General features: G+C 72.1%; 161 protein-coding genes, 1 tRNA gene, 2 pseudogenes and 1 riboswitch. Of the genes and pseudogenes, 86 read left to right on the plus strand and 78 right to left on the minus strand.

Going from position 1 to position 177,999, the window contains the following annotated elements; genetic code table 11:
• Window positions 1-74: 74 nt before the first annotated feature.
• On the plus strand, window positions 75-914 hold the full coding sequence (locus tag ACZ4V1_RS15765) for a helix-turn-helix domain-containing protein (RefSeq protein WP_468335253.1): 840 nt from the start codon (window positions 75-77) through the stop codon (window positions 912-914).
• A complete protein-coding gene (locus ACZ4V1_RS15770) occupies window positions 898-1,113 on the plus strand; it encodes a DUF397 domain-containing protein (RefSeq protein WP_468335256.1) in 216 nt (71 codons plus the stop codon). Before ACZ4V1_RS15765 ends, ACZ4V1_RS15770 begins: the two co-directional genes overlap by 17 nt.
• A 115-nt stretch (window positions 1,114-1,228) precedes the next feature.
• Here ACZ4V1_RS15770 and ACZ4V1_RS15775 read toward each other — a convergent pair whose 3' ends face one another.
• The 6 genes from ACZ4V1_RS15775 to thrC form a co-directional block, all read right to left on the minus strand.
• Window positions 1,229-2,746: a carboxylesterase/lipase family protein gene (locus ACZ4V1_RS15775; protein ID WP_468335259.1), complete on the minus strand. Its 1,518-nt coding sequence runs from the start codon at window positions 2,744-2,746 to the stop codon at window positions 1,229-1,231.
• A 77-nt stretch (window positions 2,747-2,823) separates the two neighbouring features.
• Entirely contained in the window at window positions 2,824-3,954 is a 1,131-nt protein-coding gene (locus ACZ4V1_RS15780) for an NADH:flavin oxidoreductase (protein WP_468335262.1), read from the minus strand.
• A 263-nt stretch (window positions 3,955-4,217) separates the two neighbouring features.
• Window positions 4,218-5,843: a chaperonin GroEL gene (gene groL / locus ACZ4V1_RS15785; RefSeq protein ID WP_468335265.1), complete on the minus strand. Its 1,626-nt coding sequence runs from the start codon at window positions 5,841-5,843 to the stop codon at window positions 4,218-4,220.
• Window positions 5,844-6,204: 361 nt separating this feature from the next.
• A complete protein-coding gene (locus ACZ4V1_RS15790; RefSeq protein WP_004929928.1) occupies window positions 6,205-6,408 on the minus strand; it encodes a cold-shock protein in 204 nt (67 codons plus the stop codon).
• Between the two features lie 438 nt (window positions 6,409-6,846).
• Window positions 6,847-7,122, minus strand: coding sequence for a MoaD/ThiS family protein (locus ACZ4V1_RS15795; protein WP_468335269.1), 276 nt, complete (start codon window positions 7,120-7,122; stop codon window positions 6,847-6,849).
• Window positions 7,119-8,429, minus strand: coding sequence for a threonine synthase (gene thrC, locus ACZ4V1_RS15800; RefSeq protein WP_468335272.1), 1,311 nt, complete (start codon window positions 8,427-8,429; stop codon window positions 7,119-7,121). Before thrC ends, ACZ4V1_RS15795 begins: the two co-directional genes overlap by 4 nt.
• A gap of 18 nt (window positions 8,430-8,447) precedes the next feature.
• A riboswitch (SAM riboswitch) is annotated at window positions 8,448-8,595 on the minus strand.
• Between the two features lie 140 nt (window positions 8,596-8,735).
• On the opposite strand from thrC, the gene ACZ4V1_RS15805 reads away from it, so the two are divergent.
• Both ACZ4V1_RS15805 and ACZ4V1_RS15810 read left to right on the plus strand, forming a co-directional pair.
• Window positions 8,736-9,680 carry a glucosyl-3-phosphoglycerate synthase gene (locus tag ACZ4V1_RS15805; protein WP_468335275.1) on the plus strand — a complete coding sequence of 315 codons (945 nt, stop codon included), beginning with the start codon at window positions 8,736-8,738 and terminating at the stop codon, window positions 9,678-9,680.
• 216 nt (window positions 9,681-9,896) lie between these two features.
• A complete protein-coding gene (locus tag ACZ4V1_RS15810) occupies window positions 9,897-11,300 on the plus strand; it encodes an alpha,alpha-trehalose-phosphate synthase (UDP-forming) (RefSeq protein WP_468335278.1) in 1,404 nt (467 codons plus the stop codon).
• An 8-nt stretch (window positions 11,301-11,308) separates the two neighbouring features.
• On the opposite strand, the gene otsB is transcribed toward ACZ4V1_RS15810, so the two are convergent.
• From otsB to ACZ4V1_RS15825, 3 genes are all read right to left on the minus strand, one after another.
• Window positions 11,309-12,178, minus strand: coding sequence for a trehalose-phosphatase (otsB, locus tag ACZ4V1_RS15815; protein WP_468335281.1), 870 nt, complete (start codon window positions 12,176-12,178; stop codon window positions 11,309-11,311).
• A 68-nt stretch (window positions 12,179-12,246) separates the two neighbouring features.
• Complete coding sequence (locus ACZ4V1_RS15820; RefSeq protein ID WP_375912966.1) at window positions 12,247-12,471, minus strand: DUF3263 domain-containing protein; 225 nt, start codon at window positions 12,469-12,471, stop codon at window positions 12,247-12,249.
• A 45-nt stretch (window positions 12,472-12,516) separates the two neighbouring features.
• Window positions 12,517-13,782 carry an ABC transporter substrate-binding protein gene (locus ACZ4V1_RS15825; RefSeq protein WP_468335284.1) on the minus strand — a complete coding sequence of 422 codons (1,266 nt, stop codon included), beginning with the start codon at window positions 13,780-13,782 and terminating at the stop codon, window positions 12,517-12,519.
• Between the two features lie 222 nt (window positions 13,783-14,004).
• Between ACZ4V1_RS15825 and ACZ4V1_RS15830 the strand changes: the two genes are divergently transcribed.
• From ACZ4V1_RS15830 to ACZ4V1_RS15840, 3 genes are all read left to right on the plus strand, one after another.
• The gene (locus ACZ4V1_RS15830; RefSeq protein ID WP_468335700.1) at window positions 14,005-14,937 is read left to right on the plus strand and encodes an ROK family protein; all 933 of its coding nucleotides are present in this window, start codon (window positions 14,005-14,007) and stop codon (window positions 14,935-14,937) included.
• Complete coding sequence (gene nagA / locus ACZ4V1_RS15835; protein WP_468335287.1) at window positions 14,937-16,082, plus strand: N-acetylglucosamine-6-phosphate deacetylase; 1,146 nt, start codon at window positions 14,937-14,939, stop codon at window positions 16,080-16,082. Before ACZ4V1_RS15830 ends, nagA begins: the two co-directional genes overlap by 1 nt.
• Window positions 16,083-16,282: 200 nt before the next feature.
• Window positions 16,283-17,215 (plus strand): 1-phosphofructokinase family hexose kinase, encoded by a 933-nt coding sequence (locus ACZ4V1_RS15840; protein ID WP_468335703.1) that lies wholly within the window; start codon window positions 16,283-16,285, stop codon window positions 17,213-17,215.
• A gap of 89 nt (window positions 17,216-17,304) precedes the next feature.
• Here the strand turns inward: ACZ4V1_RS15840 and ACZ4V1_RS15845 are convergent, their stop codons facing one another.
• On the minus strand, window positions 17,305-18,294 hold the full coding sequence (locus ACZ4V1_RS15845; RefSeq protein WP_468335290.1) for a carbohydrate-binding protein: 990 nt from the start codon (window positions 18,292-18,294) through the stop codon (window positions 17,305-17,307).
• Between the two features lie 120 nt (window positions 18,295-18,414).
• Window positions 18,415-20,079 carry a diguanylate cyclase CdgB gene (gene cdgB / locus ACZ4V1_RS15850; RefSeq protein ID WP_468335293.1) on the minus strand — a complete coding sequence of 555 codons (1,665 nt, stop codon included), beginning with the start codon at window positions 20,077-20,079 and terminating at the stop codon, window positions 18,415-18,417.
• 313 nt (window positions 20,080-20,392) lie between these two features.
• On the opposite strand from cdgB, the gene ACZ4V1_RS15855 reads away from it, so the two are divergent.
• Together ACZ4V1_RS15855 and ACZ4V1_RS15860 are read left to right on the plus strand one after the other, a co-directional pair.
• A complete protein-coding gene (locus ACZ4V1_RS15855) occupies window positions 20,393-20,998 on the plus strand; it encodes a flavin reductase family protein (protein ID WP_468335296.1) in 606 nt (201 codons plus the stop codon).
• A 53-nt stretch (window positions 20,999-21,051) separates the two neighbouring features.
• On the plus strand, window positions 21,052-21,597 hold the full coding sequence (locus ACZ4V1_RS15860; RefSeq protein WP_468335299.1) for a GNAT family N-acetyltransferase: 546 nt from the start codon (window positions 21,052-21,054) through the stop codon (window positions 21,595-21,597).
• A gap of 118 nt (window positions 21,598-21,715) precedes the next feature.
• Here ACZ4V1_RS15860 and arfB read toward each other — a convergent pair whose 3' ends face one another.
• Window positions 21,716-22,153: an alternative ribosome rescue aminoacyl-tRNA hydrolase ArfB gene (gene arfB / locus ACZ4V1_RS15865; protein ID WP_468335302.1), complete on the minus strand. Its 438-nt coding sequence runs from the start codon at window positions 22,151-22,153 to the stop codon at window positions 21,716-21,718.
• Between the two features lie 157 nt (window positions 22,154-22,310).
• Here arfB and ACZ4V1_RS15870 point away from each other — a divergent pair, with 157 nt between their 5' ends.
• The 4 genes from ACZ4V1_RS15870 to ACZ4V1_RS15885 all read left to right on the plus strand — a co-directional run bounded on the left by ACZ4V1_RS15870 (window position 22,311) and on the right by ACZ4V1_RS15885 (window position 25,416).
• Window positions 22,311-22,886, plus strand: coding sequence for a TerD family protein (locus ACZ4V1_RS15870; protein WP_468335305.1), 576 nt, complete (start codon window positions 22,311-22,313; stop codon window positions 22,884-22,886).
• Between the two features lie 276 nt (window positions 22,887-23,162).
• On the plus strand, window positions 23,163-24,566 hold the full coding sequence (locus ACZ4V1_RS15875; protein ID WP_468335308.1) for a M1 family metallopeptidase: 1,404 nt from the start codon (window positions 23,163-23,165) through the stop codon (window positions 24,564-24,566).
• A gap of 4 nt (window positions 24,567-24,570) precedes the next feature.
• Window positions 24,571-24,837 carry a hypothetical protein gene (locus tag ACZ4V1_RS15880; RefSeq protein WP_468335706.1) on the plus strand — a complete coding sequence of 89 codons (267 nt, stop codon included), beginning with the start codon at window positions 24,571-24,573 and terminating at the stop codon, window positions 24,835-24,837.
• Between the two features lie 78 nt (window positions 24,838-24,915).
• The gene (locus tag ACZ4V1_RS15885; protein WP_468335311.1) at window positions 24,916-25,416 is read left to right on the plus strand and encodes a hypothetical protein; all 501 of its coding nucleotides are present in this window, start codon (window positions 24,916-24,918) and stop codon (window positions 25,414-25,416) included.
• A gap of 36 nt (window positions 25,417-25,452) precedes the next feature.
• On the opposite strand, the gene ACZ4V1_RS15890 is transcribed toward ACZ4V1_RS15885, so the two are convergent.
• Complete coding sequence (locus tag ACZ4V1_RS15890) at window positions 25,453-26,163, minus strand: pentapeptide repeat-containing protein (protein WP_468335314.1); 711 nt, start codon at window positions 26,161-26,163, stop codon at window positions 25,453-25,455.
• A gap of 154 nt (window positions 26,164-26,317) precedes the next feature.
• On the opposite strand from ACZ4V1_RS15890, the gene ACZ4V1_RS15895 reads away from it, so the two are divergent.
• The 3 genes from ACZ4V1_RS15895 to ACZ4V1_RS15905 all read left to right on the plus strand — a co-directional run bounded on the left by ACZ4V1_RS15895 (window position 26,318) and on the right by ACZ4V1_RS15905 (window position 30,106).
• On the plus strand, window positions 26,318-27,478 hold the full coding sequence (locus ACZ4V1_RS15895) for an FAD-dependent oxidoreductase (protein WP_468335317.1): 1,161 nt from the start codon (window positions 26,318-26,320) through the stop codon (window positions 27,476-27,478).
• A 57-nt stretch (window positions 27,479-27,535) separates the two neighbouring features.
• Complete coding sequence (locus tag ACZ4V1_RS15900; RefSeq protein ID WP_468335319.1) at window positions 27,536-28,516, plus strand: zinc-binding dehydrogenase; 981 nt, start codon at window positions 27,536-27,538, stop codon at window positions 28,514-28,516.
• An 87-nt stretch (window positions 28,517-28,603) separates the two neighbouring features.
• Complete coding sequence (locus tag ACZ4V1_RS15905; protein WP_468335322.1) at window positions 28,604-30,106, plus strand: MFS transporter; 1,503 nt, start codon at window positions 28,604-28,606, stop codon at window positions 30,104-30,106.
• Between the two features lie 142 nt (window positions 30,107-30,248).
• Here ACZ4V1_RS15905 and ACZ4V1_RS15910 read toward each other — a convergent pair whose 3' ends face one another.
• Entirely contained in the window at window positions 30,249-31,658 is a 1,410-nt protein-coding gene (locus ACZ4V1_RS15910; RefSeq protein ID WP_468335325.1) for an NAD(P)/FAD-dependent oxidoreductase, read from the minus strand.
• A gap of 130 nt (window positions 31,659-31,788) precedes the next feature.
• Here ACZ4V1_RS15910 and ACZ4V1_RS15915 point away from each other — a divergent pair, with 130 nt between their 5' ends.
• Together ACZ4V1_RS15915 and ACZ4V1_RS15920 are read left to right on the plus strand one after the other, a co-directional pair.
• Window positions 31,789-32,679, plus strand: a complete 891-nt coding sequence (locus ACZ4V1_RS15915; RefSeq protein ID WP_468335328.1) for an aminoglycoside phosphotransferase family protein — start codon at window positions 31,789-31,791, stop codon at window positions 32,677-32,679.
• 118 nt (window positions 32,680-32,797) lie between these two features.
• The gene (locus ACZ4V1_RS15920; RefSeq protein WP_468335331.1) at window positions 32,798-37,969 is read left to right on the plus strand and encodes a hypothetical protein; all 5,172 of its coding nucleotides are present in this window, start codon (window positions 32,798-32,800) and stop codon (window positions 37,967-37,969) included.
• Here ACZ4V1_RS15920 and ACZ4V1_RS15925 read toward each other — a convergent pair.
• Window positions 37,960-41,154: a helix-turn-helix transcriptional regulator gene (locus ACZ4V1_RS15925; RefSeq protein WP_468335334.1), complete on the minus strand. Its 3,195-nt coding sequence runs from the start codon at window positions 41,152-41,154 to the stop codon at window positions 37,960-37,962. The genes ACZ4V1_RS15920 and ACZ4V1_RS15925 overlap by 10 nt on opposite strands.
• 357 nt (window positions 41,155-41,511) lie before the next feature.
• Here ACZ4V1_RS15925 and ACZ4V1_RS15930 point away from each other — a divergent pair, with 357 nt between their 5' ends.
• The 3 genes from ACZ4V1_RS15930 (at window position 41,512) to ACZ4V1_RS15940 (ending at window position 45,257) form a co-directional block, all read left to right on the plus strand.
• Window positions 41,512-42,195, plus strand: a complete 684-nt coding sequence (locus ACZ4V1_RS15930) for a helix-turn-helix transcriptional regulator (RefSeq protein ID WP_468335337.1) — start codon at window positions 41,512-41,514, stop codon at window positions 42,193-42,195.
• Window positions 42,196-42,345: 150 nt separating this feature from the next.
• Window positions 42,346-43,023: a Pvc16 family protein gene (locus ACZ4V1_RS15935; protein WP_468335340.1), complete on the plus strand. Its 678-nt coding sequence runs from the start codon at window positions 42,346-42,348 to the stop codon at window positions 43,021-43,023.
• 242 nt (window positions 43,024-43,265) lie between these two features.
• Window positions 43,266-45,257 carry an ATP-binding protein gene (locus ACZ4V1_RS15940; protein WP_468335343.1) on the plus strand — a complete coding sequence of 664 codons (1,992 nt, stop codon included), beginning with the start codon at window positions 43,266-43,268 and terminating at the stop codon, window positions 45,255-45,257.
• Window positions 45,258-45,276: 19 nt separating this feature from the next.
• Here ACZ4V1_RS15940 and ACZ4V1_RS15945 read toward each other — a convergent pair whose 3' ends face one another.
• The 4 genes from ACZ4V1_RS15945 to ACZ4V1_RS15960 form a co-directional block, all read right to left on the minus strand.
• A complete protein-coding gene (locus ACZ4V1_RS15945) occupies window positions 45,277-46,725 on the minus strand; it encodes an RICIN domain-containing protein (protein WP_468335346.1) in 1,449 nt (482 codons plus the stop codon).
• A 74-nt stretch (window positions 46,726-46,799) separates the two neighbouring features.
• Window positions 46,800-48,221 carry a hydrolase gene (locus ACZ4V1_RS15950; RefSeq protein WP_468335349.1) on the minus strand — a complete coding sequence of 474 codons (1,422 nt, stop codon included), beginning with the start codon at window positions 48,219-48,221 and terminating at the stop codon, window positions 46,800-46,802.
• A 96-nt stretch (window positions 48,222-48,317) separates the two neighbouring features.
• Window positions 48,318-49,901: an eCIS core domain-containing protein gene (locus ACZ4V1_RS15955; RefSeq protein ID WP_468335352.1), complete on the minus strand. Its 1,584-nt coding sequence runs from the start codon at window positions 49,899-49,901 to the stop codon at window positions 48,318-48,320.
• A 122-nt stretch (window positions 49,902-50,023) separates the two neighbouring features.
• Window positions 50,024-55,480, minus strand: coding sequence for a hypothetical protein (locus ACZ4V1_RS15960; RefSeq protein ID WP_468335356.1), 5,457 nt, complete (start codon window positions 55,478-55,480; stop codon window positions 50,024-50,026).
• 341 nt (window positions 55,481-55,821) lie between these two features.
• Here ACZ4V1_RS15960 and ACZ4V1_RS15965 point away from each other — a divergent pair, with 341 nt between their 5' ends.
• From ACZ4V1_RS15965 to ACZ4V1_RS16025, 13 genes are all read left to right on the plus strand, one after another.
• On the plus strand, window positions 55,822-57,423 hold the full coding sequence (locus ACZ4V1_RS15965; protein ID WP_468335359.1) for a phage tail sheath subtilisin-like domain-containing protein: 1,602 nt from the start codon (window positions 55,822-55,824) through the stop codon (window positions 57,421-57,423).
• A gap of 87 nt (window positions 57,424-57,510) precedes the next feature.
• Complete coding sequence (locus tag ACZ4V1_RS15970) at window positions 57,511-57,957, plus strand: phage tail protein (protein ID WP_053133134.1); 447 nt, start codon at window positions 57,511-57,513, stop codon at window positions 57,955-57,957.
• Window positions 57,957-58,463, plus strand: a complete 507-nt coding sequence (locus tag ACZ4V1_RS15975) for a hypothetical protein (RefSeq protein ID WP_468335362.1) — start codon at window positions 57,957-57,959, stop codon at window positions 58,461-58,463. The genes ACZ4V1_RS15970 and ACZ4V1_RS15975 overlap by 1 nt, the downstream gene beginning before the upstream one ends.
• Complete coding sequence (locus ACZ4V1_RS15980; protein WP_167392550.1) at window positions 58,460-58,618, plus strand: DUF6760 family protein; 159 nt, start codon at window positions 58,460-58,462, stop codon at window positions 58,616-58,618. The genes ACZ4V1_RS15975 and ACZ4V1_RS15980 overlap by 4 nt, the downstream gene beginning before the upstream one ends.
• A 1,326-nt stretch (window positions 58,619-59,944) precedes the next feature.
• Window positions 59,945-62,698 carry a hypothetical protein gene (locus tag ACZ4V1_RS15985; RefSeq protein WP_468335365.1) on the plus strand — a complete coding sequence of 918 codons (2,754 nt, stop codon included), beginning with the start codon at window positions 59,945-59,947 and terminating at the stop codon, window positions 62,696-62,698.
• Between the two features lie 93 nt (window positions 62,699-62,791).
• Window positions 62,792-63,214: a phage tail protein gene (locus ACZ4V1_RS15990; protein WP_468335369.1), complete on the plus strand. Its 423-nt coding sequence runs from the start codon at window positions 62,792-62,794 to the stop codon at window positions 63,212-63,214.
• A gap of 28 nt (window positions 63,215-63,242) precedes the next feature.
• Complete coding sequence (locus ACZ4V1_RS15995; RefSeq protein WP_468335372.1) at window positions 63,243-63,965, plus strand: CIS tube protein; 723 nt, start codon at window positions 63,243-63,245, stop codon at window positions 63,963-63,965.
• The gene (locus ACZ4V1_RS16000) at window positions 63,965-65,878 is read left to right on the plus strand and encodes a VgrG-related protein (RefSeq protein ID WP_468335376.1); all 1,914 of its coding nucleotides are present in this window, start codon (window positions 63,965-63,967) and stop codon (window positions 65,876-65,878) included. Before ACZ4V1_RS15995 ends, ACZ4V1_RS16000 begins: the two co-directional genes overlap by 1 nt.
• A gap of 76 nt (window positions 65,879-65,954) precedes the next feature.
• Entirely contained in the window at window positions 65,955-66,416 is a 462-nt protein-coding gene (locus ACZ4V1_RS16005) for a GPW/gp25 family protein (protein WP_468335380.1), read from the plus strand.
• Window positions 66,416-68,374, plus strand: coding sequence for a putative baseplate assembly protein (locus ACZ4V1_RS16010; protein WP_468335383.1), 1,959 nt, complete (start codon window positions 66,416-66,418; stop codon window positions 68,372-68,374). Before ACZ4V1_RS16005 ends, ACZ4V1_RS16010 begins: the two co-directional genes overlap by 1 nt.
• 59 nt (window positions 68,375-68,433) lie before the next feature.
• On the plus strand, window positions 68,434-68,943 hold the full coding sequence (locus ACZ4V1_RS16015) for a phage tail protein (protein ID WP_468335709.1): 510 nt from the start codon (window positions 68,434-68,436) through the stop codon (window positions 68,941-68,943).
• Complete coding sequence (locus ACZ4V1_RS16020; protein ID WP_468335386.1) at window positions 68,940-70,643, plus strand: NADase-type glycan-binding domain-containing protein; 1,704 nt, start codon at window positions 68,940-68,942, stop codon at window positions 70,641-70,643. The genes ACZ4V1_RS16015 and ACZ4V1_RS16020 overlap by 4 nt, the downstream gene beginning before the upstream one ends.
• A gap of 99 nt (window positions 70,644-70,742) precedes the next feature.
• A complete protein-coding gene (locus ACZ4V1_RS16025) occupies window positions 70,743-72,392 on the plus strand; it encodes an alpha/beta hydrolase (protein ID WP_468335389.1) in 1,650 nt (549 codons plus the stop codon).
• Window positions 72,393-72,469: 77 nt separating this feature from the next.
• On the opposite strand, the gene ACZ4V1_RS16030 is transcribed toward ACZ4V1_RS16025, so the two are convergent.
• A tRNA-Thr gene (locus tag ACZ4V1_RS16030) sits at window positions 72,470-72,543 on the minus strand.
• 222 nt (window positions 72,544-72,765) lie between these two features.
• Between ACZ4V1_RS16030 and msiK the strand changes: the two genes are divergently transcribed.
• The 3 genes from msiK to ACZ4V1_RS16045 all read left to right on the plus strand — a co-directional run bounded on the left by msiK (window position 72,766) and on the right by ACZ4V1_RS16045 (window position 75,406).
• Window positions 72,766-73,902: a diacetylchitobiose ABC transporter ATP-binding protein MsiK gene (gene msiK, locus ACZ4V1_RS16035; RefSeq protein WP_468335392.1), complete on the plus strand. Its 1,137-nt coding sequence runs from the start codon at window positions 72,766-72,768 to the stop codon at window positions 73,900-73,902.
• A gap of 252 nt (window positions 73,903-74,154) precedes the next feature.
• Window positions 74,155-74,625 carry a hypothetical protein gene (locus ACZ4V1_RS16040; protein WP_468335712.1) on the plus strand — a complete coding sequence of 157 codons (471 nt, stop codon included), beginning with the start codon at window positions 74,155-74,157 and terminating at the stop codon, window positions 74,623-74,625.
• A gap of 43 nt (window positions 74,626-74,668) precedes the next feature.
• The gene (locus tag ACZ4V1_RS16045; protein ID WP_468335395.1) at window positions 74,669-75,406 is read left to right on the plus strand and encodes a nucleotidyltransferase family protein; all 738 of its coding nucleotides are present in this window, start codon (window positions 74,669-74,671) and stop codon (window positions 75,404-75,406) included.
• A 98-nt stretch (window positions 75,407-75,504) separates the two neighbouring features.
• Here the strand turns inward: ACZ4V1_RS16045 and ACZ4V1_RS16050 are convergent, their stop codons facing one another.
• The 6 genes from ACZ4V1_RS16050 to ACZ4V1_RS16075 all read right to left on the minus strand — a co-directional run bounded on the left by ACZ4V1_RS16050 (window position 75,505) and on the right by ACZ4V1_RS16075 (window position 82,218).
• Window positions 75,505-77,238 carry a DoxX family protein gene (locus ACZ4V1_RS16050; protein WP_468335398.1) on the minus strand — a complete coding sequence of 578 codons (1,734 nt, stop codon included), beginning with the start codon at window positions 77,236-77,238 and terminating at the stop codon, window positions 75,505-75,507.
• A gap of 178 nt (window positions 77,239-77,416) precedes the next feature.
• Window positions 77,417-78,358, minus strand: coding sequence for a 23S rRNA (guanosine(2251)-2'-O)-methyltransferase RlmB (gene rlmB, locus ACZ4V1_RS16055; protein ID WP_468335401.1), 942 nt, complete (start codon window positions 78,356-78,358; stop codon window positions 77,417-77,419).
• A gap of 143 nt (window positions 78,359-78,501) precedes the next feature.
• Window positions 78,502-79,902, minus strand: coding sequence for a cysteine--tRNA ligase (cysS, locus tag ACZ4V1_RS16060; RefSeq protein WP_468335404.1), 1,401 nt, complete (start codon window positions 79,900-79,902; stop codon window positions 78,502-78,504).
• A gap of 250 nt (window positions 79,903-80,152) precedes the next feature.
• On the minus strand, window positions 80,153-80,656 hold the full coding sequence (gene ispF, locus ACZ4V1_RS16065; RefSeq protein WP_468335407.1) for a 2-C-methyl-D-erythritol 2,4-cyclodiphosphate synthase: 504 nt from the start codon (window positions 80,654-80,656) through the stop codon (window positions 80,153-80,155).
• Window positions 80,646-81,422, minus strand: coding sequence for a 2-C-methyl-D-erythritol 4-phosphate cytidylyltransferase (gene ispD / locus ACZ4V1_RS16070; protein ID WP_468335410.1), 777 nt, complete (start codon window positions 81,420-81,422; stop codon window positions 80,646-80,648). The genes ispF and ispD overlap by 11 nt, the downstream gene beginning before the upstream one ends.
• Window positions 81,423-81,735: 313 nt before the next feature.
• A complete protein-coding gene (locus ACZ4V1_RS16075; protein WP_003953493.1) occupies window positions 81,736-82,218 on the minus strand; it encodes a CarD family transcriptional regulator in 483 nt (160 codons plus the stop codon).
• Between the two features lie 656 nt (window positions 82,219-82,874).
• Between ACZ4V1_RS16075 and ACZ4V1_RS16080 the strand changes: the two genes are divergently transcribed.
• Window positions 82,875-83,606 carry a copper chaperone PCu(A)C domain-containing protein gene (locus ACZ4V1_RS16080; protein WP_468335413.1) on the plus strand — a complete coding sequence of 244 codons (732 nt, stop codon included), beginning with the start codon at window positions 82,875-82,877 and terminating at the stop codon, window positions 83,604-83,606.
• Window positions 83,607-83,712: 106 nt separating this feature from the next.
• Here ACZ4V1_RS16080 and phoP read toward each other — a convergent pair whose 3' ends face one another.
• On the minus strand, window positions 83,713-84,384 hold the full coding sequence (gene phoP, locus ACZ4V1_RS16085; RefSeq protein ID WP_468335714.1) for a two-component system response regulator PhoP: 672 nt from the start codon (window positions 84,382-84,384) through the stop codon (window positions 83,713-83,715).
• A 5-nt stretch (window positions 84,385-84,389) separates the two neighbouring features.
• Window positions 84,390-85,661 (minus strand): two-component system sensor histidine kinase PhoR, encoded by a 1,272-nt coding sequence (phoR, locus tag ACZ4V1_RS16090; protein ID WP_468335416.1) that lies wholly within the window; start codon window positions 85,659-85,661, stop codon window positions 84,390-84,392.
• A gap of 222 nt (window positions 85,662-85,883) precedes the next feature.
• On the opposite strand from phoR, the gene phoU reads away from it, so the two are divergent.
• The 6 genes and pseudogenes from phoU (at window position 85,884) to ACZ4V1_RS16120 (ending at window position 88,840) form a co-directional block, all read left to right on the plus strand.
• Window positions 85,884-86,573, plus strand: coding sequence for a phosphate signaling complex protein PhoU (gene phoU / locus ACZ4V1_RS16095; protein WP_468335420.1), 690 nt, complete (start codon window positions 85,884-85,886; stop codon window positions 86,571-86,573).
• Window positions 86,574-86,775: 202 nt separating this feature from the next.
• Window positions 86,776-86,928, plus strand: a complete 153-nt coding sequence (locus ACZ4V1_RS16100) for a hypothetical protein (RefSeq protein ID WP_468335422.1) — start codon at window positions 86,776-86,778, stop codon at window positions 86,926-86,928.
• Between the two features lie 88 nt (window positions 86,929-87,016).
• Window positions 87,017-87,265 carry an SCO4226 family nickel-binding protein gene (locus tag ACZ4V1_RS16105; protein ID WP_468335425.1) on the plus strand — a complete coding sequence of 83 codons (249 nt, stop codon included), beginning with the start codon at window positions 87,017-87,019 and terminating at the stop codon, window positions 87,263-87,265.
• A gap of 121 nt (window positions 87,266-87,386) precedes the next feature.
• The gene (locus tag ACZ4V1_RS16110) at window positions 87,387-87,764 is read left to right on the plus strand and encodes an SCO4225 family membrane protein (RefSeq protein WP_468335428.1); all 378 of its coding nucleotides are present in this window, start codon (window positions 87,387-87,389) and stop codon (window positions 87,762-87,764) included.
• 100 nt (window positions 87,765-87,864) lie between these two features.
• Window positions 87,865-88,050: pseudogene (locus ACZ4V1_RS16115) on the plus strand (RidA family protein); the annotation flags it as partial.
• 187 nt (window positions 88,051-88,237) lie between these two features.
• On the plus strand, window positions 88,238-88,840 hold the full coding sequence (locus ACZ4V1_RS16120) for an SMI1/KNR4 family protein (protein WP_468335431.1): 603 nt from the start codon (window positions 88,238-88,240) through the stop codon (window positions 88,838-88,840).
• 300 nt (window positions 88,841-89,140) lie between these two features.
• On the opposite strand, the gene ACZ4V1_RS16125 is transcribed toward ACZ4V1_RS16120, so the two are convergent.
• Window positions 89,141-89,899, minus strand: coding sequence for a GntR family transcriptional regulator (locus tag ACZ4V1_RS16125; RefSeq protein ID WP_468335434.1), 759 nt, complete (start codon window positions 89,897-89,899; stop codon window positions 89,141-89,143).
• Window positions 89,900-90,230: 331 nt separating this feature from the next.
• On the opposite strand from ACZ4V1_RS16125, the gene ACZ4V1_RS16130 reads away from it, so the two are divergent.
• On the plus strand, window positions 90,231-90,671 hold the full coding sequence (locus ACZ4V1_RS16130) for an ATP-binding protein (protein WP_468335437.1): 441 nt from the start codon (window positions 90,231-90,233) through the stop codon (window positions 90,669-90,671).
• A gap of 271 nt (window positions 90,672-90,942) precedes the next feature.
• On the opposite strand, the gene ACZ4V1_RS16135 is transcribed toward ACZ4V1_RS16130, so the two are convergent.
• Window positions 90,943-91,314, minus strand: coding sequence for a GIY-YIG nuclease family protein (locus tag ACZ4V1_RS16135; RefSeq protein ID WP_468335440.1), 372 nt, complete (start codon window positions 91,312-91,314; stop codon window positions 90,943-90,945).
• Between the two features lie 714 nt (window positions 91,315-92,028).
• Between ACZ4V1_RS16135 and ACZ4V1_RS16140 the strand changes: the two genes are divergently transcribed.
• Window positions 92,029-92,784, plus strand: coding sequence for a DUF5131 family protein (locus ACZ4V1_RS16140; RefSeq protein ID WP_468335443.1), 756 nt, complete (start codon window positions 92,029-92,031; stop codon window positions 92,782-92,784).
• Window positions 92,785-92,786: 2 nt separating this feature from the next.
• Here ACZ4V1_RS16140 and ACZ4V1_RS16145 read toward each other — a convergent pair whose 3' ends face one another.
• Window positions 92,787-93,866, minus strand: a complete 1,080-nt coding sequence (locus ACZ4V1_RS16145) for a three-Cys-motif partner protein TcmP (protein ID WP_468335446.1) — start codon at window positions 93,864-93,866, stop codon at window positions 92,787-92,789.
• Between the two features lie 624 nt (window positions 93,867-94,490).
• Between ACZ4V1_RS16145 and ACZ4V1_RS16150 the strand changes: the two genes are divergently transcribed.
• The gene (locus tag ACZ4V1_RS16150) at window positions 94,491-96,266 is read left to right on the plus strand and encodes an IS481 family transposase (protein WP_468335717.1); all 1,776 of its coding nucleotides are present in this window, start codon (window positions 94,491-94,493) and stop codon (window positions 96,264-96,266) included.
• Between the two features lie 8 nt (window positions 96,267-96,274).
• Here ACZ4V1_RS16150 and ACZ4V1_RS16155 read toward each other — a convergent pair whose 3' ends face one another.
• Together ACZ4V1_RS16155 and ACZ4V1_RS16160 are read right to left on the minus strand one after the other, a co-directional pair.
• Complete coding sequence (locus ACZ4V1_RS16155; protein WP_468335449.1) at window positions 96,275-96,718, minus strand: hypothetical protein; 444 nt, start codon at window positions 96,716-96,718, stop codon at window positions 96,275-96,277.
• Window positions 96,719-96,784: 66 nt separating this feature from the next.
• A complete protein-coding gene (locus ACZ4V1_RS16160; protein WP_468335451.1) occupies window positions 96,785-97,891 on the minus strand; it encodes a DUF1152 domain-containing protein in 1,107 nt (368 codons plus the stop codon).
• Between the two features lie 80 nt (window positions 97,892-97,971).
• Here ACZ4V1_RS16160 and ACZ4V1_RS16165 point away from each other — a divergent pair, with 80 nt between their 5' ends.
• From ACZ4V1_RS16165 to ACZ4V1_RS16180, 4 genes and pseudogenes are all read left to right on the plus strand, one after another.
• The gene (locus tag ACZ4V1_RS16165) at window positions 97,972-98,712 is read left to right on the plus strand and encodes a GntR family transcriptional regulator (protein ID WP_468335454.1); all 741 of its coding nucleotides are present in this window, start codon (window positions 97,972-97,974) and stop codon (window positions 98,710-98,712) included.
• A gap of 278 nt (window positions 98,713-98,990) precedes the next feature.
• Window positions 98,991-99,428 (plus strand): ATP-binding protein, encoded by a 438-nt coding sequence (locus ACZ4V1_RS16170; RefSeq protein ID WP_468335457.1) that lies wholly within the window; start codon window positions 98,991-98,993, stop codon window positions 99,426-99,428.
• A gap of 148 nt (window positions 99,429-99,576) precedes the next feature.
• The gene (locus tag ACZ4V1_RS16175) at window positions 99,577-99,702 is read left to right on the plus strand and encodes a hypothetical protein (protein WP_468335720.1); all 126 of its coding nucleotides are present in this window, start codon (window positions 99,577-99,579) and stop codon (window positions 99,700-99,702) included.
• Window positions 99,703-100,428: 726 nt separating this feature from the next.
• Window positions 100,429-101,072 (plus strand): annotated as a pseudogene (locus tag ACZ4V1_RS16180) (tyrosine-type recombinase/integrase); the annotation flags it as partial.
• 668 nt (window positions 101,073-101,740) lie between these two features.
• Here ACZ4V1_RS16180 and ACZ4V1_RS16185 read toward each other — a convergent pair.
• A complete protein-coding gene (locus ACZ4V1_RS16185; protein WP_468335459.1) occupies window positions 101,741-102,502 on the minus strand; it encodes a phosphoglyceromutase in 762 nt (253 codons plus the stop codon).
• 170 nt (window positions 102,503-102,672) lie between these two features.
• On the opposite strand from ACZ4V1_RS16185, the gene ACZ4V1_RS16190 reads away from it, so the two are divergent.
• Window positions 102,673-104,100: an MDR family MFS transporter gene (locus ACZ4V1_RS16190; protein ID WP_468335463.1), complete on the plus strand. Its 1,428-nt coding sequence runs from the start codon at window positions 102,673-102,675 to the stop codon at window positions 104,098-104,100.
• Window positions 104,101-104,125: 25 nt separating this feature from the next.
• Here the strand turns inward: ACZ4V1_RS16190 and ACZ4V1_RS16195 are convergent, their stop codons facing one another.
• Complete coding sequence (locus ACZ4V1_RS16195; RefSeq protein WP_468335466.1) at window positions 104,126-104,563, minus strand: DUF2000 family protein; 438 nt, start codon at window positions 104,561-104,563, stop codon at window positions 104,126-104,128.
• A gap of 49 nt (window positions 104,564-104,612) precedes the next feature.
• Between ACZ4V1_RS16195 and ACZ4V1_RS16200 the strand changes: the two genes are divergently transcribed.
• A complete protein-coding gene (locus tag ACZ4V1_RS16200) occupies window positions 104,613-105,428 on the plus strand; it encodes a helix-turn-helix transcriptional regulator (protein WP_468335469.1) in 816 nt (271 codons plus the stop codon).
• Window positions 105,429-105,435: 7 nt separating this feature from the next.
• Here the strand turns inward: ACZ4V1_RS16200 and ACZ4V1_RS16205 are convergent, their stop codons facing one another.
• Together ACZ4V1_RS16205 and mshA are read right to left on the minus strand one after the other, a co-directional pair.
• Complete coding sequence (locus ACZ4V1_RS16205; protein ID WP_468335473.1) at window positions 105,436-106,011, minus strand: type III secretion system chaperone family protein; 576 nt, start codon at window positions 106,009-106,011, stop codon at window positions 105,436-105,438.
• Window positions 106,004-107,377 carry a D-inositol-3-phosphate glycosyltransferase gene (mshA, locus tag ACZ4V1_RS16210; RefSeq protein WP_468335476.1) on the minus strand — a complete coding sequence of 458 codons (1,374 nt, stop codon included), beginning with the start codon at window positions 107,375-107,377 and terminating at the stop codon, window positions 106,004-106,006. Before mshA ends, ACZ4V1_RS16205 begins: the two co-directional genes overlap by 8 nt.
• A gap of 208 nt (window positions 107,378-107,585) precedes the next feature.
• Here mshA and ACZ4V1_RS16215 point away from each other — a divergent pair, with 208 nt between their 5' ends.
• The 3 genes from ACZ4V1_RS16215 to ACZ4V1_RS16225 all read left to right on the plus strand — a co-directional run bounded on the left by ACZ4V1_RS16215 (window position 107,586) and on the right by ACZ4V1_RS16225 (window position 111,673).
• Window positions 107,586-108,431: a class I SAM-dependent methyltransferase gene (locus ACZ4V1_RS16215; protein WP_468335479.1), complete on the plus strand. Its 846-nt coding sequence runs from the start codon at window positions 107,586-107,588 to the stop codon at window positions 108,429-108,431.
• Between the two features lie 314 nt (window positions 108,432-108,745).
• Window positions 108,746-109,852 carry a C40 family peptidase gene (locus tag ACZ4V1_RS16220; RefSeq protein ID WP_468335482.1) on the plus strand — a complete coding sequence of 369 codons (1,107 nt, stop codon included), beginning with the start codon at window positions 108,746-108,748 and terminating at the stop codon, window positions 109,850-109,852.
• Window positions 109,853-110,239: 387 nt separating this feature from the next.
• On the plus strand, window positions 110,240-111,673 hold the full coding sequence (locus ACZ4V1_RS16225; RefSeq protein WP_468335485.1) for a PP2C family protein-serine/threonine phosphatase: 1,434 nt from the start codon (window positions 110,240-110,242) through the stop codon (window positions 111,671-111,673).
• Between the two features lie 259 nt (window positions 111,674-111,932).
• Here the strand turns inward: ACZ4V1_RS16225 and ACZ4V1_RS16230 are convergent, their stop codons facing one another.
• From ACZ4V1_RS16230 to ACZ4V1_RS16245, 4 genes are all read right to left on the minus strand, one after another.
• Window positions 111,933-112,268: a DUF2516 family protein gene (locus tag ACZ4V1_RS16230; protein WP_468335487.1), complete on the minus strand. Its 336-nt coding sequence runs from the start codon at window positions 112,266-112,268 to the stop codon at window positions 111,933-111,935.
• 117 nt (window positions 112,269-112,385) lie between these two features.
• A complete protein-coding gene (locus tag ACZ4V1_RS16235) occupies window positions 112,386-112,997 on the minus strand; it encodes a hypothetical protein (protein WP_468335490.1) in 612 nt (203 codons plus the stop codon).
• A 105-nt stretch (window positions 112,998-113,102) separates the two neighbouring features.
• Window positions 113,103-113,615 carry a helix-turn-helix domain-containing protein gene (locus tag ACZ4V1_RS16240; RefSeq protein WP_468335493.1) on the minus strand — a complete coding sequence of 171 codons (513 nt, stop codon included), beginning with the start codon at window positions 113,613-113,615 and terminating at the stop codon, window positions 113,103-113,105.
• Window positions 113,616-113,939: 324 nt separating this feature from the next.
• A complete protein-coding gene (locus ACZ4V1_RS16245) occupies window positions 113,940-114,299 on the minus strand; it encodes a winged helix-turn-helix transcriptional regulator (protein WP_468335496.1) in 360 nt (119 codons plus the stop codon).
• A gap of 70 nt (window positions 114,300-114,369) precedes the next feature.
• On the opposite strand from ACZ4V1_RS16245, the gene ACZ4V1_RS16250 reads away from it, so the two are divergent.
• Window positions 114,370-115,263, plus strand: a complete 894-nt coding sequence (locus tag ACZ4V1_RS16250) for an NAD(P)-dependent oxidoreductase (protein ID WP_468335498.1) — start codon at window positions 114,370-114,372, stop codon at window positions 115,261-115,263.
• A gap of 15 nt (window positions 115,264-115,278) precedes the next feature.
• Here ACZ4V1_RS16250 and ACZ4V1_RS16255 read toward each other — a convergent pair whose 3' ends face one another.
• The 3 genes from ACZ4V1_RS16255 to ACZ4V1_RS16265 are packed head-to-tail and all read right to left on the minus strand — an operon-like array spanning window position 115,279 to window position 119,108.
• Entirely contained in the window at window positions 115,279-117,333 is a 2,055-nt protein-coding gene (locus tag ACZ4V1_RS16255) for a HelD family protein (RefSeq protein WP_468335501.1), read from the minus strand.
• Between the two features lie 41 nt (window positions 117,334-117,374).
• Window positions 117,375-118,004, minus strand: coding sequence for a TetR/AcrR family transcriptional regulator (locus ACZ4V1_RS16260; RefSeq protein ID WP_468335504.1), 630 nt, complete (start codon window positions 118,002-118,004; stop codon window positions 117,375-117,377).
• A 9-nt stretch (window positions 118,005-118,013) separates the two neighbouring features.
• Window positions 118,014-119,108: a phosphotransferase gene (locus tag ACZ4V1_RS16265; protein WP_468335507.1), complete on the minus strand. Its 1,095-nt coding sequence runs from the start codon at window positions 119,106-119,108 to the stop codon at window positions 118,014-118,016.
• A gap of 113 nt (window positions 119,109-119,221) precedes the next feature.
• Here ACZ4V1_RS16265 and ACZ4V1_RS16270 point away from each other — a divergent pair, with 113 nt between their 5' ends.
• Window positions 119,222-119,974 (plus strand): HAD family hydrolase, encoded by a 753-nt coding sequence (locus ACZ4V1_RS16270; RefSeq protein ID WP_468335510.1) that lies wholly within the window; start codon window positions 119,222-119,224, stop codon window positions 119,972-119,974.
• Window positions 119,975-119,991: 17 nt separating this feature from the next.
• On the opposite strand, the gene ACZ4V1_RS16275 is transcribed toward ACZ4V1_RS16270, so the two are convergent.
• The gene (locus ACZ4V1_RS16275) at window positions 119,992-120,711 is read right to left on the minus strand and encodes an HAD family hydrolase (RefSeq protein ID WP_468335513.1); all 720 of its coding nucleotides are present in this window, start codon (window positions 120,709-120,711) and stop codon (window positions 119,992-119,994) included.
• Between the two features lie 34 nt (window positions 120,712-120,745).
• Entirely contained in the window at window positions 120,746-121,624 is an 879-nt protein-coding gene (locus ACZ4V1_RS16280; RefSeq protein WP_468335517.1) for a FadR/GntR family transcriptional regulator, read from the minus strand.
• Window positions 121,625-121,771: 147 nt separating this feature from the next.
• Here ACZ4V1_RS16280 and ACZ4V1_RS16285 point away from each other — a divergent pair, with 147 nt between their 5' ends.
• A complete protein-coding gene (locus tag ACZ4V1_RS16285) occupies window positions 121,772-121,960 on the plus strand; it encodes a hypothetical protein (RefSeq protein WP_468335520.1) in 189 nt (62 codons plus the stop codon).
• A gap of 189 nt (window positions 121,961-122,149) precedes the next feature.
• Window positions 122,150-122,335 (plus strand): hypothetical protein, encoded by a 186-nt coding sequence (locus tag ACZ4V1_RS16290; protein ID WP_311577523.1) that lies wholly within the window; start codon window positions 122,150-122,152, stop codon window positions 122,333-122,335.
• A gap of 185 nt (window positions 122,336-122,520) precedes the next feature.
• Here ACZ4V1_RS16290 and ACZ4V1_RS16295 read toward each other — a convergent pair whose 3' ends face one another.
• From ACZ4V1_RS16295 to ACZ4V1_RS16305, 3 genes are all read right to left on the minus strand, one after another.
• Entirely contained in the window at window positions 122,521-123,780 is a 1,260-nt protein-coding gene (locus tag ACZ4V1_RS16295; RefSeq protein WP_468335524.1) for a GNAT family N-acetyltransferase, read from the minus strand.
• An 84-nt stretch (window positions 123,781-123,864) separates the two neighbouring features.
• The gene (locus ACZ4V1_RS16300) at window positions 123,865-124,887 is read right to left on the minus strand and encodes an asparaginase (protein WP_468335527.1); all 1,023 of its coding nucleotides are present in this window, start codon (window positions 124,885-124,887) and stop codon (window positions 123,865-123,867) included.
• 90 nt (window positions 124,888-124,977) lie between these two features.
• Entirely contained in the window at window positions 124,978-125,598 is a 621-nt protein-coding gene (locus ACZ4V1_RS16305; RefSeq protein WP_468335530.1) for an RsiG family protein, read from the minus strand.
• Between the two features lie 179 nt (window positions 125,599-125,777).
• On the opposite strand from ACZ4V1_RS16305, the gene dtd reads away from it, so the two are divergent.
• Window positions 125,778-126,203, plus strand: a complete 426-nt coding sequence (gene dtd, locus ACZ4V1_RS16310; RefSeq protein WP_468335533.1) for a D-aminoacyl-tRNA deacylase — start codon at window positions 125,778-125,780, stop codon at window positions 126,201-126,203.
• A 90-nt stretch (window positions 126,204-126,293) separates the two neighbouring features.
• Here dtd and ygfZ read toward each other — a convergent pair whose 3' ends face one another.
• From ygfZ to ACZ4V1_RS16335, 5 genes are all read right to left on the minus strand, one after another.
• Window positions 126,294-127,259, minus strand: coding sequence for a CAF17-like 4Fe-4S cluster assembly/insertion protein YgfZ (gene ygfZ / locus ACZ4V1_RS16315; RefSeq protein WP_468335536.1), 966 nt, complete (start codon window positions 127,257-127,259; stop codon window positions 126,294-126,296).
• Between the two features lie 10 nt (window positions 127,260-127,269).
• Complete coding sequence (locus ACZ4V1_RS16320; protein ID WP_121747840.1) at window positions 127,270-127,707, minus strand: Fur family transcriptional regulator; 438 nt, start codon at window positions 127,705-127,707, stop codon at window positions 127,270-127,272.
• Between the two features lie 32 nt (window positions 127,708-127,739).
• Window positions 127,740-128,315, minus strand: a complete 576-nt coding sequence (locus ACZ4V1_RS16325; RefSeq protein ID WP_468335539.1) for a heme-binding beta-barrel domain-containing protein — start codon at window positions 128,313-128,315, stop codon at window positions 127,740-127,742.
• 169 nt (window positions 128,316-128,484) lie between these two features.
• Window positions 128,485-128,778 (minus strand): DUF397 domain-containing protein, encoded by a 294-nt coding sequence (locus ACZ4V1_RS16330; RefSeq protein ID WP_468335542.1) that lies wholly within the window; start codon window positions 128,776-128,778, stop codon window positions 128,485-128,487.
• Window positions 128,760-129,602: a helix-turn-helix domain-containing protein gene (locus ACZ4V1_RS16335; RefSeq protein ID WP_468335545.1), complete on the minus strand. Its 843-nt coding sequence runs from the start codon at window positions 129,600-129,602 to the stop codon at window positions 128,760-128,762. Before ACZ4V1_RS16335 ends, ACZ4V1_RS16330 begins: the two co-directional genes overlap by 19 nt.
• Window positions 129,603-129,773: 171 nt before the next feature.
• Between ACZ4V1_RS16335 and ACZ4V1_RS16340 the strand changes: the two genes are divergently transcribed.
• From ACZ4V1_RS16340 to ACZ4V1_RS16350, 3 genes are read left to right on the plus strand one after another with little or no spacing between them, the layout of a single operon-like run.
• Window positions 129,774-130,166, plus strand: a complete 393-nt coding sequence (locus ACZ4V1_RS16340) for a hypothetical protein (RefSeq protein WP_468335548.1) — start codon at window positions 129,774-129,776, stop codon at window positions 130,164-130,166.
• Window positions 130,163-130,456, plus strand: coding sequence for a hypothetical protein (locus ACZ4V1_RS16345; protein ID WP_468335550.1), 294 nt, complete (start codon window positions 130,163-130,165; stop codon window positions 130,454-130,456). Before ACZ4V1_RS16340 ends, ACZ4V1_RS16345 begins: the two co-directional genes overlap by 4 nt.
• Window positions 130,457-130,484: 28 nt before the next feature.
• Window positions 130,485-130,847, plus strand: a complete 363-nt coding sequence (locus ACZ4V1_RS16350) for a DsrE family protein (protein ID WP_468335553.1) — start codon at window positions 130,485-130,487, stop codon at window positions 130,845-130,847.
• 118 nt (window positions 130,848-130,965) lie between these two features.
• Here the strand turns inward: ACZ4V1_RS16350 and ACZ4V1_RS16355 are convergent, their stop codons facing one another.
• The 11 genes from ACZ4V1_RS16355 to ACZ4V1_RS16405 form a co-directional block, all read right to left on the minus strand.
• Window positions 130,966-131,841, minus strand: coding sequence for a hypothetical protein (locus tag ACZ4V1_RS16355; RefSeq protein ID WP_468335556.1), 876 nt, complete (start codon window positions 131,839-131,841; stop codon window positions 130,966-130,968).
• Window positions 131,838-132,539 (minus strand): hypothetical protein, encoded by a 702-nt coding sequence (locus tag ACZ4V1_RS16360; protein WP_468335559.1) that lies wholly within the window; start codon window positions 132,537-132,539, stop codon window positions 131,838-131,840. Before ACZ4V1_RS16360 ends, ACZ4V1_RS16355 begins: the two co-directional genes overlap by 4 nt.
• A 116-nt stretch (window positions 132,540-132,655) precedes the next feature.
• Entirely contained in the window at window positions 132,656-133,546 is an 891-nt protein-coding gene (locus ACZ4V1_RS16365; protein WP_468335562.1) for a hypothetical protein, read from the minus strand.
• A gap of 139 nt (window positions 133,547-133,685) precedes the next feature.
• A complete protein-coding gene (locus ACZ4V1_RS16370; RefSeq protein ID WP_468335565.1) occupies window positions 133,686-133,946 on the minus strand; it encodes a DUF3099 domain-containing protein in 261 nt (86 codons plus the stop codon).
• Between the two features lie 101 nt (window positions 133,947-134,047).
• Window positions 134,048-134,335, minus strand: coding sequence for a DUF1416 domain-containing protein (locus ACZ4V1_RS16375; RefSeq protein WP_100569102.1), 288 nt, complete (start codon window positions 134,333-134,335; stop codon window positions 134,048-134,050).
• Window positions 134,336-134,368: 33 nt separating this feature from the next.
• On the minus strand, window positions 134,369-135,214 hold the full coding sequence (locus ACZ4V1_RS16380) for a sulfurtransferase (RefSeq protein ID WP_468335568.1): 846 nt from the start codon (window positions 135,212-135,214) through the stop codon (window positions 134,369-134,371).
• A gap of 127 nt (window positions 135,215-135,341) precedes the next feature.
• A complete protein-coding gene (locus ACZ4V1_RS16385; RefSeq protein WP_350310325.1) occupies window positions 135,342-135,422 on the minus strand; it encodes a putative leader peptide in 81 nt (26 codons plus the stop codon).
• 315 nt (window positions 135,423-135,737) lie between these two features.
• Window positions 135,738-136,475 carry an LmeA family phospholipid-binding protein gene (locus tag ACZ4V1_RS16390; protein WP_468335571.1) on the minus strand — a complete coding sequence of 246 codons (738 nt, stop codon included), beginning with the start codon at window positions 136,473-136,475 and terminating at the stop codon, window positions 135,738-135,740.
• A 164-nt stretch (window positions 136,476-136,639) separates the two neighbouring features.
• On the minus strand, window positions 136,640-137,989 hold the full coding sequence (locus ACZ4V1_RS16395) for a hypothetical protein (protein WP_468335573.1): 1,350 nt from the start codon (window positions 137,987-137,989) through the stop codon (window positions 136,640-136,642).
• Window positions 137,990-137,991: 2 nt separating this feature from the next.
• Window positions 137,992-138,246, minus strand: coding sequence for a MoaD/ThiS family protein (locus ACZ4V1_RS16400; protein ID WP_468335576.1), 255 nt, complete (start codon window positions 138,244-138,246; stop codon window positions 137,992-137,994).
• Between the two features lie 62 nt (window positions 138,247-138,308).
• Window positions 138,309-139,163, minus strand: a complete 855-nt coding sequence (locus ACZ4V1_RS16405; RefSeq protein ID WP_468335578.1) for an alpha/beta hydrolase — start codon at window positions 139,161-139,163, stop codon at window positions 138,309-138,311.
• A 257-nt stretch (window positions 139,164-139,420) separates the two neighbouring features.
• On the opposite strand from ACZ4V1_RS16405, the gene ACZ4V1_RS16410 reads away from it, so the two are divergent.
• From ACZ4V1_RS16410 to ACZ4V1_RS16430, 5 genes are all read left to right on the plus strand, one after another.
• On the plus strand, window positions 139,421-140,224 hold the full coding sequence (locus tag ACZ4V1_RS16410) for a winged helix-turn-helix transcriptional regulator (protein WP_468335581.1): 804 nt from the start codon (window positions 139,421-139,423) through the stop codon (window positions 140,222-140,224).
• Between the two features lie 42 nt (window positions 140,225-140,266).
• Window positions 140,267-141,289 carry a LacI family DNA-binding transcriptional regulator gene (locus ACZ4V1_RS16415; RefSeq protein WP_468335583.1) on the plus strand — a complete coding sequence of 341 codons (1,023 nt, stop codon included), beginning with the start codon at window positions 140,267-140,269 and terminating at the stop codon, window positions 141,287-141,289.
• 120 nt (window positions 141,290-141,409) lie between these two features.
• A complete protein-coding gene (locus tag ACZ4V1_RS16420; RefSeq protein ID WP_468335585.1) occupies window positions 141,410-142,450 on the plus strand; it encodes a S1C family serine protease in 1,041 nt (346 codons plus the stop codon).
• Between the two features lie 90 nt (window positions 142,451-142,540).
• On the plus strand, window positions 142,541-143,281 hold the full coding sequence (locus tag ACZ4V1_RS16425) for a response regulator transcription factor (protein ID WP_468335587.1): 741 nt from the start codon (window positions 142,541-142,543) through the stop codon (window positions 143,279-143,281).
• On the plus strand, window positions 143,278-144,699 hold the full coding sequence (locus ACZ4V1_RS16430) for a sensor histidine kinase (RefSeq protein WP_468335589.1): 1,422 nt from the start codon (window positions 143,278-143,280) through the stop codon (window positions 144,697-144,699). The genes ACZ4V1_RS16425 and ACZ4V1_RS16430 overlap by 4 nt, the downstream gene beginning before the upstream one ends.
• A gap of 239 nt (window positions 144,700-144,938) precedes the next feature.
• Here the strand turns inward: ACZ4V1_RS16430 and ACZ4V1_RS16435 are convergent, their stop codons facing one another.
• A complete protein-coding gene (locus ACZ4V1_RS16435; protein ID WP_468335592.1) occupies window positions 144,939-146,771 on the minus strand; it encodes a bifunctional metallophosphatase/5'-nucleotidase in 1,833 nt (610 codons plus the stop codon).
• Between the two features lie 183 nt (window positions 146,772-146,954).
• Here ACZ4V1_RS16435 and mshD point away from each other — a divergent pair, with 183 nt between their 5' ends.
• Entirely contained in the window at window positions 146,955-147,884 is a 930-nt protein-coding gene (mshD, locus tag ACZ4V1_RS16440; RefSeq protein ID WP_468335595.1) for a mycothiol synthase, read from the plus strand.
• A 12-nt stretch (window positions 147,885-147,896) separates the two neighbouring features.
• Here the strand turns inward: mshD and ACZ4V1_RS16445 are convergent, their stop codons facing one another.
• From ACZ4V1_RS16445 to ACZ4V1_RS16465, 5 genes are all read right to left on the minus strand, one after another.
• Complete coding sequence (locus ACZ4V1_RS16445) at window positions 147,897-148,559, minus strand: ABC transporter (RefSeq protein ID WP_468335598.1); 663 nt, start codon at window positions 148,557-148,559, stop codon at window positions 147,897-147,899.
• A complete protein-coding gene (locus tag ACZ4V1_RS16450) occupies window positions 148,547-150,064 on the minus strand; it encodes an ABC transporter permease (protein WP_468335601.1) in 1,518 nt (505 codons plus the stop codon). Before ACZ4V1_RS16450 ends, ACZ4V1_RS16445 begins: the two co-directional genes overlap by 13 nt.
• On the minus strand, window positions 150,061-150,924 hold the full coding sequence (locus ACZ4V1_RS16455) for an ABC transporter ATP-binding protein (protein WP_468335604.1): 864 nt from the start codon (window positions 150,922-150,924) through the stop codon (window positions 150,061-150,063). The genes ACZ4V1_RS16450 and ACZ4V1_RS16455 overlap by 4 nt, the downstream gene beginning before the upstream one ends.
• Window positions 150,925-151,006: 82 nt before the next feature.
• Complete coding sequence (locus tag ACZ4V1_RS16460) at window positions 151,007-151,906, minus strand: zf-HC2 domain-containing protein (RefSeq protein WP_468335607.1); 900 nt, start codon at window positions 151,904-151,906, stop codon at window positions 151,007-151,009.
• Window positions 151,903-152,445 (minus strand): RNA polymerase sigma factor, encoded by a 543-nt coding sequence (locus ACZ4V1_RS16465; protein ID WP_468335610.1) that lies wholly within the window; start codon window positions 152,443-152,445, stop codon window positions 151,903-151,905. The genes ACZ4V1_RS16460 and ACZ4V1_RS16465 overlap by 4 nt, the downstream gene beginning before the upstream one ends.
• Before the next feature lie 571 nt (window positions 152,446-153,016).
• Between ACZ4V1_RS16465 and ACZ4V1_RS16470 the strand changes: the two genes are divergently transcribed.
• From ACZ4V1_RS16470 to pstB, 7 genes are all read left to right on the plus strand, one after another.
• Entirely contained in the window at window positions 153,017-155,257 is a 2,241-nt protein-coding gene (locus ACZ4V1_RS16470) for an RNA degradosome polyphosphate kinase (protein ID WP_468335613.1), read from the plus strand.
• Complete coding sequence (locus tag ACZ4V1_RS16475) at window positions 155,238-156,479, plus strand: CHAD domain-containing protein (RefSeq protein ID WP_468335616.1); 1,242 nt, start codon at window positions 155,238-155,240, stop codon at window positions 156,477-156,479. Before ACZ4V1_RS16470 ends, ACZ4V1_RS16475 begins: the two co-directional genes overlap by 20 nt.
• Window positions 156,480-156,530: 51 nt before the next feature.
• Window positions 156,531-156,980 carry an NUDIX hydrolase gene (locus ACZ4V1_RS16480; protein WP_468335619.1) on the plus strand — a complete coding sequence of 150 codons (450 nt, stop codon included), beginning with the start codon at window positions 156,531-156,533 and terminating at the stop codon, window positions 156,978-156,980.
• 228 nt (window positions 156,981-157,208) lie between these two features.
• Window positions 157,209-158,333: a phosphate ABC transporter substrate-binding protein PstS gene (pstS, locus tag ACZ4V1_RS16485; protein ID WP_468335622.1), complete on the plus strand. Its 1,125-nt coding sequence runs from the start codon at window positions 157,209-157,211 to the stop codon at window positions 158,331-158,333.
• A gap of 129 nt (window positions 158,334-158,462) precedes the next feature.
• Complete coding sequence (pstC, locus tag ACZ4V1_RS16490) at window positions 158,463-159,476, plus strand: phosphate ABC transporter permease subunit PstC (RefSeq protein WP_468335624.1); 1,014 nt, start codon at window positions 158,463-158,465, stop codon at window positions 159,474-159,476.
• The gene (gene pstA / locus ACZ4V1_RS16495) at window positions 159,473-160,537 is read left to right on the plus strand and encodes a phosphate ABC transporter permease PstA (RefSeq protein WP_468335627.1); all 1,065 of its coding nucleotides are present in this window, start codon (window positions 159,473-159,475) and stop codon (window positions 160,535-160,537) included. The genes pstC and pstA overlap by 4 nt, the downstream gene beginning before the upstream one ends.
• A 57-nt stretch (window positions 160,538-160,594) precedes the next feature.
• A complete protein-coding gene (gene pstB, locus ACZ4V1_RS16500; RefSeq protein ID WP_383556690.1) occupies window positions 160,595-161,371 on the plus strand; it encodes a phosphate ABC transporter ATP-binding protein PstB in 777 nt (258 codons plus the stop codon).
• Between the two features lie 174 nt (window positions 161,372-161,545).
• Here pstB and pitH read toward each other — a convergent pair whose 3' ends face one another.
• Both pitH and ACZ4V1_RS16510 read right to left on the minus strand, forming a co-directional pair.
• A complete protein-coding gene (gene pitH / locus ACZ4V1_RS16505; RefSeq protein WP_468335631.1) occupies window positions 161,546-162,544 on the minus strand; it encodes a low-affinity phosphate transporter PitH in 999 nt (332 codons plus the stop codon).
• 7 nt (window positions 162,545-162,551) lie between these two features.
• On the minus strand, window positions 162,552-163,172 hold the full coding sequence (locus ACZ4V1_RS16510) for a DUF47 domain-containing protein (RefSeq protein WP_030403626.1): 621 nt from the start codon (window positions 163,170-163,172) through the stop codon (window positions 162,552-162,554).
• 273 nt (window positions 163,173-163,445) lie between these two features.
• On the opposite strand from ACZ4V1_RS16510, the gene ACZ4V1_RS16515 reads away from it, so the two are divergent.
• Entirely contained in the window at window positions 163,446-163,823 is a 378-nt protein-coding gene (locus tag ACZ4V1_RS16515) for a metal-sensitive transcriptional regulator (protein ID WP_468335635.1), read from the plus strand.
• A gap of 145 nt (window positions 163,824-163,968) precedes the next feature.
• On the opposite strand, the gene ACZ4V1_RS16520 is transcribed toward ACZ4V1_RS16515, so the two are convergent.
• The 4 genes from ACZ4V1_RS16520 to ACZ4V1_RS16535 form a co-directional block, all read right to left on the minus strand.
• Window positions 163,969-164,187 (minus strand): hypothetical protein, encoded by a 219-nt coding sequence (locus tag ACZ4V1_RS16520; RefSeq protein ID WP_468335638.1) that lies wholly within the window; start codon window positions 164,185-164,187, stop codon window positions 163,969-163,971.
• A 68-nt stretch (window positions 164,188-164,255) separates the two neighbouring features.
• The gene (locus ACZ4V1_RS16525) at window positions 164,256-165,200 is read right to left on the minus strand and encodes an SCO4651 family lipoprotein (RefSeq protein WP_468335641.1); all 945 of its coding nucleotides are present in this window, start codon (window positions 165,198-165,200) and stop codon (window positions 164,256-164,258) included.
• 289 nt (window positions 165,201-165,489) lie between these two features.
• Entirely contained in the window at window positions 165,490-166,200 is a 711-nt protein-coding gene (locus ACZ4V1_RS16530) for a phosphatase PAP2 family protein (protein ID WP_468335644.1), read from the minus strand.
• Between the two features lie 236 nt (window positions 166,201-166,436).
• The gene (locus ACZ4V1_RS16535; protein WP_468335723.1) at window positions 166,437-167,456 is read right to left on the minus strand and encodes a C40 family peptidase; all 1,020 of its coding nucleotides are present in this window, start codon (window positions 167,454-167,456) and stop codon (window positions 166,437-166,439) included.
• 588 nt (window positions 167,457-168,044) lie between these two features.
• Here ACZ4V1_RS16535 and ACZ4V1_RS16540 point away from each other — a divergent pair.
• From ACZ4V1_RS16540 to ACZ4V1_RS16565, 6 genes are all read left to right on the plus strand, one after another.
• Window positions 168,045-168,353 carry a hypothetical protein gene (locus ACZ4V1_RS16540; RefSeq protein WP_055417641.1) on the plus strand — a complete coding sequence of 103 codons (309 nt, stop codon included), beginning with the start codon at window positions 168,045-168,047 and terminating at the stop codon, window positions 168,351-168,353.
• A gap of 166 nt (window positions 168,354-168,519) precedes the next feature.
• The gene (locus tag ACZ4V1_RS16545; protein WP_468335647.1) at window positions 168,520-169,332 is read left to right on the plus strand and encodes a DUF8175 domain-containg protein; all 813 of its coding nucleotides are present in this window, start codon (window positions 168,520-168,522) and stop codon (window positions 169,330-169,332) included.
• Window positions 169,322-170,671 (plus strand): hypothetical protein, encoded by a 1,350-nt coding sequence (locus ACZ4V1_RS16550; protein WP_468335650.1) that lies wholly within the window; start codon window positions 169,322-169,324, stop codon window positions 170,669-170,671. The genes ACZ4V1_RS16545 and ACZ4V1_RS16550 overlap by 11 nt, the downstream gene beginning before the upstream one ends.
• On the plus strand, window positions 170,668-172,227 hold the full coding sequence (locus ACZ4V1_RS16555) for an SCO6880 family protein (RefSeq protein ID WP_468335653.1): 1,560 nt from the start codon (window positions 170,668-170,670) through the stop codon (window positions 172,225-172,227). The genes ACZ4V1_RS16550 and ACZ4V1_RS16555 overlap by 4 nt, the downstream gene beginning before the upstream one ends.
• Before the next feature lie 12 nt (window positions 172,228-172,239).
• Window positions 172,240-173,652 (plus strand): ATP-binding protein, encoded by a 1,413-nt coding sequence (locus tag ACZ4V1_RS16560; protein WP_468335656.1) that lies wholly within the window; start codon window positions 172,240-172,242, stop codon window positions 173,650-173,652.
• Between the two features lie 23 nt (window positions 173,653-173,675).
• A complete protein-coding gene (locus ACZ4V1_RS16565) occupies window positions 173,676-175,229 on the plus strand; it encodes a type IV secretory system conjugative DNA transfer family protein (protein ID WP_468335659.1) in 1,554 nt (517 codons plus the stop codon).
• Window positions 175,230-175,299: 70 nt separating this feature from the next.
• Here the strand turns inward: ACZ4V1_RS16565 and ACZ4V1_RS16570 are convergent, their stop codons facing one another.
• On the minus strand, window positions 175,300-175,860 hold the full coding sequence (locus ACZ4V1_RS16570) for a GNAT family N-acetyltransferase (RefSeq protein WP_468335662.1): 561 nt from the start codon (window positions 175,858-175,860) through the stop codon (window positions 175,300-175,302).
• Between the two features lie 94 nt (window positions 175,861-175,954).
• Here ACZ4V1_RS16570 and ACZ4V1_RS16575 point away from each other — a divergent pair, with 94 nt between their 5' ends.
• Together ACZ4V1_RS16575 and ACZ4V1_RS16580 are read left to right on the plus strand one after the other, a co-directional pair.
• Window positions 175,955-177,214, plus strand: a complete 1,260-nt coding sequence (locus ACZ4V1_RS16575) for a sensor histidine kinase (protein ID WP_468335665.1) — start codon at window positions 175,955-175,957, stop codon at window positions 177,212-177,214.
• The gene (locus ACZ4V1_RS16580) at window positions 177,211-177,882 is read left to right on the plus strand and encodes a response regulator (RefSeq protein WP_468335667.1); all 672 of its coding nucleotides are present in this window, start codon (window positions 177,211-177,213) and stop codon (window positions 177,880-177,882) included. The genes ACZ4V1_RS16575 and ACZ4V1_RS16580 overlap by 4 nt, the downstream gene beginning before the upstream one ends.
• Window positions 177,883-177,999 lie beyond the last annotated feature (117 nt).

The following is a 177,999-nucleotide window of genomic DNA, read 5'->3' on the forward strand; positions in this document are numbered from 1 at the left end:
GTCCACTCCGCCCCTAACCTGGCCATACAGGGCGTCCCAACAACCCCTGCTGTGCGACCGGGAGTTCCGTCACCATGCCAGGACCCAAAGACCTCGACCCGTCCTCGTCCCCCCGCGCCCTCCTGGGCGCCGAGCTGCGCCACGCCCGCGAGAAGGCCGGGCTGAGCCAGGAGGAGCTGGGCGGGCGGCTGTTCGTCAGCGGCTCGTTCATCGGCCAACTGGAGTCCGGTACGCGCAGGATGCAGCCGGAGTACGCGCGGCTACTCGACGACGTCCTGCGCACGGACGACTTCTTCCGGCGCAACTGCGCGGCGTCGGCGAAGTCGAAGTATCCGGAGCACTTCGCTGAGGCCGCGGAGGCGGAGGCTGTTGCTACAACGATCAGGCACTACCTGCCGCTTCTGATTCCCGGCCTCTTGCAGACCCCGGGCTACGCCGAGGCACTGTTCCGCACGTATCGGCCCATGGCGTCCGACTCCGAGGTCGAGCAGCTGGTGGCCAACCGAATGGAGCGGGCGCGGCTACTGAACAATCCAACAACCCCGCTGTTGTGGGTGGTGCTTGACGAAGCCGCGCTCCGTCGTCCGGTGGGCGGCACGGCGGCCATGGCGGAAACCCTGCGCCACGTCGCGGACTTGGTGGCCAGGCATCGGATCATCGCGCAAGTTCTGCCGTTCAGCGCCGGAACGCACGCCGCGATGGGCGGCTCCCTGAAGCTCATGGAGTTCACTGACGCCCCTACCCTCTGCTTCGTCGAGGGACTGGACATGGGCGCGCTGTTGGAGGATCCGAGCACTGTCGCCCGGCACAGCCTGACGTTCAGCCTCCTCCAGGCCACCGCCCTGTCCCCACCCGACTCACTGGTCCTGATTCAGTCGGTGGCGCAGACTTACGAGCATGAACAGCACTCCTGAGGCCGAACTCTCAGCTGCCACTTGGCGCAAGTCCAGCTACAGCGCAGGGGACGGCGGCGACTGCCTCGAAGTCGCCGCCGTCACCACCGCCATCCCGGTCCGGGACTCGAAGAACCCCGAAGGCCCGATGCTCCGCTTCCAGGCCGACGCCTGGTCGGTCTTCGTCGACGGCATCAAGGCGGCCCCTGCTTCCACGTGACCGTGGGGCCACGTGGAAGTCGGGGGTGCCCGAGACGGCCCAAGACCCGCGCCTCAGGCACGGCGGCGTTCGGGCCCGGAGCGCGCTCCGCCTCCCCGTACAGGAGACCGGACGTTCAGGCCCGCGGAGCCAGCAGCGGCAGGGGCGCGAACTCGTACCCCTCCCAAAGGCGTCGGGACGTCTCCTCGGGGTAGGGCGCGACCACCGGCTCGGCGTCCAGGACCTGGACCAGGCGCCGTTCCGTGTCGTACGCGGGCCAGCCGGGGTCGCCGGTGCGGGCGAAGGACGTCCACGAGGTCCGGAACCGGGCGGACAGGGCCAGCGCCTCCGGCGACGGCTCCGTTCCGCCGAAGAGGAGCAGCCCCACGTCGGCCTGGAAGGTACCGAACAGGAGCGGGATGTCCAGGGCGTGGCAGGCGCCGAGGACACCGCCGTCGCCCGGCGCCGGCCAGGTCAGCTCGTAGACGTGGGACCGGCCGCCGCCCGCGAGATGGGCCTCGGCCAGGTGCAGTGACGGCATGGCGAAGAGCCAGTCGGTCTGGACGCGTTCGTACAGGTCGCCCGCGGAGACGCCCGGGTAGGCGGCCCGGTAGGCCGCCTCGCCACCCGGCGCGTACAGGCTCAGCGCCGCACTCGCACGCTTCTCGCCGATCTGGCCGAGCTTGCCCGCCATGGCGGTGAAGAGGCGGTTCTCATCGCGGTTGTGGCCGACGACGAGGTCGACGTCCCGCGACGCACCGGACGCCAGCGCCTGCCACGGCATGACCGGCAGCACGTCGCCGTCCACGACCGGCGAGTACGGGGTGACGGTGGGCGCGGCCTGCCCCCAGCGGTCCACGCGCCCGGGCATCTTCGGGACGAGTGACTGCCCCGCGCCGACCAGTCGGCCCGGGTCCACGGCCGCCAGGTCGGCGACGGTGGGCCGCAGGCCGAGCTCGGCGGCGAGGGCGGTGCCGACGTCCCGGGCGAGTTCGGCGGAGAAGAAGGTGCCCGGGACGCTCTGGGCGATGGCCCGGTGGAAGAGTCCCGCCGCGCGGGGCATGGCCAGCAGGGAGGCGACGGAACCGGCGCCCGCCGACTCGCCGAAGACGGTGACCTGGTCCGGGTCGCCGCCGAATGCCGCGATGTTGTCCCGTACCCACTCCAGTGCGGCCACCTGGTCGAGCAGCCCCCGGTTGGCGGGGGCGCCCTCGATGTGGGCGAAGCCCTCCATGCCGACGCGGTAGTTGAAGGTGACGACGACGAGGTCGCCGTCGGCGGCGATGCGGCGGGCGTCGTAGCCGGGGCTGCCGGAGTGGCCGAGCTTGTAGGCGCCGCCGTAGATCCAGACCATCACCGGGCGGTGGGCGGCCGGGTCGGGGGCGGGGGTCCAGACGTTGACGGTGAGCCAGTCGTCGCCCTCGGGAAGGTCGACGGCCGGGCCCGCGACCCCCATGTCCTGCGGGGGCGGCGGGCCGAAGGCGTGGGCCTCGCGTATGCCGTCCCAGGCGCGGACGGGCCGCGGGGCGGCGAACCGGGCCGCGCCCACCGGCGGTTCGGCGAACGGGATGCCGCGGAAGACGGTGAGACCGTTCTCGGTCCGTCCGCGCACCGCACCGGCGGCGGTGCGCACCACGGGTTCGGCCGTGCTCATCGATCACTCCTCACTGGTTACCGCTGGACGACGCCAGTTGGTGATCTCCGGACCCTACGCCGTGGTGCGCGCCCGGCTCAGCTGAGGGTCTTCAGCGACGCCGCGTCGTACGGGGCGAGCGCGTCGAAGTTCCCGGCGAGGACCTTCTCGGCCCACCGCGGGTCCTGGAGCAGCGCGCGGCCGACGGCGACGAGGTCGAACTCGTCGCGCTCCAGGCGGTCGAGGAGGTTGTCGAGGCTGCCGATCGGGGCGCCCTCGCCCAGGAACGCCTTGGTGAAGTCACCGTCGAGGCCGACCGAGCCGACGGTGATGGCGGTCCTGCCGGTGAGCTTCCTGGTCCAGCCGGCGAGGTTGAGGTCGGAGCCGTCGAACTCGGGGCGCCAGTAGCGGCGGGTGGAGGCGTGGAAGGCGTCGACGCCGGCCGAGGCGAGCGGGGCGAGGATCGCCTCCAGCTCCTCGGGGGTCTCGGCGAGGCGGGCGCCGTAGGCCTCCTGCTTCCACTGGGAGTAGCGGAAGATCACGGGGAACTCGGCCGAGACCTTCTCCCGTACGGCGGCCACGATCTCGGCGGCGAAGCGGGTGCGGGAGACCGGGTCGCCGCCGTAGGCGTCGGTGCGGCGGTTGGTGCCCGCCCACAGGAACTGGTCGACGAGGTAGCCGTGGGCGCCGTGGATCTCCACGCCGTCGAAGCCGATGCGTTCGGCGGCGGCAGCGGCCTCGGCGAAGGCGCCGATGACGTCGTCCAGGTCGCGCCGGGTCATCGCCTTGCCGGTGACCTCGTCCTCGCCGATGCGCAGGCCGGAGGGGCCGACGGCGGGCGCGTCCGCGAAGGGCGGCTCGCCCTGCTTGCGGACCATGCCGATGTGCCAGAGCTGCGGCACGATCGTGCCGCCCGCCGCGTGCACCGCCTCGGCGACCTTCGCCCACCCGGCGAGCTGCTCCTCGCCGTGGAAGCGCGGCACTCGGTCGCTCTGTCCGGCGGAGTCGTGGCCGACGTAGGTGCCCTCGGTGACGATCAGACCGACACCGGCGGCGGCGCGCCGGGAGTAGTACGAGACCACGTCGTCGCCGGGGACGCCGCCCGGGGAGAACATCCGGGTCATCGGGGCCATGGCGATGCGGTTGGGCACGGTCAGGCCGTTGATGGTGGCCGGGCGGGCGAGGATCCGGGCGGCGCGCGTGGCGGCGTCGGGGGCGGTGGTGGTCACGTGGGGGGCTCCTTGAGGTGATACCGGTCGGTATGTGCGCATGCATTGACCGCACTCCAGCGACAACCGGCCCACCCGGCGCCGTCATTCCGTCCGATCCCTGCGGCCCGGTGTGATCCGGGGCACACCCGAGTGCCGCACGGGGCTTCCCGAGGGCTTCCCGGGGCCCCGGCGCCCGGGAAACGCCCGAGGGCGGCACCCCCTGCCGGAACAGGGGGTGCCGCCCTCGGTACGTGACGGACGGTCGATCAACCAGAGGTCGATCAGAAGTCCATGTCACCGCCCGGCATGCCGCCCGGAGCGCCGCCCGCGGCGGCCTTCTCCGGCTTGTCGGCGATGACGGCCTCGGTGGTGAGGAACAGCGCGGCGATGGAGGCGGCGTTCTGCAGGGCAGAGCGGGTCACCTTCGCCGGGTCGATGATGCCCTCGGCGATCATGTCGACGTACTCGCCGGACGCGGCGTTGAGGCCGTGGCCGACGGTCAGGTTGCGGACCTTCTCCACGACGACGCCGCCCTCGAGACCACCGTTGACGGCGATCTGCTTCAGCGGGGCCTCCAGGGCGAGCTTCACGGCGTTGGCGCCGGTCGCCTCGTCACCCGACAGCTCCAGCTTCTCGAAGACCTGGGAGGCCTGGAGCAGGGCCACGCCACCACCGGCGACGATGCCCTCCTCGACGGCCGCCTTCGCGTTGCGAACGGCGTCCTCGATGCGGTGCTTGCGCTCCTTGAGCTCGACCTCGGTGGCGGCACCGGCCTTGATGACGGCCACGCCGCCGGCCAGCTTCGCCAGACGCTCCTGGAGCTTCTCGCGGTCGTAGTCCGAGTCGCTGTTCTCGATCTCGGCGCGGATCTGGTTGACGCGGCCCTGGACCTGGTCGGCCGAGCCGGCGCCGTCCACGATCGTGGTCTCGTCCTTGGTGATGACGACCTTGCGCGCGCTGCCCAGGAGGTCGAGCGTGGCGTTCTCCAGCTTGAGGCCGACCTCCTCGGAGATGACCTCGCCACCCGTGAGGATGGCGATGTCGCCGAGCATGGCCTTGCGGCGGTCGCCGAAGCCCGGGGCCTTGACGGCGACGGACTTGAAGGTGCCGCGGATCTTGTTGACGACCAGGGTCGACAGGGCCTCGCCCTCGACGTCCTCGGCGATGATCAGCAGCGGCTTGCCCGACTGCATGACCTTCTCCAGGAGCGGCAGCAGGTCCTTGACGTTGCCGATCTTGGAGTTGGCGATGAGGATGTACGGGTCGTCGAGCGACGCCTCCATACGCTCCATGTCGGTGGCGAAGTACGCCGAGATGTAGCCCTTGTCGAAGCGCATACCCTCGGTGAGCTCCAGCTCCAGACCGAAGGTCTGGGACTCCTCGACGGTGATGACGCCTTCCTTGCCGACCTTGTCCATGGCCTCGGCGATGAGCTCGCCGATCTGGGTGTCGGCGGCGGAGATGGAGGCCGTGGAGGCGATCTGCTCCTTGGTCTCGACGTCCTTCGCCTGCTCCAGCAGGGCGGCGGAGACGGCCTCGACGGCCTTCTCGATACCGCGCTTCAGGGCCATCGGGTTGGCACCGGCCGCGACGTTGCGCAGGCCTTCCTTGACCAGGGCCTGGGCGAGAACGGTCGCCGTGGTCGTACCGTCACCGGCGACGTCGTCCGTCTTCTTGGCGACTTCCTTGACCAGCTCGGCGCCGATCTTCTCGTACGGGTCCTCGAGCTCGATCTCCTTGGCGATGGACACACCATCGTTGGTGATCGTGGGGGCGCCCCACTTCTTCTCGAGGACGACGTTGCGGCCCTTGGGGCCGAGCGTCACCTTGACGGCGTCCGCGAGCTGGTTCATGCCGCGCTCGAGGCCGCGCCGCGCCTCCTCGTCGAACGCGATGATCTTGGCCATGTGAAGTGGTCCCTCCAGGACTGGGGGTGATTCCTTCGGACCGCGCCCGCGCCCGCGACGGACGGCTCGCCTGCCGTGCGGTTCCTTCCCCACCCGGCCTGCGGGCCTCACCGACCCGGTCCTTCGTTGTCACTCTCACCTTCAGAGTGCTAACGCAATGATTAGCACTCGCCCCTGTCGAGTGCAAGCGCCTCTCGGGGATCGGCGCCGAGGAACGGCCTTCGGGACCGGCGTCCGGCCGGCGTCCGGGCGTGAGTCCGGCAGGCGTCCGGACAGGCGTCCGGGCAGACCGAAGGGCCCGCATCCCCCGGGGGGATGCGGGCCCTTCAGAGAAGACCTTCGCTTGCGGTGGCCGCGCGTCTCAGGCGCTGAGGCGAACCATGTCGGCCTGCGGGCCCTTCTGACCCTGCGAGATCTCGAACTCGACCCGCTGGCCTTCTTCGAGGGTGCGGTAGCCGTCCATTTGAATCGCGCTGTAGTGGACGAAAACATCCGCACCACCGTCGACCGCGATGAAGCCGTACCCCTTCTCCGCGTTGAACCACTTGACGGTGCCCTGAGCCATGCCTAACTCCCCTATTACTGGCCCTTGCACAGATCCGCACTTCGCGGATCCGGGTCAGACCTCACCCCCCACGACTGGGGGCGTGCGCCGGAACGCGTCGACCGCGGCTGAATGTATCTGTCCAACTGCCGTCTGCAACAGGTCAATCGGACGAGAAATCCGGACGCACCCGGTCCGGAATGTGGCGAGAATTCGCCTGAATTCGGGTCAAGTCGGGGCACACAAAAGGAGCAAAAGCCGCGAAACACGCCCACACTTTGGCTACATCTTGTCGGACGGGCGGCAGGAATTCAGGGTTCCCGACCTTGCGATCGGGAGCGCGTTCCCCAACTCTACCGTGCTCAACCACATGGAATTGCCCCCTCCGCTTCTCTTACGGAGGGGGCAATTCGATAAACCGAGCGTTACCTTGATTACCGAAGGTAACGGAGGTGCGGATCAGCCGCCGGCGACCGCGGGGATGATGGAGACGCCGGCGCCGTCCGGGGTCGCCGTCTCCAGGCCCTGCTCGAAGCGGACGTCGTCGTCGTTGACGTACACGTTGACGAAGCGGCGCAGCTTGCCCTGGTCGTCCAGGACGCGGGCGGCGATGCCGGTGTGGTTCTTCTCCAGGTCGGAGATGACCTCGCCCAGGTTGGCGCCCTCGGCGGGCACCTCGGCCTTGCCGCCGGTGTAGGTGCGCAGGATGGTCGGGATGCGAACGGTCACGCTCATGCGAGGCCAGCCTCTCGGAAGGAGTCCAGGTTGGGACGGATCGTCGCGCTGAGGCCGGTGCCGGCCACCGCGTCGAGGGTCTTCAGGCCGTCGCCCGTGTTGAGGACGACGGTGGTCTTCGCCGGGTCGAGCACGCCGTTCTCGATCAGCTTCCTGGTGACGCCGACCGTCACGCCGCCCGCCGTCTCCGCGAAGATGCCCTCGGTGCGGGCGAGCAGCCTGATGGCCTCGACGACCTGCTCGTCGGTCACGTCCTCCACGGCGCCACCGGTGCGGCGCGCGATGTCGAGGACGTAGGGGCCGTCGGCCGGGTTGCCGATCGCCAGGGACTTGGCGATGGTGTCCGGCTTCTGGGGGCGTACGACGTCGTGGCCCGCCTTGTACGCGGTGGACACCGGCGAGCAGCCGGCGGCCTGGGCACCGAAGATCTTGTACGGCTTGTCCTCGACCAGACCGAGCCTGATCAGCTCCTGCAGCCCCTTGTCGATCTTCGTGAGCTGGGAGCCGGACGCGATCGGGACGACGATCTGGTCGGGCAGCCGCCAGCCGAGCTGCTCGCAGACCTCGTACGCGAGGGTCTTGGAGCCTTCCGCGTAGTACGGCCGCAGGTTGACGTTGACGAAGCCCCAGCCCTCGCCGGCCGGGTCGCCGATCAGCTCGGAGCAGAAGCGGTTCACGTCGTCGTAGTTGCCCTCGATGCCGACCAGCTCACCGCCGTAGACGGCGGCCATGACGACCTTGCCCTGCTCCAGGTCGTGCGGGATGAACACGCAGGAGCGGAAGCCGGCGCGGGCGGCGGCGGCGCCGACGGCACCCGCGAGGTTGCCGGTGGAGGAGCAGGACAGGGTGGTGAAGCCGAAGGCGCGGGCGGCCTCGATGGCCTGCGCGACGACGCGGTCCTTGAAGGAGTGCGTCGGGTTGCCGGAGTCGTCCTTGACGTACAGACCGCCGGTGACACCGAGCTCGCGGGCCAGGTTGTCGGCCTTGACCAGCTTGGTCCAGCCCGGGTTGATGTTCGGCTTGTCGGCCACGTCGGCGGGGACGGGCAGCAGCGGGGCGTAACGCCAGATGTTCGCGGGGCCCGCCTCGATGCGCGCGCGCAGCTCCTCGGTGTCGTAGGCCGAGAAGTCGTAGGCGATCTCCAGCGGGCCGAAACACTCCTCGCAGGCGAAGACCGGACCGAGCGGTACGCGGTGGCCGCATTCGCGGCAGGAGAGCGCCGCGGCGGGACCGAGGTCGACCGGGGAGGCGGCGGAGGTGGGGGAAGCGGTGGTGTCGGTGTTGCTTGCGACAGTCTGCACAGCCATGTGAGGCGAGGCCCTTTCTCCTCATCTTCCTCACGACGCATCTCGCCGTGAGACGGATTTGGCACCTTCCCTAGTCGGGAGCCTCGCCACGTCCGCGTGACAAGAACCGACTGGAGGGTTGCCGGGGCTTCAACGGGCCGTATCCCTCTGCCCCTCTGGATGAGCGGTATGTGGTTGTTTTGCGGTGGTACGCGCCTGACCCCGGCATGCGGTGGTCCGCCGCGTTGTTCAAGACTGTAACCGAAGGCCACGGCGGTTGAGATAGTCGTCCGTACCGCGAGATGGATCACAAAGGAGCCTCCGAACGTGCTGGAAGAAGTCGAGCGCTGGCTGGGCGCACGCTCCTGGTCCGTGTCGGACCGGCCGATCCAGCGGATCCTGACCGCCAAACAGGCCACCGGGCAGTCGGTCAGCGTGGTGCTCCCCGCCCTCGACGAGGAGGCGACCGTCGGCGACATCGTCTCGGTGATCCGCCGGGACCTGATGGGCCGGGTGCCGCTCGTCGACGAGATCGTGGTCGTGGACTCGGGTTCGAGCGACCGTACGTCGGAGGTGGCCGCGGCGGCGGGCGCGCGGGTGGTGCACCGGGACGCGATCCTCCCCCGCCTCCCGGCCGTGCCCGGCAAGGGTGAGGTGCTGTGGCGCTCGCTGCTGGTCACCGGCGGCGACATCGTCTGCTTCGTCGACGCCGACCTGCGCGAGTTCTCGGCCGACTTCGTCTCCGGGATCGTGGGCCCGCTGCTCACCGACCCGGACGTGCACCTCGTCAAGGCGATGTACGACCGCCCGCTGGGCGCCGCTCCCGGCCAGGGCGGCCGGGTCACGGAGCTGATGGCCCGCCCGCTGCTCAACCTGCACTGGCCGCGGCTGGCCGGTTTCGTCCAGCCGCTCGGCGGCGAGTACGCGGCCCGGCGCTCCCTGCTCGAACGGCTCCCCTTCCCCGTCGGGTACGGCGTCGAGCTGGGCATGCTGGTGGACGCCCTGCACCTGGTGGGTCTGGACGCCCTCGCACAGGTCGACGTCGGCGTCCGCAGGCACCGGCACCAGGACGGCCAGGCCCTGGGCCGCATGGCCGCCGCGATCTACCGCACCGCCCAGCTCCGGCTGGCCCGCGGCCACCTGGTCCGGCCGTCCCTCACCCAGTTCGAACGCGGCGCCGACGGCTTCGAGCCGCGCACGTACTCCGTGGACACCGAGGAACGGCCCCCGATGACGGAGATCGCGGAGTACGCGGCCCGGCGGGTGGCCTGAGCGCCGGCCGGGGACGCCGTCCGGCCGGGGACGGACGCCGCCGGAGTCCCGCTCGCAGGTCAGGTACTCGCCGCCGCGGCCGCGGGTGCTCGGCCCGCGGTGCCTCTCGGCGCGGAACCGGCTGTCGGCGTGGCACACGAGGCGCGTGACGCAATCGATGCCGAGGGGCCGTCCGCCCACGTTTGAGGGTTTCGGGGCCGGGCTAGGTTGAGGCGTATGGCTTCAAGCTTCGGTGCTGCTCAGGTACTGGTCGCCTCCAACCGGGGGCCGGTCTCCTACGAGGTGCGGGAGGAGGGTTCGCTGCACGCCAGACGCGGCGGTGGCGGGCTGGTCTCCGGACTGTCGGCCATCGGGCCGGACGCGGGGGCGCTGTGGGTGTGCTCCGCGCTCGGCGACGGCGACCGCGAGGCGGTGCGGCGCGGGGTCGGCGAGGACGGCGTACGGATGCTGGACGTGCCGGCCGACGTGCACGCGGACGCGTACAACGGGATCGCCAACAGCGTGCTGTGGTTCGTGCACCACATGCTCTACCAGACGCCCCTGGAGCCGGTCTTCGACGCGGAGTTCCGGCGGCAGTGGGCCTCCTACGAGGCCTACAACCGGGCCTTCGCCGAGGCGCTGGCCGAGGAGGCCGCCGAGGGCGCGGTCGCGATCGTGCAGGACTACCACCTGACGCTGGTGCCGGGGATGCTGCGGGAGCTGCGGCCCGACCTGCGCATCGGCCACTTCTCGCACACGCCGTGGGCGCCGGTCGACTACTTCCGGCTGCTGCCGGACGACATCGCCGAGCGGGTGCTGCGCGGCATGCTCGGCGCCGACCGGCTCGGATTCCTCACCCGGCGCTGGGCGGACGCGTTCACGGCGTGCTGCGACGCCGTGGTGGGCGGCGTCGGCGGCACGGAGATCGGCGTGCACGGGCTCGGCGCGGACGCGGACTTCCTGCGGCAGCGGTCGCACGAGGCCGACGTGGACGAGCGGATGGCGGCGCTGCGGACGGAGATCGGCCAGGGTCCGGACGGGAGCGCGCGCCGGACCATCGTGCGGGTGGACCGGACCGAGCTGTCGAAGAACATCGTGCGGGGGCTGCTGGCGTACCGGGAGCTGCTGGCGGGGCGCCCCGAGTGGCGGGAGCGGGTCGTGCACGTCGCGTTCGCGTACCCGTCGCGGCAGGATCTCGCCGTGTACCGGGACTACACCGCCGAGGTGCGGCGGGTGGCGGACTCGATCAACGACGAGTTCGGGACGGCCGGCTGGACCCCGGTCGTGCTGCACGTGGAGGACGACTTCGCGCGGTCGCTGGCGGCTTACCGGCTGGCGGACGTGGCGCTGGTCAATCCCGTCCGGGACGGGATGAACCTCGTCGCGAAGGAGGTGCCGGTCGTCTCCGACGAGGGGTGTGTGCTGGTGCTTTCGCGGGAGGCGGGAGCGTACGAGGAGCTGGGGGAGGACGCGCTCGTCGTGAATCCGTACGACGTGGCCGGTACGGCCGACGCGCTGCACGAGGCGTTGGGGGTCGCTCCCGCGGAGCGGGCGGAGCGGTCGAAGCGGCTGGCCGCGGCGGGGACGGCGTTGCCTCCGGCGCGGTGGTTCCTGGAGCAGTTGAGGGCGTTGCGGGGCTGAGGGGGCGGCTACGCGAGCCGCGCGGCCAGGGAACGCAGCAGTCGCACCACTCCCGTCGGGCCGTCGACCACCACGTCGGCTCGCTCCCTGAGGTCCGGGACCTCGTCGCTGCCGCTGCAGACGAGGAGGCCGGGAGTGCCCTCCGCGCGGAGGGTGTCGACGGCTGTGAAGGCGGGGAGGTCGCCGAGGTCGTCGCCGGCGTAGAGGACGCAGCCCGCGTCGAGTTCGCGGGCGTGCCGCCGTAGCGCGGCGCCCTTGTCCATGCCGGGTGGGCGCAGCTCCAGGACCATGCGGCCGGGCTCGACGATGAGGCCGTGGCGGGTGGCGAGGCCGGTGAGGGGGGCGCGCAGGGCGTCGAAGGCGGCCTGGGGGTCGGGCGCGCGGCGGGTGTGCACGGCGACCGCGTGGCCCTTCTCCTCGACCCACGTGCCCCGGCCGGCCCCGGAGTGCTCCAGCAGGCCCGGCAGCTCGGCGCGGACCGCGGCGACGCCGGGGTGCGGTTCCGGGGCGGTGAGGGTGCCGGTGGCGGCGTCCCAGCGCTCGGCGCCGTAGTGGCCGAGGACGACGAGGTGGTCCAGGCCGGGGACGCCGGCGAAGCCGCCGTGGCGGACCGCGACCTCGGCCGGGCGGCCGGTGATCACCGCGACGGAGGCGGCCTTCGGGGCGAGGGCCGCGAGCGCCGGTACGGCGTCCGGGTGGGCGCGGGCCCGGTCGGGGTCGGCGACGATCGGGGCGAGTGTGCCGTCGAAGTCGAGGGCGATCACCGCGCGGCCGGGGTCGGCGAGGAGGGCGTCGAGCCCTTCGCGTCCGGCGGCCGTCGCGGGGGTCGGCAGGTGGTCCGGGGAGTCGTCACGAGTGGAGTCCTGGTGGCTGCCCATACCGCGAACCTATCCCGCCGGGGCGGAAGGCAATCTCCCCGCCGCCTCACCACTGCCTCACCGCCGCCTCACCGCTCGGAGCGGCGGGACTCCCGGACACGGCGCAGGCGGTTGACCGTCACCGGGTCGGCGGCCAGGGCGCGGGGGTCGTCCAGGAGGGCGTTGAGGAGCTGGTAGTAGCGGACGGGGGCCAGGCCCAGTTCCTCGCGGATCGCGCGCTCCTTCGCGCCGGGGCCGGGGAAGCCGCGGCGCTCCAGCGCGAGGATGTCGCGCTCCCTCTGTCCCAGGTCCATGTACGGCACCGTAACGCCCGCCACCGACGGCGGGCCGCTGCTCGGCTACTCCGCGCTGCCCGCCCGCATCGCCGTCGTCTGGATCCGGCCGAGTACCTCCTCGGGGCTGCCGCCGGGGGCGACCGCCTGGCCGATGCGCTTCTTGACGTCCGCGCTGACCGAGGCCCAGGAGGTCTTGCCGACCGGGTAGAGCTCGGAGAGCAGCAGCTCGTCCAGGAAGGGCTTGAGGTTCTTGTCCTCCTCGGCGGTGCTCATGACCTGGGACGCGGAGGTGGTCACCGGCAGCAGGTCGTACTGGCGGGAGAAGCCGAGGACGTTCTCGTCGCTGTAGACGAAGTCGAGGAAGTCGCCGATCTCCTCCTGGTGGCCGTTCTTCTTGAAGGCCGTCATCCAGTCGGTGACACCGAGCGTGTTCCTGCTCTCGCCGTCGATGCCGGGGGTGGTCACCATGCCGAACTTCACCCCCTTGTCGGAGGCCGCCTTCATCAGCGAGGGGTGTCCGTTGAGCATGCCGACGTCCCCGTTCGCGAAGGCGGCGAAGGCGTCGGCCCGGTCGAGTTCGCCGGGGGCGACCGGTCCGGTGAGGCCCTTGCCGACCAGTTCGTCCCGCAGCCAGGTGAAGGTGGTGACGTTCTGCGGCGAGTCGACGGAGTAGGTGCCGACGTCGTCGGTGTAACCGCCCCCGCCGCTGAGCATCCACTGCATCGTCTCGGCCTGCGCCTCCTCGGCGCCCAGCGGCAGCGCGTAGGGGTACTTCACGCCCTCGGCCTTGAGCGCTTCGGCGGCGTCGGCGAGGTCGTCCCAGCTCTTGGGCGGGGTGACGCCGGCCTCGGTGAAGAGGGTCTTGTTGTAGAAGAGCACGCGGGTGGAGGCCGCGAAGGGCAGGCCGTACTGCACGCCCTTGACCTGGCCGGCACCGGCGAGCTGGGAGACGAAGCCGGCCTGGACCGGGATGGAGAGCACGTCGTCGGCCCGGTAGAGCAGGTCCTTGTCCGCGTAGTCGGAGTAGGCGCCGATCTGCGCCATGTCGGGCGCCTCGCCGGCCTCGACCATCTCGCGGACCTTGCGGTCGACGTCGTTCCACGAGTAGACGGTGACGTCCACGTGTACGTCGGGGTGCTTGGCCTCGTACGCCTTGGCCAGGTCGTTCCAGTAGTTCTGGGAGCTGTTGGCCTTGCTGTCGCCGTAGTCGGCGGCGACCAGCCTGAGGGTGACTTCCTCCGAGTCGCCGGTGAGCCCACAGCCGCCGAGGACCGCCGTCATGCCCAGTGCGGACACCACCGCGATCGTTCCTGTCCTACGCCGCTGCACCCTGATTCCCCAACCCTGCCGACGACACGTCGTTCGCTGCTCTTGCTGCTCGCTGCGGCTCGCCGCCGCTCGTTGCCGCTCGTTGCCGCTTGTTCGCTTGTTCGCTTGTTCGCTTAACGGATTAAGGTCTACACCACGGCAGTGGACTAGACCTCTCCCGGGTCAACGGGCCACACTGTCCCCGTGAGACATGTCATCGCCCTCGATGTGGGCGGCACCGGGATGAAGGCCGCCCTGGCGGGGCCGGGGGGCGAGCTGCTGCACCAGGCACGCCGGGCCACCGGACGCGCCCGCGGGCCCGAGGCGGTCGTCACGGGCATCCTGGACTTCGCCGCCGAGCTGCGCGCCTACGGTGCCGCCCGGTTCGGCGAGCCCGCCCGTGCCGCCGGTGTGGCCGTCCCCGGCATCATCGACGAGGAGCACGGCACCGCCGTGTACGCGGCCAACCTCGGCTGGCGCGACGTACCGCTGCGGGCGCTGCTCGGCGAGCGGCTCGGCGGCATCCCGGTCGCCCTCGGCCACGACGTGCGCGCCGGCGGGCTCGCCGAGGGGCGGATCGGGGCCGGGCGGGGCGCCGACCGGTTCCTGTTCGTGCCGCTGGGCACCGGCATCGCGGGCGCAATCGGCATCGAAGGCCGGGTGGAGTCGGGCGCCCACGGTTTCGCGGGCGAGATCGGCCACGTCGTCGTGCGCCCCGGCGGCACCCCGTGCCCGTGCGGGCAGCGCGGCTGCCTGGAGCGGTTCGCGTCCGCTTCGGCGGTCGGCCAGGCGTGGGCCGAGGCGTGCGGAGACCCGCGGGCGGACGCCGCCGACTGCGCCAAGGCGGTCGAGTCGGGCGACGCCCGCGCCCTGGCCGTGTGGCAGGACGCCGTGGACGCGCTCGCCGACGGGCTGGTCACCGCGCTCACTCTGCTGGACCCGCGCGTCCTGATCATCGGTGGCGGCCTCGCCGAGGCGGGGGAAACCTTGTTCACACCGCTGCGGGACGCGGTCCGGCGGCGCGTCACCTTCCAGAAGCTGCCGGAACTCGTCCCCGCGGCGCTGGGGGACACCGCCGGCTGCCTGGGTGCCGGGCTCATGGCCTGGGACCTGCTCGGCACCGGTCCGATCGGCATCACTCCCCCAACCGCGACTCCCCCGGAGGTAACCACCTGATGGCCCCAAGCAAGGTTCTCGCCGGTGCCCGGGTGGTACTGCCCACCGGAACCGTGGACGACGGCCGCGTGATCGTCGACGGCACGCGGATCGCGGACACGGCTCCCCCTGAGGCCGAAGTCCTCGACGTGTCGGGCCACTGGGTGGTCCCCGGCTTCGTCGACATCCACAACCACGGCGGCGGCGGAGCCTCCTTCACCGGCGGCAGCCCCGAGGACATCCTCAAGGGCGTCGGCACCCACCGCCGGCACGGCACGACGACGGTGGTCGCCTCCGCCGTCACGGGCGACCTGGACTTCCTCGCCCGGCGCGCCGGAGTGCTCGCCGAGCTGGCCCAGCAGGGCGACATCGCCGGCATCCACTTCGAGGGGCCGTTCATCTCCCCGTGCCGCAAGGGCGCGCACGACGAGCAACTGCTGCGCGACCCGGACCCGGCCGAGGTCCGCAAGCTGATCGACGCCGCGCACGGGCACGCGAAGATGATGACGCTGGCCACCGAGCTGCCGGGCGGCCTGGACTCCGTACGGCTGCTCGCGGAGCACGGCGTGATCGCGGCGGTCGGGCACACGGACGCGACGTACGAGCAGACGCTCCAGGCCGTCGACGCGGGCGCGACCGTCGCCACGCACCTGTTCAACGCGATGCCACCGCTCGGCCACCGCTCCCCCGGTCCGATCGCGGCGCTGCTGGAGGACGAGCGGATCACCGTCGAGCTGATCAACGACGGGACGCACCTGCACCCGGCCGCGCTCCGGCTCGCCTTCCACCACGCGGGCGCGGCCCGGGTCGCCTTCATCACCGACGCGATGGACGCGGCCGGTTTCGGCGACGGCCGCTACCTGCTCGGCCCGATGGAGGTCGAGGTCGCGGACGGGGTGGCCCGCCTTGTGGAGGGCGGCTCGATCGCGGGCTCCACGCTCACCCTGGACCGCGCCTTCAAGCGGGCGGTGACGGTGGACGGGCTGCCCGTCGGGGACGTCGTCGCGGCGATCTCCGCCAACCCGGCGCGGCTGCTCGGCCTGGACGGCCGGGTCGGCTCCCTGGAGCCCGGCAAGGACGCCGACCTGGTGGTCCTGGACGCCGCCTTCGACCTGGTGGGCGTGATGCGCCGGGGCGAGTGGGTCGTCGATCCACAACTGGGCTGATCTGTCCGGGAGTCCGGCCACGAGTCCGGGCCCGAGCCCGAACCGAGTGCGGACCGAGTGCGGACCGAGCCCGAACCCGGGCGGCCCACGGTGGCCGACCCGGGGGGTGGGCCGGCCGCCGTCCTTTTGGCATGATCGTGTTCACGGAAGGCGGCCACAGGCGTCGGGGGAGGTCGGCACAGGTGACACGGGCGACACGGATGATCCTCACCGTCACGCTGAACACCGCTCTCGACATCACCTACCGCGTCCCACGCCTCAGGCCCCACGCCTCCCACCGCGTCACCGAGGTGACGGAGCGGCCCGGCGGCAAGGGTCTGAACGTGGCGCGGGTGCTGGCGGCGCTGGGGCACGACGTGACGGTCACCGGCTTCGCGGGCGGCACCACCGGAGACGTCGTGCGCGAGGGACTCACCGGCGTGCGCGGACTGACCGACGCGCTGCTGCCGGTCTCCGGCGCGACCCGGCGCACCGTCGCCGTCGTCGACGAGCGCACCGGCGACACCACCCAGCTCAACGAACCGGGCCCGGCCGTGGCCCCCGCCGAGTGGAACGCCTTCCAGGAGGCCTACGAGGGCCTGCTCGCCGGCGCCGCCGCGGTGGCCCTGTGCGGCAGCCTGCCGCCGGGCGTTCCGGTGGGCGCGTACGCCGGTCTGGTGCGCACCGCGCGCGCCGCGGGCGTGCCGGTGCTGCTGGACACCAGTGGGGAGCCGCTGCGCCGGGGGGTCGCCGCCCGCCCGGACCTGATCAAGCCGAACGCCGACGAGCTGGCCGAGCTGACCGGCTCGCACGAGCCGCTGCGGGCCACTCAGGCCGCCCGGCGCCGCGGCGCCCGCTCGGTGGTCGCCTCACTGGGCGCCGAGGGCCTGCTCGCGGTGACCCCGGAGGGCCGCTGGCGGGCCGCCCCGCCCGCCCGCGTCCGCGGCAACCCGACGGGCGCGGGCGACTCGGCGGTCGCGGGGCTGCTCTCCGGCCTGGTCGAGCACCTGCCCTGGCCGGACCGCCTGGCCCGCGCGGTCGCCCTGTCGGCGGCGACGGTGCCGGCACCGGTGGCGGGCGAGTTCGACCGGGCGGCCTACGAGGAACTGGTCGGGCGCGGGGTCGCGGTGACCGCGGAGGCGGGCGCGGCGTGAGGCCCGGGGCCCTCGGGAATCCAGGGGTCTGGGGGCTCGGGGGCCTGGGGGCCAGGGGGCCCGGGACCTGTCGTTACGACAGACCCCAGCTAGTCCTTGGCCTGGCCCTTCTTCAGGGAGAACTGGTCCAGCAGGACGTTGCACTTGTCGCCGTCGCCGCAGGAGAGGGTGATCGTGTTGGTGCCCTCGTTCAGGGTGGGCCAGGCGTAGGTCTTGGTCCAGCCCTTGGCGAAGTCGCCGTCCTTGGCGCCGGTGAAGTTGCCCAGGTTCAGCTTGCTGCCGAACTCCTTGCCGTTGACCGTCAGGGTCATCGACTGGTCCTCGCCGGCCGCGCTGTATCCGGCGAAGAGGGTGTAGAGGCCGTCCTCGGGGATGCCGTCCACGGTCCAGGTGACCGAGGCACCCGGCTGGTTGAGATTGGCCACATAGACGCCGCCGTCCGACCGGGCGCCCTCGACTTCCGAGGCAAGCGTCACACCGGGCGACAGCCGCAGCGCCTTGGCGTCGATCGCCGGAAGCTCCGCCTCCTCCTCGGCGCCGTCGCTCGCCGACGGGCTCGGGCCGGTGGTCTGGGACTGGGTGGGCCCGGTGCCGCCCCCGGCCTCGTTGCCGCCCTTGTCGTCCTCGGAGCCGCTGCTCGTCATGGCCACGGCGATGCCGACGACCACCGCGGCGACGACCGCGACCGCGCCGATCAGGAGACCCTTGGTGTTGGGCCCGCGGCGTCCGCCGCCCCCGCCGTGCCCCGACTGCTGGGGGGCGGTGGGAGCACCGCCGCCACCGCCGGGGAAGGTCTCCGGCGCGGCGTAGTGCGCGTTCGACTGTCCGGAGGCGCCCTGCGGCCGGCCGTAGGCGCCCTGCTGCTGCGGGGCGGCCTGGCCGTAGGCGGCGGCCGGCGCGGCCTGGCCCTGCGGTGCCCCGTACTGCCGTGTACCGACGGGACGCACCCGGTTGACGGAGTTCGGGTAGCCGTAGCCACCGGACGGCGGCTGGGCTCCGTTGGCCTGCCCGTCGGCGTACAGATAGCCGAACGGGTCGTCGTCCTCGGGCGTGCTCGCGCCGTTGTTGCCGGGCGTCATCCCTAGGTCTCCTAACCAGATGCGGTGCGTGTTGCGGTACGGGTGGTGAGATGGCGAGCCTACCCGCTCCGGCTGCCCCAAACGGGTGACTCAGACCGCATCAGCGCGCTGACCTGCTGATCATCCGGCTCGGCGGTGCTGTTTGGGACGAGATCGTTTCTCGACGTACATCCGTTCGTCAGCTGACTTCAGGACTTCGTCCGCCGTCATGCCGCAGTGGGCCCATCCGATGCCGAAGCTGGCGCCCACGCGGACGGCCCTTCCCTCGGCCCGGATCGGCTGGATGATCTCGTTGCGCAGCCGTACGGCGAGGTCTTGGGCGTCGGCCCGGCCGAGCCCGTTGGCGAGGATCACGAACTCGTCGCCGCCGAGCCGGGCCACCGTGTCGCCGTCGCGCACGCCGCCGCTGAGCCGGCGGGCGACCTCGATGAGCACGGCGTCGCCCGCGTTGTGCCCGAACCGGTCGTTGATCGACTTGAAGCCGTCCAGGTCGCAGAAGAGGACCGCGAGCCCCTTGGCGCCGTCGTCGCGGCCGTCCTCGGGGGCGATGGCGTGCACGTGGTGGTCGTAGGCGGCGTACGGCTCGGTGACCGCGCCGAAGTCGAAGGTGTGGCCGCCGGAGTCGAAGACGGCGGAGTTCCCGTAGGCGGCGTCCATGGCGTCGGCCACGGCCGCGTGCGCGGACTGCGGGCGCCGGCACAGCCGGGCGGCGAGGCGGGAGCGCAGCTCGGCGGAGTTCGGCAGGCCGGTGAGGGAGTCGTGGGAGGCGCGGTGGGCGAGCTGGAGCTCGCGGCGCTTGCGCTCCTCTATGTCCTCGACGTGGGTGAGCAGGAAACGGGGCCCGTCGGCGGCGTCGGCGACGACGCTGTTGCGCAGGGAGACCCAGACGTAGGTGCCGTCGCGGCGGCCCAGGCGCAGCTCCGCACGGCCGCCCTCGGCCGAGGTGCGCAGCAGGGTGCCGATGTCCTCGGGATGGACGAGGTCGGAGAAGGCGTAACGGCGCATCGCGGAGGCGGGGCGGCCGAGCAGGCGGCAGAGCGCGTCGTTGGTGCGCAGGATCCGGCCGTGCTGGTCGCCGCCCATCTCGGCGATGGCCATGCCGGAGGGGGCGTACTCGAAGGCCTGCCGGAAGCTCTCCTCGCTCGCCCTGAGCGCCTGCTGGTCGCGCTCCAGGCGGACCAGGGCGCGCTGCATGTTGGAGCGGAGCCGGGCGTTGCTGATCGCGATGGCGGCCTGGAACGCGTACATCTGCAAAGCCTCGCGGCCCCAGGCGCCGGGACGGCGGCCGTTGCGCGGCCGGTCCACGGACAGGACGCCGACCAGCTCGCCGCTGTTGCCGCCGCCCTGCGGGCCGGGCGCGTACATCGGGGCGAAGAGCCGGTCCGAGGGATGCCACTCGTCCTCGAAGCGGGGCGCGGGCCCGTCGGTGTACCACTGCGGGACGTCGTCGTCGTCGAGGATCCAGCCCTCGGTGTGGGGTATGAAGATCAGGTCGCCCCACTGCTCGCCCATGCCGAGCCGGCGCTCCCAGGAGTCACGCGAGCCGACCCGGCCGGTGATCAGCGCCTCGGCGGCCTGGTTGCCCGCGAAGGCGGCGACGACGAGGTCGCCGTCGGGGCGGACCAGGTTGACGCACGCCAGCTCGTACCCGAGGGCCTGGACGACTCCGTCGGCCACGGTCTGCAGGGTGTCGGCCAGGCTGCGGGCCGTGTTCATGTCGGCCATGGCCTGGTGCAGTTGACGCAGGGACGCAAGGCGGACGTAGGGCTCCGACTCGGTCTCCATGCTCGCCCTCCCCCCGAGACCTCGCAGCGAATCAAGGGTTCTCTTCGGCGCCTTTACTGATGGTGCCCTTGCAGGTTCTCCGCCACTGAATCACAGCGCGCTCCCCACTCGGTACACAGGGTCAACAATTACCGCTCCTTGTGACTCAAGTCACAGCGAAAGATGAACAATTGAGTGGTGTTTCTGCGTTTTCCCTGTGCGTTTACTGAACGCAAAGTTTGTAGGTATGCGCACGTCTCCTCCTGTGGTCCTAGGTCCCGGTTCGGACCCGGGCCCGATTCCCGGCCGGCGGCCCGCCGATTAGCGTTGCGGCGTGCCGAACACTCCTTCCCTCACGTCCTCCGCGTCCCCCGCGTTCCCGCCGCCGTCGCCCGCCGCCGGGCATGCTGAGGGGGTGAGCAACGAGGAGTTCCGTGCCGCCATGTCCCGGCTGGCCTCGGGCGTGGTCCTGGTGACCGCGCAGGAGCCGCCCCTGGACCCCGACGACCCGCAGGCGCCGCGCGGCGAGGACGTCGGGATGACGGCCACGGCGTTCATGTCGGTGTCCCTGGACCCGCCGCTGGTGCTGGTCAGCCTGCGCGAGGGCTCCCGCATGGACGACCTGCTCGACGAGCAGCCCCTGTGGGCGGTCTCCGTCCTGTCCGAGAGCCAGCGGCACATCGCGGGCCGCTTCGCGATGAAGGGCCGCGTCAGCGACCGGCTCCTCTTCGCGGACCTCCCCTGCCTGCGGGGGGAGGCGTCCGGGGCGCCGCTGATGGGCGGGGCCCTGGCGACCCTGGAGTGCCGTACCGAGCAACGGGTGCGGGCCGGGGACCACACCCTGGTGATCGGCCGGGTGCTGACCGCCTCGCTGCCGAGCGCGGACGGGGGGCCGCTGGCGTACTTCAAGGGGCGGTACCGGCAGCTGGGCCGGGCGTAATGGCCGGGCGTAATTCGCTCGTCCGGCGTCAGAGCGGCCCCTAGGGTGCGCGCATGACGACCGGCACCACGCTCCGCCCCTCACCCCGGCTGGAGAAGATCACCTCCGCGAACCTCGACGCCGCCATCGGCATACGGGTGCGCCCCGAGCAGGAATTCGCCGTCGACCCGGTGGTGAAGTCCCTCGCCGAGGCCTACGTCCATCACGAGGCCGCCTGGCCCCGCCTGATCGTCGACGGGGACCGGACCGTCGGCTTCCTCATGGCCTTCTTCGACATCGACTGGTACGAGGACGGCAGCGTGCGGCGCTCCGGGCTGTGGCGGCTGAACATCGCGGCCGGGGAGCAGGGCCGGGGCTACGGCCGCTTCGCCGTGGAGTCGGTGGCGGCGGAGGTCCGCCGACGCGGCGGCGGGGAGTGCTGGGTGACGTGGCATCCGGGCCCGAACGGCCCCGAGGGCTTCTACCTGGGTCTGGGGTTCCGGCCGAACGGCGAGACGAGCGAGGGCGAGACGGTGGGCGTGCTGGGGCTGGACTCCGCCGTGCCCGGCGGGGAACAGGAACAGCCGGACGGCCCCGCGACCGGCGGTATCGCGGAGTAACCCGCTGGCCGCGCCACCGCGACCGGGCCGCCATCGACGAGCTTTTGCAGGCCGGCGCGGGCGTCGACGGACCGCCCTGGCCGGTCGGCCCCGGCCCCGGCCCCGGCCCTCCGGGGTGTCAGTTCCAGTCCTTCGGGGAGCGGCCCCGCTTGGTCTCCGAGCGCTGCTTCTTCTCCCGCAGCCGGCGTTCGTTGATGCCGCGCGGGATGCGGGTCGGTCTGCGGGGCTTGGGCGGGGGCGCGGTGGCCTCCGCGAGGAGGGCGGTGAGGCGTACGGCGGCGGTCTCGCGGTTGCGCCACTGGGACCGGTGCTCGGAGGCGCGGACGGTGACGACCCCGTCGGTCAGCCGCCCGGCCAGCCGCTCCAGCGCCCGCTTCTTCCACACCTCGGGCAGGGCCTCGGTCCGGGCCAGGTCGAAGCGCAGCTCCACCGCCGTGTCCGTGGTGTTGACGTGCTGTCCGCCCGGTCCCGAGGAACGCGAGAAACGCCAGACGAGCTCGGCCTCGGGCAGGGAGACGGAGCCGCGGATGACATGGGGACCGGACATGCCGTCCATGTTCCCGTCCCCGGGCGGCCCGCGTCACCCCAATATCCTGATCCCGGCCTCGGTAAAGAAAGTAAAGAGACCTGGAACCTTGCGTACCCCTCTCGTCGTTCATGGGGGTAGCTGTAGCTTTCTTGCCGTACGTAAACGAGGGAAGGGACTCCCAACAATGGCTGTAAGCCTGTCCAAGGGTGGCAACGTCTCGCTCACCAAGGAGGCACCGGGCCTGACCGACGTCACCGTGGGCCTCGGCTGGGACGTCCGCACCACCACCGGCACCGACTTCGACCTCGACGCCTCCGCGATCGCGGTCAGCACGCAGGGCAAGGTCTACTCCGACGCCCACTTCGTGTTCTTCAACAACAAGCAGACGCCGGACAACACGATCGTCCACACCGGTGACAACCGCACCGGCGAGGGCGCCGGCGACGACGAGGCGATCAACGTCAACCTGGCGGGCCTCCCGGCCGACATCGAGAAGATCGTGTTCCCGGTGTCGATCTACGACGCCGAGAACCGTTCGCAGAACTTCGGCCAGGTGCGCAACGCCTACATCCGCATCGTCAACCAGGCCGGCGGCGCCGAGATCGCCCGCTACGACCTGTCCGAGGACGCGGCCACCGAGACCGCCATGGTCTTCGGCGAGCTGTACCGCAACGGCGCCGAGTGGAAGTTCCGCGCCGTCGGCCAGGGCTACGCCTCGGGCCTGGTGGGCATCGCCCAGGACTTCGGTGTGAACGTCTGACGTTCACCCGCTCGTGCGTTCCGTACGAAGGCCCTCCGGTCGTGCACCGGGGGGCCTTCGGCGTGACGGCGGGGGCGTCACGGCGTCACGGCGTCACGGCGTCACGGCGTCACGGCGTCACGGCGTCACGGCGTCACGGCAGCAGACGCTGCTCCTTCGCCACCGCGACCGCGCCCGCCCGGGTGTCGACGCGGTCTCCGCAACCGGTCCCAACAGCCGGCCCCAACAGCCGGTCCCAACGGGCGTTTCACGTGAAACGCCTCATATGATCACGACGTGCACGCCCCCCGTCTGCTCGTAGCCGCCGCCACCGTCACCGCCCTCGCGGCGTGCAGTGGTGGCGGCGGAGTCGACGGCACCCCCGGCGGCTCGGGTGTGCGCGACCCGTACTTCCCCAAGGCGGGCAACGGCGGCTATGACGTCGGCCACTACGACCTGACCCTGGCCTACGACCCCGACGCCGAGCACCTCACCGGCACCGTGACGATCACCGCCCGCGCCACCCGGGAACTGTCCGCGTTCAACCTCGATCTCAAGGGCCTGGACGTCGAGAAGGTCGCCGTCGAGGGCCGGGACGCCCGCTTCAACCGGGCCGGGCAGGAGCTGACCGTCCGGCCGGCCGACGAGCTGGACGAAGGGGAGACGTTCCGCGTGACCGTCCGCTACTCCGGCGATCCGGTGACGGTGACCGACCCCGACGGCTCCGAGGAGGGCTGGCTGCCCACCGAGGACGGCGCGGTCGGGCTCGGCCAGCCGACGGGCTCGATGGCCTGGTTCCCGGGCAGCCACCACCCCTCCGACAAGGCCACGTACGACCTCGCGGTGACCGTGCCGGAGGGGCTCGGTGCCGTCTCGAACGGCGAGCTGACGGGCGAGGACACCCGCGACGGCCGTACGACGTTCACCTGGCACACCGCCGAGCCGATGTCGAGCCACGTCGCCACGGTCGCCGTCGGCGAGTGGGAGACCGACCGCTCCACCACCGACGACGGCCTGCCGGTGTACACGGCCGTCGACCCGGAGCAGGCCGAAGCGAGCCGGCAGGTCCTGGGGCGGATTCCCGAGGTCGTGGAGTGGGCCGAGGAGAACTTCGGCCCGTACCCCTTCTCCTCCACCGGCGCGATCGTCGACCGGGTCGAGGACGCCGGTTACGCCCTGGAGACCCAGAACCGGCCCTATTTCCCCGGCGCCCCCGACACCGTCCTGCTCGTCCACGAACTCGCCCACCAGTGGTACGGGAACTCCGTCAGCCCGGCGACCTGGCAGGACATGTGGCTCAACGAGGGCTTCGCCACCTACGCCGAATGGCTGTGGGAGGAGGACGAGGGCGGCGACACCGCGCAGGAGACCTTCGACGCGCTCTACGACGGGACCTACTACCCCGACGAGGAGGCGAACAACTCGATCTGGGCGTTCCCGCCCGGGGACCCGCCCGACGCGGAGCACATCTCCGCGAGTCCCGTCTACCAGCGCGGCGCGATGGTCCTGCACAAGATCCGCCAGACGGTCGGCGACGAGGCCTTCCCGGACCTCCTCCGTGGCTGGGCCACCGCTCACCGCCACGGCAACGCGGACACCGAGGACTTCACGGCGTACGTGGAGGAGTCGGCGCCGGACGAGGACTTCACGGGGGTCTGGGAGGAGTGGCTGTACGGGGAGGGCCGGCCGGAGAGGCCGTGAGGCACTGCCCCGCCTCAGCCCCGTGCCTCGGGGGCCCGGGTCCGACCGCCTCGACGACGCCAAGCTGCGCGCCATCGCCGGGGCCCAGGCGGCGGGGCGGGTGCGGCAGGGGGACCCGTTCGACGTGATGGCCCTGGTCATCGCGATGTCCATGGCCTGGTCACCGGTCAGCAACGTCTACGCGGCGACCGCCGAGGAGCCCCCGGAGGTGCACGAGCGGCGCCGCGACCTGCTCCGGGAGAGCGTCCGCCGGGCCGTGGCTCCGGACTGATCCGCGACGCGGCGGCCGTGGCTCCCGGCCGGCCCGCGCCGACACGGCCGGCCCCGGGGCCATGACACCATCACCTGCGTGCTCGACATCGGCTACGCCCTCTCCAACCGCTTCCCCGACCCGCCGCAGACGGACTACCGCCGCGCGGACGTCCGCGCGCTGCGGCACGACCTGTTCTGCGGGGACGTGTATCTCGCCGACACCAAGGCGGACCGGGAGTTCTCCACAGCCTGGGGATGGGTGCCCGTGCTCGACTTCGCCTGGGCGCTGTGCGACATCGTGGAGCGCGTCGACCGGGACCCCGCGGGCTCCCGGGCCGCCCGGCCGCAGCGGGCGGAGCTGGACTTCACCGAGTCCTCCGACCGCCTGCTCTTCGAGCGCCGCTTCGGCTGGGTCGACATCGAGGCGGAGTGGCTGCCGGCGGCCGAGCCCCCGCTCTCCTTCTCCCACGCCGAACTGCGCCGGGAGGCCCGCGACTTCCTGCACGACCTGATCGCCGACCTCACCGACATGCACGACGACCTGGCGGACAACCCGGCGATCTGGACTCTCCAGGCCCGCTTCCCGCGGGTCTCCTGACCGCCTCGGGCTGCTTCGCGCCGGCGCACGGCCGCCCTACTCCCCCGCCAGCACCCGCACCCCCAGCTCCGCCGCCAGCACCGGCGCGAGGTCCAGCAGCTGGGCCGGGCTGATCACCGCACCCGACAGCCGGTCCACGCCCCGGGCCAGCTCCAGCGGGGCGGCGCCGCGCAGGTCGACGTCCGTGAGGGTCGCCGCGCTGAAGTCCGCTCCCTTCAGGGCGCAGTCCACGAACTCGACCCGCTCCAGGCGGGCGCCCCCGAAGTCCGGCTCGACCAGGACGCAGCTCTCGAAGACGACGTCCTTGAGCCGGGCCCGGCGCAGGTTCAGATAGTCGATCTTGCCGCCGCGGACCAGCACCCGCTCCAGCACGGCGCCGTGCAGCTGGGTGCCGCCCAGGCGGGCGTCGACCAGCTCGACGTCGCGCAGGGTCGCCTCGGCGAGCCGCGTACCGACGCCACGGACACCGGTGAGGACCGAGTCGAGCAGCCGGGCCCGGGTCAGGGACGCCTCGTCCAGCGCGCACCCCACGAGGGCACAGTCCATGAAGCGGGCGCCCGCGCCGTCCTGCCCGGCGAAGTCCGCCTCGCGGAACTCCAGCCCGTCGTAGTCCCCGTCCGGCTCCAGCCCGCCCCCGTCGTACGGCTCCAGCGGCGGCAGCCGCAGCTCCGGGCGCCGTGCCGCCCGCACCTTCGTCGCACCAGTACCAGTACCAGTACCCACGCCGCCCGCCGCTCTCCTCGCCATGCCCCCCATGCTGCACCCCACCACTGACAACCGGCGCCGAGCCGCGTGAACGCCCTCTGCGCCGACTCGATGTCACATTCCACGCCCCGCCGGCCGTCGTACCCGCAGACAGGCACCAAGCAAGGCGACCCCCGACCCGAGGGAGACCCCAGCCATGCATCGCATCACCGTCATCGGCGGCGGCTTCGCCGGCCTCACCGCGGCCATCACCGCCGCCGAGGCGGGCGCCAAGGTCACCGTCCACGAGGCCCACCACACGCTCGGCGGACGGGCCCGGACGGCCGAAGGCCAGTACAGGACCAACGACGGCCCGCACGCCCTCTACAACGGCGGCCCGCACTGGGCGTGGCTCAGGCAGCGGGACCTGATCGGTCCGCTCGCGCCCATTCCGCCGCTGGAGGGCACCCGGTTGCGGCTGCGGCACAAGGGCGCGCTGCGCCGCACCCCGCCCTTCGCCATGCTCAAGCTGCTGCGCCGGGGCGTCGGACCGGCCCCCGTGGACACCGACTTCCTGACCTGGGCGACCGGCATCGCGGGTGAGGAGGGCGCCCGGGCCGCCGCCCACTACTGCGCAGTCGCGCTCTTCCACCACGACCCCGGTTCGCTGTCCGCCGCCTTCGTCCAGGAACGCCTGCGCCGGGCCGCCAAGCTGCCGCCCGAGGCGCACTACCCGCGCGGCGGCTGGTCCGGGGTGATCGACCGGATGGCCGCCCTGGCGTGGAACCTCGGCGTCCGGGTGGAGACGCTCTCCCGCGTCGACGCGGTGCCGACCGGCACCCCGGTCGTCGTCGCGACCTCCCTGGACGCCGCCCGGCGGCTGCTGAACGACGCCACGCTGACCTGGCCCAGCGGGCGCACGACCCTGATCGACCTGGCGGTGCGGACCCGGCGCGGTGACGCCTTCGCCGTCTCCGACCTGGACGCGCCGGGCTGGATCGAGCGGTTCACGGCGCAGGACCGCACCCTGGCTCCGGCGGGCGAGCAACTGGTCCAGGGACAGATTCCCCTCGCACCCCACGAGTCCAAGGCCGACGGCACCGCCCGTGCCGAGGAGCTGCTCGACCTCGGCTTCCCCGGCTGGCGCGAGCGGCTCACCTGGCGGCGCGAGGCGATCGCGAACGGCCGTACCGGCGCCGTCGACCTGCCCGGGACCACCTGGCGCGACCGGCCCGCCGTCGACCGCGGTGACGGGGTCTGCCTCGCCGGCGACCAGGTCGCCGCGCCGGGGCTGCTGTCGGAGGTGTCCTTCAACAGCGCCCTGACGGCGGTGTCCCTGGCCCTCGGCCGGCGGGAGCTTGACCTCAAGCATGCTTGAGGTCGTTGAGTGGGGCCGGCACAGCCCGCCACAGCCCGCCCGACGTTGGGGGATCCCATGCGCGCCATCCGTCTGCACGCCTTCGGCCCGGCCGAGAACCTCACCCTCGAAGAGGTCGAGGACCCGAGGCCGGGACCGGGCCAGGTCAGGATCGCCGTCCGCGCGGCGGGCGTGCACCTTTTGGACACCGCGCTGCGCGAGGGCGTCCAGGGCCCGGCGCCCGAGCTCTCCGCCCTGCCCACGGTGCCCGGGCGCGAGGTCGCGGGCGTCGTCGAGTCCGTCGGGGAGGGCACGCCCGAGAGCCTGCTCGGCAAGCGCGTCGTCGTCCACATCGGTTTCGCGCCCGGAGGCTACGCCGAACTCGCCGTCGCCGGCCTCGCCCGCCTGCACGAGATCCCGGGGAACCTGGACTTCGCCGAGGCCGTCGCCATGATCGGCACGGGTCGTACGGCGATGGGGATCGTGCAGTTCGCCGAGCTCGGCCCCGGTGCCGTGGCCGTGGTCCCGGCCGCCGCGGGCGGCATCGGCACCCTGTTGGTGCAGTACGCCAAGAACGCCGGTGCCACGGTGATCGGCCTCGCCGGCGGTCCGGAGAAGGCCGCCCGGGCCGCCGCGAACGGCGCCGACCTCGCCGTCGACTACACGGACCCCCGGTGGCCGGCCAAGGTCCGCGCCCACCTGGGCGGCGGAGCGGCCACCGTCGTCTTCGACGGCGTCGGCGGGGACGTCGCCCGCGAGGCCGTCGCCCTGCTCGGGCCCGGCGGCCGGCACCTGGTCTTCGGCTGGTCCGGCAAGGGGCTGCACGACGGCGCTCCCCACCTCGTCGACGGGGTCTCCCAGCAGGTGCTCGGTCCGGTGATGCTGGAGAAGGCCGGCGGCCCCGACCCCCTGCGCACCCTCGAGCTGCGCGCCCTCACCGAGGCCGCCGAGGGCCGGCTCATCCCGGCCGTGCACCGCTTCCCGCTCGCCCGGGCCGCCGCCGCGCACCGTGCGCTGGAGACCCGGGGGACGACCGGGAAGGTGGTCCTCGAGCCATGAGCGAGGACGGGCGGCGGCGCGCGACGACGGGCGGTGACGGCCCGTGGACAGGATGCGATACGTCCGGGTTCATGGTCTTCTGGCCAGATGAGTGGCACCCGGACAGGCGAGACGGCCGCGCCCGCGGAGGCCGATCCCCGCCGCTGGTGGGGGCTGGTGGTGATCGCCTCGGCCCAGCTGATGGTCGTCCTCGACGCGACCATCGTGAACATCGCGCTGCCCTCCGCGCAGCGCGACCTGGACATGTCCGACGGCAACCGCCAGTGGGTGATCACCGCCTACACCCTCGCCTTCGGCGGGCTGCTGCTGCTCGGCGGCCGGGTCGCGGACCTGGTGGGGCGCAGACGCACCTTCGTCGTCGGGCTGATCGGTTTCGCCGCCGCCTCCGCGATCGGCGGTGCCGCCACCACCCCGGCGATGCTCTTCGGCGCCCGCGCCCTCCAGGGCGTCTTCGCCGCCGTGCTCGCGCCGTCCGCGCTGTCCCTGCTGGCGACGACCTTCACCGACCCGAGGGAGCGCGGGAAGGCCTTCGGCATCTACGGCACGCTGGCCGGCAGCGGCGCCGCCGTCGGCTTCCTCGTCGGCGGTGTGCTCACGGAGTACCTGAACTGGCGCTGGTGCCTGTACGTCAACATCCCCATCGCCGTCGCCGCCGTGATCGGCGCCCTCGTCCTGCTCTACGACCGTCCCGGCCAGAGCGGGTCCCGCCTCGACGTTCCCGGCGTGGTCCTCGGCTGCGGCGGCCTGGTCGCCCTCGTCTACGGCTTCAGCGAGGCGCAGCCCCGCGGCTGGACCGACCCGCTGGTACTGGCGCTGTTCGCCGCGGCCGTCGTACTCCTCTCGGTCTTCGTGTGGTGGCAGACCCGTGCCCCGACCCCCCTGCTGCCGCTGCACGTCATCCGCGACCGCAACCGCGCCGGCTGCTTCCTGACGATGATGCTGGCCGTCATCGGCATGTTCGGGATGTTCCTGTTCATGACGTACTACCTCCAGACCATCCTCGGTTACTCCCCGGTTCGGACCGGCCTGGCGTTCCTGCCGATGACCGTCGCGATCGTCCTCGGCTCCACCCAGATCTCGGCCCGGCTGCTGCGCCACGTGGGCCCGCGCATGCTGATGGTCCCCGGCATGCTCCTCGCCTCCGGCGGCATGGTGATCCTCACGCAGATGACCGTGGGCTCGGCGTACGCCACCGAGATCCTGCCCGCGCTGATCCTGATGGGGCTCGGTATGGGCCTGACCTTCATGCCGGTCTTCTCCACCGCCACCGCCGGGGTGGCCCCGCGGGACTCCGGCGTGACCTCGGCGACGGTCAACACCTCGCAGCAGGTGGGCGGCTCGATCGGCACGGCACTGCTCAACACCGTCGCCACCAGCACCAGCGCCTCCTACATCACCTCCCACCTCACCGACCCGTCGCAGCGCGAGTCGGTCGTCCGGGAGGGCATCGTCCACGGCTACACGGTCGCCATCTGGCTGGCCGCCGGCATCATGCTGCTGGCGGCCCTGGTCGCGGGCCTGATGGTGACGGCGAAGGCCCCGAAACACGGCTCCCCGGCCGACCGGCCGGTGCCGGAGCCGGTGGCCTAGGGGGCAGGGGCCCCACCAGCGTCCGGGCCCGCGTCCGGCGTACGTCCGCGGCCTGGGCCGGGCGGGTGTCCGCGGGCCTGGGCCGGGCGGGTGTCCGCGGGCCTGGGCCGGGCGGGTGTCCACGGCCCGCGTCGGCGTACGCTCAGGTCCGGCCGGCCACCCGGTCCGCGAACCGCGCCAGTCGGGACGACCCGGCGTGGTGGCTCGAGCGTTCCCGCCGGTCGGCCTCACGGTAGACGGCGTACATGCCCTGCACGCCGAGCCAGCGCAGCGGCTCCGGTTCCCAGCGCCGTACCCGGTGGTTCACCCAGGGCAGGTCGGTGAGGCCGGTGCGGCCGCCCTGTCCGGAGTCCCGCTGGACCAGGTCGCACAGGGTGCGGGCGGCGAGGTTGGCGGTGGCCACACCGGAGCCGACGTAGCCGCCCGCCCAGCCGAGGCCCGTCGAACGGTCCAGGGTGACGGTCGCGCACCAGTCGCGGGGCACGCCCAGGACGCCCGACCAGGCGTGCTCGATCCGCAGTCCGGCGAGGGAGGGGAAGAAGCGGACCAGGAGGGCACGCAGCGCCTCCACGGTCGCCGCCTGCGTCGTTCCGTCGTTGTCGGTGCGGGAGCCGAAGCGGTACGGCACTCCGCGCCCGCCCAGCGCGATCCGGCCGTCGGCGGTGCGCTGGGCGTACATGTAGGCGTGCGCCAGGTCGCCGAGGGTCTGACGGCCCGCCCAGCCGACCGACTCCCACTGCGCGTCGGTCAGCGGCTCGGTGGCGATCATCGAGGAGTTCATGGGCAGCCAGGTCCGCCGCTGGCCCTTGAGGGAGGCGGTGAAACCCTCGGTGCAGCGCAGCACGTAGGGCGCGCGGACGGTGCCGTACGGGGTCACCGCGTGCCGGGGGCGGATCTCCGTCACCGGCGTCGACTCGTGGACGGTGACACCGAGGCGTTCCACGGCCGCCGCGAGTCCCTTCACCAGTTTCACCGGGTGCAGCCGGGCCCCGTGCGGCGTCCAGGTCGAGCCGACCGCGTCCGCGACCCGGATCCGCTCGGCCGTCTCCCGGGCGCCGTACAGCTCCCGGTCCTTCTCTCCGTACGCCAGCTCGGCCTCGTGGAACGCCTTCAGCCGGGCCGCCTGCGCGGGCGTGCACGCCACCTCCAGCACCCCGCCCTTGTGGACGTCGGCGTCGATGCCCTCGGCCCCGGCGGCACGGATCACCTCGTCGACGGTGTCGTTCATGGCCCGCTGGAGGCGCACGGCGGCCTCGTGGCCGTGCAGATTCGCGTACCTGTCGCGGCCCGCGACGCCGTTGTAGAGCCAGCCGCCGTTGCGGCCGGAGGCGCCGTAGCCGCAGAACCTCTGCTCCAGGACGGTGATCCGCAGGAAGGGGGCGGCCTGCTTCAGGTAGTACGCCGTCCACAGTCCCGTGTATCCGCCGCCGACGATCACCACGTCCGCCGACGCGTCACCGGCGAGCGGCTCCCGCACCGCCGCCGGGAGACCGTCGTCCGCGTACCAGAAGGAGATGCCGCCGTTGACGACGCCGCTGGTCGAGCTGCTCATGGCCAGGACGTTAACCCCGGTGAACGGCGCCTGTCTCCTTCGGATTCCGTCGAGTTTCCGGGCTTCGGGGCCCGCCGGGAGCCGGATGTCCCCGTGACGGCCGTGCCGGCCGCCGGTAGCGTCGGCCGACGTGATCGACGTGATCGACGTTCCGGACGCGTTCGCCGCCGCCCAGGCGAAGTACAACGGTGCGGCGGGCCGCGCCTTCATCGACGGGCTGCCCGCCCTGGCGGCCGGCTTCCTGGACCGCTGGGAGCTGCGCCTGGACGGGCCCCCGAGGCACGGCTGGGCGGCCCTCGTGCTGCCCGTCGCACGCCGCGACGGCACCCCGGCCGTGCTGAAACTCCAGATCCTCGACGAGGAGACCGAGGGCGAGCCCGTCGCCCTGCGGCTGTGGGACGGTGCCGGGGCGGTGCGGCTGCTGGACCACGACGCGGCCACCGGCACCATGCTGCTTGAGCGGCTCGACGCGGCCCGCACGCTCGGCCACGTCGAGGACTCCCGCGAGGCCGTCCTCGTCATCGCCCGGCTGCTCGCCCGCCTCACCGCCACCCCCGCGCCGCCCGGCGTGCGCCGCCTCGGCGACATCGCCCGGGGCCTGCTGGAGCGGACGCCGCGGGCCATGGAGCACATCCCCGACCCGGCGGACCGCCGCCTGCTCGCCGACTGCGCCGCCGCCGTGCGGGAGGTCGCCGACGAGCCCGGCGACCGGCTGCTGCACTGGGACCTGCACTACGACAACGTCCTCGCCGCCCAGCGCGCCCCCTGGCTCGCGATCGACCCCAAACCGCTGGCCGGCGACCCCGGTTTCGACCTGCTGCCCGCCCTCGGCAACCGCTACGAACCCGGTGAGACCCGGTGGCGCTTCGACGCCATGACCGACGTCCTCGGGCTGGACCCGGAGCGGGCCCGCGCCTGGTCCCTCGCCCGCGTCCTGCAGAACTGCCTGTGGCACGTCGAGGACGGCGACCCGCTGCAGACCGAGCAGCTGGAGATCGGACGGCTGCTGCGGACGCCATGAGCTGTCAAGAACCGCCGGATGCAGCGTAGTTGAACAGCGGAAGAGCTCTCGTCGACGATCTTCCCGATCCCGGTCGCGGGCCCCGTACGGCCGCTTCCGCGTCCATACGCTGACGCGGGTGCGAGGACAGCGGCAGGGACGACGGCAGGCGGACGAACGCCAGGACGGCGCCCGTGGGCGGACGCCCTCGGTGCCCCGGGCGGAACGCGCGCCCGGCCGGTCCCCGGCCGACGGCCCCGGGCCGCGCTCCATGCTCGCCCTCCAGCAGAGCGCCGGAAATCTGCGGGCCACGCGGGCCATGCGGCCGGGCACGGCGAACGGCGCGCCGGCGCCGGGCGGGCCGGGCCTCGGCACGGTGCCGGAGACCGCCGAGCGCGGCCTGACCCTCCCCCCGTACCTGCTGGGCCTGCAAGCCCCGGGACTGTCCTCGGCCCACGGGCTCACCGGGCACGAGTTCGTCCGCACCGTCGTGGCCGGCGCCGTCGCGCGCGGCGACGGCACGGTCGCCGAGATCGCGGCGGAGCTGGCCGCGCGGCCCGAGACCTTCTACGGGCAGGGCCGCGCGTTCGCCGTCGAGGGCGGTGAGGGGCGGGGCTGGTTCGACGTGACCGTCACCATCACCGCCGCCCCCGACGAACGGCCCCCGGAGATCGAGCCGGCCGCCCTCGCGCAGGCCGGGGAGGAGGCCACCAAGGTCGACGTCCACCACAACTCGGCCGCAGCCGTCGGCTCCGGTTCGGGCGGCTCGACGAGCTACGGCGCGGGGGGCACCTTCTTCGGGCTCGCGCCCGTCGCGCCGGGCCTCTACCTGGGCGGCGTGGGCATGGCCCAGGCCCAGCCCTGGCAGTCCTCCCAGGAGAGCCGCGGCACCAAGGGGGTGGCCGAACCGCGCGTGCTGCGCAGCGAGTCGGGGTCGGTCGAGGTGCCGCGCAGGGTGCGTTACGGCGTACGGATCCGGCAGCAGGACGCGGCACCCGCGCCGCCCGTGTACGGCGCGGGCACGCTGACCATGCGGGTGCCGACCGAGAGCCTGGTGCCGTACGACACCGCGGCGCCGCCACCGGCGCGGCGCTTCGACGACCCGGCCCTGGCGAAGCGCCTGCGGCACGCCGGTTCCCTCGCCCCGGTCGCCGTCACCGACGACGCCGGACCACGCACCGATGACGCCGGGCCACGCGCCGAAGACGCCGGGCCGCACGCGGGCGGCGGCGGGCTGTTCGACGCGGTCGCCTCCGTGCTGCACCCCTCGCTCACCGCGCCCGGCTCCCCCGGGCGGGCCCGCCTGTACGCGGCGACCTCCACCACGAGCGTGCTGGAGGACATGCCCCGGCTGCTGGGCAACGGCGTCGTCAGCGACGACCTGACCGGCGCCGACCCCCGTACGGCCGGCGCCTACCGGATGAGCGCCCGCATCGCCGGCCTCGCCCCCGGCTGGGCCGCCGGCGAGACCCAGCTGCGCACCCACGCCCACGCCCAGCACACGGCCGCCGACGCCGCGGGCAAGGGGCGATCCGGGGCGGTCGGCGCGGGACCGGCCGTCGGTGTCGGCGTGGCCGTGAACGCCGCCGTCGCCCGGGCCGGGGCGATGCCCACCGCCGCCGCCCGCAAGGCCCGCTTCACCCAGTACGACCAGACGACGGCCCGCCGGGTGGGCGCGGAGGTCCGGGGCGACAAGGTGCTCTACCTGGCCACCGTGGACCTCACCGTGGAGGGCACGGGGACCCGTTCCGGGGAGATGCTGCTGGGCCGTGCTTCCCGGGTGGCCCACCACTCCCTCCGGATGTGGATGACCCTGCGGGCGGACGAGGCACAGGACATGGGCCTCGAGCTGCCGCCCGGGGTGACCGCCGGACCGCTCGTCACCAAGCCGAAGCGGCGCCGGGAGGGGGCCGGAGGAGAGCAGGGGACGGAGGAGGACGTCGAGCGTCACCTCCCGTTCGGGGCGATGGGCGCGAGCGTCGCGCTCGACAGGCTGGACACCACGGGGATGATCGCGTCCATCGAGAAGATGTTCGCCGCCGACCCCCGGCTCGAAGGCTTCCTGCCCCCCTTCGGCGACCAGCCGAAGCCGGGCGCTGCACCGGCGGAGGCCGAGGCCCAGCGGCACAACTACCAGGAGCTGGTCACCCGGCTCTCGGAGACCAACCTCAAGGCGAACAAGGACCAGTTGCTGTCCACGGGCGTCCCGGTGCGGCTGCGCCGCAAGAGCCGCATGCACGCCCACGACGTGCAGATCCGGGTCACCGGCACGCTCGGCGACTCCGAGTACGCCGGTGACATCGAGAAGTGGCTGGTGCGCAGCCACTCCGGTGTCGGCAGCAACCTCCAGAGCGGGCGGAGCAGTTCCAGGTCGGCGGGCTGGTCGGCGATCGGCCAGGTGCGGATCGTCCCCGGCGTCCTGACGGGCTCGGCCCGCCGCGACCGCAACCACGTCAGCGCCCGCCGCAACCAGGCCGGCCCCACCACCCGCAGCGACGTCCTCACCAACGGCTCCGGGAACGCGAGCGTCTTCTCGGCGCCGCTGCACCTCCAGGTGCAGGTCAGCATGGTGCACCGGCAGCGCAAGGCCCGGCGCTCGGTGCTGCCCGGCTCCCGGGGGCGCGACGTGCCCGAACCCGAGCGCATCGCCCGGATGGACGTGGAGCAGCAGGACGTACGGCTGCTCACTCCGACGGAGTTCACCCTGGACGGAGACGAGAAGCAGCGGCTCGACGCGGAGACCGCGGCGCGCGGCGCCAGGCCCCGGCGGCCGGAATGGCGGGTCGAGGCCGCCGGCATCGGGGACCTGGCCGCGCTGACGCCGCGTCCGGCGAGCGGCCGGGCCCTGCGGAACTGGACGCTGGTGGAGACCGTCGGCTCCGGCGCCCCGATCCGGGACCTGGCCTTCGACCTGCTGGCCGGGGCGGCGGCCCGGGACAAGGGGGTCCGCGAGGACCGGGCGCTGGCAACCGAGGGTCTCGGGCCCCGGCAGTCGATCGAGGAACGGCTCAGTCCGGGCGCGATCACGGGGGCGCTGCGGCAGGCGGTGTCGTCGGGGTGGGTGGTGAAGAACCTGAAGTACCCGCGCCGGCTGGCCGCGCTGGACGGGGCCGTGGGCATGCGGCTGGCGCTGGCCAATCCGCGGGTGATGCACGAGGGTTCGGGACCCGGCACGGAGACCTTCCTGCTCGGCGGGCACCAGGCCGGCGGCCAGGAGGGGCACGGCACCACCACGACGTACCAGGGCGGCCTGATGGGGCTGCAGAACGGTGCCGAGTGGCGCACCGGCCAGGGAGCGGCGGTGACCCGGAGCAAGGGGCGGAGCACCGCCGGGGGCGTCACGGTGTCCGGCACGGTGGAGCGCAACGCCCACACCCCGCGCAAGGCCCCGCTCTACCTGGTCCGGTGCGACCTCCTGGTCACCATGGTCGCCGAGGTCAAGGTCACCGGTGGCGGCCCCTACGTGACCAAGGAGGCGCGGACGCTGCCGGGCGAGGTGGGGGTGTGGCTGACGGCGGAGCAGCTGTCCTCGCAGGGGCTGAAACTGCCGAAGTCGGCGGCCGAGGCGCTGGGAATGGACAGCGTGCTCACACCCCGGCAAGGCCGGACGGGGGCGGAGACGGGAGCGGGCGCGGGCGCGGAAGGGTCCGGGTCCCGGCGGGCCGGCGAGCGGACGGCGGACCGGCGGGACCACGCGCCGATGGTCCCGCCCGCCGACCCCGCCCGCACTCCCGCGGAACCCGTGCCCGACCTCGGCGCCCAGCTGCCGCTCGGCATGGGCATGATCGAGAAGCTGCCGAACTTCGTGCCGTTGCTGACGGAGCTGCGTGCCGCCCTCGCCCGCCGCGACGAGCGCCTGGCGGCGGACCTGCTGCCGCGGCGGCAGCTCGACGACCCGAACGACAACGTGCAGCGGCTGCTGCGCGTCCTGGACCGGGACGGCTCCGAGGGGCTGCTGTCGAGCGCCATGGACGGCGGCGTCACCGTGGAGCTGTTCGACGGCCGGAAGACGCCGTACTGGGCGGTGTTCCGGGTCCGCAGGGCGGGTCCCGGCAGGTTCGCCGGGATGGCGGCCGACAAGCGGGACATGGAGTACATCACCTCGGCCACCGCGCAGCGGACGGACTCCCGGGAGCAGGGCGGCTCGCTCGGCGCCGAGAGCGTCCTCGCGGGCTCCGCCAAACCGGAGGGCGGCGCCGGGGTCCTGAAGAGCACCGGCGGTGTCGCGGGCCTGGGCGCCGCCGCGAGCGACTCGCGGCGCACCGGCTCGGCCTCCCGCGCCCAGGTGGGCATGAAGCTGGTCGCCGACTCCTCGACGGGCCCGGCGAAGATGCGCGTGCCGGTCGACGCCGCACTGGAACTGCACTCGGCCAAGGGCCGGGTGGCTCTCGCCCAGCTGGGCCGGAGGGAGCTGACGCACCGCGTGCCGAAGGACGACCTGACGGCCCTGGCCCGGCTCGAGCCCGCCGCTGATCGCCCGGCCGGCGAAAGGCCGCCCGGCGTCGCGGACGCCGACCCGGCACGGCTCGGCGCCTGGCGCGGCGGCGGGGTACGACTGCCGATGGAGGCGCAGGTCAACGGCTTCCAGGGGGCGCCGCAGGTACGGCGGTTGGTGGACGCGGCGGTGCGGGAGGCCGGGGGCGGCCACCGTTACCGCGACAAGGGGCAGTCCGCCGCCTACACCCTCCAGGAGGCCGTCTCCACCGAGTGGATGATCTCGGCGCTGCCGCTGCTGACCAGCGCGGGGGCGGAGCTGCCGCCGGTGCACGCCAGTGGGCTCCAGGGCCAGGACCTCCGGGCGTCGGTGCACGCGCGGCTGCGCGCCGGGAAGGTGCTCGGCACCGGCGCCAGGATGTCGTTCGAGGCGATCGCACCGAGCGGCCCGGACGGCCCCAGGCCCACCCAGGAGGACGGCCAGTACTCGGCGGACCACGGGCGGGCGGGGCGCGGACTGTTCGGTGCGGGCCTGCTCAACGCCACCGAGTTCCGGCTCAACCAGGCCCTGGCCAACGCCGACGGCGCGGGCGGCGCGGCCGGCATGACGGCGGACGGCTCCGGCTCGATGCCGGTGCACAAGCCCAAGCAGCGGTCGGTCCTCGTCCAGTTCACGGTGGACGTGAGGGTGGTGGCGCGGGTCGTGGCACGCGGCACGCACCGGACCGGGACGGCCGTACGGGAGGTCACCCTGCCCACGCCGGTGGTGGTCCGGATGCCCGAGCCGGTCGTCCGGCGGCTGCTCGCCGAGACGGCGGACGACAGCAGGCTGCGGGCCCCGCGGGGGCGTCTCGCGCCCGCCGGTCCTCAGTCCTGAGCGGTGTCGCGCGCGACGGGGTACGCGTCCCTGGGCCGGCCCAGGCCCAACGCGCCGGGCAGCTCGGTCCTGCGGCGTATCCGCAGCTTCCGGTACGTGCTGGTCAGGTGGGTCTCCACGGTGCGCCGGGCCAGGTGCAGCAGATCGGCGATCTCGGTGTTCGTGCGGCCGTCGGCGGCCAGTTCGGCGATACGGCGCTCGCTGCCGGTCAGCGCCCGGGACCCGGTCCGGGCGGTCACCGGGCCGCGGGCGCCGCTCCCCCGCAGGGCCTGCCCGACGAGGGTGAGCAGCCGGTCAGCCCCCTTGCGCTCGGCCAGCTCCGCCGCCTCGCGCAGGCAGTCGCGGGCGCGGCCGCGTTCTCCGGCGGCGGTGAGCTGACGGCCCTGGGCGAGCAGCGCCGGGACGAGTTCCATCTCGGCGTCGGCGGGCGCCTCCCGCAGGGTGCGTACGGCCTCGTCGGCCAGTTCCAGGCCGCGCCGCCCGCCGGTCGCGGTGCCCAGCACACGCAGGGCGCGGCCCACCGTGCGCGGGGTGTTCCACACCCGGGCCAGCCGTAGCTCCTCCGTCGCCAGGGCCAGGGCCTCCTGGCCGCCGCCCAGCGCCAGCCGGCACTCCGCGATCGCCGTCCGCCACGGGGTGACGACCGGGCTGACGACGTCCCGGGCGGCCTGGCGCCGGCCGCACTCCAGGAAGTCGTGCAGCGCGCCCGCGGGATCGCCGGTGGCGGCACGCAGCACGCCCCTGGCGTACAGGAAGCGGTTCAGCTCCCAGTTCTCCGGCACCTCGCGCAGGTCGAACCGGCCGGCGAAGCGCCGCGCCTCGTCGGTACGGCCGGTGTGGACGAGCGCCATCAGGGCGTGGGCGTCCCGGTTGGAGGGCCCGGTGCGGGACGGCACCGGGTCCCCCGCCGCGTCGCCGGTGCCGAGCAGACGGGCGTGTTCGCCGCGGGCCGCGGCGATGTCCGCGCGGGTGTTGAGGAGCGCGTGCTGCATCGGGTGCAGCAGGGCCGGGTGCTGTCCGGACAGGCCGCGTTCGACGAGCCGGTCCGCCTCGTCGAGTTCGTCGGCCCACTGGGCGACCGCGGCGGCCGTGCCCAGCAGGAAGGGCTCGGCGAGCGGGTCGGTGGGCTGCGCCAGCAGTTTCCGTACCCGGGTCATCGCCTCCTCGGCCGAGATCAGCGCGGCCGTCGCCGCGTACCGCACGAGCAGGGCCTGACCGGCGGTGCCCACCAGTTCCGGGGAGTGCTCGCCGGTCTCGCACAGCCACCGGTACACCTCCTGACGGGTCGCCAGGTCCTCGTCGGACAGCAGCGCGCCGGCGGTCTGCACGGTGCGGGTCAGCCCCGGGTGGCCGGACAGCCGGCCCTCCGTACGGCGCAGTACCTCCATGGCGGTACGGATCTCCCCGCGGCCCGCCAGGGCGGTGCCGAGGGCGACGGCCGTACGCACCCGGTTGCGGGGGTCGGCCGGCAGGTGCTGCGCCTCGGCGAGACGCGCGATGGCGGCCGGCGTGTCGGCCGACGCGTACTCCAGGGAGCCCAGTTCGGTCAGCAGCCGCTGGCGCAGGTCGTCCGGCAGTGATTCGTCGAGGGCCCGGCGCAGATAGCCGACGGCGTCGTCGGGCCGGGCGTCGTGCACGGCGACGGTGACCGCGTCGCGCAGGACGCGCAACGCCCAGGGCAGGCCCACGGCCGGCGTCCGCAGCAGATGCCGGGCGACCGCCTCGACCCGGTCGCCCCGGCGCAGCATGGCCTCCGCCGCCGCCCGGTGCGCCGCCTCCCGGCGGGGCCTCGGCCAGCCGGTGAGCACGGCGTCGCGCAGCAGCGGGTGCGCGTAGCGCGGGCGCCCGGCGGCGTCCGGCCGCAGCAGCCCCAGCCGGGTCATGGCGGCGAGCCACCCGGCGACCCGGGCGGGGTCGGCGCCGGCCGCCTCGGCGAGCAGGCCGACCGGGTCCCCCGCCCCCGCCTCGGCCGCACGCCCCCGGGAGGGAACCGAGCCCCTCCCCGGCACCGCCCGGTGCGGCACGCCGGGCGGCGCCCAGCAACGCCCACGCGGAGCGTGCGGCGCGGCCCCCGGCTCCGGTCCCGGCTCCGGGTACCGGCCCCGCTGCGTGGGCAGCACGGGCTGCACGTCATCCGCGTGCTCCCCGTACTGGGCCGGCCGGCCGGGCTGGACGGGTGGGGCGGGCTCGAAGGGCTGGGCAGGCGGACCGGGCTCGACGGGCACGACGGGCACCACGGGCTCGACGGGCTGTACGGGCTCGACGGGCCAGGCGGATGGAGCGGGCTCGGCGGGTACGGCGGCCGGGTCGGCCTGCGCGGGCTGGACGTCCGGGTCCGCGCCCGGCCACGCCTGTTCCAGTGCCGCGAGGCAGCGGGCCACGTCGGCAGTGGCGGGGCCGGCGCTGTTCAGCCACCAGGAGACGGCCGCAGGGTAGGTCCCGGGGTACAGCGCGGCGCAGGTGTCGGGCAGGGGCGGGGCGCCGCCGGGTGCGGAGCCGTCCTGCGGCGGGATGCCGCCGAGGTCGTCGAGCAGGGCATGCAGCAGCAGCGGACTGCCGGCGCCCGCCCGTACGCACTCCTCCGTCCAGCGCGGTCCGGCCGCGGGAAAGGCGGCGCGGACCAGCCCGGCCGCCGCCGCGTCGCTGAGCGGGGCGAGGGTGTGGGTGCGCACGAGGGAGGGGGACAGGGCCTGGGTGAGTCCGGCGGGCCGCGGTTCGATGTCGTACTGGCTACGCTCGGTGGCCACCAGCAGTACCGGTAATCGGTCGACGCGCCGGGCCGCCTCGACCAGCCAGCGCCGCGAGGCCTCGTCGGCCAGGTGGACGTCGTCCACGGCCACCAGCAGCGGGCCCTCGTCCGCGTACGAGCGCAGGAGCCGCCACAGCCGGGCCGCACTCCCGCGGTCGTCGCCGCCCGGCACCAGGTCCGTGAACTCCGGTACCGGCCCGAGGAGGTGGAGGACCGTGGCGAAGGACACGCCGGTGTCCTCGGACGAGCAGCGCGCACGCAGCACCCGCAGGCCGCGGTCCGCGGCGTGCCGGGCGGCGGCTTCCAGCACGGCGGTGCGACCGGTGCCGGTGGCCCCGCGCAGCAGGACGAGGCCGCCCGTGCCGGCCCGGGCCCGCTCGGTCTCGGCAGCGAGCAGCGCCAGGGCGTCGTCGCGTTCGCGGAGCGGTCCGGTCATCGGTGCCTCCTGTGGTGGATGGTGGCCCCCCGGTCTGTGAGACGTGGAAATGCGAACGCGGGTGGTGTGAGGTGGCCCACGAAGAGGGGCCGCGTTCCTTGGGCCGGAGGGTGGCTGTGGCGAGGCTCACGGTGGTGCGCGCCCGGCGCCCGGCGCCGCGCGCTCTCGCACGACATCCCTCTGACCTGCTGGGATGCCCGCTCCGGGGGCCCCTTCGTGGCGGTGCCCGCGCTGGTCTCGTGGTGTGCCTCGTGGTGCTCCACGATTGCGCGGTCCCAGCAGTCCCAGAAGTGTGGAACACGCTCATCCGCTACCGGCCTGCGCCGGACGGCGGGCTCGTGAACAGGGGGGAAACGGTTGCTCAACTCACCCCGGGCCACCACCGCATCCACGCTCGGCGCCGGCGGAGCCGTCGGCGTCACCGACCCGCGCGTCCCGGTGTCGGTGTCCGCTCCGGACCCGATCAGCCGCGAGGGCGCGGTCAGCCAGTTGCGCCGCCACCCGGAGATCGACCTGCGCGAGGAGTCCGGCCCCGGCACCGTGGCCCTGCTCATCGAGGACGCGCTCGACGAGGCGGCGCTCACCCGGCTGCGCCGGATCGTGCGCAGCGAGGGCGCCCGCGCCGTGCTCGTGGTCGGCGCGATCCGGGAGAGCGAGCTGCTGGACGTCGTCGAGTGCGGCGTCGGTGCCATCGTCTGGCGGCACGAGGCCACCGCCCACCGGCTGGTGCAGGCGGTACTGGCCGCCTCCCGCGGCGACGGCGACCTGCCCGCCGACCTGCTCGGCCGGCTCATCAGCCAGGTGGGCACGCTGCACCGGGGCGCGGCGGGCCGCCCCGGCGCCCCTTCGCTGGGTCTCGCACCCCGCGAGGTGGACGTCCTGCGCCTGGTCGCCGAGGGCCTCGACACCGGAGAGATCGCCGGCAAGCTGTCCTACTCCGAACGCACCGTCAAAAACGTCATGCACGGGCTCACCACGCGACTCCACCTGCGCAACCGTGCGCACGCCGTGGCCTACGCCCTGCGGGAAGGCTACATCTGACCGAACGGGCAATCGAGAGCGGCCCCTCGGGGCCGCACGGGCAGGGCGGCCTGCCCGGCCGCCGTCCCCGGCACGCCTGCGGGCCGGGCGGCACCCGGGGCACGATCGGTGACGCAGGGCGGTGGGCGAGACGGCAGGGCGGGAGCGCAAGTGATCCACGAGGTGGACGAGGTCCTCAAGAACCTCCTCGGCGGCGGAGCGCTGACGGGCTCGGGCATCGACGTGTCCTTCGAGGCACCCACCCGTGACTGGGCGGCCCGGCGCAACGCCCCCGTGGTCAACGCCTACCTGTACGACATCCGGGAGGACGTGGCCCGGCGTCAGAGCGGACGGATGTCGGTGCGCGACGAGCGGGACGTCGAGGTGCGGCGCCGCCGGCCGCCGCGCTGGTTCCGGCTGTCGTACCTGGTGACGGCCTGGACGAAGACCCCGCAGGACGAACACCGGCTGCTGTCCGCCGTGCTGGCGACCCTGCTGCCGCGCGAGGTCCTGACCCCCGACGAACTCCCCGCCCCGCTACGGGCGCTGGAGCTGTCGATGCCGCTGACGGTGGCCGGCACCCAGACGGAGTCCCGTTCCCTCGCCGAGATCTGGTCCGCCCTCGGCGGCGAGCTGAAACCGTCCCTGGACCTGGTGGTGACCGCGCCCTTCCCCGCCTACCCGGAGTACGACGCCGGGCCCCCGGTCACCGAGGGCGCGATGGTCCGGGTGCGCGAGCTGCCCGGCGAACCGGCGCAGTCCAGCGAGCGCTCCCACCGGCCCCACCAGGTGGCGGCCGCCCGTGCCGCCCGCCGGGACGCGGCCGGCCGCCGGACGGACCAGCGGTGAGCTTCCCCACCGAGGAGGCGTCGGCAGCCCCCTCCGGCTCCCCGGCGTACGGCCCCTACGACTCGCAGGGCTCATCCGACTCGTTCCATTCATCGGACTCGCCTGACTCCTCCGGGCCGCCTGACTCCTCCTCCGGGCCGCATGACCCGCACGGCCCGCATGACCCGTACGGCCCGGAAGACCCGCACGGCCCGTACGGCCCGCATGACCCGCACGGTCCGTACGGCGATCCCGTCCACGCCATGCTCGCCCGCCTCGCCGCTCTGCGGGAACGGGTGACCGCGCTGGTCGAGCACCGCGCCGCCACCGACCCCACGGCCGACGACCCGCTGCGCGGCCTGTACCTGTCCGACGACGCCGTACGCCACCTGCTCCGCACCTGGCCGGCCTTCGCCGGCTCCGGAGCCGGCGAAGGCGCCGAGCCTCCCGAAGACGCCCCGCCGCACGCGTCCGCGGACGACCCGGCCGGTCCCGGCGACCGGCTGGCGCTGCTGGCCGGGCGGACGGGGCTGACCGAGCTGGACACCGCCGTCCTGCTCATCGCCCTCGCCCCCGACATCGACCGCACCTTCGAGCCGCTCTACGGCTACCTCAACGACGACGTGAGCCGCCGTCGCGCCACCGTGAGCCTGGCCCTGGACCTGTGCGGGGTGCCCGCCCACCTGGCGGCGGTCCGCGCCCGTTTCCACGCCTCGGCACCACTGCGCGCCCTCGGGCTGCTGGAGGTCGAGGAGCCCGAGCGGCCCTTCCTCACCCGCTCGTTGCGGGTCCCGGACCGGCTGGCCGGCCATCTGCTCGGGGACGACACACCGGACGCCGCGCTCCTCGGCCGGCTGCACCCGATGCCGGAGCCGTTGCCGACTGGCCCCGACGCCGAGGGCTTCGTGCGCCGTCTGGCAACCCGTCTGCACGACGGACCGCTCACCGCCTACCTGCGCGAACAGCGCGAGGGCGACGGCCTGGCCGCCCTCGCCCACGTCCTGCGCGCCGCGGGCCTCGACGCGCTGTGCTGCTCGGCGCCCGAGGACGACATCCCCGAGCTGCTGCGCGAGGCACGCCTCACCGGCCGGGCCGTCGTGGTGTCCGGCCTGCCCGACCGGCCGGGCCCGCTGGTGCGGGCGCTGACCGCGGTGACGGACGTGACCGTGCTGCTGACGGACCCCCGCCCGTACGACCCGCACTGGTCCCCGGCCGACCCGCTGGTCCTGGACGCGCCGGGCCGCCGGGCCGGCGGAACGGCCGCCTGGCGGGCGGCGCTGGGCCCGGACGCCGACGGGTTCGACCTGGCCACCGCCGTCGCTCCCTACCGCCTGGGCGGCGACCGGATCCAGCGGGCCGCGCACGCCGCCCGCACCCTCGCCGCCTTCGACGGCGGCCCGGTCACCGCCGGCCACGTCCGGCTCGCGGCCCGCCGGCAGTCGGCCTCCGGCCTGGAGAGCCACGCGCGGCGGATCCGTCCCGCCGTGGACTGGCGGGACCTGGTCCTGCCCGACGCGCCTCTGACCCAGCTGCGCGAACTCGCCCTGCGCGCCCGCCACCGCGACCGCGTCCTCGGCGACTGGCGGCTCAGCGCGGGCGGCGGGCGCGGCCGGGGCGTCCTCGGCCTGTTCGCGGGCGAGTCCGGCACCGGCAAGACCCTGTCGGCGGAGGTGGTCGCGGCCGACCTGGGCCTCGACCTCTACGTCGTCCAGTTGTCGTCGATCGTGGACAAGTACGTCGGCGAGACCGAGAAGAACCTGGAGCGGATCTTCACGGAGGCCGACCGTACCGACGCCGTGCTCCTCTTCGACGAGGCCGACGCCGTCTTCGGCAAGCGCTCCGAGGTCAAGGACTCGCACGACCGGTACGCCAACATGGAGAGCGCCTATCTGCTCCAGCGCCTGGAGTCCTTCGACGGCATCGCCCTGCTCACCACCAACCTGCGGGCCAACATCGACGAGGCGTTCACCCGGCGCCTCGACCTGGTGGTCGACTTCCCGTTCCCGGACGCCGGTCAGCGTCTGGCGCTGTGGCGGCACGGCCTGTCGCACGTCCCGTCCGCCGACGGCATCGACCCGGCCGGGCTGGCCCGGGACTTCGAGCTGGCCGGCGGCTCGATCCGCAGCGCGGTGGTCACCGCCGCCTACCTCGCCGCCGGACGCGGCGACAGCGTGACGGCGGACGACCTCCTGGAGGGCGCCCGCCGCGAGTACCGCAAGGCCGGGCGGCTGGTGCCCGGCGAAGGCGGCTGGTGACCGTCAGTCCTTCCGCACGTCAGTCCTTCTTCACCGGGACGATCTTCCACTCCTGGTCGTCGGAGTTGGTGCAGTTGTAGATCGTCAGCCGGGCGAAGAGACCGCCGCCGTTGGTGTTGCTCACGTCCAGGCACTTGTTCTTGCTGACGAAGTTCCGGATCCAGTAGTCGCCGCTGGGCTGCTTGTCGATCCACCAGAGCTGGTTGTCGCCGGTCGTGCCGTCGCAGTGGAACTCGGAGACGGGCGTCGTGATGGGCCGGGCTCCGAACTCGCCCAGGTCCATGCAGAGTTTGTCCTGGACGTTGCGGATCTGGAAGAGAGCCGCCCCGCCGGGGCCGCCCTTCTCGACCTTCACCTCGAGGTCCCAGATCTGGTTGTCGCCGTCGGTGTCGTCGCAAACGGCCTGCTGGACGGGTCCGTTGATCTCCCCCTTCCCACGCCCGGGGAGTTCGGCGCACATACCGGTGGTGGCGTTGCGCAGCAGGACGTTCTCGGCGGGCACCACGGGCTTCTTCTTCGCGGGCTGCTTGGGCGCCCCGCCGCCACCCTCGCCCTCGCCGCCCTTGTCTCCGCCGCCGTCGCCCTTCGGCTCCTCGGAGGCCGGCTGCTCGGGGGCCTCCGGTGCCTCGGGAACCGACTCGGCAGCGCTGGGCAGGGCCTCCGCACTGGCGCTGGGACTGGGCGCGAGCGCACTGCCCGCCTGCTCGATCTGCTCCGTCGCACTCGTCCGGACCTGAGGCTTGTAAGCGATCCAGATCATCACGAACGCGATCGTCAACGCCAGCGCGATACCGAAGAACGCAGCGATCCAACCGGGCAGAAACCCACGCTGCACATACGTGCCCTCCACCTCGTCCGGATCGACCCCCGACCGACGCACCGACAGCGTGTACGGCCGCTCCTCCTTCGACCCGAACCAGATGATCTGCCGCGGCTTCAACGTCGTCTCCACGAACGCCGCACGCCCCGGCTCGATCTGCACATTCCCCGGACGGATCTCGTACGACAGATGATCCCCGGTATCACTCCCCGAGACCGACGCCGTCACCCTCGTATTACCGAGATTGTCCACCGCCAGCCGAGGCCGCCCCCGGAACCGCCCCTTCACCGTCGGCGGCACCAACTCCGCCCGCACCTCGGTGAACGCGGTGATCGTCAGGTTCCCCTCCGGAACCGTCACCGCGTCCGGATGCTCCGTCGGCGTGATCCGCACCGCATACGGATTCGGCCCCGCCACCGCATCCGACGTACGCGGCGGCGCGAACGTCAACTCCACCGTCCCCGTCGTCCCCGGATACAAACGCAGCGTCTGCGGCTCCACCGTCGTCCACGGCGCCACATCCCCCACGGGCTCGAAGCGGTACTCGTCGACGACATCACCGGTATTACGCACCCTCAGCCGCGCACGCGTACTGCTGCCAGGGTCGACGGTGGCGGACGCGGGCTCCAGAGAAGTCCAAAGGCTCACACACCGACGCTACGCGCCCACCGATGCCACGTCAGGAGCCGTGGGGGCAGACCGGGTTGCCCCCGCGGACCCGGTCACACGGTGAGACGGACGGCCTCGAGCTGGAGCCTCTTCCCCATCTCGCCGCCGAAGTACCGCCAGTCCGCGGGCTTGGTGCAGCCCTGGTTCAGCCAGCCTCTGTCCCGCACGTTGGTGTCGGCGCAGACGGTGCCTTCGGCGGTCTTGAGGGTGAACCCCTCGAGGGCCGAGAGCGCCTCCTTGGTGCTTCCGAGGTACATGTCCCTGCCGTCGGCGGCACTCGCCCACTCGTCGCCGGTCGCCCAGCCCTCGACGACGTGCGCTCCGTTACCGCTGGTGCCCCCGGTCCCGGACACGGCGATGTTGAGGGCCTTGACGGGCAGGTCCTTGCCGACCGTGCCGGCCTCGGCGCCGTCGCACACCGGGTCCTGCCAGCCTCGGTCCGCCACGTAGGCGCGGTAGCAGATGTGCCGGCCCTCACTGCGCGCGGCGATCTCCCGCACGGCGGTGGCAGCGGTCCGGGGCTTCGGGGGCTCCGCCTTCTTCGACTCGCCGCCGCCTCCGCCACCACCGCCCTTGCCGCCGCCGTCGTTCTTCGGTTTCTCGGAGGCCGGCTGTTCGGGGGCCTTGGGCACCGCGGGGGCCGACTCGGCCGCGCTGGGCAGGGTCTCCGGGCTGGCGGAAGGGCTGGGCGCCAGCGCGCTGCCCGCCTGCTCGATCTGCTCGGTGGCACTGGTGCGCACCTGGGGCTTGTAGGCGATCCAGATCATCACGAACGCGATCGTCAACGCCAGAGCGATACCGAAGAACGCCGCGATCCAGCCGGGCAGGAACCCACGCTGCACATACGTGCCCTCCACCTCGTCCGGCTCGACCCCCGACCGCCGCACCGCCAGCGTGTACGGCCGCTCCTCCTTCGACCCGAACCAGATGATCTGCCGCGGCTTCAGCGTCGTCTCCACGAACGCCGCACGACCCGGCTCGATCTGCACATTCCCCGGACGGATCTCGTACGACAGATGATCCCCGGTGTCACTGCCCGCGACCGACGCCGTCACCCTCGTATTACCGAGGTTGTCCACCGCCAGCCGAGGCCGCCCCCGGAACCGCCCCTTCACCGTCGGCGGCACCAACTCCGCCCGCACCTCGGTGAACGCGGTGATCGTCAGGTTCCCCTCCGGAACCGTCACCGCGTCCGGATGCTCCGTCGGCGTGATCCGCACCGCATACGGATTCGGCCCCGCCACCGCATCCGACGTACGCGGCGGCGCAAACGTCAGCTCAACAGTGCCCGTCGTCCCCGGATACAACCGCAAGGTCTGCGGCTCCACCGTCGTCCACGGCGCCACATCCCCCACAGGCTCGAACCGGTACTCGTCAACGACATCACCGGTATTACGCACCCTCAGCCGCACACGCGTACTGCTGCCAGGGTCGACGGTGGCGGACGCGGGCTCCAGAGAAGTCCAAAGGCTCACACACCGACGCTACGCGCCCACCGATGCCACGTCAGGAGCCGCCAGGGCAGCGTCCTCCGGCCCGGGGGGCAGGCCCTCCGGGTCCCAGACAGGGGATCAGTCCCGGAGTTCGTTGACCCGTGGCGCCTTGTTGGTCGTCCCGTAGCCCCGCAGGGTGAGCTTCGAGAGGCCGGACATGTGCTGGAACTGCGTGGACGTGACCTGGAACCGCGCGTTGCCCGCGTTGGGGTCCTTGTACGTGACGATGTCGGTCGCGGGGTCGTAACCGTCGAAGAGCACGGCGTGGGTGGTCGGCCTCATCCCGCTCAGCGGCTCGCCGGTCAGGTCCACGACGTCCCCGCCCCGCGTGTCGGCCGGGTACCGGCTGCGGACACCGGCGTAGCTCGGCACCTTGGCAAGCTTCAGGGTCGTGGTGACGTCGCTGTGTTCCTGCCCCCGGTCGATCTCCAATGGCGTGCCGCCCAGCAACTCGCTCACCTCGTCGCCCGGTTCCCCGATCATCGTCACCAGTTGCTGGGCGCGCTTGCGGGCCTGACTGTACGCCTCGCGCACCCCGGTGAACGCGGCACTTCCGTCGGCGAATTCCAGCTTGCCGACCGAGGCGTCACTCTTCAGCGCCCGGCGGGCGAGGCCGGAGACGACGTCCCGGGAGATCGTGGTGCCGCCGTTCGGCGCGTGAGCGCTCCAGTTGTCCAGCCGCTCGACCATGTCCTGCAGCGCCTCCGCCATCATCACCACGGCGAGCCGGCGGCCGTCCATCCGGTTGCCCTGGGCCCTCTCCTTCTTCAGGCGGTCGTCACGGTCCTCCGTGGACGGATACGCCCGCATGGCGATGGAGAGGTAGTTGACGGGCAGGCCGTGGTGCTGGGCGATCGCCTCCAGCACGTAGAGCCAGCAGGAAGGGCCCTGCTGCTTGGCGAGGTCGGTGACGCGCTGCACCGTGGCGCCCGCACCGCCCGTGCTTCGCTGGACGGCCGTGTCCGTGTCGTCCGCCTGCTCCGCGACCCGTCGCTGGGCGACGACGGACGGAGCGGTGCCGGCCCCGGACATGAAGGCGTCGCTGTCGGTGTCCGCCGCCCGCTCGGAGCCCTGTCCGGGGTCCGTGACGGTGAGGCCGGCACCGTGGCTGTTGCCCGTCTCCGGGATGCCTCTGATGTTCTTGTCGAGGTGGCTGGCCTCGTGGGCGAGGGTCTTCGTGTTACCGACGGCCTGCGGGCCGAGGAAGATGTGCTTGCCGACCGTCATGGCCTCGGCGCCCAGCGCCGCGGTGGCCCGCTGGGCTATCGGGTTGTCGTGCACGCGGCCCTCGGAGAGCCGTTCGTTCTGGAAGAACGGCTTCGCCTTGGCGAGGAAGGAACCGGGGAGCGAGGTGCTCGGCGTGTTCCGGGCGGCGTCCAGGAGGCTGCGCTGAGCGGTGGGGCCGGTGTCCTCCACACCCGAGTGCTCGCATCCCGGCCCGTGCTCGTGCGGAGCTTCCCGGCGCTGCACGGTCGGGCCGGCGTGCCCGCACCCCGGGCCGTGCTGATGCCGCTCCGCCTCGACGGACCGGGCCACGGCCGCGTTCCCCGCCAGACGCTGAAGGGTCAGCATCCGCTGGACGGGCGCGCTCGGCGCGGCCACCTGGCGGTTCGTCGCGTCCCGCTCGTCGGACGATCGGCTCCGCGTTCCGTGCGCGCGCACGACGCTCCCTTCGACACCGGACGGTTGACCACCCAGCCTTACCGGAGCAACCCCGCCGCCGGCAGGTCCACGAGGGCAGCTTCGGGGGCATCCCCGGCGGGCGGTCACCCCCGCGGGCACCCCTAGGAGGAGTCCGCGGCGAACCGGCGTGCCTCGGACGCCGGCATCCGGACCACCACCGGGGTCGGGAGGACGCCGTCCCGGACCCCGACGGCTCCCCCGGCTCCGCGCAGCCCTCGGGTGTGCCGGTGACGTATCCGGGCCACGGCCCGGAACTCCAGGGTGAACTGGACGAGCGCGGAGGTCTCCTTGGGCTTCTGGAGCGGCACGGTGCCGGCCGCGTTGCCCACCGTCCCGGCCGCGCCGCCCTCGCTGCCGACCCCGCCCGGCGCGTTGGTCATGCCGGACTGCTCGGCCCGTACCGGCCCCACACCGCCCGAGAAGCCCCCCGACCGGCCGTGCCGTGCCGCCTGCCGGTGCTCGGTACCCGCGGGACGGGAGCCGTCCGGGGTGCTCTGGGCCACCGTCTCGAACGTCATCTCGTCGCTCTCGCCCAGGAGCCGGGCGTCGAGCAACCGCGCGTGCAACGCGCAGTCGATGTCGTGGCCCTTGGCGCCGGAGACGTGCACGGGCGGCAGATCGGCGCCGCCGGCGACCAGCAGCGGCAGCGCGGCCAGCAGCCACTCCGTGGAGACCGCCTCGCCCTGCGCGTAGTGCGCGGCGCTCCCGGGCTCGCGGAAGCCGGTGTTCACGCCGGCCGCCGCCATCGCCCGGCCGATCACCTCCCGCACCTGCGGCGCGCCCCTGAATCCGTTGGCCTGCGCCTCCAGCGGCAGCCGTGCTCCCGCCGCGTGCCACGCGCGCAGGGCTGCCGGGGCCGCACCGCTCGGGGGCGGCGAGACCATCGGCTCCATTCCGGGCCGGCGCTCCCGCGCCACCGGCGACACCCCGGCCAGGGCCTCCATGTCCTTCTCCAGGGCCCGGTGGACCAGGGCGCCGCCGAGATCGACGGTGGCCACCTGCCCGTCGGCGGAGCGCAGCTCCAGCTCCGCGCGGACCGGGACGCGCACCTTCACCGACGCCGCGTCGCCCACGATGGCCCGCAGGCCGGTCTGGCCGCGCGCGGCCACGGTCCGGCTCGTGGCCGCGGAGCGGCCGGCCGCCGGTCCGAAGACCCCTCCGTTCCGGTTCGTGGCCGCCTCGCCGGACGACTCGGAGCCGGTCAGGAGACCGCCCACCGCGTCGGACTCGCTCTCCTGGTGGGTGTCGGCGCGCTGTGCGGCCGCCACGGTCGCGTACTCCATCTCCCGGTCGCCGCCGGACGGCCCGGCGATCGCACCGGGCCCGGTCCGCCTGACGTGGAAGACGGCCCAGTACGGCTTCGCCCGGCGGCCGGGCCTGCTGCTGTTGCGCAGCAGTTCCACGGGCACGCCGCCGTCCATGGCACCGGCCAGCAGGCCGGTGGCGCCGTCCCGGTCCAGGACGCGCAGCAGCCGCTGCACGTTGTCGAAGCGGTCGTCGAGCCGGTGCTCCGGCAGCAGGTCCGCGGCCAGGCTCCGGTCCTTCACGGCCGAGCGCAGCCGTGTCAGGAGGGGGACGAAGTCGGGCAGTTCGTCGATCAGGCCGAAGCCGATGGGCATGTCCTTGGCGTGCTCGGGGAGGGGGGCGGAGGCGGGGACCGTGGAGGTTTCCGCGCCCGTGCCCCTGCCCGTGCCCGCGCCCGCGCCCGCGCCCGCGCCCGCGCCAGTGTTCTGTTCCCGCTCCGTTTCCTGGCCCCGGCTCCGGTCCTCTCCCCGGCCCTCCGCCTGTCCCCTCCCCTTGCCCTTCCCCGTGTTCGCCGACGGCGCGGACGGACCGAACAGTCCGGTCGGGCCCATCTGGGCGATCGTGTCCCGCTGTTCGCGTTCCCGTTCCTCCGGGTCGCGCAGTCCGGCCGCCGCGAGTTGGGCCCCGGTCAGCCAGAGGCCGACGCTGCCGGGGATCGTCTGCTTCCTGGCCGCCGTGTAGGGGCCGGAGCCGTTGACCGCGACCTCGGCGACCATGCTGACGGCCAGGTCGCACTGGACGAGGTAGAGGGAGCGGCTGCGCGGATTGACGGCGTTGCGCTCCACGGTGCCGCTCAGCGTCGCGCTCTCGGCGTCCGTCGTGGCCTTGGTCCGGCGGTAGGCCGCGGTCTCCCACAGCGACCAGTCCTGGCCGGACTCCATCCCCCTGGCGTCCGCCGAGTACGTCCTGCTCTTGGTCCGCGCCCGTTGTCCGGAGCCCTGGTGCCCGCCCAGGGACATGTTCTCCATGCCCGCCCCGGTGGCTTTGTGCCGCACACGGGGATTGGTGAGCGCGAACCGGGTGCCGACCGCGCCGTCCAGCGCGGTGAGCCGCCGGGGATGGCGCAGTCCGGCCACCACCCAGCCCGAGGTGACGCCCTGCCGCAGTGCCGCCGTGACGGCCTGCGGACTGAAGCGGTCCTCGATCGCGAGGCGCGGAGCCAGGCCCTCCGTTTCGAACGCGGTGTCGCCGGGCTTGTCCGTGCTGCCCCGGCGCGCGGCCTGGGCGAGCAGCTGGAAGGCCAGGTCCCGGACCTGCTTGGCGTCGCCGACGGTCTCCACGAAGTCCCAGTCACGCAGACCGCCGCCCGCGGGCCGGGTGGTCAGGTCGGTGATGCCGGAGGCGTCGAGGCGACTGGATCTGCCCATGCGCCCCGCGGCCCGGCGCCGGTTGAGCTTCTCGTGGGCTTCGTCGTCCAGGGTCGTCGCGGTCGGTGCGCTGAGCCGGACGTCCTGCTGCCGTTCGCTCAGCTCGCGCAGCGGATCGTCCTCACCGGTACGGTCGTCCGAACTGGCGATCACCTCGGCCGCCGGCCGGTGGCGTCCGGGACGACCGGGGGTGACGGCCCGCTTCCCGGTGCGCTCCCGGCTGGTCATGGTGACGTGCACGGCGAGCGACAGGCTGGTGCCGAACGTACTGGTCGAGACGTCACCGCTGTTCAGCGAGTCGGTGCGGGTCACCGGTCCGCCCTGGGCGCTGCGGCTGCTCTCCAGCGCCGCCTCGGCCGCCACCTGCGCCGACAGGGCGCCGGGTACCAGGGTGGCCCGGACGCCGCCCTGCACGCTCGCCTTGCGGGCGGTGACCGCTCCCGTCTGCCCGCTCGACCCCACGCCCGAGCTGCTGCGCACCAGCCAGTCCGGGGTGTCGCCGAGATAGGTGAGCGCGCCGATCCGCCCCCGGACCCGGATCTGTACGTCGTCGGAGCGCAGCGCGGCCTTGCGGCGCAGCCGCACCGGGACCCCCGCGGACAGCAACTGGTCCTTGTTGGCGCGCAGGTTGGTCTCCGACAGGACGGTCACCAGTTCCCGGTAGTTGCGCCGCTGCGCCTCGGCGTCCTCGCGGTTGACGCGCCCGGTCGCCTCCTCGCCGAACGGCGGCAGATAGCCGGCCAGCTTCGGGTTGGTGGCGAACAGCCGCTCCAGCACGTCGATCAGGGGGCGGGTGTCCAGCCGGGTGAGGGCCGCACTGGAACCCATCGCGTCGAACGGCAGGTGGCGTTCGACCTTGCGGGGGGTGCCGTCGGCGTTCGTCTCGGGCGTGCCGTCGGGCCGCGTACGGTCCGCCTTGGTGTACAGCTCGCCGGGCTCCATGGCGGCCGGCAGCGGCAGCCCCAGGTGGTGGGCCTCCTCGGCCCGCATGCTGATCCAGGCGTCGAGGGTGTGCCGCACCGAGCGGCCACCGGGGTCGAGGGTGTGCCGCGGCGCGGCGGGCCCGGTGCCCTCGACGGTGAGCAGGATCCGGCCCAGATAGAGCGCCTTGTCACCCCGGACCTCGGCGCCCTGCCGGGTCGCCGCCGTCTGGTCGGCCGAGGCGAACCGCATCCGCCTGAAGCTCACGGCCGGCATCGTCTTGAAGCGCACGGCCGGACCCGCGCCGGGCGCGCCGAGTCCCACGGCGGGGCCGGCCCCCGCCACCCCGCTCATGCCCTTGCCCATGGAGGCGCCCGCGCCGTGCTGTGCCTGCTGGTGGGTGCGCAGCTGGGCCTGGCCGGCCTTCCAGGCGGGGGCCAGGGAGACGATGTCGGCCCGCATCCGGTAGGCGCTCTCGGCACCGGCGGCGCCGGCCGACAGGTCCTCGCTCGCGACCCAGCCGGTCAGCAGGCGCGGCAGGTCCTGGAGGATCGTCGCGGCGCTGGTGGCCTCGTGGAGCCGGGTGCGGTCGGCCGTTCCCGGGGCGGCCGCCTGGGGATGCAGTACGGAGTTCACCGCGTCGAAAAGGCCTCCGCCGCCGCCGTGCGGGGCGCCCCGGGTCTCGACGCCGACGACCGCCAGTGAGGTGGCCTGCCGTACGCCCTTCTGCCGCTCCTCCGAGAGCGCGGGGCCCGGGGCAGGGCGCACGGTGCCGCGCGGCACGAGGTGCTCGTGCGGCACGCGCATGGTGAGGGTGCCGTCGGCGGACGCCACCCGCTCGGTGCCGTAGGGGCCCTGGGGTTTGATCCGCACGGTGTAGCGCACGTGCCGCAGCGCCCGGACCGTGCCGCCCGAGCTGCGCAGGACGCGTGGTTCGGACACCGTCCTGGTGCTGTGCACGTCGTGGTCGCTGCGCAGCGCGAGGCCGGCCGCGAGCTGCGCGCCGGCCCACACGGCGGGCGCGGGCGTCGGGACCAGGACCGTACCGCCGCCGGTGAGGCCGGCCTGCCGGGAGCGGGTGGCGTCGGTCACCACGGTGGCGGAGGAGGCGTGCTGCTGGTCCACCTTGGTCGTGCCGTCCTGGGCGGCCGCCGCGGCCTGCGCCAGGTCGTCCGGCAGGACGGGCGAGGCCGCGTCGGGGTTCTCGTACATCGTGGGCTCCGGCTCGGGGCGGCCCGGGTCCGGGCGGACGGAGACCGTGACGTCGTACGCGCCGCCGGCCCCGCGCACCGAGAAGACCCGCCCGTGGCCGTAGAAGGTCTCCGGCCGTCCCGCCAACTCCCGTTTCACCAGGGCCACGTCGGCGTCCGCCGCGCCTTCGATCCCGGCCAAGGCGCGTCCCACCGCCTCGTGTCCGGTCAGCCCCGAGGCGGTGGAGAGCCCCGCGGACGTCATCTCCATCAGATACGGCGGCAGCACCAGCGGCGGGTGCTGCATGGCCTTGCCCGGCCGCGTCGCGTCGGGCCCCGCACGCCGCCCGGCCACGGGCGGCTCCGGCCGGGCGCTCCGGGCCGGGCCGCGCCGCTGCGGGGCCTTGGCGGTCACCTGGCCCCCCGCTCCCCGCTCGCTCCCGCCGCCCCTCCCGCTCTCGCTCTCCTCCTCGACGATCGGCGCCAGTGGTGTCCGCGCCACCACGAGCGGTCCGGCGCCGTCCGACGGGGGCGGGGCGGGGCGGTTGCCGAGGACGCGGGATGCGGCGCTGTTGCCCGCGATGCCCTGGAGGGCCAGCAGTTCCCGCGGGCCGAGCGTGGCCGCGGACCCGGCCGCGGTGGCGGGCGGGAGGCCGCCCGGGAACTCCCGCGCCCCGGCCGCGCCGACGTCGGCGGACCGGACCGGCGGGGGTACCGCCGCCGCGCGGCCCGTCCGGCCGCCGTCCGGGCCGGGCTTCTCCTGTCGTCCCCGCATCGCACGCCCCTGCCCGACGATGTGTCGGCCCCGCCTCCTCGTCGCCGGCCGCCGGAAACCGGAACCGGACCGGCGTGGTGCGGAGCCCGGCCAGGCCGGGAGGCTAACCCATGAACGGGGACCGGCCACAGGGTGAAGATCGAACGAAGGCTCCCCCGGCAGGCGGGTGCGGACCCGGTGCCGGGCCTCCCACCAGGGGCCGGACGCCCCCATCTGCCCCAACGGGCACAGCCGGGGGCAGGGTCGATGCCCCCGCTCCGGCACCCCGGGACGTTTCGGGGGGAGCAACGCGCGCGCGAGGGTGAGGGGCGTCCTGTCTCGTACCCCGAGGAGAGCAGAGCATGCCGTCCTACCTGTCGCCCGGCGTCTACGTCGAGGAGGTGGCCAGCGGCTCGCGCCCGATCGAGGGAGTGGGTACCTCGGTGGCGGCCTTCGTCGGTCTCGCGCCGACCGGCCCGCTGAACGAGCCCACGCTGGTGACCAACTGGACGCAGTACGTCGCGGCCTTCGGTGACTTCACCGACGGGTACTACCTCGCGCACTCCGTCTACGGGTTCTTCAACAACGGCGGCAGCGCCGCGTACGTCGTCCGGGTCGGCGGCTCCGCCGACGACGCCGCCGCCGGTCCGAACGGGGCGTCCGCCCCCGCCGCGGTGACGGGTGCCGCCGCCCCGGCCGCGCTGCCCGCCGCCGAGCCGAAGCAGCTGGGCACGTTCGCCGTGACGGCCAACGCCGCCGGGCAGCACGGCCCGCTGACCGTCGAGGTCGCCGACCCCGAGGGCGAGGGCCCCGCCGAGCGCTTCAAGCTGATCGTCAAGGACGGCGACAAGCCGGTCGAGACGTTCGACGTGAGCGCCAAGAAGGGCAACCGCTCCTACGTCGTCACGCAGGTGAAGGAGCGCTCCAAGCTCATCACCGTGACGGAGGCCGCGCCCTCCGCGCAGCTCGCCCGCCCGGAGAACCAGAGCCTGACGCTGCCGGCGCCGCCGGCCGCCGCCCCCGCCGCCCCGGTCGAGAAGGGCGAGAGCCCGGACCCCGGACCGGCCCAGTACCTCGGTGACTCCGCGGACCGCACCGGTTTCGGCGGCCTGGAGGCCATCGACGAGATCTCCATGGTCGCGGTGCCCGACCTGATGGCCGCCTACCAGCGCGGCGCGATCGACCTGGAGGCCGTCAAGGCCGTCCAGCTCGGACTCATCGCGCACTGCGAGCTGATGGGCGACCGCGTCGCCATCATCGACCCGCCGCCCGGGCAGAACGCCCGTCAGATACGGGTCTGGCGGCAGGAGACGGCCGGTTACGACTCCAAGTACGCGGCCCTGTACTACCCCTGGATCAAGTCCTTCGACCCGGCCTCCGGCCAGTCCCGCCTGATCCCGCCGAGCGGCCACGTCGCCGGCATCTGGGCCCGCAACGACACCGAGCGCGGCGTGCACAAGGCTCCCGCCAACGAGGTCGTCCGCGGCGCAGTCGACCTGGAGATCCAGATCACGCGCGGCGAGCAGGACCTGCTCAACCCGATCGGCGTCAACTGCATCCGCGCCTTCCCCGGCCGCGGCATCCGCGTGTGGGGTGCCCGCACCCTCTCCTCCGACCCGGCCTGGCGCTACCTGAACATCCGCCGGTACTTCAACTACCTGGAGGAGTCGATCCTGATCGGCACCCAGTGGGTGGTGTTCGAGCCGAACGACCACAACCTCTGGGCCCGCATCCGCCGCAACGTCTCGGCGTTCCTGGTCAACGAGTGGCGCAGCGGCGCCCTGTTCGGCCAGAGCCCGGCGGAGGCCTACTACGTCAAGTGCGACGAGGAGACCAACCCGCCGGAGTCGGTCGACCTGGGCCGGGTCATCTGCGAGATCGGCATCGCGCCGGTCAAGCCCGCCGAGTTCGTGATCTTCCGGCTGGCGCAGTTCTCCAGCGGCAGCGGGGAGCTGGAGGAGTAGGACACGCGTCCTCCCCCTCTCCGGGCCCCGCGGGCCCGCTCCTCTCCCCTCCCTCCTTTCTCAGATCCTTAGAAGGACAGCGAACACATGGCTCTGATGCCGGGTGACTCCCTCACAGCGAACAACTTCGGGCTCCAGATCGACGGGGTGATGGTCGAGTACCTCGCCGAGGTCAACGGCCTCACCCTCGAGCAGGACGTCATCAAGTACCCGCAGAACAACAGCACCACCGGCAAGCACGAGACCGCCGTGCTCCCGGGCAACAAAAAGGACGGGCAGTGCACCGTCGTGCGGGGCATGACCCAGTCCTCGTCCTTCACCCAGTGGATCAACGACTCCATGAACGGCCGGATGTCCACGGCGCGGAAGAACGCCTCCATCATCCTGATGGACTCCGAGGACACCCCGGTGAAGCGGTACAACCTGCGTAACGCCTGGTGCAGCAAGATCGACGCGAGCGCGGTGAAGGCGGGCGACACCTCCGCGCTGACCGAGACGGTCACCATCGTGTTCGAAGAACTGGTCATCGAATAATGCGGCGTGCGGCTGCCGGGGCGCCCGCCGCGGCCCCCGAGGACCCCCAGACTGCGGCGGCGGGAGCGGACTTCCCCCGTTCGGCTCCCGCCGTCGCGCCCACGGAGACACCTGCCGAGGCGGTACCGCGTCAGCAGCTGCGCACCGAGTTCCCCTTCGAGCTGCCGCGCGGTTACGTCGACGACTCGGGCACGGTGCACCGGGACGGCGTGATGCGGCTGTCGACGGCGCGGGACGAGCTGATCCCGCTGCGCGACGTGCGGGTGCAGGAGAACCCGGCGTACCTGTCGGTGGTGCTGCTCGGCCGGGTCATCACCCGGCTGGGCACCCTGTCGATGGTGCACGACGGGATCGTGGAGAACATGTTCGCCTCCGACCTGGCGTTCCTCCAGGACTTCTACCGCCAGATCAACGCGGAGGGCCACACCCGTGCGGCCGTGCAGTGCCCGCACTGCACGGAACCCTTCGAGGTGGAACTCGGCGGGAGCCGCCTGGGGGAATCGTGACGTACGCGACCGACCGGCTGCACGAGGAGATCGCGTACGTCGCCTACCACTTCCACTGGAGCCTGGAGGCGATCCTGGACCTGGAGCACCAGGACCGCCGCCGGTACACGGACCAGATCGCGTCCCTCGTGACGCGTGGCGCGGCGGAGGGCTGATCGGTGGGATTCCTGGACCGGCTGCGAGGCCGTCGTGACGGGCTTCGGGACGGCACCGGCGGCCCCGCGCCCGCGTCCGCGCGGACACCCGGGGGCCCGGCCTCCGGCATGAGCGCGGGCGACGGGGCGGTCGCTGCCTCCGGCGCGGGCGCGGGCGGGAGTACGTCACGTACGACGCCGCCCGCGACCGGTCCCACAACCGGTCCCACAACCGGCCCCGCGCCTGTGGCCGTCGCCGCCTGGACGGGTCTGCCGCCGATCCAGCGGGCGACGGGGGACACGCGTACGGGAGTCGCGGACGCCGGGTTCGGCGGTCGGCTGCCGACGTGGCAGAACCCGTCGTTCACGGGAGCGCCGTCCCCCGCGGTACTGAACCCTGCCGCGGGCAGCAGCATGCTGTCGGGCGCGTTCGGCGAGTCGGCACGACCGGCGGCGGGGCCGGAGCGTCCCGCGCAGTCGCCGCAGTCGGGCGGCGCGGCCCCGGTGCAGCGGATGCCGGTCGCGCCGTTGCGGGCGATACCGGCGGCGCCGTCGTCGTCCGCGCCCCCGGCTCCCGCGAGGGGCACGGGGGCCGGGCCGGCCGCTTCGGCGGTACCCGGCGCCGCGTCCGGTCCGGCGCCCGCGCCGGTCCAGCGGGCGCGCTCCGCCGGGCCGGCGTCGTCCGCGGCACCGGCGAGTGCTCCGGCCCAGGCCGCCCGCGGAGTCCGCGTGTCACCGGTGCCGTCCACCGCGCCCCGCCCGCGGCCACCCCTGACCAAGGCCCCGTCCGGCTCGGCGGCCGTACAGCGCCGGTCCCTGCCCGCGAGCCGCCGGGCCACGAACGGCCTGCCGGGCTCCTCGGAAACGGCACCGTCGTCGGCGGACGGCGACCGAGCGGAACCCGGCGCGGCCCCGGGCCCGGTGACCTCCCCGGCACGCCCGCCGTCCGGTGCCGGGACAGCCACACCCACGGCGCCGACCGGTGCCACGACCACCGGCGCTCCGGTGCAACGGGCGGCGCGCCCGCACCAGCCCGCGCCGTCCGGCACCGAGACACCGACGCCGAACACGTCCGGCGACGGCACCACGGCCCGCCGCCCGGTACAACGCGCGGTCCCGCGCCCGGGCACCACGCCGCCGGCCGCCGCCCGGCCCACGGCCCCGGCACCCACACCCACCGCCCCCGGTGACGCTACGACCCCCACCACCCGTGCCACCACCGGCGACGGCACCGGGACCGGCTCCCCGGTACAACGTGCCATCCCCGCACGCACACCCCCTGTTCCCGGCGCCGGCACGGCCCCCACCCCTGCCACCACCGGCGACGGCACGGCGACCGGGACCCCTGTGCAGCGTGCGGTCCCCCGCCCCGGCCCCACACCACCGGCCACCGCCCGGCCCACGACCCCGGCACCCACGCCCACACCCGGGCCCACACCCACCGCCTCCGACAGCGGTACGACCCGCACCCCCGACGCCACCACAACCGGCACCCCGGTACAGCGCGCGGTCCTCCGCCCCGGCCCGGAGCCGGCTCCCCGTACCGGCTCCGCCCACGGGGCCGGTCCCACCGACAGCCGCCGTTCCACCTCGCCGGAGGCCCCGAGCACCCCGGTACAGGGCGCCGTACCGCAGCCCGGCCCCGCCGCGACCCCCCGCGCCGGAGCCCGGCCCGACGCCGCCCCGCCCGACACCGCCCCGCCCGGCAACCCCACCCCGCCCGCACCCGGCGCCGCCCCGGCGACCGGCACGCCGGTGCAGCGGGCCGTACCGCAGCCCGGCCCCACACCGAGCGGCGCGTCCGGCGGGCCTCCGGTGCAGCGGACGGTGCCCGGGTCCGCCCCCGGCTCCCCCCGCAGCGCCCCCACGCCCGACACCGCCCCCGCCACGGGGCGCCCGGCCACCACAGCCGACGGCGCGGCCGCCGACCTCCCGGTGCAGCGAGCAGCCGCTCGGCCCACCACGGGCACGCCCACGTCCGGCCCCGGCACCGCGCGCACCGGCCGCGCACCGGCCGCGGCGTCACCCCCTCCGCCTCCGTCGCCGTCCGGAGCCACCCCACCCGCCGACCGGCCGACGCCCCCGGTCGGCGGCAGCGCGACGACCGGCGCCCCCGCCCAACGGGCCGTGTCCCCGCGCAACCGCCCCTCCACCACCGCCGGCCCGGTACCGGCCGCGCCCGACCGCACCGCACCCGACCGCACCGCGCCCGCCCCGGTCCAGCGAGCGGTCTCTCGGCCCGACCGCTCCACCGCGGGCCCCGGAGAACGCGAAGCGGGTCGCGGCGGCGCGGAGCCCCGCGGCAACGCCTCCCGGACCGGCGCGACGACCGGCTCCCCGGCCCGGCCCACGCCTCCGCCGGTGCAGCGGGCGGTGCCCCGGACCAGCCCCGCGCCGGCCCCGAGCGGTGGCACAGGTACACCCACCGCGTCTCGGCCGGCGAGTGCCGGCCTGCCGTCAGGAAGCCCCGCGGACAAGGGCAGCAACCCCGGCGTCCCCGGAACCACCACCCCCTCCGGGATCGGCGGCGCCGACCCGGCGCAGCGGCCCTCGTCCGCTCACGCCATCCCCGGCCGCCCCAACGGCCCGACCGGCGCGCAGCCCCCCGTCCAACGGCGGGCGGCCGACCCCGGCCCACCGAGGACACCGCAGCCGACGCAGACCTCGCAGCCCACGCAGACCTCGCCAGCCGGGCGGCCTTCGCAGGCCCCGCCGGGCGGCGGCACCCACGGCACCCACGGGACCGCCGGCGCCCCCTCACCGGCAGGCCCCGGCAGCGCATCGCACCCGCCCACCGGCCCCGTCGCCGCAACCCCGCGCACGGCGCCGCCCCCGGTGCAGCGCTCCACGGACCGGCCGGTCACGGCACCGGACCCGACCGCCGCCGAGCCGACCGCCGCCGCCCACCGCGAGGCTCCCGGCGGCTCCGCGACGCCCCCCGTCCAGCGGTCCCTGCCGGGGAACGCCGGACCGGCCGCCGTGCCCCTGTCCCGGCCGGGGACCGACAAACCGGCCGCCCCCGGCACCGCGCACCCGGTGCAGCGCAGCGCCACGGCACCCCGCCCGGGTCTCGGCGCCCCCATGCCGTCCAGGCCGGTGACCGCCGTACGCCCGTCCACGGAACCCGCCGCGGCCCGGCCCGTACCCCCGGCCCCCGGCCAGGCGCCATCCACGCCCGCGCCACCCCCGCCCGCACTCTCCACGCCCGCACCGTCCGCGCCGGCCCCTCGCCGTTCCCCACTCGGCGCTCCGCTTTCCACACCGCCGGCCGGCACCACGTCGCTCACCGCGCCGTCACCGGCACAGGCCTCGCACACCCCCCGCGGCGAAAGCCGTACGCTTCCGCCGGTCCAGCGGACCACCGCCCCGGCCACCACCTCCACGGTCGCGGCAGCGCCCGCCATCGACGCCGCGGCGGCGTCACCCCCGCCGTCCCTCCACCGCGTCACGACCACGACTACGGCCGCCCCCACGCCCACGCTCCGGCCCACTCCCCCCGTCCAGCGCGCCGCCCGGCCCACGCCCGCCAAGGCCGTGCCCCTGCGCCGGCCCACGCCCTCCGGCGCCACCGCCGCCAGGAACCCGCTCCCCGTGGCCGCGCTCACGCCGCCCCCGCCGGCACCGCCCCGCCCGCCGCACCCGGACGGCACACCGTCGCCGGCGGCACCGCCGGCGGCACCGGACGCCGACGGTTCCTCCGGGCCCACCGTCCAGCGCCTCTTCGGCCGTCACCGCACCACCGGTGCCCTCGCCGCCCATGCGGCGGCCACCGTGTCGGCCGGCCTGAACCGCCTGCTGCCCCCTGCGCCCCGGCCCGCCCCGGCCGATCCGCCGCCGCCCTACAGCCCGCCCGACTCCCAGAGCGCGTCCCCACCCGGCAACCCGCCCCCGTACCCGGCGAGTCCCGCATCCCCGGCGCAAGGGGACCCGCCTCCCGCGTACACGGCGGTCCCGGCCGGCGGGTTCGACCCGCGTGAACTCACCGACTTCCAGCTGGACGAGCTGGTGCACCGGATCATCGGCCGCGTCACCCGCCTCGTCCGCACCGAACTGCGTATGGACCGCGAACGGATCGGCAGACTCCGCGACCCCCGCCACTGACCGGCCCACCGGCCCACCGGCTCACCAGCCCACCGGCCCACCCACGCGCCCCACCGGCGCCTACGACCCGCCCGACAGAAAGGCCCACCCCCGATGCCCCGCCAGGACCCGGGCTCCACGATCTGGTTCACCCTCACCATCGACGGCGAGAGCCTCGGCTACTGGAACGGGTGCGAAGGCCTGTCGTCCCAGGTGGAGATCGAGCAGCGCCAGGAGGGCGGCAACAACGGGTTCGTGTGGCAACTGCCCACCCGTGTCTCCTTCTCCAACATCCGGCTGACCCGCCCCCTGACCCCGGACACGGCCAAGGTGGCCAAGTGGATCTCCTCCGTCCAGACGGGGATCAAGCGGCCGACCGCGCAGATCTCCGCCCTGCGCGCGGACGGCTCGCTGGTCGCCCGCTGGGGGCTGATCGACGTACTGCCCGTCAGCTGGCAGGGACCCAGCCTCGACCCCAACAGCCCGGCCGTGGCGAACGAGGTCCTGGAAATCACCCACCACGGCTTCACCGACTGACGGCGCCGCGGAGCAGAGAGGAAGACCCATGGCAAAGAGCGGCAAGGGCGCCGGCAAGAGCCTCGTGCGCGCCAACCTCGCCATCCACGAGCCGCCCACCGGCACGAGCACCACGCCCGGCGCGCTGATGCGGACGTTCGGCTTCGAGTTCAACCCGGCCCAGCTGTCCCTCACCCAGCGGACCCAGTGGAACGTGACCCCCACGGCGGCCGTGCGGAAGGCCGCGAAGCCGCAGTTCCTGGGTGCCGAGCCGCGGGAGATGACCCTGGAGATCTTCCTGGACTCCTCCACCAGGCCGGGCGGCAACACCGTGCTGAAGAAGGTCGAGTCGCTGCTGCGCTGCTGCGAGGTGACCGCCAAGAGCCTCGCCGCCGACCAGCCGTCGCCGCCCTGGGTGGTCTTCGAGTGGGGGTCGTTCTCCACGGCCCGGTTCACCGCTTACGTCTCGTCCATCGAGGCGTCGTACACCCTCTTCGGCACCACCGGTATCCCCATCCGCGCCACCTGCCAGGTGCACCTGGTCGAGATCCCCGGCCCGACCCGGGGGCAGAACCCGACGTCCGGCGCACTCACCGCGCAGAGCGTGCACCGGGTCGTCGCGGGCGACTCGCTGCAGTCGCTGGCCTGGCGCGAGTACGGCAGCGCGGCGGCCTGGCGGGCCATCGCCGAGGCCAACGGCATCGACGACCCGTCCCGGCTGCCGACCGGCACCGAACTCATGCTGCCCGCCGCCGCGGAGGTGTCCCACTGATGGTGCGTCCCGCGTTCTCCAGCATCGTCCAGGTACGGGTCGGCGCCGCGAAGCTGCCCGACGACATCGCCCTGATGCTCGTCGACGGCTGGGTCGACCAGGGCATCGGCGTGCCCGCGGCCTTCCGCCTCACCTTCCGCGACCCCGACCACCTGGTACTCGACAAGCTGAAGGTGAAGTTCGGCACCAGGGTGGTCATCACCCCGGTGGCCGACGGCCAGGGCGTCGGCAAGCCCCTGCTGACCGGCGAGGTCACCGCCATGGAGGCCGACTACGACGGCACCGGCAGCTACACCGTGATCCGCGGCTACGACTTCGGGCACCGCATGATGCGTCAGCGCCGCGTGGCCGCGTACCGCAACCAGAAGGCCTCCGACATCGCCCGCAAGCTCGCCGCCATGGACGGCGTGTCCATCGGCCGGATCCAGCCCACGAAGGGCGCCTACGGGTTCATCAGCCAGTCCAACGTCACCGACTGGGACTTCCTCGCCCGGCTCGCCGACGAGAACAACATGGTGATGTCCGTGGACGCCAAGGGGAAGTTCCGGTTCGTCAAGCCGAACCCGTCGGCCGGCGCGCCCTCCCCGCAGACGGACGGCGACAAGAGCGCCTTCGTCCTCCAGGCCCGCCACGACATCCTGCGGCTGCGGGCCGCGGTGACCGCCGCCGACCAGATCGGCCAGGTCGAGTCGCGCGGCTGGAACGTCACCACCAAGAAGAAGATCGTCGAGGTCGCGCCCGCCAAGACCGACCCGGGCGTCACCATCGGCTCCACGCCGGGCGAGGCCGCGGGCAAGTTCAAGGCCGCCAAGCTCGTCGAGACCGCCAGCCCCTACGACAGGCAGGACGAGGTCCAGCACGCCGCGAAGGCCCTCGCCGCCGACGTCACGTCCTCCTTCGCCGAACTGGAGGTCGCGGTGAAGGGCAGCCCCGACCTGCGGCCCGGCGTGCCCGTTGCCCTCGCCGACGTCGGCAAGCCCTTCGAGGGCAAGTACACCGTCACCTCGGTACGCCACCACTTCGGCGACAGCGAGGGCTACCAGTCCTGGATCACGGTCAGCGGACGCCAGTGGCGGTCCCTGTACGGGCTGGCCTCGGGCGGCGGCGGTGGCATCGACCCCGCGAGCGCGGCCCGGCTGCCCAGCGTCGCCAACGCCATCGTCACCGACGTACAGGACCCGCTCAAGCAGGGCAGGGTCAAGCTCCAGTTCCCGTGGCTGGACAACACCTACGTCAGCGACTGGGCGCGCAGCGTGCAGCTGGGCGGCGTGGCAGGCGGCGGCGTCTTCCCCATGGACGTCGGCGACGAGGTGCTGGTCGCCTTCGACCGGGGGGCGCTGGACCATCCGTTCGTGATCGGCGGGCTCTACAACGGCCGGGACGTGCCGACCAAGAACGACGTCCCCCTGCACGACGGCCTGAAGAAGAAGGCCGCCCGGCACACCCTGTCCGACCGCCAGGGCAACCGCGTCGACCTGCTCAGCCAGCGGACCGGCAGGCGCAGACAGGGCGTCCGGATCGCCAGCGGAAACGACAGGCTGACCATCAACCTCGACCGCACCAAGACCGAGATCACCGTCGACAGCGCGGGCTCGGTCAGCATCACCGGCAGCCGCTCGGTGTCGGTGGAGGCGGGCATGAACCTGACGCTGGAAGGGCGCCGGTCGGTGACGATCAGGAGTGGCGGACCGCTCACCCTGGAGGGCAAGGGCATCGTCAATCTCAAGTCGCTCGGCGGCGTGGTCGCGGTGAACGCGATGGGCGGCGCCCTGAACATGACGTCGACGGGCGCGGCGACACTCACCGCCACGGGCCTGGCGACGATCACCGCGGCCAACACGAAGATCACCGGCGGCAAGCTCGACCTGTACGGCGGCTTCTTCGTGAACGAGATCAAGTACCCCTTCGGATGACCGGACGACCGCACCGGCACCCCGGGTTCACAGGGCTCGCCGGCAGAAGGAAACGGAAAGGGCAGGTGGCCCCCTGATGGCCGAACAGTTCGTCGGCTCCGGCTGGTCGTTCCCCCTGCGCATCGGACCCACCGGCGGCATCGCCCTGGTCAGCGGCGAACGGGAGATCGAGGAGGCCATGCAGCTGGTCCTGGCCACCGCCCCCGGCGAGCGGCCGATGCGGCCCGAGTTCGGCTGCGCCATCCACGACCTCGTCTTCGCCCCGGTCAACGAGCAGACCGCCGGGCGCATCCAGCACGAGGTGTACACCAGCCTGGACCGCTGGGAGCCGCGCATCGAGGTCCACGAGGTCGAGGTCAGCGCCGGTGACGACCAGAGCGTCCTCTACATCGACGTGCGCTACTCGATCCGCGGCACCAACAACCCGCGCAGCCTGGTCTTCCCGTTCTACGTCATCCCCTCCCACGACGAGCCGGACCTCCCCGACGGTCCGGCCGGCCCCGCGGGCCCGACGGGCTCTCCCGAAAGCGATCGCTGATGTCCCTGCCCTCCCCCAACCTCGACGACCGCCGCTTCCAGCAGTTCGTCGACGACGCCAAGCGCTACATCCAGCAGCGCGCCCCGGAGTGGACCGACCACAACGTCTCCGACCCCGGCGTCACCCTCGTCGAGACGGTCGCCCACATGGCCGACCAGATCGTCTACCGCCTCAACCGGGTCCCGGAGAAGAACCACCTCGCCTTCCTCGACCTGGTCGGCATCACGCTCTTCCCGCCGTCCGCCGCCCGTACGGACGTCACCTTCTGGCTGTCCGCCCCGCAGGAGGACGCGATCCTGGTCCCGGTCGGCACCGAGGTCGCCACCCTGCGCACCGAGCGGGACGAGGCCGTCGTGTTCGCCACCGAACACGACCTGACCGTCGTACCGTGCGAACTCGGCCGCCTGGTGGTACAGCACAGCGGCGAAGCCGTCACCGACCGGACCACGGACCTGGCCGAGGGCAAGGACCTGCTGTGCTTCTCGGAGGCCCCGGCCCCCGGCGACTGCATGCTCATCGGCCTCACCAACGCCACCCCGCACTGCGCGCTCGCCCTGGAACTCGACAGCCGCGTCGACGGTGTCGGCGTCGACCCCCGGCAGCCGCCCCTGGCCTGGGAGGCCTGGACCGAGGACGGCTGGCAGCCCTGCGAGGTCGACCGGGACGGCACCGGTGGCCTCAACCGCCCCGGCGACATCGTGCTGCACGTCCCCGGCGGCCACGTCCTGTCCCGCAACGGCGGCCACGAGGCCGGCTGGATCCGCTGCCGGGTCACCGACCCCCTGCCCGGCCAGCCGTTCTACACGACCTCGCCGACCATCCACTCCGCCGAGGCGTACACCATCGGCGGCACCACCGGCACCGTCCACGCCGAGACCGTCCACGACGAGGCGCTCGGCGAGTCCACCGGCCTGCCCGGCCAGCGCCTGCGGCTCGAACACGCCCCCGTCGTCGCCGACGACCCGCCCGTCCTCCTGCAGACCGCCGCCGACGGCGGCTGGCAGGACTGGCACGTCGTCCCGCACTTCGCGGGCTCCGGTCCCGACGACCACCACATCACCCTCGACGCCGCCACCGGCCAGATCGCCTTCGGCCCCGCCGTCCGCGAACCCGACGGCAGCCTGCGCCAGTACGGCACCGTCGCCCCCAAGGGCGCCGTCATCCGCGCCCGCCGCTACCGCACCGGCGGGGGCAAGGCGGGCAACGTGGCCCGCGGTGCCGTACAGGTGCTGCGCACCTCCATCCCGTACGTCTCCGAGGTCGTCAACCGCGAGGCCGCCCGCGGCGGCGTCGACGGCGAGACGGTCGAGGAGGCCAAGCTCCGGGCGCCGATCACCCTGCGCGCCCAGGAACGCGCCGTCACCCTGCGCGACTACGAGGAACTCGCCCGCCGCGCCGCCCCGGAGACCGCCCGCATCACCTGCCTGGAGGGCGAGGAGAGCGAGCACGGTTCCTACGCGGTCCGCGTCCTGGTGGTCCCGCAGGCCGTCCCCGACCCCGGCGGCCGGCTCCGCTTCGAGCAACTCGTGCCCGGTGACGCGCTCCTGGGCCGCATCACCCGCCACCTCGACGAACGCCGCCTGATCGGCACCCGCCTCGCCGTCGGCCCGCCCTACTACCAGGGCGTCACCGTCGTCGCCACCGTCCACGCCTTCCGCGGCGTCGACACCGATCGCGTACGCCGCCAGGTCCACGACGCCCTGTACGGCCACCTCGACCCGCTCACCGGCGGCGCGGACGGCAAGGGCTGGCCCTTCGGCCGCCCCGTGCAGACCGGTGAGGTCTTCGCCGTGCTGCAACGCGTCCCGGGCGTGGAGCTCGTCGACGAGGTCGTCCTGCACCCCGCCGACCCCCTCACCGGCAAGCGCGGCGACCCGACCGACCGCATCGACCTCGAACCGCCGTCCCTGGTCTTCTCCTTCGACCACCGCGTCCGAGTGATCGGAGACGGCGCGTGACGACCACGGCGTACCGGGGCTCCGTCGACGGGCTCGGCTCCTCCCTCCCCATCAGCACGATGCTCCCGGCCGTCTTCGCCGACGACGACCTCGCCCAGCGCTTCGTCGGCGGCCTGGACGACGTCCTCGCCCCCATCCTGAACGTCCTGGACTGCCTGGACACCTACTTCGACCCGGCCCTCACCCCGGCCGACTTCGCCCAGTGGCTCGGCACCTGGGTCGGGGCCGAGACCGACGGCACCGAACCCGAGGACCGGCTGCGCGCCGCCGTCGCCGCCGCCACCCGCCTGCACCGCGTACGCGGCACCCGGCGGGGCCTGTCGGAGGCGGTGCGGCTGGCGTTCGGCGTCGAGCCCGAGATCACCGAGAGCGGCGGCGCCGAATGGAACGCCCGCCCGCTGGGCCCGTTCCCCGGCACCCTGCGCCCCCGTCTGCACGTCGCCCTCCGGCTGCCCGACCCGTCCCCGGCCGACACCCATCGCCTGGACACCCTCGTCGCCGCCGCCCGTCCCGCCCACATGCCCTACACGGTCGAAGTGACCGCCTCCGAAAGGACCCCGGAGAGATGACCACGCAGAACTGCGCCGAGTGCGGAACCCGCGCGGAACCGGGCCAGTCCTTCTGCGACGCGTGCGGCGCCGTACTCCGCTGGGACCAGGCCGGCACCCGCACCGCGCAGCCCACAGCCTCCTCGCCCGACCAGGGCCCCGGCTGGGACGCGTTCTCCCGCCAAGGCCCCGGCGGTACGGGGGTGCCCCCCGCCCGGCACGGCCGCGCGACGCCCGCCACCGGCGGACCGGACGACGACGACACCGAGGAGACCCCGGCCGTACCCCGCCCGCGCCACCCGGCGGGCGCTTCCGGGCCCGGCGCCCCGGGGATGAACGACGCCGCGCACCGCGATGCCCACGGGGCGCCGGACGCGGCCGGTGACACCGGTACCGCCGAGGCCGGGAGCGCGGCCGGCACCGAGGGCACCGCCCGTGCCGGCAGCGCGGCCGGAGCCGCAGGTGCGGCAGGTGCGGCCGGTGCGGCAGGAGCGGCAGGAGCGGCAGGAGCGGCAGGAGCCGCGCGGGCGGCAGGTACCGCGCGTACAGCGGATGGCGCCGCTTCCGCGAGGTCCGCCGCGGCCTCCGGCACCACCGCTCCTCCCAGCGGCACAGGAGAGACGGAGCCGACGGGCACCACCGCCGGCGCGGACACCGCCGGAGACTCCCGCACCCCCGCGAACGGAGGCACCGCCGGAGGCCCCCGCACCCCCGCGAACGGAGGCACCGCCGGAGGCTCCCGCGCTCCCGGCGTGGACGAGACCGCCCCCACCACGCCGATGGCGTCCGCCCCGGCCCCGAACGCCCTCACCGACACGATGTCCGACCGCGCCCGCTCCCTCCTCGTCCCCGTCGCCGAACCGGAGGCCCCCACTCCGGCTCCGCCTCCCGCCGTCGCACCGGTCCTGCCCGGCCGCCCCGACGCCGACCGGCCGCAGGTGCGCGCCCCCGGCCACCAGCCGGACATCGCCAACGGCCCGCCCTGCCCGTGGTGCTCGACCCCCAACCGCCCCGACCGGCACTACTGCGCGCGCTGTGCGATGCCCCTGGCCGGCACCGGTGACGGCCCCGCCCCGTCCGCCCCCTGGTGGCGCCGGCTCTTCGGCGGCCGGCGCCGCGAGACCCCCTGGGCCGGCGACCGCCCCCGCCTGCGCCGCGTCTTCGACCGCATCGGCACCTGGATCACCGTGCTCGTCGTCATCACCCTCGCGGTCCTCGGCTTCGTCTACATCCCCGACGGGATCCAGGCCACCCGCGACCACTTCGCCAAGCGCGCCCCGGTCTCCCCGGACCGGATCACGGCCTCGCGCTCCTTCACCGGTCACAAGCCGGAGTTCCTCATCGACAAGCGCAGCAACACCTGGTGGGGCCCGGGCATCTCGCAGTCCGGCCAGGGCCAGTGGATCGAGGTCAGCTTCACCGAGCCGACCCGGCTGCTGGACCTGATCATCACCCCGGGCACCTCCACCAAGGCGGACCAGCTCAACAAGTCGGCCCTGCCGCACCGTGTGAAGGCGACGATCACGACGAAGGACGGCAGGACCGAGACCCGCGACCTGACCCTGGACCAGGGCGCCGGCGGCCAGCGACGCCCCTTCCGCGTCGGCGAGGTCACCAAGGTCCGCTTCACCATCGAGTCGGCCCACGCGGCCGCCGCGGACAAGCAGGTGGCCATCGCGGAGATCGAGTTCTTCGGCCCGTCCAGCGCCAACCGCGCCTGAGTCATCGCGGGGCCCCCGCCCGGCACGCGGGCGGGGGCCGCCTCCGCCGAATGGACGCCGTGCCGTGCGGCCCGGCCCGGCCCGCCAGAGCCTGGGCCCATGCCCACAGCACGAGTGATATCCACCGCCGTCCTGCTGTCCACCGCCACCCTGCTCTCCTGCTCCCTGACGGCCTGCGCGCCGCCGGCGCGGGACGGCGCCCGGGGCGGTGACGGCGGCACCGCCCCCGACGCACAAAGCGACAGCCGCTTGCGGGCGCAGACCCTGGACTGGCGGGACTGTCCCGCTCCCGCCCCCATCCAGGGGGGCGGTGAGGCCCCCGCGCCGCTCCCGGACGGCACCCGCTGGCAGTGCACCACCATGAGGGCGCCCCTGGACTGGAAGCGGCCCACCGCAGAGACGGTGGGCATCCAACTGATCCGGGCCCGCTCCCGTGCCGACGCGGACGACCGGATCGGCTCCCTGCTCTTCAACTTCGGCGGCCCGGGCGCCTCCGGCGTCACCACCCTGCCCGGCCTCGCCCCCGACTACGAGAAGCTCCGCTCCCGCTACGACCTGGTGAGCTTCGACCCGCGCGGCGTCGGCAACAGCCGCGGCGTGCGCTGCCTGGACCCCGACGCGGCCGACGCGGCCGAGGACGAGACCGACGAGACCCCGGACGACGACGGCGACGAGACCGAGGCGCTGGTCGAGCTCACCCGGCAGCTGGCCGCGGCGTGCGAGAAGAACTCCGGCGACGTCCTCCCGTACGTCGGCACCACCGAGGCCGCCCGCGACCTGGACCTGATGCGGCACCTCCTCGGCGACGAGAAACTCCACTACTTCGGGATCTCGTACGGCACCCAACTCGGCGGCGTGTACGCGCACCTGTTCCCGGAGAACGTCGGCCGGGCCGTCCTGGACGGCGTCGTCGACCCCACCCAGGACATGATGGAGGAAGCCCTCGGCCAGGCCGCCGGGTTCCAGCTCGCCTTCGAGCACTTCGCCGAATGGTGCGTCGAGCAGCGCTGCACGCTGGGCGAGGACGTCGAGTCGATCGTGGCGGCCGCCGTGGACCTCGAGGCGGACCTCGACGAGGCACCGCTGCCCACCTCGGACGGGGCCGAACTCGACGGCGACGAACTCATCGAAGCCATCACCGGCTCGCTCTACAGCCAGACCTTCTGGCCCGCGCTCCTGGTGGGCCTGGAGGCGGTGACCGGCGGTGACGGCGACGTCCTGGCGGACCTGGCGGAGGCGCTCGGACAGCACGGCACCGGTGGCGACAGCGACGACGGCACCGAGGACGACACCACCGACGAGAGCAACGCGAACGACGCCTTCAGAGCCATCACCTGCGACGACTCCCGCGCCCGCTACACCGTGACCGACGTCGAGCGGAAGATGCCCGAGTTCCTCGAGGCATCGCCCCTGTTCGGGCCGGGCCTGGCGTGGAGCACCCTCGCCTGCACCGGCTGGCCGGTGCCGGGAGAGGCCGAGCACCCCGAGGTGAGCGCACCGGACGCGCCCCCGATCCTGCTGGTCGGCAACACCGGCGACCCCGCCACCCCCTACCAGGGTGCCGCCCGGATGGCCGAGCGGCTCGGCGAGGGCGTGGGCTTCGAACTCACCTACCGGGGCGAGGGCCACGGCGCCTTCGACACCGGCAACCCCTGTGTGCGCGGCGCCGTCCACGCGTATCTGCTCGACGGCAAGCTCCCGGAGACCGGAGCGGTGTGCGAGCCGGAACCGGTGCCGGAAGGCAAGTAGCACCTGCGGACACGCACCTCCGGACACGAGTGAGGCCCTGCCGTCCACCGGACGGCAGGGCCTCACTCTCGCTGCCGAGCCCCCTGTCGGATTCGAACCGACGACCTTCGCTTTACAAGAGCGGCGCTCTGACCAGCTGAGCTAAGGAGGCACTCGCGCGACGGCGCGCGCGAAGGCTGCTCCACTCTACACAGAGCCGGTGAACGACGGGATTCGAAAATTTCGGCGAAGTTCACAGGCTCACAGGTACTGACAGACCAGGTGAACGCCAGGTACCGTCCTGCCCAGCTTCACCTGTGTGGACTACACCACACCACCTTCCTACAACGGATCGTCCGGCACGTTCCTGCCGGTAGAAGGGGGCCCATTCACCATGGCCACTGTTACGTTCGACAAGGCGACCCGCGTCTACCCGGGTTCCACGAAGCCCGCCGTCGACGGTCTCGACATCGACATCGAGGACGGCGAGTTCCTCGTCCTCGTCGGCCCCTCCGGCTGTGGCAAGTCCACCTCGCTCCGCATGCTCGCGGGGCTCGAGGACGTGAACGGCGGTGCCATCCGCATCGGCGACCGCGACGTCACGCACCTGCCGCCGAAGGACCGGGACATCGCCATGGTGTTCCAGAACTACGCGCTGTACCCGCACATGACGGTCGCCGACAACATGGGCTTCGCACTCAAGATCGCCGGCGTCAACAAGGCGGAGATCCGGCAGAAGGTCGAGGAGGCCGCGAAGATCCTCGACCTCTCCGAGTACCTGGACCGCAAGCCGAAGGCCCTCTCCGGCGGTCAGCGCCAGCGTGTGGCGATGGGCCGCGCGATCGTGCGTGAGCCGCAGGTCTTCCTCATGGACGAGCCGCTGTCCAACCTCGACGCCAAGCTCCGCGTCTCCACCCGCACGCAGATCGCCTCGCTCCAGCGCCGCCTGGGCATCACCACCGTCTACGTCACCCACGACCAGGTCGAGGCCATGACGATGGGCGACCGCGTGGCGGTCCTGAAGGACGGTCTGCTCCAGCAGGTCGACAGCCCGCGCAACATGTACGACAAGCCCGCCAACCTCTTCGTCGCCGGCTTCATCGGCTCCCCGGCCATGAACCTGATCGAGGTCCCGATCACCGACGGCGGCGTGAAGTTCGGCAACAGCGTCGTCCCGGTCAGCCGCGAGGCCCTGGCGGCCGCCTCCGACAAGGGCGACCGCACGGTCACCGTCGGCGTCCGCCCGGAGCACTTCGACGTGGTGGAGCTGAACGGCGGCGTGTCCAAGGCCCTGACGAAGGACGCCGAGGACGCCCCGGCGGGCATGGCGGTCTCCGTGAACGTCGTGGAGGAGACCGGCGCCGACGGCTACATCTACGGCACGGTCGAGGTCGACGGCGAGAGCAAGGACCTCGTGGTCCGCGTCAGCAGCCGCGCGGTGCCGGAGAAGGGCTCGACCGTGCACGTCGTGCCGCGCCCGGGCGAGGCCCACGTCTTCTCGTCCTCCACGGGCGAGCGCCTCACCGACTGAGGACCCGCACGCCGGGAAACCGGGCGCTGGGAAACCACGCGGCCGGGTGAATTCTCCCGCGTTGACGAGAAAAGCCCCGCGGCCTGCTGCGGGGCTCTTTTCGTTGTCGACAAATACCCCGGCACAACGGACGTTTCGAGCAGTGCGCGTCAACGCTCTACCCATTTCCCTCCCTCTCTTCATCCCCCATACGGGTGACTAAATGTCGCCAAATCATTACCGGGCGCTACCCTCACTCGCGTGAAGCACTCCGTGAAGCACTCCACCACCCGACAGACGCGACGCGGCCGGGGCCCCGCCCGCCGGATCGGCCGCTCTCTCGCCTTCGTCCTGCCCGTCGTCCTGGTGCTCTCCGGGACCCTCGCCGTCACCCGGGTCAACTGGTCAGGGGATCCGGCCGATTCGGTGCTCGCCGCGTCGGAGGCCTCCTCCGTCAAGGCCTCCTCCGCCAAGGCCTCCTCCAAGGCCGCCGCCCGCGCGCCGCACGAGGTGCTGCGCGACCGGCTGCTGACCGAGTTGCAGGAGGAGGACCCGGGCGTGGCCCTGACCCACCTCCAGCAGGCCGTGAACGAGCGGCCGTCGCTGGCCGGGCACTGCGCTTCCATCGCCCGTGCCCTCGGCCGGGCCGCGGTCAGGGTGTACGGCCCGACGCGCGCCCAGTCGTACGCACGCCCCGTCTGCGACACCGCCTTCGCCTCGGGCGTGCTGGCCGCGCACGGCTGAGGACCCCGCGGAGCCCGGTGGGACCGCCGCGTACAGTTCGGGCATGACCGATCCGAACGCCGCGTCCCGCCGCCCCGTTCAAGCCGTCGTCCTGGCCGGCGGACAGGGTTCCCGGCTGCGTCCCTACACCGACGACCGGCCCAAGCCGATGGTCGAGATCCCCGGCACGGGGACTCCGATCATCGGCCACCAGCTCGCCTGGCTCGCCGAGGAGGGCGTGACGGACGTCGTGGTCTCCTGCGGCCATCTGGCCGAGGTGCTGCAGAAGTGGCTGGAGACCGCCGACCTGCCGCTCTCCGTCACCACCGTCGTCGAGACGGAGCCCCTCGGCCGCGGCGGCGGCCTCCGGTACGCCGCCGCGCACCTCCCGCACCCGGACCGGCCCTGGTACGCCACCAACGGCGACATCTGGACCCGCTTCTCGCTGCGCGACATGGCCGACTTCCACGCCGAGCGGGACGCCGTCGCGACCCTCGCCCTGGCCCGCCCGCGGCTGCCGTGGGGCGCCGTGCAGACGGACGGCTTCGGGCACATCACCGACTTCATCGAGGCACCGCCGTCGACCTTCGAGATCAACGCCGGTGTGTACGTCTTCTCGCCCGCCTTCGCCGCGATGCTCCCGGAGCGCGGTGACCACGAGCGGACGACGTTCCCGAGGCTGGCCCGGGAGCGCCGGCTGGCCGGTTTCCCGATCCCGCAGGGCTCCTACTGGCGCGCGATCGACACCGCGAAGGACCTGACGGAGGCGGCACGGGAGCTGGCGGCCCTGCGCGGCCGCTGAACCCCCGGGCACACCGATACGCCGCAGGGGCCCCGCACGTCGTCCGTGCGGGGCCCCTGCGGCGTACGTACGGCCGCGTGGGCCGCCTGGGTGGCGGTCTACCCCAGCAGCCCGCCCACGAGGCGGCTGCCCGGCTCTCCGGTCGAGGAGGAGCCGCCGTCGCCGCCGTCGCCGCCGCTTCCGGTGCCGCCGGTCGAGCCGCTGCCGCCGCCGGTCGCGGTGCCGCCTGCGGTGGGCCCGGCCGTGGTGCTCGGCGCCTGGCCGGCCGGGGAGGACTGCTGCGGCGGGGCCTGGCCCGTGGTGCCCCGGGTCTGGCTCGGGGCACCGCCGGTGGCGGTGCCGCTGTCGCGGGTCGCGCCCGGGGTGGTCGCGGCCTCCTCGGAGGGGGTGGCCGCGCCACTGGTGGCGCCCTGGGTGGGTGAGGCGGAGGCCTCCGGAGACGTCTCCGGCTTCCGGGTGCCGGGCTCCTGCGGGAGCGGGGAGCCGGGCAGTTCGTTGCGCGGGGCCTCGCCGGGCCCGGGGACGACCACGCGGTCGGCGTCCCGGACGGCACCGCCGAGCAGCGAGCCGATGAGCAGGGTGACGCCGGTGACGAGGAAGGTGACGAGGGCGCCGCGGCGCAGGACGTAGCGGCGCAGGTCCCAGATGTCGGCGCGGGGGCCGAGCCGCCGCCAGGCACTGCCGGCGAGCCGGCCGTCCACGGAGTAGACGGGGGCACCGGCGATGATCAACGGGGACCAGGCGGCGAGGTAGATGATGTCGGGCGCGTCGTAGACCGGGACGCTCTTCCAGCTGACGGTGACGAGGAGCGCGGCGGACAGGCCCGCCCCGATGACGGCGCCGACACGCTGCCAGCAGCCCAGGACGGTCAGCACGCCCACGATCACCTGGAGGAAGGCGATGACGAGCCCGGCGCCGACGGGATGGGCGAGGGCGAACTGACGCAGCGGCTCGGCGACGTCCCACGGGTGCAGGGTGTTGAGCCACTTGACCATGGAGCCGCGTTCGCCGCCGTCGAAGTAGACGGGGTCGCACAGCTTGCCCATGCCGGCGTAGACGGAGATGAAGCCGAGGAAGACGCGCAGCGGCAGCAGTACGACGCCGAGGTTCATGCGGCGGCCGGGGAAGTAGGCGTGCCGCGCCGGATCGTCGGCGTGCCGCCTGGTGCGCGGCTCGGCCGGCTCCATGCCGTCGTCGTAGCCGTCGGGACCGGGTCCGGAACCGAAGTCCTCGCCGGTGTAGGCGGGTTCGTCGTAGGTGCTGCCGACGCTGCGCATGGCGGGCAGCAGCCGGGTGCCGTCGGGGACCGGGCCGCGCTGCGCGCCGACGAGCGGGGTCTCGAGGGTCTGGGTGGCGGGCCCGTCGTCGTAGCCGTCGTAGCCGTCGTAGCCGTCGTGGCCCGGGGCGCCCGCGCCGATGTCGACGCGGGGGATGACCTGGGTGGCTCCGGCGTCGGCGAGGGCGTCCACGGCCGGGTCCTCGGTGTGGTGACCGGCTCCGGCCCGTACCGCCTGGAGCAACCGGTGTGCGCCGGTGTCGTCCGGGTCGGACCGCCCGCTCCACACGAGGGCGCGACGGCGGGCGGCGGCCGGGGCGGCGGGGCCCGCGACGGGCATACGGGCGGTGTCCTGGGTGGCGCTCAAGTGCCGCGCGATCCGCGGGGATTGGGTCCGCCGCGCGGAGGCACCGAGCTGCACGCGGAAACTCGCGTGATTGACGATGACCTGGGCCGGATCGCTCGGCACCTTCACCATGCTCAGCGCGGGAGCGTCGTCGATACCCGACGAGCGGTCCCCCGTGGGTGTGCGGGGTGTTCTGGTGTCCACACTCATCTAACCGAGTGATGTGTCGTTAGGACACTGCCTTGACCGCCCGGATCTGTCCGGACCGCGTCAAGCTTGTCCGGACCGCCCAGAACACCCCGTATGGGGGACCGAGTCGAACACTCGCTCCCCCTTCGGCCTCACGCCGCCGGCCTCCGGCCGGCGGCCGCCGCGTCCCGTATCCGCGTCAGCTCCGCCGACGCGCCGCCTCGTACAGCACGATCCCCGCCGCCACACCGGCGTTCAGGGACTCCGCGCCACCGGGCATCGGAATCCGTACCCGGAAGTCGCAGGTCTCGCCGACCAGCCGCGACAGTCCCTTGCCCTCGCTGCCGACCACGACGGCCACCGGGCCGTCGAGCGCCTCCAGCTCGCCGAGTTCGACCTCGCCGTCGGCGGCGAGACCCACGACCGTGATACCGGCCTTCTGGTAGGACTCCAGCGCCCGCGTCAGGTTGGTGGCGCGCGCCACCGGAGTACGGGCGGCCGTACCGGCGGACGTCTTCCACGCGCCCGCCGTCATGCCGGCCGCGCGCCGCTCGGGCACGACGACGCCGTGGCCGCCGAAGGCGGTGACGGAGCGGACGACGGCACCGAGGTTGCGCGGGTCGGTCACGCCGTCGAGGGCGACGATCAGCGGGTCCGCGCCCTCGTCGTGGGCGGCGGCGACCAGGTCCTCGGGGTGCGCGTACTCGTACGGCGGCACCTGGAGGACGAGCCCCTGGTGGTTGAGCCCGTTGGTCATCCGGTCCAGCTCGGGGCGCGGCGCCTCCATGAGGTTGATCCCGCCGCGCTCGGCGGCGAGCTGGAGGGCCTCGCGCACCCGCTCGTCGTTGTCGATGAACTGCTGGACGTAGAGCGTCGAGGCGGGCACGCCCTCGCGCAGGGCCTCGTAGACGGGGTTGCGGCCGACGACCAGCTCGGACGTCGACCGCCCGCCGCCGCGCCGCTGCTGGGTGCGTCCCGTGGCGCGGCGCGCCTTGGCGTTGGCGACACGCTGCTTGGCGTGCCCCTTGCGCATCTCGGCGGGAGGCGTCGGCCCCTTGCCTTCCAGGCCCCGGCGTCGCTTGCCGCCGCTGCCGACCTGCGCGCCCTTCTTGCCGGACATGCGGCGGTTGTTCGCGGCCATGAGTTACCTGTCTCCGCTCTCTACGGGAGTGTGCGTGATGCTTGCTTCTTATGCAGTGTGCCGCCCGGGAGGCCGGGCGGCACAATCGATCTACGGAAACCCGCGCAACCAACGGGCCCGGACTTCGGTGGCCCGGGCGCGGTTCAGCGGGAGCCGAGGCTCCAGCGGGGCCCCTGCGGGCTGTCCTCGATGACCAGTCCGGACCGTCCGAGCTGGTCGCGGATGGCGTCCGCGGTGGACCAGTCCTTACGCGCCCGAGCGGCCTCGCGCTGGTCGAGGACCAGGCGTACGAGGCTGTCGACGACGTGCCTGAGGTCCTCGCCCTGCTCCTGTTCCCCGGCCCAGTGCGGGGCCAGCGGGTCGAGGCCGAGCACACCGAGCATCGCACGGACCTCGGCGAGGCGGGCGACCGCGGCCTCCTTGTCGTCGGCGGCCAGCGCGCTGTTGCCCTGCCGGACGGTGGTGTGCACGATGGCCAGCGCCTGTGGCACGCCCAGATCGTCGTCCATCGCCTCGGCGAAGGCGGACGGCACCTCGGCGGCGGGCTCGACGGCCTGGCCGGCCAGCTCGGTGACGCGCTGCACGAAGCCCTCGATGCGCGCGTACGCCGACTCGGCCTCGCGCAGGGACTCCTCGCTGTACTCGATGGTGGAGCGGTAGTGCGGGGTGCCCAGGTAGTACCGCAGCACGACCGGCCGCCACTGCTTGACCATCTCGCTCACGAGCACGCTGTTGCCGAGCGACTTCGACATCTTCTCGCCGCTCATGGTGACCCAGGCGTTGTGCACCCAGTACCGGGCGAAGGCGTCGCCGAAGCCCTCGGCCTGGGCGATCTCGTTCTCGTGGTGCGGGAAGATCAGGTCGATCCCGCCCCCGTGGATGTCGAACTCGCTGCCCAGGTACTTGTGCGCCATGGCGGAGCACTCCAGGTGCCACCCGGGCCGCCCCCGCCCCCACGGCGTCTCCCAGCTCGGCTCGCCGGGCTTGGCCGCCTTCCACATGGCGAAGTCCCGCGGGTCCCGCTTGCCGCTCTCGCCCTCACCCGAGGGCTGGCGCAGCTCGTCGAGGTCCTGGTTGGACAGCGACAGGTACCCGGGAAGGGACCGTACGTCGAAGTAGACGTTGCCCTCGGCCTCGTAGGCGTGCCCGCGCTCGATGAGGCCGCGCATCATCTCGACCATCTCGGTGATGTGGCCGGTGGCACGGGGCTCGTACGTCGGCGGCAGGCAGCCGAGGGCGTCGTAGGCGTCGTTGAACGCCCGCTCGTTCTCGTACCCGATGGACCACCAGGGGCGGTTCTGCTGCTCCGCCTTCTTGATGATCTTGTCGTCGATGTCGGTGACGTTGCGGATGAACGTGACGTCGTAGCCGCGGTAGGCGAACCAGCGGCGCATGATGTCGAAGTTCAGCCCCGACCGGATGTGCCCGATGTGCGGGGCGGCCTGCACGGTGGCACCGCACAGGTAGATCGAGACGCAGCCCGGCGTGAGGGGGGCGAAGTCACGGATCTGCCGGGCGCTGGTGTCGTACAGGCGAATAGTCACGACTCCAGGGTAGTAGGCGTCGGGCAGTGCCACGGGCCCACGGGCCCGCCTGCTGCCGCGCCTTGCCCGGCCGAGTCGGGCGGGGTGCGTCCCGGGCCGTGACCCGGGGCCCGGGGCCCGGCACACGCTCCGCCCCGCTCACCTCGCGCCGCTCACCTCGCACCGCGCAACCCACCTCGCTCACCTCGCACCGCTCACCCGGCCCCGCTCACCTCGCACCGCGCAACCCACCCCGCTCAGCCCACCCCGCTCATCCCACCCGCACCACCAACGCCGTAGCCACCGCCATCAGGCCTTCCTCCCGCCCGGGGAACCCCAGCCCGTCCGTCGTCGCCCCGGACACCGACACCGGCGCGCCCACCGCCTCCGACAACACCTTCTGCGCCTCGTCCCGCCGCTTGCCGATCTTCGGCCTCGGCCCGACCACCTGCACCGCCACGTTCCCGATCCGGAACCCCGCTGCCCGCACGATCCGCGCCGCCTCCGTCAGCAGCGTCACCCCGGACGCCCCGGACCACTCCGGCCGCCCGGTGCCGAAGTGCTGCCCGAGATCCCCGAGCCCCGCCGCCGAGAACAACGCGTTGCACGCCGCGTGCGCGACGACATCCGCGTCGGAGTGCCCGGCCAGGCCGGCACCCTCGCCCTCCCACTTCAGCCCGGCGCACCACAGCTCGCGCCCGTCCTCGAAGGCGTGGATGTCCGTACCGACACCGACCTGCGGCAGCGGCGGCAGCGCGTCCGTCTCAGAAGCCATCGTTCAGCCTCCTGCGCGCCAGCACGGCCTCCGCCAGCACCAGGTCGAGTGGCCGCGTCACCTTGAACGCCTCCTCGTGCCCCGGCACGGCGACCACCGTCAGCCCCAGCTGCTCGACCATGCTCGCGTCGTCGGTGACGTTGTCGGTCACCGTCCCGTGGGCGCGCACCAGCGTCCCCCGGTCGAACCCCTGCGGCGTCTGCACCGCGCGCAGCCGCGCCCGCTCCGGCGTCGCCACCACCGGTTCCGGCTCGCCCGGCACGCCGGCGGGCTCGACCTGCTTGACCGTGTCGGCGAGCGGCAGCGCCGGCACCACGGCGGGCGCGCCGTCCCGTACGGTCTCGATCACGGCGTCCACCGTGTCGACCGGTACCAGCGGCCGGGCCGCGTCGTGCACGAGGACGATGTCGTACTCGTGCGGCAGGGCCTCCAGGCCGAGCCGTACGGACTCCTGCCGCGACTCACCACCCGGGACGACGAGGAAGTCGGTCCTCTCCGGCAACGCGTGCGCGTCGAGCAGGCTCCTGACCTCGGCAGCCCCGTCGGGCGGCGCGACGACCACGACGAGAGAGACCCCGCGGGAGGCGGCCATCGCGCGGACCGCGTGGATGAGCATGGGTGTGCCGCCCAGTGCGCGGAGGGCCTTCGGGGCGCCCGGTCCGAGCCGTACGCCCCGGCCGGCGGCGGGAATCACGGCCGCGGTCCGGATGTTCGAACGGGTGTCGGGGGGCGTCTCGGCGGGCGAGGGACGCGATTCGTCAGACATCGGTTCCTGTCAGGTTTGTGTGCTCGACCTAGTTGGGTATGGCCTCACCGTGCCGGGCGCGACGGCTTGACCGGACCCTTCCGTGACCCTGGTCGAGCCAGCAGCCCGGGCCCGGCACGCCAGGACCGGGGGGAAAACTCCCGGGTGATCGTACGAGGACCGGTGATCGTACGAGGACCGGTGACAGTACGAGGACCGGTTTCCGGGTACGAACATGCCGCAGCGCCCGGCGACAGCGAAGATGTCATCGGGCACCGCGGCATTTCAGCGCGCTGAACCGAGCGGGCAGCGGTCTGCGCCTCGCCTCAGAACCTCAGGAGGCGAGCACCTCGTCGAGCAGGGCCTCCGCCTTGTCCTCGTTGGTGTTCTCCGCGAGAGCGAGCTCGCTCACCAGGATCTGGCGGGCCTTGGCGAGCATGCGCTTCTCACCGGCGGAGAGTCCACGCTCGCGCTCACGACGCCACAGATCGCGTACGACTTCCGCGACCTTGATGACGTCGCCGGAGGCGAGCTTCTCCAGGTTTGCCTTGTAACGACGCGACCAGTTCGTGGGCTCCTCGGCGTACGGCGCGCGCAGCACCTCGAAGACCCGGTCCAGCCCGTCCTGACCGACCACATCACGCACGCCGACGAACTCCGCATTGTCCGCTGGCACACGTACCGTCAGGTCGCCCTGGGCGACCTTCAGCACCAAGTAGGTCTTGTCCACGCCTTTGATCTGGCGAGTTTCGATAGCCTCGATCAGCGCGGCCCCGTGATGGGGATAGACCACGGTGTCGCCAACCTTGAACGTCATGTGACAGGTACCCCTTCCGTGGCTATCCAGGGTAACACGGATACGGCGTCTTCTGAATGGCGTTTTCGCAGGTCAGGGCATATCTCGGGGCTTGACAACAGCAACAGGAACGTGCTGCGCCGGGCGAGCGGAAGAAAGTATTCGCAGGTCGGAGCAGTTCTTCAGGCCGGTCGAAACGCGCACGTCACACACGGCCGGAGACCCGTTCACCCACCCGAAGAGTCCCATATGTCCGGTTCCAGGCGTGCGACTTCCGCTACTCCGTTCGGTGACCGGGGCGGGCTTCCGGACGAATCCGGAATTGATCACGAGGTGCCCCGGCCGACCCCCCGATGATCAATTTCCTGGCCGTCCGCGCATTCCTTCACGGAAATCTCGCGCACCGATCGCCGACCGGTATGACAACCGGCTTCTTATGTGAATGACGGACGAGTACGAGCCACAAAGCGTCGCCCGGAAGCGGAGGCCGGAACGAGCGCCCCGCACACCCGGTGCGCGCGCCGGTCCTGCCGCCTGCCGGGCGAAGCCGTACGTTTGGGGGAGGGTCGGGTGCGGCGGCCCGCGAACGGCTCGGTAGCCTGAAGCCGCTGACAGACACTTAGGGCGGCTTTATCCGTTGCCGCCACCTCGCTCGAGTCCAAGGAGTTGCCGCCGCCGTGAGCAGCAGCCTTCGACGCGGTGCCCTCGCCGCCGCCGCCATCGCGTTCTCGATCGCCTCGCTCGCCGCATGCGGTGCCGGTCACAACGCCCAGACGCTGGAGATCAAGCCGGACAACGCCGCGACGACCGTCGGTGACATCCAGATCCAGAACGCGATCGTCATCACGCAGCCCGACCTGGAGTCGACCGGTCCGGCCGTGGTCTCCGCCACCCTGTTCAACAACGGCAGGACGGACCAGACCCTCGAGTCCATCACCGTGGCCGGCACCGGCAAGTCCGCCGAGCTGAAGCCCGCCGAGGGCGAGAAGGGCGGCAACGGCGGCCTGACCGTCCCGGCCGGCGGTTCCCTGATCCTCGGCGGTGAGGGCAACGCCTCCGCCGTCCTGCCCAGCAGCCGCGAGGCCATCCAGGACGGCAACGCGCAGGAGATCACCTTCGACCTCAGCAAGACCGGTGAGGTGAGCCTGCGCGCCTTCGTCGTCCCCGCCGAGAGCTACTTCTCCAAGTGGGGCCCGAGCGACGTCCCGGCGGCGCCCGGCGCGTCGGCGAAGCCCTCGCAGGAGAGCTCCGGCGAGCCGTCCGACGGCCAGACCTCCGGCACGCCGGCCGACGGCGAGTCGGCCTCCGGCACGGACGAGTCCCCCGCGGCCGGTACCGAGGGCGAGACCGGTACCGACACCGGGACGGTGACGGACGGCGCCTCGCACGAGACCGGCGCCGGTCACTGAGACGCGTACGTACGGCGAAGGGCGGGACCTCTCCCGGAGGTCCCGCCCTTCGCCGTACTCACCCGCGTCCCGGGCCCGGCGCGGGCGACGCGCCGGGCGGGCCGCTCTACGGCTCGAACTTGTACCCGAGCCCCCGCACCGTCACCAGGTACCGCGGCGCGCCCGGGTCGGGCTCGATCTTGGCGCGCAGCCGCTTGACGTGGACGTCGAGGGTCTTGGTGTCACCGACGTAGTCGGCGCCCCAGACCCGGTCGATCAGCTGCATGCGGGTCAGCACGCGGCCGGCGTTGCGCAGCAGCATCTCCAGCAGGTCGAACTCCTTCAGCGGCAGGTCGATCTTGGTGCCGCCCACGGTCACGACGTGCCGGTCGACGTCCATCCGGACGGGGCCGGCCTCCAGCGCGGCGGGCGCGACCTCCTCCGGCTCACCGCGCCGGCGCAGTACGGCCCGGATGCGGGCGACCAGCTCACGGGAGGAGAAGGGCTTGGTGACGTAGTCGTCGGCACCTATCTCCAGCCCGACGACCTTGTCGATCTCACTGTCCTTGGCCGTCACCATGATCACGGGGACGTTCGAGCGGCCGCGCAGCTGGCGGCAGACCTCGGTGCCCGGCAGGCCGGGCAGCATCAGGTCGAGGAGGACGAGGTCGGCGCCATTGCGCTCGAACTCGTCGAGACCGTCGGGGCCGGTGGTCGCCACGGCGACCTCGAAACCCTCCTTGCGGAGCATGTACGACAGGACGTCGGAGAAGGACTCCTCGTCCTCGACGACGAGCACACGGGTCACGGAAGGACCTCCGGGGCGGGAAGCGTTTCGTACGGGGAAGTATGGGGGGATGAGGGGGACCGCTCGGTCTCGGCACTGAGTCCGGCGCGGTCGGACCGCTGCTGTGCGCGGCCGCGGGACGGGCCCGACTCCGGCAGTCGCAGCGTGAAGGTGGAGCCCTGGCCTTCGGCACTCCACACCGTGACCTCCCCGCCGTGCGAGGCGACCACGTGCTTGACGATCGCGAGACCCAGACCGGTACCTCCGGTGGCCCGGGAACGGGCCGGGTCGACGCGGTAGAAACGCTCGAACACGCGCTCCTTGTCCTTCTCCGAGATACCTATGCCCTGGTCGGTCACGGCGATCTCGATCAGGTCGCCGCCGGGGGCGTTGACGCGGCGGGCGGCTATGCCGACGCGGGTGCGGGCGGGCGAGTAGTTGACCGCGTTCTCGACGAGGTTGCCGAGGGCGGCTGCGAGCTGGCCGCGGTTGCCGCGTACGCGCAGATCCGCCGTTCCTCCGGCGGCCATGGTGATCTGCTTGGTGCCGGCCGCCTGCCGGCAGCGGTCGATCGCCTCGGCGACGAGCTCGTCCACCCGGACGGGCTCGGCGTCGTCGAGGGGGTCGTCGTTCTGGACCCGGGACAGGTCGATGAGCTCCTGCACCAGGTTGGTCAGCCGGGTCGCCTCGATCTGCATCCGCCCGGCGAAGCGCTCCACGGCCTCCGGGTCGTCCGAGGCGTCCATCACCGCCTCGGACAGCAGCGAGAGCGCGCCCACCGGCGTCTTCAGCTCGTGACTCACGTTGGCGACGAAGTCGCGCCGTACGGCCTCGATGCGGCGGGCCTCGGTGAGGTCCTCGACCAGCAGCAGTACCAGCCGCGACCCGAGGGGCGCCACGCGTGCGGACACGGCGAGGGCCTCCCCCCGCCCGTTCCCCCGCCTCGGCAGATCCAGCTCGACCTGCCGTATCTCCCCGTCCCGCCGGGTGTCCCGGGCCATCCGCAGCATCGGCTCGACGGCGAGCTTGCCGCCCCGGACCAGGCCGAGGGCGTACGCCGCCGAGCTGGCCTTGACCACCGCGTCGGCCTCGTCGAGGACGACCGCGGAGGACCGGAGCACCGACAGGACGGTGTCCACACCGGGTGGAAGGACGGGGTCCATGTGGAGCGAGGTACGCGTGGGGCGCTTCTGCTCGCGCTCGCTCCAGCGGAACGCCAGCATGGCGATGACACCGGTGAGTACTCCGGCGATCGCTGCCGCTGCGGCGACCGCCGCGTTCACGTCCATGCGTCCAGGTTAGGCATGGCGAACCGCCCCGCCCCAGCCATCGGACTGCGACCTCGAACACTCGTCGCCCAGAGTTCACCTTGGAGCCAGGGATGGTTCATTTGTGGTGCCGGAAACGGACGCGTACAGGCCGGAACGTGTAAGCGTGGGGGCACGGCAAGGGGTGCGAGCCAGTGCAAGCAGGCGCGAGCCCCCTAAACGGACGTACGAGAGGGAACCCTGATGCGGGACGCGTACCACGAGGAACTGGATTCGATCGGCGACGGTCTGGTGGAGATGGCCCGGCTGGTCGGGTCGGCGATCGGGCGCGCCACGACCGCGATCCTCGATTCCGACCTGAAGCTGGCCGAGAACGTGATCGAGGGCGATCAGAAGGTCGACGAGCTGCACCACGCGCTGGAGGCCCGGGCGATAGCCCTGCTGGCCCGGCAGCAGCCGGTGGCGACGGACCTGCGCATCGTCGTCACCTCGCTGCGGATGTCGGCCGACCTGGAGCGCTCGGGCGACCTGGCCCAGCACGTGGCCAAGCTGGCCCGGCTGCGCTACCCGGAGCGCGCGGTGCCGCACGACCTGCACGCGACCATCCTCGAGATGGGCCAGCTCGCCCAGCGCCTGATGGCGAAGGCGGCCGAGGTGATCATCACCAAGGACGTCGACCTGGCCCTCCAGCTGGAGCAGGACGACGACGCGATGGACCTGCTCCACCGCACCCTCTTCCAGCACCTGATGGACGACCGCTGGAAGCACGGCATCGAGACGGCCGTCGACGTCACCCTCCTCGGCCGGTACTACGAGCGCTACGCCGACCACGCCGTCTCGGTCGCCAAGCGCGTGGTCTACCTGGTCACCGGCGAGCACGTGGGCGACCTCCAGGCGGACATCCAGCCGGCGACGCCGGTCGAAGGGGCCTGACACGGGCCTGGGCGTAAGGGGGTCACCGGGCCGGTGGGGAGCCGGCAGCGGGCCGGCGAGGGGCCGGTGACGGGGGCCGGTGACGGGGCCGGCGAGGGGCCGGTGACGGGCCGGGGGCGCGCGGAGTCACCCCAATGCGCCGTTGATGCAACGGCCACCGGGGGCGTGCAATGGGCCCAGGCACCAGCCTCTAGGAGGAACCATGGCCGATTCCCCCACCACCCCCGACCCCGCCCAGCAGCACCCCACCGAGCAGCCCGCCGAGATCCGCAGCCTGCCCCTGATCGCCGCGTGCGGTTGCGGATCGGGCTGCGGCTGCGGCTGCCAGTCGGGCAATCCCTGCCAGTGCGGCTGACGCGGTAGCGGTACCACGGCGGCCGGGATCGCCCCGGCCGCCGTACGGGCGCACCCTGGAAGAAAGACCCTGAAGGGGGTGCGACGCCATGGCTCACTTCATGGACGTGCACCACGGGATGCACGGCATCACCGCGGACCAGCTCCACGAGGCCCACCAGGCGGACCTCGCCATCGGGAAGGACGAGGACGTCCGCTTCGAACACGCGTGGGCGGACCCGGACTCCGGCACGGTCTACTGCCTCTCCGAGGCCCCGTCGGCCGACGCCGTCCAGCGCGTCCACGAGCGCGCGGGCCACAGGGCGGACGAGATCCACGAGGTCCCGCTGACGGTATAGCCCTCCCCACAGCCTCCCGTGGGTACCGCGCCGTCGACTTGAGTACGGGTACTCAGGCCCGGGGCCCCGGCCCCGGCCGACCCTGGAACACAGGACGACGACCAAGGGGAGACGACACCCGATGAAGACCCGCCGGACCAGCCGGACCAGCCGGATACGCGCCCTCACCCGCCTGACCTTCGCCAACCGCGCCTCGGCGGTCTACCTCGCCGTCGTCGGCGGCGCGATGACCGTCGCCGCGCTGGAACCCCTCTACGCGACCAACCCGGACGCGTCCCTCATCTGGGTCTGGCCGGCCCTGTTCACCTTCCCGGCCTTCGGCTTCGTCGCCTGGCTCGGCGAGGCGGGCTGGGGAGGCGACGCGCCCACCTGGTTCTTCATCGGCGGCATCGCCCTGTCGGCCCTGGTCCAGTCACTGGCCCTGGGCACCGCGTGGCAGGCGCTGCGGGGGCACCGGGAGCGCCGGGGACGCCGGGGGCGGCTGACGACGGCCGGCTGAGGCGGGCCCGCGACCGGAGCCGCTCGGCACGGCCGGGATTCGTCGACGACCAGGGAGGCCCCCAGGCGCCGACCGCGCGCCGTTGATGTGCCGTGCATGACGGGTCCGCTACCTGCTCCTGCTCCCCGACCGAGCCGACTTCGAACCCTGCTGGCCGGTACTGCGCCGCGCCTTCGGCGAGATCCGCCCGGCCGCCACCATGCTCGTGTGCGGCCTGGCCGGCCCCCGGATGAGGATCGAGATCGAGGTGTACGCACGGCGGTCCGAGTCCTCTCCGGCCCGCTAGCAGCTCACCGACCTGCCGACGCCGGGCGGCGGCGCGCGGCCTGACGGCTGGGACGCGTCGCCACGCCCCTGCTCTGGCACCTGTGTGGCAGTACCTCGCGCATACACGCAACGTCCGCCGACGGTGCCCGAACGTCGGGGCGCCTTCTCGAATGACGGAGCGCCTCGGACGGCGCTAGCGTGCAGCGGTGATCAACAGTGAGGGAATACCCCTGGGTGCGGAAGCCGCGCGTCGTCTGGCGGGGTCAGGCCTGTACGAGTTCGAACCGGGACTGACGGACGCCGAGTTCACGCGCATCGAGCGTGAGTACGGCTTCGAGTTCGCGGATGACCACCGAGCGTTTCTCGCGGCCGGCCTGCCGGTCAACATCCCTCCCGAGGATGGCCAGACCTGGTCCAGGCCGTGGCCGGAGTGGCGTGCCGGTGACCGTGACAGTCTGCGGCGACAACTCGACTGGCCGGTCGAGGGCGTTCTGCTCGCCGTCGAGCACAACGGGTTCTGGTACGAGGGCTGGGGCGAGCGTCCAACCGCCGGGACGACCGCACTGGACACAGCACGGCGTCACCTCGCGGAGGCACCGGTACTCGTCCCCCTGTACGCCCACCGATACCTGCCCGCCGGCCGGGGAAGCTTCGGGCACCCGGTGCTCTCGATGTGGCAGACCGACATCATCTACTACGGCCTGGACCTGGCCGACTACATACACCGGGAGTTCGACGAGGCACGAGGCCAGGTCGACGACCACTGGACCCCGCGAGCGACGGTCCCTTTCTGGCGAGACCTTCTCTGACCCCTCCGCCGCTCATCAGCAAGCCCCGGCCCGGCGATTCCTCCGCGGGGCCGGGGCTCAGTGATGTGGGCTTATTTCTCCTTGGCGTCTTGCCCGGGACGGCGGATCTCTCAGCGCCGGTTCCGGTGATCGTGACGACGTCGACCTTGCCGAAGCGCGACACCCGCTTTAGGGAGAGGCTGGGTGATCTGCGGGCTGAGCTGGGGCTTCATCGGCCCGGGAAACGGGTGGTCACTCGACCGCAGGGCACCGATGTTGACCGTAGGTTGTAGCTCACTCGCTGGTCGAGGCCGCCCGGGCTCAGGCGTCGAAGTCGTACTCCAGGATGTACGAGGCGGCGTCCAGCGTCATTTCGTTGATCTCGACGGGGCGGCCTTCGTCCGTGTATGCGGTGCGGCAGACGAGGATGACCGGCGTGCCCGCGGACATGCTCAGTTGTGTCGCCTCGTCCTTCGAAGGCATACGTGAGCGGATCTCTTCACGGAAGTGCACCGGCTTGTAACCGAGTTCGGCGAGCCTGGCGTACGTCCCGCCCTGCCCGGTGTCCTCCTGGGTGATCGCGGACCCGGCGACCAGGGACGCAGGCAGATAGCTCGTCGCGAGCAGGACGGGCTTGCCGTCCAGGACGAAGCGTCGACGCCTCACGCACACCGTCTCCTCGTCGGCCAAGTCCAGGACCGCGCTGACGCGATCGGGCGCGGCTTCGTCGGACACGGCGACCTGGTCCACCTCGAGTGAGCGATTCTCGATGTCGGCCGACCAGATGGAACGGCCGTCGCCCCATTGCTGTCGGGCCAGACGCTGGATGCCCCGGCGCCGAAGCGGGCGGAACTCCCGGACGAACACGCCGGCGCCCTTGCGGGCTTCGGCGACGCCTTCGTCCCGGAGGACGCTCAAAGCCTGGCGGGCCGTCATGCGAGCCACGCCATGCGTGGTCATGAGGTCGTTCTCTCCCGGGAGCCGGTCACCGGGACCGTACTCGCCCGACTGGATCGCCTCGCGCAGCGTGTCCGCGATCCGCTGGTACTTGGGACGCCGGTCGTCTCCGGTGTTGGCCATTCCGTAAGCCTCCTCTCCTTCTCTAGACACCCTAGGCCACAGGTCAGAGGTTCGCTCGCTCCGAGTAGTCGCGCTGCCCGCCAAAGGCCGTACTCATCAGGCGACTTGACGTCTCTAGAGATGTTGACCACAGTTCATGTCTAGAGACGTGGCCGAGCGTCTTCCAGAATGAGGGGTGTTGTATGGCGTCGTTCGGGATCGAGCCCTCGACTGCCGTCGTGCCGGTGGCGAGAGCGTCGGCTGCGAAGCTCGTCAGCACGGACAGACGGGAGCTCCACAGTCGGAAGCGGCATCACCTCCACTGCGACAGCAGCGGCGGGAGTGAGTACTGATGGCTTACTCGATCGACCGCTACCCGTGTGACGAGTCACCGCGCCTCGGCGCGATGGCGTTGCACCCCGTCGCGGAGTCCGTGCCTCGGGCCCGGCGCTGGTTCCGGAGGTTCGTCACTCCCCACAACCCGGCCTGTTCGGTCGACGACTGCGTCCTGATGCTCTCGGAACTGGTGACCAACGCCGTCGTCCACGGCAGGTCGGACGAACCGTGGCTCGTCCGGGTGGAGTGGTTCCGCGTGGGGACGTCGCTCCGCGTCGAGGTGCACAATCCGGGACTCCCGGAGAGCGTGCGGCTGAGATGCCCCGACGCGAGCGACGCGCACGGGCGCGGGCTACTGCTGGTCGACGCCGTCGCCGACTCCTGGCACTGCGGGCCCAGCCGCTTCGGCGGAACGGTGGTCTCCTTCAGGATGGCCGATGCCTGGCCACCGTCCTGATACAGCCGGACCTGCCGGCGACGGCCCGAAGGCGGCAACGAACACAGCAGTCAGCCCCCGCGAAGTAACCGCGGGGGCGGGGGCTGACCGGCAGGGCCTACTTCTTCTTGCCCTGGGTATTGCCGGGGATCTTGGTGAGCTGTGTTTTTTCTGGTCAGAGGCGGTGAGCTCGTGCGCCTGGTGGTCGTCGTTGGTCGTCATTGGCCACTGTCGAGCGGCATCGGACAGCCCAGGGACGGCCCAGACATCGGCCCGTTGCCCATCGGTGGGCCTACGAGCTGATAGGCAACTCCCGCGCTCGCTGACGTGCTTGGGCCCGTAGCTCCTTCAAGCGACTGTGAAACGCGTTGTGGCGGTTCTGGTCAAGGTTCAGCGAGAGGTCGAGTTGGGAGATGAGCTGCGACTCCAGGTCCCACGGTTCGCTCTGCTCGATCCAAGACACCCGCGCGTTGTCCGCCAGCCACTGGCTCAGGGTGGCTTCGCCGACCTTGCCAAAGGTCATCCGCTTGCCGCTGCCCACGCGGCGCAGCTCGAGTCCGAGCAGACAACCGAGGGTGAGCCGCAGAGTCGAGCCGGCCGCGTTGCCCCGGTAGTGGTAGCGCACCCGCGTGCGCAGGTTCTGTGTGCTGGTCCGATTCGCCATGTACCGCGGGGCTATCCCGACATAGAGCAGGCGCCCAGCATCCAGCTCTGGGTGGGGCGGCTGCTTGAAGTGCCACCCGTAGACCCCTGCCGCCGCTGGGACAGGGCTCGGACGCACCAGGATCTCTTGCGCCGACCACAACCGATCGGGACTGACGAGGGCGGTAGCTTCCACGAGGCCTCCAGACGTGCCACGACTGATCGTCGCAGGCTACTGGTCGACGCTGACTGAGCGTCCCTGGCCTGTGTGGCTCGTGACATCAGCTTGGGAATCACGGACCGTTGCGCCCTCAAGGGGCCGTTAGCCAGGCATATTGCGCTATCACGCCCTCCTCAGCCCAGGTCCGGTGTCCCAGTGTGACCGTTGTTGCCCGCGCGGTCTGGCATGCATCTGCCACACACGTCTCCTATGTGCGGGTAGCGCACGGTGGCGTTAAGCAGACCGGGCGGGCGGGATGGTCCCGACACTCTTGCAGCCTTCCAATGGCTCGACTCAGTGGCACGGGTCCTGACAAGGCGTCAAGCTCGTGCGACAAAGCGACTGGTCAATGGCTGATCCAGGGGCTGGGGGGACGTGTCAAGCCTAGACGCTCAAGGGCGACCGACATGAATCTGTGCCGTTCAGTACCGATGAAGTGGTTTCCCCAGCGCTCCCGAAGCGTTGAAGATGAGGGAGTATGGGCGGAGCCCAAGGCGCTAGGGGATGGAGCCCAAAATGGCAGACCGAAGCACCATTGAGTGGACTGAGGCCACATGGAACCCCACCACGGGGTGTGACCGCATTTCTAAGGGCTGCGATAACTGTTATGCCCTGGTGCTAGCGAAGCGACTGAAGGCGATGGGGTCTACGAAGTATCAGGTCGACGGAGATCCGCGGACGTCGGGGCCAGGGTTCGGGCTTGCTATACATCCAGACTCGTTGAGGCTTCCGCACACCTGGAAGTCACCGAGGGTGGTATTTGTCAATTCGATGTCTGACCTTTTCCATGCGCGAGTGCCAGTTTCCTACATTAAGGACATCTTTGATGTAATGCGTGAAACTCCACAGCATACGTATCAGATTCTGACCAAGCGATCCCGGCGAATGCGGAACGTTGCCGATCAAATTGACTGGCCTGAGAACGTCTGGATGGGAGTGACTGTTGAAGCTCCCGAATTTAAGGCGAGAATCGATGAATTGAGGGATACTCCGGCGCTTGTTCGCTTCCTATCGTGCGAGCCGCTGATCGGTAATCTCGGCACGGTTGATCTAAGCGATATCGACTGGGTCATCGCCGGAGGTGAATCAGGAAAAGGGCACCGTCCTATTGAGGAAGACTGGGTGACCTCCTTGCGGGATCAGTGCTCTGCGGCCGACGTTCCGTTCTTCTTTAAGCAGTGGGGAGGGCCAACCCCTAAAGCTGGAGGAAGGATGCTGCAGGGGCGCACCTGGGACGAGTACCCAAAAGCCAAGTCCCGCGCTGGCGTATGAGGTCAGGGGAACGTGATCCAGGTGCCATCGGGGAAGCCGCTCCGGCCTGGTCGCTGGACCTGGATAATTCCTTCTCTCTCCAACGGTGTCAGGACGGGCCTGCGCAGGTGCGTCTTCTTGTACGGTGTATGGATCAAAGTGAACTGTTCCAGGGCCGTGATCGAAACACGTCGTCCGCTGTACTGGGCGAGAAGTGCCCGTCGCAGTGGGTTAGTGTCCACGGACGAGTCAGTGAACAGCACGTCCTGGCCAGCCAACCGGTCCGAGAACTTGAAGCCGCCTCCAGGGTCGACCTTCCACATGGCCTCCTTCATCAACTCAACGCCTTTGATGTCGCGAGTCCCGTGAAAGAGGTAGTAGCCGATGTGCCCAGTTCTATTGATCATGGCGAAGGACTGCACGTACGGGAATTTACAGACGTCCGTGAGTTGACGCCCGTAAAGATCGTGCAGAAATTGCTGGCGGCTTACACTGGACGGGAGGGTTCCTACCTGCTTGTATTCACTTGTACCGAAGAGATCTTCTAGATGGTGATCTACGTTTCCTGCGGCGGCAAAACGGTTAACGTGATCGACCATATAGTTCACGAAGAGCTCGCAGCTTGCGAATGAGAGCAGCTCTGCGAGAATGCTCATGGGGAGCCCTGAGAAGCCGAACGGATCAACAAAGGCGAACGTCGGCGCAAGGCGGCTCTTCTGGTTGCGAAGGTGATCTATCAGGTTTGTCGCGGTCTCGGAAAACTCCGAGTTAACCAGCTGCACTTTAACGTTATTCGGCCAGGGCTGGTTCGCCTTTTTATATCCTTCGATTTGCCGAGTGAGGCTCTCGAAGCGATCTTTCTTTGACTCGCAAAAAAAGAACAGAAACTCACACTTCATCTTGTCGAAGTAACTATGAGAAAGCAGCGCGTCAAGTGCGATGAGCGGGGATCCCGGCTCGCCGGATTGGTAGCGCCCCGGTCCTGCGAAACCATCCAGGAAAACGATCCTGCCGTTGTAGGTGGACAGGACGGGAAACCAACCGCCTAGATAAGACTTCAAAAGGTCATGCTTGGCTTTGGTGTGCGGGTCAAGCTGCCACACGGTAGTCCTCGGTGCTGACACGTGTCCCCCTCGACGCAGTCGACATGCTCGGCAGCATTATGGTTCCGACCCGCACCCAAACGCACGCCATATGTCAAAAAAGGTCGACTCGGGGAGCGAATTCGTCCGAAGGTTCGAATTTGCGTCGGCGGAGCGGGTTTGGCCGATGTCCTGCCCGGTTTGGGGTCGAGCATGATCAGGGGGCCGTACGCTGGCCGGCAACTCGGGCAGGCTGTGATCCTGCCCGGAACTTGAACGAGTGGCCCCTTGGTCTTGCTCGACGCGGGGCCCGAACCGGGGAGGTGGCTAAAGTCGTGGAGCCGACCGCCCCAGCCACAACGGACTATTGCTCGCTCCAGCCGCGCGACCGGCGTAGCCGGGGCCAGAGCGGGCCGAAGGCAGGAGCGTCGGGCCCCGGCGGCGAGCCGGGGAGCGCGCGGTGAGCGGAGCGAGCCGCCTTGAACCCGTGAAGAAGGTTGTAACTCAGGCTTCGTCTGTGAGGTGTGTCCTGTCTCGGTTGATGCTTGACGCTGTGGCGTCACCTGATGCTTGACACCGCTTGCCTCGGCTTGGCTGTGCGCGTCGTATCCGCGTGCAGGGAGGGCCGGGGCCGTGCTGGTGGAGTTGAGCGTGGTCGAGCAGCGGTATCACGCGGTGGTGGAGGTCGCCGCGGGGGTCCCGGTCAGTCGAGTCGCCGCCCGGTATGGGGTGTCGAGGCAGTCGGTGCACTCCTGGGTACGCAAGTACAAGCAGTCGGGTTTGCCGGGTCTGACGGACCGGTCGCACCGACCGGACTCGTGTCCGCACCGGATAGCGCCGGAGGTGGAGGCTCTGGTGTGTGAATTGCGGCGCCGGCATCCGGGCTGGGGTCCGCGCCGGCTGGTGCACGAGCTGGAACGCAGGGGCACTACGACGGTGCCGTCCCGGGCGACGGTCTACCGGGTCCTGGTCCGCAACGGACTCATTGAGCCCGGCGTGCGTAAGCGTCGCCGGTCGGATTACCGCAGGTGGGAGCGGTCAGCGTCGATGGAACTGTGGCAGATGGACATCGTCGGCGGCATCCTGCTGGCGGACGGCAGCGAGTGCAAGATGGTCACCGGGATCGACGACCACTCCCGGTTCATGGTGATCGCGAAAGTGGTGCAGCGGGCCACGGCCCGGGCGGTGTGTCTGGCCTTCGGTGAGGCACTGGTGCGGTTCGGAGTGCCTGGCGAGGTGCTGACGGACAACGGCAAGCAGTTCACCGCCCGCTTCAGTCCAGGCAAGCCGGGAGAGACGATGTTCGACCGGATCTGCCGGGAGAACGGCATCGCTCACCGGCTGACGAAGCCGCAGTCCCCGACGACCACGGGGAAGATCGAACGCTTCCACCAGACTCTGCGGCGCGAACTCCTCGACCAGCGTGATCCGTTCGTTGGCCTGGCGGCTGCGCAGGCGGCGGTGGATGCCTGGCTGGAGGACTACAACCGGATGCGTCCGCATCAGGGGCTGGACATGGCCGTTCCGGCCAGCCGGTTCGTTCCCCGCCCGCGGTCCGAGCAGGATGTGCTGCCGGTGGTCCTGCCCGCGCGCCTCGACCCCGTCCCCCAACCTGACGTCCCAGAGCCTCCACCCGAGCCTGTCGCGGCGGCCTGGCCGATGACCGAGGGCGAAGTCGGAGCGATCGAGGTGGAGCGGGTGGTGCCCGCCTCGGGAAACCTGAGCCTGCGCGGGCAGCAGATCTGGTTCGGTCCGGCCCTGGCCGGCATCACGGTGACCCTGCGGATCGACGTGAACCGGCTGCACGTCCTGATCGGCGGCGGCCGGCACAAGACCCTGCCCTCGAAGCTGTCTGGCCGGGACCTCAAGGCCCTGCTGGCAGGCGGGGACGCCCGACCCGCCGGGCCCTGGGCGGACGATCCCGGACCGGCGAATGACGCGAATGGGGCGGTGGAGGTGGACCGGACCGTGAACGCGGTCGGCTACGTCGGTCTGGGCGGCGACAAGGTCCTGGTCGGCTGGCCGTTCGCCGGACAGCGGGTCACCCTCCGCCTCGACGGAAAAGTCCTGCAGGTCCTGGACGAGCAGCGTGTCCTGCAGGCCACCCTGCCCAGCCCTCTGCCGCCCTCGGCCTGCGGGCGCCTGCAAGGGGGCCGTCCGGCCGGGCCGCCACCGCTGCTGCCTCCGCCCGGCCAGCAGATCGCCGAGCGGACCGTCAGCAGCGTCGGCGGCTTCATGGTCGCCGGACAGCGCGTCCAGCTCGGCTGCGGCTATGCCCACCAGGTCGTCACCGCCCACCTGAGCGAAGACGTGATCCGCGTCTTCCACGGCCAAGATCTCATCACCACCGTCCCGCGTGTCACCAAGAAGGAGGTGGCGGTCCGCAAGTCCGGCGAACACAACCGCCGAAAGATCGTGTGATCGCTGTGTCAGGCGGGTTCAGACGACTGCTTGGGCGGCCAGCTGGCCAGCCGGGCGCGGGCTTCCTGAGCAATGACCGGCCACGGGTCATCAACCAAACCCGCAACCGCCGGCCGCGGCGAGTGCGGATGGTTTGCTACGAGCCTCCGCACTGCGTCATGCGGATCGTCGACCAGCCGTTCCAGCAGCTCAGGCGGGCAGTTGCGTTTACTGGCCACCCGGTCTCGGACCCGCCAATCCGGATCCTTGATCAACTCGGCCAGGATCTCCGACGGCACCGTCCTGTTATGCGCAGCCCAGACACGCATGTCGGGACGGTTGCGCACCAGGTCCCACCAGACTGACGGCGGCATGGCTGCCCACGCCGAGCGGTTGTGCTCCGCCGGGTCCTCGCTCTCCCGCAGCCGGATGAACTCCTCCACGGAGGTGATCTCAGGGAAACGGTCCGTCATGGCAGCCAGTAAGCCACGATGTCTAGGTCAAACGTCAAGCATCACCTGACGCCGAATCGTCAAGCATCATCTGAGACCCGACACTTCGTCTGTGAGGCGCCATAGGGGCGCCTCGTACTGCTTCGGGCGACCGGCAATGAGGAGCTGCCGCAACTCGTCGCGCTGTGCACCGCTGAGGCTCAGGGCTTCGGTGATGCGGCGAAACGTTGTGTGGGTGGCTCCGCGGGTGCGTGCTTCAGCCTCGAACTGGGCTAGTTGCGACAGGATCGCGGCCGGGTCCAGATTCGTCGGCTGCTGCTCGTTGAGCCAGAGAGCTTTGTTGCGCTCATAGTCGATCTCTGAGTAGCCGCACACTTCGCGGCTGTACGCCTCGGCCTCGTCCAGGTCGGCAGTGGACATGATCGCTCGGGCCAACCGGTTGCGGCTCAGAGCGTTGTCCAAGTCGACCTCGTGTACTGCCGGGCTCTCGTCCGTGAGCAGGACAGGGAGTCCCGCGTCTCGGATTTCGCATGTGCCGCGTACGCCTCGGGCTGTGGCTGCGAGGAGCCCCGTCGCTTCGGACGGGTGCCACTCAAGGACGGCGCTGATGGCGGCCGTGTCCTCCGCGGTGAGGGTGTGGACAACGGGGCCCAGCGCGCCGGTCATAGTCTGCGGCGGGAGTTCGCCGTCCAGGCCCGGTCCCGCTACGAGGAGCCGCACAGGTTCGTTCAACTGGCAGCATGCCGCCAGCGTCAGAGCGTCGGCCAGCGGGCTCTTCAGTGTCGGCTCGTCGCCCTGCGCGAGGATGTCTCCGCCCACGTCCAAGAGATCGATTGATGCGGGCTGTACGTGGTCAACGAGTGATTCGAGTTGCCGGGTAAGGCCGACGGCCCCCTGGTGTGGGTCGAGCAGCGCGAAGGTGGCTGGGAGTTCCGCTGCCAGTCTGGGGAGGGTGGAGCCTGCGGGTTCGATCGGGCGGGTCTGCGCCGGCACGGACCAGACGTCTGGCGTGAGGCGTTCCAGGCCGGTGAAGTCGGCGGGGCGCCGCGGGCCCGGTAGGGGGTCGATCAGGAGGCGGTCCCAGGCGTAGGTCAGGATCACCGCCTGGTCCTCGTCGCCGTAGAGGGCGGCGTGAAGCATGGCGGCGGCCACTGCGTCGCCCCCTCCTCCTGCTGCGACGATCAACCGCGTCATGCGATCAGCCTACGGGTTCCCGGATGGGCCACTCAGCCTATAGTGGCCAAAGGCTATAGCCACTTGAACAAGGAGGGGACATGCCTCAGATCGAGGAGGCTCAACCCAAGTACCTTCAAATCGCTCACTTCATCCGCGACCAGATCCTTCGGGGTGACCTGCGGCCGGGGGACGAGGTGCCCTCTGAGCGGCAGCTCGCTGCGGACTGGAAGGTCTCCCGGCCTACGGCTGCGCGGTCGCTTGAAGCGCTGAGCCATCAGGGGCTGGTCGAGAAGCGGCAGGGGTCCGGCACGTACGTGCGCAGTCTCGAAGTGAACCGTCGTGCGAGGGAGTTGTACGGGCGGGCTCGGCAGACCGGGAAGATCTATACGCCTGGCGAGTATGCCGTAATCACGTCGGCCGGCTGGCTGGATGCCCCGGACCACGTCGCTGAGGCCCTGGGCTTGGTGAAGGATCGGCGGGCTGTGCACCGTCGACGGGTCACGAACAACCAGGACGGCCCGATCACCCTGTCCACCTCATGGTTCGCTCCGGACGTCGGCCAGCGTGCGCCCAAGCTCACCGACCCTGGACGCATCCAGGAAGGGACGCTCATGTACGTCGAGCGCATGACAGGGCGTCAAGGAAGCTACGCCGAGGACCGCATGTGCGCCCGAGCGGCCACGGAGGAGGAGGCTGCCGACCTGGGGCTGGAGCCCGAGTCCGCCGTCCTCATCGTCCATCACGTCGTCTTCGACCTCCAGGACCGGCCTCTGGAGTTCGCCGAAGCCACGTACCCGCCGCACCGCTGGGCGTTCGAGCAGGGCTACCCACTCGCCTGACGGCGCGCCAGTTCCGTCGTATCGCTTGCGCCCCGCAAGTGGCCAATGCCACTATCCACAAAGTGGCTAAGGCCACTTGGAGATGAAGGGGCACGACGTGACGAGTCGGCGGCCGAAGCAGGACGCGCGATTAGCTTGCCGGGGGGTGTCGGGGGCGTGGATGGAAGCGCGTCGGTGCCCGAGCGGCGCTGACGCTCTCCGCGGCCGACGACCGCAACCGTGCCACGTCGAAGCGGCGCTGCCTCGACTGCGACGGCAGCGGCAAGGAGTGAGCACGCATGGCTTACACGATCGACCGACACCCCTGTGAGGACTCGCCGCGGCTTGGGGCGATGACCTTGCACCCGGAGCCTGAGTCCGTCTCCCGTGCACGGCGCTGGTTCCGTAAGTTCATCGCCCCGTACAACCCGGCCTGCTCGATCGACGACTGCGTACTGATGATCTCCGAGCTGGTCACGAACGCCATCTGCTACGGCACGTCGGAAGATCCGTGGGTCGTGCGGGTCGAGTGGTTCCGTCACGGGGCCTCGCTCCGCGTCGAGGTTCACAACCCCGGCTTCCCGGCGAGCGTACGGCTGCGGCATCCGGATGCGAACGATGCCCACGGCCGAGGACTGCTCCTCGTTGATTCCATCGCGGATTCCTGGCACTCCGGCCCCAGCCACCTCGGCGGCACGGTCGTCTCGTTTGTGGTCGCTGATGCCTGGCCGGCGTGATGGGATAGTTCACCTCTCCTTCTGCCGGTGTGAAAGTGTCGCTCGGCTGGTTGACCAGTTGACTTGGACAATCTCGACGGGCGGCGTCCATGTCGTATGAAGTGGAGCCACCGAAGTATCTGGCCTTGCGCAGGAGCTCCAGCGCCGCATCGAGGACAGCACCTATGCGCCAGGCGCTCGGGCGCCGAGCGAGAACCAGCTCGTGCAGACCTTCGGTATGTCCCTCCCGGCCGTCCGTGCGCGCCCTGGAGCTGTTGCGGGATGGCTGGCTTGAGTCCCGCCAGGGGTACGGCACGATCATGCGGAGACGTCCGACCGCTGTACAGAACCACGACCGTCGCGGACAGCAAGCACTCGTCCGTGATGAGTCGCGTGCCCCCGGGCGGCTGGTCGAGGTGGGATACGTGCTCGTCCCGAAGCGAGTCGCTTCCCTGCTCGGGTCGCCCAAGCGAGCCAAGGTCCTCATGCGCCGTTTCTTGGTGCAGGACGAGGGCGAACCGGTTCGGGCTGGTCTCCTCGTACTTTCCTGCCGGCGTGGTCGAGGGCACCGACCTGGAGAGCGCCGAAGGGCTGAGTGGCAGTACTCGGGAGCACCTGGAGGCTCGGAAAAGGTCCGCTTCGTCCACGTTCAGGAACGGATCTCGGCGCGACTGCCCGAGCCGGCCGAAGGTGACCTTCTCGACGTCCCAGACGGCGTTCCGGTCCTCACGGCGCCGTCGACGGAGCGCCATAGTCTGTGCTGACGCAGAACTGCGTGAGTCCAGGCTGGAAGCTCATGGCAGAAGAAGCAGGTGACAGGATCAATGTGGATCTCGGTGACGGTCGCATCGGGCTGGCCGTAGCCATCATCGCCCTGATCGTCAGCACCAGCTTCTCTCGCCCCGCTGGACTTTGATCACCGTGGGGTACTTTGCCGCCTGGTTCATCGGCACGCCGACCGTCATCCTCATCAGGGGCGGAAGCGGCAGAGAAGCAGTTCGGCGGGCTTGAGCGCGGTGGCGACCGTCAGAGGCGGCTCGCTGATCAGCGGCTGGCGCACATCGAGGCGGACTGGCGCGCGGGCGGCACATCGATCCGCGCGCCGCCCGGACCACCTTCCAGCAGTACGCCGAACGCTGGGCCGCCACGCAGGGCGCCGACCCGAACACTCAGGCCCCGATGGAGTCGCAGCTACGGCTGCACGCTTTCCCCTGCAAGCTGCGGGACGTACCGTTTCCCGGCCCAGTCGCCGATGCGCTCCGGACGCACGTGAAGCGGTTCTCGCAGGTCGAGATCACCTTGCCGTGGAAGGTCGCCGACGACCCTCCGGTGAGCATGTGGCTCATCTTCACCGGGCCGCGTGGCGAACACGTCTGGCGTACGTCGCTCAACGAGGAGGCGTGGAAGTCGGCGCTGGCTGCGGCGGGTGTCATTCCTGTGCCTGAGCGGGGACGGCCGTGCGCCGAGTCCCGAGAGAACGGCATGCGCGCCCTCCGCCACTTCTACGCCTCGGTGCTCCTCGACGCCGGGGAGAACATCAAGGTCCTCGCCGAGTACCTCGGCCACTCTGACCCTGGCATGACGTTCCGCGTGTACGCGCACCTGATGCCGTCGAGCCAGGAGCGCACCCGCAAGGCTGTGGCTTCGATCTTCGATCACCGGTGATACGCGCGCCATGGTCAGAGGCCGGTACCGCTGTAACCGTATGAACATTGGGGTGGGGAAGTTCGCTGAAAAAGCGAGCGAGCAAAGTTCGCGGACAAGCTCACAAGTTGATTCGTGATTTCACGCGTGAGAGATTGGAGTCTAGAAAGACTGCGGACCTGGATCCGGGTGCAACCGGATCCAGGTCACATGCAGTCAGCGAGCCCGGTCGCCCACTACTCGACCGGGCTCGCTGCATGTGCAGCTTCCGGTCGCGACCGTCCTCGCGCGTGACTCGCTCATCGAGCGAACTGCGTCACGCCGGTAGCGATGGCCACCAGGAGGCCAGCGCCCGTAAGCCAGACCTGCCACCTCTCGGCACTGGTCCACCTACGAGACTCGTCCTTCTCAAGGCTCATCTCCACCATCTCCCTTCTCCTCCAGCCGGCCCGCCGGTCGGGCCGGAGCCTTGGAACTCACGCACGCTTACGCGGAGTTCAGGGGAGGTTCAGGTGAGGCGCGATCAGCATACCGGGCACATCGCTATTCACCGAGACACACGGGAACGCTTGACAGCGGCCCCGAATCCCTTTCACGGCCCAGCGACGGCCCCGTTACAGAAACAAGCCCCCTGCCTATGGGAAACCCGCAGGCAGGGGGCTTGTTCGTGGGGGCTTGTTCGTGGGGGCCTACTTCTTCTTGCCCTGGTTCTTCACGGCCTCGATCGCGGCCTTGGCCGCGTCCGGGTCCAGGTAGGTCCCGCCCGGGTTCAGCGGCTTGAACTCGGCGTCCAGCTCGTAGGAGAGCGGGATGCCCGTCGGGATGTTCAGGCCCGCGATGTCGGCGTCGGAGACGCCGTCGAGGTGCTTGACCAGGGCGCGGAGCGAGTTGCCGTGCGCCGCGACCAGGACCGTGCGGCCGGTGAGGAGGTCGGGGACGATCGCGTCGAACCAGTACGGGAGCATGCGGACGACGACGTCCTTGAGGCACTCCGTCTGGGGGCGCAGCTCCGGCGGGAGCATCGCGTAACGCGGGTCGGAGAACTGGGAGTACTCGGCGTCGCGGTCCAGCGCGGGCGGCGGGGTGTCGTAGGAGCGGCGCCACAGCATGAACTGCTCCTCGCCGAACTCGGCGAGGGTCTGGGCCTTGTCCTTGCCCTGGAGGGCACCGTAGTGGCGCTCGTTCAGGCGCCAGTGGCGGTGGACGGGGATCCAGTGGCGGTCGGCGGCCTCCAGGGCGAGCTGCGCCGTGCGGATCGCGCGCTTCTGGACGGACGTGTGGACCACGTCGGGCAGCAGGCCGGCGTCCTTGAGCAGCTCGCCGCCGCGCGTCGCCTCCTTCTCGCCCTTCGGAGTGAGGTTGACATCCACCCAGCCGGTGAACAGGTTCTTCTCGTTCCACTCGCTCTCGCCGTGGCGGAGCAGGATCAGCTTGTACGGTGCGTCGGCCATGGCTCCGAGCGTAATCGAACCGCCTGAACGCCCGCGCGCCGCGCCCGCCGGTCGGACAGTTGACGAGAAGTGTTAATCGAGTGGCCTCTCGCAGCCCCCGGCTCGTAAGTTGTGCTCGCCGACAGAGCCACTTACAGCCGCTTACAGCCGCATTCGTTCACGGGGGTCCCATGTCAGTCGCCGGAGTGAGACGTGCCGCGCGCGAGTCCGTCTCCGGGCTCCCCCGCGAGTTCTGGTGGCTGTGGACCAGCACCCTGGTCAACCGGCTCGGAGCCTTCGTCGCCACCTTCATGGCGCTGTACCTGACCATCGACCGCGGGTACTCCGCCTCGTACGCCGGGCTGGTGGCCGCTCTGCACGGGCTGGGCGGGGTCGTGTCCTCGCTGGGCGCCGGGGTGATGACCGACCGGCTCGGGCGGCGGCCCACGCTGCTCGTCGCGCAGGCCTCCACCGCGCTGTCCGTCGCGCTGCTCGGCTTCATGCGGGACCCGATCGCCATCGCGGCCGTCGCCTTCCTGGTCGGCATGGCGAGCAACGCCTCGCGGCCCGCCGTGCAGGCGATGATGGCGGACATCGTGCGGCCCGAGGACCGTATCCGGGCCTTCTCGCTCAACTACTGGGCCATCAACCTCGGCTTCGCGATCTCCTCCATGGCGGCCGGTTTCATCGCCGAGGTCAGCTACCTCGCCGGGTTCCTGATCGAGGCGGGCATGACCATGGCCTGCGCCGTCCTGATCTTCGTGAAGCTGCCCGAGTCCCGACCGCAGAAGAGCGTCGCGGAGGAACGGGTCGCAGTCGAGAGCACGCCCGTCTCCCTCGTGACCGTCCTGCGCGACGGGCGCTACATGAGCGTCGTCGGGCTGTCCTTCCTCATCGCCCTGATCTTCCAGCAGGCATACGTGGGGTTGCCGGTGGCCATGGGCGAGGCAGGGTTCACGCCTGCCGACTTCGGCATGGCGATCGCCGTCAACGGTGTCCTGATCGTCGTACTTCAGATTCCCGTCACCCGGTTCATCCAGCACCGGGATCCGCGGCAGCTGCTCGTCCTCTCGTCCCTGCTGGCCGGGTACGGCTTCGGGCTCACCGCCTTCGCCGGGTCGGTCGGCGTCTTCGCGCTCACCGTGTGCGTGTGGACACTCGCCGAAATCGTCAACGCGCCCACCCAGACCGGGCTCGTCGTCCGCCTCTCCCCCGTGCACGGGCGCGGGCGCTACCAGGGGATGTACACCATGTCCTGGGCGGCCGCCGCCCTCGTCGCCCCGCTGATGTCCGGTTTCGTCATCGACCGCTGGGGCGCCGAGTGGCTCTGGGGCGTCTGCGCGGTCGTCGGCACGGTGGCGGCGGTGGGGTACTGGGCGCTCATGCGGGGGCTGCCGGACGAGGAGACGTTCGCCGCCGAGGCTCCGAAGGCCACGCATGGTCCAGAGGGCCAAGTGGCTTCAGAGGGTCAAGCGTCCTCAGGGGGCCAAGTGTCCTCAGCAGTCCTAGGGGGCCAAGTGTCCTCAGAGGTCCCAGAGGTCGCGGAGGTTCCAGCGTCAGAGCACTCCGAGACGGCCGACACGCCCGTGCCCGCCAAGTCCGAGGTCGGTGCGGCCTGACGGCGGCCCGCGGACGCCCGCGTCCTCACGGGTGCATCCGCGCCCCCTTCAGTACCTTGTCCACCGCGTTCTTCGGGCCGTACACCGCGAGGCCCACCAGGTCCAGTCCGGCCGTGGGCACGGCCCGTACCGCCGCCCGGTTGTCGCGGTCGTTGCCCGTGGTGAAAAGGTCGGACGTGAACAGCGCGCGGGGCAGAGCGCGTGACAGCACGCGCGCGTGGGCGTTCGTCAGCGTCTCCTTGGTGCCCTCGAAGACCAGGACGGGCTGGCGGAACATCGGCAGGTAGCCGACCGCGTCGGCGTCCTCGTACGGCTCCCCGATCACCTCGGGGAACTGGCTGCCCAGCCCGCTGACCAGGAAGGCCGTGACGTTGATGCGCTGCCAGGTCTCCAGGTCCTCGCGGAGCAGGACGGCGATCTTGGTGTCGAAGCGGATGGGGTCGTCTGCGGCGTGCGTGCTCATGGGGTGAGACTGCCGGTCGGTTTACGGCCGGGTCTTGTACGTTTTTTGCATGGCCGACCAGGACCAGCGGGCCGTCTCCGCCTGGCGACCGCCCGTCCCGGGCGTCGTCGAGGTCTTCCACGCCCATTTCACCGAGTACGCGTACCCGATGCACGTCCACGACGCGTGGACGCTGCTCATCGTCGACGACGGGGCCGTACGGTACGACCTGGACCGGCACGAGCACGGCACGCCGCACGACACGGTGTCGCTGCTGCCGCCGCACGTGCCGCACAACGGCTCCCCCGCCACCCCGGACGGCTTCCGCAAGCGGGTCCTGTACCTGGACGCCTCCCGGCTGGGCGACGAGCTGATCGGACCGGCCGTGGACGCCCCCGACCTGCGTGATCCGGTGCTGCGGCGGCGGGTCGGGCAGTTGCACTCCGCGCTCGCGCTGCCCGGTGACGAGCTGGAGGCGGAGAGCCGGCTGACCTTGATCGGCGAGCGGCTGCACGGGCATCTGCGGCCCCGCCGCCGGGAGGGCCCGGCGCGCCGGGATCCCGTCCTCGCCCGCCGGCTGCGCGAGCTGCTCGACGAGCGGGTCGTCGGAGGGATCGGCCTGGAGGAGGCGGCCTCGCTCGTCGCCGCTCATCCCGCCCACCTGGTACGGGCCTTCAGTGGCGCCTACGGCATCGCGCCGCACCAGTACCTGATGTCCCGCCGCGTCGACCGGGCCCGGCGGCTGCTGCTCGCGGGGCGCACCCCGGCCGACGTGGCCGCCGCGACCGGCTTCTACGACCAGGCCCATCTGACCCGGCACTTCAAGCGGCTGGTGGGTGTCACGCCGGGGCGCTACCGCACCAGCGGCGGCACGGTCGGGCCCTGAGGCCGCGTCAGTCCCCGGAGCGGTCGCCGGGCTCGGCGCGCTGCTCCGGCTCGGAGTGCTGGCCCGGCTCGGCGTGCCCGTCGGTGCCGCCGCGTTCGATCAGGTGCCGGAACGCCTCCAGGTTCCGCGTCGGCTCCCCGCGTTTGGTCCGCCACTCGTGCTCCTTGCGGATGGCGGACGCGAAGCCCAGCTCCAGCAGGGTGTTGAAGGCGCCGTCGGCGGCCTCCAGGACCTGGCCGAGGAGGCGGTCGATCTCGTCGGGGGTGACGGCGGCCAGGGGGAGTTTCCCGGTGACGTAGATGTCGCCCAGGCGGTCGACGGCGTACCCGACGCCGTAGAGCTTGAGGTTGCGTTCCAGCAGCCAGCGGTGGACGGCGGGTTCGTTCTCGTCCGGGTGGCGGATGACGAAGGCGTTGAGGGAGAGGGAGTGCCGGCCGACGAGGAGGGAGACCGTGGTGGACAGCTTGCGGGTGCCCGGGAGTTTGGCGACGTAGTTGCCGGGCCCGGGGGTCTCCCACTCCAGCTCGGCGTCCTTCAGGGCGTCCTCGACGACCTGTGCTGCCTTCTGCGCTGCCTCAGCCATGGTGGGAGCGTACGCGACGGCGGTGGGAGTGGATCGCGGCCGTGTAGGCGTCGGCCGTCGCGGCGGCGGCGCTGTCCCAGCCGAAGGACTGGGCGTGCCGGGCGGCGGCGTCGCCCATCCGCGGCGTCAGCTCCGGGTTGTCGGCGAAATCGCGCAGCACGCGCGCGTACGCGGCGGGATCGTGGCCCTCGACGAGCCGGCCGGTGTGTCCGTCGCGCACGGCGACCGGCAGCCCGCCGACCGCGGCGGCGAGCACCGGCGTACCGGCCGCCTGAGCCTCTATGGCGACCAGGCCGAAGGACTCGCTGTAGGACGGCATCACCAGCACGGACGCGGCCCGGAACCAGTCGGCGAGCTGCTCCTGGCCGACCGGCGGGCGGAACCGCACGACGTCGGCGATGCCGAGCCGTGCGGCGAGCTTCTGCAGTCCCTCCGGCTTGGCGAGGCCGCTGCCGCTGGGGCCGCCGACGACGGGGACGACGATGCGGGAGCGCAGTTCCGGGCGCTCGTCGAGGAGTACGGCCACGGCGCGCAGCAGTACGTCCGGTGCCTTCAGCGGCTGTATGCGGCCGGCGAAGAGCGGGATCAGCGCGTCCTGCGGCAGCCCGAGGCGGGCGCGGGCGGCGGCGCGGGCGTCCGCCGACTCCCCCGGGGCGGGCTCGGAGCCCTTGGGGAAGGGTCGGAAACGGTCGAGGTTCACGCCGGGGTGGACGACGGCGACCTTGGCCGGGTCGGCGGCGTAGTGCCGGACCAGTTCGTCGGCCTCCTCGGCGGTGTTGGCGATCAGACGGTCGGAGGCGGCGACGATCTGCGTCTCGCCGATGACGCGGGCGGCCGGCTCGGGGCTGTCGCCGTCGGCCAGGTTGGCGTTCTTGACCTTCGCCATGGTGTGCATGGCGTGCACCAGGGGGGCGCCCCAGCGCTGGGCGGCGAGCCAGCCGACGTGGCCGGAGAGCCAGTAGTGGGAGTGGACCAGGTCGTAGTAGCCGGGGCGGTGGCCGGCCCAGGCCTGCATGACGCCGTGCGTGAAGGCGCACAGCTGGGCCGGCAGTTCCTCCTTGGCCAGCCCCTCGTACGGTCCGGCGTCGATGTGGCGCACGAGGACGCCGGGGGCGAGCTCCACGGACGGCGGGAGTCCTCCGGCCGTCGCCCGCGTGAAGATCTCGACCTCGATGTTGATCGCGGCGAGGCGCTGCGCGAGCTCGACGATGTAGACGTTCATGCCGCCCGCGTCGCCGGTACCGGGCTGGTGGAGCGGTGAGGTGTGCACGGAGAGCATGGCGACGCGACGGGGCCTGCGCAGCAGCCGGAGCCGCGGGGTGGCCACCGGTGAGCGACGCCCGAGCCTGCTGACGTACTGGCTCACGAGCCGTTCCTCCTCGCTGCGGGCATGCCGGTCGGAGGGCACACGCCGCCCTCCACGAGGTGGAAACACCAGATGACGGCGCTCCATTTCCGGTTTCCCGACCTTTGCTGAATCATTACCGCTGATCGCTCAACCGTTCGAGGCGGGGATGCGTCAAGAGGGAGTGACGCGCCGATCGGAGCGGCCCCGGCCGCATACCCTCGTACGCATGCCCTCCCGCGCCACCGCCCTCCCCCGTACTCGGCCCGTCCCGGGCAGCGGAACGCCCGTGGGCACGGTCACGCGCGGGACGACGAATCCGAACCGGCTGCGCCGCATGGACCGCTGGATCGCGGCCACGCACGGCACCGAGCTGCGCCGCGCCGCCGATCCCGTCGCCGTCGACCTCGGCTACGGGGCGGCCCCCTGGACGGCCGTCGAGCTCCTGCACCGCCTGCGCACGGTCGCGCCGCACGCGCGCGTGGTGGGCGTCGAGATCGACCCGGCGCGGGTGGCGGCGGCCCAGCCGTACGCGCGTGCGGGGCTCGCCTTCCGGCACGGCGGCTTCGAGGTCCCCGTCCCCCGGCCCCCACTGCTGATCCGCGCCGCGAACGTGTTGCGCCAGTACGACGAGGGCCAGGTGGCCACCGTCTGGCAGCGGCTGTGCGCACGGCTCGCGCCGGCGTCGGGGCGCTCCCGCGGCGGGCTCCTGGTCGAGGGGACCTGCGACGAGATCGGGCGCCGGCACGTGTGGGTGGCGCTGGGGCCGGAGGGGCCGCGCACGGTCACCTTCGCGACCCGGCTGGGCTCCCTCGACCGCCCCTCCGACCTGGCGGAACGGCTACCGAAGGCACTGATCCACCGCAACGTCCCCGGCGAGCCCGTACACGCCTTCCTGCGCGACTTCGACCGCGCCTGGGCCGCCGCCGCGCCCTACGCCTCCTACGGTGCCCGCCAGCGCTGGATCCGGACCGTGCGGGACCTGACGGCCGACTGGCCGGTGACGGACGGTCCGGTGCGGTGGCGCCAGGGTGAAGTGACGGTGCGGTGGGAGGCGTTGGCCCCCGCCGCCTGAGCGGGGCACGGGCGCGCGCGTGGCCGGCGGGCGGGAACGATCCCCGTGCGGCGTTCGTCACACAGCGGGGAGCCGTCGCACCTCAGTGCGGAAGTGAGGCGCGAGGGAGAGGCGGCGGAGACGCGACGGGGCGCGAGGGAGAGGCGAGGGAGAGACGAGAGGGAGACGAGGGAGGGGCGAGGGAGGGGGGACGGAGACGCGGGGGAGGGGGGAAGCGGAAGGAAAGCACGGCCTCTGTCGCTTTCCACGCCGGCATGGCACGATCCCCCAGGCGACCTATGTTACTGACGGTTAATCAGTTTTGGGGGCGAGGTATGCGTACGGGGAAGCATGGCTTGATGGCCGCTGCCGTGACCGTGGTCTGCGCGGTCACCGTGCTCGCGGCACCGGGCACGGCGTTCGCGGATCCCGGGCCCACACCCTCGCCCGGCACACCCAGCGCCTCCCCCGCCCCGTCCGCCACGGGCGGCAAGGACCTGGAAGCCGTACGCAAGAAACTCGACAAGCTCTACCGCGCGGCGGCCTCCGCCACGGACGAGTACAACGCCGCCGAGGAGAAGGCGGACAAGCAGTCGGCCGAACTCGTCGAACTCGCCAAGAAGATCGTCAAGGGCCAGGAGAAGCTGGACGGGCTGAAGGAGCGCGCGGGTGCCGCGGCCCGCGCCCAGTACCGCACCGGCGGCCTGCCCGACGAGGCCAAGCTGATGCTGAGCGAGGACCCCGAGGACTTCCTCGACGGCACCGACCGGGTGGACCGGGGTCAGCGCGCGACCAAGGGCCTGCTCGGCGAGCTGACGCGCACCCAGGAGGACCTGAAGACCTACGCGGCGGACGCCTCCGCCCAGCTCAAGAAGCTGGAGGCGAACCGCAAGGCCAAGGCCACCGCCCAGAAGAAGATCGAGAAGCAGATCGCGGCGGCCGAGAAGCTGGAGTCGGAGCTGGAGAAGGAGGAGAAGGAGCGCCTCGCCCGGCTGGAGCGGGAGGCCCAGGCCAAGGCCCAGACCGCCTGGCTCGACTCCGGCATCCTCGAGGATCTCGACACCAAGGCGACCGAGCGGGGCAGGAAGGCCGTCGAGTACGCCACCGCGCAGATCGGAAAGCCGTACCAGTGGGGCGCCGAGGGCCCGAAGGCATACGACTGCTCGGGCCTGACCTCACAGGCCTGGGTGTCGGCCGGGCAGTCGGTACCGCGCACCTCGCAGCAGCAGTGGAAGCAGCTCGAGCGCGTCGACGTCAAGGACATGCGCCCCGGCGACCTGATCATCTACTTCGATGACGCCAGCCACGTCGGCATGTACGTCGGTGACGGCTCCGTCGTGCACGCCCCGCGCCCGGGGCGCTCGATCACCATCGCGGGGGCGGGCTCGATGCCGATCCTCGGGGTGGTACGGCCGGACACGGGCGCGGCACCCTCGGAGTGACGCGGGCGCGGCACGGCAGCCTCGGAGTGACGCGGGCGCGGGCACGGCACCCCCGGAGTGACGCGGGCACGGGCACCGCACCCCCGGGCCGGGTCCGGGGCGCGTCCCAGCCCGGTGACGCGAGCCACGCGCCCCGGCCGAGACGTGAATCGGGCCACGTGACCCAGTCCACGCCCGGCGCTCCGCCCCGCGTGACGTTCGTCATCCCGGTCCCGCGGTCGACGTGTCCAACTGCGCGACATAACGCGGCATATGACAGTGGCCGATGGCCGCCCGGCGTGTTCTGGACCATTCCGCAGCGGCGCCGTCACCCGCTATGGTCCCCGTCGGTGGGTCGAGGTCCCTCGCCCCGCCATGCCCTCGGGGGGAGGGAAGGAAACCAAGACGATGCCCGTACCCGTACCGCGGCAGAGGGCGATCCCGGCCGCGGAGTGTGGTCAGGCGCCCGCCGCGTCCCCGGACAGCGGCCCTTCCAAGGAACAGGCCCCGCCCGGGACGAACCCGGCCGAGAACCTCACCACCCGGCGAGACAATCCCACGGAGAAGCGCGAGAAGACCACGGACAAGACCACGGACCAGCGCGAGAGCGCCATCCCCACCAATCTGACGCTGCTGCTGATCGAGGACGATCCGGGCGGCTCGCCGATCGTGCCCGACCTGCTCGACCAGTCCGGCAAGCCGATCCGCGTGCGCACGGCCCGCAACCTCACCGAGGCCGAACGGCTGCTGACCGACGACGTCCACTGCATCCTGCTGGACCTCGCCCTGTCAGCCCCCGCCCCGGTCTCCGGCCCCGCCCCGGCCCGCGCGAACGCCGACGGCAACGGGGAGGGCGACGGGAGCGGGGACGACGAGCTGGCGGTGCTCCGGCACGTGCTGGAGCTCGCGCCCCGGCACGCCGTGCTCGCGCTGACCTCCTCCAGCGACGCAGAGCGCGGCGCGGAGGCCGTGGCGGTCGGCGCCCAGGACTACCTGTTCCGCGACGAGCTGGACGGCCGACTGCTGAGCCGGGCGATCCGCTACGCCGTCGAGCGCAAGCGGTCCGACTCGGCGGAGCGGCGCCTGGCCGAGGGCCGGCTGCGGGCGCAGGAGAACGCGCGCCTGGAGCGCGGCCTGCTGCCCACCCCGCTTCTGGAGGGCTCCCCGCTGCGCTTCGCCGCCCGCTACCGGCCGGGGCGCTCGCGTGCCCTGCTCGGCGGCGACTTCTACGACGTCGTCCGCACCCCGGACGGCACCGTGCACGCCATGATCGGCGACGTCTGCGGGCACGGCCCGGACGAGGCGGCCCTCGGTGTGGAGCTGCGGATCGCGTGGCGCGCGCTGACCCTGGCCGGTCTCTGCGGCGACCAGCTGCTCGGCACCCTCCAGCAGGTGCTGGAGCACGAGCGCTCGGACGACGAGATCTTCGCGACCCTGTGCGCGGTGGACATAGCACCGGACGGCCGCCGCGCCGGCCTGTGCCTGGCCGGGCACCCGGCGCCGCTGGTCGCCGGACCGGGCACGCCCGCGCGGCTGCTGCCCTACGACAACAACGGCCCGGCGCTGGGGCTGCTGCCGGGTGCCCGCTGGCCGCGGACGCAGGTGGAGCTGGGCGCCGAGTGGAGCCTGATGCTCTACACCGACGGCCTGATCGAGGGCCACGTCGGCGAGGGCCGGGAGCGGCTCGGCCAGGACGGCATGGTGGAGATGGTCCGCCGTCAGTTCGCCGAGGGGCTGCAGGGTGAGCAGTTGCTGCGGGCGACCGTCAACGAGGTCCGCGAGCTCAACGGCGGCGAACTGGCGGACGACGTGGCGGTGGTGTTGCTGGACCGGACGGCCTGACCGGCCCGGCCGTCAGGACGGCGGGACGCCCAGGACGCAGGGACGGCGGCGTCGACTCCGGGACGGCGGAACAGCAGCGGGACGGCGAGACAACGGCAACGCCGGGGGCGACCGTACGCCGGAACGCCCGTACGACGGGACGACCGAACGCCCGCACGACGGGACGACGGGACGACGGGACGACGGGACGACCGTACGACGGGACGACGGGACGACGGCGACGCCGTAGGTCTGAGCCCCGCGCCCCGAGGGGCGCGGCTCAGCGTCCGCCGTTGTACGGACCGTAGGGGCCGTCGCTGCTGGAGCCGCGGCGGCTGCTGCGGCCGCCGCCCGGCAGGCCCCGCAGCGCGGGCCGCACGTCGACCATGTACACGATCGTCGCGATGAGCCCGATGATCGGCAGGAACGACAGGATGTTGAAGATCAGGTTCACCACGAAGGCGAGCCCGAGGATGATCAGCCAGAACGGCTTGGTCTTCTTGTCCGCCGCGCGGTAGGCGTCCTCACGGCGCATGGCGGCGTCGATCAACGCGAAGCCGCTGAAAAGGATCAGGGCGATACTCAGCAGCCACATGAGGCCTGCGAACCCCTGCATCAGCACAACGTCCACCACCAGACTCGGATCGTCTCTACGCGGTCACCGTACCCGGAGATCGGGCCGGACACCCCAAGGGTGCCCGGCCCGATCCCCGCTCGCGGTACCCGTCGCCGGTTACTTGGCGGGCGGCGTCGTCTTCTTCGCGGTGCCGTTGGTGGTCTTCCTGGCCGGAGCCTTGCGCGGCGCGGGGGTCTTCTTCGCCGCGGCGGGCTTGCCCTCGGTGACCTCGACCGGCTCGGACTTGGCGGGCTTGCCCGGCTCGACCGCCACGGCGAGCTCCTCCACCTCCTCCGCGATGTCCTCGATGCCCTCGGCGGCCTCGCCGCGCCAGGTGCGGACCGCGTGCTCGCCGCGCTCGGCGACCTTCTCGTAGGTCTCCCGGGCCTTGACGGCGTACTCGGCGGCGACGCCGACCGAGCGCAGCGCGAGGTCCTGGGCGCTCTCGCCGAGCTTCTTGAGGTCGGTGTCGAGGGAGCCGAAGAGCTCGTTGGCCTTGGCCTGGAGGGTGCCCTGGGTCTCCTTGACGCGGGCCGTCGCCTTCTCCTGGACGGCCTTCGGGTCGGTGTTGCGCACGGCCTCGATACGGGACGGCGCCTCGGCGCGCAGCTGCTCCACCAGTACCGGCACCTTCTTGGCCTGCTGGAAGGCCAGGTCGGCGGTGCCCGCGGCGAAGTAGAGCGGAGTGGGGTCGCTGAGGGTCTTGCGCAGGTCGTCGGTGATGGCCATGGTGATGGTCCTCCGGAATTGCGTTCGGCTGAGGGTTTCGTGGTGGTCGCGCGCCCGGCCGGCCGGTTGGCCGTCCGGCTCATCCGGCCGGTTGGCCGCTCCGGCTCATCCGGCCGTCCGCCGCGGGCCGGCGTCACTGCCGCCGGCCGTACGGGAGCGATGCCCGGGTATGGAGGCACCGCCGTCCGGCGCGCCGTCCGGGACGTCGTCCACCGGTCTGTCCCGGGCCGTCGCACCGTCGTCCGCGTCGGTCTCGTCCGCGTCGGACCCGAACCCGTTCTCCTTGCGGAAGGACTCGTAGATCTGGAGCAGCACCTGCTTCTGCCGCTCGTTCAGCGAGAGATCGGCAAGGATGACCGCACGGGTCTCCACGTCGTCCCGGTCCCGCTCGGCGTCCAGGATCCCGGCGCGCACGTACAGCGTCTCGGCGGAGATCCGCAGTGCCTTGGCGACCTGCTGGAGCACCTCCGCGCTCGGCTTGCGCAGCCCGCGCTCGATCTGGCTCAGGTACGGGTTGGACACGCCCGCGGCGTCGGCGAGCTGCCGCAGTGACAGCTGCGCGTTGCGCCGCTGCTCGCGCAGGTACTCACCGAGATTGCCGACGTTGAGCGATGCCATGCCTCCACGATGCCCCAGGCCGCTAACTATTGCAAGCACCCGCTTGCAATAGTGCGCCACCCGGTCTCGCCCGCCCGCCTTTCGCGCGTACACCGGCACCCGCGCGAGGCCGAGGACGGCGCCCCGGCCCAGGCCGACGGACGGCGCCCGCCCCGATGAGGTGCGCCCCGATGAGGTGCGCCCCGATGGGGTGCGCCCCGGCGGAGTGCGAGCAGGTCAGGCGCTCACGCCACCTCGCGTTCGGCGAGTCCGGTCACCACCCACTTTTTTGTGGGTACTTGGCAGCGCGCGCCCACCGGCCGAACCTGAAGGGGCAAGTGGAGCTCAGGAGGCCGCGCGGGCGGCGGCCTCCGGCCCGGTCAGCCTGTCCAGTCGGCGGTGGCCCCAGTCGGAAAGGGGGGAGAGGGCCTCGGCGAGGTCGCGACCGAACGCGGTCAGGGAGTACTCGGTCTTCAGCGGAAGAACGTCGTACACCCGGCGGTCCACCAGCCCGTCCGCCTCCATCTCGCGCAGCGCCTGGGTCAGCACCTTCTCGGTGAGGCCGGGCACCCGCCGGCGCAGTTCGGCCGGCCGGTGCGGGCCGGACTCCAGCAGCCACAGCAGCGTGGTCTTCCACTTGCCTTCGATCACGGCGATCGCGGCGGTCACTCCGCAGACGTTCGGATCCTGACGTCGGTGCGCCATGCCGTGCTCCTCTCATCAGCGATTGTCCCCAACCATTCACAACCATTCAGTAAGTTACGGGAGTTCAGTCATGTCCGTGCATGCCGACCAGTCCGCCGCCGCCGTCACCGTCCTCGGGCTCGGCCCCATGGGCCGGGCGCTGGCCGCCGCCTTCCTGGACGCCGGGTTGCGCACCACCGTCTGGAACCGCACCCCGGGCCGGGACGCCGGCCTCGTCGCCCAAGGCGCGATCTCGGCGCCCTCGGCCGAGGAGGCGGTCGCCGCCGCCCCGCTGACCGTCGTCTGCGTCGTGAACTACGACGCCTCGGACGCCGTACTGCGCCGGGACGCCGTCACCGCCGCCCTCAAGGGCCGCACGCTGGTGAACCTGAGCGCCGACACCCCCGCCCGCGCCCGGGACACGGCCGAGTGGGCCGATCGGCACGGCATCCGCTACCTGGACGGCGCCATCATGACGCCGGCCCCGACCATCGGCACGGACGACGCGGTGTTCCTGCACAGCGGCCCCGAGGAGCTGTACCGGGAACACCGGCCCGTGCTGGCGGCACTCGGCGGCAGCCACACCCACCTGGGCGAGGACGCCGGCCGGGCCGCGGCCTACGACATCGCGCTGCTCGACATCTTCTGGACGTCGATGGCGGGTTACGCGCACGCCCTCGCGGTGGCCCGCGCGGAGGGCGTCACCGGCGCGCAGCTCGCCCCCTTCGCCCAGGGCATCGCCGCGATCCTGCCGCCGCTGTTCACCGAGTTCGCCGCCGACACCGACGCCGGCACGTACTCGGGCGAGCTGAACCCGATCACCTCGGCCGCCTCGACCATGGCGCACGTCGTCCACGCCTCCGAGGCGCACGGCATCGACGCGAGCGTGATGCGCGTGATCGAGGGGCAGGCCCGTCGGGTCATCGCGCTCGGGCACGGCACGGACGGGTTCACCCGGGTCGCCGAGGTGATCGACCGCGGCTGACCCGCGCGGGGCACGTCAGAACGGCAGGGGGCGGCCGTGCACCACGTCCAGCCGGGACACCGCGCGGGTGAGGACCACGTACAGCCGGTGCAGGCCCCGGCCCCCGGGGCCCTCCGCCTCCGCGATCGCCGCCGGTTCGACGGCGACGACGTGGTCGTACTCCAGTCCCTTGACGACACTCGCGGGCACCACGGCGACACGGGCGCCCAGCTCCTGGGGTCCCGCCGCGTCGATCCCGGCCGCGTCGAGGGCGTCCCGCAGCCGGGGCACGTCCGCGTCGGCGGCGACGACCGCGACGGAGCCCTCCCGGGCGAGCGCGCCGCGCACGGCGGCGACGACCGTGTCCCCGACCTCCCCGGGCGCCGCCGGGCGCATCGTCAACTCGCCGTCCCCGCGCGGGGAACGGGCCGCCGGAACGTCCACGTCCAGCCGTTCCAGCAGCCGGTTGGCGAGGCCGACGACCGCCCCCGGCACCCGGAATCCGGTGGTCAGCGGCGTCACGGCGGCGTCCGGCCGGCCCAGGTGCGTGAGGGCCGTCCGCCACGACCGCGCCGCCCACGGGGTGGTGCCCTGGGCCAGGTCGCCGAGGACGGTGAGCGAACCGAAGGCGGCCCGGCGGGCGATCGCCCGGCACTCCATCGGGGAGAGGTCCTGCGCCTCGTCGACGACGATGTGCCCGTAGCCCTCGGGGTGTCCGAGGAGCCCGGCGACCTCGTCGAGGAGGACCAGGTCGGCGGCCGACCAGCGGGCCGACTGCCACGACCGCGGCGCCCGGTCCGTCCACAGCACCGCCTTCCGCTCGTCGTCGTCCAGCAGCCCGTCGGCGGCCCGCGCCAGCTCCTCGGGGTCACCGAGCAGCCGCGCGAGGACCTCCTCGGGACGCACCCGGGGCCAGACGGAGTCGAGGTACGCGCCGAGCGGCCGCGCCCGCTCGATCCTGCGCACCCATGCGCCCGTCCGCGGCCCGCTCCGCCGCTCGGCCTGGTCCTGGAGGTGCCGCACGATCCGGGCCCGCACCCGCTCGCGCCCCACGGTGTACGGCGGTTCCTCGCCCCGTACGTCCGCCACGATCCGGGCCAGCTCGTCGGCCGGGACCCGCCGGCGGTAGGAGCCGTCCGGTACGACGAGGGAGCCGACGGCGTCGGCGGCGTCGGCGGCCACGCGCGCGTACAGGGCGCGGCGCAGCACCTCGGCCATCCGGGCGTCGTGCTTGACGACGGCGGCCCGCTCGTCGTCGGCGCCGGTGACGGGGTGCCGCGCGATCTCGCGGGAGAGCGTGGACTGCCGTACGCCGGTCTCGCCCAGGGCGGGCAGTACCTCGGCGATGTAGGAGAGGAAGGTGGGGTTCGGGCCGAGGATCAGCAGTCCGCCGCGCGCGATGCGCCGCGGGTAGGTGTAGAGCAGGTACGCGGCGCGGTGCAGCCCGACGGCGGTCTTCCCCGTCCCCGGGGCGCCCTGGACGCAGACCGTGGTGGTGAGACCGGCGCGGACGAGGTCGTCCTGCTCGGGCTGGATGGTGGCGGCGATGTCCCGCATGGGTCCGACGCGGGGCCGTTCGATCTCGCGGGCGACGATGCCGCTCGTGCGGGACTCGCCCCGGCCGAGGTGCTCGTCCTCCAGCCCGGTGAGGTCGGCCGAGTCCCCGCGGCTGCCGGGCGCCCACCCGAAGCGGCGGCGGACGGCGACCCCGCGCGGGTCGTCGGCGGTGGCCTGGTAGAAGGCGCGGGAGACGGGGGCGCGCCAGTCGATGACGAGGGGCGGGGCGGCGGGTTCCTCGGTGATCCGCAGCCGGCCGATATGCAGCCCTCCCCGGACCTGGGCGTCGGCCTCGGCGAAGTCCAGCCGCCCGAAGAACAGCGGCCCCCGGGGCAGTTCGCTCAGCTCCTCGGCCCGGCTGCGCAGCCGGTGTCCGAGCACCTCGGCGTCGGCACCGGAGGCGGAGACGTCCTCGCCGGTGACGACGTGTTCCCGGGCGCCGCCGACCATGGCGGCGAGGGCGGTACGGCAGTGGTCGTGGTGGGCGCGTTCCCGGGCGAGGGCGCGCTGGAGGGCGGAGTCGGGTGACGTCATTCCAGCGAGCGTACCCGAAAGACGTTACCGAGTAATATCTTTTACTCGGTAACCGCACCTGGGGGCCGGGTGAGCCACGGCAGCCCCGCCGCCAGCGCTCCGAACGCCCGCTCCGCCGCCGCCACCGCGTCCGCCCGTACGTCCGCCGCCCGCTCCCCGGCCGCGATCCGCCGCCAGTTCTCCTGCGCGAGGACCCGCTGTACGGCGATGATCTGGCCGGCCGCCAGCCTGGCCGCCAGGTCGCCGCCGAGGGCGTCGGCGAGCGCGGCCTCCGAGCGCTCCAGGTGCGTGTGCAGCCGGGCGACGAGGGCGGGGGTGCCGTAGAGCAGCGTGTGGAAGGCCAGTACGTCGGGGTGGTCGCTGAGCCCGGTCACCGGGTCGGAGCGCTCCAGCCCCGCCAGGAAGTGCCGGCGCAGTGCCTCGACGGGCGCCGGTCCCTCCGTCGCCACCCGGGCCGCCTCGCCCTCGTGGTCGGCGATGCGGTGCAGGACGAGGTCCTCTTTCGCCGGGAAGTACCGGAAGAGCGTCGGCTTGGACACCTCGGCCGCGGCGGCCACTTCCGCGACGGACACGGCGTCGAACCCCTTCCGCACGAAGAGCCCGACGGCGGTGTCCGACAGCGACTGGATCGTCCGCTGCTTCTTGCGCTCACGCAGGCCGGGGTCGTTCATGGGGCGAGCCTACGCGCCGGCCGCCCGGCCCTCTCCGGCCCGCGCGGCGGTCCGTCCGCGGTGCCAGCGGAGCAGGATCTGCGCGGTCCGCGCACGGCTGGGCACCCGCTCGAGTCCGAGGGGGCCGGCGGCCAGGCCCAGCACCCGCCGCAGGCGCCGAGCGGCGGCGGACAGGGCCGGTCCGTCGGGCCCCGCGCCGTCGCCGAGGGACAGCGCGGCCCGGACGACGTCGGTGAAGAGGGACTGCACCCTCTTGAAGGCGCGGAGTCTGGCCAGGTCCGTCTCGTGCCCGTGCGCGCTTCCCGCCCGGACGCCTTCGACCACCGCGCACCACGCCCGGATCATGCCGAGTTCCTGGTCCGCCGGGTACTCCATCAGGTGCAGGTGGGTGGCCAGGTCGTAGAGGGGGTCGCCGAACAGCGCCAGCTCCCAGTCGATCGTCCAGAGCCGCCCGCCCGGATCGACGATGAGGTTCTCCCGGTGCAGGTCGGCGTGGAGCAGGCAGAAGGGGCGCTTGTGCAGCCCGGCCACGTGCTTCCTGAGCCGCCCGAAGGCGTCGTCCGGCACGCCCAGGGCGCGGTAGAGGGAGCCGAACTCCGGGCGGTTGCCCTCGTGGACGTACTCGGTGAACGCGATCAGGCTCTCCAGGAAGCCGTCGCTGTCGCCGTTCTCCGCGCGGCCCCGCGGCGCGGGCCGCACCGGCACCTCCAGCGCGCCCGGCGTGACGCGCGCCAACTGTCCGAACAGCTCGACGATCTGCTCGAAGACGCCCTGTGGCACGGGCCGTCCCGGCCGGTGCAGCGCGGCGAGGGCGTCTCCCTCGACGTAGGTCTGCAGCCCGGTGCCCGCGACGTCGACGATCGGGGGCACCCGCGCGATCCGCCCGCTCAGGGCGCGCAGCAGGGCCTCCTCGGAGTCGAAGTACCGGAGGTCGAACCAGAGCACGGGCGTGCGCGGCTCCCGGAACTTCACCTTCGAGCCGTCCGGCAGCGGGATCACGTAGGACTCGTGGTGGTATCCCGTGAGCGGACCCAGGACCACGCCCGCGTCGCCACTCATCTCTTCCGCGCGCCTGCGGGCGCCGGAGGTCGGTGACGGTGTCATTCTCTGCGTTCTGCCCGTCCTGAGGGAGGCGGTGGGGCGGTGGGCCGGGGCACCCTACTCCACCACTCCGTGTCGTGATGGCCCGTTGGCGGTCCTTCGGGCAGACTGCCGCGGTGACCGACACGCAAAACGCCCCGGAGGCGCTCGAGGCCGAGGCACTGCTGCGCGCGACGGGGTCCGTCCGCGCGGTGCTGTTCGACTTCGACGGTCCCGTCTGCGACCTGTTCGGGGGTTCCACCACGGCGGACGTGGCGGAGCAGGTCAAACGGGCGGCCCGCCGGTACTGGACGGCACTCGACCCCGCGGTCGAGCAGTGCGACGACTCCCATGGCATCCTCCGTCCCCTCCGGGACTCGTACGAAAGATCCGTACCCAAGGCGAGCGCGCGCCCGCTGGACATCGCGGAGGCCCTCGTCACCGACCGGGAGTGGCTGGCCGTGCGCACCGCGGCTCCCACACCCCATCTGGACACCCTCGTGGACCTGTTCGCCGGTCTGGGCCTGCGCATGGCCGTCGTCAGCAACAACGCGGAGGGCCCCATCCGGGAGTACCTCGGCGGTCTCGGGGTGGGTCCGCGGTTCGACGGGGTGTTCGGCCGTCACCCGCACGACGCGCGGCTCATGAAACCGCATCCGGACTGCGTGTACCGGGCGTTGGACCACCTGGCCGTGCCCGCCTCCGACTGTCTGCTCATCGGCGACCAGCTCACCGACCTCCAGGCGGCCCGGTCGGCCGGGACCGGCTTCCTCGGGCTCACCCCGCACGCGGGACGGGCACAGCGGATGAGGGAGGACGGCGCGGACGCGGTGGTCTCCTCCTACGTCCCGGTCGTGCGGGTGGTCGGCGAGCTACTGGCCTGTGCGTGACGGCTCCGGCACGGGCCTCACGGGGCCGTCACGCGCCCAAGGGCCCGCAGCACCGGTTCGAGGGAGCCGACGACCAGTCGCGCGCCGGCGGCCCGCAGCAGCTTCTCCTTGCGCTCGTTTCGCGCGTAGCCCAGGAAGCCGACGCCGACGCCGGTGGCCGCGGCGAAGTCGGCGGGGGAGTCGCCGATCATCAGGCCGGACGAGGCGGCGACTCCGGTCGCGTCCAGGGCGCGGTGGAGGGTGTGGGGATCGGGCTTGAGCCGGTGCAGGGCGCGGGAGCGGCCGTAGATGTGCGGGGCGAAGCAGGGGAGCAGGCCACGGCCGGCCAGGTAGGCGGCGGCCGCCTGCGGGGAGTTGTTCGTGACGACGGCCAGTCGGCTCCCGGCCGCCGCGAAGGTGCGGATCAGCGGGTCGGCGTAGGCGGTGGGCAGGGCGGAGGGCACGGCGCGCAGTTCCGCCTCGGTGTACAGCTCCTCCAGTTCGGCGGTCAGGGCGCTGCCGGGGCGTCGGCGGTCCACGGCGCGCAGTACCTCCTGCGGGTCGCCGCTCCCCCGTTCCTCCGGCGGGAGCAGGTCCGGCAGGCCGCGCTCCGCCAGCCACCGCACCATCTCGTCGGCGATCCTGTTCGCCCGGTACCGGGCGAACAGGCGGCAGATCGGGCCGTCGAAGTCCCACAGCACGAGCCGGGCGGGCAGGAGCGAGCGGCGCAGTGCCTCGTCGTCGGCCTCCGCCGTCACCGGTCCCGTCCCCTCCCCGCGTGCTGCGTGGCCCCTAGGAGAGGTTCATGTCCTTGGCGATGGTCCCCCAGAGGCCGTCGAACCACTTCTGCGAGTCCTCCACGAACTTGGCGTCCCGGTGCCCCCTGCGCTTCAGGAAGGGGAACAGCAGGGACTGGGCGCCGAGGGAGTCGTACATCTCCAGCATCTGGCCTTCGTACTCCTCCGTGCGCCTGGTGAGCGTGTAGTAGCCCATCAGCGCCTCCTCGCCGTTGATCAGGTAGAGCTTCACCGGCGGTGAGTAGTGCAGCGTACGGAAGGCGACGTGCACGTCGACGCCCTGGGTGTTCCGCACGGCGCGCAGGTTGTGGGCGAGCACCTGGGCCTGGGCGTTGCGCATCTGGAGCCAGCGCCGCTGGACCGGGTCGTTCTCCTCTTCCTCGACCAGGACGGGGAAGGCCAGCTTGACGTCCCGCGACGGCAGCAGGATGCGGAAGTCGATCGCCTCGGGGCGGATGTGGCCCTCGTGGATGAGCCGGAGCGGCTCGCTGAGGGCGAGCACCAGCGTCTCCGAGGTGTGGCAGACGACGTCCACCCGGACCCGCGGGGCCGAGAACGCCTCCGTCAGCCGCGGCCCCAGGGCCGTCATCGTCGGCTGCGGCTCCCCGTCCCGGGCCGGGGAGGGCTCGGCGATGCGCGGCGGGCTGCCCTTGCTGACGTTCGTGAGCAGGCCGTCCTCCTGGAGCGCGCGCAGGGCCTGGCGGACGGCGCCGCGCTCCACGCGGAACTCGTCGGCGAGCTCGGCCTGCGTGGGCAGGCGGTCGCCCGCCTTGAGTTCCCCCTCGCGGATGCGTTCCCGCAGGATGTCGGCGATCTCCTGGGGCGAGAGCCTTCTGCTGCCGTTCAACGCCACGTTCTCCTGGGTCACGACCAAACGCTACAACTTCGACCTACCTACGGGGAGTTGTTTGAAACTTGTTTATAGGTAGGCGCCAAGTGGGGACAACATAGACAGAGTTGGTTGCCAACTTCCAGTAGTTGGCGGAAGTTAATCTTCCCAATCTCCCGAAGGGGAAAGACCATGCCCGTCCTCGCCCTCGCCGCGACGACCCTCGCCACCACCGTCGAGCAGCTCCTCCAGTGGCCGTACGGCGCCTCCGGCATCGTCGGGCTGCTCCTGCTCACCGTGGGCATCAGGACGAAGAGGCCCTCCGTCAGCTCCACCGGAGCGGTGGTGCTGGCCCTGCTGATCGCGAGGCCGGCGCTGTGACCAGGAGGCTACCGCCCCGGTGTGCACGGATCGCCCACTCCTCAACTTCCCGCCATCTCAAATCAGTTCGCAGAAAGGTGGTTACGACCTATTCCCAAGTGGAGATAAGGATAAGTAAGTTGGCAGCCAACTTGAGCAACGTGGTCATACCTCACAGGGGTTGGCCACCACGGTGACAGGGGGTCCACCATGCCGCTCATCGCCATCGTCGTCGCCGCTCTGGCCATTGGGTTCGAGCAGCTCGTGCAATGGAAGTACGGGCCCATGGGCATCATCGCGTTCGTCGCGCTGTCCATCGGCATCAAGGCGAAGAACACCGTGATCGGCGGTGTGGGCGCGGTGATCCTCGTGATGCTGCTCGCCCAGTCCGGCTGAACCGACGTACTGCTGTCCGGGCCCCCTTCCGGAGGGGAGCCGGGAGCCCGGACAGTCAGTCGGCATCACGCACGACAACCACAACCACAACTGAACATCGGCACAACGGCACAACGGCACAACAACCGAACAAGCACGCGCTACGGATGCGCACGCCCACCCGTCACCGGCAGAAGGGAGCCACCTCAGAACATGTCCGGGCACCAAGGCCGCCTGGACGTACGCAGCAGGGCGTCGGCCACACGGGCGGCGCCCGCTCGTTCTTCCCGGATCCGGCCGAGCGCGGCCAGCCGGACCGCCGACTCGTCACCCAGCCACAGCGCCGCCAGCTCGCCCACGCCGAGCACGAGATGGGCGCTCTCGGTGGTCGGCGCGCACGACGCCCCGTCCGCTCCCGCCTCCAGCCGCCAACGCCCGCCGGCCGGCCCTCCCCGGTCCGCCACCTCCAGCACCAGTGAGCCCCGCCCCTCGTACGTCCGCGCCTCCAGCGCCCGTGCGACGTCCAGGATCCGTACCCACAGCCAGTCCGCCTGCGTGGTGATCCTGGCCGCGCGCGGGTCCGGCAGGAGGTGCGGGAGCAGGTCGTCGGGGGCCCGCCAGCCGCTCTTCACCGTGGTGATCCAGTCGATCGAGCACAGGTAGCGCCACAGGGCGCGCTCGGCGGCCGGCGTCACGGCCAGCAGCCAGTCGACGGTCGCCGTGTTCAGCGGCTGCTTGGCGCCGCCCCAGTTGTCGTCGGCCCGGTACGAGACCATGCCCTCGACCTCGCCGCCCGCCGAGCGGTACACGGCGTAGAAGGGCTCGGTCCACGGGGCACCGTCCGTGCTCACGACTCCCGTCCGGATCTGCCACCACAGCTCGGCCCGGCTGACCGCGCCCGGCTGGGCCCGGCGCAGCCGTTCGTGGAGTTCGGGGCCGAGCTTGCGGACGTCCTCGCCGTCCACGAGGTCGATCCGGCCGCCGTCCTCCGGGGCCGCCCAGCGCGCGTCGAGACCGGCGCGCGGCACGTCGACCGTCCACTCGGTCATTGTGGTGGCAGGGCCGAAGCCGTACCGGCCGTAGATCGGGTACTCGGCCGCAATCAGCGTCGCGACGACGTCGCCCCGGTCCTTCGCCGCCGCCAGGTCCTGCGCCATCATGCGGGTGAGCAGGCCGCCGCGGCGGCGGTGGGTCGCGGTGACGGTGACGTTGGAGACCGCGTCGGCCTGGACCAGCGCGCCGCCCACGGCGGTGACCTGCTGGTCGAACGACCGGAAGGTCGCCACACAGCGTTCGCCGTCGAAGGCGCCGAGCAGCCGTCCGGGCACGAACTGGCTGCGCCGGGCCTCCAACTGCTCCGCGGCAACGGCGGGCGGCATCAGGAAGCCGGTGTTCAGAGCGCGGTTCCAGTCGGGGAACTCGGCCTCGGTGATGGGACGTACGTCGATGTCAGTGCGGCGGGTCATGCGTTCACGGTAGGTCGACGGCCACGCCGACGTCGCGCGGATTTGCCCGCGCGGGAGTCCCGGGGCCGGCCCGCCCCCGGCGTCTCAGAACGCCGCCCGGACCTCCCCCACCTCGACCGCACCGCCCAGCAGGGGCGTACGGCCGATGCGGTCGACCACCGGTCCCTCCACGCCCAGCAGCGTCAGCGCGCGGGCCAGGACCGGACCCAGGGCCCGCGTCGCGCCGTCCTCGACCTTGAAGGCGAGGGCCCGGCCGTCCGGCAGTGCCACCGCCTGTACGGCCTCGGCGCCCATCTTGGAGAGCGTGCCGGGCACCTCGCGCATCAGCCAGGTGTCGGCGCGGCGGCTGCCGGCGACGTACTCGGGGTGGGCGCGCATCGCGTCGGCGACCCGGCGCTCCGCCGTCCCGGTCCCGGCGCGGACGAAGGCGCGGAAGGCGCGGGCCAGCCCGACCAGGCTGATCGCCATCAGCGGCGCCCCGCACCCGTCCGTGCCGACGGCGGTGACCGGCTCGCCCGCCGCGTCCTCCACCACCCTGTGGATGATCCGCTGCAGCGGGTGCTCCGGGTCGAGGTACGACTCCAGCGGCCAGCCCCGCTGCGCACAGGCGGCCAGCATCGCGGTGTGCTTGCCGGAGCAGTTCATGGTGGTCCGGTCGGGTACGGCGCCCGACGCCAGGTACGTCTCCCGTTCCACGGGGTCCAGCGGAAGGTCGGGCGGGCACTGGAGCAGGGCCGGGTCCAGGCCGTGCTCGTCCAGCATCTTGCGGACCAGGTCGCGGTGGTGCGGCTCCCCGGAGTGGCTCGCGGCGGCCAGCGCCAGCCGCTCCCCCGCGAGGTCGAGACCGGCCCGCAGCACCCCCGCCGCCTGCATCGGCTTGTTCGAGGAACGCGGGAAGACCGGCGCCGTCACCTCCCCCAGCGCCAGCTCCACGGCCCCGTCGGCGCCCAGCACGACCAGGCTGCCCCGGTGCCGCCCCTCGACGAAGCCGGACCGGACGACCTCGGCGAGGACGGGCGGTACGACGGGCGAGAGGGCGGACGTGGGCGCGGGCCTGGACGGCTGAGACGGCTGGGACGGCTGGGGCGGCTGCTGGGGCGCGGACATCGGCGGTGGCCTTCCGGACGGGGCGACCCGCCGCCGCGACGGCCCGGGATCGCCGGGCCCGGGAGAGCGGCCCGGAAGCCGCCCCTCGTGTCACACGAGCAGGTCGTCGACTTGTGCTTCCCCCTCACGGTACCGGCGTGCGATCTCCGCGCTGCAGTCGTCGGCCGTGCGCTGGAGCCGCTGCCGCCGACGGGAGATCTGCTGCTCGTAGCGCACGAGCCGGCCCATCCCGGCGGTCAGCTCGGCGTCGGTGCGGGCCGTCAGGTCGGACAGCTCGACCTCGCCGAGCATCTCCGCCGCCAGCCGCCGGCACTCCTCGCTGCGCGGAGTGCCGAGCGTCACGTGCCGGGCGGAGGAACGCTGCCGGGCCGGTGCGTCGGTCAGGATTTCCGACAGCCGCTCGACCACGGACCCCTTCGCAGCGGTGGTCACCACGGACGCCGGCCGGCGCCGTGAAAGTTCCGCACGCAGAATGTCGATACGGCCCTGCAGCAGTCGCCGTACGTAACTCAGGTCGGCCTCCTCGCGCTGCGCGTCCCGGCGCAGGGCGCGCAGCTCCGGCAGGCTCGGCGCGGTCAGGTCGTGCCCCGGGGGATCCGCGGGCAGCTCCGGACTGTCCGTGCGCTGCACGGGCGGCCGGGGCGCCTCCAGGCCACCCGGATATGTCAACGCGACAGTCCCAAGCGGCTGCCCCGTACTCGGTGTGCTCATGTGCCTCTACCGTCCCCTCGACCGGCCTCTGGGGAGCATCGTGCCACCCCAAGTGGCCGCTATGTGACCGAGTGCCCACGATCGGCCCCGATCAGCCCCAGATGGGGGGTTAGGGAGAGAAAAAACCCCGGTACGGGCCCGCGTGCCCACACCCTAGGGGCGCACGGCATCATGACGGGATGCGTGCAGTAGTACAGAGGGTGGACGGCGCGAACGTCGTCGTGAACGGCGAGACCGTGGGAGCGATCGACGGCGAGGGCCTGTGCGTCCTGGTCGGCGTCACCCACGACGACACCAAGGAGAAGGCGGCGCAGCTCGCCCGCAAGCTCTGGTCGGTGCGGATCCTGCCCGACGAGAAGTCGTGCAGCGACGTCGACGCACCACTGCTGGTGATCAGCCAGTTCACCCTTTACGGGGACGCGCGCAAGGGCCGCCGCCCCACCTGGAACGCGGCCGCGCCCGGCGACGTGGCCGAACCGCTCGTCGACGAGGTCGTCGCGCGGCTGCGCTCCCTGGGCGCGACCGTGGCGACGGGCCGCTTCGGCGCCCAGATGCGGGTGTCGCTGACGAACGACGGCCCGTTCACGGTGCTCGTCGAGGTCTGAGGCCCCGGCCTGCCCCGGAGCCCCGGGCTCGCGGCGATCGGGGTGGTCAGGGCGATCGGGGTGATCAGGGCGCTCAGACGTCGCCGGCTCTCAGGGCTCCACGACCGTCTCCTGGGCCGCTGCCGTGTCCTCGGCCATCAGCCGGGCGTCCACCGGCACGTTCCGCTTCACCAGGGCGAGGGCGACCGGGCCCAGCTCGTGGTGGCGTACGGACGTGGTGACGAAACCGATTCTGCGGCCGTCGGGACCGTCGTCGGCGAGGCGGATCTCCGCCCCGTTCGGCGGCAGGTGGACCTCGCTGCCGTCCAGGTGCAGGAAGACCAGGCGGCGCGGCGGCTTGCCGAGGTTGTGCACCCGGGCGACGGTCTCCTGCCCCCGGTAACAGCCCTTCTGGAGGTGGACCGCCGTCCCGATCCAGCCCAGCTCGTGCGGGATGGTCCGGTGGTCGGTCTCGAAACCGAGGCGGGGCCGGTGCTGCTCGACCCGCAGTGCCTCGTGCGCGAGGATCCCGGCCGGCGGCCCGGTCCGCTCGGCGAACGCCTCCAGTTCCTCGCGCGGCAGGAAGAGATCGCGGCCGTACGGCGTCTGCCGGACGGCGACACCCTCCGGGACCTCGGTGATCGAGCCGGCGGGCAGGTGCACGACCGCGGTGTCGGCGGTGCGGTCGGCGACCTCGACCCGGTAGAAGAACTTCATCGACTCCAGGTAGGCGATCAGCGCCTCCTGGCTGCCGGGTTCCACGTGGGCCCAGACGGTCGTGCCGTCGTCGACGAGGTACAGGGCGTGTTCGATGTGGCCGTTCGCGGAGAGGATCAGCGCCTCGGTGGCCTGGCCGGTGGGCAGGTCGCTGACGTGCTGGGTGAGCAGCAGGTGCAGCCAGCTCAGCCGGTCGTCGCCGGTGACGGCGACGACGCCGCGGTGGGAGAGGTCGACGAAGCCGGTGCCGTCGGCGAGGGCACGCTGCTCGCGGAACAGGTCGCCGTAGTGGGCGGCTACGCCTTCGTCCACGCCCTCGGCTGGGACGGCGCCGGGCAGGGACAGCAGGGGGCTCTTCATACGCCCTAGCCTACGACTCGGTAGTTGAGCCCTTCAGGGAACAGTCCTTGCACCGGCCGAAGATCGCGAAGTGCTTCAGGTCGGTGTCGAAGCCGAACTGCTCCCGCAGCTTGGCGGTGAACTCGGCGGCCACCGACAGATCGGCCTCGATCACGTTGGTGCAGTCCCGGCAGACCAGGTGGATGTGGTGATGCCGGTCGGCCAGGTGGTAGGTGGGCGCACCGTGCCCCAGGTGGGCATGGCTGACCAGCCCTAGCTCCTCCAGGAGCTCCAGCGTGCGGTACACGGTGGAAATGTTGACCCCCGACGCCGTCTTCCTCACTTCGCCGAGGATGTCGTCGGGGGTCGCGTGCTCGAGGGTGTCCACGGCTTCGAGCACCAGCTGCCGTTGCGGCGTCAGCCGGTAGCCGCGCTGCCTGAGGTCGCTCTTCCAGTCGGTGCTCACCACACCCACGAGTCTAGGGTGTGTCGGCCGCGGGCCTACTTGAAGAAGGCGATCCCGTCGTCGGGCATGTCATCGGGCAGGGCCTTGGCCCAGCGCTCGACGTCCTCCGGGGTGACGACCTTCTTCAGGTGCGCCGACATGTAGGGGCGCAGTTCGACCTCGGGGGTCTGCTTCTCGCCGACCCACATCAGGTCGCTCTTGACGTAGCCGTACAGCCGCTTGCCGCCGGTGTAGGGCCGCGAGGCGGCCGTGCGGGCCACGGCGTCCGTGACCAGGTCGATCTGCGGCTTCTGGTCGGCCATCTCGCCGTACCAGATCTCGATGACGCCGTCGTCGCGGGTCATCGTCACCTCGACCTTGCGGTTCGCGTCGATGCGCCAGAAGCCGTGCTCGGACTCCAGCGGGCGGACCTTGTTGCCGTCGTTGTCCAGCACCCAGCTGTGCGACCGGTACTCCAGGAAGTCCCGGCCGTCGTGGGTGAAGGAGACCTCCTGACCGAAGTTGCACTTCTCGGCGCCCGGGAAGTCGTGCACACCCGCGCCCGCCCAGTCGCCCAGCAGGAAGGCGAGGGGGACGAGGTCCTTGTGGAGGTCGGACGGGATCTCGATCATGAGCGGTACTTCCTGGCGTCGGTGATCAGCGCTGGCCCTGGTACAGCTTCTTCACGGTCAGACCGGCGAAGGCGAGAACGCCGACGCAGACCAGGACCAGCAGGGCTTCGAAGAAGATCTCCACGGGGTGCTCCTTGAGCGGGGGGCATACGACAGGGCCGCCCCCAGCTTACGCGGCCCCTTCCGCCGCTTCCCGTCGGACTCCGTCCACGAAGGCGGCCCACGCGGGGGCGGCGAACAGGAGCGCGCCGCGAGCGGGGTCCTTGCTGTCCCGGACGGGGACGAGGGAGGGGAGGTTGTGGGCGACCTCGACGCAGTCGCCGCCGCTCGTGTTGCTGTAGCTGCTCCGGTGCCAGGTGGCGGTACGGAGAAGATCGTCGGAGACCTCGACGCACTCGCCGCCGCTCGCGTTGCTGTAACTGCTCCTGCGCCAAGAGACGGCGCTCAGATCGATGGCTCGCACGGCGCTTCCTCCAACGTCCGCAGGATGAAATCGCGCGACTCGGCGGGTGACAGTGCCAAGTCACGCATCGCATCGTACCTACGTTGCAGCAGCTCAACTGAGGCGTTTTCCTCCACGAGTTCACCGCGCAGGTCGTTCTCGGTGTAGGCGACCACGCGGCCGCTGGGCAGCCGCAGGAACATCACAGTGGTATTCGTCAGCCCATGCCGCCCCGCACTGAACGGCAGCACCTGGAGGGTGATGTTCGGGCGCTCGGCCATTTCCGCCAAGTGAGCCAACTGCTCTCGCCACGCCCCCATGTCGCGCAGCCACGTGCGCAGCACCGCCTCGAAGAGAATGGCGCGAAACGGCGGCGGAACCTCCCCCTCCAGCACTTGCCGGCGGCCGAGGCGCGCCTCGACCTGCTGCTCCAGTTCAGAGCCCTGGAGCCAGCCTCCGGCAAGCGCCTCGCGCGCGTACCCAGCAGTCTGCAGAAGACCCGGCGGTGTGCTTACCGCGTAGTGCCACAGGCTGATCGCCTCGGCCTCCAGGATCATGTACCGCCGGTACTGCTCCCGGAACTGCGTCGGGTCGGCCACCGCCAGTTCCCACAGGGTGAGCAGCATGCCGCCCGTGCCGTAGTACTGGTCCAGCGCCTCGACGATCTCCGGGCCGCCCAGGGTGTGGCCGTTCTCCATCTTTCCGAACTGGGACGCGTCCCATCCCACCGCCTCCGCCACGCCCCGCAGGGACACGCCCCGCGCGTGCCGGAGCAGCCGCAGCTCCTCCGCGAACCGCGCCCTCGGCTCCTGACTGCGACCCGTGATCGCCCTCCGCTGCGGCACCGCACCCCTCCCGGCTGTGGAATTTGTGGAATTTGGAGCGCCCGTTGTGGCACTAGCGGCCGTTTTGGGCTTGGCGACCCCCGGCGTGGGTCATGCTCGTACTGCCCAGCACTACGCAGAGTAGGGCAACTGTCGCATTCCGTACAGACGTTGACGTAAGGGAGCGGACCCGTGAGAACAGAACCGGCCACCTTCGAGCCCGGCACCGTGCTCTACGACCACGCCACCGCCAAGGTCGGTGAGTACCGGGGCCGCAGCGGGCCGCGTGCGATGCTCCGCCCGCTCGGCGGCGGCCGGGAGTGGGAGGCGGAGCCGGCCGCGCTGCGCCCGGCGACCGACCGCGAGCGCCTCGGGGCGAGCCTCCGCGCCGCGAACGAGCGCACCCAGGCCACGCCCCCGGCCCCCGGCGATCCGGGCAGGCCGCCCGTGCCGGTCCCCGGCTGCGAGGCCTGCGCCTGGCTGGCCGACCGGCGGGAGGCCGCTCGGGCGGCGTTCGACCACAGCGCGGTGACGGACGCGAACGTCCTGCTGCGCCAGCACCAGCGCAAGGAGCACGAGGCATGAGCTACGACGGCGGACTGCCCTACGAGGAGTGCGCGCGGGCGCAGCGGCTCTCGCCGCGCCGGGACCGGACGCCCCTCTCCCCCGGCTATGCGATGCCCCCGTTCCACCCGGCCCACCCGCCCCGGCCCGCGCCGAAACACGCGCCGGGGCACGGGTCCAGCCCTCGGTCCAGCCCCCGGTCCAGCCCTCGGTTCCGGCCGTACGTCAGGCTGGACGGCGCCACGGTCAGCGGCCTGCTCACCGTCCTGTGCGTCGCGACGCTGCTGGTGACGCTCACCGTCGCCGTCTGAGGCCGCCCGCGCGGGCTACTCTTCCGGCATGGCGAAGAAGCTCGTGATCAAGGTGACGGCGGGGGCGGACGCACCCGAGCGGTGTTCTCAGGCGTTCACGGTGGCGGCGGTGGCCGTGGCCAGCGGGGTGGACGTGTCGCTGTGGCTGACCGGGGAGTCCGCCTGGTTCGCGGTGCCGGGACGCGCCGCCGAGTTCGAGCTGCCGCACGCCGCGCCGCTGCCCGACCTGCTCGACTCGCTCCTGGCGGGCGGCCGGGTGACGTTGTGCACCCAGTGCGCGGCCCGCCGCGACCTCACCGAGAAGGACGTCCTCGACGGCGTACGCATCGCGGGCGCGCAGGTCTTCGTCCAGGAGGCGCTGGCCGACGACACGCAGGCCCTCGTCTACTGAGCGGTCTGTTACTGAGCGGTCTGTGTCCACGGGCGGAGAGGGCGCCCGAGCGCACACAGGGCCGGCCCCGGCTTGTTCGGCCGGGGCCAGGCCCGCGGTGCGAGGTACACCGACCGGATCAGCCGAGGAGTCTTCCCTGGAGGGCGACCGCCTGCTGGAAGGGCACGGCCGCCGCCTCGCCCTTGCGGCTCTGCAGGACGACGGCCAGCACGTCCCCGGCGCCGAGGTACGCCTGCCTCACCTGCTCGGCGCCATACGGCTCGGGCTCGATGTAGACCGAGTGGTCCAGGTCGTCGCTCACGGCCTTCACCGGGAACCCCTCGTCGGGAACGCTCTCGTCCGTACCGCGCACAACGTAGGCGGGCCCGCTGTACGACGCGAGGTGGCGGTTGCGCAACTCGTCCACGACAGCCGCGGTGTCGAATTGCAGCAGGTAGATCCGCGTATGAGTGCCGTCGGACGTGGTCCAGCCGCGAGCGGCGATGTGGCGCAGTCCGAAGTCGACGAACAGTTGCCGCAGTTCGCCGTGCTCCGACGCGTCCCGGTACTCCTTGAGGAACTCATCCGTCGCCAGCCAGCCGTCCTTGCCTCGCAGGGCCTTGTCCGGCTTGGCGCCCTCGGGAGCGGGCAGCACGAGTTCCCGCAGATCCGCATAGTGGGCGCCGGCCGGATTGGCCTGTGCGAACGGTCGGGGACTGCCCGCCGGCAGCGCCGGCATTGTCAGCTCGGGGTACGTCCAGCGCCCATCCGTCCGGGTCGCCAAGCCCGGGACGTCCGTCCGCTCCATGCGCGTGACGCCGTACGCCGTGGCCGATCCGACCGCGGCGAAGACGGCGACGGCCGCGGTCCAGCGCAGCACGCCGCGAAGCACCCGACGGTCCTTCCTCACCGCGGCAGGTACCGCCACGGTCGTGGGCTCCGCGTCCGGCGGCACGACGCCGGGCACCATGGGCGGCGGGGCAGGCTGCTCGGCCTGTGCCGTCTGCTCGGTCACACCGCCTCCCCGGTCCCGCCGATGCGGTCGAGCTGCTCGGTCAGCAGCGCGACGACGCCCTTGGTATCGAACGGCCGCACTCCTTCGGCGGTGGCGGAGACCAGGACGTCTCCCTGGTAGGCGTTACAGAACATGATGTCGAGCTCCTCGCCCGACTCACCCGGAAGACGGTGACAACGGGCGTTTTCGTGGCCCTTGATGCTCGGTCCCGCCTCGAAGCCGCCCAGAGCTTCGAGGAACTCGTTCCGCGTGGTCGCGCCCGAACTGGCCGCGCCCTTGTTCATCCGGGCCAGCACGACGGTCAGCGTGGCCGCACCGGTCTGCTCGCCGTTGCGCAAGCCCCCCGTCGTGGCATAGCTGCGCATGGCCACACCCTTGATGTGCCGACGGTCGATCTGCTTCTCCAGCTCTCTGCGCTGTGAGCGAGGCAGGTCGCTCAGCGACTCCTTGGCCAGGGCAGCCGCATGAGCGCCGCTCAGCGCGACGTCGGCCCCGAATTCTCCGAGGTCGGGACCCCGTGTCCACTCGTCAGGCCGGTACGGCACCAGAGCCCCGGACAATCCGGTCGCCGGTGCCTTCTTCTCACCGTCGGTCGCGAGACGGGGCAGTGTCCAGACGGGTGTGCCGGCATTCCGATCGGCGTCCTTGACCGCGTCGACCGTGTACCCGGTGACGCCGGCGACCGCGGCGATCAACACCACCCCGGCCGTGACGGGAGCGGCCCACCTCCGGCGTCCCGCCCGCTCATCCGGAACTGGGGCGTGGGACCCGACGACATCCACGTCGGAGGCGGGAGCGGCCTGTTCGTTCTCGGTCACAGCCGCTCCATCTGTCGCTTTGCCAGATCCGCGATCAGCTTCTTACCGACCCGCTTCGACCCGGTGATCAGGATTTCCATCTGGATGTCGCCCCGCCAGGCGTATGCCTCAGCGAGATACACCTGCTGCCCATAGCTCCTCTCGGGCTCCGGCAGGTTGTGGACGAACACCTCGCCGTCGCCGGTTCCGGGAATCGCCCATCTGTCGGTGTCCCGCGTCCACCCGGCCCAGTGCCGGCCGGTGTCACTGGCCTCGACTGCTGCCAGGACCTCCTCCTGATGGAACTGGATCAAACGGATCTCGACGTTGTAGGAGTCGCCGACGGCCCAGCCGGCGACCGCCGCACGACGGAACTCGTCATGGATGTACTGCGCGAACTTTTTGCCCGTCTTCTGGTACTTCGCGGCATAGCTCGCGAGGTCCATCCAACCGTCGAAGCCCTCTAGCCACTCGGCCTCCCGCGCCCCGCGCGGCTTCTTCAGCAGGAGTTCGCGCAGGTCGCCGTCCGTGCGTACGCGACGGTCCTGAGCGGCCGGAAGCGGCCTTGGCGTCCTGTCGGCAGCCGGTGGTGACAGGGGCTGGGCCAGTGATGGCAGCTTCGTCGGCCGTCGGTCGGCCTGTACGAGGTAACCGCCGCAGGTGCCGGCGACCAGCCCCAGCACGGCGGCGGTGGAGATGAGCAGCGTGGTGCGCCCGCGTCGCCGCCGACGCGGTGCGGATTGCTCAGCCTCCTCGTCGGGTGACGCGGGCGCGAGCGCGGGCTGGTCGGTTTCGCCCCGGCGTGCCGACGACGCCCCGGCATCCCCTTCGGGTGCCGTCGATGCCCCAGCTTCCTCTTCCGATGCCAAGTCGTCCCTCCACGGAACGTTGTGCAGAAATTCGATCAAGCGTGCGCACAGGAGACCTGCGCCCCGGCTCTGGGGTTGCGACGATCTTGATTACGATTCGGCCATGGCGAAAAAGGTCGTGGCAGGAGGCGGGGACATGCCTGCCATCCTGCCCGGCCGCCGAACCCGAGGCTCGGGCTCAGTGCGGACGCTTCCTGCCGTCCAGCTCGTCCCACCACTCGTCGGACTTGGGGTCGCCGGAGGGGTCGTCCCACCAGCGGTCGTCGGGGCCGCGGCGATTGGCGACCACGGCCGCGAGCGGGGGGATGACCATGGCGACCACGCACATGGCGACGGCCGCGGGGACCGACCAGAGACGCACGACTCCCCAGGCCAGGACGAACAGGGCGATGCAGATGCCCATCATCACGAAGTAGCGATGCCGCCGCCGCGCGTACATACGTCCCAGGGTAGGTCCGGACATGCCGGAGGGCCGCACCCCGGGCGTCCAACCCGTGGGGTGCGGCCCTCCGGCCGTCGCTCGCCGCCTGCCGCCTGCCGTCAGACGGCGATGGCGACCTCCGCCAGCCCGCCCTGCTGGGCGACGACCGTGCGGTCGGCGCTGGCGCCCGGGACGAGCGCCCGTACGGTCCAGGTGCCCTCGGCCGCGTAGAAGCGGAACTGGCCCGTCGCGGAGGTCGGAACCTCCGCCGTGAACTCTCCGGTGGAGTCCAGCAGACGGACGTAGCCCGTCACCGGCTCGCCGTCGCGGGTCACCTGACCCTGGATCGTGGTCTCACCGGGCTTGATCGTCGAGGCGTCGGGGCCGCCGGCCTTCGCACCGCACATGTCGTACTCCTGAGGGGTTGAGAGGGGGCGGACTTACTTGTTGGCGCCGAGCTCGATCGGCACGCCGACGAGGGAGCCGTACTCGGTCCAGGAGCCGTCGTAGTTCTTGACGTTCTCCACGCCCAGCAGCTCGTGCAGGACGAACCAGGTCAGGGCCGAGCGCTCACCGATGCGGCAGTAGGCGATGGTGTCCTTGGCCAGGTCGACCTGCTCGTCGGTGTAGAGCTGCTTGAGCTCGTCGTCCGACTTGAAGGTGCCGTCGTCGTTGGCGTTCTTCGACCACGGGATGTTGCGGGCGGACGGGACGTGGCCCGGGCGCTGCGACTGCTCCTGGGGGAGGTGGGCCGGGGCGAGCAGCTTGCCGGAGAACTCGTCGGGCGAACGGACGTCGACCAGGTTCTGCGCGCCGATGGCGGCGACGACGTCGTCACGGAAGGCGCGGATCGCGGTGTTCTGCGGCTTGGCCTTGTAGTCGGTGGCCGGGCGCTCGGGCACCTCGTTGCCGTCGACCAGCTCGCGGGCGTCCAGCTCCCACTTCTTGCGGCCGCCGTCGAGGAGCTTGACGTTCTCGTGGCCGTACAGCTTGAAGTACCAGTAGGCGTAGGACGCGAACCAGTTGTTGTTGCCGCCGTAGAGGACCACGGTGTGGTCGTTGGAGATGCCCTTCTTCGACAGGAGCTTCTCGAAGCCCTCCTGGTCGACGAAGTCGCGGCGGACCGGGTCCTGGAGGTCCTGGGTCCAGTCGATCCGGATCGCGTTCTTGATGTGGTTCTTGTCGTACGCGGACGTGTCCTCGTCCACCTCGACGATCGCGATGGACGGGTCGTCCAGGTGGTCCTGCAGCCAGTCGGCGTCGACCAGTACGTCGCTGCGGCTCATGTTTCTCCTCCGGGGCAGTTGGCGGCGGGGCGTGCGGTGAGAGGGTGTGCGCGCTCATGCCGGGACGGCGCGCGGGCGCCCTGGGCAGGGCGGTGAGGGGGCACGGACGGCGGCGTCGCCGGCCGGCTCAGAAGGTGCGACAGAGCATGGCGGCAACGCGGCACAGGTCCACTGCCCGCCGCTTCGTGAGATCCGCCTGTCGCTTCATGGCTCCGATCGTAGGGACGGACAGCGGGGCGTGTCACCGGCGTGTCGCATCCTGAGACGGGATCGTCCGCGATGTGGGATGAGAGCGCCTCCCGAGGCATCGCCGAGCGCGACCCGGGCCGGGGTGCTCGCCGTCGCATCTACGGTACGGACGGTGCCGTCTCGCCTGTCGGACGGCGAGCGTCTGCCGCCCTGACCGGCACCGCGTCGGCGCAGGCAGAGGCGTCCGTACCGCACCCGCACCGGCACCCGCACCGGCACCGGTCGTCCGTAGGCCCGGCACCTGTCACCGCGGCTCCGGCGGCCGACCGTCGTCCTACCCGGCAAGCTCGACGTTCGAACCCTTCACCGTGATCTCGACGCCGTCCTTCGCCGCCTCGACCCTGTCCAGCTCGATGCCGCCCGGCAGCTCGTCGATGGTCTGCTGGAAGTCGGTGATGGCCCGGATCCGGGACTCGGCGAGCTGCCTGCCGCCTATCTCCGGCAGTCCGTCGGCGACGACCTCGACGTCGTTGTCCTTGACCGTGACCGAGCTCAGCACCTCGACCGGCTCGGGGACCTCGACGCCGAGCACCGTGGCCTGGAGCGACACCTTGATCTTGCCGTTGCCGCCGTCGGAGAGGCCGATGACCTTGGCGGTGATGCCGGGCGCGATGTCCGTGGGCTCGGACTTGGTGGCCTTCATCAGCTCGTCGTAGCCGATGAGCGCGGTGCCGGTGGCGGTGGCCGCGGTGGCGGAGCTGTAGTCGCCGGAGAACTCGACGCCCTTCATGTTCGCGCGCAGGCGGTCGATGCGGATCCTCTCGCCGCCGTTGCCGGTCGAGGCCTCGTAGTCGTCGATGCCGATCTCGACGTCGTCCAGCTCGCCCCCGGCGACCTGGGTGAGGAAGGGGAAGCCGTTGATGGAGACGTCCGGCGTCGAGGGCAGGCTCTCGGTGGTCCGCAGCTTGTCCGCCACCTCGTCCTCCGCGAAGTTGACCGCCACACGGTCCGCGATCACGAAGAGCCCGCCCAGGATCACGACGATGATCAGCAGTATTCGCAGTGCGCGCATGCGGTGGTCCCCAACCCTGGGCGTTCGACGACGGCGGTCCCCGACGGCCGGCGGCCGTCCAGCGCGAGGGTAACGCGGCGGGGAAGGGCCGCCGGGATTTTGTCGATCAGCTGTGACAGGGGCCCGCGGCCGGGCCGGCGGCGACCGGCCCGGGGGCGGGCGGGTCAGGCGAGGGCCCTGCCGAGCACGTACACCGCCGGTGCCGCCGCCGCGAGCGGCAGGGCCACGCCCGCCGTGAAGTGGACGAACCGGGAGGGATAGTCGTAGGCCGCCACCCGGTGGCCGATCAGCGCGCACACCGCCGCACCGGCGCCGAGCAGCGCACCCGGCGCCCCGAGGTCCGTCGTCGAGCCGACCGCGATCCCCGCCCCGGCCGCCGCGAGCAGCGCGACGACCACGGACGCGGGTGTCGGCAGCGGCAGGGCGCGGGCCACGACGGCGACGGCCACCGCGATCGCGCCGACCCTGACCGCGTCCGCGTCGGCGGCGAGGTATCCGCCGGCGACGATGGCCAGGGCCGCCGCGGCGACGGTCGCCGTCAGGCCGTACATGCGCTCGTCGGGGTCGGCGTGCGAGCGCAGTTGCAGTACCAGGGAGAGCAGGACCCACACCCCGAGCGTGCCGAGGATCGCCGCCGGGGAGCGGTCCGACGCCAGCATCGCCGCGTCGGCGGCGAGCGCGCCCGCGAAGCCCAGCGCGATGCCCTGCCGGGCGGGCCACATGCCGTTCAGGCGGAACCAGCCCGCCGCGGTGACGGCCTGGAGGGCGACGAGCGGAAGGAGGAGGGCGTACGTGCCGAGCGCCGCTCCACCGGCCAGCAGCAGCCCGAGCAGCGCGGTGAGGCCGGCCGGCTGCATCCCCGGGTCGATGATCGGCGAACGCCCCTCCGCGCGGGCGCGCTGCGCGTCGGTGACCCGGGTGTTCCCGGCGAGGGTCGCCGGGCCGTAGCCGGGCCCGCCGGAGGGTTCGGGGGCGGAGGGCGGGGGCGAAGACTCGGGTGCGGGTGCGGGCGTGGGAGTCGCGGAGGGCTCGTACGGTTGCGGCTGGGGCTGGGGCTGGGGCTGGGGAGCGTAGGCCTGCGGCTGTGGCTGGTACTGCTGCGGTTGCGGCTGCGGCTGCACCGTGTAGCCCCCGGGCGCCCCGTACGGCGTGCTCACCGGCTCCTGGTACCCCTGTGGCGTCTGGTGGGGCGGCAGATACGCCGTCTCCTCCGGGGAGAGCGGCGGCTGCACGCTGGTCTCCCAGGTCTGCCCCTGCCACTGCTGCGTGTACTGGGCGGCGTCCGGTTCTTCGTAGCCCTGTGGGGCATGCAGGCTTTGGTACGCCTGCTGCCCTTGGGGCTCTTGATGCGCCGGCCAGGCCGGGGCGTCGTACCCCGCGTGCTGCGCTTGACCCTGACGCCCGTCGTGCCCGTCGTGCCCGTCGTATCCTTCGTATCCCTCGTACGGCTGATTCTGCCCGTACTGCTGATGCGGCTGATGCGGCTGGTGCGGCTGGTGCGGCTGGTTGGTCATCCTCAGCCCCCTGCGAACGGCGGGAGCACCTCGACCGTGCCGCCGTCGGCCAGCCGTACCGTCTCATGCCCGCGCGTGCCCACGGGGTCGCCGTCGACGAGGAACGAGCAGCGCAGCAGCACGCGCGTGAGTTCGCCGGGGTGCCGGTCGCGCACCGCGCCGAGCGCGTCGGCGAGCGTGGCCGCCTCGTACGGCTCCTCGGCCACCCCTGCCGCGGCCTTCGCGGCGGCCCAGTAGCGCACCGTGACCTTTGCCATCTGGATCCTTCGTCGCCGGTGCCGATCGGCGTCCGTGCCGATCGGCGGTGAACACCGTCAGGCTAGCCCGCCCGGGACACGGCCCAGTCGCCGATCCGGCGCAGCAGGTCATCGTCCGACGCGTGCTCGGCGTGGCCCATGCCGGGTTCCAGCCAGAGTTCGCCGTGGTCACCGGCCGCCTCGGCCAGCATCCGGGGGTGGTCGAGGGGAAAGTAGCCGTCCCGGTCGCCGTGCACGACGAGCAGCGGCGTCGGCGCGATCCGCCCCGCCGCCTCCACCGGCGACAGCGGCACCGGGTCCCAGTCCCGGTGGTGGATACGGGTCCGGAGTCCGTAACGGCCGACCAGGCGGCCCGCGGGTCGCATCACCAGCCAGTGCAGCCGGCGCATGGGCGCCGTGCCCCGGTAGTACCAGCGGGCGGGGGAGCTCACCGACACGACGGCGTCCGAGCGGGCGCCGGCGTCGTCGCCCGTGCCGTACAGCGCGGCATGGCGCAGCACCACCGACCCGCCCATGGAGAAACCGACGGTCACCACGCGCGCGTGCCCGAGGCCGCGTGCCCAGGTGACCGCCGCCGCCAGGTCGAGGATCTCGCGGTCGCCGACGGTGGACCGGCCGCCGGACGCGCCGTGGCCCCGGAAGGAGAACGTGACCACGGCTCCGTGGCGCGCGAACGCTGCCGCGATCCTCCGCACGTGCGGCCGGTCGGCGTCGCCCGTGAAGCCGTGCGCGACGACGAACGCCAGGTCGGAGGCTTCATGGCCGCTCGCGCCCGGCTCGTACACGGCGTCGACGCGCACCCCGTCGGCCGCGCGCAGGAAGGTACGTGAAGGCATGCGGCGCGGCGTCCCCCGGGGCGTCTCGGGATGCGGACGAATGGTGGAACGCGCCACATGACCTGCCGGTGGGTTGCTCATGTCGGCTATTCTGCTGGGCAGAGGACTCGGGCAACGTAGCCCCCGGGTCCTTTTGTGCTTTCGGGAGGGTCACTGAGCGGCTGTCGAGCAGTCGCTCAGCGTTCACCTCCCGGATTCGCAGCGGGCCCCACGGGCACGGGGTCCGCACCTGTACGAAGCAGTGCCGTAAACGTCCTCGCAGGGACCGAGGAGGAACCAGACGTTATGGGCGAGCGATCCGTGCACGACCGTAAGACGACCCAGGCAGGTGGGGCGCGATGAGTTCTCTGCTGCTCCTGACCAACGCCCTTCAACCGTCGACGGAGGTGCTCCCCGCCCTCGGCCTGCTGCTGCACAACGTCCGTGTCGCGCCGGCGGAGGGCCCCGCCCTCGTCGACACCCCCGGCGCCGACGTCATCCTCGTCGACGGGCGCCGTGACCTCCCGCAGGTCCGCAGCCTGTGCCAGCTGCTGCGTTCCACCGGGCTCAGCTGTCCGCTCGTCCTCGTCGTCACCGAGGGCGGCCTCGCCGCGGTCACCGCGGACTGGGGCATCGACGACGTACTGCTGGACACCGCGGGCCCGGCGGAGGTCGAGGCCCGGCTGCGGCTGGCCATGGGCCGCCAGTCGATCGTCGGCGACGACTCCCCCATGGAGATCCGCAACGGCGACCTCTCGGTGGACGAGGCGACGTACTCCGCGAAGCTCAAGGGCCGGGTCCTGGACCTGACCTTCAAGGAGTTCGAGCTGCTGAAGTACCTCGCCCAGCACCCGGGCCGGGTCTTCACCCGTGCCCAGCTCCTCCAGGAGGTCTGGGGCTACGACTACTTCGGCGGCACCCGCACGGTCGACGTGCACGTACGGCGGCTGCGCGCCAAGCTCGGCCCCGAACACGAGTCGCTGATCGGCACCGTCCGCAACGTCGGCTACCGCTTCGTCACCCCGGAGAAGCCGGACAGGGCGGAGAAGCCGGAGAAGCCGGAGAATTCGCAGCGCGTGGCGGCGGACGCCGAGGCGAAGGCCGGGGCCCGGTCTCAGGCGCCGGCGGACACCGGTGCGGCGGCGACGTCAACCAAGGCGTGATACGCCCTGCCCAGGGCGGATCCATCCGCGTAGACTCCGCGCGTGGCCAAGGTGACTCGGGATGACGTGGCGCGGCTGGCGGGGACTTCCACCGCCGTCGTCAGCTACGTCATCAACAACGGACCCCGGCCGGTCGCCCCGGCCACGCGCGAGCGTGTACTCGCCGCGATCAAGGAGCTGGGGTACCGGCCGGACCGGGTCGCCCAGGCGATGGCGTCGCGGCGCACGGACCTCATAGGCCTGATCGTGCCGGACGCGCGCCAGCCCTTCTTCGCGGAGATGGCGCACGCGGTCGAGTGGGCCGCCTCCGAGCGCGGCAAGATGGTCCTCGTCGGCAACTCCGACTACGTCGGCGAGCGCGAGGTCCACTACCTGCGTGCCTTCCTCGGCATGCGCGTCTCCGGCCTGATCCTGGTCAGCCACGCCCTGAACGACCTGGCCGCCGCCGAGATCGACGCCTGGGACGCCCGGGTCGTCCTGCTGCACGAACGCCCCGAGGCCATCGACGACGTCGCCGTCGTCACCGACGACCTGGGCGGCGCCCAGCTCGCCGTCCGCCACCTGCTGGAGCACGGTTACGAGTACGTCGCCTGTATGGGCGGCACCGCCGAGACCCCGTCCGTCGGCGACCCGGTCTCCGACCACGTCGAGGGCTGGAATCGCGCGATGAAGGAGGCCGGGCTCTCCACCGAGGGCCGGCTCTTCGAGGCGCCCTACAACCGCTACGACGCGTACCGAGTGGGTCTGGACCTCCTTTCCGGCCCGCAGCGCCCGCCCGCGATCTTCTGCTCCACCGACGACCAGGCGATCGGCCTGCTGCGCGCGGCCCGCGAGCTGCGCATCGACGTGCCCGGCGAGCTGGCGGTGGCCGGCTTCGACGACATCAAGGAGGCCGACCTGGCGGACCCGCCGCTGACGACGGTCGCCTCGGACCGGTCGGCGATGGCCCGGGAGGCCGTGGACCTGGTCCTGGACGACGGCCTGCGGGTGGCGGGCTCACGGCGTGAGCGGCTGAAGGTCTTCCCGTCGCGTCTGGTCGTCCGGCAGTCCTGCGGCTGCGAGTAGCGTCACCGCGGGGCGTGTCACCGCGGGTGGCGTCACCGCGGGCTTTATATCGGGCATACGAGGTTCTGCCGGGCTTCTCAGGCAGCACTCAGGCCGCTCTCATACGCGGGCGGGAAGCTCATGAACATGACCGAGAGCCTCCGCCACAACGGCGAGTACGAGCACGCGAACCCGTACCAGGGACCCCACCAGCACGCCTCCTCTCCCGTCAATCCCGAGTGGCCGCCCCCGCCCGCGCAACCGCCCGCCGCCTCCTTCCAGGACGGGCAGCCCGAGCAGCCGCGCAGGAAGCGTGCGGCCCGGCGCGGCCCCGTCGCCCTGCTCGCTGCCGTGGCGATCGTCGCGGCGGCCGTCGGCGGCGGCACCGCGTACGGCATCCAGGAGCTGACCGGAACCGACACCGTCGCCTCCAGCGCCACCAGCACCAGCGTGGTGCCCTCCAGCCAGAAGGGCACGGTCGCCGGGGTGGCCCGGTCGGTCAGCCCGAGCATCGTCGAGATCAGCGCCACCTCGAACGCCGGCTCCGCCACCGGTTCCGGCGTGATCATCACCGGCGACGGCGAGATCGTCACCAACAACCACGTCGTCTCCGGCGCCACCTCCGTCAAGGTCACGACCAGCGACGGCAAGCAGTACACCGCCCAGGTCGTCGGCACCGACAGCAGCAAGGACCTCGCGCTGATCAAGCTGGAGAACGCCTCCGGCCTGCAGACCGCGACCCTCGGCGACTCCGACGGCCTGAAGGTCGGCCAGCAGGTCGTGGCGATCGGCTCCCCCGAGGGTCTGACCGGCACCGTGACCAGCGGCATCGTCTCGGCCCTCGACCGTGACGTGACCGTGTCGACCGACGAGGGCCAGCAGCAACAGCGGCAGCGGCAGGGCGGCGAGTGGCCGTTCGAGTTCGGTGGTCAGGAGTTCAACGGCGACACCGGCTCGTCCACGACGACGTACAAGGCGATCCAGACCGACGCGTCCCTCAACCCGGGCAACTCCGGCGGCGCGCTGATCGACATGAACGGCAACATCATCGGCATCAACTCCGCGATGTACTCGTCGGCCGAATCCTCCGCCGGTGCGGGCAGCGTCGGCCTCGGCTTCGCCATCCCGGTCAACACGGTCAAGGCCGACCTGCCCGAGCTGCGAGCGGGCGCCGACGGCTGAGCGCGGACGGCCGACCGAGACCGGTGCGGACATGCGACGCTGAAGGCGTTGGCAGCCGTACCCGACACCGCATCCGAGGAATCCGAGCCCATGAGCCCCGCAGAAGGCGACCGCGACCGTGACACCCAGCGCATCCTGATCGTCGACGACGAGCCGGCCGTCCGCGAAGCCCTCCAGCGCAGCCTCGCCTTCGAGGGGTACGACACCGAGGTCGCCGTCGACGGCGCGGACGCCCTGGACAAGGCGGCGGCCTACCGGCCCGACCTGGTCGTCCTCGACATCCAGATGCCCCGCATGGACGGCCTCACCGCCGCCCGCCGGATCCGCGGCGCGGGCGACCTGACCCCGATCCTGATGCTGACGGCCCGCGACACGGTCGGCGACCGGGTGACCGGCCTGGACGCCGGCGCCGACGACTACCTGGTCAAGCCCTTCGAACTGGACGAACTCTTCGCCCGCATCCGCGCCCTGCTGCGCCGCAGCTCGTACGCGGCGGCGGTGGAGGCCTCCGCCGGCAACGAGGACACCCTCACCTTCGCCGACCTGACCATGGACCTGGCGACGCGGGAGGTCGTGCGGGCCGGACGGCCGGTGGAGCTGACCCGCACCGAGTTCACCCTCCTCGAGATGTTCATGGCGCACCCGCGCCAGGTCCTCACCCGGGAGCAGATCCTGAAGGCGGTCTGGGGCTTCGACTTCGAGCCGTCGTCCAACTCCCTCGACGTGTACGTCATGTACCTGCGCCGCAAGACCGAGGCGGCCGGCGAACCGCGCCTCGTCCACACGGTCCGCGGCGTGGGCTACGTCCTGCGGCAGGGCGGCGCGGAGTGAGACGGCTGGTCCGCCGTTTCCGGGCACTGCCGCTGCGCTCGCGCCTGGCACTGCTGGTGGCCGCGGCGGTGGCCTTCGCCGTGACGGCGGCGGCGGTGGCGTGCTGGTTCGTGGTGAAGAGCGTGCTGGTCAGCTCGCTGGACGAGGCCCTGAAGGCGAACCGCATGGACGGGCGGCAGGTGAGCCAGTACGTCAACCTGCAAACCGGCCTGTGCGCCCACGACCCCGTCACCCACGAGCAGAACCCCTTCGGCTCCTCCGTTCAGCTCGTGGACCGCAAGGGCGGCAGCTGCCTCATCATCGGCACGGAGGAGGTCCCGCTCACCGACGCCGACCACGCCGTGGCCGAGGGCACGGCCTCCGACGCGCTGCACGACGCCACGGGGTCCGACGGCACCCAGTACCGCGTCTTCACCTACACCGTGCCCAACCTCCAGGGCGTCGCCGTCTCCGCCGCCCGGCCGCTGGGCGAGGTGAACAGTTCCCTCAGCAATCTCGCGCTGGTGCTCGTCTTCGTCGCGGGCGCGGGAGTCGTCGGCGCCGGTGCCGCCGGCCTCTGGGTGGCCCGGACCGGCCTGCGCCCCGTCGACGAACTCACCCGCGCCGTCGAACACGTCGCCCGCACCGAGGATCTCACCGTCCGCATCCCCGTCGAGGACGACAGCGAGGACGAGATCGCCCGCCTCTCCCGCTCCTTCAACAGCATGACCTCGTCCCTGGCCAGCTCCCGCGACCTGCAACAGCAGCTCATCGCCGACGCCGGCCACGAACTGCGCACCCCCCTCACCTCCCTGCGCACCAACATCGAACTCCTCACCCGCAGCGAGGAGACCGGCCGCCCGATCCCGGAGGCCGACCGCAAGGCGCTCCTCGCCTCGGTGAAGGCCCAGATGACGGAACTGGCCGCTCTGATCGGCGACCTCCAGGAACTCTCCCGCCCCGACACCGGCCAGCACGAGGGCCGCACCCGCATCCTCGCCTGGCACGACGTCGTCGAGTCGGCCCTGCGCCGGGCCCGCCTGCGCGGCCCCGAGTTGACCATCACGGCCGATGTCCAGCCTTGGTACGTACGGGCGGAGCCGGCCGCACTGGAACGCGCGGTGGTCAACATCCTGGACAACGCGGTGAAGTTCAGCCCGGTGTCCGGCACCGTCGACGTACGCCTCGCCGACGGCGTCCTCACCGTCCGCGACCACGGCCCCGGCATCCCCGCCGACGAACTCCCCCACGTCTTCGACCGCTTCTGGCGCTCCCCGTCGGCCCGCGCCCTGCCCGGCTCGGGCCTCGGCCTGTCGATCGTGGCCCGCACGGTGCAACAGGCGGGCGGCGAGGTGGATCTGACCCCGGCGGAGGGCGGCGGCACGACCGCGACGCTGCGGCTGCCGGGGGCGCCCACGCCGCCACCCGACGTGCCGTAGGGACCGGCCCGGCGGGCGGCAGCCTGGGGGTACGAGCTACCGCGCCTCTGCTTCACGTGGCTCTTCATCCCCGCCACGAAGGTCACCCCCGAGGCCGCCCCGAAGACCAGCACCCGACCGTCCGGCACCGACCAGCAGGTCGCCGGACCGTGCGGAGCAGCGGGAAGGGGCCCGGTATCCGTCGTCGGCGGCACGCGGCCGTCGGACGTACCGGGCCCCTCCTCGGAGCCGGCGATCGCCTACTTGACGATCGTGATGCGGTCCGCCGCCGGCGGCGCGATCGGGGCGGTCGCGGACGAGTTGGCCGTCAGGTACTGCTCCAGTGCCGTCAGGTCGTCCGTGCCGACGAGTTCGTTCGCGCCCTCGCCCAGGGTCGGGAAGCCGTCGCCGCCGCCCGCGAGGAAGCTGTTGGACGCGACGCGGTAGGTGGCGTTCTCGTCGATCGGGGAGCCGTTGAGGCGGATGGAGTCCGTGACGACCCGGTCCGCGCCCGACTTGGTCAGGTCCAGGGTGTAGGTGAGTCCGGACGAGACCTGGAGGATCTTCGGGGCCGCCTCGTTCGGGCCGCTCACCTGCTCCTTGAGGACCTGGATCAGCTGGGCGCCGGTGTAGTCCTTGAGGTTCACCGTGTTGGCGAAGGGCTGGACCGTGAAGCCCTCGGCGTACGTGACGACGCCGTCGCCCTCACCGCCCGTGGAGGTGTAGGTGAGGGGCGCGCGGATGCCGCCGGGGTTCATCAGGGCCAGGTCGGTCTCCGAGTCCTGGGTCCTGCCGTAGGCCAGTTGCGCGTCGGCGATCAGGTCGCCGAGCGGGGACTCGGTGCCGTCGCGGTTGATGTCGCCGGAGATGTAGCCGATGGGGCGGTTGCCGATCGGGGCGGCGAGGGTGCTCCACTTGTCGATCAGGCGGGTCATGTCCGGCGCCTTCGGGACGTCCCGCGTCACCACGTGGTTCGCCGACTTCACGGCCGTACGGGCGATGTCGCCGGTCGCACGGTCGTACGTCAGCGTCGTGTCCGTGTACAGGCGGCCGAAGGACGCGGCCGACGTGACCATGCGGGGCTTGCCCGCCGGGTCGGGGATCGTGCAGACGTACGCCGCGTGGGTGTGGCCGGTGACCAGCGCGTCGACCTGGGGCGTCACGTTCTCGGCGATGTCGGCGATCGGGCCGGAGATGCCGTCGCCGGCGCCCGGGGAGTCGCAGTCGTAGTTGTAGGCGGACGAGGCCGGGAAGCCGCCCTCGTGGACCAGTGCGACGATCGACTTCACGCCCTGGCGCTGGAGCACCTTCGCGTACTTGTTGATCGTCTCGACCTCGTCCTTGAAGGAGAGGCCCTTGACGCCCTCCGCCGAGACGATGTCCGGGGTGCCCTCCAGGGTCACGCCGATGAAGCCGACCTTGACGCCCTTCTGCTTCCACACCCAGTAGGGCTTCAGGATGGGCTTCTTCGTCTTCTCGTCCAGGACGTTGGCCGCCAGGTACGGGAAGTCGGCGCCCTCGAACTCCTTGTCCGCGTAGCAGCCCTCGGTGGGGTGGCAGCCGCCGTTCTGGAGGCGGGCCAGCTCCTTGGCACCCTCGTCGAACTCGTGGTTGCCGACGCTCGTCACGTCCAGGTCGAGCTTGTTCAGCGCCTCGACGGTCGGCTCGTCGTGGAAGAGGCCGGAGAGGAGGGGGGACGCGCCCACCATGTCGCCGCCGGCCGCGGTGATGGAGTAGCGGTTGCCCTCGCGGGCCTCGCGGAGGTGGGTGGCGAGGTACTCGATGCCGCCCGCGTCGACCGTCTTCGTCGTGCCGTCCGGCTGGAGTTCGGTGACCCGGCCGGAGGAGCCGGCCGGGGGCTCCAGGTTGCCGTGCAGGTCGTTGAAGGAGAGGAGCTGGACGTCCTGGTAGCGGCCGTGGCCATGACCGTGGCCGTGGCCGCCGTTGCCGCGGTGGCTCTCGCCCGCGTTCGCCGACGCCGGAAGCGCCGCGGCGGCGAGCGCGCCGGCGGTGACGACCGTGGCGGCGACGGCGAGAAGGCGGTTCGTACGGCGTCTGCGGCGCGGTTGGTGCGACTGTGCTGTGGCTGGCATGCGCCCCCCTGTGGGTGTGCGTGAGCGCGAGCCGCTGAGGAGACGGCTCGTCGGCGCAGCAGCCTAGGGTCAACGCGCGTAGCGCGACAGGGGGTGACGGGTTACATCCTGATGTACCTCCGCGGCGGCCCAACCTTCCCGGCTGCCGCCGCTTTGCCGCACCCGCCCCTTACCCTCGTACGCATGACCAGCGACGACACCGTGCAGCCCGGCCGCCCCCGTTCGATCGAGACCCTCGCCGAACTCACCCCCGAGCAGACCGACGCCGTCCTCGCCCTGCTCGCCGAAGCCGCCCGGAACGACGGGCAGCAGGCCGTGTCCGAGCAGGGACGGCTGCACCTGCGCGGCCCCGCACGCGAGGGCATCGCGCACCTGCTGCTCAGTGTGAACGGCGGCGAACTCGTCGGCTACGCCCAATTGGAGGGCACCGACCCGATCGAGCCCCCGGCCGCCGAGCTGGTCGTCCACCCCTCGCACCGGGGACAGGGACACGGACGGGCGCTGGGCTCCGCGCTGCTCGCCGCCTCCGGCAAGCGGCTGCGGGTCTGGGCGCACGGCGGCCACTCGGCCGCCCGGCACCTCGCGCAGGTACTGGGCCTCACGCTCTTCCGCGAACTGCGGCAGATGCGCCGCCCGTTGGCCGGCCTGGAGCTGCCGGACCCGCGCCTGCCCGAGGGCGTGACCGTGCGGACCTTCGTGCCGGGGCAGGACGACGCCGCCTGGCTCGCGGTGAACGCCGCCGCCTTCGCGCACCACCCCGAACAGGGCTCCCTCACCCAGCGGGACCTCGACGACCGCAAGGCCGAGGCGTGGTTCGATCCGGCGGGGTTCTTCCTGGCCGAGCGGGACGGCGAGCTGATCGGCTTCCACTGGACCAAGGTGCACGCCGAGGAGCGGCTCGGTGAGGTGTACGTCCTGGGCATCCGCCCCGACACCCAGGGCGGCGGCCTCGGCAAGGCCCTGACCACGATCGGCCTGCGGCACCTGGCGGAGCGGGGACTGCCCACCGCCATGCTGTACGTCGACGCCGACAACAAGGCCGCGGTGTCCGTCTACGAGCGACTGGGCTTCGTCACCCACGAGACGGACCTGATGTACCGCACGGAGACGTGAGACGACCCGGTTCTAAGCCACTCCGCCGGCCCCGCCCGGCCGCTTCCCCCGCCACCGCCCCAGCGGCTCCGGCCCGCACGCCCCCCACACCACGACCGCCGCCGCCAGCACCACCGCCCACCGGTCGTGCGCCGCCGGCCACCGCGGGTCGTCGGGCGTCACGAACAGCGCCCAGCTCTCCGGCGCCAGCAGGGGCGTGAGGACCGCGGCGAGCAGCAGGGCCGCCGCGATGGACGGGCCCGGGCGTGCCTCGTCCGTCAGCCGTACCGCCGTCGCGGCACCGGCGAGGGCCAGTGCGCCCAGTACCGCCGCCTCCAGGGTGATGCCACCGGCCGGGGGCCGGGACGCCGAGGGGGCGAGCAGCAGTACGGCCGTCCACCACAGCGCGGCGAGCGGTGCGACCAGCACCGCCCGCAGCAGCTGCCGCGGCGGGCGCCGGGTCGGGACGGGGGTGGTGAGGTCCCGGGCCGGGTCGTCCAGCAGGAAGGCCAGGCCGAGCGCGCCGGTCAGGGCGACGCCCCGCAGGAGGGTGAGCGTCTGCCAGGGATCCGGCTCCGCGCCGGTGGCGACCGGCGTCGCGGCGAGCAGCAGCCCGAGGGAGCCGGCCGCCGCCAGGGCCCGCCACGGCAGCGTGCGCCAGACCGGGCGGACCAGTGCCGGTGTCACTCCTCGCACGAGTCCTCCTTCTCCGGCCCGGCCACGCCCAGCAGTTCGGCGGCGCGGGCGGTGGTGACGCCCGGCGAGGTCAACTCGTCCCAGTGCTCCTTCACCCGCTCACCGACACCGCCGGGCGGGTCCTCCAGCAGGCGCCGTACGACGTCCGTCTGCCCCTCCGTCATGGACAGCGGGTCGGTGGGCGACAGGACGATCGCGGAGCCCTTCACGCTGTCGTCGAGGCGGACCCGGCGCAGGGCGTTCACCGGGTCGTCCTGCCAGCTCAGGGACAGCCACATGAGGGTGACCATCCGCCCGTCGCAGATCTCACTCGCCGCCTCCTCGGTGCCCGCGACGAGGACGGCGGCGACGGCGCTGGAGAACTCCGGGACCCGGTTGCCGCCCCAGGCGGTACCCACGGTCACCTGGTGGGCGTCGGTCAGCGCGGGGATCGCGGCGTCGCCCTCCAGCCCGTACCGGGCGTCGATCCGCTGCCGTACGACGAGCCGACGGTCGTGCGCGGATCCGCCCGTGAGGGACTGGACCCGGTCCACGATCCCGGCCCAGGTGCCGGTGCGGGGACCCCACTCGGGGAAGGCGCAGTACGACGACCGGCCGTGCTCGACACAGGTCAGCCCGGGGCGCACCGAGGCGCGCTCACGGGCCGCGGTCAGCTCCGGCGACGGTGCCGCGCCCCCGGCCTGCATGACGCCGCCCGTCACCGCCAGCGCGAGAGTCAGGACGGTGCCCGCCCGCACGGCGAAATTCCGCGCGCCGGCGACGAGTACCGCCAGGAAGGCCGCGCACAGGGCCGCGCCCGCCAGGTACAGGGCGTGCCACGCGGCGGGCCGTCCCAGCAGGTCGGAGGGCAGGGTGTCGGTGCTGGTCCCGGTGACGACCGGCACCAGCCAGGACAGCCCGCCCGAGCCGCCCGGCGCGGTGCCGAGGACGAGCGTGACCAGCAGCAGGACCACCGCCAGCGGCGCGGCGAGCACCGACCGGCCCACCCGGGCCAGCAGTACCCCGAGCATCCCGAACAGCAGCACCGTCAGCGGCCCGACGAGCAGCTCGGCCGGCGAACCGTGCCCGATCGCCCCCGGCTTGAGCGCCTCCCAGGTGAACTGCCCGCCCACGCACACCGCGGTGAGCAGGACGGCCGGTACGACGGACAGCACGTGCGCCACCGTACGGCGCCAGGGCGCGAGCACCAGCACCGCGAAGTGGTCCTCGGTACCGTGCCGTCCGGAGCGCAGGACGGCGAAGCCGGCGGACAGCAGGACGGCGAGGCCGACGAGCATCGGCATGCTCTGGGTGGCGCGGTCGACGTCCTGCAACGCCGGATAGCCGTCCCAGGAACTCCGCGTACGCCAGACGATCCACGCGACGTACGCCACGAAGGCGATCACGACGGGGACGCTCAGCAGCAGCCTGCGCGCCTCGAACAGGGCCAGGGCGAACACGGCCCGGCCACCGCCGCGCGGCCCGGTCCCCACGGTGGGCGGGGCATCCGTCACCACGGTGCTCACGCGGTCACCTCCGCGTCGGCACCGTCGAGGGCGAGGAGGTAGCCGTCCTCCAGGGTGGGCTCGGCCGGCTCCGCCCCGGCGGGCGGGTCGCCCACGTTCCGGAAGGCCCCGGTCCCGGTACGCCACCCGGCCTTCGCGCCCGGGTCCCGCTCCCGGCTGCTCCACACCCGCCCGGCGGCCCGCGCGGTCAGCTCGGCCGGGCTCCCGTCGAACCGCACCGCCCCGCCGGCCATGACGACCACCCGGTGGCAGAGCATCGCCACGTCCTCCGTCTGGTGGGTGGACAGCAGCACGGTCCGCCCCTCCCCCGTCCCCGCGATCAGCTCCCGGAACCGCATCCGCTGTTCGGGATCCAGCCCGACGGTCGGCTCGTCGAGCACCAGGAACCCCGGATCACCCACCAACGCCGCCGCCAGCGCGACCCGCTGCCGCATCCCCCCGGACAGCTTCTTGATCTTCCGCCCGCGCACGTCTGCCAGGTCCACCTCCGCCAGCACCCGCCGCACCTCACGGTGCCGGGCGGGACGGTCCGCCAGCTCCTTCAGGATCGCCACGTAGTCGACGAACTCGAAGGCGGTGAAGTCCGGATGGAAGCCGGGCGTCTGCGGCAGGTACCCGAGCCGTCGCCGCACCTCCTGCCGCCCGCTCGCGGTCCCCGGATCGTGCCCGAGCACGGTGAAGGCCCCCCGGTCGGCGGGCACGGCGGTGGCGAGCACGCGCAACAGCGTGGTCTTGCCCGCCCCATTGGGTCCGAGCAGCCCGGTGACACCCGGGGTCAGCCGCAACGACACGTCGTCCAGGGCACGGGTACTGCCGTAGTGAAGGCTGAGCCCGGAGGCGGAAACGGTGGGGTGGTTCATACGACACTCCCGTACAAGTACAAGAAGAAGGGGACCAGGAAGGGGACGCGGAAGGGGACGAGGGAGAAGACGGGACTCGGCCTCACGCGGCCCCCCGCGCGAAGACGTCGAACCGGTCGCGGAACAGGAACAGCAGCCCGGCGCCCAGCGCGGCCACCGCCCCGGACACGCCCTGCCCGGCCGCCGTGAACGGCGCCAGTGGACCGTCCCCGGCGGCGCGCGCGGCGTCCGCGGCCAGCAGCACGGCCACCCACGCCCCCGCGACCGCGGACGGCGCGAGCACCGGCCCCAGCCGGGGCGTCAGCGCGAGCCCGGTCGCGGTGAGGGCGAGCCCGGGCAGCAGCCAGGCCAGGGCGCGCAGCCCGTACCCCGGCAGGGCGAGCGTCGCCAGCCCGTTCACCCCGAGCGCGACGGCCAGCACGGCGACCGTACGGATCATCAGCAGCCGGAAGCCGTGCATCGGCGAGACGACCGCCATCTCGTACGTCGGATCCAGCGCCGGCCCGTAGGCGAGCGCCACCCCGGCCAGCGGCAGCAGCGGGGCGAGGGCGAGGAACGGGGTGGGCGTGCGGGCGGCGCCGGCCGTGAAGGCGACGGCGACGGTCATCAGCAGCACGGCGACGACCGCGCCGAGCCAGGACCGGCGCAGTACGGGGGTGGCCGCGAGCAGCCGCGCGGTGCCGTCGCCGACACCGCACCGCACCAGCAGCCCCTCGAACCAGCCCGGCCGGGGCGCGTCCAGCTCGGCGTCGAGCCGCTCCCACCCGGCCTCCACGGCGGCGGCGTCACTCACCTCGGCGAGCACTCCGCGGCAGTGCGCGCAGGCGGTCAGGTGGGCGTCGGCGGACCACAGCAGGGGCGCCGCCAGCCCGCCCCGGGCGTAGGCCCGCAGGTCGTCCTCGTCCACGTGCCAGGTCTCCCGGCGACGGCTGTCCTCATCCGCGTGCCAGGTCTCCCGGCGACGGCTGTCCTCGCCACTCATGCCAGCGCCTCCCTGAGCTGCCGGCGGGCGCGCATCGCCCGCGTCTTGACCGTGCCCGGCGGAATGCCGAGCAGGACGGCCGCCTCGCGGGTGGTCAGCCCGTCGATGACGGTGGCCTGGAGCACCGCGCGCAGCTCCGGCGAGAGCCGGACGAGGGCGCCGGCGAGATCACCGTGCTCGACGGCGGCGAGCACGCGCTCCTCCGCCGAGTCCTCCTCCCGGTGCCGCAACCGGGCCAGCGCCTGCCGCAGCCGCCCCCGCGCCCCGTCGCCGCGCAACACGTCGACCAGCCGCCGCGACCCGATCCGCCACAGCCACCCGGCGACGTCCCCGTCCTCCCGGTAGCGCGCACTACCGCGCCACACCGCGAGGAAGGTTTCCTGTACGACGTCGTCGACGACACCGGCGTCGGCGCAGCGGCTGCGCATGCGGGCGGTCAGCCAGGGGGCGTACCGGCGGTACAGCTCCTCGAAGGCGCGCCGGTCGGCATCCGCCGCGACGGCCCGCAGCAGCTCACCGTCGCTTCTCGTTTCGCTCACGTCTCCTCATCGGACGAGGTGGGCCCAGCGGTTCACACGATCGCAGGCGGGTTTTCGAGGCCGGCGGGCGCCCGGCGCCCCGGAGTGCCCGGCGCCGCAAGGGGCCCGGCGCCGCAAGGGGCCCGGCGCCGCAAGGGCCCGGGTGCGGGCCGGGGAGGGAAGGCACGACTGCCCGCAGCGGGGCACGGCGAGAAGGGGACGGGCGGGGGTGTCCGCCCCGCGGCGGTTGGCGCCTCAGGCGTCCGGCACTCGAACGAGCTGACCGCACCCCCGGTGAGCAGCACAGGCCGCCGCGGGCCGACGTGGGCTGCCGTGGGCCGACGTGGGCCGACGTGGGCCGCCGTGGGCCGCCGTGGGCTGCCGTGGGCTGCCGTGGGCTGCCGCGGGCACCCTCGCCCCCACCACCGCCGGAGGCCCGCCGCTATCCCACACGTCATGTCCCCGTAACCATCGATTCAACCAGCCTTGCGACGCTCACCGAATGCAGCCGACCGCGCCAGAGCCACCAGGAGCAGAGCATCCCGCGCCTTCCGACGCGCCTGTCCTGCGCGCGGCGCGGAAGAATGGGTTCATGAGGCAGCCGAACACCCAGGCAGAGGTCCAGCACACGCAGCCCTCCGTGGGCTCCATCGCCGCGCACCGCCCGCACACCGTGGCCGCCACGGTCTCCGACCTGGAACCCGACATCGACGCGGACCTCGACGCGTACGAGGAGTCGGAGGAGTCCCAGGCCGGCGGCGCCCAGCTCCCGCAGGGCCGCTTCCTGGACCGCGAACGCAGCTGGCTCGCGTTCAACGAGCGCGTACTCGAGCTCGCCGAGGACCCGAACACCCCCCTCCTCGAGCGTGCCAACTTCCTCGCGATCTTCGCCGGCAACCTGGACGAGTTCTTCATGGTCCGCGTCGCCGGTCTCAAGCGCCGCATCGCGACCGGCGTCGCCACCCGCTCCGCCTCCGGCCTCCAGCCCCGCGAGGTCCTGGAGATGATCTGGGCCCGCTCCCGCGAACTCATGGCCCGGCACGCCGCCTGCTTCCACGAGGACGTCGCCCCCGCCCTCGCCGAGGAGGGCATCCACCTGGTCCGCTGGAACGAACTCGCCGAGAAGGAGCAGGCCCGCCTCTTCACCCTCTTCCGGCACCAGATCTTCCCGGTCCTCACGCCCCTCGCGGTCGACCCGGCCCACCCCTTCCCCTACATCTCGGGCCTCTCCCTCAACCTCGCGGTCGTCGTCCGCAACCCCGTCACCGGCCACCGCCACTTCGCGCGCGTCAAGGTCCCGCCGCTGCTCTCCCGCTTCCTGGAGGCCTCCCCGGGCCGCTACGTCCCCATCGAGGACGTCATCGCCGCCCACCTCGAAGAGCTCTTCCCCGGCATGGAGGTCCTGGAGCACCACGCCTTCCGCCTCACCCGCAACGAGGACCTCGAGGTGGAGGAGGACGACACGGAGAACCTCCTCCAGGCCCTCGAGAAGGAACTCATGCGGCGCCGCTTCGGCCCGCCCGTCCGCCTCGAGGTCGAGGAGTCCGTCGACCGCGAGGTCCTGGACCTCCTCGTCCGCGAGCTGAAGATCGGCGAGGCGGAGGTCTACCCGCTCCCCGGCCCGCTCGACCTCACCGGCCTCTTCCGCATCGCCGGCATCGACCGGCCCGAGCTGAAGTACCCGAAGTTCGTCGCCGGCACCCACCGCGACCTGGCCGAGGTCGAATCGGCCTCCGCGCCGGACATCTTCGCCGCCCTCCGCAGCAGGGACGTCCTCCTCCACCACCCGTACGACTCCTTCTCCACCTCCGTCCAGGCCTTCCTGGAGCAGGCGGCGGCCGACCCGGACGTCCTCGCGATCAAGCAGACGCTGTACCGGACGTCCGGCGACTCCCCGATAGTCGACGCGCTCATCGACGCGGCCGAGTCCGGCAAGCAGGTCCTCGTCCTGGTCGAGATCAAGGCCCGCTTCGACGAGCACGCCAACATCAAGTGGGCCCGCAAGCTGGAGGAGGCCGGCTGCCACGTCGTCTACGGCCTGGTCGGCCTGAAGACCCACTGCAAGCTGTCCCTGGTGGTCCGCCAGGAGGGCGAGACGCTGCGCCGCTACAGCCACGTCGGCACCGGCAACTACCACCCGAAGACGGCCCGCCTCTACGAGGACCTCGGCCTGCTCACCGCGGACCCGCAGGTCGGCGCGGACCTCTCCGACCTCTTCAACCGCCTCTCCGGTTACTCCCGGCGCGAGACCTACCGCCGCCTCCTCGTCGCGCCCAAGTCGCTGCGCGACGGCCTGGTCTCCCGTATCCACAAGGAGATGCAGCACCACCGGGCCGGCCGCCCCGCCTCCATCCGCATCAAGGTCAACTCGATGGTCGACGAGGCCGTGATCGACGCGTGCTACCGCGCGTCCCAGGCGGGCGTCCCGGTCGACGTGTGGGTGCGCGGCATCTGCGCGCTGCGCCCGGGCGTGACGGGTATGTCGGAGAACATCCGGGTCCGTTCCGTCCTCGGCCGCTTCCTCGAACACTCGCGCGTCTTCGCCTTCGGCAACGGCGGCGAACCCGAGGTCTGGTTCGGCAGCGCCGACATGATGCACCGCAACCTCGACCGCCGCATAGAAGCCCTGGTCCGGGTCACCGACCCGGCCCACCGGGCGGCCCTCAACCGGCTGCTGGAGACCGGTATGTCCGACGGCACCGCCTCCTGGCACCTCGGCTCGGACGGCGAGTGGACCCGGCACGCAACCGACGCGGACGGTCAGCCCCTGCGCAACGTTCAGGAGATGCTCATAGACGCCCGGAGGCGCCGGCGTGGCACAGCGACACCTTGACCCGACGGATCCCACGGCCGCGGTCGTGGCCACGGCCGCCGCGAACCCGCAGGTACCCGCGGACGCGGACGCCCTGGCGGCCTACCTGCGCGCTCAGGCGACGGAGTTCCTCCGCGCCCTGCGCCTGCACCGGGAGTCGGGCACAGGCGCACACGGCACGCCCGTCCCGCACGGCGCGCACCGCTCGGACAAAGCAGCCCCGCCCGCGGGCCCGGTGGACGCGGCCCGCGCACTGCGCCGCGCCGCCCGCCGGCTCAGCGGCACCCTGCACACCTTCCAGCCCCTGCTGGACGCCGACTGGGCGGAGGGCATGCGCCCCGAGCTGGCCTGGCTGTCCGGCACGCTGGCGATGGAGCACGCGTACGCCTCCCGCCTGGAACGCCTGCTCCAGGCCCTGCACCGGCTGTCCGGTTCGTCGGCCTTCCCGGCACAGCAGACGGTGAACCGGACGACCACCACCCTGCCCACCTCCGGGCCCGCCGCCGCATCCGCCGCCACATCCGCCACCGGGCCCGCCGCCCACCCGGCGCCCCCGGACCGGGGCAACCTCACCGTGGGCGCGGCCAAGGCCGGCGCGCTGCTCGACCGCCAGCTCACCCTGGCCCGCACCCGGGCGCACTCCACCGCGCTCCAGGCGCTGGGCAGCAGCCGCTTCCACGCCGTCGCCGACAAGGTGGCCTTACTGGCGAGCGAGGTCCCGCTCAGGAGCACCACCGCGTCCACCACGGCCTCCATCACCGCGTCCACCACGGCCTCCACCACCGGCCTGCGCCCGCTGGCCGCCGCCGCGGAGGACCGCCTCACCGACGCCGTGGCCGCCCTCCCCCTGGTCGCCGCGGGGAGCCCGTACAACGCGCAGGCCCTGGTCCACGGCCTCTCCCCGGACCCGGCACCGCACCCCCAGGACGCCCAGTGGCACCAGGTCCGCCTGCTGCTGCGCCTGCACCGCTACGCCCTCGAGGTACTGGCCGGCGCGGAGGCCGGAGAGCCCGAGGACGCCGTGGGCGACGTGCGTCTGCTGGCCGCGGGCGAGGCCCTCGACCGCCACCGCGACGCCGCCGAGGCCGCCGCCGCCGCGGCCCAGGCCGCCCGTACGCCGCGCATCGCCCCGGCGACGGCGTACGCGCTCGGTGTGCTCCACGCCGATCAGCGGCATGAGGTGGAGGCGGCGAGGTACGCGTTCCAGCACAGCTGGCGCAAGGAATCCATCAGGCTGCCGTAGGACTGCCCGGGACCGGCCGGGACTGCCCAGGACAGGAGGCGTGAGCCCACCGTGAGCCCCGCCGAGCACACCACCACCGTCCGCGCGGCAGGCTGCGTCCTGTGGCGCCCGGCCAGGCCGGGGCACGCCTCCCCCGGCCTGGAGCTCTGCCTCGTCCACCGCCCGAAGTACGACGACTGGTCGCACCCGAAGGGCAAGCTCGAGCCCGGCGAGGACCCGCTCGCGGGCGCCCTGCGCGAGGTCGCCGAGGAGACGGGGTACGCCGCCGCGCCGGGCGCCGAGCTGCCCACCGTGCGCTACCTCGCGGACGGCCGCCCCAAGGAGGTCCGGTACTGGGCGGCGGCGGCCACCACCGGCGCGTTCGTACCGTCCGGCGAGGTCGACCGCATCCTGTGGCTGGAGCCCGCGGCGGCCCGCGCCCGCCTCACCCGGCCGCATGACCGGACCCTCGTCGACGCCCTCCTCGCCTCGCATCCGCTCGGAACCACTCCGTGTCCTTGACGTAAGCGTTCCGTGACCTCACCGCACCGTCCACAGGGGTTCACCCCGCGTTCATTTACGCCCTTCGGCGGCTTCACCTGTTCTGCCTAATTTCGGCCTTACCCGATACGGGGCGCATCCCGAAAACGCGTCCGCATCACCCGGTCTTGATCGTCTTGATCGTCTTGATCGCCACTCCTCGCACGCCGCCGGATTCAGGACGGCGGCTCCTGGAAGGAACTCCCTCAAGTGAAGCTTCAGCGCATGAACCGGCGGGCCCTCGCTCTCGGTGCTCTCGCCGTCTCCGGCGCCCTGGCCCTCACGGCGTGCGGCTCCGACGACACCGGCGGCAACAGCAGCGGTGACGCCAGCGCCACCGCCAACAGCAACATCAAGTGCGACGACGCCAAGGGCCAGCTCCAGGCCTCCGGCTCCTCCGCCCAGAAGAACGCGATCGACGCCTGGGTCAAGCAGTACGTCTCGGCGTGCAGGGATGTGCAGATCAACTACAACCCGACCGGCTCCGGCGCGGGCATCACCGCGTTCCTCCAGGGCCAGACCGCCTTCGCCGGCTCGGACTCGGCGCTGAAGCCCGACGAGATCGAGCAGTCGAAGAAGGTCTGCAAGGACGGCCAGGCCATCGACCTGCCGATGGTCGGCGGCCCGATCGCCGTGGGCTTCAACGTCCCCGGCGTCGACTCGCTCGTCCTGGACGCCCCGACGCTCGCCAAGATCTTCGACAGCAAGATCAGCAACTGGAACGACCCGGCGATCGCCAAGCTCAACCCCGAGGCCAAGCTGCCCGACCTCAAGATCCAGGCCTTCCACCGCTCGGACGAGTCCGGCACCACGGACAACTTCACCAAGTACCTGAAGGACGCCGCGCCGGACAACTGGAAGTACGAGGGCGGCAAGTCCTGGGAGGCCAAGGGCGGCCAGTCCGCCAGCGGCTCCTCCGGCCTCGCCCAGCAGGTGAAGCAGGTCTCGGGCTCCATCTCGTACTTCGAGCTGTCGTACGCCAAGGACGGCATGAAGACCGTCGACATCAAGACCGAGGCCGCCGAGCCGGTCAAGGCCACCGTCGAGAACGCCACCGCGGCCATCGGCGCCGCCAAGGTCGTCGGCACCGGCAAGGACCTCGCGCTGGAGCTGGACTACACGCCCACCGCCGACGGCGCCTACCCGCTGGTCCTGGTGACGTACGAGGTCGTCTGCGACAAGGGCAACAAGGCCGAGAGCCTGCCCGCCACCAAGTCCTTCCTGAACTACATGGCCTCGGAGGACGGCCAGGGCCTGCTGAAGGAAGCCGGCTACGCCCCGATGCCCACCGAGATCATCACCAAGGTCCGCGAGACCGTCTCGGGCCTGAGCTGACCCGAGTGCGGTCCGGTCCCCCCGCGGGGGCCGGACCGCACCGTCCGGTGCACCGCCGCCAGGAGCCCCCGAGACGGGGTGCTCCGCCCGAGCCGCCGCGTACGACGGCTCCGCAGACCGGAGAACCCGATGGACATAACCACTGATCCCCAGAAGCCCGCACCAGCACCCGTACCGCACCAGCCCCCCGGGAAGGACGCCAAGCGCGCCGCACGCGGCGCCACCCGCCCCGGCGACCGGATCTTCCTCGGGCTCTCCCGCGGTTCCGGCATCTTCGTGCTGGTCATCATGGCCGCCATCGCGGCCTTCCTGACCTACCGCGCCTCGATCGCGATCAGCAAGAACGAGGCCAACTTCTTCACCACCCTCGAGTGGAACCCCACCGGCACGCCGCCGGAGTTCGGCATCGCGGTCCTGGCCTTCGGCACCGTCGTGTCGTCGGTCATCGCCATGGCCGTCGCGGTCCCGATCGCGGTCGGCATCGCCCTGTTCATCACGCACTACGCGCCGCGCAAGCTGGGCGGCGCCATCGGGTACGTGATCGACCTGCTCGCCGCCGTGCCCTCGATCGTCTACGGCCTGTGGGGCGCGCTCGTCCTCGTGCCGCACATGGAGGGACTCTTCGGCTGGCTGGACGAGTACCTCGGCTGGACCGGCGTCTTCGAGTGGAACCAGGGCGCGCCGCGCTCGCTGTTCACCGTGGGCATCCTGCTCGCGATCATGATCCTGCCGATCATCACCAACGTCAGCCGTGAGGTCTTCCGGCAGGTCCCGCGTATGCACGAGGAGGCCGCCCTGGCCCTCGGCGCCACGCGCTGGGAGGTCATCCGCATGTCGGTGCTGCCCTTCGGCCGCTCCGGCGTCATCTCCGCCTCGATGCTCGGGCTCGGCCGCGCGCTCGGCGAGACGATGGCCGTGGCGATGGTGCTCTCCTCGAGCTTCGAGATCAACCTCAGCCTGCTCGACACGGGCGGCGGCACCTTCGCCCAGAACATCGCCAGCAAGTTCAACGAGGCGACCGTGATGGGCCGTGACGCGCTGATCGCCTCCGGTCTCGTCCTCTTCGTCATCACCCTGCTGGTCAACGGTGCGGCCCGGATCATCATCGGACGCCGCAAGGAGTACTCGGGGGCCAACGCATGAGCCACGCAACCCTTACCCCCAAGAGCAGCAGCTCCCTGCGCGGCGCCACGCTGCCCAAGTGGTTCCTCTGGGCGGTCGCCGCCGGCTCGATCGCGGCCGGCCTAGGCATCAGCGCCGCCGCCGGGCTGAACAGCAGCATCCAGTGGGCCCTGATCGCCGCGGTCCTCTTCGTCCTGGGCACGTACGCCATCTCGGCGCGCGTCGAGGGCGGGCGGCAGGCCAAGGACCGGGTGGCGACCAGCATGGTGTGGGTCGCGTTCATCGTGGCCGTGATCCCGCTGACCTCACTGGTCTGGGCGACCGTCAAGCGCGGTGTGAAGGTCCTCGACGGCTACTTCCTCACCCACTCGATGGGCGTGGTCGCCGACGCCGAGGTGGGCGGCGGCATCTACCACGCCATCCTCGGCACCCTGGAGCAGGTCGGCATCGCCACCCTGATCTCCGTGCCGGTCGGTGTGCTGACCGCGATCTACCTGGTCGAGTACGGGAGCGGCAAGCTCGCCAAGGCCGTCACCTTCTTCGTCGACGTCATGACGGGCATTCCGTCCATCGTCGCCGGTCTGTTCATCCTCAGTACGTGGATCCTGATGCTGGACATGGGTCCGTCCGGTTTCGCCGGCTCGCTCGCCCTGTCGATCCTGATGATCCCGGTGGTCGTCCGCTCCACCGAGGAGATGCTCAAGCTCGTCCCGAACGAGCTGCGCGAGGCGTCCCTGGCGCTCGGCGTGCCGAAGTGGCGCACGATCCTGAAGGTGGTCCTGCCGACGTCGGTCGGCGGCATCACCACCGGCGTCATGCTGGCGGTCGCCCGCATCACCGGTGAGACGGCCCCCGTGCTGCTGCTGGTCTGGGGAACGGACTTCATCAACGCGAACCCGTTCCAGGACCCGCAGGAGTCGCTGCCGATGTACATCTATCTGCAGTTCGCCAACAGCGGCGGCTCCGGCGCGGCCTACGACCGTGCCTGGGCGGCGGCCCTGACGCTCATCGCGTTCATCATGATCCTCAACCTCGCGGCCCGCGGTATCGCCCGCTGGAAGGCCCCGAAGACGGGTCGCTGACGCGGCCAGAGCAACAACAGTCAGCGCCCCGGACACCCGAAAGAAGAAGTGATACCCATGGCCAAGCGCATAGATGTCAGCGGCCTCAACGCCTACTACAGCTCCTTCCTGGCCATCGAGGACATCTCGATGACCGTCGAGCCCCGCTCCGTGACTGCCTTCATCGGCCCCTCCGGCTGCGGCAAGTCCACGTTCCTGCGCACGCTCAACCGCATGCACGAGGTCACGCCGGGCGGCCGGGTCGAGGGCAAGGTCATGCTCGACGACGAGAACCTCTACGGCGCGGGCATCGACCCGGTGGCCGTGCGGCGCGAGGTCGGCATGGTCTTCCAGCGGCCGAACCCGTTCCCGACCATGTCGGTGTACGACAACGTCGCGGCGGGCCTGCGCCTGAACGGCAAGTACAAGAAGTCGGAGCTGGACGACGTCGTCGAGAAGTCCCTGCGCGGCGCCAACCTCTGGAACGAGGTCAAGGACCGCCTGAACAAGCCGGGCTCCGGCCTCTCCGGCGGCCAGCAGCAGCGCCTGTGCATCGCCCGCGCGATCGCGGTCGAGCCGAACGTCCTGCTCATGGACGAGCCCTGCTCCGCCCTGGACCCGATCTCCACCCTCGCGATCGAGGACCTGATCGGCGAGCTGAAGGAGCGCTTCACGATCGTCATCGTGACGCACAACATGCAGCAGGCGGCGCGCGTCTCGGACCGCACCGCGTTCTTCAACCTGGCGGCGGTCGGCCAGCCCGGCAAGCTGATCGAGATCGACGAGACGGAGCGCATCTTCTCCAACCCGTCGGTCCAGGCCACGGAGGACTACATCTCGGGCCGCTTCGGCTAGGCCCGGACCCGATCCCCTCGCGGTGCTGCATGGCGGTGCCACCGCGAGGAGCACAAGGGCCCGCCCCCGGCAACCGGGGGCGGGCCCGTAGCTGTATCCGAACAAGCCGGGAGCACCCGGCCGGCGCCGGTCCCCGCGGCCCGCCCCCGCCCAGCGGGAGCGCCGCGCACCGAGCTACAGGAACGCCAGATTCACGACCCAGAACGACACCGCGGCCACCACCGCGGCCGCCGGCATCGTGATGAACCAGCCCACGATGATGTTCCGCGCGACCCCCCACCGCACGGCGTTCACCCGCTTCGTGGCCCCCACACCCATGATCGACGAGGTGATGACATGGGTCGTCGAGATCGGCGCGTGGAACAGGAACGCCGACCCGAACATGATCGAGGCGCCGGTCGTCTCCGCGGCGAAGCCCTGCGGCGGATCCAGCTCGATGATCTTCCGGCCCAGGGTCCGCATGATCCGCCAGCCACCCGCGTACGTCCCCGCGGACAGCATCAGCGCACAGGCGATCTTCACCCACACCGGAATGGGATCGCCGTAGTCCTCGACATCGGCGATGACCAGCGCCATCACCACGATGCCCATCGTCTTCTGCGCGTCCTGCAGACCGTGCCCCAGCGCCATACCCGCCGCCGACACCGTCTGCGCGATACGGAAGCCCCGCTTCGCCTTGCTCGGATTGGCCCGCCGGAAGATCCACATGATCGCGGTCATCACCAGGTATCCGGCGAGCAGACCGACCACCGGCGACACGAACATGGGGATGATGATCTTGTCGACGACCCCGTCCCAGTACACGGTCGTGCTCCCGGCCAGCGCGGCCCCGACCATGCCCCCGAACAGCGCGTGCGAGGACGAGGAGGGCAGACCGAAGTACCAGGTGATGAGGTTCCAGACGATCGCGCCCACGAGCGCCGCGAAGAGGATCCCCATCCCCTTCGAGCCCTCGGGCGTCTCGATCACCCCCTCACTGACCGTCTTGGCGACCCCGGACCCCATGAACGCGCCGGCGAGGTTCATGACGGCGGCCATCGCGAGCGCCGCCCGGGGCGTCAGCGCACGCGTCGACACCGACGTCGCGATCGCGTTCGCCGAGTCGTGGAAGCCGTTGGTGTACGTGAAGAAGAGCGCGACCCCGATGGTCACGACCAGAGCGAAGGTGTCCATGAAGGGGTCAGGACTCCTTGACCGCGATGGTCTCCACCGTGTTGGCCACGTGCTCGAAGGCGTCGGCCGCCTCTTCCAGAACGTCCACGATCTGCTTCAGCTTCAGCACCTCGATGGCTTCGTACTTGCCGTTGAAGAGGTGGGCGAGCAGCTTGCGGTGGATCTGGTCGGCCTGGTTCTCGAGCCGGTTGACCTCGATCCAGTACTCGGTGAGGTTGTCCATGGTGCGCAGGTTCGGCATCGCCTCGGCCGTCAGCTCGGCGGCCCGGGCCAGCACCTCGATCTGCTGCTCGACGCCCTTGGGCAGTTCCTCGATGTTGTAGAGGACGACCAGGTCGACGGCCTCCTCCATGAAGTCCATGATGTCGTCGAGGGACGATGCGAGGTTGTAGATGTCCTCGCGGTCGAAGGGCGTGATGAACGAGGAGTTCAGCTGGTGGAAGATCGCGTGCGTGGCGTCGTCACCTGCGTGTTCGGCGGCCCGCATACGCTCTGCGATCTCGGCCCGGGCGGATGCGTCCGCCCCGAGCAGTTCCATCAGGAGCTTGGAGCCCGTGACGATGTTGTCCGCGGAAGCGGCGAACATGTCGTAGAAGCTCGTCTCCCTGGGGGTCAGACGAAAGCGCACGTGGGGTCCTCGGGGTGCATCGGTTTCGGTCAGGCTGATGCTAGGCGCATCATCCGGCCACGGCTAACGGGCCGCCTCCCAGTGTCGCCCATCGGGCAGAGTGATGAGCAGGGGGGCGACGCCAGGTGCTCCGGCAAGGGCCCTCTACCCCGCAAAGTTCGTTACCATATACCCGCCAGGGGTATTTGTCCGCTATCTACCCCACACGCTGCCCCGGGCACCACCCCGGACACTGCCCGCCCTACCCACTCTGCCCCACAACAGGAGGACGCGATGACGACCACTGAGGCCGGCGCAGGTGCGCCCTCCCCCACCGTGGACGCGGTGGAGACGGACGGCACGGACGTCGTGACCGACCACGACCGCGGTGTGCACGGCTACCACAAACAGAAGGACGAGCACCTCAAGCGCCTGCGCCGCATCGAGGGCCAGATCCGCGGCCTGCAGCGGATGGTCGACGAGGACGTCTACTGCATCGACATACTCACCCAGGTCTCCGCCTCCACCAAGGCCCTCCAGTCCTTCGCGCTGCAACTCCTGGAGGAGCACCTGCGCCACTGCGTCGCCGACGCGGCCGTCAAGGGCGGCGCCGAGGTCGACGCGAAGGTGGAGGAGGCGACGAAGGCGATCGGCCGCCTGCTGCGCACCTGACCCCGAACCCGTGGACCGGGCCCGCCGGCCACCGGTAGACCCGGCCTACCGCCGGGGCCGCGGCCCACCGCCAAGGGTGCGGCCCACCGCCAAGGGTGCGGCCCACCGCCAAGGGTGCGGCCCACCGCCAGAGGTCCGGCCACCCCTACGGCCGGCCCCGGTCCCGGCCCCTGCCGCCTGCCCCTTCGGCCCGGCCCCTCGCTCCACGCTCCTCGGCCACCCGCAGCACCTCGTCGATGCTCTCCATGCTGAGCCGCTCCCGGGCTGCCGACGCCGCGATGATCAGCTCGCCGCACAGCTCGATCTCGGCGAGGGCCACGTGGTCCTGAACCGCCGTACCGCCGACCGGAGCCACGCGCGTCACCTCGTCTCTGCCGTCACCGACTTCCTAGAGTAGGGAGCGGCCTACACACCGCGCATGGCACGGAAGGGCTAGTTCTTGCCGCCCGGTCCCTCGCCCGACGCCTCCCCCGGCCCCTTCGGATCCCCCGACCCCTTCGGATCCTCAGGCTCCCCCGGCTCCGTCGGCTCCGCCGCGATCCTGCCGGCGTAGATGTCCCGTTCCTCGGGCAGCCGTACGCGGACGGCGGTGCCGAAGTCGTAGAGCAGTGTCGTCGAGGCGACGGCGACGGTGCCCTCGGCCTGCCCGTTGGCGAAGCTGAAGCGGTGCCGGACCTTGCGGATACGGCCCTCGTCGTCGAGGTAGGCGTCGAACGGCACCTCGGCGGTGGCGAACCCCTCGGCCGCCGCTGCCAGCGCCTGCCTGTTCCCGTCCGACGCGCCCCGCGCCGCCCGCGCGAGATCGGCGGTCCCCCGGTAGTGGCGCACCGCGGTTCCCGCGACCTCCGTCCGCCCCACGTACGTCGCCGTCCGCGTCCCGCGCAGCACCTCGGCGGCGGCGAAGGGGTCCGTCGCCCCGCCGGTCACCAGGTTCCCGTCGGACAGTGAGGCGGTCTCGACCCGCACCCACTTGTCGTCGGGCACGCCGACTCCCCGGTTCTTCATGAACAGTGCGCCGGGTGCGAGCAGTTCGGTGATCGGCCGGTGTTCGCTCGACCCCGCCGGGTCCTGCGGGAGCCGGACCTTCAGCCGCCCGAGCCGCCCCTCGAAGTCGTACACACCCTCGCCCCGGATGGTCACCCGTGTCCCGCCGCTGGCCATCTCCATCGCGGTACGCGCCTTGGCGCTCCCGGCGGCCACCAGCCGGTCGGCGGTCCGGTGCAGTACGGCGACCGGATCCCCGCCGCCCGCCCCAGGAACGGCGGCCCCCCGCCCGAAGCACCCGCTTCCGGCCAGACACACGCAGACCAGGCCCCCGGCGAGGACGAGGCCCCTGCCCACCCTCCTACTCCGCGGCTCCCTCTCCCACCCGTCCATCGCCACCTACCCAGCCGTCACGCGCGTTCCGGACCCCCTGCCGTCCCGGTTAACGAGGGGCAGGTGACCCCGGTAACGTTGTGGGCGTGGCGCAGCAGGAAGGTCTGGAAGCTCCCCAGGAAGTCCCGGAACATCTCACGACGACGGTCGAACAGGGCCCCTTTTGCCTGGCCCGCTGCAGCTGCGGCTGGCGAGGCCCGGCCCGCAGGGCGAGAAGCCAGGCCCGCACGGACGCGAAGACCCACGCGGTGACCTGACCCCACGCCCTGCGAAGGCTCGGCGGGCAGCCTCAGGCGGCGAGATCCCGCTCCCCCGTCTCGGCGCTCTCCTTGCGCGCCTCCGGGATCACGGCGCCACTCCCGGCGGCACCGCCTCGCCCCCGCGCGCCGACCAGCCACCCCGCCCGGGGCGACCGTTCGACGGCGCGGGCCAGTGGCGTCAGCAGGGCCATGGCGACCGGCGACAGCAGCAGCGCGACCGCCGTACCGAGGGCGAAGCCACCCACGACGTCGGTCGGGTAGTGCACGCCCATGTAGACACGGATGAACCCGCCGAACACCGCCAGCACGATCGCGGCGATCCCGAACTTCCGGTTGGCGACGAACAGGGCGACGGCCAGGGCCATGCAGAGCGTGGCGTGGTCGCTCACGAAGGAGAAGTCGTCCTTGCCGGCGACCAGCACTTCCAGCCCGTCATGGGACTTGAACGGCCGCGGCCGCTCGACGAAACCCCGTATCGGCACGTTGACCAGCACCGCGACACCGGCCGCGAGCGGCGCCCACACCAGTGCCGCCACGCTCGAGGCCGCGTCCTCACCGCCGCGCCGCCGTACGGACCACCAGCACCACAGCACCAGCAGCACGATCGCGAACAGCAGTCCGTACTCGCCCACGAACTCCATGACCCGGTCGAACCAGTGCGGTGCGTCCTTGGCCAGGCCGTTGATGTCGTAGAGCAGCTCGACGTCGGGGTTCGACCCGGATTCTGCGAGTCCAGCCATGGTGCTGCGGCCCCTTCGTCATGTCCTCCGGCGCACCGAGCGCACGCCTCTTCTGCCACCCCCGTGGTCGTAGATCCGCCGGTTCCTCTCGTCCCGCACACCTACACGTCAACAGGAACGCACGGCCCCCGTTGATACGTTCCACGCTCCACCGAATGATCACGCAGACGTTATCGAAGAGAAACACGTCGTCGCAGCTCAGGGCATGGGTTCACACTGCGTTCAAACCATGGCATTCACACCGTCGTGGGCAACGCTTTCGCGCCATCCTCGGTCACCCGGGTGGCCCCGAAGTAGTCAGGGGTGTCGATCGGGTCGAACCGGATCACGGCACCCGTCCGCGGGGCGTCGATCATGTACCCGCCGCCGACGTAGATCCCCACATGCCGGATGGCCCGGGAGTTGGTGAGATCGTCCGAGAAGAACACCAGGTCGCCGGGCAGCAACTCGTCCCGCGAAGGATGCGGCCCCGCGTTGTACTGGTCGTTGGCGACCCGCGGCAGCTCGATCCCCACACTCTCGTACGCCGCCTTGGTCAGCCCCGAACAGTCGAACCGCCCGCCCTGCTCGGCCGTCCCGTTCCCGCCCCACAGATAGAGCGTGCCGAGCTTCTTCTGCGCGTAGGCGATCGCGCCGGCGGCCTGCTCGGAGGGATCGACCCGGGTGGTGGGCGCGGCGAAGCTCTTCTCGAGCGTCGTGATCACCTCGACGTAGTTCTGTGTCTCCTTGTAAGGCGGCACACCCTGGTACTTGATCACCGCGTAGGCCCCGGCGTTGTACGAGGCCAGCATGTTCTTGGTCGGATCCCCCGGCACGTCCTTCACGTACGACGCCAGGGAGCAGTCGTACGACGCCGCCGACGGGATGGCGTCCTTCGGATCCCACACGTCCCGGTCGCCGTCCCCGTCCCCGTCGATCCCGTGGGTGGCCCACGTCCCGGGGATGAACTGCGCTATGCCCTGCGCCGCCGCGTGGCTCTGCGCCCTCGGGTTGAAGCCGCTCTCCTGGTAGAGCTGGGCGGCGAGCAGCGCGGGGTTGATGGCGGGGCAGAGATTGCCCCACTTCTGCACGAGCGGCTGGTACGCCGCGGGCACCGATCCCTTGGCGAGCTTCTTGCTCCCGCCCCCCGCACCGCCGGTCAGGTTCCCGGCGACGACGTAGACACCCACGACGAGCAGCATCACGAAGCCCATCCCGAGAGCCACCGTGACACCGGCACCGACCCACATCTTGCGCATGACCCAACCCTCCCCCACGTCCAGGCCGTTCAATAACACTTTCCGGCCATGTCGCGCCATCTTCCGGGCTCGGCCACGCGATTCCCCGGGGCGGGCCGGACAAGTACCGGGACTCCTCGCCCGCATGGAGGCCGGCGCAGCCGCCCGCACCGGAGCCGAGCACCCGACCGGCCGCGGCGTCCAGGCGACCGTCACTCACGGGGATGACGCCGACGTCCCCGTCCGCGTGCACGACACGACCACCCCGGGAACCGCCGTCACGACGGAACGTCAGAAGTGGGAAGGGTTCGGCCCCGACGCGAAGGCGGGCGAGCTCGATCGCTTCGCAGAAGGGCCCAACGACGCAGCAGCACGACAGGTTGCGCTCCAGCCTCATTGCCCGGTGTAACGGGACGTGATACACAGAGTGACCATACGACTCTTTACACACCGGTCCGCGCCACCCTGTTAGGGCCCGATGCGGACCGGTGGCAAGCTATTCGTACGAAACCCGCCAATCAATGACGCCAAGTCGACATACGACGGCACCATTGTCGGCGACAATGAGGCCTGACCTCTGCACGTCCGCAGAGGGCGCGGAACTACCCAACAGGGGCGGTGACTTACATGCTCTTTGCGGCCGACGAGGGAGACATCAACACCATCATCGGGGGGATCGCTCCGGACTGGGGCCCCTTCGGCAGCCTGGGCAACGAGGCCAAGATCATGATCGAGGTGGTGATGGCCGTCGCGATCCTGCTCTGCCTCGGGATCGCCATCTGGGGCGCCGCCAAGCAGCGCATCGGCGCCACCGCGCTCCGCGACACCTTCAGCGCGGAGCAGGGCAAGGGCCTCATCATCGCGGGCCTGACGGGCGTGTTCATCATCGGCTCCCTCGGCACGCTCTTCACCATCGTGTACGGGATGGCCGTGTAGCCCGACGCGCGATTTCCACTCCCCACCCATCCCACCCGCCCGTCGTGCCAACCGGCTGAGGTTGCGTTTCCCTGATGTCGAGTCACCACACCGCGCCCGCGCGGGAACCAGCGCGGCTACCGTCGTACTTCTACGGCAGGCACGACGTCGAGGGGGCGTACACGGCATGAGTCTCGGAGACGACCACCAGTCCGGCGACGGCTACGGCGGCACCGGCCAGACTCGGACCCGGCTGCCCGACGGGGGCGACGACGGCTACGGCGGCCCCCGGCGCGGCGGCCGCTCGTCGTCCCGCGGCCTGGTCACCGTGGTGGGCGTCGTCGTCCTCCTCATCGCCGCGATCGCCTTCGCGAACCGTGGAGGAGACGATTCCGCAGCCTCGAACGACACGGCCGCGGACAAGCCGAAGACGTCGGCGACGGCACCGTCGGGGAAGCAGCCGGTACGGGCGGGCTTCGCCCGGGACGAGCAGGGGGCACAGAGCGCGGCGGCGAACTACGCGGTGGCTCTCGTGTCAGCCGACATCCTCAAGCCGGCCCGGAGAGCCGAGATTGTCCAGCAGGTCTTTGTTGCCGACAAGCAGGCCGCCCTGCTGGACAAGTTCGACAAGGCGTACAGCAAGGAATTCTTGAGCACCATCGGCCTGGACGAGAACGGCAACGCCACGGGCGGCAGCGCCTACGTCTCACGCACCATGCCGATCGGGACCAAGACCACGCAGTACTCCGACACCGCGACGACCGTGAACGTCTGGTGCACAGGCGTGTTCGGCACAGCGGGTGAGAAGACCACCGATCCCGTCAGCAGCGACTGGTTCACCATGACCCTGCAACTGCGTTGGGTGGACAACGACTGGAAGGTCGAGAGCTTCTCCCAGGAGGACGGGCCCGCGCCTGTCCCCGGAGACAACAAGGCCTCCAGTGCCGACGAGATGTCCAAGGCCGTCCAGGAGTACGGAGGGTTCACGTATGCCCGCTAGTCGGCACCGCGTACTCAAGGCCGCCGCTGTTCTGACCGCTGTACAGGCCACGGTCGTGCTACTGGCGACCCGTGCCACCGCCGCGCCCACGCCGTCACCGACCCCGTCGGATGACAACTGTGATCTCATCGTCGGCCCCGCCAAGGACTACTGCGAACGCGGCGAATCCTCAGGAGGCACCGGAGGCGGTACCGGGACCCTCGACGACCCCACCACCACCCTCGACCCCCTCTCGTCCCTCGCCAAGGGCTGTGCCGACGCCGCCGCCTGGACCGTCGACACCCTCAGTGACGCCGTGAAGAGCACCGCCGAAGTCGACTTCACGAACGGCACGTTCCTCAAGCAGTACGCCGTCGTCTTCGGGGCATCGGCGATCCTGACACTGATCCTGTGGCTGCTGGCGGTCACCAAGCGCGCCGTCCGCGGCGTCCCCTTCACCACCGCGCTCTCCGAAGCCGTCGGGTTCCTCTGGCTCACCGTCCTCGCGTCGGCGTTCACGCCGCTGATCCTCTACACGGTCGTCTCCGCCACCGACGCCGTGACCGACGTCCTGGCCAAGGGCACCGGGGACCAGACGGACGCCTTCTTCGGCACGTTCTCCCAAGCGCTGAAGCAGGGCGACGACATCGGCGGCGGCCCCATCATGCTGATCCTGGTGTCGTTCGTGTCGATCATCGCCGCGGGCGTGCTCTACCTGGAGCTGTATCTGCGGGCCGTCCTGCTCTACGTCGGCGCGCTGCTCGGTGTCGTCGTCTACGCCGGCCTGGTCGACAAGAACCTGTGGGGCCACGTCCGCCGCTGGGCGGGCATCATGATCGCGGTGATCATGGTCAAGCCCGTGATCGTCATCGTGCTGGGCCTGGCGGGCGCGCTGACCGCGGAGGACGGCCCCGACTCCGTCGCCGCCATCGTCTCCGGCCTCGCCATCATCCTGCTCGCCATCTTCGCGTCCGCGATGATCTACCGCTTCGTCCCCGGCTTCGGCGACGAGATCGCGAACAGCCGCAACAACCGCATCATGCAGGGCGCCGAAGGCAAGGCCGCCGCCGTGATCAGCTCCCCGGCGAACCTGGTCGCGCAGGGCATCAGAACCCACAGCACCCGCCACAACGGCGACGGCGGAGGCGGCGGCCAGGCCGGGTCCTCCGCCACCCCCCGCCCCTCGAACCCCGCCTCCGGCGGAGTCGCCGCGCACAGCTCGCGCCCCTCGAACGGCGGCGGCGGAACTGTCCCCTCCGCCGCACCCGCACCGCGCTCCGGCAGCCCGGTGAACACGCCCCACGCCGGCAACAACCGCAACAGCGGCACTAGTAAGAGCACAGGAGGTGACGGGCGTTGACGACCGAGTCCCACGTGTCCCATCCGGTCACGCCCCGCCGTACGTATCTGATCGGCCGCGCCCGGCCGAACGCGATCGTCGGCCGCAACCGCGAGACCGGTGAGATCGCGCTGATCGTCGTGGGCGCGTTCCTCGGCATGATGTGCGGGCTCCTCGTCCCCGTCCTGACCCTGCGCATCGTCCTGCTCTGCGGCTTCCCCATGCTCGCGCTGGCGGCCGTCTACGTGCCGTACAAGCACCGGACGTTCTACAAGTGGTTCGAGATCAACCGCAGCTACAAGCGGACGCTCCGCCGCGGCACCACCTACCGCTCCGGCGTCGTCGAGGCCGGCACCAGGATCGACGGGCGGGAGGTCGAGGTCGGCCCGCCGCCCGGCATCGGCCGCATCAACTGGCTGGCGGCGCCGTTCGGGCCGGACGAGATCGCCGTACTGCTGCACGCCGACCGCAGAACCGTCACCGCCGCGATCGAGATCGAGGGCCCCGGCGTCGGCCTGCGCGACTCGGAGGACCAGGAAGCCCTCGTCGACCGCTTCGGCACCCTGCTCAAGCACGTGGCCAACGGCGACGGCTTCGTCACCCGCATCCAGATGCTCGCCCGCACCCTCCCGGCCGACCCCGACGCGCACGCCAAGGACGTCGCCCAGCGCGGCGACGAGAAGGCGCCGCCGTGGCTGCGGCAGTCGTACGACCAGCTCCAGTCCATGGTGTCCACCAGCAGCGAGCAGCACCGCGCCTACCTCGTCGCCTGCATGCACTACACCCGGGAGCTCGCCGCCGAGGCCAACGCCATGGCCCGCGCCGCCCGGCCGCAGAACGGGCGCAAGCTGGACCGGGACGCGGGCCTCGCGGTCGTCATGGCCCGCGAGCTGACCGACATCTGCTCCCGCCTCCAGGAAGCCGACATCCGCGTCCGCCAGCCGCTGGGGCAGGGCCGGCTCGCCTCCCTCATCCACGCCATGTACGACCCGGACCACCCCATCGACCACATCCAGGCGATGACCAAGCGCAACGCCTGGCCGGCCGAACTGGACGCCATGGAGCCCACCTACCTCCAGGCCAAGACCCGGGAGTCCTCCACCCGCGCCCCCTGGTGCCACGCCACCGCCTGGGTCAAGGAGTGGCCGATGACCCCGGTCGGCGTGAACTTCCTCGCGCCGCTCCTCGTCCACACCCCGGACGTCATCCGCACGGTCGCCGTGACGATGGACCTCGAACCCACCGAGGTCGCCATCGAACGCATGCTGACCGAGAAGACGAACGACGAGGCCGAGGCCTCCCGCGCCGCCAAGATGAACCGCACCGTCGATCCCCGCGACATCGCCGCCCACGGCCGGCTGGACCAGCGGGGCGAGGACCTCGCCAGCGGCGCGGCCGGCGTCAACCTGGTCGGCTACATCACCGTCTCCTCCCGCTCCCCCGAGGCACTGGCCCGCGACAAGCGGACGATAAGGGCCTCGGCGGGAAAGTCGTACCTGAAGCTGGAGTGGTGCGACCGTGAGCACCACCGCGCCTTCGTGAACACACTTCCGTTCGCCACCGGCATCCGAAGGTAGGGGCTGAGCCTGATGCGGGACCCGATGTCCGTCCTCACCGACGCCTTCACCTCCTTCCTCTTCGGGAAGGTGGAGACGACCCGCCTGCCGGCCCGCACCTCCACGGGCCAGGCGCAGGCCGTCTACCTCCCCACCGCCGCCCCCGGCCTCGGCGACTCCGGCGTGATCATCGGCCGCGAGGTCTACTCCGGCAAGGGCTACATCTACGACCCCTTCCAGCTGTACGGCCAGCAGCTCCCCGCCCCCCACTGGCTGGTGCTCGGCGAGTCCGGCAACGGCAAGTCGGCGCTGGAGAAGACGTACGTCCTGCGCCAGCTCCGCTTCCGCGACCGCCAGGTCGTCGTCCTGGACGCGCAGGGCGAGGACGGCGTCGGCGAGTGGAACCTCATCGCCGAGGAGCTGGGCATAACTCCCATCCGGCTGGACCCGATGGCCGCCCTGGACCACGGCATCCGGCTCAACCCACTGGACCCGGCGATCACCACGACCGGGCAGCTGGCCCTGCTCCGCACGATCATCGAGGTCGCGATGGGGCACGGCCTGGACGAGCGCTCCGGCTTCGCGCTCAAGGTCGCGCACGCCTACGTCAACGAGACCATCGTCGAACGCCAGCCCGTCCTCACCGACATCGTCGAGCAGCTCCGCCACCCCGAGCCGGAGTCGGCCGAGGCGATGAACGTCGCCATAGACGACGTACGGGCGTGGGGCCTGGACGTGGCACTCGTCCTCGACCGGCTCGTCGACGGTGACCTGCGCGGCATGTTCGACGGCCCGACCACGGTCGGCATCGACCTGGACGCCCCGCTCACCGTCTTCGACCTCTCCCACATCGACCGCAATTCCATCGCCATGCCGATCCTCATGGCCATCGTGGGGGTCTGGCTGGAGCACACCTGGATCCGGCCCGACCGGAAGAAGCGCATCTTCCTGGTCGAGGAGGCCTGGCACATCATCAACAGCCCCTTCGTGGCGCAGCTGTTCCAGCGGCTGCTGAAGTTCGGGCGCCGGCTGGGTCTGTCGTTCGTGGCGGTGGTGCACCACCTGTCGGACGTCGTCGACGGGGCGGCGGCCAGAGAAGCCGCGGCCATCCTGAAAATGGCCTCCACCCGGACCATCTACGCCCAGAAGGCCGACGAGGCACGGGCCACGGGGCGCGTCCTGGGCCTGCCACGCTGGGCGGTCGAAATCATCCCGTCCCTCACACCCGGCATCGCGGTGTGGGACGTCAACGGCAACGTGCAGGTGGTCAAACACCTGATCACCGAGACCGAACGCCCCCTGGTCTTCACCGACCGCGCGATGACCGAGTCCTCCGCCGACCTGGGCGACGACGCCCTGCGCGCCGCCGAACTGGAGGCCGAGGAGAGGGCGGCGGCCTTCGTGGAACAGCACATCGGCGACCCGTCCGAATCGACGGTGGCGTAGGAAGACGGGGAGGGACCGGAGGCATGAGACCGGACGACCGCCGCGGCCAGCGGCCGGCCCAGCAGGGCGGCATCCCCGACAGCCTGCTGCTCGGCATACTCGCCTTCCTCCTCGGCATGACCCTGCTGGTGTGGACGGCGACCGGCCTGTCCGCGCTCTTCGCCCACGGCTCCTGGCCCTCCGGCGTCACCTTCACCGGCACCCCCATGGCCATGCGCCACCTGATCTCCGAACCCCACGACATCCCCGGCGCCTGGCCGGACACCCCCGAGGCGGCACTCTCCGGGTACGGGCTGTTCTGGGGGCTGTTCATCGGCCAGATGATGGTGCTGACGGTCCTGACCGTGTTCGTGATGGGCACGGCGGCCCGGTGGCGGGCAGTACGGCGGGGTCGGCGAGTACGGCAACCGAGGGCGGACGTACACAGCCCGGAACCGGCCCCGCAGCCCGAACCCCGCCCGCAGCCCGAACCCCGCCGGCAGGCCGGTCCGGCCCCGCAGCCCGAACCGGCGCCGGAGCCCCGGCCGTCCCCGTCCCACGTGCACGAGGTGCCGACCCCGAGGGCCCCGCAGCAGGAGACGCCGCCGGAGCAAGTGCCCTTGGCCGCTGCGGCCGACGCCGCCCGGACGGCCGGATGGCCGGCAAGCCGCGCCGAAGGCGCCGTTCACTACGGCCCGCCGGACGCCCGCCACTCGACCGCCGTACGCGCGGTACGCGACGCGGAGGGCCCCGCCCTCGTCATCACGTCCAACCCGGCCCTCTGGGCGGACACCAAGGACGCCCGGGCGAAACTCGGCCCCGTCCACCTCTACGACCCGAACCATCTCTGCGACACCCCGGCCCGTGTCCACTGGTCCCCCACCGCCGGCTGCGAGGACAGACAGACGGCCACGACCAGAGCGGCCGCCCTCCTCACCCCGGTCCGCCCCACCGCGCGGCTCGACCAGGCGGTCGGCGACACCGCCGAACTCCTGCTGCGCAGCTACCTGCACGCCGCCGCCATCGACGGCCGCACCGTCCGCCACGTCCACCGCTGGTCCCAGGGACTCCAGATCCAGGACGCCGTACGCGTCCTCCGTACCAACCCCAAAGCCGCCGCGGGCTCCGCGGGCGAACTCGAAGGTGCCCTCACCGCCCACCCCGACCGCCGGGACATGGCCCAGCAGCTGACCACCCGGGCCCTGGCCACCCTCTCGACGGTGAACATCCGTGAGGCGTGCACTCCCAACCGAACTGATGCCCTCGCCTTGGATTCCTTCATCGCCGAACAGGGAACCCTTTACGTGGTGGGTGAATCCATCGAGGACCCCCGTACGAGCCCGGGCGCGATGCCGCTGCTGACGGCGCTCGTCTCAAGCGTGGTCGAGCGCGGCCGGCGCATGGCCGAACGGTCATCCTCCGGTCGCCTCGACCCACCAATGACGCTCGTCCTGGACGACGTCGCGGCCGTGGCTCCGCTCCCCCAGCTCCCCGAACTGCTGGCGACCGGAGCGGACCGGGGCATGCCGGCCCTGGCACTGCTCCGGTCCCGCGAACAGGGCCGCTCCCGCTGGCCCCACGACGAGCTCCCGGTCTAGGGCCGGTCCGCCGGTAACGCCTGTCCGCCGGGCCCGCCGGGTCCGCCGGGTCCGCCGGTCCGGCACCGCGTCAGCGCTCGAGCACGTACTCCAGCTCGTGGTCACCGGGCCCGCCCACCAGCGGCACCGTCCGCCCGCTCGGCGCGAACCCCGCCTTCCGGTACGAACCCCGCGCCCGCCCGTTGTCCGGATGCACGATGAGCCGCACCCGCTCCAGGCCACTCGCCCACGCCCACTCCAGCCCGGCGTCGAACAGCGCCTTGGTCAGCCCGCTCCCCCGCCACTCGGGCCGTACGAACACACCGACCACGTGTCCCTGCCGACGCTCCACCGGAAACCCGGCCCAGTCCGTCGTCCCGGCCTCCTCCACCAACACGGTCAGTGTCCCGAGCCACCGGCCCCCCGGCCCCTCAGCCACGATCTGCCGCGCCCCGGACGCGCCCTCGGCAGCACCGGCCGCCCGCTCCTGCCAGTAGGAGTCCGGCCGGGCCGCCGCGTCGTCGTACGTCTCCAGGTACGCGAGACGCGCGACCGGGTCCCGCAGCGCACGCAACCGCAGCTCCTTCACGGCCGGCCACTCGTCGGCACGTATGGAGCGGATCACGTAGTCACCGGGGACCGAGGCAGTCATGCGGGCCACCGTAATACCCGGGTACTACGCCCCTCACCCGATATACGGCCCCCGGGCGGACGCCCGCCCCGCCCGGACCCCCGACCATAGTCGGATGGAGCCCGTGAAACCCGCGCCGGCAGAACGCGCGGCCGAACCTCTCACCGAGTACGTCCAACGCGTCACCCGGCGATTCCGCGCCGCCGACCGACGCCATCCACTCGTGTGGGACCTGCCCCTCACCGGCTTCTGGGTGACGGCCGCCCTCATCGACGCCTCCGGCGGATGGCGCAACGTCGCCCACCGCCCCGACCTCCCCGGCGGCCTCATCGTCATCCTGAGCCTCGCCCTCTCCGTCCCCCTCCTCTGGCGCCGCAGCCACCCGCGAGCCGCCCTCCTGCTCACGCTGCCAGCGGCCCTGGTGAGCGCGTGGTCGGGAGCCGCCCTCCAGGCAGCCCTGCTCCAGCTGCTCCTCGTCCACCACATCGCGCTGCGCCTGCCCCTGCGCAACCTGTGGTGGGCGGTGGCCCTGGTGATCGCCCCGACCTGCGTCACGGTGGCCCGCTACGGAGACAGCGCGGGCTCCTGGAACCAGCAGGTCGGCTCGCAGCTCCTCGCCATCGGCACGGCGACCCTCATCGGCATCACCGTCCGCACCCGGCGCAACTACACCGAGGTCCTGGAGGACCGCACCCGCCGCCTGGAAACGGAACGCGACCAGCAGCTCCGGCTCGCCGCCGCCGCCGAACGCGCCCGCATAGCGCGCGAGATGCACGACATCATCGGCCACAACCTCTCCGTCATCACCGGCCTCGCCGACGGCGGGCGCTACGCCGCCGCCAAGTCCCCCGAACGCGCCGCGCAGGCCCTGGACGCCATCGGCACCACCAGCCGCCAGGCCCTGGGCGAACTCCGCCGCCTCCTCGACGTCCTGCGCGACGACGAGCAGTCGGGGACCCCTGCCGAACTTGCCCCGCAACCCGCCCTCACCGACCTCGACCGACTCCTCGACGGTGTCCGCAAGGCCGGCCTCCCCGTCCGTACGACCGTCAAGGGCCACCCCACGCTCCCGGAGGGCCGCCAGCTCACGGTCTACCGCGTCGTCCAGGAGGCACTCACCAACACCCTCAAACACGCCGGTCCCGACGCCACCGCACACATCGCCCTCTCCTACGAGCCCGGCGGCGCCGTCGCCCTCACCGTCACCGACACCGGCCACGGCGGACCGGCGACCGCCCCCTCCGGCGGCCGTGGCCTGCCCGGAATGCGCGAGCGAACGTCCCTGTACGGCGGCACACTCGAGGCCGGCCCGCGGCCACGCCCCGAACGGGGCTGGCGCGTACACCTGCACCTACCGGAGGAACCCCCGCAGTGACCACCGTCCTCATCGCCGACGACCAGCCGCTCCAGCGCTTCGGCTTCCGGATGCTCCTGGAGAGCCAGGACGACATGACGGTCGTGGGTGAGGCGGCCAACGGCGCCGAAGCGGCCCGTATGACCGCCGAACTCCACCCCGACGTCGCCCTCATGGACGTCCGCATGCCCGGCCTGGACGGCATCGAGGCGACCCGCCGCATCGTCGCGGGCGGCGGCCGCACCCGGGTTCTCATCCTCACGACCTTCGACCTCGACGAGTACGCCTACGCCGGCCTGCGCGCCGGAGCCTCCGGATTCCTCGTCAAGGACGCCCAGCCGGAGGAGCTGCTCTCCGGCATCCGCGCGGTGGCCACGGGCGACGCGGTGGTGGCCCCGAGCCTGACCCGCCGTCTGCTCGACGCATACGCCCACCATCTGCCGGCACCGGCCGCCGAGCCGCACGACGACTCCCCGGACCCGCGCCTGGCCTCTCTCACCGAACGCGAGACCGAAATCCTCAGAGTCCTGGGCCAGGGCTGGACCAATACGGAGATAGCCGAACGCCTCCACCTCGCCGAGTCGACGGTGAAGACCCACGTGGGCCGCGTCCTGGCCAAGACCGGCTCACGGGACCGCGTGCAGGCCGTGATCCTGGCGTACGACACGGGGCTGGTAAAGCCGACCTGACAGACCTAAAAAAAGGGGGCCGGAAACGCAGAAAACCCCGCACCGTTCCCGGTGCGGGGTTTCCTCGCAATGATTGTTCGGCGGCGTCCTACTCTCCCACAGGGTCCCCCCTGCAGT

Source organism: Streptomyces sp. NPDC028991, assembly GCF_055564775.1.

Excerpts from the sequence above, each read along its gene's own strand:
- ACZ4V1_RS15765 (WP_468335253.1), top strand. The coding sequence starts at position 75 with ATGCCAGGACCCAAAGACCTCGACCCGTCCTCGTCCCCCCGCGCCCTC.
- ACZ4V1_RS16295 (WP_468335524.1), bottom strand. The coding sequence starts at position 123,780 with ATGACCCGCCGCACTGACATCGACGTACGTCCCATCACCGAGGCCGAG.
- ACZ4V1_RS16370 (WP_468335565.1), bottom strand. The coding sequence starts at position 133,946 with ATGTACGCGCGGCGGCGGCATCGCTACTTCGTGATGATGGGCATCTGC.
- ACZ4V1_RS15990 (WP_468335369.1), top strand. The coding sequence starts at position 62,792 with ATGCCCCGCCAGGACCCGGGCTCCACGATCTGGTTCACCCTCACCATC.
- cdgB (WP_468335293.1), bottom strand. The coding sequence starts at position 20,079 with ATGGAGACCGAGTCGGAGCCCTACGTCCGCCTTGCGTCCCTGCGTCAA.
- ACZ4V1_RS16350 (WP_468335553.1), top strand. The coding sequence starts at position 130,485 with ATGGCGAAGAAGCTCGTGATCAAGGTGACGGCGGGGGCGGACGCACCC.
- ACZ4V1_RS15940 (WP_468335343.1), top strand. The coding sequence starts at position 43,266 with ATGCTCGCCCGCCTCGCCGCTCTGCGGGAACGGGTGACCGCGCTGGTC.
- ACZ4V1_RS16110 (WP_468335428.1), top strand. The coding sequence starts at position 87,387 with ATGAAGACCCGCCGGACCAGCCGGACCAGCCGGATACGCGCCCTCACC.
- ACZ4V1_RS16205 (WP_468335473.1), bottom strand. The coding sequence starts at position 106,011 with ATGGCTGAGGCAGCGCAGAAGGCAGCACAGGTCGTCGAGGACGCCCTG.
- ACZ4V1_RS16455 (WP_468335604.1), bottom strand. The coding sequence starts at position 150,924 with ATGAACCACCCCACCGTTTCCGCCTCCGGGCTCAGCCTTCACTACGGC.
- ACZ4V1_RS16185 (WP_468335459.1), bottom strand. The coding sequence starts at position 102,502 with ATGGCCGACGCACCGTACAAGCTGATCCTGCTCCGCCACGGCGAGAGC.
- ACZ4V1_RS16305 (WP_468335530.1), bottom strand. The coding sequence starts at position 125,598 with ATGAGCACACCGAGTACGGGGCAGCCGCTTGGGACTGTCGCGTTGACA.
- ACZ4V1_RS15905 (WP_468335322.1), top strand. The coding sequence starts at position 28,604 with ATGAGTGGCACCCGGACAGGCGAGACGGCCGCGCCCGCGGAGGCCGAT.
- groL (WP_468335265.1), bottom strand. The coding sequence starts at position 5,843 with ATGGCCAAGATCATCGCGTTCGACGAGGAGGCGCGGCGCGGCCTCGAG.
- ACZ4V1_RS16045 (WP_468335395.1), top strand. The coding sequence starts at position 74,669 with ATGACCGATCCGAACGCCGCGTCCCGCCGCCCCGTTCAAGCCGTCGTC.
- ACZ4V1_RS16540 (WP_055417641.1), top strand. The coding sequence starts at position 168,045 with ATGCTCTTTGCGGCCGACGAGGGAGACATCAACACCATCATCGGGGGG.
- arfB (WP_468335302.1), bottom strand. The coding sequence starts at position 22,153 with ATGGACGGCATGTCCGGTCCCCATGTCATCCGCGGCTCCGTCTCCCTG.
- ACZ4V1_RS16005 (WP_468335380.1), top strand. The coding sequence starts at position 65,955 with ATGGCCGAACAGTTCGTCGGCTCCGGCTGGTCGTTCCCCCTGCGCATC.
- ACZ4V1_RS16015 (WP_468335709.1), top strand. The coding sequence starts at position 68,434 with ATGCTCCCGGCCGTCTTCGCCGACGACGACCTCGCCCAGCGCTTCGTC.
- ACZ4V1_RS16375 (WP_100569102.1), bottom strand. The coding sequence starts at position 134,335 with ATGTGCGGTGCGAAGGCCGGCGGCCCCGACGCCTCGACGATCAAGCCC.
- ACZ4V1_RS15840 (WP_468335703.1), top strand. The coding sequence starts at position 16,283 with ATGATCCTCACCGTCACGCTGAACACCGCTCTCGACATCACCTACCGC.
- ACZ4V1_RS16420 (WP_468335585.1), top strand. The coding sequence starts at position 141,410 with ATGAACATGACCGAGAGCCTCCGCCACAACGGCGAGTACGAGCACGCG.
- ACZ4V1_RS16160 (WP_468335451.1), bottom strand. The coding sequence starts at position 97,891 with ATGACGCGGTTGATCGTCGCAGCAGGAGGAGGGGGCGACGCAGTGGCC.
- ACZ4V1_RS16200 (WP_468335469.1), top strand. The coding sequence starts at position 104,613 with ATGGCCGACCAGGACCAGCGGGCCGTCTCCGCCTGGCGACCGCCCGTC.
- ACZ4V1_RS16190 (WP_468335463.1), top strand. The coding sequence starts at position 102,673 with ATGTCAGTCGCCGGAGTGAGACGTGCCGCGCGCGAGTCCGTCTCCGGG.
- ACZ4V1_RS16390 (WP_468335571.1), bottom strand. The coding sequence starts at position 136,475 with ATGCGCGCACTGCGAATACTGCTGATCATCGTCGTGATCCTGGGCGGG.
- ACZ4V1_RS16380 (WP_468335568.1), bottom strand. The coding sequence starts at position 135,214 with ATGAGCCGCAGCGACGTACTGGTCGACGCCGACTGGCTGCAGGACCAC.
- ACZ4V1_RS16240 (WP_468335493.1), bottom strand. The coding sequence starts at position 113,615 with ATGGCATCGCTCAACGTCGGCAATCTCGGTGAGTACCTGCGCGAGCAG.
- ACZ4V1_RS15890 (WP_468335314.1), bottom strand. The coding sequence starts at position 26,163 with ATGGCGAGGAGAGCGGCGGGCGGCGTGGGTACTGGTACTGGTACTGGT.
- ACZ4V1_RS16225 (WP_468335485.1), top strand. The coding sequence starts at position 110,240 with ATGCCCGTACCCGTACCGCGGCAGAGGGCGATCCCGGCCGCGGAGTGT.
- ACZ4V1_RS16515 (WP_468335635.1), top strand. The coding sequence starts at position 163,446 with ATGACGACCACTGAGGCCGGCGCAGGTGCGCCCTCCCCCACCGTGGAC.
- ACZ4V1_RS16010 (WP_468335383.1), top strand. The coding sequence starts at position 66,416 with ATGTCCCTGCCCTCCCCCAACCTCGACGACCGCCGCTTCCAGCAGTTC.
- ACZ4V1_RS16550 (WP_468335650.1), top strand. The coding sequence starts at position 169,322 with ATGCCCGCTAGTCGGCACCGCGTACTCAAGGCCGCCGCTGTTCTGACC.
- ACZ4V1_RS16020 (WP_468335386.1), top strand. The coding sequence starts at position 68,940 with ATGACCACGCAGAACTGCGCCGAGTGCGGAACCCGCGCGGAACCGGGC.
- ACZ4V1_RS16565 (WP_468335659.1), top strand. The coding sequence starts at position 173,676 with ATGAGACCGGACGACCGCCGCGGCCAGCGGCCGGCCCAGCAGGGCGGC.
- ACZ4V1_RS16395 (WP_468335573.1), bottom strand. The coding sequence starts at position 137,989 with ATGACCAACCAGCCGCACCAGCCGCACCAGCCGCATCAGCCGCATCAG.
- ACZ4V1_RS16410 (WP_468335581.1), top strand. The coding sequence starts at position 139,421 with ATGAGTTCTCTGCTGCTCCTGACCAACGCCCTTCAACCGTCGACGGAG.
- ACZ4V1_RS16460 (WP_468335607.1), bottom strand. The coding sequence starts at position 151,906 with ATGAGTGGCGAGGACAGCCGTCGCCGGGAGACCTGGCACGCGGATGAG.
- pstB (WP_383556690.1), top strand. The coding sequence starts at position 160,595 with ATGGCCAAGCGCATAGATGTCAGCGGCCTCAACGCCTACTACAGCTCC.
- ACZ4V1_RS16345 (WP_468335550.1), top strand. The coding sequence starts at position 130,163 with ATGAGCTACGACGGCGGACTGCCCTACGAGGAGTGCGCGCGGGCGCAG.
- ACZ4V1_RS16170 (WP_468335457.1), top strand. The coding sequence starts at position 98,991 with ATGGCTTACACGATCGACCGACACCCCTGTGAGGACTCGCCGCGGCTT.
- msiK (WP_468335392.1), top strand. The coding sequence starts at position 72,766 with ATGGCCACTGTTACGTTCGACAAGGCGACCCGCGTCTACCCGGGTTCC.
- otsB (WP_468335281.1), bottom strand. The coding sequence starts at position 12,178 with ATGGGCAGCCACCAGGACTCCACTCGTGACGACTCCCCGGACCACCTG.
- ACZ4V1_RS16230 (WP_468335487.1), bottom strand. The coding sequence starts at position 112,268 with ATGCAGGGGTTCGCAGGCCTCATGTGGCTGCTGAGTATCGCCCTGATC.
- ACZ4V1_RS16050 (WP_468335398.1), bottom strand. The coding sequence starts at position 77,238 with ATGAGTGTGGACACCAGAACACCCCGCACACCCACGGGGGACCGCTCG.
- ACZ4V1_RS16125 (WP_468335434.1), bottom strand. The coding sequence starts at position 89,899 with ATGGCCAACACCGGAGACGACCGGCGTCCCAAGTACCAGCGGATCGCG.
- ACZ4V1_RS15775 (WP_468335259.1), bottom strand. The coding sequence starts at position 2,746 with ATGAGCACGGCCGAACCCGTGGTGCGCACCGCCGCCGGTGCGGTGCGC.
- pstA (WP_468335627.1), top strand. The coding sequence starts at position 159,473 with ATGAGCCACGCAACCCTTACCCCCAAGAGCAGCAGCTCCCTGCGCGGC.
- ACZ4V1_RS15770 (WP_468335256.1), top strand. The coding sequence starts at position 898 with ATGAACAGCACTCCTGAGGCCGAACTCTCAGCTGCCACTTGGCGCAAG.
- ACZ4V1_RS15795 (WP_468335269.1), bottom strand. The coding sequence starts at position 7,122 with ATGAGCGTGACCGTTCGCATCCCGACCATCCTGCGCACCTACACCGGC.
- ACZ4V1_RS16255 (WP_468335501.1), bottom strand. The coding sequence starts at position 117,333 with ATGACGTCACCCGACTCCGCCCTCCAGCGCGCCCTCGCCCGGGAACGC.
- ACZ4V1_RS16000 (WP_468335376.1), top strand. The coding sequence starts at position 63,965 with ATGGTGCGTCCCGCGTTCTCCAGCATCGTCCAGGTACGGGTCGGCGCC.
- ACZ4V1_RS16215 (WP_468335479.1), top strand. The coding sequence starts at position 107,586 with ATGCCCTCCCGCGCCACCGCCCTCCCCCGTACTCGGCCCGTCCCGGGC.
- ACZ4V1_RS16025 (WP_468335389.1), top strand. The coding sequence starts at position 70,743 with ATGCCCACAGCACGAGTGATATCCACCGCCGTCCTGCTGTCCACCGCC.
- ACZ4V1_RS16470 (WP_468335613.1), top strand. The coding sequence starts at position 153,017 with ATGAGGCAGCCGAACACCCAGGCAGAGGTCCAGCACACGCAGCCCTCC.
- ACZ4V1_RS15970 (WP_053133134.1), top strand. The coding sequence starts at position 57,511 with ATGGCTCTGATGCCGGGTGACTCCCTCACAGCGAACAACTTCGGGCTC.
- ispF (WP_468335407.1), bottom strand. The coding sequence starts at position 80,656 with ATGGCTTCTGAGACGGACGCGCTGCCGCCGCTGCCGCAGGTCGGTGTC.
- ACZ4V1_RS16530 (WP_468335644.1), bottom strand. The coding sequence starts at position 166,200 with ATGGCTGGACTCGCAGAATCCGGGTCGAACCCCGACGTCGAGCTGCTC.
- ACZ4V1_RS16575 (WP_468335665.1), top strand. The coding sequence starts at position 175,955 with ATGGAGCCCGTGAAACCCGCGCCGGCAGAACGCGCGGCCGAACCTCTC.
- ACZ4V1_RS16435 (WP_468335592.1), bottom strand. The coding sequence starts at position 146,771 with ATGCCAGCCACAGCACAGTCGCACCAACCGCGCCGCAGACGCCGTACG.
- ACZ4V1_RS16385 (WP_350310325.1), bottom strand. The coding sequence starts at position 135,422 with ATGAAGCGACAGGCGGATCTCACGAAGCGGCGGGCAGTGGACCTGTGC.
- ACZ4V1_RS16140 (WP_468335443.1), top strand. The coding sequence starts at position 92,029 with ATGGCAGACCGAAGCACCATTGAGTGGACTGAGGCCACATGGAACCCC.
- ACZ4V1_RS16325 (WP_468335539.1), bottom strand. The coding sequence starts at position 128,315 with ATGATCGAGATCCCGTCCGACCTCCACAAGGACCTCGTCCCCCTCGCC.
- ACZ4V1_RS15895 (WP_468335317.1), top strand. The coding sequence starts at position 26,318 with ATGCATCGCATCACCGTCATCGGCGGCGGCTTCGCCGGCCTCACCGCG.
- ACZ4V1_RS16300 (WP_468335527.1), bottom strand. The coding sequence starts at position 124,887 with ATGTCCGCGCCCCAGCAGCCGCCCCAGCCGTCCCAGCCGTCTCAGCCG.
- ACZ4V1_RS16130 (WP_468335437.1), top strand. The coding sequence starts at position 90,231 with ATGGCTTACTCGATCGACCGCTACCCGTGTGACGAGTCACCGCGCCTC.
- ACZ4V1_RS16220 (WP_468335482.1), top strand. The coding sequence starts at position 108,746 with ATGCGTACGGGGAAGCATGGCTTGATGGCCGCTGCCGTGACCGTGGTC.
- ACZ4V1_RS15790 (WP_004929928.1), bottom strand. The coding sequence starts at position 6,408 with ATGGCTCAGGGCACCGTCAAGTGGTTCAACGCGGAGAAGGGGTACGGC.
- ACZ4V1_RS16290 (WP_311577523.1), top strand. The coding sequence starts at position 122,150 with ATGCCGCTCATCGCCATCGTCGTCGCCGCTCTGGCCATTGGGTTCGAG.
- ACZ4V1_RS16260 (WP_468335504.1), bottom strand. The coding sequence starts at position 118,004 with ATGAACGACCCCGGCCTGCGTGAGCGCAAGAAGCAGCGGACGATCCAG.
- nagA (WP_468335287.1), top strand. The coding sequence starts at position 14,937 with ATGGCCCCAAGCAAGGTTCTCGCCGGTGCCCGGGTGGTACTGCCCACC.
- ACZ4V1_RS16525 (WP_468335641.1), bottom strand. The coding sequence starts at position 165,200 with ATGGACGGGTGGGAGAGGGAGCCGCGGAGTAGGAGGGTGGGCAGGGGC.
- ACZ4V1_RS16245 (WP_468335496.1), bottom strand. The coding sequence starts at position 114,299 with ATGGCGCACCGACGTCAGGATCCGAACGTCTGCGGAGTGACCGCCGCG.
- ACZ4V1_RS15900 (WP_468335319.1), top strand. The coding sequence starts at position 27,536 with ATGCGCGCCATCCGTCTGCACGCCTTCGGCCCGGCCGAGAACCTCACC.
- ACZ4V1_RS15810 (WP_468335278.1), top strand. The coding sequence starts at position 9,897 with ATGGCTTCAAGCTTCGGTGCTGCTCAGGTACTGGTCGCCTCCAACCGG.
- thrC (WP_468335272.1), bottom strand. The coding sequence starts at position 8,429 with ATGGCTGTGCAGACTGTCGCAAGCAACACCGACACCACCGCTTCCCCC.
- ACZ4V1_RS16235 (WP_468335490.1), bottom strand. The coding sequence starts at position 112,997 with ATGGCCATCACCGACGACCTGCGCAAGACCCTCAGCGACCCCACTCCG.
- mshD (WP_468335595.1), top strand. The coding sequence starts at position 146,955 with ATGACCAGCGACGACACCGTGCAGCCCGGCCGCCCCCGTTCGATCGAG.
- pstC (WP_468335624.1), top strand. The coding sequence starts at position 158,463 with ATGGACATAACCACTGATCCCCAGAAGCCCGCACCAGCACCCGTACCG.
- ACZ4V1_RS16560 (WP_468335656.1), top strand. The coding sequence starts at position 172,240 with ATGCGGGACCCGATGTCCGTCCTCACCGACGCCTTCACCTCCTTCCTC.
- ACZ4V1_RS16570 (WP_468335662.1), bottom strand. The coding sequence starts at position 175,860 with ATGACTGCCTCGGTCCCCGGTGACTACGTGATCCGCTCCATACGTGCC.
- ACZ4V1_RS16155 (WP_468335449.1), bottom strand. The coding sequence starts at position 96,718 with ATGACGGACCGTTTCCCTGAGATCACCTCCGTGGAGGAGTTCATCCGG.
- pitH (WP_468335631.1), bottom strand. The coding sequence starts at position 162,544 with ATGGACACCTTCGCTCTGGTCGTGACCATCGGGGTCGCGCTCTTCTTC.
- ACZ4V1_RS16075 (WP_003953493.1), bottom strand. The coding sequence starts at position 82,218 with ATGACGTTCAAGGTTGGCGACACCGTGGTCTATCCCCATCACGGGGCC.
- ACZ4V1_RS16425 (WP_468335587.1), top strand. The coding sequence starts at position 142,541 with ATGAGCCCCGCAGAAGGCGACCGCGACCGTGACACCCAGCGCATCCTG.
- ACZ4V1_RS15910 (WP_468335325.1), bottom strand. The coding sequence starts at position 31,658 with ATGAGCAGCTCGACCAGCGGCGTCGTCAACGGCGGCATCTCCTTCTGG.
- dtd (WP_468335533.1), top strand. The coding sequence starts at position 125,778 with ATGCGTGCAGTAGTACAGAGGGTGGACGGCGCGAACGTCGTCGTGAAC.
- ACZ4V1_RS16100 (WP_468335422.1), top strand. The coding sequence starts at position 86,776 with ATGGCCGATTCCCCCACCACCCCCGACCCCGCCCAGCAGCACCCCACC.
- ACZ4V1_RS16195 (WP_468335466.1), bottom strand. The coding sequence starts at position 104,563 with ATGAGCACGCACGCCGCAGACGACCCCATCCGCTTCGACACCAAGATC.
- ACZ4V1_RS16285 (WP_468335520.1), top strand. The coding sequence starts at position 121,772 with ATGCCCGTCCTCGCCCTCGCCGCGACGACCCTCGCCACCACCGTCGAG.
- ACZ4V1_RS15845 (WP_468335290.1), bottom strand. The coding sequence starts at position 18,294 with ATGACGCCCGGCAACAACGGCGCGAGCACGCCCGAGGACGACGACCCG.
- phoU (WP_468335420.1), top strand. The coding sequence starts at position 85,884 with ATGCGGGACGCGTACCACGAGGAACTGGATTCGATCGGCGACGGTCTG.
- ygfZ (WP_468335536.1), bottom strand. The coding sequence starts at position 127,259 with ATGAAGAGCCCCCTGCTGTCCCTGCCCGGCGCCGTCCCAGCCGAGGGC.
- ACZ4V1_RS15820 (WP_375912966.1), bottom strand. The coding sequence starts at position 12,471 with ATGGACCTGGGACAGAGGGAGCGCGACATCCTCGCGCTGGAGCGCCGC.
- ACZ4V1_RS15960 (WP_468335356.1), bottom strand. The coding sequence starts at position 55,480 with ATGCGGGGACGACAGGAGAAGCCCGGCCCGGACGGCGGCCGGACGGGC.
- rlmB (WP_468335401.1), bottom strand. The coding sequence starts at position 78,358 with ATGGCCGCGAACAACCGCCGCATGTCCGGCAAGAAGGGCGCGCAGGTC.
- ACZ4V1_RS15965 (WP_468335359.1), top strand. The coding sequence starts at position 55,822 with ATGCCGTCCTACCTGTCGCCCGGCGTCTACGTCGAGGAGGTGGCCAGC.
- ispD (WP_468335410.1), bottom strand. The coding sequence starts at position 81,422 with ATGTCTGACGAATCGCGTCCCTCGCCCGCCGAGACGCCCCCCGACACC.
- phoR (WP_468335416.1), bottom strand. The coding sequence starts at position 85,661 with ATGGACGTGAACGCGGCGGTCGCCGCAGCGGCAGCGATCGCCGGAGTA.
- ACZ4V1_RS16405 (WP_468335578.1), bottom strand. The coding sequence starts at position 139,163 with ATGAGCAACCCACCGGCAGGTCATGTGGCGCGTTCCACCATTCGTCCG.
- ACZ4V1_RS16250 (WP_468335498.1), top strand. The coding sequence starts at position 114,370 with ATGTCCGTGCATGCCGACCAGTCCGCCGCCGCCGTCACCGTCCTCGGG.
- ACZ4V1_RS16135 (WP_468335440.1), bottom strand. The coding sequence starts at position 91,314 with ATGGCGAATCGGACCAGCACACAGAACCTGCGCACGCGGGTGCGCTAC.
- ACZ4V1_RS15925 (WP_468335334.1), bottom strand. The coding sequence starts at position 41,154 with ATGACCGGACCGCTCCGCGAACGCGACGACGCCCTGGCGCTGCTCGCT.
- ACZ4V1_RS16545 (WP_468335647.1), top strand. The coding sequence starts at position 168,520 with ATGAGTCTCGGAGACGACCACCAGTCCGGCGACGGCTACGGCGGCACC.
- ACZ4V1_RS15870 (WP_468335305.1), top strand. The coding sequence starts at position 22,311 with ATGGCTGTAAGCCTGTCCAAGGGTGGCAACGTCTCGCTCACCAAGGAG.
- ACZ4V1_RS16165 (WP_468335454.1), top strand. The coding sequence starts at position 97,972 with ATGCCTCAGATCGAGGAGGCTCAACCCAAGTACCTTCAAATCGCTCAC.
- ACZ4V1_RS16105 (WP_468335425.1), top strand. The coding sequence starts at position 87,017 with ATGGCTCACTTCATGGACGTGCACCACGGGATGCACGGCATCACCGCG.
- ACZ4V1_RS16265 (WP_468335507.1), bottom strand. The coding sequence starts at position 119,108 with ATGACACCGTCACCGACCTCCGGCGCCCGCAGGCGCGCGGAAGAGATG.
- ACZ4V1_RS16400 (WP_468335576.1), bottom strand. The coding sequence starts at position 138,246 with ATGGCAAAGGTCACGGTGCGCTACTGGGCCGCCGCGAAGGCCGCGGCA.
- ACZ4V1_RS15995 (WP_468335372.1), top strand. The coding sequence starts at position 63,243 with ATGGCAAAGAGCGGCAAGGGCGCCGGCAAGAGCCTCGTGCGCGCCAAC.
- ACZ4V1_RS15860 (WP_468335299.1), top strand. The coding sequence starts at position 21,052 with ATGACGACCGGCACCACGCTCCGCCCCTCACCCCGGCTGGAGAAGATC.
- ACZ4V1_RS15975 (WP_468335362.1), top strand. The coding sequence starts at position 57,957 with ATGCGGCGTGCGGCTGCCGGGGCGCCCGCCGCGGCCCCCGAGGACCCC.
- ACZ4V1_RS15830 (WP_468335700.1), top strand. The coding sequence starts at position 14,005 with ATGAAGGCCGCCCTGGCGGGGCCGGGGGGCGAGCTGCTGCACCAGGCA.